The organism is Rosenbergiella gaditana (assembly GCF_018494065.1).
Lineage (GTDB): Bacteria > Pseudomonadota > Gammaproteobacteria > Enterobacterales > Enterobacteriaceae > Rosenbergiella > Rosenbergiella gaditana.
The window spans coordinates 57,672-225,462 of the sequence record NZ_JABBFR010000003.1; the positions used below are offsets into that span (position 1 = coordinate 57,672).

At 45.9% G+C, this 167,791-nt stretch carries 147 protein-coding genes, 1 other RNA gene, 5 pseudogenes and 1 riboswitch (1 of these 154 running past the window's edge); of the genes and pseudogenes, 49 read left to right on the plus strand and 104 right to left on the minus strand.

Annotation, left to right across the window (positions count from 1 at the left end):
- The 7 genes and pseudogenes from recB to HH682_RS03140 all read right to left on the minus strand — a co-directional run.
- Positions 1–1,241, minus strand: partial view of an exodeoxyribonuclease V subunit beta gene (gene recB / locus HH682_RS03110; protein ID WP_214236154.1) — the beginning only. It extends 2,308 nt beyond the left edge of the window; only the first 1,241 of its 3,549 coding nucleotides appear in the window; the start codon lies at positions 1,239–1,241; the stop codon falls past the left edge of the window.
- Positions 1,238–4,666 carry an exodeoxyribonuclease V subunit gamma gene (gene recC / locus HH682_RS03115; protein ID WP_214236156.1) on the minus strand — a complete coding sequence of 1,143 codons (3,429 nt, stop codon included), beginning with the start codon at positions 4,664–4,666 and terminating at the stop codon, positions 1,238–1,240. Before recC ends, recB begins: the two co-directional genes overlap by 4 nt.
- A 77-nt stretch (positions 4,667–4,743) precedes the next feature.
- A complete protein-coding gene (locus HH682_RS03120; RefSeq protein ID WP_214236158.1) occupies positions 4,744–5,022 on the minus strand; it encodes a hypothetical protein in 279 nt (92 codons plus the stop codon).
- Positions 5,009–5,467 (minus strand): DUF2509 family protein, encoded by a 459-nt coding sequence (locus HH682_RS03125; RefSeq protein ID WP_214236160.1) that lies wholly within the window; start codon positions 5,465–5,467, stop codon positions 5,009–5,011. Before HH682_RS03125 ends, HH682_RS03120 begins: the two co-directional genes overlap by 14 nt.
- Positions 5,468–6,019 carry a prepilin peptidase-dependent protein gene (locus tag HH682_RS03130; RefSeq protein ID WP_214236161.1) on the minus strand — a complete coding sequence of 184 codons (552 nt, stop codon included), beginning with the start codon at positions 6,017–6,019 and terminating at the stop codon, positions 5,468–5,470.
- Complete coding sequence (locus HH682_RS03135; RefSeq protein ID WP_214236163.1) at positions 6,016–6,492, minus strand: prepilin-type N-terminal cleavage/methylation domain-containing protein; 477 nt, start codon at positions 6,490–6,492, stop codon at positions 6,016–6,018. The genes HH682_RS03130 and HH682_RS03135 overlap by 4 nt, the downstream gene beginning before the upstream one ends.
- Positions 6,493–6,757: 265 nt before the next feature.
- Positions 6,758–7,207, minus strand: a pseudogene (locus HH682_RS03140) (IS1 family transposase); the annotation flags it as partial.
- Between HH682_RS03140 and HH682_RS03145 the strand changes: the two are divergent.
- From HH682_RS03145 to HH682_RS03165, 5 genes and pseudogenes are all read left to right on the plus strand, one after another.
- Positions 7,207–7,615: pseudogene (locus tag HH682_RS03145) on the plus strand (transposase); the annotation flags it as partial. The pseudogenes HH682_RS03140 and HH682_RS03145 overlap by 1 nt on opposite strands.
- 475 nt (positions 7,616–8,090) lie before the next feature.
- On the plus strand, positions 8,091–8,447 hold the full coding sequence (locus HH682_RS03150; RefSeq protein WP_214236165.1) for a hypothetical protein: 357 nt from the start codon (positions 8,091–8,093) through the stop codon (positions 8,445–8,447).
- Between the two features lie 229 nt (positions 8,448–8,676).
- The gene (locus HH682_RS03155; protein ID WP_214236167.1) at positions 8,677–9,885 is read left to right on the plus strand and encodes an LD-carboxypeptidase; all 1,209 of its coding nucleotides are present in this window, start codon (positions 8,677–8,679) and stop codon (positions 9,883–9,885) included.
- A 103-nt stretch (positions 9,886–9,988) separates the two neighbouring features.
- Entirely contained in the window at positions 9,989–10,351 is a 363-nt protein-coding gene (locus tag HH682_RS03160; RefSeq protein WP_214236169.1) for a hypothetical protein, read from the plus strand.
- A gap of 160 nt (positions 10,352–10,511) precedes the next feature.
- Positions 10,512–10,679 (plus strand): hypothetical protein, encoded by a 168-nt coding sequence (locus tag HH682_RS03165; RefSeq protein ID WP_214236171.1) that lies wholly within the window; start codon positions 10,512–10,514, stop codon positions 10,677–10,679.
- A 162-nt stretch (positions 10,680–10,841) separates the two neighbouring features.
- Here HH682_RS03165 and thyA read toward each other — a convergent pair whose 3' ends face one another.
- From thyA to rppH, 4 genes are all read right to left on the minus strand, one after another.
- Positions 10,842–11,636, minus strand: a complete 795-nt coding sequence (gene thyA / locus HH682_RS03170; RefSeq protein WP_214236173.1) for a thymidylate synthase — start codon at positions 11,634–11,636, stop codon at positions 10,842–10,844.
- Positions 11,633–12,514 carry a prolipoprotein diacylglyceryl transferase gene (lgt, locus tag HH682_RS03175; protein ID WP_214236175.1) on the minus strand — a complete coding sequence of 294 codons (882 nt, stop codon included), beginning with the start codon at positions 12,512–12,514 and terminating at the stop codon, positions 11,633–11,635. Before lgt ends, thyA begins: the two co-directional genes overlap by 4 nt.
- A 121-nt stretch (positions 12,515–12,635) precedes the next feature.
- Positions 12,636–14,891: a phosphoenolpyruvate--protein phosphotransferase gene (gene ptsP / locus HH682_RS03180; RefSeq protein ID WP_214236177.1), complete on the minus strand. Its 2,256-nt coding sequence runs from the start codon at positions 14,889–14,891 to the stop codon at positions 12,636–12,638.
- 3 nt (positions 14,892–14,894) lie between these two features.
- Complete coding sequence (rppH, locus tag HH682_RS03185; protein WP_214236179.1) at positions 14,895–15,422, minus strand: RNA pyrophosphohydrolase; 528 nt, start codon at positions 15,420–15,422, stop codon at positions 14,895–14,897.
- Positions 15,423–16,100: 678 nt separating this feature from the next.
- On the opposite strand from rppH, the gene mutH reads away from it, so the two are divergent.
- The 3 genes from mutH (at position 16,101) to HH682_RS03200 (ending at position 18,383) form a co-directional block, all read left to right on the plus strand.
- A complete protein-coding gene (gene mutH, locus HH682_RS03190; RefSeq protein ID WP_214236181.1) occupies positions 16,101–16,778 on the plus strand; it encodes a DNA mismatch repair endonuclease MutH in 678 nt (225 codons plus the stop codon).
- 332 nt (positions 16,779–17,110) lie between these two features.
- Positions 17,111–17,329, plus strand: a complete 219-nt coding sequence (locus HH682_RS03195; RefSeq protein ID WP_214236183.1) for a YgdI/YgdR family lipoprotein — start codon at positions 17,111–17,113, stop codon at positions 17,327–17,329.
- A gap of 13 nt (positions 17,330–17,342) precedes the next feature.
- Positions 17,343–18,383, plus strand: a complete 1,041-nt coding sequence (locus HH682_RS03200; protein WP_214236185.1) for an NADP(H)-dependent aldo-keto reductase — start codon at positions 17,343–17,345, stop codon at positions 18,381–18,383.
- A gap of 10 nt (positions 18,384–18,393) precedes the next feature.
- Here the strand turns inward: HH682_RS03200 and lplT are convergent, their stop codons facing one another.
- From lplT to HH682_RS03235, 7 genes are all read right to left on the minus strand, one after another.
- Positions 18,394–19,587: a lysophospholipid transporter LplT gene (gene lplT / locus HH682_RS03205; RefSeq protein ID WP_214236187.1), complete on the minus strand. Its 1,194-nt coding sequence runs from the start codon at positions 19,585–19,587 to the stop codon at positions 18,394–18,396.
- Positions 19,588–19,589: 2 nt separating this feature from the next.
- Complete coding sequence (gene aas / locus HH682_RS03210) at positions 19,590–21,752, minus strand: bifunctional acyl-ACP--phospholipid O-acyltransferase/long-chain-fatty-acid--ACP ligase (protein WP_214236188.1); 2,163 nt, start codon at positions 21,750–21,752, stop codon at positions 19,590–19,592.
- Between the two features lie 122 nt (positions 21,753–21,874).
- Complete coding sequence (locus HH682_RS03215; RefSeq protein WP_214236189.1) at positions 21,875–23,272, minus strand: efflux transporter outer membrane subunit; 1,398 nt, start codon at positions 23,270–23,272, stop codon at positions 21,875–21,877.
- The gene (locus tag HH682_RS03220; protein ID WP_214236190.1) at positions 23,269–26,373 is read right to left on the minus strand and encodes an efflux RND transporter permease subunit; all 3,105 of its coding nucleotides are present in this window, start codon (positions 26,371–26,373) and stop codon (positions 23,269–23,271) included. The genes HH682_RS03215 and HH682_RS03220 overlap by 4 nt, the downstream gene beginning before the upstream one ends.
- Complete coding sequence (locus HH682_RS03225; RefSeq protein ID WP_214236191.1) at positions 26,370–29,555, minus strand: efflux RND transporter permease subunit; 3,186 nt, start codon at positions 29,553–29,555, stop codon at positions 26,370–26,372. The genes HH682_RS03220 and HH682_RS03225 overlap by 4 nt, the downstream gene beginning before the upstream one ends.
- A complete protein-coding gene (locus HH682_RS03230) occupies positions 29,555–30,778 on the minus strand; it encodes an efflux RND transporter periplasmic adaptor subunit (protein ID WP_214236192.1) in 1,224 nt (407 codons plus the stop codon). The genes HH682_RS03225 and HH682_RS03230 overlap by 1 nt, the downstream gene beginning before the upstream one ends.
- A 210-nt stretch (positions 30,779–30,988) precedes the next feature.
- Complete coding sequence (locus tag HH682_RS03235; RefSeq protein WP_214236193.1) at positions 30,989–32,722, minus strand: penicillin-binding transpeptidase domain-containing protein; 1,734 nt, start codon at positions 32,720–32,722, stop codon at positions 30,989–30,991.
- Positions 32,723–33,162: 440 nt separating this feature from the next.
- Between HH682_RS03235 and galR the strand changes: the two genes are divergently transcribed.
- The gene (gene galR / locus HH682_RS03240; RefSeq protein WP_214236194.1) at positions 33,163–34,170 is read left to right on the plus strand and encodes an HTH-type transcriptional regulator GalR; all 1,008 of its coding nucleotides are present in this window, start codon (positions 33,163–33,165) and stop codon (positions 34,168–34,170) included.
- Positions 34,171–34,180: 10 nt separating this feature from the next.
- On the opposite strand, the gene lysA is transcribed toward galR, so the two are convergent.
- On the minus strand, positions 34,181–35,452 hold the full coding sequence (gene lysA / locus HH682_RS03245; RefSeq protein WP_214236195.1) for a diaminopimelate decarboxylase: 1,272 nt from the start codon (positions 35,450–35,452) through the stop codon (positions 34,181–34,183).
- A 109-nt stretch (positions 35,453–35,561) separates the two neighbouring features.
- Between lysA and HH682_RS03250 the strand changes: the two genes are divergently transcribed.
- From HH682_RS03250 to ykgO, 3 genes are all read left to right on the plus strand, one after another.
- Positions 35,562–36,482: a LysR family transcriptional regulator gene (locus HH682_RS03250; protein WP_214236196.1), complete on the plus strand. Its 921-nt coding sequence runs from the start codon at positions 35,562–35,564 to the stop codon at positions 36,480–36,482.
- A gap of 86 nt (positions 36,483–36,568) precedes the next feature.
- Positions 36,569–36,838 (plus strand): type B 50S ribosomal protein L31, encoded by a 270-nt coding sequence (locus HH682_RS03255; protein ID WP_214236197.1) that lies wholly within the window; start codon positions 36,569–36,571, stop codon positions 36,836–36,838.
- Positions 36,835–36,975, plus strand: a complete 141-nt coding sequence (gene ykgO / locus HH682_RS03260) for a type B 50S ribosomal protein L36 (protein WP_048913566.1) — start codon at positions 36,835–36,837, stop codon at positions 36,973–36,975. Before HH682_RS03255 ends, ykgO begins: the two co-directional genes overlap by 4 nt.
- Before the next feature lie 530 nt (positions 36,976–37,505).
- Here ykgO and HH682_RS03265 read toward each other — a convergent pair.
- The gene (locus HH682_RS03265) at positions 37,506–38,672 is read right to left on the minus strand and encodes a nucleotide sugar dehydrogenase (RefSeq protein ID WP_214236198.1); all 1,167 of its coding nucleotides are present in this window, start codon (positions 38,670–38,672) and stop codon (positions 37,506–37,508) included.
- A 439-nt stretch (positions 38,673–39,111) separates the two neighbouring features.
- Here HH682_RS03265 and HH682_RS03270 point away from each other — a divergent pair, with 439 nt between their 5' ends.
- Entirely contained in the window at positions 39,112–39,432 is a 321-nt protein-coding gene (locus HH682_RS03270) for a hypothetical protein (RefSeq protein WP_214236199.1), read from the plus strand.
- Between the two features lie 42 nt (positions 39,433–39,474).
- Here the strand turns inward: HH682_RS03270 and HH682_RS03275 are convergent, their stop codons facing one another.
- The gene (locus HH682_RS03275; RefSeq protein ID WP_214236200.1) at positions 39,475–40,443 is read right to left on the minus strand and encodes a PDR/VanB family oxidoreductase; all 969 of its coding nucleotides are present in this window, start codon (positions 40,441–40,443) and stop codon (positions 39,475–39,477) included.
- Between the two features lie 8 nt (positions 40,444–40,451).
- Complete coding sequence (gene hpxD / locus HH682_RS03280; RefSeq protein WP_214236201.1) at positions 40,452–41,483, minus strand: molybdenum cofactor-independent xanthine hydroxylase subunit HpxD; 1,032 nt, start codon at positions 41,481–41,483, stop codon at positions 40,452–40,454.
- A gap of 120 nt (positions 41,484–41,603) precedes the next feature.
- On the opposite strand from hpxD, the gene HH682_RS03285 reads away from it, so the two are divergent.
- Positions 41,604–42,512, plus strand: a complete 909-nt coding sequence (locus HH682_RS03285; RefSeq protein WP_214236202.1) for a LysR family transcriptional regulator — start codon at positions 41,604–41,606, stop codon at positions 42,510–42,512.
- Here the strand turns inward: HH682_RS03285 and HH682_RS16080 are convergent.
- The 24 genes from HH682_RS16080 to xerD form a co-directional block, all read right to left on the minus strand.
- Entirely contained in the window at positions 42,435–42,836 is a 402-nt protein-coding gene (locus HH682_RS16080) for a tlde1 domain-containing protein (RefSeq protein ID WP_214236309.1), read from the minus strand. The genes HH682_RS03285 and HH682_RS16080 overlap by 78 nt on opposite strands.
- Before the next feature lie 142 nt (positions 42,837–42,978).
- Positions 42,979–43,833, minus strand: a complete 855-nt coding sequence (rfbD, locus tag HH682_RS03295) for a dTDP-4-dehydrorhamnose reductase (RefSeq protein ID WP_214236203.1) — start codon at positions 43,831–43,833, stop codon at positions 42,979–42,981.
- A gap of 1,054 nt (positions 43,834–44,887) precedes the next feature.
- On the minus strand, positions 44,888–45,796 hold the full coding sequence (locus tag HH682_RS03300) for a glycosyltransferase family 32 protein (protein WP_214236204.1): 909 nt from the start codon (positions 45,794–45,796) through the stop codon (positions 44,888–44,890).
- Positions 45,797–45,821: 25 nt separating this feature from the next.
- Positions 45,822–47,111: an oligosaccharide flippase family protein gene (locus tag HH682_RS03305; protein WP_214236205.1), complete on the minus strand. Its 1,290-nt coding sequence runs from the start codon at positions 47,109–47,111 to the stop codon at positions 45,822–45,824.
- Between the two features lie 90 nt (positions 47,112–47,201).
- Positions 47,202–48,056, minus strand: a complete 855-nt coding sequence (locus tag HH682_RS03310; protein WP_214236206.1) for a glycosyltransferase family protein — start codon at positions 48,054–48,056, stop codon at positions 47,202–47,204.
- Between the two features lie 161 nt (positions 48,057–48,217).
- On the minus strand, positions 48,218–48,760 hold the full coding sequence (gene rfbC, locus HH682_RS03315) for a dTDP-4-dehydrorhamnose 3,5-epimerase (protein WP_214236207.1): 543 nt from the start codon (positions 48,758–48,760) through the stop codon (positions 48,218–48,220).
- Entirely contained in the window at positions 48,761–49,630 is an 870-nt protein-coding gene (gene rfbA, locus HH682_RS03320; RefSeq protein ID WP_214236208.1) for a glucose-1-phosphate thymidylyltransferase RfbA, read from the minus strand.
- 18 nt (positions 49,631–49,648) lie between these two features.
- Positions 49,649–50,710: a dTDP-glucose 4,6-dehydratase gene (gene rffG, locus HH682_RS03325; protein WP_214236209.1), complete on the minus strand. Its 1,062-nt coding sequence runs from the start codon at positions 50,708–50,710 to the stop codon at positions 49,649–49,651.
- Positions 50,711–50,719: 9 nt separating this feature from the next.
- Complete coding sequence (locus HH682_RS03330; RefSeq protein ID WP_214236210.1) at positions 50,720–51,724, minus strand: glycoside hydrolase family 43 protein; 1,005 nt, start codon at positions 51,722–51,724, stop codon at positions 50,720–50,722.
- Positions 51,717–52,880, minus strand: coding sequence for a glycosyltransferase (locus HH682_RS03335; RefSeq protein WP_214236211.1), 1,164 nt, complete (start codon positions 52,878–52,880; stop codon positions 51,717–51,719). Before HH682_RS03335 ends, HH682_RS03330 begins: the two co-directional genes overlap by 8 nt.
- Positions 52,881–52,887: 7 nt before the next feature.
- Entirely contained in the window at positions 52,888–53,760 is an 873-nt protein-coding gene (locus HH682_RS03340) for a glycosyltransferase family 2 protein (RefSeq protein WP_214236212.1), read from the minus strand.
- Between the two features lie 12 nt (positions 53,761–53,772).
- The gene (locus HH682_RS03345) at positions 53,773–54,984 is read right to left on the minus strand and encodes an EpsG family protein (RefSeq protein ID WP_214236213.1); all 1,212 of its coding nucleotides are present in this window, start codon (positions 54,982–54,984) and stop codon (positions 53,773–53,775) included.
- A 26-nt stretch (positions 54,985–55,010) separates the two neighbouring features.
- Entirely contained in the window at positions 55,011–55,820 is an 810-nt protein-coding gene (locus tag HH682_RS03350) for a glycosyltransferase (RefSeq protein ID WP_214236310.1), read from the minus strand.
- Complete coding sequence (locus HH682_RS03355; protein WP_214236214.1) at positions 55,813–56,628, minus strand: beta-1,6-N-acetylglucosaminyltransferase; 816 nt, start codon at positions 56,626–56,628, stop codon at positions 55,813–55,815. Before HH682_RS03355 ends, HH682_RS03350 begins: the two co-directional genes overlap by 8 nt.
- A gap of 7 nt (positions 56,629–56,635) precedes the next feature.
- The gene (wbaP, locus tag HH682_RS03360) at positions 56,636–58,042 is read right to left on the minus strand and encodes an undecaprenyl-phosphate galactose phosphotransferase WbaP (RefSeq protein ID WP_214236215.1); all 1,407 of its coding nucleotides are present in this window, start codon (positions 58,040–58,042) and stop codon (positions 56,636–56,638) included.
- 65 nt (positions 58,043–58,107) lie between these two features.
- Positions 58,108–60,273, minus strand: a complete 2,166-nt coding sequence (locus HH682_RS03365) for a polysaccharide biosynthesis tyrosine autokinase (RefSeq protein ID WP_214236216.1) — start codon at positions 60,271–60,273, stop codon at positions 58,108–58,110.
- Positions 60,274–60,281: 8 nt separating this feature from the next.
- A complete protein-coding gene (locus tag HH682_RS03370; RefSeq protein ID WP_214236217.1) occupies positions 60,282–60,719 on the minus strand; it encodes an arsenate reductase/protein-tyrosine-phosphatase family protein in 438 nt (145 codons plus the stop codon).
- Between the two features lie 2 nt (positions 60,720–60,721).
- On the minus strand, positions 60,722–61,858 hold the full coding sequence (locus HH682_RS03375; protein WP_214236218.1) for a polysaccharide export protein: 1,137 nt from the start codon (positions 61,856–61,858) through the stop codon (positions 60,722–60,724).
- Positions 61,859–61,927: 69 nt separating this feature from the next.
- Complete coding sequence (locus HH682_RS03380) at positions 61,928–63,394, minus strand: capsule assembly Wzi family protein (RefSeq protein ID WP_214236311.1); 1,467 nt, start codon at positions 63,392–63,394, stop codon at positions 61,928–61,930.
- A 653-nt stretch (positions 63,395–64,047) separates the two neighbouring features.
- Positions 64,048–65,568 (minus strand): lysine--tRNA ligase, encoded by a 1,521-nt coding sequence (lysS, locus tag HH682_RS03385; protein WP_214236219.1) that lies wholly within the window; start codon positions 65,566–65,568, stop codon positions 64,048–64,050.
- A gap of 9 nt (positions 65,569–65,577) precedes the next feature.
- A protein-coding gene (prfB, locus tag HH682_RS03390) for a peptide chain release factor 2 (RefSeq protein ID WP_214236220.1) occupies positions 65,578–66,676 on the minus strand; the annotation gives its coding sequence in 2 pieces (ribosomal slippage) (positions 65,578–66,600 and positions 66,602–66,676; 1,098 coding nt in all).
- An 85-nt stretch (positions 66,677–66,761) separates the two neighbouring features.
- Positions 66,762–68,492: a single-stranded-DNA-specific exonuclease RecJ gene (gene recJ / locus HH682_RS03395; protein WP_250318528.1), complete on the minus strand. Its 1,731-nt coding sequence runs from the start codon at positions 68,490–68,492 to the stop codon at positions 66,762–66,764.
- Positions 68,493–68,496: 4 nt separating this feature from the next.
- Positions 68,497–69,198, minus strand: coding sequence for a bifunctional protein-disulfide isomerase/oxidoreductase DsbC (dsbC, locus tag HH682_RS03400; protein ID WP_250318538.1), 702 nt, complete (start codon positions 69,196–69,198; stop codon positions 68,497–68,499).
- Positions 69,199–69,225: 27 nt separating this feature from the next.
- Positions 69,226–70,113, minus strand: coding sequence for a site-specific tyrosine recombinase XerD (gene xerD, locus HH682_RS03405; RefSeq protein ID WP_214236313.1), 888 nt, complete (start codon positions 70,111–70,113; stop codon positions 69,226–69,228).
- 141 nt (positions 70,114–70,254) lie between these two features.
- On the opposite strand from xerD, the gene fldB reads away from it, so the two are divergent.
- Positions 70,255–70,773: a flavodoxin FldB gene (gene fldB, locus HH682_RS03410; RefSeq protein ID WP_214236222.1), complete on the plus strand. Its 519-nt coding sequence runs from the start codon at positions 70,255–70,257 to the stop codon at positions 70,771–70,773.
- Between the two features lie 3 nt (positions 70,774–70,776).
- On the opposite strand, the gene HH682_RS03415 is transcribed toward fldB, so the two are convergent.
- Both HH682_RS03415 and sdhE read right to left on the minus strand, forming a co-directional pair.
- Positions 70,777–71,193, minus strand: a complete 417-nt coding sequence (locus tag HH682_RS03415; RefSeq protein ID WP_214236223.1) for a protein YgfX — start codon at positions 71,191–71,193, stop codon at positions 70,777–70,779.
- Positions 71,168–71,434, minus strand: coding sequence for an FAD assembly factor SdhE (gene sdhE / locus HH682_RS03420; RefSeq protein ID WP_048912650.1), 267 nt, complete (start codon positions 71,432–71,434; stop codon positions 71,168–71,170). The genes HH682_RS03415 and sdhE overlap by 26 nt, the downstream gene beginning before the upstream one ends.
- 228 nt (positions 71,435–71,662) lie before the next feature.
- On the opposite strand from sdhE, the gene ygfZ reads away from it, so the two are divergent.
- Positions 71,663–72,628, plus strand: coding sequence for a tRNA-modifying protein YgfZ (gene ygfZ, locus HH682_RS03425; RefSeq protein WP_214236224.1), 966 nt, complete (start codon positions 71,663–71,665; stop codon positions 72,626–72,628).
- 109 nt (positions 72,629–72,737) lie between these two features.
- On the opposite strand, the gene trhA is transcribed toward ygfZ, so the two are convergent.
- The 9 genes from trhA to HH682_RS03470 form a co-directional block, all read right to left on the minus strand.
- Positions 72,738–73,391, minus strand: coding sequence for a PAQR family membrane homeostasis protein TrhA (trhA, locus tag HH682_RS03430; protein WP_214236225.1), 654 nt, complete (start codon positions 73,389–73,391; stop codon positions 72,738–72,740).
- A gap of 142 nt (positions 73,392–73,533) precedes the next feature.
- Entirely contained in the window at positions 73,534–76,401 is a 2,868-nt protein-coding gene (gcvP, locus tag HH682_RS03435; protein ID WP_214236226.1) for an aminomethyl-transferring glycine dehydrogenase, read from the minus strand.
- Between the two features lie 8 nt (positions 76,402–76,409).
- Positions 76,410–76,796 (minus strand): glycine cleavage system protein GcvH, encoded by a 387-nt coding sequence (gene gcvH, locus HH682_RS03440; RefSeq protein ID WP_214236227.1) that lies wholly within the window; start codon positions 76,794–76,796, stop codon positions 76,410–76,412.
- A gap of 14 nt (positions 76,797–76,810) precedes the next feature.
- A complete protein-coding gene (gene gcvT / locus HH682_RS03445; RefSeq protein ID WP_214236228.1) occupies positions 76,811–77,905 on the minus strand; it encodes a glycine cleavage system aminomethyltransferase GcvT in 1,095 nt (364 codons plus the stop codon).
- A 345-nt stretch (positions 77,906–78,250) separates the two neighbouring features.
- A complete protein-coding gene (gene pncA / locus HH682_RS03450) occupies positions 78,251–78,907 on the minus strand; it encodes a bifunctional nicotinamidase/pyrazinamidase (protein WP_214236229.1) in 657 nt (218 codons plus the stop codon).
- Positions 78,908–78,920: 13 nt separating this feature from the next.
- Positions 78,921–80,126 carry an FAD-dependent 2-octaprenylphenol hydroxylase gene (gene ubiI, locus HH682_RS03455; RefSeq protein ID WP_214236230.1) on the minus strand — a complete coding sequence of 402 codons (1,206 nt, stop codon included), beginning with the start codon at positions 80,124–80,126 and terminating at the stop codon, positions 78,921–78,923.
- A 15-nt stretch (positions 80,127–80,141) separates the two neighbouring features.
- Positions 80,142–81,320: a 2-octaprenyl-6-methoxyphenyl hydroxylase gene (ubiH, locus tag HH682_RS03460; protein WP_214236231.1), complete on the minus strand. Its 1,179-nt coding sequence runs from the start codon at positions 81,318–81,320 to the stop codon at positions 80,142–80,144.
- Positions 81,317–82,663, minus strand: a complete 1,347-nt coding sequence (pepP, locus tag HH682_RS03465; RefSeq protein WP_214236232.1) for a Xaa-Pro aminopeptidase — start codon at positions 82,661–82,663, stop codon at positions 81,317–81,319. The genes ubiH and pepP overlap by 4 nt, the downstream gene beginning before the upstream one ends.
- A 38-nt stretch (positions 82,664–82,701) precedes the next feature.
- Entirely contained in the window at positions 82,702–83,271 is a 570-nt protein-coding gene (locus HH682_RS03470; RefSeq protein WP_214236233.1) for a YecA/YgfB family protein, read from the minus strand.
- A gap of 163 nt (positions 83,272–83,434) precedes the next feature.
- On the opposite strand from HH682_RS03470, the gene zapA reads away from it, so the two are divergent.
- From zapA to HH682_RS03485, 3 genes are all read left to right on the plus strand, one after another.
- On the plus strand, positions 83,435–83,764 hold the full coding sequence (zapA, locus tag HH682_RS03475; protein ID WP_048912634.1) for a cell division protein ZapA: 330 nt from the start codon (positions 83,435–83,437) through the stop codon (positions 83,762–83,764).
- A gap of 41 nt (positions 83,765–83,805) precedes the next feature.
- A non-coding RNA gene (gene ssrS / locus HH682_RS03480) (6S RNA) lies at positions 83,806–83,989 on the plus strand.
- Positions 83,990–84,070: 81 nt separating this feature from the next.
- Complete coding sequence (locus HH682_RS03485) at positions 84,071–84,676, plus strand: 5-formyltetrahydrofolate cyclo-ligase (RefSeq protein ID WP_214236234.1); 606 nt, start codon at positions 84,071–84,073, stop codon at positions 84,674–84,676.
- Positions 84,677–84,696: 20 nt separating this feature from the next.
- On the opposite strand, the gene serA is transcribed toward HH682_RS03485, so the two are convergent.
- Positions 84,697–85,935 (minus strand): phosphoglycerate dehydrogenase, encoded by a 1,239-nt coding sequence (gene serA / locus HH682_RS03490; protein WP_214236235.1) that lies wholly within the window; start codon positions 85,933–85,935, stop codon positions 84,697–84,699.
- A 206-nt stretch (positions 85,936–86,141) separates the two neighbouring features.
- Complete coding sequence (rpiA, locus tag HH682_RS03495) at positions 86,142–86,834, minus strand: ribose-5-phosphate isomerase RpiA (protein ID WP_214236236.1); 693 nt, start codon at positions 86,832–86,834, stop codon at positions 86,142–86,144.
- Between the two features lie 151 nt (positions 86,835–86,985).
- On the opposite strand from rpiA, the gene HH682_RS03500 reads away from it, so the two are divergent.
- Entirely contained in the window at positions 86,986–87,894 is a 909-nt protein-coding gene (locus tag HH682_RS03500; protein WP_214236314.1) for a LysR family transcriptional regulator ArgP, read from the plus strand.
- Here HH682_RS03500 and HH682_RS03505 read toward each other — a convergent pair.
- The 10 genes from HH682_RS03505 to speA all read right to left on the minus strand — a co-directional run bounded on the left by HH682_RS03505 (position 87,830) and on the right by speA (position 99,641).
- Complete coding sequence (locus HH682_RS03505) at positions 87,830–88,597, minus strand: oxidative stress defense protein (protein ID WP_214236315.1); 768 nt, start codon at positions 88,595–88,597, stop codon at positions 87,830–87,832. The genes HH682_RS03500 and HH682_RS03505 overlap by 65 nt on opposite strands.
- Positions 88,598–88,626: 29 nt before the next feature.
- Positions 88,627–89,250: a LysE/ArgO family amino acid transporter gene (locus HH682_RS03510; RefSeq protein ID WP_214236237.1), complete on the minus strand. Its 624-nt coding sequence runs from the start codon at positions 89,248–89,250 to the stop codon at positions 88,627–88,629.
- 132 nt (positions 89,251–89,382) lie between these two features.
- The gene (gene mscS, locus HH682_RS03515; protein WP_214236238.1) at positions 89,383–90,234 is read right to left on the minus strand and encodes a small-conductance mechanosensitive channel MscS; all 852 of its coding nucleotides are present in this window, start codon (positions 90,232–90,234) and stop codon (positions 89,383–89,385) included.
- A gap of 171 nt (positions 90,235–90,405) precedes the next feature.
- On the minus strand, positions 90,406–91,485 hold the full coding sequence (fbaA, locus tag HH682_RS03520) for a class II fructose-bisphosphate aldolase (protein WP_214236239.1): 1,080 nt from the start codon (positions 91,483–91,485) through the stop codon (positions 90,406–90,408).
- Positions 91,486–91,572: 87 nt separating this feature from the next.
- Complete coding sequence (gene pgk, locus HH682_RS03525; RefSeq protein ID WP_214236240.1) at positions 91,573–92,736, minus strand: phosphoglycerate kinase; 1,164 nt, start codon at positions 92,734–92,736, stop codon at positions 91,573–91,575.
- A gap of 40 nt (positions 92,737–92,776) precedes the next feature.
- Positions 92,777–93,805, minus strand: a complete 1,029-nt coding sequence (gene epd, locus HH682_RS03530) for an erythrose-4-phosphate dehydrogenase (protein ID WP_214236241.1) — start codon at positions 93,803–93,805, stop codon at positions 92,777–92,779.
- A gap of 314 nt (positions 93,806–94,119) precedes the next feature.
- Entirely contained in the window at positions 94,120–96,108 is a 1,989-nt protein-coding gene (tkt, locus tag HH682_RS03535) for a transketolase (RefSeq protein ID WP_214236242.1), read from the minus strand.
- Between the two features lie 122 nt (positions 96,109–96,230).
- Entirely contained in the window at positions 96,231–96,641 is a 411-nt protein-coding gene (locus HH682_RS03540) for a YidB family protein (RefSeq protein ID WP_214236243.1), read from the minus strand.
- Between the two features lie 37 nt (positions 96,642–96,678).
- The gene (speB, locus tag HH682_RS03545; RefSeq protein WP_214236244.1) at positions 96,679–97,608 is read right to left on the minus strand and encodes an agmatinase; all 930 of its coding nucleotides are present in this window, start codon (positions 97,606–97,608) and stop codon (positions 96,679–96,681) included.
- Between the two features lie 56 nt (positions 97,609–97,664).
- The gene (gene speA, locus HH682_RS03550) at positions 97,665–99,641 is read right to left on the minus strand and encodes a biosynthetic arginine decarboxylase (protein WP_214236245.1); all 1,977 of its coding nucleotides are present in this window, start codon (positions 99,639–99,641) and stop codon (positions 97,665–97,667) included.
- A gap of 609 nt (positions 99,642–100,250) precedes the next feature.
- Here speA and metK point away from each other — a divergent pair.
- The 8 genes from metK to ruvX all read left to right on the plus strand — a co-directional run bounded on the left by metK (position 100,251) and on the right by ruvX (position 107,456).
- Positions 100,251–101,405: a methionine adenosyltransferase gene (metK, locus tag HH682_RS03555; protein WP_214236246.1), complete on the plus strand. Its 1,155-nt coding sequence runs from the start codon at positions 100,251–100,253 to the stop codon at positions 101,403–101,405.
- A 375-nt stretch (positions 101,406–101,780) separates the two neighbouring features.
- Positions 101,781–103,178 (plus strand): sugar porter family MFS transporter, encoded by a 1,398-nt coding sequence (locus HH682_RS03560; RefSeq protein WP_214236247.1) that lies wholly within the window; start codon positions 101,781–101,783, stop codon positions 103,176–103,178.
- Positions 103,179–103,230: 52 nt separating this feature from the next.
- On the plus strand, positions 103,231–103,767 hold the full coding sequence (locus HH682_RS03565; RefSeq protein ID WP_214236248.1) for a SprT family zinc-dependent metalloprotease: 537 nt from the start codon (positions 103,231–103,233) through the stop codon (positions 103,765–103,767).
- 92 nt (positions 103,768–103,859) lie between these two features.
- Positions 103,860–104,537: an endonuclease gene (locus tag HH682_RS03570; RefSeq protein WP_250318531.1), complete on the plus strand. Its 678-nt coding sequence runs from the start codon at positions 103,860–103,862 to the stop codon at positions 104,535–104,537.
- 99 nt (positions 104,538–104,636) lie between these two features.
- Positions 104,637–105,368 (plus strand): 16S rRNA (uracil(1498)-N(3))-methyltransferase, encoded by a 732-nt coding sequence (gene rsmE / locus HH682_RS03575; RefSeq protein ID WP_214236250.1) that lies wholly within the window; start codon positions 104,637–104,639, stop codon positions 105,366–105,368.
- 95 nt (positions 105,369–105,463) lie between these two features.
- Positions 105,464–106,414 (plus strand): glutathione synthase, encoded by a 951-nt coding sequence (gshB, locus tag HH682_RS03580; RefSeq protein ID WP_214236251.1) that lies wholly within the window; start codon positions 105,464–105,466, stop codon positions 106,412–106,414.
- A gap of 59 nt (positions 106,415–106,473) precedes the next feature.
- Positions 106,474–107,037, plus strand: coding sequence for a YqgE/AlgH family protein (locus HH682_RS03585; protein ID WP_214236252.1), 564 nt, complete (start codon positions 106,474–106,476; stop codon positions 107,035–107,037).
- Positions 107,037–107,456 carry a Holliday junction resolvase RuvX gene (gene ruvX / locus HH682_RS03590; protein WP_214236253.1) on the plus strand — a complete coding sequence of 140 codons (420 nt, stop codon included), beginning with the start codon at positions 107,037–107,039 and terminating at the stop codon, positions 107,454–107,456. The genes HH682_RS03585 and ruvX overlap by 1 nt, the downstream gene beginning before the upstream one ends.
- Here ruvX and HH682_RS03595 read toward each other — a convergent pair.
- Positions 107,422–108,459 (minus strand): type IV pilus twitching motility protein PilT, encoded by a 1,038-nt coding sequence (locus HH682_RS03595; protein ID WP_214236254.1) that lies wholly within the window; start codon positions 108,457–108,459, stop codon positions 107,422–107,424. The two genes, ruvX and HH682_RS03595, sit on opposite strands and share 35 nt — an antisense overlap.
- Before the next feature lie 14 nt (positions 108,460–108,473).
- On the opposite strand from HH682_RS03595, the gene HH682_RS03600 reads away from it, so the two are divergent.
- From HH682_RS03600 to hemW, 4 genes are read left to right on the plus strand one after another with little or no spacing between them, the layout of a single operon-like run.
- Positions 108,474–109,178 (plus strand): YggS family pyridoxal phosphate-dependent enzyme, encoded by a 705-nt coding sequence (locus HH682_RS03600; RefSeq protein WP_214236255.1) that lies wholly within the window; start codon positions 108,474–108,476, stop codon positions 109,176–109,178.
- A 13-nt stretch (positions 109,179–109,191) separates the two neighbouring features.
- The gene (locus HH682_RS03605) at positions 109,192–109,746 is read left to right on the plus strand and encodes a YggT family protein (protein WP_214236256.1); all 555 of its coding nucleotides are present in this window, start codon (positions 109,192–109,194) and stop codon (positions 109,744–109,746) included.
- A 3-nt stretch (positions 109,747–109,749) separates the two neighbouring features.
- Positions 109,750–110,361: an RdgB/HAM1 family non-canonical purine NTP pyrophosphatase gene (gene rdgB, locus HH682_RS03610; protein WP_214236257.1), complete on the plus strand. Its 612-nt coding sequence runs from the start codon at positions 109,750–109,752 to the stop codon at positions 110,359–110,361.
- A complete protein-coding gene (gene hemW / locus HH682_RS03615) occupies positions 110,354–111,499 on the plus strand; it encodes a radical SAM family heme chaperone HemW (RefSeq protein ID WP_214236258.1) in 1,146 nt (381 codons plus the stop codon). The genes rdgB and hemW overlap by 8 nt, the downstream gene beginning before the upstream one ends.
- A 79-nt stretch (positions 111,500–111,578) precedes the next feature.
- On the opposite strand, the gene mltC is transcribed toward hemW, so the two are convergent.
- From mltC to mutY, 3 genes are read right to left on the minus strand one after another with little or no spacing between them, the layout of a single operon-like run.
- Positions 111,579–112,655: a membrane-bound lytic murein transglycosylase MltC gene (mltC, locus tag HH682_RS03620; protein ID WP_214236259.1), complete on the minus strand. Its 1,077-nt coding sequence runs from the start codon at positions 112,653–112,655 to the stop codon at positions 111,579–111,581.
- Between the two features lie 42 nt (positions 112,656–112,697).
- Positions 112,698–112,976, minus strand: coding sequence for an oxidative damage protection protein (locus tag HH682_RS03625; protein ID WP_214236260.1), 279 nt, complete (start codon positions 112,974–112,976; stop codon positions 112,698–112,700).
- 12 nt (positions 112,977–112,988) lie between these two features.
- Positions 112,989–114,062, minus strand: coding sequence for an A/G-specific adenine glycosylase (mutY, locus tag HH682_RS03630; protein WP_214236261.1), 1,074 nt, complete (start codon positions 114,060–114,062; stop codon positions 112,989–112,991).
- 143 nt (positions 114,063–114,205) lie between these two features.
- Here mutY and trmB point away from each other — a divergent pair, with 143 nt between their 5' ends.
- The 4 genes from trmB to HH682_RS03650 all read left to right on the plus strand — a co-directional run bounded on the left by trmB (position 114,206) and on the right by HH682_RS03650 (position 117,091).
- Positions 114,206–114,925: a tRNA (guanosine(46)-N7)-methyltransferase TrmB gene (gene trmB, locus HH682_RS03635; RefSeq protein ID WP_214236262.1), complete on the plus strand. Its 720-nt coding sequence runs from the start codon at positions 114,206–114,208 to the stop codon at positions 114,923–114,925.
- Positions 114,925–115,251: a YggL family protein gene (locus HH682_RS03640; RefSeq protein WP_214236263.1), complete on the plus strand. Its 327-nt coding sequence runs from the start codon at positions 114,925–114,927 to the stop codon at positions 115,249–115,251. Before trmB ends, HH682_RS03640 begins: the two co-directional genes overlap by 1 nt.
- 72 nt (positions 115,252–115,323) lie before the next feature.
- Positions 115,324–116,040: a DUF2884 family protein gene (locus HH682_RS03645; RefSeq protein WP_214236264.1), complete on the plus strand. Its 717-nt coding sequence runs from the start codon at positions 115,324–115,326 to the stop codon at positions 116,038–116,040.
- A gap of 55 nt (positions 116,041–116,095) precedes the next feature.
- Positions 116,096–117,091 (plus strand): MDR family oxidoreductase, encoded by a 996-nt coding sequence (locus tag HH682_RS03650; RefSeq protein ID WP_214236265.1) that lies wholly within the window; start codon positions 116,096–116,098, stop codon positions 117,089–117,091.
- Here HH682_RS03650 and HH682_RS03655 read toward each other — a convergent pair.
- Positions 117,088–117,882, minus strand: coding sequence for a siderophore-interacting protein (locus HH682_RS03655; protein WP_214236266.1), 795 nt, complete (start codon positions 117,880–117,882; stop codon positions 117,088–117,090). The genes HH682_RS03650 and HH682_RS03655 overlap by 4 nt on opposite strands.
- Before the next feature lie 267 nt (positions 117,883–118,149).
- Here HH682_RS03655 and treF point away from each other — a divergent pair, with 267 nt between their 5' ends.
- Entirely contained in the window at positions 118,150–119,817 is a 1,668-nt protein-coding gene (gene treF, locus HH682_RS03660) for an alpha,alpha-trehalase TreF (protein WP_214236267.1), read from the plus strand.
- Positions 119,818–119,916: 99 nt separating this feature from the next.
- Positions 119,917–120,229, plus strand: a pseudogene (locus tag HH682_RS03665) (transposase domain-containing protein); the annotation flags it as partial.
- A gap of 343 nt (positions 120,230–120,572) precedes the next feature.
- Here HH682_RS03665 and HH682_RS03670 read toward each other — a convergent pair.
- Complete coding sequence (locus HH682_RS03670; protein ID WP_214236269.1) at positions 120,573–121,043, minus strand: hypothetical protein; 471 nt, start codon at positions 121,041–121,043, stop codon at positions 120,573–120,575.
- 433 nt (positions 121,044–121,476) lie between these two features.
- Between HH682_RS03670 and HH682_RS03675 the strand changes: the two genes are divergently transcribed.
- Positions 121,477–122,085 (plus strand): hypothetical protein, encoded by a 609-nt coding sequence (locus HH682_RS03675; RefSeq protein WP_214236270.1) that lies wholly within the window; start codon positions 121,477–121,479, stop codon positions 122,083–122,085.
- A gap of 64 nt (positions 122,086–122,149) precedes the next feature.
- Here HH682_RS03675 and HH682_RS03680 read toward each other — a convergent pair whose 3' ends face one another.
- The 28 genes and pseudogenes from HH682_RS03680 to tssH all read right to left on the minus strand — a co-directional run bounded on the left by HH682_RS03680 (position 122,150) and on the right by tssH (position 154,607).
- Positions 122,150–122,401, minus strand: coding sequence for a FaeA/PapI family transcriptional regulator (locus HH682_RS03680; protein WP_214236271.1), 252 nt, complete (start codon positions 122,399–122,401; stop codon positions 122,150–122,152).
- A gap of 385 nt (positions 122,402–122,786) precedes the next feature.
- Positions 122,787–122,891: pseudogene (locus tag HH682_RS03685) on the minus strand (integrase); the annotation flags it as partial.
- A 213-nt stretch (positions 122,892–123,104) separates the two neighbouring features.
- The gene (locus HH682_RS03690; RefSeq protein ID WP_214236272.1) at positions 123,105–123,398 is read right to left on the minus strand and encodes a biofilm development regulator YmgB/AriR family protein; all 294 of its coding nucleotides are present in this window, start codon (positions 123,396–123,398) and stop codon (positions 123,105–123,107) included.
- A 16-nt stretch (positions 123,399–123,414) separates the two neighbouring features.
- Positions 123,415–123,708: a hypothetical protein gene (locus tag HH682_RS03695; RefSeq protein ID WP_214236273.1), complete on the minus strand. Its 294-nt coding sequence runs from the start codon at positions 123,706–123,708 to the stop codon at positions 123,415–123,417.
- Complete coding sequence (locus tag HH682_RS03700) at positions 123,708–123,953, minus strand: biofilm development regulator YmgB/AriR family protein (protein WP_214236274.1); 246 nt, start codon at positions 123,951–123,953, stop codon at positions 123,708–123,710. The genes HH682_RS03695 and HH682_RS03700 overlap by 1 nt, the downstream gene beginning before the upstream one ends.
- Positions 123,954–124,130: 177 nt before the next feature.
- Complete coding sequence (locus HH682_RS03705) at positions 124,131–124,430, minus strand: hypothetical protein (RefSeq protein ID WP_214236275.1); 300 nt, start codon at positions 124,428–124,430, stop codon at positions 124,131–124,133.
- Between the two features lie 410 nt (positions 124,431–124,840).
- Positions 124,841–125,707 (minus strand): glucosamine kinase nucleotide-binding domain-containing protein, encoded by an 867-nt coding sequence (locus HH682_RS03710; RefSeq protein ID WP_338049307.1) that lies wholly within the window; start codon positions 125,705–125,707, stop codon positions 124,841–124,843.
- A gap of 67 nt (positions 125,708–125,774) precedes the next feature.
- Positions 125,775–126,152: a fluoride efflux transporter CrcB gene (gene crcB, locus HH682_RS03715; protein WP_214236277.1), complete on the minus strand. Its 378-nt coding sequence runs from the start codon at positions 126,150–126,152 to the stop codon at positions 125,775–125,777.
- Between the two features lie 175 nt (positions 126,153–126,327).
- Positions 126,328–126,397, minus strand: a riboswitch (Fluoride riboswitch).
- A gap of 683 nt (positions 126,398–127,080) precedes the next feature.
- Positions 127,081–129,948 carry an autotransporter outer membrane beta-barrel domain-containing protein gene (locus tag HH682_RS03720; protein WP_214236278.1) on the minus strand — a complete coding sequence of 956 codons (2,868 nt, stop codon included), beginning with the start codon at positions 129,946–129,948 and terminating at the stop codon, positions 127,081–127,083.
- Between the two features lie 27 nt (positions 129,949–129,975).
- The gene (locus tag HH682_RS03725) at positions 129,976–130,584 is read right to left on the minus strand and encodes a helix-turn-helix transcriptional regulator (RefSeq protein ID WP_214236279.1); all 609 of its coding nucleotides are present in this window, start codon (positions 130,582–130,584) and stop codon (positions 129,976–129,978) included.
- 858 nt (positions 130,585–131,442) lie between these two features.
- Positions 131,443–131,946, minus strand: coding sequence for a type VI secretion system baseplate subunit TssE (locus HH682_RS03730; RefSeq protein ID WP_214236280.1), 504 nt, complete (start codon positions 131,944–131,946; stop codon positions 131,443–131,445).
- Positions 131,933–132,730 (minus strand): type VI secretion system accessory protein TagJ, encoded by a 798-nt coding sequence (locus HH682_RS03735; RefSeq protein WP_214236281.1) that lies wholly within the window; start codon positions 132,728–132,730, stop codon positions 131,933–131,935. Before HH682_RS03735 ends, HH682_RS03730 begins: the two co-directional genes overlap by 14 nt.
- Before the next feature lie 17 nt (positions 132,731–132,747).
- A complete protein-coding gene (locus tag HH682_RS03740) occupies positions 132,748–133,587 on the minus strand; it encodes a TagK domain-containing protein (protein ID WP_214236282.1) in 840 nt (279 codons plus the stop codon).
- A gap of 4 nt (positions 133,588–133,591) precedes the next feature.
- Positions 133,592–133,855 carry a PAAR domain-containing protein gene (locus tag HH682_RS03745; RefSeq protein ID WP_214236283.1) on the minus strand — a complete coding sequence of 88 codons (264 nt, stop codon included), beginning with the start codon at positions 133,853–133,855 and terminating at the stop codon, positions 133,592–133,594.
- Between the two features lie 69 nt (positions 133,856–133,924).
- Positions 133,925–136,288 (minus strand): type VI secretion system Vgr family protein, encoded by a 2,364-nt coding sequence (locus tag HH682_RS03750; protein WP_214236316.1) that lies wholly within the window; start codon positions 136,286–136,288, stop codon positions 133,925–133,927.
- Between the two features lie 49 nt (positions 136,289–136,337).
- On the minus strand, positions 136,338–137,042 hold the full coding sequence (locus HH682_RS03755) for a T6SS protein Cts1T (protein ID WP_214236284.1): 705 nt from the start codon (positions 137,040–137,042) through the stop codon (positions 136,338–136,340).
- 29 nt (positions 137,043–137,071) lie between these two features.
- Positions 137,072–140,899: a type VI secretion system membrane subunit TssM gene (tssM, locus tag HH682_RS03760; RefSeq protein ID WP_214236285.1), complete on the minus strand. Its 3,828-nt coding sequence runs from the start codon at positions 140,897–140,899 to the stop codon at positions 137,072–137,074.
- Between the two features lie 11 nt (positions 140,900–140,910).
- Complete coding sequence (gene tssL, locus HH682_RS03765) at positions 140,911–142,278, minus strand: type VI secretion system protein TssL, long form (protein ID WP_214236286.1); 1,368 nt, start codon at positions 142,276–142,278, stop codon at positions 140,911–140,913.
- Positions 142,278–143,624 (minus strand): type VI secretion system baseplate subunit TssK, encoded by a 1,347-nt coding sequence (gene tssK / locus HH682_RS03770; RefSeq protein WP_214236287.1) that lies wholly within the window; start codon positions 143,622–143,624, stop codon positions 142,278–142,280. The genes tssL and tssK overlap by 1 nt, the downstream gene beginning before the upstream one ends.
- A 3-nt stretch (positions 143,625–143,627) precedes the next feature.
- Positions 143,628–144,152: a type VI secretion system lipoprotein TssJ gene (gene tssJ, locus HH682_RS03775; protein ID WP_214236288.1), complete on the minus strand. Its 525-nt coding sequence runs from the start codon at positions 144,150–144,152 to the stop codon at positions 143,628–143,630.
- Between the two features lie 153 nt (positions 144,153–144,305).
- Complete coding sequence (locus HH682_RS03780) at positions 144,306–144,791, minus strand: Hcp family type VI secretion system effector (protein WP_214236289.1); 486 nt, start codon at positions 144,789–144,791, stop codon at positions 144,306–144,308.
- A gap of 181 nt (positions 144,792–144,972) precedes the next feature.
- Entirely contained in the window at positions 144,973–146,472 is a 1,500-nt protein-coding gene (gene tssC / locus HH682_RS03785; RefSeq protein WP_214236290.1) for a type VI secretion system contractile sheath large subunit, read from the minus strand.
- Positions 146,473–146,487: 15 nt separating this feature from the next.
- Positions 146,488–147,012 (minus strand): type VI secretion system contractile sheath small subunit, encoded by a 525-nt coding sequence (gene tssB / locus HH682_RS03790; protein ID WP_214236291.1) that lies wholly within the window; start codon positions 147,010–147,012, stop codon positions 146,488–146,490.
- A 91-nt stretch (positions 147,013–147,103) separates the two neighbouring features.
- Entirely contained in the window at positions 147,104–147,646 is a 543-nt protein-coding gene (locus HH682_RS03795) for a fimbrial protein (protein WP_214236317.1), read from the minus strand.
- A gap of 35 nt (positions 147,647–147,681) precedes the next feature.
- Positions 147,682–150,324: a fimbria/pilus outer membrane usher protein gene (locus HH682_RS03800; RefSeq protein WP_250318533.1), complete on the minus strand. Its 2,643-nt coding sequence runs from the start codon at positions 150,322–150,324 to the stop codon at positions 147,682–147,684.
- An 87-nt stretch (positions 150,325–150,411) separates the two neighbouring features.
- Complete coding sequence (locus tag HH682_RS03805) at positions 150,412–151,158, minus strand: fimbria/pilus periplasmic chaperone (protein ID WP_420826178.1); 747 nt, start codon at positions 151,156–151,158, stop codon at positions 150,412–150,414.
- 122 nt (positions 151,159–151,280) lie between these two features.
- A complete protein-coding gene (locus tag HH682_RS03810) occupies positions 151,281–151,826 on the minus strand; it encodes a fimbrial protein (RefSeq protein ID WP_214236293.1) in 546 nt (181 codons plus the stop codon).
- Between the two features lie 105 nt (positions 151,827–151,931).
- Complete coding sequence (gene tssH / locus HH682_RS03815) at positions 151,932–154,607, minus strand: type VI secretion system ATPase TssH (protein WP_214236294.1); 2,676 nt, start codon at positions 154,605–154,607, stop codon at positions 151,932–151,934.
- A 497-nt stretch (positions 154,608–155,104) separates the two neighbouring features.
- Here tssH and tssF point away from each other — a divergent pair, with 497 nt between their 5' ends.
- The 7 genes from tssF to HH682_RS03850 are packed head-to-tail and all read left to right on the plus strand — an operon-like array spanning position 155,105 to position 163,836.
- Positions 155,105–156,985 carry a type VI secretion system baseplate subunit TssF gene (gene tssF / locus HH682_RS03820; protein WP_214236295.1) on the plus strand — a complete coding sequence of 627 codons (1,881 nt, stop codon included), beginning with the start codon at positions 155,105–155,107 and terminating at the stop codon, positions 156,983–156,985.
- Positions 156,982–158,001, plus strand: coding sequence for a type VI secretion system baseplate subunit TssG (gene tssG / locus HH682_RS03825; RefSeq protein ID WP_214236296.1), 1,020 nt, complete (start codon positions 156,982–156,984; stop codon positions 157,999–158,001). Before tssF ends, tssG begins: the two co-directional genes overlap by 4 nt.
- 52 nt (positions 158,002–158,053) lie before the next feature.
- Positions 158,054–159,139 carry a type VI secretion system protein TssA gene (locus tag HH682_RS03830; protein ID WP_214236297.1) on the plus strand — a complete coding sequence of 362 codons (1,086 nt, stop codon included), beginning with the start codon at positions 158,054–158,056 and terminating at the stop codon, positions 159,137–159,139.
- Positions 159,140–160,132 (plus strand): fimbrial protein, encoded by a 993-nt coding sequence (locus tag HH682_RS03835; RefSeq protein ID WP_250318534.1) that lies wholly within the window; start codon positions 159,140–159,142, stop codon positions 160,130–160,132.
- Between the two features lie 11 nt (positions 160,133–160,143).
- A complete protein-coding gene (locus HH682_RS03840) occupies positions 160,144–161,505 on the plus strand; it encodes a GlcNAc-transferase family protein (protein WP_214236298.1) in 1,362 nt (453 codons plus the stop codon).
- Positions 161,499–163,331 carry an OmpA family protein gene (locus HH682_RS03845; protein WP_214236299.1) on the plus strand — a complete coding sequence of 611 codons (1,833 nt, stop codon included), beginning with the start codon at positions 161,499–161,501 and terminating at the stop codon, positions 163,329–163,331. The genes HH682_RS03840 and HH682_RS03845 overlap by 7 nt, the downstream gene beginning before the upstream one ends.
- 13 nt (positions 163,332–163,344) lie before the next feature.
- On the plus strand, positions 163,345–163,836 hold the full coding sequence (locus tag HH682_RS03850) for a DcrB-related protein (RefSeq protein WP_214236300.1): 492 nt from the start codon (positions 163,345–163,347) through the stop codon (positions 163,834–163,836).
- A gap of 91 nt (positions 163,837–163,927) precedes the next feature.
- Here the strand turns inward: HH682_RS03850 and HH682_RS03855 are convergent.
- Positions 163,928–164,880, minus strand: a pseudogene (locus tag HH682_RS03855) (IS3 family transposase).
- Between the two features lie 587 nt (positions 164,881–165,467).
- Here HH682_RS03855 and HH682_RS03860 point away from each other — a divergent pair.
- The 3 genes from HH682_RS03860 to HH682_RS03870 all read left to right on the plus strand — a co-directional run.
- Positions 165,468–166,055 (plus strand): fimbrial protein, encoded by a 588-nt coding sequence (locus HH682_RS03860; RefSeq protein ID WP_214236301.1) that lies wholly within the window; start codon positions 165,468–165,470, stop codon positions 166,053–166,055.
- Positions 166,056–166,096: 41 nt separating this feature from the next.
- The gene (locus tag HH682_RS03865) at positions 166,097–166,789 is read left to right on the plus strand and encodes a fimbrial biogenesis chaperone (protein ID WP_214236302.1); all 693 of its coding nucleotides are present in this window, start codon (positions 166,097–166,099) and stop codon (positions 166,787–166,789) included.
- Positions 166,790–166,801: 12 nt separating this feature from the next.
- Positions 166,802–167,791 (plus strand): fimbria/pilus outer membrane usher protein (locus tag HH682_RS03870; protein WP_214236303.1); only part of this gene is annotated, 990 nt, incomplete at its 3' end.

Genomic DNA, 167,791 nt, shown 5'->3' on the forward strand with positions numbered 1-167,791 from the left:
CCAATAAGCAACAAAGCGGTCTCGGAGGGTTGCGCGTAAATACGACTAAAAATACGGTATTGGGTCGGGTCGGTGTCTTGGAATTCATCTACCATGGCAACCGGATAGCGCTGTCGGATCGCTTCAGCCAGCGCCTCACCTTGCGGTGGCTGTAATCCACGATCAAGCGTCGTTAATAGATCATCAAAACTGAGTAGTGCGTGGCGTTCTTTTTCTTGGCGTAGATTCGCACGAATATCTTGTAGCGCTAAGGCCACTAGTGGTTCGTATAATGAGATTGGCGTGGAGAGAAAGTGATCTATCGCCTCAAAAATCGCGTAGTGGGGCGCTTGCCCTTTTTTAGTTTTTGCTATTAATTGCGCTTGGCCAAATTTTTCCAGCTCTTTTCGCGGAAGCTGGTAACTGGTTTCTTCACTCTCCGCCCACAGGGTTATCGCATTGATCCAATTGCGAACATGCAATGTAGAATAACTACGTTTATCGACATCTGAGTTCATGACCCATTGATAAACATCGGCAGAGACGTCGCGCCATTGCTGTTTCATCTCAAGGATACGGCGGCAGTTTTCATTGTGGCACGCACTTAAGTCCTGAATCGGGAGCGGATGTTTAAGCTGTGGGACATCGCCTTGTAACCACCCCTTAACTGAGTGCAGGAGATGCTCAGGGCCGCTGAAAAGTGCCATTACCTCGCGCGCGATCGCCTCATCCAATGGATAACAGTAGCGTCGCCAAAAATCTTCTGCCGCTTGGCGTAACAGTTGTTGTTCATCTTCCAATAACTGTTGTTGGAACAACATTCCCGATTCAAAGGCATTGAGGTTAAGCATTCGCTGACAAAAACCATGAATAGTGTAGATGGCAGATTCATCCATCTGCCTTTCGGCCAGCAGCAGGATTATCGACGCTTGTGCCTTGTCGTCAATTTCAGTCAATAAATGGCTCATCACCGGATGGTCGGAATAACCACGAATGCAAGCAATACGCAGTTGATGAATATTGTCACGAATACGACCCCGGAGTTCTTCAGTAGCCGCTTCGGTAAAGGTTACGACTAAAATTTCTTCCACCGATAACAACCGTGACCAGGCATTCTCCTTACCTAGCCCTAATAGCAACCGTAGATAAAGAATGGCAAGCGTAAAGGTTTTCCCGGTTCCGGCTGACGCCTCAATCAGTCGCTGTCCTTGCAGAGGGAGCGTAAAGGGATCCAACGTGATCGAAGACGATTGATGGCTCATGATAGGGTCTCCGATGTCTCGGGGCTATGTGCTTGTAAAACAGGTAAATACCATAATTCTGCTTGCTGGCAAATTGCTGTCACCTGTTCCGATGTTAATTGTGGTGCTAAACGTTGTAGGTAAGGATCGCTCCCTTCGCCATCCATTAAGTATCCTTCATGCCATGCGTTATGAAGTCGTTGTAAGGCGCTACTCTGCGTGCTCTCTTGCCAATCAATCGCCGGAGGCTGACTATTTTTGAGTAGCGCAGCCTGTAACCAACTGCCGCCACTCTCTTTCAATAACCAAAGCGGCTCGACCATACCTTGGTAATAACCCTGCATCATTCTCTCCAGTTGTGCGACCGCCTCCCCGGCTGATAGCGGTAAAAAACGCCAACAGGTCTCTTCCCGGCCATATAATCGGCTAATGCCTTGCCCCCCCATCGCACAATAGAGCAGATGTTCAATCCATAACAATAAACCGTCGGTCAGATTGAGCTTGCCGGGCCGCCAACGTAGAAGGCCATCCGCCTGTACCTGCGGTAGCCATCCAATGATCCGGGTATCCAATAGCATAAGATCAACTTCCAGACTTTGTGTAGCATGACGTTGGGTCATTACCGTTTGCGCAATTTTTTCCATCTCCGTGCATTGACGCTGCCAAAGTAGCCGCCCATAAGCACCATAAGGTAATTGTCCTGATAAACGATAATGGCGATAAAGCTTTTCCGCAGGCTGTTGTTCGATCAGGCTATTTAACAACCGTTGATTAATTTGATAACGGGTCAGATTATCGTGAATAAAAGGTTCGCTCTCAGGAAGCCCTACCGCTTCACGTTGGAAATAGACGCCTAAACGACGCGTAAACCACGCTCGGATTGGATGGCGCCAAAAACTCGCAAAGGCATTGATGGAAAGCTCTTCAGGCTTAAAGGGCGAGAGTGGCTGGGTAAATGCCTGTTGTGCCACGCCCTCGCGGTTCGCAGCTGCCGTCCATTGTCGAGCAAATGAGTGCCAAGGATTCTGCACACTAAAGTTTTCAGCCGCAAACGGGGTTCGAGCCTGCGCTAAAACCAGATGTTGTTGAACGCGCCGCGCACTCTCATCAATATTGCACTGCGCATCTCCTTCAAGATAAAAACTTTGTCCGATATACTCCAGCAACTCAGTGACCAGTACCGATGCTAAACGTGGCTGATTATCTTGTATAGACCGCCCGACATAGCTGACATAAAAATAGTGCTGTGCTGAGGTCAAGGCTTCTAGGAACAGGTAGCGGTCATCATCTCGACGATTTCTATCCCCTTTCCTCGGTTGTTTTGGCATCAGATCAAAGCCAGAAGGCAGTAACGTTCGTGGATACACCCCATCATTCATACCCAGGAGACAGACGACCTTGAAGGGAATCGATCGCATGGGCATCAAGGTACAAAAATTTACCTGCCCGGCCAAAAACCGTTGGCTAATACGCTGTTGCTCAAGCCGAGTACGAAGTTCATCACGTAAAAGAGTCATGGGTATTTCCTGCGCATAGTGCGCCGTTATCCCTTCTTGTATCACCTTTCGCCACTGTTCGTGGATCACTTCTAAGGCTGCTTGACTTTCTGCATCGCCGATAAAAAAGCGTTCGGTTAATTGGCGACAGTAAGGTAACCACTCCTCTAGAGTGTAGGATTGCGTGAGTCGCTCACGCCACTCGCTGAGTGCAGCAAGAAATTCGGCTAATTGACCTGCTAATTCCCCCATTAATCCGGCGCTTTCATCGAACGGCAATATGCCTTGCCAATCTCCGAGCGAACTGTCCATGGCAACACCAAGCAACATACGTTGGATCCCAAACTGCCAGGTATGTTGGCCCGTTACAGGAAGCGCAAGATTAGCGACGCTTTCATCATCTAATCCCCATCGAATACCTGACTCTTCGACCCAATGGCGTAACCGCTGTAGCTGCTCTTCGCTAATAGCAAAGCGCTCCGCCAAAGCCGGAACGTCAAGGAGGGCCAAGACTTGTTCTGAGGTGAATCGGCTATCCGGTAGCATTAGTAGCTGAATAAAAGCCTGAATCACCGGATGAGCATAACTGGCACTGCGATCCGAGATGGAAAAAGGTAAATAGGCTTCGTTATTAGCCCGAGAGAAAGCCGCTTGAATAGAGGGGGTATAGAGATCAATATCGGCCACCATTACAATAATATCTCGCGGGCTAAGATCAGCATCTTGATCAAGTAGCGTGAGCAGATAGTCCCGCAGAACCTCCACTTCACGTTGCGCATTATGGCAACTGCTGACCGTTACCGAGCGATCATCAAGGGCCAATGGCCGCTTAGTGGCGCTGGTAGTAAACTGTTTTTCATTGAGGCCTACAACTGAGTGATCTTCCAGCATCAAAATATCGTGTTGCAGTTGTGAGAGCAGATGGGTGGGTTCACTCTCAACAAATGCATGGATCTCATCATTGACGCTTTCCATCTGTGCAAGCAGATAGAGATTATCGCGTCCCTGTCGTCCCCAAGAGGCGAGCAAAGGATTGGGGAGTGACTGTTCACCCTCTTCACTAAACAGCTGTGGGGCTATTTCGGGGGCTTTAAATAATCCACGCTGCTCCCCTGTCTCCTGCCACTGTTGCTGCTTAAGTGCATAAACCTTACGCCGCCGAGTCAGTAGCCGTGCGAGGAAAGCTCGGTCTTGGATATCGCCCCAATAATGTTGACAGGGATTGGTAAAGAGCAGGTGGATATCACTGTGGCGGCCAAGGGCCTCAAGGGCCTGTAAATAGATCGGCGGCAAAGAGGAGATCCCACAGATAAACACTCGCTTAGGTAGGGAAGTGCCAATACTGTCGTCGGCCAGACGTTCAATAAAGCGTTGATAGAGATTGGCACGATGCCATTCAGGTTGACCAATTTGCGCCGTATAATCGACCAACGCTTGCCAAAGCGGTGCTTGCCACTCTTGGGCACTGCCTAATTCGAGAACACGCTCCCCCTGTTGCCATAATGCCAACCAGTCGGGCCGATAGACCAAGTAGTGATCAAACAGGTCTGCGACTTGGGCGCAGAGTTGATATAACTTACGTTGGTCACTATCCTGTGCAAGATAATCACTAAGTACCTGAAACGCTGGCTCGTCGCGTAAGGAAGGCAAAAGATGCATGAGTTTCCAGCTCATCGCACTTTTGGTGAAGGCACTCTCCGCCGGAATATTAGGTAACACCGCGACAAACATCTGCCAAATAAAGGTTGCAGGAAGCGGAAAGTGGATATTCGCGGCAATACGCGAGTGAAAGCCTAAGGCTAATTCCATTTGTAACCACTGTGCCATGCCTGGGCTTTGCACCAACACCACTTCCTGCTCAAGCGGGTCAGGCAATGGATCCTTCTCCATTATCGAGGTAACCAGATCTTTCAATAAATCAAGACGATTTGAATGCCAAACACGAAACATAGTGGACCTCTTTTCCTACACCCTAGCCCAGCAGTATACCTTGCCTCGACCATTATCACGACCTACTGATACAATTCCTATGGGCAACGTAAACGCTCCAAATAGCGTGGCGAATGATTCGGTGATTGCCATTCCACTCGCTGCCAGTAACAGCCATTCGCGGCAGCAATCTGTTGCTCACTAAGGGTATTGGCGTGATCCTCACTGCCCTCTAGCTTTTGCGCCAATTGACGCCACACTTCGCGACGTTGCCACTGAGTCTGTTCACTGACCTGCAAGCTACCGATATAATGTAAAATCAGCAAACTACTGATCGACAACAGTGTTAAGGCAATAAGCAATTCAACCAGACTCATTCCTAGACAACTGCGCGCGACACTGCTCGGCTGATAGCGGGCAGTGATCGATCCATCCTCGAGGATGACGTTGTGCCCGCAAGGGCGTTGTATTGCTGAAGATGACCCTCTGCCATAGTAACCACTCACTTTTTTCCGAACTTCCTCGTAACCAGCCATCCGTTTCTGATGCACGCCATAAACAGACAGAGAAGGTAACGGAGGGCGATGAGGGGCATTGCCAGCCTTCAGTGTTTGACCACGAGTAAGTGCGCCCCCAAGCCAGAGCAGACTGCGCTTGATAGAATGCGCGAAGATAATTTTTTTCATCATTGACCTGCTGAGCCCCGTGATGAAGTGAATCGCTGGTTAAACGTAAAATACCACTGGCCAGCATCATCATAAATAAAACGGTTAACAAGGTGACATTACCTTGCTGTGTTGACGGTGAAGGTAGGCGGTTCATCTAGCCGTTCTCTCGATTAACCCTGTGTTGCCGGTTAAGTGTGTACTTACCTGCTTTAGCCGTCAGTTGAATTTTAACGTGCTGGGCAACAGCCTCAACGCGAAAATCGAGAATTTGTACCTGTAAGGGCTGATTTAATCGTGACCACTGACCCGACGTGCAATCAGCTACCCCCCTAGCGCTTTCCATCGCTAACCCTCGATGTCGATAACCAAAATAATCGCTATCCTGACTTGTCGGTCCCTCCCACTGACCATTTGCATTATCGTCCCAGCGTATAAGTAAACACTTACCCCCGTCCCTTATCTCCATACTCACTCCTACACAGTTCTCACCATAACAAAAGCCTGCTCGGCGAATTGCCTTATCGAATAATAAAAGTAAGCGGTGCACCTCTTCACGCACCAATTGCCGATGTTCAATGGCGTTCACTTGCTGCCATAACTGCGGCAGTAATCGCTCAACGCTGAGTAAAAGTATTGCTCCCAGTGTCAGGGCAATCAGCAATTCAATTAGGCTAAAACCTGCTTGGCTATTGGTTACATGCCTCATTGACACCCCCTTTCATGACTCTGGCAGTAGCGAACTCGGCCATGAGTAGAGATAATGACTCGCCACCGCGTGACCCCATTACCCACCTCAAAACTCCCCGGCCAAGCGGTACCATGCTTACCAAAAAAGCGAGGTTCACCGACTATCGCCAAAATCTTGACCTCTGGGGAGAGAGGGGTCCACGTCCATTGATGCGCTAACCCAGCCCGTGGCTCGCTTTCTGCCCTCACCCCCGATTCTCCGGCGGATAACTGTTCCGTGAAAGAAATCGTTAAGTTATAGCCAGTGGCCTGCTGACGCAGGCGATTCAAAAAGTGCGTTAAATCACTCGCACTGGCCTTAACCTGCTGGCGTTGCTGCCACTGCGTGAGAGACTGGCTGCCCAACCCCGTTAATATCGCGGTGATCGCCAGCACAATAAGCATCTCCAGTAGGGTAAATCCCGCGTGTGAAGAACAAGAAGTTGATCGCATTGGCAAAGATTACGCTTGGTCAACCGTATTAAGCAGCCCTAGCCTAAGCATTTTGAGAGGTGGTTTGAATCATAATGCACTCTGTTCTCAATACCTCTCCCCTCTTTGAGAAACCGATTATAAAAAGAAGATTAACTCTCTTCTGTATACTCCGGCCACTAGGGCGGTTGATAAGGGGAGTACGATAGCCGATCGCTAACACAGTGCGAAAAGACCGATATACAAGGTTTGACAAGAGGGTCATGTATTCAATATGTAGATCCGGTTATTGTACGTAATGCTCACGCTCGACGAACGTACCGATGACCTTATCGTGCCTTTCTGCTGATTTTGAGTACCCGAGACTCTTGCGATTGATTCGTGTTAACCGGTTACGAAGATTCAGGTTTTCTCGCTCAATGCGTTGCGTGTAAAGCTTGCCTGTGATGTGATTTTTACCCGGCAACAGTTCATAAGCGCTGACGTTATCTGTACACCAGAAGGCAACATTGAAGCCCGACAGTCACCCCACTAATTTACACAGCGTCTTTTTACTCCGGTTCCCAACAGCATGGGCAATAATGAGTTTGAGACGAGGCTCCCCTGCATACCACCGCCAGCGTTGTTGCTTCTTATTGCCAACAAGTGACCACATTTCATCAACTTCGCAGATAAGCTGAATCTGGAGATTATCCAGTGGGAGTGTGGTTACACATCGCGACGAGAGTTTTTTAAGGTATGAAAGTTGAAGAAATTTGCCGTCAGAACGGTATTAGTCGTGCCACTTACTATAATTGGAAGTCTAAGTATAGTGGGATGAAAGCCGATAATGTTAAACGATTAAAAGAGCTTGAAGAGGAAAATACTCGGCTTAAAAAATTGTTTGCTGAAGTCAGCTTTGAGAGTCATGCCATGAAGGAACTCTTTGCAAAAAAGGGTTGCTAATAACCGACAAAAAGTCCTGTGCTGGATTATTAACAGCGTCGGGGTTGTCGGTTATTATGGCTTGTAAACTGACTTTTTATCCCTAGCCTCTTTGTATCGGCGCAGCACTGACTGGCGGGTAAAAGATAAGGCCGTGATCGATGCCATTCAGGCAGTTTTATCTGAGTCGCCACAGGCTGTCTTTATGCAAAATTGGCATTCTTTTTTCTATTTTCACCCTGTTTTTTAATATGTATTAAATTGATATTAAATGTTTTTCTGAAATGACTTCATGGTGAAGGGTTAATAGCAATCCTCTATCAATCAACCGACTACACCGCCACTCACTTACAGTGCCATATTTAGTATCAGCAAGCACCTTCCTGCCGCTTTGCGGCATCTTACAACCAGAGAACGCTCACAAAAATCAATAACACTATCCCTTAAAGATATTTCGTTTCTCTTTTGTTTACTCATGCAGGAATTTAATGGATGGACTCCACCTGAAGAAAAAATGCGGGCTAGGTATCCAGCGTAATTAATCTAGAGTGGCCTTCTGCATCTTCACTCACTATCCGGAATGACGCTGAGCGCGTTAAACGACAAAGTAACTACGACGGCGTCATTGATGCAGAAACGGCGGCCGTTCTTTATGCCCTAGTTGATAGGCATTTTCCACAAACAAAGGAGTAAGTATGAACTTCACATCCGTTGATTATGATTTTGCGTCAAGCAAAACCCTCAGTGACTACGGCATTGAGGCAAGTAAGGAGTTTCCTTTTAAATCAGTCGGCTTTGATGGCAATGTGCTCCGGCTTGTTGCCAGCGATGTGGTCGGAGGGGAGCTTATCATTCACACTGACGTGGGAACTCAGGGTAATGGACTGAAGCTGAAGGTGAAAAACGCGAAAGGAAATGCCACTACCGGAGGGAATGCATTGATCAGCAATGAGTATGTTGATACCACAACGGTCGGTAACGGGGATGTCATTATATTCGTCAGGTATGGTGAGACATTCGATTTCACGGGGTACAGTCTGATTAACGGGTAGACTCCAGGTCCGGGTTTCGGCACAGAACTCCTGAGTACCGAGGCTGTGCCGGAAGCTGGTAAACGTTCAGTAAACCCGCCACCACTGCCGCTTAACAGCGGTGTAAATAAAAAAGCCAGCGGCCCGTTCGAGAGCATTTTTCAAGCCTAAAAAAGTAATGACCGTCCGCCACGCAGCAAGTACCAGCGTAACAAAAACAGCGGCGAATATATTGTTAAGGAAGATAAGTATGATTCAGACAAAAAGCAGGCTATTTAAAAAAAAAGCGCTCCTCGTTCTTGTGCTTTCCCTATCCGGATGCACTACCACCTCACCGGCCATGGTAAAGAAAACTACTCTCCTGTCTGAGGCGCCTGAACGAAAAGTCTGTTCCGGTCAAAAAGGGACAGTATTCCTGATTGCAAGCTCGTCGCAATATGACGAGAACGTCATCCCGGAGATTGAGACGGCGTTTTCCCACCAGTGCTACGCAGTGGACAAGCGATATCTTGACCAAAAGCCTACCCGGCTGGGTTACGTGAACACGGATGAAAAGCGGGCAAAAACCCTCATTAATGCTCTCAGTGACCGCAATGTGCACTATCTTTGGTTTGTCAGGGGTGGCTCGGGAGCACTCAACCTTTACCCTGCTCTGTGCGCAAGCCGGCAGCGTATTTCGGCCTCAACGCCGAAAATCCTCGTCGGCTTCAGTGACGTAACAGCCATTCACAGCTTTGTTGGTCATGAGCTGAACTGGCCGAGCGTGCATGGCGTGTTGGCGTCTTATAACAAAGAAATGCATGAGATTAATAACAGTAAAAAACTCAGCATGAACAACAGTCTGAATGAAGTCTTTGAGGCCCTGTCTCACGGAATTAATTACACCGGCATTGAGCCGATGAACCGTAAGGCGGTAAAAACAGTGAGTGGTAAACTGGATGGCGGGAACCTGACCCTGGTTCAGTCTCTATTTTCCACTGTCTATGAGGGCAGCTATTCAGACAAAATTATGATGCTGGAAGATACGGGAGTGACGGCTAAACAGCTTGATCGGACCCTGCATCAAATAGCGTACAGCCGAAAATTCCACCCACGCGGTGTTATTTTTGGTCAGTTTTACGGCCTGAATGCCAGCGAGGGAGAACAATCACTTTACCGGTATGTGATAAAACAGTTTGCCGAGCGCGTTAACTATCCGGTTTATTATTACCCGGAATTTGGGCATGCTGAAACTAATCAGCCATTTATTCTGGATTATCAAGCCAGTATCATATGTAGCAGCGCATACAGGCTCTGCAGCCTAACCCAGGCTCCTGTAAAATTGACGCCAACAGCTGTAGCGAGCTCAGGCTGTAAAGGAACGGTAAGCAACTACAAGAAAGTACTCAAAAAAGGCGTCAATGTAATTCTGGGAGAGAAAGTAATAAGCCCCATTCCCAAGACACCGTCGGCGAAATAACAATAGCATGGTAACACTCCGGTCTGATGTTCATTCTCCCCCCGTTCGCTGTTTAATTGGCAATAAATAAATCGCCAACAAAATATTTAATTTTAGGTGTAATATGAACAAAAAAATAATTTCACTAATATCGATGATATTTACGTTGACTGCTTGCTCAAGTTATTGGGTAAGTAAGGGAACGCCAACAATTCCTGCTTCTGAAGCAGAAGATCAATGTTATGAATATGCGGAAGGAAAATTCCCAGTAAAAAATGAAATATCGTACTCTTCTACCAAAGATTACAGTGTAGGTCCAAATTCATGCAAAGAGAAAAAAAACACAGTTTGTGTAATAAATAATACAAAAACTGAAAGTGAAATTATCGATGTAAATAAATTCTCTAGAGAAAAAGAAATAAATAAGTGTATGGAAAAGAAAGGCTGGAAAACACGAACAAAAATACTCGGTTTTTCAATTAATTAACTCCGCGCACTAATCCTGATCCGCATCTCGCGCCCTACAGCGCCTAGCGATGGTACAAACCGACGATGTGGTGGCCCAACGTTCGTTAAGGGTACCAGACTTGAAACCTGTTCACGACTGGGAAAAGCCAAGACCAAATTTTTATAAAGGAAATTAAAAATTGAATATATCACCTGAAGAATTGGAAAAAATCATTCAGAATGTTATTGAAAAAGCATTAAAAAAAGCATTCATTCGCTATTTAAAATTAGCTATCGGCGTACCAATTGTTTTAATTTTAATTATTTCTTTGGTCGCTTTTACTTTTCTGAAATTGAACGGGCAGTGATGGGGTGTGAAGCCCAATGGAACGAAACTGTACGCTAAGTATGTTTTTATGGTCACCTATCCCTAGACATAAAAAATCCGTAACCTGAAAAAGGCTACGGATTTTTACTGTTTAGCATGACTAACTTATTGCGTCATTACTGGTCACGGTAACGGGTTGTGCTTATATCGCTACCGGGGCTTTGATGGCTGGATGCGGATCGTAGCCTTCAATCTCGAAATCATCGAAACAGTAATCGAAAATTGTCTCGGGTTTGCGTTTAATCACCAACTTAGGCAGCGCACGTGGCTCACGTGTTAATTGTAACTGTGCTTGTTCTAAGTGATTGGAATAGAGGTGAGTATCGCCTCCTGTCCAGACAAAATCTCCGACTTCGAGATCACACTGCTGGGCGATCATATGAACGAGTAACGCGTAGCTCGCAATATTGAAGGGAAGGCCTAAAAAAATATCACAGGAGCGTTGATAAAGCTGGCAGCTTAATTTCCCATTCACCACGTAGAATTGGAAAAAAGCATGGCAAGGCGCCAACGCCATTTTATCTAACTCACCCACATTCCACGCAGACACTATAATGCGGCGTGAATCGGGATCCTGTTTAATTTGACGGATAACTTCACTGATTTGGTCGATATGGCGACCATCAGCCGCAGGCCAGCTGCGCCATTGTTGACCATAAACTGGCCCTAAATTACCCTGCTCATCTGCCCACTCATCCCAAATGGTTACCTTATTCTCTTTCAGGTAAGCAATATTGGTGTCTCCCTTTAAAAACCACAGTAGTTCATGAATGATTGAACGCAGATGGCACTTTTTAGTGGTGACTAAGGGGAACCCCTGTTGCAGATCGAAGCGCATTTGGTGACCGAAAATTGATAAGGTTCCGGTACCGGTACGATCATCTTTCACCGCGCCTTCAGAGAGGACTTTCTGCATCAGTTGCAAATATTGATTCATTTTACTTCACTCGTTACAGTCTTCGACTGGCGTTGATACGCCCAAATCATCATTATCAATCCAGCGACAATCATCGGGATAGACAAAATCTGCCCCATGCTGATTACCCCGCCAAATAGACCTAACTGCGCATCAGGCTGACGGAAAAACTCGACAATAATACGGAAAGCGCCATAGCCTATCAGAAATAGACCCGAAACACTGCCCATTGGTCGCGGTTTGCGAATAAACATATTCAGGATAATAAATAGAATCACCCCTTCTAGTGCTAATTCATAGAGCTGCGATGGATGACGAGGCAACACCCCAAAGGTATCTAGCAGCGATTGCCATTGAGGATGAGTAGGAATTAAGGCTAAATCTTCATCACGCGAGCCTGGAAATAGCATCGCCCAAGAACTGTTCGGGTCAACACGTCCCCACAGCTCTCCATTGATAAAGTTACCTAAGCGACCTGCCCCTAAGCCAAAGGGTATTAAGGGGGCTATAAAATCAGAGACTTGGAAAAAATTGCGTTGGGTTTTGCGGGCAAAGACTAACATCACCACAATCACACCTATCAAGCCGCCGTGAAACGACATTCCACCATCCCATACCTTGAACAGATAGAGAGGGTTTTCGAGGAAAAGCGGTAGATTATAGAATAAAACATAACCGATACGTCCGCCTAAAAAGACCCCCAAAAAGCCGGCATAGAGTAAGTTTTCAACTTCGTTTTTAGTCCAACCACTGCCGGGCTTATTGGCACGACGCGTCGCCAGCCACATCGCAAAAATAAAGCCAACTAAATACATCAAGCCGTACCAGTGGAGGGAGATTGGACCGATAGAGAAAATTACCGGATCAAATTGTGGAAATTTAAGATAGCTCGCAGTCATCTTGCACCATTGGTTATTAAAACAGTCACACGCGCCTCATTATTAAGGGGGTGAACAAATACGTTGGGCGAAATCATAGCATAAGCCCGCAATATTGCGGGCCAGTAAATGTAGCTGAGTATTAACGACCCCCTCGGATTAATCCGCCAAGTCCACGTCTTTCCATAAATACAGAGATTTGGTAGCGAACCTCGCTGGTGGTACTTGACTGTAAAACCTGTGCCGCTAATTGTTCGGTCTCGTTACATTCAAGATGCCGTAGCAGGTATTTGACCCGTGGAATATTTTTGCCATTCATACTGAGATGACGATAGCCCATGCCCACCAGCAACGGTATACAAGTTGGATCTCCCGCCATTTCACCACATAAACTCACGGGTAAATTGACACGAGTGGCTAAGGTCATAATTCGATAGAGCGCTTGTAATACTGCCGGGTGCAGAGCGCTATACAGATTAGCGACTCGCGTATTATTGCGATCCACCGCTAACAGGTATTGCGTCAAATCGTTCGTCCCCACCGAAATAAAATCGACCTTTCGTGCCAATTGTGGGATCAAAAAGATCATCGAAGGCACTTCAAGCATAATTCCTACTTGCGGCGTGGGGATCTCATAACCGAGTAATTCCTCGACCTCATAAATGGCGCGATCAATCAGGTGACGCGCATCGTCGATCTCTTCAATGCTAGTGATCATGGGCAGCAGGATCCGTAAATTACCCGACGCCGCATTAGCTCGTAACATCGCACGGATCTGTACCAAAAAGATTTCAGGTTGATCTAAGGTCAGGCGAATTCCACGCCAGCCTAAGGCCGGATTTTCTTCACTGATTGGCATATAAGGAAGTTGCTTATCCGCACCGATATCAAGGGTTCTTAAGGTGACTGGCTTTTGATGAAATAACTGCAACATCCCCTGATATTGTGCAACTTGCTCGTCTTCCGAAGGAAAGCCACTTTGCAGCATAAAAGGAACTTCGGTGCGATAGAGGCCAATCCCCTCAACCCAGTTATCTTGATCGAGTTCCAGGTCAGCACTTAAACCGGCATTAAGCATAATGGCGATATGCTCGCCGCTCTTTAATTCACCAGGTAATTCAGCCGCCGTTTCCGCGGTCTTACTTAGCGCATTCTCTTCTTTGAGCAGTCGCTGATACTCTTTGATTAGTATCGGCTCAGGCTCAATCAGTACTTCGCCACGATAGCCATCAACAATCAGCTGTCGTTTATCGAGTTGTTCTGGACGGATATCAACGCCCATAACGGTTGGAATGCCCATGGCCCGCGTCAAGATTGCCGCATGCGAGTTTGCCGCGCCATCACGCACCACTATTCCGGCCAGACGGTCCTGTGGGATCTCCGCTAGGGAAGTGGCCGTTAATTCATCGGCGATTAAGACAAAACGTTCTGGCCAGCTGTTGCTGCCCTGTAAGGAGTCGTCGAGGTGGAAGAGTAAACGTTGGCCTAATTCGCGTAAATCGTTGCCTCGGTCGCGTAAATAATTATCTTTGAGCTCCGAAAACTGCGCGGCGAATTTTTCGATAACAACTTTCACTGCCCACTCTGCCACAATGCCTTGGTCGATTTCGGCGAGTAGGCTTTTTTTCAAACGTGGTTCGCTGAGTAAGTGTGAGTAAAGATTAAAAATCTCCGCACTCTCTTTTTGCGCGCTGCCTGAAAAGCGTTTGCTATAACGTCGAAATTCTTCTCCCGCTTCAGACATCGCTAGCAGCAGACGGTCTCGCTCCTGCTCAGTATCTAGTGCTGAAGCACGAGTCACCTGTTCCAGTAGCGGTTGCACCTGATCGACCCACCCTGGCGCAATGGCTACCCCGGGTGAGGCCGCAATCCCCTGCAGACGACTTTGACGATACAAGCCAAACAGCTGCCGTAATTGTGAGGGTGAAAGAAGCGTAGCGACCTGCGTGGCCAAGGTAACCAGAAAAGACTCTTCGCTCTCATCATACTGGCGCGTCTCACGCTGCTGCACCACCAGCACACCTAATACCGTTCGACGAGAAACAATCGGCGCACCTAGAAAAGCACGATAGTGCTCCTCGTTGACGGAGGGAATATATTTAAAACTAGGATGTGAAGGGGCGTCGGCTAAGTTAATCGGCTCAGCGAGGCGCCCCACTAAACCTACGATCCCTTCATCAAGCGCGAGGGTGATATTTTTTCCGCGAGGTTTTTTGAGTCCTCGCGTTGCCATCAAGTAATAGCAGCCACGCTCATGATCGGCCAAATAGATAGAACAGACTTCTGTTTCCATCGTATGACAAATCTCATTCACGAGAATCTCAAGTGCATCCTTCAGCCGCGGCGCACTCGCGACTTTTTCAACAATATCTCGTAACTGTGTGAGCTTCAGTGCCATCGATCATCCCCTTTTACGCCGCCCTGAGTAATTCGAACGCTGCCCCCCCCCTTCCGGTTGGGCCATTAACGATGTTGCAAATTCCTTCATTACCCGTCGATAGACATCCCGTTTAAAAGAGACCACTTGACGGACCGGATACCAAAAACTGACCCAACGCCAACCATCAAATTCCGGGGTACTGCTCCGTTGGACATTGACGGCACCATCTTGACACTGAAGTTGCAGCAGAAACCACTTCTGCTTTTGGCCAATACAGACTGGTCGTGTATCCCATCGCACTAAACGTTTGGGTAATTTGTAGCGCAACCAATTACGTGTCGAAGCCAGGATACGAACATCTTTACGATGCAAACCCACTTCTTCAAATAACTCACGGTACATCGCCTGCTCTGCCGTCTCTCCCGGATTAATTCCGCCTTGCGGGAATTGCCAAGAGTGCTGACCGAATCGTCGAGCCCAAAGCACCTGCCCTTGACGATTACAAATTACGATACCCACGTTAGGGCGGTAGCCATCATCATCGATCACTGGACTACCTCGATATTCTTTTTAGATAACCTGATTGTTTCACACTCCACTCGGGCGGTAAACCATTGCCTTACGCCAAGATGAGAAGGCTCAATGGGATAACTTAGGGGTAAAACTAAAGTTATAAACAAATTACCACGAAGTTAACCTATTTTATTCACCTTTTCTGTGGATAGCTTTGTGAAAAAGATGGGATTCGGTTGAATAATCATTTTTAAACCCCTCTTTTCGCTCTTTAAATTAATTTTATAAAGACCTTAAATTACATGAAGTTATCAGCTTTATAAACAACATTTTATCAGGTTTTTCTCGCATTGACTCTTTAACACTTATCGCATTGGTTAAAAAATAGTCATTTTGCAAATTATCCACAGAACATGCCTGAATGTTACGCATAAGTCGAAAAGAAACTGAACAAAGTGCCGTGTCAAGGCTGTAAATAGAAACAGTACTCTCAAATTAAAGGAGTTATCCAGTTTTTCTGTGGATAAGTAGGGTGACAAACCTGTTTATGAATACCTTAAAACTGGGATAACCCCGAAAAAGCCGCTGAATTATCTGGCGGGTTAGCCTAAAAAACCATGGTTTTTCATGCTATTATTCGCAATCTGTCTGTTGAGGAAATTCGAACGTTCAGCCCAATCGAAACCTGGTCATTTTTTATACAAAGAGTAAACGATGTCTATTGCTTACCTTGCGCCCCCAGAATCGGAAGCCGAACTGATGCGCCGCGCACAACTGATTGCCGGAAAAACCTTTGCCGACGTGGCAGCTGAACGGCAAATAAAAGTACCGGCAAACCTGCAACGTAACAAAGGGTGGGTAGGGAATTTAATTGAGTTAGCCTTGGGGGCTCAAGCTGGCAGTAAAGCCGAGCAAGATTTTGCCCACCTCGGTATTGAATTAAAGACTATCCCCATCAATGCCAAGGGCGAGCCACTTGAAACCACTTTTGTCTGTGTTGCGCCCTTAACCGGTAATATTGGCGTAACGTGGCAACAAAGCCATGTTCGTCAAAAACTCGCCAAAGTGTTGTGGGTCCCGATCGAAGGCGAGCGTCAAATTCCCCTTGCAGAGCGCCGAATTGGGGCACCACTCCTGTGGCAGCCCTCCGAAGAAGAAGAGCATCAATTACAGGCAGATTGGGAAGAATTAATGGAGATGATTGCACTGGGACGTGTCGAAGCGATCACTGCCCGCCAAGGTGAATATTTGCAAATTCGCCCAAAAGCCGCCAATAACCGAGCGTTAACCGAAGCCATAGGGCCTTCCGGTAATAGAATTTTAACGCTGCCACGCGGCTTCTATTTGAAAAAACGCTTCACTGCACCGTTACTGGCTCACCATTTTGGTTAAAGGCCCGTCTTTGACGCTGGCTTGCCAAATGGGGCAATAGGCTTTAGCTTACTGAAGAGTCAGCGTAATAAATCTCTTTCTAACCGACACGACTGTCCGACAGTAAGACATATCGCTTTACGTTTTTATCTCGTGTACTACCTATCAGTGCCCAATAATTTTTTTTGCTTATATTTCAATTTTTTAAGTGATTACTATCCTCTTATTAGTAATCTTTTATTACCGTCGTTGATGTCATGCTCCTGCGACTCAGAGGAATACAGACGATTCTGGTTTATGCTAACCGTTATCATCGTTTAACTGTTGCGCTAACGAAAAGAGGACGAAAAGAGATGATCAAAGCTGTTTTACTATTAGTCGGCGTAACCGGTAGCCTTTTGCTTAGTGGGTGTTCGAGTGATTACGTGATGGCGACTAAAGATGGAAAAATGCTATTGACCGAAGGGAAACCAATTATCGACAAGGAGACTGGGCTAGTCGAATATACCGATCAACAGGGCCATACTACGCAAATAAATAGCGACGATATCTCCAGTATTATTAAAAAATAATAAGGATTGAAGCATGCATTATCACCGTATTCCCCATAGTAGTCTTGAGATCAGTCAACTAGGCTTGGGTACCATGACCTTCGGTGAGCAGAACAGCGAAGCGGATGCCCATCAACAACTTGACTACGCGCGCGAACGTGGCATCAATCTGATTGATACTGCCGAAATGTATCCTGTGCCACCACGCCCTGAAACCCAGGGATTAACAGAGCGTTATATTGGAAGTTGGTTAAAGAAAAGCGGTCAGCGTGACAAGATCATACTGGCCAGTAAAGTCGCGGGCCCCGTTCGCGGTAACGATGCGTCGATTCGTCCACAACAGGCGTTAGATAGAAAAAATATCCGTCAAGCACTGGAAGCGAGCCTTAAACGCCTTAATACCGACTATCTCGATCTCTATCAGTTGCATTGGCCTCAACGCCCGACCAACTGTTTCGGTAAGTTGGGTTATCAGTACAGTGAAGAAAATGTCCCGGTAACCTTACTGGATACGCTTGAAGCACTCTCTGACCATGTACGCGCCGGGAAAATCCGTTATATCGGTGTATCGAATGAGACGCCATGGGGCGTCATGCGCTATCTACACCTGGCGGAAAAACATGACCTACCCCGCATCGTATCGATTCAAAACCCCTATAGTTTGGTTAATCGCAGCTTCGAAATTGGGTTATCAGAAATCAGTCAATTTGAAGGGATAGAACTACTGGCCTACTCCTCGCTGGCATTCGGCACGCTGAGTGGTAAGTACTTAGACGGGAAGCGCCCAGAAAAGGCCCGTAATACGCTATTTAGTCGCTTTACCCGTTACAATGGTGAATATACTGAACAAGCGATTGCTGAGTATGTGGCACTCGCCCAAGCCCATCAGTTGGATCCCTCACAAATGGCGCTAGCCTATGTTCGTCAACAGCCTTTTGTTGCCAGCACACTGTTGGGGGCCACCACATTAGAGCAACTTGAGCAAAATATTGATAGTGTCGAGGTGACGTTGAGTGAAGAGGTGTTAGCCGGTATTGAGGCGATCCATCGCCGCTTTCCTAATCCTGCTCCCTGATAATTCTATTTTAGGCACTACGTTTTAGCTGCCAAAACCATAAACAGGTGATAGCCAACGCAAAAAGAATGCCGAAGGCTACACCTGTGACCACGGCAGAAACCCCTAGCCATATTGCCACACTGTAAAGCACTAGCATCGCCAGCATTACGCCATTTTCACCCAAATTTTGCACGGCAATCGCACTGCCCGTGCCCACCGTTTGCTGCCCACGCTCTTGAAGCAAGGCATTCAGCGGAACAACAAAAAAACCGCCGAAGATGCCTACCATTACTAGCAAGCCATAGGCAGGAAGGAGGTGGGTTTCTAACGCAAACACCGCCACTAATACCCCCACCGCAATCCCCGCAGGTAAGGCTTTGCCTGCATGCTGCAACGACACCCATTTAGCCGCCAAAAAGGCGCCGACAACAATGCCGATCGCCACCATCGCATTTAACGTGGTCGGTGTAGTGTTGTCTTGAATGCCTAGTGCAACCGGTACCCAGACCACGAGTAAGAAGCGTAAGGTCACCCCTGCGCCCCAAAACAGACTGGTGCCGATCAGCGAAAAACGGCAGGTTTTGTCTTGCCACAATGTCTGACAGGCTTGGAAAAATTGTTGCACTAAACGTTTCGGATGATAATTGCCCTCAGGCCTCGCCGCCTCTAATTTAGGGATCATCACATTGGCCATCACTGCTAACGCATAGATAATGGCGCAGACCAGTAATGCGGTAGAAACATGCCAATCTGCAAGTATCCCCCCACTGACTGATCCAAGCAAAATGGCGGCAATGGTGGAGGCTTCCATTAAGCCATTCCCTTTGACTAACTGTTTGGCCGGCAGTAATTCACCCAATATGCCATATTTCGCCGGTGAATAGGCCGCCGCACCAATCCCGACTAAACTGTAACCAAGGAAAGGACTTATATTCAGGCCGATTGCAATCACGCCAAGCAGCTTAATACTGTTAGCGATCATCATCACCCGCCCTTTTGAAAAACGATCCGCAAAATGTCCAACGAAAGGAGCCAACAGGATATAGGCCATCACAAACACCATTTGCAGGATGGGCTGACTCCAATCAGGATACTCGGCATTCTTGAGCAGGGCCAAGGTCGCAAAGAGCAGCGCATTATCCGCGAAGGCGGAGAAAAATTGCGCCAATAAAACCGGGCGGATCCCCGGTACGTTAAGGGGTGATTCTGCAGATAATTTCATTGTTACCCATTGTGAGAATGTGAACGCGCTGGCTCTGCTGCCATCGCTTTAAGAGAGACATAGTCGGGTTTACCACTGCCTAATACCGGTAGTGTGTCTACCACGCGGATATCACGCGGCACCAGTAATTCGCTGTATCCCTTTGCCTTGGCTTCATTAAGTAGCGAGTCACGTTGCAGCTGTGCGTCGGTGGTGAAAAGCACTAACGCCTCCCCTTTTTGCGGGTCATCTTTTATCGACACCGCGTGCTGTTTATCCAAAGAGACCGCCATCACCAACGATTCGACTGTTTCAAGTGAGACCATCTCACCGGCCAGTTTAGCAAAACGTTTCACTCGCCCTTGAATACGGCAAAAGCCCTCATCATCAAAACTGACGATATCGCCGGTATCATACCAACCCGCATCGAGTTGCCCTTCGCCATTATCCGCGGCCGGTGACTCGATTTGACCCGGGTTATCGACGCGTAAATACCCTTTCATAATATTCGGGCCACGTACTTGTAAACGTCCGCCTTGCTCAATGCCTGGCACTGAGATCAGACGAAAGTCCATGGCTGGCAGTAAACGACCAACGGTATTAATCTTAGCCGCCATGGGCAGATTTATCGATAGGACTGGGGCGCATTCTGTTGCCCCATACCCTTCTAAAATACGAATACCAAATTTCTCGGCATAAAGCTGACGCACATTCTCTTGTAATTTCTCCGCACCCGCGACAACGTAGCGTAGACGTGCAAGGTCATAGCCGTCTGCAAAGCGTCCATAATAATTTAAGAATGTCGAGGTACCGAACAGTACAGTACAGTTTTGGTCATAAACCAGTTCGGGGATCACTCGATAATGCAGTGGGCTGGGATAGAGGAAGGCTTTAGCTCCGGTAGACAGTGGTAACAGCAACCCCACTGTCAGGCCAAAAGCATGAAACAACGGCATGGCGGAAAGGAAGCAGTCTCGCGGTAAAAAGTCGGCGACGGTCCGAATCTGTTCAACATTGGCTAATAAACTTTTATGACTATGAACCACGCCTTTGGGCACGCCCTCTGAACCTGAAGTGAACAGGATCACTGCGGCATCTTCTGGCTGCTGCACAACTTGTGCGGCTTTAGGGAAGAAGAGATGCTTAGCCACCCACCACTTATCTTCACGGGTAATGGTCTCTTTTAAGTCTTCAAGGTAGCGCCAACGGACATGGGGCGCATTCTCGACCAAATAATGTAATTTTCCTTTATCGAGAAACTGGCGCGAGGTAAAAATAGTGGTGATTTCGGCGGCCGTTATTGCCGCATGAAGACCGCTATTACCTGCCGAATAGTTCAACATGGCGGGAACACGTCCACGTGCCGTCGCCGCTAATAGCGTCGCTACGCTCACCACGCTATTGGGTAACAGCAAGCCTATACTTTGTCCCGGCTGAGTCTCTTTTTCAAGAATGCAGGCGACACCCAACACTTTCTTGAGCAGTTGGCGGTAGCTATTGACTGAAAAATTAATATCATCCACACAGCCATGTGACCATCCATAACGCTGAGCAGCATGGATAAAGGCTTCATACAAAGTTTCTCGTGGGCGGACAGCCATCCGTGCTTCTTGCATAATATGCGCTAAATGCTCTCCGGCTAAAACTCGTCTCTGACGGGCTTTCGCGGCTTGCGGCATGGGAATATTTGTTGCGGGCAAGATAAAGAGACGAATTTTAGGAAACAAGTGGCGTTTAGCCGGTAAACGGCTAAAAGGGGTATATTCCGCCCCCTCAATTCGAATAGGGATAACCGTCGCATCGGTTTTTGCGGCGATGAATCCGGCACCGCTATAGACCTTCATCAACGCGCCGGTCACTGAAATACGTCCTTCGGGGAAAATCACCACGGGTCGGCCACTATTCACCGCTTTAATCAAGCGCTTCATCGTCATTGGCCTTGCCGGATCCAAGGGGACGACATCGGCCCATTGTTTTACTCGCCGCAGCGCCCAGTGATCGGCATAGGCTGCGGTAATGGCAAAGACCGGTTTGACCGGTAAAAAGAGTGCGAGGAGAATACCATCAAGAAAGGAGACGTGATTGGGGGTAATAATCACTTTTGACGAGGCAAAGCTGGAAGTCTCTCCTTGCACTTCAACTCGCCACACTATTTGGCACACCCACCGCAGAAATTTGAGCAACATATTTTCCCTAGTAAGATCGAAGGTATCAGAGTTTGATACCTTCGATTAAACACGTTTAACGCCCTGCTGACAAATTTTGTCGTTAAATATTGGTTAACTCATTTAATCGCTTACTGAGAGCATCACTGTTCGGGGACATGCCAACCGCCGCCTAAGGCGGCAATTAACGCGACGCTACTGACCCACTGCTGACTCCGGAGTTGCAGTAAAGACTGCTGCTCGCTAAGGCTGCTATTCTCTGTCGTCGCCACATCGAGGTAATCGATCATCCCGGCCTCATATTGGTTACGCGTCACTTGCGCCGAGGTTATCGCCGCCTGTGCAGAGGCTTGCTGAGCCGAAATCTCATCGCCTAGCGTATTCAATTCGACCAGATTATCTTCGACCTCCTGCATCGCGGTTAACACTGTTTGCCGATAATTCGCCACTTGCGCATCATAGGCAGCACGCGCTTGGGCAACTGATGCTTTGGTCGCACCGAAATCTAAAATAGTCCCACTCAGTTCAGGCCCGAGGGACCATACCCGGTAAGGCAGCGAGAAGAGGTTATGTAATGCGCTGGCACGGGTTCCTCCCGACGCACTCAAGGTTAAATCGGGGAAATAGCCCGTGATGGCCACGCCAATCGCTTCATTCGCGGCGGCCATCGAGCGTTCAGCTACCGCAATATCAGGACGGCGCTGTAATAACCCTGAAGGCACCATTACCGGTATTTTCGGTAAGGTGGCGGCTAGCGATGCAGGGGCTAGCGAAAATTCTGCCGGCGTTTTGCCCAATAGCACGGCAATAGCGTGTTCATATTGCGCCCGTTGCCAAGTCATCCCTAGCAAGGTTGACCGTGCACCCTGTAATTGCATCTGCGCCTGAGCAACCGTTGCGCGGTTTTCGCTGCCCGCTTGATATTTATTATTGATGATCCGTAAGTAGCCTTGGTAGGCATCAATACTTTTCTGATAAAGCGCGATACGCTGGTCCAAAATGCGTAATTGGAAATAGTCTTGCGCTAACGTAGATTGAGCACTGAGCGTGGCATTGGCCAGATCGGCTTGACTGGATTGGGCACTCGCGCGGTCCTCGGCGGCTTGACGGCGCAATTTCCCCCATAAGTCCAACTCCCAGCTCGCGCTAAGTTGTGCAGAATGACTATTACTGGTGGTACGTTGTCCTGAGCTCGCGCTGCCACTGCGCGTCGATTTTACATCACCCGTGACCGTTGGATAGAGATTGGCCGTCGCTTGATCGGTCAACGCCAGCGCTTGACGATACTGAGCGGCATACATCGCGACATTCTGGTTAGCGATCGCCACTTGCGAGAGTAACTGATTGAGCTGTGGATCCTGATACACCTGCCACCACGCCCCCTTTTGCTCGGCATCTTGCGGTTGTGCTTGCTGCCAGCCTTTCGCTTCTTTAAACGCTAAAGGCAGCGATTGCGTGGGGCGATGATAATCAGGGCCAACCATACACCCCGTCAACAGCAGCATCAAACTTAGGGTCGAGATTTTACAAGGTATTTTCATGACTGATTTCCTGAATGACGATAACGGTGCCAGCGCTGCCGAGTCGCTTGACTCAATCTGTCTAACCATAAATAGACTACCGGTGTCGTAAAGAGCGTTAACAACTGACTGAGCGCAAGCCCGCCTGCGATCGCAATCCCCAGTGGACTGCGTAAATCAGCATCGCCTCCACTGCCGAGTGCCATAGGGAGCGCACCAAAAAAAGCCGCTAGGGTAGTCATCATAATCGGGCGAAAACGCTTTAAGCAGGCTTCGGTTATCGCTTGTTGTGACGTCATGCCGCGGCGCTCCGCTTCCAGGGCAAAATCAATCAACATAATGGCGTTCTTTTTCACAATACCAATCAATAAGATAATGCCAATTAAGGCGATTACCGTTAGCTGCGTTTTGGTTAATATCAATAACAACAACGCACCAACACCGGCGGAAGGTAGCGTCGACAAGATCGTTAGCGGATGGATATAGCTCTCATAAAGCATGCCCAATACGATATAGACCGCAGCCAGCGCGGCCAAAATTAACCAGGGCAAGGTCGCCGTTAACTGGCTGAAGGCTTGTGCGGTGCCTTGGAAACTTGCGGCAATGGTATCGGGAACGCCAATTTTCGCCATAGTCTGCTTGATTAACGCCTGTGCCTGTTCCAATGAAACGCCATCCGCTAAGTTAAACGCAATCGTACTGGTTGCGGATTGACCTTGGTGCGACACAGACAGGGGAGCATTCGCCCCACTGAACTGCGCAATAGCGGAAAGGGGAATACGATCACCCTTATCGTTGAGCACATAGATCTTCGATAGCTCATCAGCCTGTTGGGTATCACTACTTTGCAACATCATCACCACTTTATACTGGTTTAATGTTTTATAGATGGTCGCAATCTGCCGCTGACTAAAAGCGTTATTCAGCATTGTATCCAGCATGTTGACGTCCACTCCAAGCCGCATGGCCGCGTCACGGTCAATGGTGATCATCACCTCCTGGCCTCCGGTTTGCGAATCAGAATCAACACTGGTTAATTGTGGCAGCGCGCTGAACGCCTTTTGAACTTTAGGCGTCCATTCCCGTAATAGCGCGAGATCATCCGCTTGTAGACTGTATTGATACGCGGCGTTAGCACTCCGTCCTCCTACCCGTAAATCTTGCGCCGCCATCAAGAACATCTCTGCGCCGGCGATTTGACTGCCTTTGATACTGAGGCGGTTAGCAATTGCGGTGGCCGAGGCTTTACGCTGATCGAGTGACTTTAATTTCACAAAAAAGATCGCTGAGCTGCGCGATCCAAACATTCCGCCCCCGCGCGACGACATTACCGAATCCACATCAGGATCGTTTAAGATTAATTGTGTGAACTGGTTAACTTTCGGTGTCATCGCTTCGAACGAGACACTCTGATCTGCCCGTACCATGCCCATCATCATCCCGGTATCTTGATCAGGGAAAAAGCCTTTTTGCACCACTGTAAACAGATAGAAATTCAGGAGTACCGTCGCGAGCAGTCCTAGCATCGTTAACTTTTGATGAGCGAGTACCCACTTTAGTCCACGGCTATAGCAGTTCAGTAAGGCTGTCAGTTGACGTTCAATCCACTGAAAGACGGGATGCGGGCGTTGAGTGACGGGAGGACGACGCTTTAGCAAGCGAGCACAGAGCATCGGCGTAAGACTTAGCGAGACAAACATCGAAATCACTAACGAAATCGATAGCGTCACCGCAAATTCTCTAAATAGCCGCCCAACGATACTGCCCATCAGCAGAATAGGAATAAAGACGGCGATTAACGATGCGGTCATTGAGAGCACCGTAAAGCTAACCTCTTTCGCCCCGCGGATCGCCGCACGAACCGGGCTTAACCCCTCTTCAATATGCCGAATGATATTTTCTAACACCACAATCGCATCGTCGACCACAAAGCCGGTGGCAATAATCAGGGCCATCAACGACAGGTTATCGAGACTATAACCAAGCAGATACATGAAAATACAGGTACCGATCAGCGATACCGGCAAGGCTAACGCGGGGATCAATACCGACCGCCAATCCCGTAAGAAGATAAAGACCACCGCGACCACCAACATCACGGCAACCAGTAGTGTCTCTTCCGTCTCGTATAAGGAAGATCGCACATTCGGCGAGCGGTCCAACACTAGCTGTAACGAGGTATCTGCCGGTAACTGTTCTCTCAGCTGCGGTAGCTTCGCTTTGATCTCATCAATAGTGACCAACATATTAGCCCCTGCTTGACGGGTTACCCCCAGCATTACCGCGGGGTTACCATTGAGTGCACCGGAGACATACTTATCTTGAACGCCATCATAGATGGTCGCCACATCCTTTAATCGTAACGCCTTGCCATCTTGATAACGGATGATGAGATCTTGATAGAGCGGGGCTTTATCTAACTGACTGTTGCCGTCAATCGCCCAAGAAAGATGGGGTCCCTGAATGATTCCCTTAGGTAAATTCGAGGTACTGTTCGCAACTGCTTTACGTACTTCGTCCAGCGAGACACCGTACTGGGTAAGCTTATTCGGTTGTAAATCGATCCGTACTGCCGGTAAGGCGCTGCCCATCAGTGAAACGTCACCGACCCCACTGACCTGTGCCAACACTTGCTCAATTTTACTCTCAGCAATATCGTACAACTGGCCGGCGGTACGGGTTTTCGAGGTAAGCGCCAGTAACACAATCGGGGCATCGGAAGGGTTGGCTTTCCGATAGGTTGGCAATGAGGGCATGCTACTGGGGAGTAAACTTCGCGACGCATTAATCGCCGCCTGCACATCGCGTGCGGCGCCATTAATATCGCGGTCAAGATCAAACTGCAACACAACTCGGGTGGAGCTTTGTGAGCTACTGGAAGTCATTTCTGACACCCCAGCAATTTGCCCTAACGCTCGTTCCAAGGGAGTGGCGACCGTCGCCGCCATCGTTTCAGGGCTAGCACCCGGTAAGCTTGCCGAGACCATGATGGTTGGAAAATCGACTTGCGGCAACGGCGCAACCGGTAACAGTCGATAGCCTAAGCAGCCCAGCAGGACTAACGCCGTGGTCAACAATAAGGTGGCGACCGGGCGGAAAATAAATAAGCGTGTAATATTCATCGTTCATCCCGACGACGTTGCTGTTTCCTTGCAATGAAACGGCGTCCACGTTCAGACCAGTGATCGAACCAGAGATAGATGACGGGCGTCGAGAACAGCGTTAAGACTTGGCTGACTATCAACCCACCGACTATCACTAATCCCAAAGGTTGGCGCAGTTCGGCTCCCGAACCACTGGCTAACATTAAGGGTAGCGCCCCTAACAACGCGGCCATAGTGGTCATAAGGATCGGGCGAAAACGCAGTAAGCAAGCTTGATGGATCGCTTCACGCGGTGACAGATGATGTTCCTGCTCAGCCTGCAAAGCGAAATCGATCATCATAATCGCATTTTTCTTCACTATGCCGATTAGCAAAATGACTCCAATCAGCGCAATCAAACTAAACTCGCTGCCGCTTAATAGTAACGCCAACAACGCACCGATCGCTGCAGACGGCAGCGTCGAGAGAATAGTGACCGGATGGATAAAGCTTTCATAGAGGATCCCCAGCACTAAATACATGGTGAGCAGTGCCGCTAAAATCAGCCAGAGTGTATTACTGGTCGCGCTCTGGAAGGAGGATGCCTCACCTTGGTACTGTAAGGAGATACTGTCTGGTAACGAGAGCTGTTGGCTCACCTCAGTTATTGCCTGCTGAGCCGCTTCAATCGAGTACCCCTCAGCCAAGTTAAAGGACACCATCACCGCTGGATATTGGTTCAGACGCATATTCATCAAGGACCCCAAGCGTTGGTGAACAGTCGCCACTGCGGTAAGTTTGACCATACCACTGTCGATCGACGTAGCACTTGAACGAGCGCTTGAGCTTGAAGTGCTCGACGTGGAACTGCTTGACGTACTGCTTGAGGTGACCGAGCTTTTTAGCCAAATATCATCCAGTGAGGCGGGTGTTTGCTGATAGTTTGGTGCCACTTCAAGTACCACCCGATACTGATTGGACTGGGTAAAAATCGTCGAGATTAAACGCTGACCAAAGGCATTATAAAGCGCGGTGTCAACATCCGAGGCGGTGATGCCAAGACGCGAGGCTTTATCACGGTCCAGATCGACATAGGCAATGCGTCCTTGATCTTGCAGGTTGCTCACCACATCGCTAAATTCTGGCCGTTTGGCAAGCGCCGCGATTAGTTGCGGTGTCCACTTCACCAAATTTTCGCTGCTTAAATCCGTAAGCGTAAATTGGTATTGGTTTGGCGTAACTTGGTCGTTTACGGTTAAATCTTGTGAGGACTGTAAGTAAAGTTGAATACCCGGCACCTGTTTGGCCGCCTGTTTTAATTCGGTAATCACCGTATCCGCCCGCTCGCTGCGGTCCTCAAACGATTTCAGCGTAATTTGTAAGTGCCCACTATTGAGGCTGGTATTGGTGCCGTCAATACCTATGGTCGAGGTCAATGCCTCAACGTTTTCGTTCTTGAGCATGATCGCCGCTAACTGCTTTTGCCGTTTTGCCATCTCTTGAAACGAAACGTCCTGCGAAGCAATAGTTATCCCTTGGATCATGCCGGTATCTTGTTGAGGGAAGAAGCCTTTTGGCACCACGACATAGAGTAACGCCGTTAATACGAAAGTTCCTACCGCCACCAGCAGCGTCAGCTTCTGATGAGCTAAGACACGGGTCAGCAGTTTGTCGTAACCCTGAATGATTCTCTCAAACCATCGCTCGCCTGTCTGCGCAAATCGCGACTGCTGTTCGGGCGGAGTATACTTCAGTAAGTAAGCACAAAGCATCGGCGTCAAGGTTAATGAGACAAACATCGACACCAATATCGATACCGCAAGGGTAATTGCAAACTCGCGGAATAAACGTCCGACAACATCGCCCATAAACAGTAGCGGGATTAACACGGCGATTAACGAAAAAGTGAGCGAGATAATGGTAAAACCGATCTGTTTCGACCCTTTTAAGGCCGCTTGCATCGGTGACTCGCCCTCTTCGAGACGACGAGAAATATTCTCCACCACCACAATGGCATCATCGATAACGAATCCGGTGGCAATGGTTAACGCCATCAAAGAGAGGTTATTAAGACTGAATCCCAGCAGATACATCACCCCGAAGGTACCAATCAGCGAGAGGGGTACCGCCACACTTGGGATAAGCGTCGCCGCAATGTTCCGCAAAAAGAGGAAGGTCACCATCACGACCAATGCAATCGATAGCACCATCTCAAACTGCACATCACTGATTGAGGCGCGGATGGTCTGGGTACGATCCGCGACAATCTGTAGTGTTACGCCATCGGGTAACGTTTGCTGCAGTTTCGGTAGCTGCGCCTTAATATCATCGACCACTTGAATAACGTTAGCACCGGGTTGTCGCTGCACGTTCATGATAATCGCCGGATGGTTATCTGCCCAGGCCGATTGGAATGTATTTTCGGCGCCTTGCGAAATAGTGGCGATATCCTTCAAGCGGAGTGCAGCCCCATTCTGCCAGGTAATAATCAGATTACCGTACTCTTGCGGTGTGCGCAGTTGGTCGTTGGCATCGATGGTGACAGAGTGGTATTTCCCATCAAAGCCCCCCTTCGAACCATTAACGTTACTGTTACCTACCAGGGTATTCACGGCTTCTAACGTGAGCTGATGTGCGGCTAAAGCCGTGGGGTTCAACTGGATACGAATCGCCGGTTTGTTCCCGCCGTCTAAACTGACCAGCCCGACGCCAGAAATTTGCGATAACTTCAATGCTACACGCGTATTTAACAGGTCTTGCACACGGGTTAGCGGTAAAGTGTCTGAGGTTGCCGCAATCGTCACCACCGGTGTATCGGCGGGATTCACTTTTTTATAGGTCGGCGGATTGGGCAGATCGTTAGGCAGTAAGCTATTTGCCGAGTTGATCGCTGCCTGCACTTCTTGCTCTGCCACATCCAGCGAGGTGGTGAGCCCGAATCGTAATGTGATCAATGAAGAACCAGAAGAGGAACTTGAGGCCATTGCACTGAGGCCACTCATCTCCCCTAATTCTCTTTCCAGTGGCGCGGTGACTGAGGTGGATATCACTTCTGGACTCGCGCCAGAGTAGAGCGTCGTCACCTGAATTGTCGGATAATCGACTTGGGGTAAGGCCGAAACCGATAAGAAGCGATAGGCGAAGATCCCCGATAATAAGACGGCCACCATTAACAGTACGGTGGCGACCGGCCGTTGGATAAAGAGACGAGATGGATTCATTACTCAGCCTTGTTTTCTGCAGACTGGATCTGTTGTGCATCGACAACCGTCACCTTGCTGCCGGTTGTCAGCCGATCAATACCGTCAGAGACGACTTTATCGCCAGGCTTTACCCCCGACAGAATCACTTGTTGATCATTACCAAATAGCGGCCCTGTTTTCACAGCTTGGCGCACTACCGTGTGATCCGGTTGGATAATGAATACAAAGCTGCCATCACTGCTAAGCTGAATCGCCTGCGTTGAGACGACAGTCGCCTGCTTTAAGCGATCAATTTGTAGACGTAAGTTGACGAACTGATTCGCAAACAGCGCCTCATTTTGGTTAGCGAACGTCGCTTTAAGCGCTATGCTCCCCGTGCTGGTATCAATAGTGTTGCTGATAAAGCGAACATCGCCTTGGGCCAGCACCGTTGCGCCATCTTGATCGAGCGCAGTCGCCGGTAGCGCCTGGCCTTGATGCAATTTACTGGCGAGTTGACCGACATAACTTTGCGGAACACTGAAGGTGACTGCTGCAGGTTGCATTTGGGTGATGGTGACAATGCCAGTGCTATCGCCACTCTGCACCAAGTTCCCGGCATCCACTAGGCGCAAGCCAACACGTCCGGTGACGGGTGCGGTGATCCGTGCATAACTGATACTCACCTTCGCGTTATTAATCTGCGCAAGATCTTGTTGCACGGTACCACGATATTGGCCGACCGTGGCGATTTGGCTTTCAAGATCTTGCTTAGAGAGGGAATCCTGCGCGTAAAGCTTGCGGTAGCGGGCTAAGGTCAACTCGGCATTTTTTAGCAGTGCTTGGTTTTCAGCTAATGCCCCTTGGTATTGGGCTAAGGTCGCTTGATAATCGCGGTCATCGATCTGCGCCAATAACTGCCCTGCCGTCACCTTTTGGCCTTCAGTAAATAAGACCTTATCCAGCTGCCCAGTGATCCGGCTGGTCACCGTGACGCTGGCATTAGGAATGACTGTGCCAGGTGCCGAAACGTAAACGGGAACATCCGCTTGTTGGGCACTGACGGCATGAACGATGGTGGCCCTCTCTCTTCCCATTCCTTTGCTCATCGCATGTCTGCCCGATGGCGCACCGCCTGCTGAAGGCGAAGAGTGCGTAAAGAATAGACGCCAAGCAATCACTGCCAGCACAATAATAATAAGAATAACGGCCAGTTTTTTGAGCCAAGCACGACGCGTCAGTCGCTGAGAAGTATTGGTCATGGTTCTTCTTAGTCATCAGGAGACATAAACAACCTTCTGTCGCGCAGAGGCTAACAGTGAGGTCAAAGTGGCTTTCATTATTAGCAAGCTGGCGCTGAGTTGCCAGTATAAATTAGTAAGGAAGGTGTTAAATTATTTCTGTCAGCGTAAACATGGCGGTAGCACGAAGACAGGACGGCCATCTGACCGTCCTAAAAAAGCGGGAAACGCTTAGTGATGCGCTTGCGGATCTTGCGGGGTATAGATGGCATCTGGCGCGATATTCATATGCTTCAGCACAGGACCAATAATATTACCGAATACCGGTGCGGCGACGCTTCCGCCGAAGTGGTCACCTGCCGTTGGGTGGTTAATCATAATCACCAATGCCACCACGGGATGGCTTGCTGGGGCAACCCCTGCGGTATAGTTGATATAACCGCCATCATATTTACCATTACTGCCCATCTTCTCTGCGGTCCCTGTCTTAATGGCCAAGCGATAACCCGGCACTGCTGCGCGGACCCCTGACCCACCGGGTAAGGCATCACTTTCCATCATGTGAACCACACTGCGCACGACATCTTCATCCGCCACACGAGTGCCGACAACCGGCGGTGTCACTTTGGTGATAGAGAGAGGACGATAAAGACCAAAAGAGCCGAGTGTGGCATATTCGCGAGCAATCTGTAACGGCGTTACCCGTAGCCCATAGCCGAATGAGAAAGTGGCACGTTCAATATCCGCCCAGCGTTGACGGTGCAGCGGGAAGTAACCCACACTTTCCCCTGTCAGCCCTAATCCGGTTGGACGCCCTAAACCGAACGAACGGTAAGTATTCACCAACACATCAGCCGGCATTGCGAGCGCGATATGAGACACCCCGATATCACTCGATTTTTGCAATATCCCCGTCATCGTCAGACGGGGCCAGTGACCGACATCGCGAATCAAATGGCCATTAACACGATACGGTGTTGTATCTAAGACAGAATCAGGGCGAACCAGATGGCGCTGCAACCCTTCCATCACCACTAAGGGTTTTACGGTAGAACCCGGCTCAAAACTGTCGTTAATCGCCACATTACGCATTTGTGCGGCATTGGCGCCTTCGTAATTATTCGGGTTGTAAGAGGGATAAGAAGCCATCCCTAACACTTCCCCGGTATCCACACGCACCATGACTGCCGCGCCAGAGTCTGCCTTATTGAGCAATACGCCATCACGTAGTTTAGAAAACATGGTGTATTGAATAAACTTATCAATACTCAGTTGGACAGTAGGCGGCTGCGTTGGGGGCTGATAGCTCAGCATGGCAATGATGTTACCGTGACGATCTTGACGGTATTTCTCTTTACCTGGTACGCCTTGTAGCAGCGTATCAAAACTATGTTCTAACCCGTTTAGCCCTTTATTATCTGCGCCAACAATACCAATTAGCGGTGCGGCAGCCTCAGCCATCGGATAATAACGGCTGTCATCATAGACCGAGGTAAGACCTTGTAAATGTAAACTAGAGATATCCTTAGCGATCCCCAATTCGACCTTGCGACCGAGATAGAGAAACCGTTTTTTCGCATTAGCCATAATCAGGTTAGCTAACTGTTCGGGACGCATATTTAAGGCATTGGCCAGATAGGCCCATTTAGGGCTATAAAAATTAGGGTTAGCTTCTAGGATTTTTAGGGGGTCAGCGATGATATCGCGTGAAGGGACGCTTAAGGCAACGGTTTCTCCGTTGCGGTCTAATAAGGTCCCGCGATTGGTCGGTAGAGTAACCGTACGCAAGGAGCGCTGATCGGCTTCATGCTCCAGCATCGGATGGTCGACCAATTGTAAGTCGCCGACTCGTAACAGTAACAACACTAAGCAGCCCACCACCCCGAGGCAGATCAGACGAAATCGAAATGAGTTAAACGGCGATTTGATTTGGTCTTTACCTAAAATTTTTTTTATCCGGGGCATAGCAGTCCGATAGGTTTAAAGTACATATAAATTTATCTATAGTTTACATTAAAAAGACATTATCAGGTCCGAAAACTGTGTTTCAGTTCGTAATTGGCGCGTTCAACACCCGATAAGGTATTGAAAAATAATTGATAAGCGAATTGTTAGATAAAAAAAAACCTGCGCTACTGCGCAGGCTGGTGTAATCCATGGATAGATGTTCACCGATTAATACCTCTGGGAGAATTACTTTACTGAAAATAGAAGAGAAGCAGCCAGCCTTAAAACGCAACAGACCCCCGCAAAATGTAACTAACTTTAAGCATCGTTACGTTTTCACGCTAATTACCGCGAATTTAGACCAAAACTGAGAGCTACGCGGCACTTATCAGGGTTACATAGCCTAATGATTGACGTACCATAACGGAGTGTAAACGTTTACTCTGGAAGTTTTTATTATGGCTACTATCAAGGATGTCGCCCGGCTGGCGGGAGTTTCCGTGGCAACTGTCTCACGGGTTCTTAACCAATCCCCTAAAGCTAGTGCTCACTCACAAAAAGTGGTGACCGAGGCGATGGCGCAGCTTAACTATATTCCCAATGCCAACGCCCGTGCGCTCGCTCAACAATCGACAGCGACCTTAGGATTACTGGTTAATGATGTGTCGGACCCCTTTTTTGGTGCGATGGTCAAAGCGGTGGATCAAGTCGCCATTCAGACCGGGAACTTCTTATTGATCGGTAACGGTTATCACCGCGCGTCGCAAGAAAAATTGGCCATCGAACAGCTTATTCGCCATCAATGTCAAAGCCTAGTGGTGCATGCCAAAATGATCAGCGACGACGACCTGCACACTCTTATGCAACAGGTGCCAGGAATGGTGCTCAATAATCGCGTGGTAAAAGGCTTCGAGTCACGCTGTATCGCCTTAGACAACCGATATGGTAGCTGGTTAGCCACGCGTCATTTGATCAGTCAAGGTCATCAAAAAATTGCCTATATCTGCTCCACCCATTCCATTTCCGATGCGAAAGAACGTCTTGCCGGTTATCACGATGCGCTCCGTGATCATGGATTATCGCCGCAAACCGAATTTATCGCTTATGGTCAACCGGATGAGACAGGTGGTGAGCAAGCGATGGTTTCATTATTGGCACAAGGTCGACACTTTACCGCCATCGCTTGCTATAACGATTCGATGGCGGCAGGCGCCCTCGCCGCCTTAATCGATAATGGCTTAAAGGTACCTGAACAGATCTCCATCATTGGTTTTGATGATGTGCATGTCTCCCGCTATGTTCGCCCACGCCTAACTACCATTCGCTACCCTGTGGTCGCCATGGCGCAGCAGGCGGCACATTTAGCCTTGGCCTTGGGTAACGGTTTAGCGCCACCGCCGGTGACGCATCTCTTTCAACCGACCTTGGTCATTCGCCACTCGGTGGCGCGCTTAGAAGAACTTTAGTCTAGGATACTTAGCAAGCTAGAGGCTGAGCGCTTTCTAAAGCTAAGAGTTCATCCAGGGTTTGCCGACGACGGATCTCGATGGCACGACCTTGGTCCAACAACACTTCGGGAATTAAGGGACGACTATTGTAGTTCGAAGACATCGAGGCCCCATAAGCGCCGGTATCGTGAAAGACCAGGTAATCCCCGACCTGAGGCTGGGGGAGCGCACGGGGTTCAACTTCACCGCCCGCCAATTGAGTAAACACATCCCCCGACTCACACAGCGGCCCTGCGACTAACGTCTCTTGACTGGGCCGAACGGTGGCATCACTGCTGTCAGCAGGCATGACCGAAATATGATGATAACTGCCATACATCGCCGGTCGCATTAAATCACTGAATCCCGCATCGACCAAAGTGAAGTGGCGGTTACCCATCCATTTGGTGCCCCGTACTTCACTGACCAACACCCCTGATTGTGCGACGAGAAAACGTCCCGGCTCTATTTCGAGTGTAATCTTATGCCCAAGATGCTCGGCAATACGCTGACGCGCTCGGTCCCACAAGGAGAAATAGTGCGCAGGATCGATCTCTTGCTCTTCAAAGGTATAAGGGGTCGATAAGCCCCCCCCTGCTGAGATGGCGTGTAGATCACAGCCGCTGGTAAGTACTTGCTCAACCATTGCGTCGCAGACCTGTTGGAGATGTTGATAATCCACCCCTGATCCGATATGCATATGTAAGCCTTCTAACTGCAAGCCAGCGTGTTGAATCACCGCCAGCGCATCCGGTAGCTGCTGATACCAAATGCCGTGCTTGCTGTTCTCGCCACCGGTATTGGTTTTCTGGCTGTGACCATGACCAAAGCCAGGATTGATCCGTAACCACACACGATGCCCCGGCGATAGCGCAGCGAGCTGTTTCAGCATATCGATTGACCCGGTATTGACCGCGACATTTAATTCGACCACCCGAGCCAGCCCCTCCCGATCGAGCAGGTCCGCCGTAAAGACAATGTCGTCGCCTTCTGGCTGATATCCTGCCTGTAAAGCGCGGGTTAATTCCCCCACTGACACCGAGTCGACTTTGACCCCTTCCTCGCGCATTAAACGAAGAATATGGGTATTTGAGCATGACTTTTGGGCAAAACGGATCACATCAAACTGGCGTAGTTTGGCGATTTGCTGACGAATGATCTGCGCATCATAAGCCCAAAAAGGCCCTTGGTAATGCTTAGCAAGGGCCAGCAACTGGCTGTGATGTAAGGCGGTTGCGGGGTCAGTGATCAGGGTGGGCATAATTATCTCCTTAAGCAATATCCACAGTAAGCCATACTCTTTGTATATTGAAAAATATCATTTAATCGATACTCTATTCATCTAGGATATACTTTTAGCGAGAAGAGTGATGGCTCCGTTAAGCTGGCGACAGATTGAAATCTTCCATGCGGTCATGACCCAAGGCACCTTGACCAGTGCAGCAACCCTATTACGCACGTCACAACCCACCTTGAGCCGTGAATTAGCGCGTCTTGAGCAACAGTTAACTGTGCCCTTATTTCGGCGTAGCCAAGGCCGTTTACACCCGACACAGCAAGGATTTCGATTATTTGAGGAGGTACAACGTAGCTGGTATGGTCGAGAACGCATTCAAGAGACCGCCGCCGGTTTAGCACAGTTCGACCAAGCAGAAATGACTATTGCCTGTTTACCGGCTTTTTCACAATCCCTTCTCCCCCATGCCTGCGCGGCCTATTTGAGTGACTACCCTGCGGCGAGCATGACCATCACCCCGCAAGAGTCGCCATTGCTTGAAGAGTGGTTAACGGCACAACGCTTCGACCTCGGGATTACCGAAACTCAATCGGTGCCTGAAGGCTGTGAAAGCAATAACCTGCTTACCGTGGATGAAGTCTGTGTGCTTCCTCGCGACCATCCATTGGCCTCACGCAAGGTGCTCTGTCCACAAGACTTTAGCGAGCTGCCTTTTATCAGCCTTTCACGCACCGACAGTTATCGGCAATTACTCGATCAACTGTTTCACGCTGAGGGTATTTCTCGGCGGCTGGCCCTCGAAACCCATAGTGCGGCCTCGGTATGTGCCATGGTCGGACAAGGCTGTGGCGTGTCAATCATCAATCCACTGACCGCTGTCGATTACTTGGCTCATAATGTTGTGATGCGCCGGTTTAGCCACTCGGTACCGTTTACGGTAAACGTTGTTACCCCTCGGCACCGCGCAGATTCTGCCGCCCGCATCACGTTTAGCCGCTATTTAGGCATGACGAGTGCCAGCCTGCTACAGCGTATTGAGCAAGCATTAACCTGATAACGCGACTATTTTGATCAAAGAGACTTGCACCCGTCATGCCAATCCTTTATCGTTATATTATAACATAACATTTAGGAGCGATTATGAAACCTTCCATTCATCCCACCTATCGTCAAGTCGTGTTCCACGATCTGGGTGCCGATCACTATATGGTCATCGGATCGACGATTAACACGGACCGGACCGTCGAGTACCAAGGGGAGGTTTATCCCTATGTCACCTTGGATGTCTCTGCCCACTCTCACCCTTTCTATACCGGTAAGCAAAAAGAGTTTGCCAAAGAAGGGAGCGCCGCGCGCTTTGCACAACGCTTTGGCCGCTTTTTTGATCACCCCAAAAAGGATAAAGTATGAAAGTTCTCAGCTCACTGAAATCAGCCAAACAGCGTCACCCTGATTGCAAGATCGTGCGTCGCCACGGTCGGGTATTTGTTATTTGTAAAAGTAATCCTCGTTTTAAAGCGGTTCAGGGAACCAAGAAAAAGCGTTAATAGTGTTATTATCGTGAATGCTAAAGCCAGATTTTTTCTGGCTTTATTTTTTTATGGAAGGATCTTGTATCATTACACTCGCCAATAATGAATTAATCTGAACATTAACCCGCTACTGATTGTTGGACGACTCCCTAAGGGATTGTGATTTATTCAGCGCTGAAATGATGATGCATTGGTTAATTTAAAAAGGATCCTCTTGAGATCTTTTTTATACTTCCAATTTCCGAACCCGCTCGATTTGTAAAACGTCGCGTTTTCCAGCTTCGCTCCCACTGGGCCATATTGCAGATTGCCTGTGCCCGTGTCTGCGAGGCATTCATTGACAAGTTCAGGAGAGAACAGATCTGCAAGCGCAGAGAACTCCTGTGGCATAAATTTGTGAACGGAATCTAGTGCCTGACTGAGTAGCATAAAAAAATCCGTAATCCTTGGATAGATTACGGATTCTTACACAGCTACAGGATCGTTCCACCAATCCTTAACTGATCGGCATTATGACAAAAGTCAGCCTTATTTCGTCTGAAAAATTAGTCGCTGCCAAACAGATCACGGGTATAGACTTTATCCCTAACATCTTGCAATTCTTCAACCAGACGGTTCGCAATAATCACATCACATTGCTGTTTTAGCTGTTGCAGATCGTGGGTGACAGGTGAGTTAAAGAACGTCTCTTCGTTTAAGACTGGCTCATAAACCATCACCTCAATCCCTTTCGCTTTTAACCGTTTCATAATGCCCTGAATAGCCGAAGCACGGAAGTTATCAGACCCCGCCTTCATCACTAAGCGGTAAATGCCCACACGTTTCGGCTGCTTTTTCAGAATACTTTCGGCAATAAAATCTTTACGAGTGCGATTCGCATCCACAATGGCATTAATAATATTATTCGGCACCTGTTGGTAATTAGCCCTAAGCTGTTTCGTATCTTTAGGCAGACAATACCCGCCGTAACCAAATGACGGATTATTATAATGGTTACCGATACGCGGGTCGTGGCTTACCCCTTCAATGATTTGTCGAGCATCAAGACCATGGTGCTCAGCATAGCTATCGAGTTCATTAAAATAGGCAATGCGCAGTGCAAGGTAGGTATTGGCAAAGAGTTTGATGGCTTCAGCTTCGGTATCATCCGTAAAGAGTACAGGAATATCTTGTTTCTCTGCCCCATCCGCTAATAACTGTGCAAATTGCTTTGCCGCGTCGCTTTGGCTGCCAACCACAATGCGGGAAGGATGCAAGTTGTCATACAGGGCCTTACCTTCACGTAAAAACTCAGGTGAGAAAATAATGTTTTCAACACCGAGTTTCTCTTTCAATGCGCGAGTGAATCCTACCGGAATGGTCGATTTAATGATAATGGTTGCCTGCGGGTTTATCGCTAATACATCGTTTATTACCGATTCGACGCTGCGTGTATTAAAGTAGTTCGACTCTACATCGTAGTCCGTTGGCGTCGCTACGATCACATAGTCAGCACCCTGATAAGCAAAGTATTTGTCGGTTGTCGCGGTAAAATTGAGCGGCTTATTCGCGAGGTAAAACTCAATCTCTTTATCGACAATCGGCGATTGTTTATTATTTAATTTTTCAACCTTCTGCTGATCGATATCCAACGCCACCACTTCATTATGTTGTGCAAGTAAGAGGCCGTTCGAAAGTCCAACATAACCAGTGCCAGCAATAGCAATCTTCATTACCTGATTTCCTGTATTTGGGGTCGAATAATTAATATATTTAATTTTTTTAGGCCGATAGTATGCCTGTATTATTTTCATTCTGCGAAAATAAATTACCTAACCTGTTAATTTTCAGATTGAAAGAAGCTTTTTTACCCGACATTGAACATTTGAACTATTTAGCGGGGGGTAAAGGCGATGGATACCTTAGGCACTATGACTAGGGGGTGAAAACTTAGCAAAGTGCTGTGTATCAAGCTGGCTATTTACTCCTCAATTTCGTGTAGAATTGCTCGCCTTGTGGTGTTGTACTGAGCGATAGGCGCAACCATTCTTTAGCTCGATCACAGTTTATAAAAAAACCTGTCAGAGAAGTCTCTATTTTCTTTCACCTAAGCCACACTTAATAAAGTCTGAACTATAATTAAAAACGATACGTTTCTTTTGGAGAATGACAATGAAAAAATTAGCGATTCTTGCTTCAGCATTAACCCTCTCTTTTGGCGCTTTTGCCGCAACACAGGCGAGTGAAGAGACGTTAGCCACCGCTCATAAAGGTGCAGATACCGCTAAAGAAAAATTGCATGAAGCCCAAAATACTGGCGCACAGCAAAAACTTAAGGCGAAGCATGCGGCTGAGGGTAAAGCGAACTCCACTGGTAGCAAAATTTCTGAAGGCTCGCAAAAGGCCTGGCACAGCACCAAGCAGGCTGCTGAAAAGGGTTGGGATAAAACCAAAGAAGGGGCAGAAGATTTAAAAAACGATATTTCCCCCTAGTCGATAGGGTCTGGGTCCTATCCCTGGATAGGACCTGCTCTGTCAAAGATCCAAGACCAACACTTTACTGCGACTGCGTGAACAGCACAGGGCCACCTGCTGCTGCGCCCCGCTCTTCTCTTGCTCACTCTGTACCGTATCGCGATGGTCAACTTCTCCCGAAATAACATTGGTTAAACAGGCCCCACACATGCCCATTTCGCAGGAAAGCGGTATTGATACGCCTTGCTCCAATAAGACTTGGGCGATGGTTTGCTGTGAACTCACTGGCCATTGTTGGCCAGTCGATGCCAGAGTAATGATAAACGTCTCGTCATCTCCCACCTCACGGCTAGCCACTGGCGGTTTAAAGGCTTCGGTATAGATTGCCTCGTCAGCCCAGCCTAAAGCCCGCGCGGATTCTCGTTGATGCTGCATAAAAGCTTCAGGGCCACAGAGATAGATCAATGTGTCGGTATCTGGCTGCGCCAATTCAGCGGGCTGATGGTGTCGAGGACTGTTACCCTCCTCGCTTAACCACAGATGACATTTCCCATATTGCCAAGGTGCAGACAATACCGATTGGTAAGCAGCCTGCTGAGCATGGCGACAATAGTAGTGTAAGCTAAAAGCAATACCTTGCTGCTCCAATTGTAGGGCCATCGCATAGAGGGGGGTAATACCGATTCCCGCAGCGATTAGCAGTACCCGCTTCGCGGGCTGCAGTGCGAAGAGATTACGTGGCGCAGAGAGGGTAAGACGATCGCCGGGCCGTAATTGTTGGTGCACATAACGCGATCCCCCCCGAGAGGCCGCGTCATGCGCCACGCAAATCTCGTAGCGTCGGCGATCGTTGCAAGATCCGGTCAATGAATATTGCCGTATCAGTCCGGGAGCAAGGTGCACATCGATATGTGCCCCCGCCTCCCATGCAGGTAATAAGGTATTCGCTGAATCCGGTACAAAGCTGACGGCTAAGTTTGCCGATCCTTGCAAGCAGAGACTCTCTACGATGACCGATAACTGTTCCATAGGGCACCTCACACTAAGAAGAAATCGCCAAAGCCCATCTTTTTCAACCCTCGGCGGTAAGCAATAGAACTGCGATCGGCGGGGATGTGCGCCTCAAGACTAAGATCGAGAGGAAGACGTTCCGGCATCTGGGTTTCCACCATTAACCGATCCTCTTCAAACACCCGTTGGTTAAAGGCATAGACCTCTTCCACCGGGATATCGAGATCGAAATTACGGGCGATCGGTGCAAACATACGTGTCTTACGGGCGGACACCGGTGAGGCAGCATTCATAATGACTAAACGGGCCTCGCCGGGAAAATGGATGGTTAACGTGGCCGTAAAGGGAAGATGCATTTCAAAATGGCGCAACCACTTAAAGCCCTCTGGCGCACGGAACTCGCTACTGGCCGGATAATTACCAACGGTACTCCAGTAATCCGCATCAAAGCCGTACTCACGCTCCACCGCTTGATAATCGGGAACCTGTTGATTATTCGCATCGGCGAAGGTTTCAGTGTGGATCCACGCGAAGTGTGCGACATCGAGAAAGCCTTCAACTTGTCGACCGGCGAAGCCATTAACCTCGAAACCTGGGCAGTTGATCTGTTGAAAGCCAGCCGTCTCCCAGTGCGGCATCACCGGTAGCTTGGCCGGTTTTTCGCTATCCGGCGCAAGGCAGACCCAAATCAGCCCGTAGCGCTCTTCCACAGCAAAGGTCGAGAGATTAAGCTTGGCGGGGATCGGTTGACCGGGGCTCGATGGGATACGATTACATTTACCGCCTTCGCCAAAACGGAGTCCGTGGTAAGGACAGACGATACCCGCTTCATCATGAAAGCCGAGGGTCAGGGGGACACCCCGATGTGGGCAGACATCTCGCGCGGCAACCACCTCCCCCGCAATACGATACAGCACCAACTGTTCATCCAGTAGCACGGCTTTAACGGGTGCGCCTTCAATATCCATCGCCCGAGTGACCGGATGCCATTGTGCGGCCAATTTCAACCAATCATCTGGCTCGAAAGTACAGTGTGCGGGAGGGGTGACTTTGCTCATAATCAATTCCTTAATCGTACGGAAAGCTGTTTTTGTTATGGGTTTAGTGATAAACCTTTTACCTGTTCCAATCCATCAGTAAGAATTCAGTAGAGTGTTGCAAAAAAGAGAACAGTTATCATGAGCCCATTTTCGCGCTTCGCCCTATACTTTTTAGCTGTGGTCCGCCACGGTAGCCTGCGTAAAGCGTCAGAGCAGTTACATATCTCTGCGTCGGCCATTAACCGACAGATTTTGCAGGCAGAGGAGTCGTTAGGTACGCCACTCTTCGAGCGGCTGGCCGAAGGGCTAAGGATGACCACCGCGGGCGAACTGCTCTATGCCGACCTATTGCGCTGGCAGCGGGAATTCGAGGTTACTCGGCAACGGTTCGATGAGATCCAAGGCTTACAGCGGGGTAAGGTTAAGATCGGTTTGGTGCAAGCTCTTAACCAAGGGGAGATTGCCGACTGTTTGGCACGCTTAGTCGAGCAGTATCCCAGGCTAACGTTAGAGATTGTGATCGATAGCAGCCAAGCGATCGGCGAGCAGTTACGTGCTGCAAATCTCGATGTGGGGCTGTTGCTCGATCCGGGTGAGATCCCCGGTTTGGAGGTAAGAAGTTTCTGTGAGCTAGAGGTGGGTATTGCGCTTTGTCCGCAGCACCCTCTGGCCGCCGAAAAAACACTGCGGGTCAGTGACCTGCATGGACAACGGCATATCTTACCCGGCGAGGATTTAGTGGTGCATCAGCGGGTTATCGCCCTTTACCAGCGATCCGCGTTATCGCTGGAAAATGCCATTGTATGTAACGATATCGCCCTGATTCGCCGCTTTCTGACTAAAAACAGCGGTGTGGCGATGCTCAGTCGTATTGATGTGCAGTTTGATGTTGAAGAGAAGAATTTAGTGTTTGTGCCTTTGCATAATAATCCTACTTCGCCATTAACCTTGGCGTTATGTGTCGCCCCATCACGTCAACTTTCCCGCGCCGCACAGCGCGTTATTCAACAGTTGAGTGAGAGTATTGAGGTGATTGCGGGGAAATGATGGGCAGTAATAATCTATGGTGAGTGGATGAGCTTTTAAGATAATACAGTCCTGAGAGGAGTAACCTGGCTTAGTAACGCTACCAGTTTGAATACGAAAGCTGTGCCGACCAAACATATTAGTGTGTGGTGCGGGATGTAACATAATCGTAAGTGGGCCGCGCGAAGAGGTTACTACTTCCAACCAGTAATCGCCGATAGGGATAGGGCCCGGATTAACTATATGTTGAGAGTCTGGGCGATTAACATGAGGCGGGAAGCCACTGTAACCTTGCTCAATAAATTGTTGGTTGTGTGATAAACGGCCCGTTGATTGCTGAAAGATTCATGGCATGGTTGATCCCCTAATTCGTGGGGTCACTAGCTTAAAGGATAAATAGTAGGACGAATATCTGCGGAATTCTGGATGGTGGAGGGGGTTTGGGGAGAGTCTGAAGAGAGACCACCCTGAGGTGGTCTTTGGATAGTTAATCTAAACGCGAAAGGACTGTAGCCAATGATTGACGCCATGGCGAGGCTGCCGTGAATTCGCTGATTTTAGCTGTAGACATCACCGAGTAAGCAGGACGCTTAGCCGGCGTTGGAAAATCGGCGGTAGTGATTGCATTAACCTTTGGCTGTTTCGCTAATTTACCTTGCTGTTCTGCCTGCTGGAAAATAGCCGAAGCAAACTCTGCCCAAGTCACTTGCTCATCACCACAAAAATGATAGATGCCGCCTGGCGCAGAATTTTCTAACGTAGCGAGAATCACCTTGGCGATGTCCCCTGCGTAGGTAGGACAACCGAGTTGATCACCGACAATGCCTAACTCTGGACGGTCTTTGGCTAAACGCAGCATGGTTTTGACAAAGTTATTACCGTATTCGCTAAATACCCATGCGGTACGAATGATAATGGCCTCAGGTAAAATACTTTGAACCAGTAACTCGCCTGCGAGTTTTGTTTTGCCGTATACACCTAGAGGATAGACCGCATCTGACTCTATATAAGGCTGAGTACCATTACCTTCGAATACATAGTCTGTCGAGACGTGAACAAACTTAGCACCGACTTTTTTAGCCGCACTGGCTAAATAGGCGGGTGCATAGGTGTTCACTGCTGCAGCCTGCTCTGGCTCCGATTCAGCCTTGTCGACTTCAGTATAGGCGGCGGCATTAATGATAATGGCAGGTTGGAACTGTTCAACTTGAGTATTAACGGCAGATTGGTTACTGATGTCCAGTTCAGCCGAGCCGAGTGCCAATACTTCAGCCGTTTTTGGAAAAAGATCTTGTAAACAACGGCCAAGCTGGCCGTTAGCGCCTGTGAGGAGGATTTTCATTTTTTCAACTTTTTATAGATAAAATAAAATTTATAGTAGAGTACATGTACCGTAAAACTGACATTTCAATACAAGTTTACTTTGGCTTAAGAAAATTCCAAGTCATATCTTTTTAGTAAAAAAAAATTATTTATCGGATTAACGATAAGTTGCTAGGTAGCCTGTAATGCTTGTATTATTTTCTTTGGTAGCTAAAAGTTACGTGATAATAAATAAGACCTACGCCCTCCATTTACCTAATCAAATAGTAAGGAACATTGCTAGGATAATAGAAGAGAGTAAACTCTCAGTAATAGATGAAAACCTCACATCCTCAAGGTAAAAAAATATTTATGGTCGGTGATGCGTGTTAAAGAAATATCATTGTCGCCATAACTAATTACGGTAGTAGCCTAACGGTAGACGCAAGTATTGAAATATATTAAATTAACTAGAAAGCAACCTAGAAGGTTTTAAATTATCTATACTAATTGAGTTCACAGGTAGTATCTTGAAAATCCATTTCTAATATTTACCCCGAAAATCTCCGCCAAATTTTTATATAACTATTAAAAAACCTCATGCGGTTTTTCCCATACAAGTTTTATGTTAATCTTCAATTGTTGATACCTCCGGGAAACAATAAATATTCTTGAAGTATATATCGATCATCACTTGGCAACCAGGTATTTTAAAATATTTACTTATCGTACTGAAGTTTATCGGAAAGACAAAAAAATCACATCAATAGTCACCTTAAATATATATTGGGATAGGTTGAAATTCTTGATGGAATTTATATAAACCCATATCAATGAATTATCGACGATAAATATTTAAGCCCCAAAATTTTAAAACAAGATAACTATTTTTATATTGCAATTCAGCAACCCCTAGAAACATATAAGCAAAAATCAACTACATAGACATTATATCTTTATTAAGAAAATTTCATTTAAATAGCAACATCCGCCAAACTTATCCCTACATTTATAATATCGGTAAAGTTCATTAATTATCAAAGAATAACTTAATGGTGATTTATTACTTATAATAAAATAAGCATAAATAATATTCATTTTTCGCTCGATTCATACTCTCTTATAATATCCCCTATATAACTTTTATCAAGAATTAGATCCTTGTCAATATTTTTCTGAACTGAGGATCTAGAACCAGAAGTTAATTTAACCATCTTGACGAAGGGTAAATTACTTTTATTTTTTAAAGTAAGTTCAGCTGCTACGTAGTCACCAGAAAAATGGTGCAGATAGTTGAAGTAGTGACCCGAACTGGCCGAAGAAGAATATAATATATTGTAATGGCTGTTATTGGTAACTACTATTGCAGAAATGTAGCAAAGCAAATAATCCACCCTAGTTAATTGTTGGACTAAACTTTTATCGAATTTAATTGAATTGTAATAAGAGATAGGATTACTACTAAAAACACACTTCTTAAATTCATCTAGCCAATCAGAAATGAATCGGCTACCTAATGGTGAAATAATAAACCAATTCTCAGTGATAGGTCTTTTTATATCAGACGTACATTCATCAGAGAAAAAAACAAAAGCATCCTGGCCATTTATCTTACTGAATATCCAATCTAAGTTTTCATTTAATATAATTGATGCATCCATCCAAACTCCACCGTAATCATTAAGTAGACTTAATCGTATGAAATCTGCTTTTATAGCTGGAGGTAAAGATGCGTTAAAGTTAGTTAAATTAACATATTTATATACTGTTTTACTATTTAATAAGACCACCTCAAAATCGGCACAGAATTTCTTTAACCTATAAATTGATATTTTCACTATATCTGGGATATATTTATCATCATCCCAATACAGCCAGATTTTTTTTGGATAAACATAATCAGATTTTTTTGAATTCTGATTTATTTCTAAAAATATAGGATCAATATATCTTTTGTCTGACCTCATCCTTATAAAATATATATTTATTTTTTTCTTTATCATCCTTAAGAAACTTGAAATTTTTAGGCTATTTTTTATTGAGTACATATTTTATAGATCCCAAAATAGAATTGTATGATAAAGTATCCCATGAAAATATAATGACTCCCCTTCTATAAAGGTAAACCACCTGATATAAAGAAATAACAACTTCCGATATACTCCATACTATTGAAGTAACTAATCCACCATTAGCACGTACTAACAAGCAATTAATAAAAAGGCTTAATATGGCAATTATGATCTGTATACGGACAAATGCACTATCCATCCCTAAGTTAAGCATGACCTGACCACCAATAAACACGCCGAAAAATACAGCAAAAAGCCCAATAGAAAGTATTCTTACTAAAGAGATGATAGGCAAAAATTCTTTTCCAAAAAGTAGCATAACGATTAATTCATCGAAAATATTTATAAAGAACAAAAACATAATACTAATCACTATAAATATAGGCAATACTTTTTTGACTGTTTCTAACCCCTGTTCCTTACCCTCACCAAACTTTCTAGCTAGGATCGGGAAAATAATTTGAGATATAGGAAGTAAAACAATCGACTTAGAAACATCCATCAGTTTCTGTGCAGATGTGTAGTATCCAACATCTAATTTTGTAGAAAGAACGCCAAGTATAACAATTCCTGTGGTCGTATAAATATTGGTTACTATAGATGACAAAAACAAATATTTACCATCAGAGATTAGCGATTTAATAAAGAAGAAACTAGGAATAATGGCCTTAATTTCATATTTCCTAAACGTATAAATAAAAATAGTTAAGGATGTTAAAAATGTAGTCACGTTTAATATTGCCGAGTATAGCACTAAATCATTTTTGTCACTAATAAATAGAATAATAAGGATAAATGTAATCAGCTTTGTAATAAAAGAGAAAATCGCAATAACCTTAAAATTACTAAATGATTGAAGAAACCAATTTTGCGTAAAAAGACTAGCAATACATGAGAAATAAGAAACCCAACAGAGTAATGAATATCTTTGCAAATCTTGAAAAAGATAAATTACAACTGAGAATAAAATAGTACAAAAGATAAAAATAGCCAACTGAACAATAAAAATCCCACAAAACAATACATTTTTATCGGCTGGGTTTCTACTTAACCAACGTACACCGGTATAATTAAAACTATAGTTCACAAATAAGGAGAAGTATCCAACTATAGCAGCGATGTAGTTTATAATACCAACATTTTCCGGTCCGAAAGTACGAGCTATAATAGGTACGGTAATTATAGGAAAAAGGTAATTTACAACTTGCACGGTAGATATATAGAATAGATTCTTAATATTATTCATTTGTCAACCATTTCGTATAGGAACAACTAAAGCAATAACCTTGAAACATGATAATTTGTAAATAAAGAAAATAAAATTGATAATCATTTACTAGCACCTGGGGTGTTTTTTATTAACTATAACTTTTAATATTTCCTTTACTAATTCAGTATCTTTACGCAACAAAAGCATGAAGAAAATCTTTGAAATTTTAGAAATCTTTAATATATAACTTTTTGAATAAAAAAGTGAAGTTAAAGTATAGTCTATTAGTCTTTCTTTTTCTCTCCATTTTGATATTGACCCACTTTCTCTAGAAAGTGAATGTTTTAATTCCTGGGTAATATATATCCCTACATTTATACCTTTTTTCTTGAGAAGATGAATTCTTCTAAAAAGGCTAAAGTCAACTCCATATAAAGCAAATCTATTATCAAAAAGATTCAAATTAAATTCTCTAAATTTATTTATTAAAGATGAGTATATTATTATCCCTGAACCAATACTAAAAACCTCATCATTACTTTCAGTGAAACCTGATTTTTTTATTACAACATCGTTTACTACAGGATAAAAATATTTATTACTTACAATAGACTTTATTATAGGAAGTTGTATATCAATACCTACTTCTGACTTGAATACATTCAAGCTATTGCGAAAAAATTCTAACGGGATATCAGAATCATCGTCGAAAAAAACAAATCTATCATAATCGTTATTTAGAAATGAATTATATAAAAAGCTCAATGGCCTATTTTCTAAAAATTGCTCAACAAGTACATTTTTAAATTTAATTTTTAATAATTCTAGGACGTTGTTATTGGAGATTGAAATTTCTTCAGGTCCATTATTAACTATATGCAAATAACAACATTCATCAATAGTTGTTTCAAGTAGCTTACTAATAGTTTTAGAGTCATGAAGACCTTTACCATATAATATCACCAAAATACCAGTTTTCATTTCCCACCAGATTAAAATTAAATAATTATTAAATAATTTTGAAAAATTCAATCACCTTTAGATTAAAAAATTCAGTTATCGACCCTAAATTATAACTTTGTAAAACATAATTTTTATAGGCAAAAAAGTGTTTTTATTATACCTATAATTACAAAAACCCTTCAAATTTTATTAATATGCATAATAGACAAACCTTTACTATCCTTTTCAGAAACAATTGGATTATGATTAATTGGCCATTCGATACCCACACTAGGATCATTCCATGCCAAACAACCTTCAAAACCAGGAGTGTAGTAGTCTGTACATTTATATTCAAAATCAGCAATATCAGATAGTACAACAAATCCATGAGCTAGACCTGGTGGGATCCAGAATTGAGTCTTATTTTCTTCTGAAAGGATAATACCTGCCCATTGTCCAAAGGTCGGCGAATCTTTACGAATATCAACTGCCACATCAAACACTTCACCGCGAACACAACGTACTAATTTGCCTTGTGGGTTTTTAGTTTGAAAATGTAATCCACGTAGTACTCCTTTAGATGAGCGTGAATGGTTATCTTGCACAAAATCCAGATCAATATTCAGTGCTTGTTTATAGCGATTAGCTTCAAAGGTTTCTAAAAAGAAACCCCGTTCATCGCCAAATACTTTTGGTTGTATGATTTTAACATCAGCAATTTTAGTATCGATAATTTGCATTTATTCAGTATCCACTAAACGTTGTAAATATTGTCCGTAACCGGTTTTAGCCAGCAACTTAGCTTGCGAAACGACTTGCTCTTTCGTTAGCCATCCCTTTCTATAGGCAATCTCTTCTAAGCAAGCCACTTTATAGCCTTGGCGTTTTTCGATGGTGTGTATAAACTGAGAGGCTTCTAATAAGCTATCGTGGGTACCGGTGTCTAACCAGGCAAAGCCGCGGCCGAGTTTCTCAACGTGCAGGCTATTTTTTTCTAAATACATCTCATTCAGGCTGGTGATTTCAAGTTCACCACGATGCGAAGGCTTAACTTGCTTCGCCATCTCAACCACATCTTTGTCATAGAAGTAAAGACCAGTAACCGCCCAATTGGATTTAGGCTGCTCAGGTTTCTCTTCTAATGAAATTGCACGATTATTTTCATCGAACTCGACTACGCCAAAACGCTCAGGATCTAGAACTTGATATCCGAAAACGGTAGCTCCTTCGGTACGCTGCACTACTTTCTCAAGTTTCTTACCGAAGCTTTCACCGAAGTAAATATTGTCACCAAGTACTAATGCACAGCTATCACCATTGATGAACTCTTCGCCAATGATAAATGCTTGAGCTAATCCATCTGGACTTGGTTGGATGGCATAACTGAATTCAACCCCAAATTGACTTCCATTGCCAAGTAAGCGTTTAAAACCTGGCATATCGTCAGGCGTTGATATAATTAAAATTTCGCGGATTCCCGCCATCATCAGTACCGAGATTGGGTAAAAAACCATGGGTTTATCGTAAATCGGCATTAACTGCTTCGATACACCTTGAGTGATGGGATATAAACGGGTTCCGGACCCACCGGCTAATACAATACCTTTCATTATTAATCTTTCCCTAAATTAGATTGAGCCTAAACGTTCGCCAGCGTATGAACCATCCAGTACACGTTGCCACCAGGTTTCATTATTTAAATACCATTCGACTGTTTTACGGATACCGGTCTCGAAGGTTTCTGCTGGAGTCCAGTCTAATTCTTTAGCAATCTTGCTGGCATCAATTGCATAACGTACATCATGACCTGGGCGATCTTTAACATATGTAATTAGGTCAGCATATTGGTTGAGACCGCTAGGTTTATTCGGCACCAGCTCTTCCAACAGTTGGCAAATCGTTTTAACGACGTCGATATTTTTACGTTCATTGTGACCACCGATATTGTAAGTTTCGCCTACAACCCCTTCGGTAACGACTTTGTACAGTGCACGTGCGTGGTCTTCTACATATAACCAGTCACGGATTTGTGAACCGTCACCGTAAACAGGTAGCGATTTCCCGGATAGTGCATTAAGAATAATCAATGGGATTAATTTCTCTGGGAAATGATATGGACCATAGTTGTTCGAACAGTTAGTAACTATGGTAGGTAAACCATAAGTGCGTTGCCATGCACGCACTAAGTGATCACTTGATGCTTTAGAAGCTGAATAAGGGCTGCTCGGTGCATAGGGTGTAGTTTCGGTAAATAGATCATCAGTACCATGTAGATCACCATAGACTTCATCGGTAGAGATGTGGTGGAAACGGAAAGCCTGTTTTTTATCGGAATCAAGACCGTTCCAATAGTTGCGCGCCGCCTCTAACAATGTGTAGGTGCCAACAATGTTGGTTTCGATAAATGCCGCCGGGCCGTCGATTGAACGGTCTACATGACTTTCGGCGGCTAAATGCATAACAGCATCGGGTTGGTAGTGTGTAAATACACGGTCTAACTTAGCACGATCACAGATGTCCACTTTTTCGAAATGATAACGACTATCTTTATCGACTGTATTTAACGATTCTAGGTTACCCGCATAGGTTAGGCTGTCGATAACAATCACTTCATCTTTCGTATTTTCAATAATATTACGAACTACTGCTGAACCGATAAAACCGGCACCACCGGTTATTATAATATTCATTTTTATTACCTATTTTATGTATGGGGACTGGTCATTAGAAAAAATTATTTTTTTAAATAAATAGCCACTATTAGACAAATCTTTCGGATACCATTTATCGCCCATAAAATAACAATCCCCGTTGAACTCAAAATAATTAGAACCTTGTGATTGAAAAGTAGTATTTATATTTTTCGCATCAGTTCCTTTAACAAAATCCCCAATATTTTTCCAATAACCAAAGACTTTGTCTGCTGTAAACAACCTAGCTCTATTAGGTTTCCAACCAGTTGTTCCTGAAGCTACAAGATAGTACTTCCCTTCATTAAAAAACATAACTGGTGCTTCATTATAGCCTCCAGGTTGTACTCTAATATATTTTCCCGTTGTATGTGTATAGTCTTGAGACAATAAAGATATGGATAAAGTCAAATTGTCTTCACTCGAAGATATTAAATAGGCATTGTCATTACGATCCTTAAAGATAGTAATATCTCTAGACATCTGCCCGATGTTTGAATGGTCTTTATTTACTTTATTTGCTAACTTACTACCTACATAATTACCATTAATTGGGTGACTCCTAGCATTAATACGAGAAGCATAGAGAAATTTATACGGCCCAGATATATCATTCGACGAAGCAACACCAACTTTAGCAGTTTTGTAGTTACTACTGACTTCCTCAACATGAAACCACATGACGAACTTATTAGTTGAACTATTATATACTATTTTTGGCCTTTCGATAAAAAAACTATGACTCTTGGGTTCTATTTCATTAGATTTAAATATTACTCCTAGATATCGCCATTTTTTCAAATCTTTGGATTGATATAAAGAGACACCAGATTCGTTACCTTTAATACGGTTTTCTCCATACCAATAATACTTATTTTTATATTGAAGTATACCACCACCATGTGCATTTATATAATTATTATTTTCATCTTTTAAATTTATATTTGAATCATCCGCACCACAACAACATGAAAATAATATAAAAAAAATGGGATAAATAAGTTTTTTATACATGTTTACTTAAGCCCTTTTCATAAATTCTTTTTATCTCGGTATTATATATTGAGGGATCGTGATACTTCTTTATTCTCGAAAGTGATGAAATCCCTTTGTTATGAATAATAGTTTTGTTATTAATAACTTCTAGAATACACCTTCTTATTCCAGCCACTAATAACTCTTGATTCAAATCACGATCAGTTTCATTTTTTATTTTGATACTTCCTAGATTATCCTTAGTTGTCTCAATAATCCACCCGGTATCATCATTATTTATTTCAGTTAATGCACGTACATCTGAAGTAATAACAGGGCAACCAGAGGCCTGAAACTCTAATACAGAATATCCAAAAGTATCAGCCCATGTGGGTAATAATCCAACATGGGATTTCATCATCAAGTCCAAAATACCACTATTACTGAGATTATTTATTACGTTTAAACATTGATATTTTTCGATCAATGATTCTATATGTTTAAAAAAAACCTCATCATACTGGAAATTCCCTAATGCATAATTATACTTTCTGTTAATGTCACCAACTAGCGTAAGACATACTTTTCGCGGATCAATTTCATTAGAACGTAATAACTTATCGAAGGCTAGAACTATTTCAGCCCCACCTTTTCTATAGAAGTCTTTACCAACAAATAAGAAATTAATAACATCAGAGCTTCTTTCTCTGATAGAATTAATATCGGCCAATGGAATTTGCGGAGGAAATATAACATGAGTTTTCCCCATAATCTTATCTTTTATTTCTGGATAATGATTAAGTATAGTCTCCTGAATTTTTCGAGTGCATTCAGAGATAGGTAATACAGCCAAGCAATTATTAGCGGCAATTTTTATTAGATATTCTTCAATTAATTTGTTTGAACTTAAATTATTGAGGTCTTTGAATAGACCAACAAATCTTGGAAGCATAGTTTCGAATGTTACGACCCAATTTTTATTGGTACAGCATATATAATTGAAAGTATGATATAAATCGACCTTAAAATCTACAATAGGCTTATATACGTAATCAAGTTGAATTTTATTGATTAAAGGTAATTTTTTTAAATATGCATTGTAGTTGTTCTTGTTAAGGTTTACATATGAATATTCTCTATTTGTGGTAATACATCTTTTTTCTGGATAATCATCTCTAACAATTCCTATTTTCATTATTCATTCACTTCATTTTTGATAAAATTAAAAATATAAAGTCTCTCTTACTCAAGATAGTGGACAATATGAAATTACTTAAAAAGGTATAAAAACGTTTAAATCCGAACATTTTATTTGTCAACTTAAATGCCTTATAAGCATAATAATCCTTTTTGACCAAATATCTTGACATTTCTGAAAGCCAAAAATATGAATATGATATATTCTCTCCCTTAATACTTACGGGCCGATCATCGATATGATATTCTGATAATGTATCACGTATCATAATAAATTTGCATCCATATGCATTTAACCTAATACAAAGATCATAATCCTGATGCCTAACAAACTTCTCGTTAAAATTTATTTTTTCTAAAATACTTTTGTGGATTAATAGCGTACTAGTTTGGATAAATCCAGCACAACCAAATAAATAATTAGCCATGGTTTCCTTATCTGGGAGGAATTCCCTCAAAGGCATAATCTTTATTACCTCATTATTTTTCACAATTGAAACCTTTGAATAATATATATTATTATTAGAACCAACTGAGTTTGAAACATTATTCTTATAAATCTCAAGTTTATTAGGTAGCCATGTATCATCTGCATCTAAAAAACAGATATAATCATTAACCGAAATATTTATTCCTTTATTCCTGGCCCCCGCACCATTAAGCTTAATATCAGATTTAAAAAAATTGATATTCAATCCTTTGTTTGTATAAATTGAAACTATATCTTCTAATTTATCAACGTCATTTGATAAATCATCAACAATTATTACTTCAAAAAATTTATAAGTTTGAAAAATCAAACTATCCAGCGTTCTAATTATTGTTTGAGAAGCATTGTACGCCGGAATTATAACTGAAAAATTAATATTATTTTTCATCACAACCTCTAATTAATATCTATTCTGTAGTTTACTTATAACATCAAGTAAGTTATCACTGAGTGAGGCTGTAAAGTCACCAAAATAAAGAATTTCTGTTCGATGATAAATAATATATAAATTAAAAACCCAAGATACAATCATAATAATAAATAGAAGCATGACTTTTACTTTACTATCGGTGATACTTTTCAAAGATATAGAGAAGAATAATAATCCAATTGGCACTATAGCAAATGAATATCTATTGCTTATCTCTTCGAATGTCGATGTAAAAAAGAAACAACAAACAAATACGACAAAAATATTCCTTACTATTTTAATGTAATATTCATTTCTCTTATCTTCAGGCTGCATGAGATTGCTTAATTCAACAATAAATATAAAAAAGAGCGACATAATCACCCTACTTTTATAATCTACTCCAAAATTGTCGCCTCCGTAAGAATTAACCCTTACTAGAAAGAAACTTCCTAAACTTGAGAGCTTAGTAAGAAGAAATGGCAATACATAAGCACCAAAAAAATATGATACTGAATACAAAAACACTGATAGTTTCAAAGTAAAATTATTGAATCTATTTATGAATAATAAAAAAGGAGCATATATTATTGATGAATAGTGACTAAGGCAGGCTAATAATGTATATAAATACTTTCTTTTTGAATAAGAGAAAGCTAGCGCTAATACTATAAAAGTAAAAGAGATACCCTGCCTGATTGTATTTGAATAAAAGCTTGCGAAAATGTATTGACTAAAGAAAAGTGTAATTGCAACAGGAGCGTATTTCTTGGCTATGACTTTGAACCCTAAATAAAGAGCAGATACATAAATTAAAAATATAAATATAAATGCTGAATTATTCACTCCAAAAATATCGGAAGACAATTTCATTGAAAAGTATGAAATAAAATCAAATCCACGATAAGATATAAGCCAATCCAGTAAACTTTTAGAATGATTTTCAAGCATGTATTGATAGTAAACGAACTTATCATTCCCAGTGGTATCACCGAAGATTGGTTTCGTACCTACCGAAATTGTTGCTACAAACAAAAAAGAAGATATAAAAAAAAACTCAGATACTATATATTTCCTTCTACTTTTAATCAACGGCATAGCAGATGCCAAAAGAATAGTCAAGAATAAAGAACTATAATAAGGATTAAAAAAGAAAATACATAAAAATAATATAAAAAATATTACAAAAGGATTTTTATTCATCAAAGCTATCACCTTAATAAGGAGTTTCATTTCCTTAATAATTTTCTATCTAAGTTATAGATCAATGATAATATTCTCCAAGGAAGTAATCTAGTACTCAACCTAATTGTCGAGTAATATAATAAATTGATCAATGGATAGATTCTCATGCGATGTTTTAACTTAAATAGTTGAATTTCACTTTTTATATATTCTAGACCTCTTCTCCTTTTTACCATATTAGGATTAACTCTTACTAGAAGCAGCCTTTCTTTGAGATTTTGAATTATAAGCTTATTTTCAATTGCCCTTAGCCACAGGTTATAATCTTCCATGTATAAATGATGCATATAACTTCCAATATTGAGTATTTTCTCTTTTTTGAACACAACACTCATATGGTTAATAGGGTTCTTGTAAATACATGCACTTATTATACTTTCATAAGTATCTGGAACGTCTTTATTACGCCTTTTCGAACCATCGAATTCAATCACTGAAGAACCTAGGATATCTATATCGTTATTTGCTATCACGGGAATCTGTTTAATAAATCTATCGTTGAAACAAATATCGTCCGTATCCATTCTAGCAACTAACTCATATCTACAAAATCTTAAACCGTAGTTTAAAGCTTCGCCAAGCCCAACATTTTTTTCAATTTTAATAATTTTTATGGGTAGCGATATTGAATACTTTTTTATTACTGCATCTAATTCTTGATTTATAAATCCGTCGTATACAACTATAATCTCCGTAGCTTGTAGTGTTTGTGATGCCAAACTACTTAGACATCTATCTAAAAAGCTAGGATCTTCCCTATCATATAAAGACATAAGTACTGAAAATTCATACATCACTTTTTAAAAACTCCTTGAATTTCTCACTATCTACTTTGCGAGCAAACCAAAAACCACGCTCTTTGGCATTGCATATTTCTTCAATTGATAACATTTCAGGACTTGACTTACCTTTTATAAACTTTATAAATCGTCTATTATCGGTCGATTTATAATTAAACTTTTTAAACAAAATCTGAAAAGCATGTTCATCAGCACATGCAATTTTTCTAAATGAATTAAAAAAACCGTTTTCATAATTATCAAGAATAATTTCCGTATGTGCTCTAGTAAATGAAAACCATTGAGAACCGTAAGCATAGTCCTTAACATCTAATTTTGTAAATTTCAATCTATTACCTAATACTCTCAAGATTCTATTTATAATTCTTCCAGGTATTGTTCTAATTAAATTAGTATCTACGTGAGGTGCTTGGATATTGAGTCGCCAATAACTATCTGTTTTATCACCAATTTCCAAATATAATTCATTTCCATTATCTCCCCAACACTTCTCCATTGATACAAAAGATGTAAGTGGAAGACAATCGCCACTAATTAGATGAAAAAAATTTATACTTTCGAAACTATATGCTTTTTTTATCAAAAGCAATGTAGCTTCTATCTGACTGAAGCCTCCCCAATAAACATTTACTGGGTCATCTAATATAATTACATTATTAAGGTTATCAAAAGAATTTTTTTCGTAAACGATTCCACATTTTTTGTCGAAGTGAATAATAAAAACAACATTCTCATTATATTTAAATAAATCATAAAAGTGATCTATTTTTTTATGTGTTTGAATTAAAACAGCAGTTTTCATAGATGTATTAATATGCTCCATCCCTTTTTAATACGACTGATACTGTCTTAAATAAGATAGCGATATCGTTCCACATAGACCAATTTTTAACATACCAAGCGTCAAAATATACGCGGGTTTCATAATCTACGTCGGATCGTCCGCTAACCTGCCACAAACCTGTCATGCCTGGTTTACTCATTAGGTAATAATCAACTTGGTCATGATAACGTTCTAACTCTTCATGGATAATCGGCCTTGGTCCAACTAGGCTCATCTCACCCTTCAATACGTTAAATAGCTGGGGGAGCTCATCCATACTGGTACGGCGTAATAAATGTCCAATTTTTGTAATACGAGGATCATTTTTCAGTTTAAAGGTTTCGTCCCATTCGGCTTTAGCTTCTGGGTCGTTAGCTAAAAGATCCGCCAATAATTCTTTCGAATTTACGGCCATAGAACGAAACTTTAAACATTTAAATGGGATACCATTCTTTCCGATTCGCTCGTGTCCATAAATTGCTGGACCACCATCTTTTTTTACTTTACGACTAATGAATAATAGAATAGGTGATAACATAAGGATTATCATTATCGATGCAAAAATATCAAAGCAACGTTTCAAAATCCTCGAGGGCCATTTGGCTAAGCTTTGATGCACTCTAAATATCATTACTTCGTGACTGAAAATAAAGGACATATCTGTATTATCTAGTGGCATACCACGCAATGTGGGAATGACTGAGACATAACGATAACCATTAAGCATTAACTGCTGTAACCAAGCATTACGTAACTCGCTTTCGTCGCTTTCCACCGCAATAATAAACTGCATACGCTTATCGACTTTTTTCGTTAACTCTTGTGGAAGTTCATGGCTAACAGGAATTCCATTAATGATGCTAATATTATCGTTAGACTTACCGACAAATTGTATTGTTTTAAACCCTAGATTTTTTTCGCTAGCAATTGCTTTATAGGCTTCCTGGGCGTTAGGGCCTGAGCCAATAATTATGGTATCTCGTTGCCAAGTACCCGCTTTATTGAGAATAAATTTTGTAACTGCTCGCATGACTGGCACTAATAGTGCAATCAAGCACCACATGATTACCCAAGTAAATCTAGACAGATTCCATTGTGTAAAAGCAATAATAGCTATTTCAAAGACTGAAAATATAACTATTGTTCTTAAAACTTCCTTTAATTCAAACCAGAATGTTTTGCGATAGAAATAATGTCTCAAACGCATACCATACCAGCCGATACAACAGATTGATATCAACCAGTGAAGATGATGCCAATTATTTATATTCTCATTAGAAATTCTATCATTGCCAAAAACAGCTTCTGCTAAATATAGACTAATTACTAAACTGAATAAATCAGACAGTATCAATCCGCCGCTTACCAGCAGATTTCGGGATAATCTTGTCATAAATTCCTCACCACAGAGCTGTAGCGAAAATAGTTACCCCCCACTTTAGCAGGGGGAGGGAAGGGTTATTTTTTATCGTCGTAGCTATAACCGTAATGACTATACCCGTAGCCATAGTAAGAGCTGGCTTTTTTCACTACGCCGTTAAGGATACAGCCCTTCACTTCAATGCCGCTCTGCTCGAAACGCTGAATACTCACTTCCATCTCTTTAGCAGTATTCTCTTCAAAACGAGCAACTAATAGAGTGGTACCGACATAGCGACCAATTACTGCTGCATCAGTGACTGCCAGAATCGGAGGTGTATCAACTAATACGATATCGTAATGTTCGCTCGCCCAATTTAATAGCTGTTGAAAGCGGCTATGCATCAGTAATTCAGACGGGTTAGGCGGGGTCTTACCACGGGCAATAAAATCAAAATTTGCTCCGCTAACTGATTTAATCCCCTGCTCGATACTGGATTTACCGGAAAGAATATCGGATAAGCCATGCTCTAAGGATTGATTAAATATCTGATGCGAATAACCTTTACGCATATCAGCATCAATAAACAATACCTTATGTTCACCCTGCGCTAAGACTGCTGCCAAGTTAGTGGTAATAAAGGTTTTTCCGGCATTGGGGCTAGCACCGGAGATCATTAACACGTTATTACTGGCTTCCATCATCGCGAAGTGCAAGCTAGTACGCAGGCTACGTATCGCTTCGATAGCTAAGTCTGCCGGGTTATCTACCGCTAAGAAGCTGAGGTTCTCTTTTTGTTTATTCTTCCTCGACTTAATGCCTTTCGGTTGTTGTTTAGCCATCCATTCTGAAACCGGAACACTGGCATAAACATTAATACCTAACTCTTCGAGTTGTTCTGGAGATTCAATACCGCGACGTAGAAAGACTCTTAATAAAACCAAGCCCACTGAAATAAACCCACCAAGTACAGTACCAATTAAAACCACTAATACTTTTTTCGGCTTCACTGGCTTAGGTGCCGTTACAGCTTCGTCAATAATACGCACATTTCCAATTGCGCTATTTTTCGCGATACTCAACTCTTGCTGACGATTAAGTAACTGCATATAGACTGCACGCCCGGACTCCACATCACGACTTAATTTAAGTACCTGTTGTTGAGTAGCTGGCATGGCAGAAACTTGTTTATTTAGCTTGGCTTTTTCCTGCTCTAACGTTTTACGCTTTTGTAAAAGAGCAATATAGGTTGGATGGTCTTTAGTATAAAGTTGTGAAACTTCTGCCTCACGGAATGTTAATTGATTTAATTGATTATCGACATTTACAATCTGGTCTAAAGCAGAACGTGCCTGCAAATTTAGATCTACCGAGTCACTTTGTTTTCGATAAGAACTCAATTTGTTTTCGGCATCATCTAACTGGCTGCGTACCTGCGGCAGTTGTTTTTCTAAGAAGTCTAAGCTTTTACTATCTTGTGCCGCTTGGCGGGCAATATTCTGCGCTAAATAATTTTCACTAATACTTTGTAGTTCACTTTGTGCTAACTGGGGATTAGGATCTGTGAGCGTAAGATTAAGCATACCAGTATCTTTACCCTGATCCGCCGCTGCAAAAATTTGCTGCAAGTTAGTAATGGCATCGAGTCGAGTAATATAATTAACCGTAAATTGGGTTTCAGGGGCCGCCTCAATTTTATCTATCTGTAATGAGAGCCCTTTAGCTGTTATAGCTTGCCCAATTGTTCCTTTAATTTTATAACCGCCACCCTCAACCAAATAATGCTGCTGATCGACGACCGTTATTTTTAGCTCTGGGACTTTCCCCTCTTGTTTAGCCACATAAATCCGACTGACGTAAATCTGCCCCGCCTGCTGTCCGGTTAAACGTGCCCAACCACGACCAAAAATTGGGAAATATTTTTGTTGTACTTGCGCTTGTAGCGTTAAATCATCAACTGTCTTACCGATAATCATCCTTGATTGTAACAGGGCAATTTCAGGTGCGGAGACCGGTTGGCTGTCAGGTAACATCTGGCTAAGATTACTCAGTATCGAGTTACCCTGCTTTTGTTCAACCTGTATCAATGCATCGGCTTGGTAAATTGGCGTAGCAAATAGCGCATAGAGGATGGCTAAAAATGTAAATAAGCCAGTCACCGCAATAATTAATTTTTTATGATCGAGCAGTTCGCCGATTAAACGTCCTAAATCGATCTCATCGGAATCTGGATTAGTGGGTTTATGTTGAATCACTGATGACATAACGCTTCCTATTTATTACCCAGTTTTGTCGCCCAAGCCTGTGCCGCTTGCTCGATTAATTGATAGACATGTTCAAAGGCTTCTTGACTTTGCCGATAGGGGTCAGGGATCTGTTTTCCTTTCAACCAATGCGCAAATAACATGGTTTTCCCTCTTGCCTCGGGTGCAATAGTCGATACCTCTTCCTGATGGTGCTTCTCCATCACCAAAATCAGGTCGTACTGCTGTGCCAGGTGGCGGGTAAACTGCTGCCCTTGGTGATCGGCTAAGTCGAGGTTATGTTTTTCTGCGACTAGAGATGCCGTTGCATCGGCCGCATGGCCCTTTAATGCGCCAGTGCCCGCCGAATCAATTTTTTTATTGGGGAGAAGTTGGCGTAATAGTCGTTCACCGGTGGGTGATCGGCAAATATTACCGGTACAGACCACAAGAATTGAATTAAACATAACTATTTCAAATCCTTGTAATAATTAACAGTCTCGGTTATGTCGTGGACCCCGCTTATAGTTGGAACAATTTGTGAAATAACACGGTTCCAACGCACCAGTGGTGCAGTGGTGACATAAACAATATCGTAAGGCTGTAACTCAAACTCTGTAGACATCACCATGGTCGAGGCATCTTTAGCATTCAGTTGGTAAATATTGGCAATACGACCATTTTTATCTTTTGGAATTTGGCGAATTACAAAGATTCCTGAAGCATCAGCATATTGCTGACTAACGCCTTGTGCGCTGCCCAAAGCTTCCGCCAAGGTCATGCCACTGCGATCCATCTTCAGCGTCGATTGTTGGCCGACTTCACCCATTACAAACACTTTCTGATCGTCATTACGCGGTACAAATAGAATATCGCCAGGGTACAGTAAACGGTTTTGTTGCAAATCGCCGCGTTGCATCAGTGCCTGCATCGAGAGTACGGTATCTTTACCGTTATGGGTTAACACGACATGGCGCCAGTCGGCATTCTCGGCAAAGCCACCGGCAGCATTAATCGCATCGACTACTGTTAAGGGAATATTGGTGATTGGTAGCTGACCCGACTTGCTCACTTCTCCCGTGACATAGGCTTTTTGTGAACGGAAGGCAGCGATGGCCACATCAACCTGTGGGCTTTCAACATACTGCGCTAAACGCGACGCAATCTGCTGGCGCACTTCAGCGATGGTTTTTCCGGCAACATATACTTTACCGATATAGGGGTAGAAAATAGTACCGTCGGCACCGACCCAGTTACCGGTGTCGCTGGCGGAGCGGTAGGTTCCTGCCGGGTTGGTTAATTCAGGGTGGTCATAGACAGTGACCATTAACACATCACCCGGACCGATACGGTATTGATAGTTTTGTAACTGCTTATCCAGCTGTGGATTGGGTTGGGAAATTACCTGTGCCGGACGCAGCTTATCGATTAACCCTGGGGTCATGGGGTAAACATTGACCAGCTTATCCCAGTCGTAGTCGCTATCTGGCAGTTCGACGGTATTCTTGCGTAGACTATTAAGCCCCTGACCAGGAACGATAGTACAGCCACTCAGCAGTGCGGTCAGCACTGCGGCTGCAGAGAGTTTAAGTGCTAATTTTTTCATCAGAATGTATTCAGTCAAGTGGGTAAATCGCTGCCAGAACCGATTCCAGTTAGCTAGCAGCCGCTATTTTTATAATTGGAAAGGGATCTCGATTGCGGCACTGACCCCGAGGTCATCACTGTCATTATGATTCGCATCGGTATACCAAGTGACAAGGTTAAGACGTACTGATTTATAGATATCGCCGCCCCAGCCTAGGGTCACGCCTTTTAAAGTATCGGCATGCGGAAAGGTGCGATTGTAACTCTGGTTATTAGGATTCACTTTCGCCCAGAATAGGCGTGCGCTCCAACGCTGGTTATCTTCGGTCACCAGCTCGGTCTTACCCACCAGCATCCGGCCGTCACCGCCCAGCGTATCCCCAAGTGCGTAACCTTGTTGGTAATAGCCATCGGTATAGATGTGGTGCGTATAACTATAGTTTTTATTTTTAAAGTCGGTACGGGTATCATGACCTTCGACATACCAGTTCAGAGCATTGCGACCAAGGCTGTGGTGCCCTTCAATTCCCGCCAGATACATATTAGAAGAAGGTAATTTACCGGCTTCATCTTCGCCAACCAGCTGACCATAGAGGCTGATTGGAATCCCTAGGGTCGGTTCGAGTTTTAACTTACCGTCAAAGCCAGCCAGTTGGTTACCGGGTTCGTTGGGATCGTTAGCACCAGTATTATCGTTACCGGAGAAGCCATCCCAGAAATTACTTAGGGATTGCGGCCGCCCTTTGCCGCCCCATTGCATGATACGGCTAGCACCAAGTTCTAGGGAATCGAACGGTGATACCGTTAGGCGCATGCCGATAATCTTGGTATGGGGGACGGCGCTATATTGTGACTCTTGGGCGGCAGAAATCTGGTATTGCCATGGACCAACCCAGTTTAGCCACCACGTTTCGGGGGCGGTCTGTTTGGAGCGTGACAGCATAAAACCAGTTAGTGGCCGAGCGTTATCGGAGCGGATTAAGCTGCCTTCATACCCCGGTCCCCACCACTGTGGTGTTTCACCAAACGAGAGCCACTGTCCCCACAGTTTTACCGCACCGTAGCTATTATTTAAGTTGGCATGGGAAGGGGATTGGATCTGACGATTCCCTTCCAGATTGCCTTGTAAATTAACGTCCCACCATTCGCCGCTATTACTGGCCGTCACGGCGAATTTAGTATCCGCGATCGGTGAGTTAGCGAAGCTACGTGGCTGCCCGCTGTTATCGGTGGCGGCATAGGCGTTTACACGTACATCCGATTTTAGGCTTTGCAGGCGCTCTTGCACCCGTTCAACCGCCAGCTGTTCGGAAGCGTAAGAGGGATGGGCCTTATCCAACGCATGTTCAATCGCCTCTTGGCTAAGTGGCCAAGTGCTTAAACTTAACTTAATCACGCCACGGTCGGCTAGCCAGCTCAGATCCGAGCGTAGATCGCTATCTGGCAAGATCAGGCCAGCGGCAGTCGCGTTCAGGGAAGGATAGAGGGAAAGCCCAATGACTAAGGCTAATAAAGAGTGTCGATTAAAACGTTTACCACCTGACGCTCGCTGCATCTGCTGTTTCTCCGTAACATCCATAAAGTTAGCCCGCAACTCTGCCTTAACCGGCTGAGAGAAGGGGGTATCGGGTGACCAAGGTGAAAAGATTATATTTTTTTAATTTATTATTTTTATTAGGGTTGTTATTGCACTGTCGAAGAGGGAGTTTACCCTGTAAGTAACCTAAACTTAACAAAAAAAACGCTGAGTTCTTGTATCTTCTTAGCATAGGAATTTAGGCACGCTACCGCCTCTGGCATGTGGCAACCAGAGCACCTTTACAACATTTTGTTTCTATTAGAGATTTATCTTAACAGTTTTTCGATATCGCTTAAAAAGCAATTTCACTTGCGGTAATGAAAAATATTAATCAAAGCGTATTATTAAGTAATATCACTATTAATAGTCGATTTTAGAGTGATAACGACGCTTTTTAGCCAGCAATCAATACCTTACCCACAAATTAACTTGATTTAGGTCAACCTATTCTTCGTTAAAAGTAGATTTTTGTCAAAATTTGTCATGACATTAAAGGGTGTTGGCGGGGATTAAAACAGATTAATTCCTAATTTCCAAAAATTTACACTTTATTTTAGAAATTTTGGTTATCAATAGAGTAAAAAAAACCCGCCGAAGCGGGTTTGCGTTGCTGACATAGCGTCGAGGGCTTATTTGCTGCCTGGACGTAGTGCGGGGAAGAGGATCACATCGCGGATGGTATGGCTGTTTGTGAAGAGCATCACCATACGGTCAATACCGATCCCCAGTCCTGCGGTTGGCGGTAAACCGTGTTCTAGAGCGGTGACGTAATCTTCATCATAGAACATCGCTTCGTCGTCACCGGCATCTTTGGCGTTGACCTGCTGTAAGAATCGTTCAGCTTGGTCTTGTGCATCGTTCAGCTCGGAGAAGCCATTACCGATTTCGCGTCCGCCGATAAAGAATTCAAAGCGGTCAGTGATTTCCGGGTTCTCGTCGTTGCGGCGGGCCAATGGCGAGACTTCTGCCGGGTATTCGGTGATAAAGGTTGGCTGAATCAGTTGTGCTTCAGCGGTCTCTTCAAAGATTTCTGTCACCACGCGGCCTAGGCCCCAGCTTTTCTCTACTTTAATACCGATAGCCTGAGCGATAGCTACCGCTTTGTCGAAATCATCCAGATCAGCCAACTCTGTCTCTGGGCGATATTTTTTGATTGCTTCACGCATGGTTAACTTATCGAATGGCTTACCGAAATCAAAGGTTTGCTCGCCATAAGCCACTTCTGTAGTGCCTAACACATCTTGTGCCAAGGTGCGGAATAGGCTTTCGGTTAACTCAATCAGATCACGGTAATCCGCGTAGGCCATATAGAGTTCCATCATGGTGAACTCTGGGTTATGACGAGGCGAGATCCCTTCGTTACGGAAGTTACGGTTAATCTCGAAAACGCGGTCGAAGCCGCCCACGACTAAGCGCTTGAGGTAAAGCTCTGGCGCAATACGCAGATACATATCGATATCCAGCGCATTGTGATGGGTGATAAATGGACGGGCGGAGGCACCGCCTGGGATGACTTGCATCATCGGCGTTTCCACTTCCATAAATTGACGATCAACCATAAATTGACGCACCCCCGCCATAATCTTCGAGCGGATTTGGAAGGTGTGGCGCGACTCTTCGTTGGCAATCAAGTCTAAGTAACGCTGACGATAGCGCGTCTCTTGGTCCGCGAGGCCATGGAACTTATCAGGCAATGGACGGAGCGCTTTAGTCAGTAAACGCAGCTCACTACAGTGGATAGAAAGCTCACCGGTTTTGGTTTTGAATAGCTTGCCGCGGGCACCGAGAATATCGCCGAGGTCCCATTTTTTAAATTGTTCGTTGTAATAACCTTCTGGCAGGTCATCACGGGAAACATAAAGCTGAATACGTCCACCGACATCTTGCAGCGTCGCAAAAGAGGCTTTCCCCATGATACGACGCGTCATCATACGGCCGGCGACGGTCACTTCGATCCCGAGATCTTCCAACGCTTCTTGGCTCTGCTCATCGTAACGCTGGTGCAGAGCATCAGAGTGGTCGGTTGGACGAAAATCATTTGGGAACGGATTACCCTTTGCACGCAGGACGTCTAGCTTTTCACGGCGGGCGCTCAGTTCATTATTCAGTTCTTGGGCGAGATCCGCCGGCGCGGGAGTTTGTTCTGACATAAAGGTTCCTTATAGGCCAGCTTTCAGGCTAGCTTCAATAAATCGGTCTAGATCGCCATCAAGGACGGCCTGCGTATTTCGAGTTTCAACACTGGTGCGAAGGTCTTTGATCCGCGAGTCATCGAGAACGTAAGAACGGATTTGACTGCCCCATCCAATGTCAGATTTGTTATCTTCCATCACCTGCTTTTCAGCATTTTTCTTCTGCATTTCCAGCTCGTACAGCTTCGCTTTCATCTGCTTCATCGCTTGGTCTTTATTTTTATGCTGAGAGCGATCGTTCTGACACTGGGTGACGATACCGCTAGGAAGGTGAGTAATACGTACCGCGGATTCGGTGCGGTTGACGTGCTGTCCCCCTGCCCCGGAGGCACGATAGACATCAATCCGCAGATCTGCTGGATTGATCTCAATATCAATATCATCGTCCACTTCTGGATAGATAAAGGCAGAGCTAAAGGAGGTATGACGACGTCCCCCTGAGTCAAACGGACTTTTACGGACTAGACGGTGAACACCGGTTTCGGTTCTTAACCAACCAAAAGCATAGTCACCGATAATTTTCAACGTCGCGGATTTAATCCCTGCCACATCGCCGTCGGAAACTTCGATGATTTCGGTTTTGAAGCCTTTCGCTTCCGCCCAGCGTAGGTACATCCGTAACAACATGTTTGCCCAATCCTGAGCCTCAGTTCCGCCTGAACCTGCTTGGAGATCGATATAACAATCGGCACTGTCGTATTCGCCGGAAAACATACGACGGAACTCTAATTCAGCCAGTTTTTTATCGAGGGTATCCAGCTCGACAACCGCTTCATTAAAGGTTTCTTCGTCATCGGCTTCGATCGCGAGTTCGACTAACCCACTGACATCTTCGAGCCCTTGCGCTAACTGATCGAAGGTTTCGACAATCGCTTCTAAGGAGGAACGCTCTTTTCCTAGCGCTTGCGCACGGTCAGGTTCGTTCCAGACATCAGATTGTTCAAGTTCAGCGTTAACTTCTTCTAAACGCTCATTTTTTGCATCATAGTCAAAGGTACCCCCGAAGAACATCGCTGCGCTCGGTGAGGTCTTGAATACGATTTTTTATCGGATTGATTTCAAACATAGTTTGTTGTCTTAAGTTGAAGATAAAAAAGTAAAACAGAGGGTGGAGATTCTACCCGAAACTCCCCTCAGCGTGTAACCTCTTTTTAGGCTTTCGGCCAGAGGTATTCGACTAATAATTGGGCGCTACGTTGTCCGCGATACTCATTCACATCCAATTTATACGCCAAAGTCGCGCGTTGAATGCTGGGATCGGGCCATTGGCGTAAGTCGATATTAAAGGCAATGCCATCAATGAGCGGACCGCCATTCACCGGTTCGAGAAGTAGCTTCAAATGTTTTTGCCCCACTAACCGTTGTTGCAATAGTTTGAATTCACCATCGAACAGTGGCTCGGGAAAACTCTGCCCCCATGGCCCCGCGTTGCGTAACATCTCAGCCGTTTCAACGTTCAATTGCTGTGCGGGTAATTCACCGTCAGACCAGATCACGCCTTGTAGCACATCATGATCCAGCCACTCTGTGACCAATTGCGCAAAATAATCACGAAAGCGTGGGAATTGCTCTTCCGTTAAACTTAGCCCTGCCGCCATCGCATGGCCACCGAACTTAAGAATTAATCCGGGATGTTGGCTATCTAGGCGTTCGAGAACATCTCGTAGATGCAGGCCAGCAATTGAGCGGCCCGATCCTTTTAAGGTGCCCTCCCCTGCGGGAGCAAAAGCAATAACCGGTCGATGGAAACGCTCTTTTAAGCGTGACGCGACAATACCAACTACCCCTTGGTGCCATTCTGGATGGTAGAAGGCTAAGCCCCTGGGAAGATGTTGCTGTTTTTCAAGCTGCTCACAAATCAGTAAAGCCTCTTGTTGCATCCCCTGCTCAATCTCTTTGCGGGTCTGGTTGAGGGCGTCAAGTTCAGTCGCTAACATCCGAGCTTGTGGCTCGCTCTCGGTAATCAGTAATTCGACGCCATGGGACATATCATCGAGCCGCCCCGCCGCATTAAGTCTTGGACCTAGTGCAAAACCGAGATCACTGGCGTTCAGACGTGAAGCTTGCCGTTGACTCACCTCAAGTAATGCCCGAATTCCTGGACGGCACTTGCCGGCACGAATACGCTGCAGACCTTGCCACACCAAAATCCGGTTATTCGCGTCGAGTGGCACCACATCGGCTACGGTACCAAGCGCAACTAGATCTAACAGATCGGCCAGATTGGGGATCGTCCCAGTAAACCACCCTTGCTCTCGCAAGTAAGCGCGCAGTGCGAGCATCACATAAAATGCCACGCCGACCCCGGCTAAATTTTTCGAAGGAAAGGTTGCCTCCGGCAGATTGGGGTTAACCATCGCCGCCGCCGCGGGTAACACCTCACCGGGAAGATGGTGATCGGTAATAATAACGGGGATGCCTAACTGCGTGGCGTGCTCGACCCCGCTAATTGAAGAAATGCCGTTATCGACGGTAAAAATAAGCTGCGCTTGCCGGGCGTGGGCCAGGTCGACGACCTCAGGGCTGAGCCCATAGCCTTGCTCGAACCGGTTAGGCACCAGATAACTGACCCGTTGAGCGCCAAACTGTTGCAACGCTAAGACAGAGAGTGCCGTACTGGTTGCGCCATCCGCGTCAAAGTCACCCACCACCATGATATGCAGATTATCACGCATGGCCTGGTGTAATAACTGCACGGCCCGATCAATGCCGGTTAATCCCTGAGGGGATAAAAGATAATTCGCGCCCCGCTCCAATTGTGCCGCATCAGTGATACCCCGCTGCCGATACAATTGTTGCAATAGAGGAGGAAGCGTAGCCGAAAGCTCGACGTCAGCCTGTGGCTGACGTCGTTGTAGTTCTGGTATAGCGCGTGAAGACAAGGGATTATCCTGCGTTGATACGATCCAGATACTGTTTTAACTCATTAGGTCCTTGATAACCGGGGATCATGACACCGTTTTTGGTGAGCATCGCTGGTGTCCCTTGAATGCCATACAGCAGACCTAATTGATACTGTTTACCAATATCGACGTTACAGCTGCCAGCAGCAGGAGTTTTACCGGCCATTGCGGCATCAAAGGCTGCTTTACGATCTTTGGCACACCATACATTTTTCATCGCTTTAGCCACATCGCCCTGCATACCTTGACGTGGGAACGCGAGATAACGGATAGTGATCCCTAACGCATTATAATCTGAGATCTGTTGGTGTAACTTACGACAGTAACCACAAGTGATATCGGTAAACACGGTGACCACATATTGCTCTTTAGGCGCTTTATAGACAATCATCTCCGGTGCTAGGGCTTCCACTTTCTTGTCTAAGGTTTGGAAAGTGACATTAACCGCGTTTTTGCCGCTGATATCGTACAGTGGGCCTTGGATCATCTGTTTACCGTCGTCAGTGACATAAAGCACTCCGTTATCCGTTAATACTGTGCTAATACCTGATAACGGCGAAGGCTGGATATCACTGATGTTTACGCCTAACTTGGTCAACGATTGGATGATCGCTGCGTTATTGGCATAGCTGGCGCTGGAAAATGTCGCGAATAATGCGACCATTGGGATTAACGTTTTTTTCAGCATTGTCTTATCCTTATTTTCACCCCGCTAGGCGCGTGGGTGATGCTGTTGATGCAGTTGACGGAGTCGTTCGTTGGCAACATGCGTATAAATTTGTGTTGTCGAAAGGTCGCTGTGACCGAGTAGCATTTGTACGACGCGCAAATCGGCACCGTGATTGAGCAAATGGGTTGCAAAGGCGTGACGCAGCACATGGGGCGAGAGCTTAGCGCTATCAATACCCGCGATTAACGCATAGTGTTTAATACGATGCCAAAATGTTTGCCGAGTCATTTGCTGCCCACGGTTACTGGGGAAGATTATATCAATTTTTGCGCCATTAATCAGCCAAGGTCGGCCATGTTCTAGATAATTTTCTAGCCAATAAATCGCCTCTTCCCCCAGCGGCACTAATCGCTCCTTATTACCTTTCCCCAAAATTCTTACCACTCCCTGACGTAAGCTGAGATCACTGAGGGTGAGTCCCGTTAATTCCGACACCCGTAATCCGGTGGCGTAAAGCAGCTCGATCATCGCTTTATCACGCAGCTCTAGCGGAATTTCGGTGGAAGGGGCTTCAAGTAGGCGAGCGACTTGTGCTTCACTCAGATCCTTCGGTAACCGTTGCGGCAATTTAGGGGAGGAAAGTAATGCGCTCGGATCATCGGGGCGTATCTGCTCACGATAAAGATATTGGAAAAGCTGGCGCATCGCACTGAGCTGACGTGCTGAACTGGTTACGCGATAACCCCCTTCTAGCTTCTCAGCCAAAAAACCTTGTAACTCGGGCGCACTCACGGTGAGTAGCGCTAATTGGTGCGCCTCAAGCCACTCCACCAGCTGTTTAAGATCGCGACGATAGGCTTCTAAAGTATTCTCTGCTAAGTTGCGCTCAATCCACAATTGGTCAATAAAGCCTTCAAGAAGGGGATCCATTGACGGTGTTGACGTCGATTTCTTCATTGATTCTTTTTCCGGTTACTTGAGCTAAACGGTCACTATTATGCATCAACTACGCCTCCCTGTATGCTTTCTGATACACTCAACCCAGAATGGGAACCTACGAGTCAATTAAGCATGAAAATAGGGTTATTTTACGGTTCAAGTACCTGTTATACCGAGATGGCCGCAGAGAAGATTCAAGCGTTTATCGGCCATGATTTGGTGACCTTACACAATGTTAAGGACTATGCCCTCTCTGCAATGGCCGAGTACGATTTGTTGATCTTAGGTATGCCAACATGGGACTTCGGCGAATTGCAGGAGGATTGGGAGGCACAATGGCAAACGCTGGCTGAACTCGATCTCTCTGGAAAAATTATCGCCCTCTATGGAATGGGGGATCAGGCGGGTTACAGCGAATGGTTTTTAGATGCACTCGGTATGCTGCACGACTTGTTACAACCAAAAGATGTCGCGTTTGTCGGCTATTGGCCGATTACGGGGTATGAATTTATCAGTCAAAAACCGCTCACTGCCGATGGACATCACTTTGTAGGACTGGCCTTAGATGATGTGAATCAGTTTGAAGAGACGGATGAGCGCATTGCAAATTGGTGCGAACAGGTTCTCGATGAAGTCGCTGCGCTACTGTAGCGATTACTTCCATTGTCGATTACGACCTTTTAACCAGTAGAAGCGTAAGTTACGCCAAGCCTCTTCAGACATGGTATCCGCCATTAACCAGAAATACTGAGTGTGTTGTGCCGAACGCCAACTGATCATCACTCCCCAAGGTAGCCAACAGAGTGGCGCGCTAAGTCGCCACTGTTGGTGCTGCCAGTACCATGTCTCTTGATTATCAATCCCTAGGGGGCCAACCCTTAATGAAAGTCTTTTCAGCGACCGTGACCTTTCGATGATAACCGCTACAATGGCTAAAGGCTTAAGTAGGTAAAACAAACCAAACCACGGCGAAAGCAAGATTACGGCTAGAGTAAAGAGTACCCAGCCGTTAACCGCCCTCACGGCATAACGCGAGGGACGGATCTCAGTTTGCCACAGGTCCGCGTGCACTATTGCGCGTCCGAATAAGTTCGACCATTCCTTTGAGTTCGTCACTCGCCGGCTGCCCATGCCCCATCAACCAATTAAATAAATCAGGATCATCTGCCTTCAATAGGGCAATGAACGTACGCTTTTGTGCATCGGTTAAGGTATGGTATTCGTGTTCGAAAAAAGGACGGACTGCTATGTCCAGTTCTAACATACCTCGACGGCATGCCCAGTGAATACGAGAAGTGTCTTCAATACCTATTTCTGCTGTTTCCACACGTTATTCCTTAATTATACCCTCAACCAGAGGAAGAGAGTGTACCGCAGAGCCAGTTTGAACGGCAGTGTAAATCACCCTATCTTCGGCATAACTCGCACTTTTGTGTTGGCTAATCTCTTTTCAGGCTTTACGCTTTAATGAATAATGAGACCAATTTCGTAAAGCGGCCCGCGTCGCTTTCACCTTCACTGTTGTACGACAGGAGATGTCATGAATTCTCAACCCGCAATTGCTACGTCTTACACCGAGCTAGCCATTTGTTCGCTTACTGATTGGGCGCTGGTTTCAGCTCAAGGTGCCGATGCGACAGCTTATTTACAAGGCCAACTCACCGCAGATCTGAGTCAATTAGCAGAGAATGACCACCAACTTGCCGCACATTGCGATGCAAAAGGTAAGATGTGGAGTAACTTGCGTATTTGCCACGACGGCGAAGGTTACAGCTATCTATTACGACGTGACGTGCGTGAACAACAGCTTACTGAAATAAAAAAATATGCGGTGTTTTCTAAAATTACCTTGATTGCCGACGATAGTCGTTCAGTACTTGGAGTGATGGGAACGCAAGCTGCTGATTTCCTTAGCCAACATTTTTCTCAATTACCTGATGCCTCCCAACCACGGGTGAGTGAAGGATCCACGCTGCTTTTGTGGCTAGCCACCCCAGAAAATCGCTATATTGTAATAACTGAACCGGCTAACGCCGAAGCGTTACTTACCCAGGAGTCCGCCGCGGTCTGTGAACAACAGCGGTGGCTGGCCGCCGATATTGCCGCAGGCATTCCGGTGATTGAGGCAGCCAACACTGCGCAGTTTATTCCGCAAGCGACAAACTTACAGGCACTCAATGCCATTAGCTTTAAGAAAGGTTGTTATAGCGGTCAAGAGATGGTCGCCCGTGCCAAATATCGTGGGGCCAACAAACGAGCACTCTATTGGCTGGCTGGCACAGCCAAACACGCGATTGCCGCCGGTAGCGCGATTGAACTGCAAATGGGCGAAAATTGGCGTAAAACCGGTACGGTTCTCTGCTCGGTAATGGTGGAGCCCAATACGCTGTGGGTACAAGTTGTCTTGAATAACGACCTAGGGACTAATGATCGGTTCCGTGTGGAAGGCGAATCTGACAGTGAATTACGTATTCAGCCATTGCCTTACTCATTAGACGACGCGTAGTTTCCACGCCTCCTCCCCCTCAACGATAAGAAAACGACTTAGAGGGGGAAGCTGTTTAGGGCTAACTACGACGCTGGCTCCAGAAGAGTTCTTGTACCAGTGTTAACCTTTACTTGATATAGAAATAGATTGCGCAAAAATGGCATATTGCACCGCCTAAAACAAAGGCGTGCCATATCGCGTGATTAAAAGGTATCCGCCGGTTAACATAAAAAATCACGCCTAAAGAGTAAACTATTCCGCCAATTGCCAGTAGCCATACGCTGGCTGCGGAGAGTTTAGTCGCCATTTGATAAATCACCACTAGCGATAACCAGCCCATTAGCAGGTAAGTCACCACCGATAGCACCTTAAATCGATGGGCAAAGACTAGCTTAAAAATAATGCCCAAAAGTGCCAGTGACCATATCACCACCATTAAGCCTTCCGCCAAAGGCGAGCGTAGCCCAACTAATAAAAAAGGTGTGTAGGTGCCTGCGATAAGCAGATAAATTGCACAGTGGTCGACTTTCTTTAACCAAGGCTTGGCGTTTTGATTAGGGATAGCATGATAGAGGGTCGAGGCAAGAAACAGCACGATCATGCTGCCACCGTATAAGCTGTAGCTGACAAGGGTGATGATATCTGCACCACGTTCTAGCGCTTGGACAAGTAGCAGGACTAAGCCTACGACACCAAAAAGACAACCTAGGCCATGGCTTACACTGTTTGCTATTTCTTCCGCCAATGAATATCCGGGAGAATGAGTATTTGTCTTGGCCATAACAGCTGTGTTAACTCCTTTATCAACCAGTGACTGAATAACTAGACTAACTTAGAATAAATTCAGAGTACACTTGTAAGCTTAAATAAAACTGTGAGGAGGTGTTACAGCCCCCTATCGGCAGAGGGCGGTATAAGAGGGTTTATTGATAGTCAGCAATCGGTACACATGAGCAAGATAGATTACGGTCGCCGTAGACATCATCAACTCTTTTGACCGTTGGCCAGTATTTATTCTCGACTCCCGCAGGAAAGACCGCTATTTCACGGGAATAGGCATGAGTCCAGTCATTGACCAGTTCTTGCTGAATATGGGGTGCATTGACCAGTGGGTTATCATCCAATGGCCACTCTCCTTGAGCGACTTGCTCGATTTCATGGCGAATAGCCAGCATCGCGTTAATAAATCGATCGAGTTCAATGAGGCTCTCTGACTCCGTAGGCTCAACCATCAAAGTACCTGCTACGGGGAAAGACATGGTGGGTGCATGAAAACCATAGTCGATCAGTCGCTTGGCGATATCCATTTCACTAATACCGGTGCGTTCCTTTATGGGGCGAATATCAAGGATGCATTCGTGGGCTACTCGCCCTTCAGGGCCGGTATACAGAATATCGTAGTCTGATGATAAGCGGCTCGCAATATAGTTCGCATTAAGAATCGCAATGGTACTGGCTTGCTTCAACCCCTCTCCACCCATCATTCTGATATACATCCAACTAATGGGAAGAATCGACGCACTGCCAAACGGTGCGGCGCTGACCGCACCTTGCTCGGTCAACAGCGTCGACTGCACAATACTGTGCCCAGGAATAAATGGGGCAAGGTGTGATTTAACCCCTATTGGGCCCATTCCTGGGCCACCGCCACCATGCGGAATACAAAATGTTTTATGCAGATTAAGGTGAGAGACGTCCGCCCCGATATGTCCTGGTGTCGTAATACCCACTTGCGCATTCATATTGGCACCATCCAGATACACTTGCCCACCGTGCTGATGAACAATCTCACAGACTTCGCGGATAGTCTGCTCGTAAACACCATGGGTCGAGGGATAGGTGACCATAATGCAGGAGAGGTTGTCCCCGGCTTGGCTGGCCTTAGCACGAAGATCCTCTACATCAATATTACCTTGCTTATCACAGGCCACGACGACCACTTCCATACCTGCCATTTGCGCTGATGCCGGATTGGTGCCGTGAGCGGAGGCTGGAATGAGGCAAATATGACGCTGCCCTTGATAACGGCTTTCATGGTAGCGGCGAATGGCAAGTAAACCGGCATATTCTCCTTGCGCCCCTGAGTTTGGTTGCATACATAACGCATCGTAACCGGTCAGGGTAATCAGCCACTCGGAAAGCTGTTCGATCATCTGTAAATAGCCGGCAGCTTGGTGAGTGGGACAAAAAGGATGGAGGTCGGCAAATTCCGGCCAAGTGATCGGTAACATTTCTGCGACGGCATTGAGCTTCATCGTACAGGAACCTAAGGGGATCATCGCCTGGTTAAGCGCCAAATCCTTACGCTCAAGTTTGTGCAGGTAGCGCAGCATCTCGGTTTCACTGTGATACTGATTAAATACCGGGTGCGTCAGAATGGCACGTTGTCGCATTAAGGCTTGAGGAATTATGCGTTGCTGACTGACATTGCGATCCTCTTGGTCGATATCGACTGTTATCGCGCGTCCAAGCAGTACCTCCAGCAAAACAATAATATCTTGCCGTTGCGTGGTTTCATCCAGCGTAATCCCGATTGCATGATGAAGATCGCTGCGCAAATTAATATGCTGCTGTTTTGCTCGCTGTAGTACCTGCGCTTTATCGGCAACCTCGACCGTTAAAGTATCGAACCACTGTGAGTAACGGAGAATTAATCCATTATCTTGCAACACCTTTGCGAGAATTTTCGTATAACGATGAATACGCTGCGCGATGCGTGCTAGACCTTCAGGACCATGCCATACCGCGTACATTCCAGCGATATTAGCTAATAGCACCTGTGAGGTGCAGATATTCGAATTCGCTTTTTCGCGACGTATATGCTGTTCTCGAGTTTGCATTGCCATACGCAGTGCGATATTTCCTTGCACATCACGCGATACACCTATAATTCGTCCCGGCATCGCCCGCTTGAAGGTCTCTTTGGTCGCGAAGAACGCAGCATGAGGACCACCGTATCCCATAGGCACGCCAAAGCGCTGTGAAGAGCCAAAAACGATATCGGCCCCTAATTCCCCCGGCGATTCGAGAAGCACTAATGCCATAAATTCGGCTGCGACAGCAACAATAACGCCCTGCTGTGATAACGATGCAATAAGTTGACGATAATCATGCAACGCCCCCTGCGAGCCACAATACTGTAAGCAGATGCCAAAAAGATCTTGGTAGTCTACCGCCCTCTCAGCACTATCGATAACCAGCTCGAAGCCAAAGGTCTCGGCACGCGTTTTTAGTACAGCGAGAGTTTGTGGGTGAATGTCTTCTGCCACAAAAAATTTATTGGCATGTTTGCGTTTACTCACCCGCTTTGCCATGGCCATGGCTTCTGCCGCGGCCGTCGCTTCATCAAGTAACGACGCGGAGGCAACATCCATCCCTGTGAGATCTAAAGTGACCTGCTGAAAGTTGAGCAACGCTTCAAGCCGTCCTTGAGAGACCTCTGGTTGGTAAGGGGTATAGGCCGTATACCATCCGGGGTTCTCAAGTAAATTTCGCAGGATAACGGGTGGGGTGTGTACTGCACTGTACCCCATGCCGATCCACGATTTGTAACGAAGATTTTTCGCCGCGATGGCTTTTAATTCTGCCAGCGCCTGATGCTCGCTAGCGGATGAGAGCTGCAGTGGCGAAGTGGAGAGTTGAATATTTTCAGGCACGATAGACGCAATCAGCCTCGGCAAGTCAGGCGCGCCAATCTGCTGTAACATCTGCTGTTGTTGGTCGGTATCAGGACCGATATGGCGGCGAATGAAGGCATCTGGATGTTCTAACTGGCTAAGTGTTTGCGTCATCGTATTGCTCACTTATTAATTAAGGTTTGGTAGGCATTGGCATCGAGTAATTGGTCGAGTTCGTTTTCGTTATTGACCTTAATCTTAAATAACCAGCCGGCCTCGTAGGGTGATGTGTTCACCAACTCAGGACTGTCATTGAGTTCGTCGTTAATCGCAATGATTTCACCGCTTAGTGGAGCATAAATGTCGGATGCCGCTTTAACCGACTCCGCGACAGCACAGTCATCGCCCAAGGTGACTTCACGACCTATCTCAGGTAAATCCACAAAGACCATATCGCCTAATAGGCTTTGCGCATGTTCGGTAATCCCCACGGTGACAGAACCATCATTTTCTTGACGCACCCACTCGTGGCTATCGCGATATTTTAATTGTTGTGGAACATTGCTCATTTTATTCTCCATTATTAAATCAAAGATTTTCCGGCGCGAACAAAGCAGGGTTGCGTTACACAAACCGGAAGTTCGCGTTGGCGAATAAGTACCACAGCCTTGTCACCGATCGATGCGGGAACCCGAGCAAGCGCGATGCTACAGCCCAGAGTTGGTGAGAAGGATCCACTGGTGATAACGCCCTGCTGAGGATTACCGTTGATGTCGGTAAAAGAGACCGGTAGTTCATTACGGAGGACGCCTTTCTCATGCAGTATCAAACCCACCAGTTTTTCAGCCCCCTGTTCTTGTTGACGTTCAAGGGCCCTTCGCCCCATAAACTCTCGATCTTCCGGTTGCCATGCCACCGTCCATGCCATATTTGAGGCAAGCGGAGTGATGGATTCATCCATTTCTTGCCCATAAAGATTTAACCCAGCCTCCAAGCGTAAGGTGTCACGTGCCCCCAATCCTGCGGGTTTTACGCCAACTTCTAACAGGGCTTGCCATAATGAGGCGGCTTGTGTGGCAGGTAGCGCAATTTCATAGCCGCGCTCACCGGTATAGCCTGTTGTGGCGATAAACCAACCGTTACTGTTAACTGAGAAAAAAGGCTTAAGTCCCGCCACAGCTTGGCGCTGTTCAGCGCTCATTACCGCCTGGGCTTTATCCATTGCGTCAGGCCCTTGCACCGCAATAAGGGCTAAATCTCGCCGTTCTTCAATCTGAATACCATAATCCTTGGACTGTTCTGAGATCCAAGCCAGATCGTTTTCGCGTGTTGCAGAGTTGACCACTAATCGGAAGTGTTGTTCATCGAGAAAATAGACAATTAAGTCGTCAATAACGCCCCCTGAAGCATTGAGCATAGCGCTGTACAAGGCCTTACCAGGGAGGTTTAATTTCGCCACATCATTCGCCAATAGATAGCGTAAAAACTCACGCGTACGTGCGCCAGTGAGATCGACAATGGTCATATGGGACACATCAAACATTCCTGCCGAACGACGGACGGCATGGTGCTCATCGAGCTGTGAGCCATAATGCAATGGCATTAACCAACCATGAAAGTCGACCATGCGAGCACCGCAGGCTTGGTGTTGTGCAAAGAGAGGGGTTTGTTGACTCATAACACTCCTTCTGCCGCGTAAGGTTCGCGGTGAGTTAGCTTACTTAGGTCTGAAGTCGGGATCGAGATACGCAAACGTTATCCTTCCGGCACGTTATCACTCATTGCAGCAGTTAGCTATAAGGTGAAATAGGGACGAAAATGGGTTGCACTGAAATAGCGCACACTTTGTTGACGAAGATGATTGGCGTGATAATGTGAAATTAAAGAGACAAATGACGACAAATGTCGCTATTTGTCTCTTTGGATAAAAAAACTGGCTGAGCTGCCCTTACCACATGGCTCCAAATTATTTCGATTCAGATTAGTTTATCTAAGGGTAAATGCGATCAACAATTAGAATAAATCAACTTTCACAACGCTGGTGCAATTGACAAGATGTGAGGAAACTCACACCAGCATCCTGCATTGCCGCTTTAGCACGATGGAGTGAGCCTTCGATATCAATCGCTCGACAAGCATCCTCTATGACCCAGGTCATTAACCCCGACTCAGCGGCATCAATAGCCGTCCAGGCCACACAAAAGTCAGTGGCAAGTCCCGTTATGACGACTTGCTTAATACCCTGTGCTTGCAGCCATGCGAGGAGTCCGGTTGAGGTGCTACGATCCGCCTCAAGAAAAGCAGAGTAACTATCGATGGCTTGGTGGATACCTTTACGAAGAATCAATCTGGCATGTGGAAGAGTTAAAGCGTCTGACAGCTCAGCCCCCTCACTGCCTTGTACGCAGTGGTCAGGCCACAAACATTGTGGCCCATAAGGCATGTTAATCTGTTGGTAATCTTCACATCCTGGATGGGAGGAGCTGAAGGAGAGATGGCCAGCAGGATGCCAATCTTGGGTAATAACCACATGCTGAAATAAGGGTGCAACGCGATTAATCACAGGGATTACTTCATCCCCCCGAGGGACCGCTAGGGCGCCATGAGGGAGAAAGTCGTTTTGAACATCGACAACCAAGAGTGCAGTGCTTTTATCTATTTCCAATGTGCGTTGACCCATTCACGGATGCCTTCTACTTACGTAACCATTCAGGGAGATCGTGTTCACCCAGAGCCTGTTTGATCAGCTGTGGTTTAATACCGGGTAGCTTATCCGCAAGCGTTAGCCCAATATCACGAACCATTTTTTTCAGTGGATGGTGTCCAGCGAAGAGATCTTGGAAGCTTTGCATACTTGCCAACATTTTTGCCGCACTGAGCTTGCGAAGACGTTCATAACGGCGGAGATAAAGGTGTTGACCAATATCTTTGCCTTCTTGCTGCAGCCGGATAAGTTGTCCTATTAGTTCAGCCGCATCCATAAAGCCTAAATTAACCCCCTGCCCAGCCAGTGGATGGATGGTATGTGCCGCATCCCCGACTAACACAAGCCGATGGCTGGCAAATTGACGCGCATAACGCGCTGTCAGCGGGAAGTTTTTACGTTCACTATTTAGGGTACAAGGCCCCAGTTGCATGTCGAAGGTGACTGCAAGCTGCTGACAAAATAGCGAGTCATCCATTAAGCTGAGCTTTTTCGCCGTTTGGGGTTCAGTCGACCAGACGATAGAGCAACTGTGCGGATCTTCGAAAGGCAGAAAGGCTAAAATCCCTTCGCCATGGAATACCTGCCGCGCAATACCTTGATGGGGCTGTTCAGTACGGATATTTGCGACCAAGGCATGATGCTTATAATCCCAAAACGTTAGTGGGATATCCGCTTTACCCCGCAGCCAAGAGTGCGCGCCATCTGCCGCCACCATTAAACGTGCAGTCATCATGCTACCATCTTGTAGACTGACAAAGGTTTCGTTATCACCGAAAGCCGTCTGTTGAAGGGCTGCATTAGGGATAAGGGTAATATGAGACAGTTTTTCTGCTTGGCGCCACAAAGCTGAGTGCAGCACGGTATTTTCTATAATATAGCCCAAGCCATGGCCACCCATATCGCCATCATCAAAGGCTATTTGGCCGAAGCTGTCTTTTTCCCACACTTTCATACCGTGGTAACAGCTGGCCCGCATCTGGAGGATATCCTGCCAAACTCCCAATTTATCTAACAAGCGTTGGCTAGCGCGATTAATTGCTGAGACACGTACCGATAGAGGATCCTGGGGACTAAAGCTGGGGGCAGCCCCTTGTTCGAGGACGGCAACACTCAGCCCTGAATCTTTCAGTCCACACGCCACTGCGAGCCCGACCATTCCACCACCAGCAATAATAATATCGTAGCTTTGCATGCATATTCTCTTAATTTAACGTTTAACCCAGCCTAAAGTACGGCTAGCGAGGTGGTGTTTCAACCCGGTGACTCTTTCCATAGCGAGTAATCCCAGATTACGGCCAATGATTAAAGGTAAATTATCATTCGCAAAAAGTCGGACTAAGCCATCAGTGATCGAGATGGTCGTCGCGCGGTCTTGTGCTCTTCGCTGCTGGTAGCGATTCAGTACGCTAAAATGGCCTATATCCTGTTGCTGGCTATAAGCCTCCGCTAAGCTTTCAGCCAAACTCATGACATCCCTAAGTCCAAGGTTAAAGCCTTGGCCCGCGATAGGATGAAGAGATTGAGCCGCATTACCAATCACTACGCTACGGTGTGTAATCAACGACTGCGCTTGATGCAAGCTCAGCGGATAGGACTCACGCTGACCAACTTCAGTAAATTGGCCAAGTCGCCAGCCAAATTCACGTTGTAACTGCTGTAAAAATAACGCGTTATCTGCCACCAGGAGTTGTTCACTGGTGGAGGCTGACACGCACCACACTAAGGATAACCGGTTTTCCGACATCGGTAATAGGGCGATGGGACCATACTGAGTAAAGCGTTCGTAGGCTCGACCATTATGTGGCATTGATGTGCTCACATTAGCGATAATGGCAACTTGATGATAGTCATCACGCTGCCATACAAAGCCTGCTTGGGTTGCGAGGGCTGAACGGCTACCACTGGCAATCACTAAGGTCTGCGCATCAAGCGTTTGACCGCTTTCAAGCGTCACCGATACCTGCTGCGCCGATCGCGTCAAGTTTACCACTTTTTCCGGACAGCGCAGCGTCACACCGGGTGCCTGGTGCAGCCGCTGAAAAAGCACTTTTCCCGCAGCATGCAGTTCAATAACATTGCCAAGGGCGGGTAAATGGTAATCTTCCCGACAGAGTTCGACCTGACCAAGATGGCCTCGATCGGAAACATGGATATCGGTGATAGGCGTCGCAAAAGGCTTAAGCGCCGACCAGACACCAATACGCGCAAGTTGCTGACAGGTTCCCGCAGCCAATGCGATGGCCCGGCTATCAAAACCAGGATGTGCAGCCTCATGCGGGGAACTCCCCTCAACTAAGGTGACAGAAATTTTACCTTGAGATAAGGTGGATAATGCGAGCGCAAGCGTTGCGCCAGCCATCCCGCCTCCGACAATAATTACGCTCATAGTGGCTTATTTTCACCTAGACGTCTTGCCTGAGCCGATTGCATCAACTGTTCAATCGCATCGGGGTCTTTGACCACCTGCTCCGTTAAGTTTTCATGCCCTGACTCAGTGATCACGATATCGTCCTCAATACGGATCCCTATACCACGGTAGCGTTCGGGGACTTTCGCATCTGGCGCAATATATAAACCAGGTTCGACCGTCAATACCATACCCGGCTCTAAGATACGGGTACGGTCAGCACTGCCGTAACTCCCCACATCATGGACATCAAGACCTAGCCAGTGACTTAGACCATGCATAAAAAAGGGTCGATACGCTTTTTCTTCAATTAATTGCGAGATATCGCCTTCTAAGATCCCTAAGCGGACCAAGCCCTCAACCTTTATACGAATAACAGCGTCTGTCACCTCAGCAATCGTGGCGCCAGGGCGAAACAGCGATAACGCCGTTGTTAATGCGTGTAAAACAATCTCATAAAGTTCACGCTGTGGTGCCGTAAACTTACCGTCAATAGGAAAAGTACGGGTGATGTCACCAGCATAGCCAAATAGCTCACAGCCAGCATCAATCAGTACCAAATCCCCCTTTTGGAGCGGAGATTCGTTTTCAGTGTAATGTAAGATACAGGCGTTATCGCCGCCGCCGACAATGGTATTGTAAGAGGGGAATCGGGAACCGTGACGAGAGAATTCATGATGAATTTCTCCTTCCAACTGGTACTCATACATTCCAGGTTGGCACTGCTGCATCGCGCGCTGGTGTGCTAAGGCACTGATACGTCCAGCCTCACGTAAAATCGCTAGTTCTTCATGATCTTTTTTCAAACGCATTTCATGTACGATTGGTCGCCAGTCAATCACAGTGCTCGGCGCGCGAAGATTTTTCCGCTCCCCTTCTCGTAGCGTTTTTAATGCATGAGCGATTTTTTCATCAGCAAAGTCATACTCCCCACTGGAGTGATAAAGGGTGGATAACCCATTAAGCACCTGAGCCAGTTGCTGGTCAATCTCTCCCCAAGGCAGTGCGCGGTCAACGCCAAGCTTTTCTATCGCCGCCTCCTGACCAAGACGGCGACCAAACCAGACCTCTGCATGGGGATCACGGTAACGGTTAAAGAGAATACTATGGTTATGTTGCTCGTCACTTTTGATCAAAACCAGTAACGCTTCGGGCTCGTTAAAACCCGTGAAGTACCAGAAATCACTATTTTGGCGAAAGAGATATTCGGTATCTCGGCTTCTTGTTACCTCTGGCGCAGCAAAGAGTAAGGCCGCGCTACCCGGTACCATCTGTTTAAGTAACGCCTGACGGCGTTGACAGTAATTTTTCTGCGAAATCATACCCTAAGCTCCCTGTAATCCATTTTACCGTGAAAGGATCAATGTAATGTTGGACCCTGCGTGACGGCTGAGGCATCCGATTGCGGTGTGTTGAAGGTTTCATGACAGAGTAAAGCAGCCACTCTGACATATTCAATGACTTCCTCCAAAGATTGTGCAAGCTCTTCCGGATCTTCATCTTCGTCGTAGCCTAACTGAGCGATAGTACGCAAATCGTCAATCGCTTCCCCAGCTTCGCCTTTCACTTTATCTAATTTTGGCTGCGTTACCCCTAAGCCTAGTAGAAAATGGTTTACCCAGCCGGCGAGTGCGTCTGCGCGCTCGAAGACGTTATCGCCTTGGTCATCCGGTAAATAGAGCTGGAAATTGAATCCATCTTCCTCTAAGGAGTGCAATGTATTATCGTATATCGCTTGTAAGGATTGATTAAGTTGGACGGAGAATGCTATGCCTTCATTAGTAAGGTCATGAACCAGGGCCTTCCAGCTATGATCTTTAGTCCCACCGCAAAGAATTCCGCTGAGTAAACCATGCATCTCAGCGGCAGTCATACCGACACCTTGTGTCGTGAGTTCGCTGTTAAGCGTGTTATAGTTCGGTGAAGTCATAATTATCCATAGTCTTAGGAAAGTGAAGTGAGGTCTATGCTACCATTAGCTCCCTCATAGATTCCAGAAAAGGGGTTGTAACTTCTGCCTCAGGTATATATAGTGGCGCCCTTCCAAAGCAAGTGACTTTGGAAGCGGACAACGTAATTATCAGGAAGGTAACATGTCTGCGCAACCGGTAGATATTCATATTTTTGGTCGTTCACTCCGGGTGAATTGTCCTCCAGAACAAAAAGAAGCTCTACTTTCTGCCGCTGAAGATCTTGACCAGCGTCTGCAGGATTTAAAACACAGAACACGCGTCACGAATACAGAACAGTTAGTGTTCATTGCAGCATTAAATATTTGTCACGAACTTGCGCAAGAAAAGAACAAGACCCGTGATTATGCGAGCAATATGGAACAGCGTATTCGTGTACTGCAGCAGACTATTGAACAGGCATTAGTTGAACAAGGGCGCATCAGTGATCGTCCTGAAAGTAAATTTGAATAATGGTTTCAGGGATCCTGTGCTATAATTATCCCTGAACAACGTATTCTCTGAGATGTTTGCAAGCGGGCCAGTCCCCTGAGCCGATATTTAGTACTACTAGAATGTGGCGCCTCATATCTTGTGTGCATGCTCGGTTCGTCCGAGAAGCCTAATAGGTATGACGACACGTTCACCTTGAACCAAGGGTTCAAGGGTTACAGCTCGCAGCGGCATCTCGGAGATCCCCTCTCCTCCTCTATAGTTTCTCTTTACTGTCTTGGGTTATCGCCCTATTATCCTTGAGTGCCCTCACAAGGATGTTACGTTATGGACTCACCTCTTCATCAACAGCGCCAATCTTTACGCCAGCATATGCGTCGCTTAAGACGTTCGCTGAGTGAATCACAACAATTCCAAGCTAGCCAACAACTTGCCGAGCATGCCATCCTCTACTCTGCCATTGAACAATCGCAACGTATTGCGCTATTTCTGTCGATGGACGGTGAAATTAATACTCGCCCGCTGATTGCGCGTTTATGGCATTTAGGGAAGAGTGTTTATTTGCCCCGCATTGACCCCTTGCAGCCTACTTCACTGTTATTTCAGCGTTTTACCCCGCAAACCAGCTTGGTAAAACATCGCTCAGGTATGCTTGAGCCTGAAGAGAATACCGACGAGTGCTGCCCGTTTACTGAATTAGATGTGATTATTGTGCCCTTGGTCGCCTTTGACAGCGCGGGACAACGTTTAGGTATGGGAGGAGGTTTCTATGACCGCCTATTGGCCGATTGGCAAAAGACGTCGGTTTTTCCTATTGGCATTGCGCACAATTGCCAGCATCAGGAGGCTCTTCCTATCGAACCTTGGGACATTCCTTTACCGGCAGTGATCACGCCCAATAAATTATGGCAATGGTCGAGTAAAGAGGCCTAGCGGCCTCTTTAGAATCATAATCAGTAGAGTAGTCGAGCACGAATAGTGCCAGGAATGTCCTTCATCAGCTGTAACGCTTTATCAGCCACTTCTTGCTCCGCATCGACATCAATCACGACATAACCTAAGTGAGGTGAGGTTTGTAGGTATTGACCAACGATATTAATATTTTGATCACCAAAAATATTGTTAATTGCGGTTAAGATCCCCGGGCGGTTTTCGTGGATATGCAAGATACGACTTGCCGAAGCACTGTGTGCAGGGAGTGATACTTCAGGGAAGTTTACCGCAGAGAGCGTTGAGCCATTATCTGAGTATTTCGCCAGCTTGCCTGCTACTTCAATCCCAATATTCTCTTGCGCTTCTTGCGTAGAACCACCGATATGTGGGGTCAAGATAACATTATCGAATTGGCAAAGCGGTGAGTCGAAGGGATCGCTGTTGGAGGCTGGTTCAACAGGGAAAACGTCGATTGCTGCGCCACCCAAGTGTTTACTCTCTAATGCTTCACATAGCGCCGGAATATCAATGACTGTCCCGCGGGAAGCGTTAATTAATAAGGCCCCTGGCTTCATGGCTGCCAGCTGGTCTTTGCTGATCATCTCTTGAGTATTTGCGGTCTCCGGAACGTGCAAACTGACCACATCACTCATCGCTAATAGCTTGTCTAATGATGCCACTTGTGTCGCGTTACCGAGTGGCAGCTTACTTTCAATATCGTAAAAGTAAACATACATCCCTAAGCTTTCCGCCAGGACACCCAATTGCATACCAATGTGACCGTAGCCAATGATGCCAAGCTTTTTACCGCGAGCTTCAAAGCAGCCTTTTGCATTTTTGTTCCAAATGCCACGGTGAGCTTTCGCGTTTGCCTCGGGGATACCACGCATCAGTAATAATAATTCACCAATGACCAGTTCGGCGACTGAACGTGTGTTAGAGAACGGGGCGTTAAAGACGGGAATACCACGTGAAGCTGCGGCGTTGAGATCGACTTGGTTAGTACCGATACAGAAACATCCCACCGCAATTAATTTCTCGGCTTCCGCGAAAATCTCTTCGGTCAGTTGCGTGCGAGAACGAAGGCCAACGAAGTGAGCATCACGAATCGATTCTTTCAGTTGCTCAGGACTGAGCGCGGATTTATGAAACTCAATGTTGGTATAACCCGCTGCTTTTAGGTTATCGAGAGCCGATTGGTGGACCCCCTCGACTAATAAAAACTTAATTTTGTCTTTTTCCAGTGAAACCTTAGCCATTACCCGACCCTATAAAATTGATTTTCGTTAAATACCCTTAGCTAACCGCCAACATAAGAAAAAAATAGGCCAAGAGCAACACCCTAAAAAACGTTAAACCGATTAAAACAATCGTTTACTTACCCATAATTCAACGCCAAAACACTGTATAGTGGATATGCTTTAGCGGATTAACTCGATGAGGACACTTTTTGTGATATAAATCACTATTTGTGGGTCGCGACTATTTTTTCGTAACCAGCACGAAAAATTTTCTTCACGCCGTTTTCGCCACCAATTAAGGCTATATCAGCACCGCGCTTTGCAAACAGCCCGACAGTGACTACTCCCGGTAGCGCATTGATCGCGGCTTCTAATTTATCCGGATCGTCGATTAACAAATCGTAGACATCAAGAATAATGTTACCATTATCCGTAACAATATCTTTTCGATACTCTGGACGACCCCCTAGTTTCACTAACTCGCGTGAGACATAAGCTTGAGCCATGGGGATAACTTCGACGGGTAAGGGGAAGTGACCTAAGCAGTCGACCTGTTTTGATTGATCTGCGATACAGATAAAGGTCTGCGCAACCGCCGCGATGATTTTTTCACGGGTGAGTGCTGCACCACCGCCTTTAATCATTTGTAAAGCGGGGTTAATTTCGTCTGCCCCATCGATGTACAGTGAGAGTGAGTCAATTTTATTGAGATCGAAAACTGGAATACCATACGATTTTAAACGTTCAGTCGAGGCTTCTGAACTGGACACAGTACCAATAATTTCATCTTTGCGGGTGGCTAATGCATCAATAAAATGAGCTGCTGTTGTACCGGTCCCTACGCCAACGATCGTATTGGGCTGAACATAGTCGAGTGCCGCCCAGCCTACTGCTTTTTTAAGTTCGTCCTGAGTCATGGTATGTTAAAACCTATACGTATTTCGGTAGCCGTAGTATAAAACAAGCTTATCTAAAATAGTGATTTTTCGTGGATTGAAATGTAGTTTTGCGCGTTCAATCTCAAGACAAACCGATTTTTTTCTTTCAGTCAGGGACTGAGAAAACATGATAAAAAGACCCGATTACCGTAACCTTCAAGCCCTTGATACTGTGATTCGTGAGCGCGGATTTGAACGGGCGGCACAAAAGCTCTGTATTACACAATCGGCGGTATCGCAGCGTATCAAACAGTTAGAAACGCAATTTGGTCAACCTTTGCTGGTCCGTACGGTCCCCCCCCGTCCCACTGAGCAAGGCCAAAAATTACTCGCCCTACTCCATCAAGTTGAGCTTTTAGAAGAGCAGTGGCTAACCGATGAAAAAGGCGGAACAACGCCCCTACTTCTCTCCATTGCCGTGAATGCTGATAGTCTTGCGACGTGGTTATTGCCGGCATTACGGGATGTGCTAGCGGATTTACCGGTTCGCCTGAATTTACAAGTCGAAGACGAGAGCCGTACGCTCGAGCGTCTAAGACGTGGCGAAGTGGTCGGTGCGGTCAGTATACAACCACGTGCCTTACCCAGTTGCCATGTCGATACCCTTGGTGCCTTAGACTATTTATTTGTGTCATCCCCCGATTTTGCTAAGCGCTACTTTCCGCAGGGGGTCAACCGCCAAACACTGCTCAAAGCCCCGGCCGTTTCCTTTGATCACTTAGACGATATGCATCAAGCCTTTTTACAAGAGAACTTTGATTTGCCGCCAGGCAGCTTGCCGTGCCATATCGTAAATTCTTCAGAAGCCTTTGTGCAGTTGGCCAAGCAAGGGTCTGTGTGTTGTATGATCCCGCATTTACAGATCGAGTCTGAGTTAGCTGAGGGGGCCCTGATTGACCTGACTCCCGGACTTTATCAACGCCGTATGCTTTACTGGCACAGGTTTGCGCCAGAAAGCCGCGTCATGGGACGCGTTACGGACTCGTTGGTTGAGTATGGTCGCCAGGTTCTGCGCCAAGAGAGTGAGTGTTTAGTGTAAAGACCACCTCAACATTATCGGTGAAATCGAGTTTTTTCTGTTGATAGGTTTGATCGGGTGTCGTGTCAGCGGCAGATGCTTGCACGCTCATCATCCTAACCATCGGCATCGTCACGTTATGTTGAGTCTGGTAGTTGATGCTCCACACTGAGCCTAACGAGGCATTAAAGCCGGATGCCAACCCTTTGGCCTTGGTAATAGCATCTTTAATCGCATCTTGCCGAGCTTGTTGCTGATAGTGTTCAGGGTGGTCAACGCCCATCGATACCGAACGAATATCATTTAACCCAGCGGCGAGCGCGCCATCTAATAACGTATTGAGCTTAGCGAGTTGGTGCAGAGTTACCTCCACCCTACGTGATGCTTGATAACCCGTAAGTTTAGGCTTGCCCCGCTGTGAATAGTCATAGTCAGCATGGGTCTCGATGTTCGCGGCGTTGATATCTTTATCTGCCACTCCTTGCTGATGTAAAAAATCAAAATAACGTGCGATGCGGCTATCAACCTGTTTTTTGGCTTGAGACGCTTGCGCGTGAGTAGCCTTTACTTCGATCACTATGGTGGCCATATCGGGTTGAGCCTGTACCTGCCCCTGACCGGAGGTACTGAGATAAGGCGTATTGGGGGTCGTTTCGGCAGACACTGATGCCGTTAGCCCCATGCTCACACTAAGCAGCCCTAATGCAGTAAGTCGCTTTTTCATCATCGTACTCCTTTATCCATCGCTATTCGTTATCTCTGTTGCAACATTACCACGCCTTCACTGGCCAGTCTAAACGCCAATGTCAGTAATAAGATGACCACTACAAAAGCAATCAACTTTTGAATACGTGGCTGCATAAGCTTTTCAGAAAGTAGCGTGGAAATTGATGAGAGTAAATAAAACCAGATAATAGATGCAGAAATAGCCCCCGCGACGAAGGTCAGACGTAACGCTGCAGGAATTTGACTCCCAAGACTTCCGAGTATGACCACAGTATCAAGATAAACATGAGGATTTAACCACGTCACCGCCGTAAGAGTGAGGAGCAGTTGACCAAGGGAGGTAGCTGAACGCCCTACTGAGTCAGTGGTGATAGGCTGGCGGATCTCTTTGATTACCCCATAGCTATACCAGAGTAAGAACACGACTCCTACCCATGTCATCCCTAGCATCAACAGCGGATAGTGTTGTAAAAATGCCGCTCCGCCTAAGACCCCAGTAGTAATTAATAGCATATCACTTACGACGCAAAAGGTTGCTGCCACGAAAGCATAGCGTCGCAACATCCCTTGACGTAACACTATTGTATTTTGCGGGCCTATAGGAAGAATCAGTGCACCGCCCAGTGCAAAACCTTGTACAAATACAGACATCTTAAGCCCCTTTTAAACAGTAGGCGTTAAGTGTGCGATAAAGGAAGGTTGGAAAGGAAATTAAAAAAAACGGGGGGCTATTAGTGAAATGAATACTCCACAGCCAGCATGGCTGACTGTGGAGAGCGGTCTTTAGCTTTCGCTACTGCGAACAAGGTGTACATCCATTTGTGGGAATGGAATACCAATTTTGTTTTTATCTAAGGCACGCTTAAAGTCAGCCATAAGATCCCAATAGACCTGTTGTAAATCGTCGCTTTTACTCCAGCAACGTACGATGAAATTTAATGAAGAGGGGGCCATTTCGTTCAATGCGACAACGATCCCTTTTTCTTTAATGACACGCTTATCTGCTTCTACGACTTCGCGCAGAACTTTCATCGTCAGGTCAATATCTGCGTCGTAAGCTACGCCAATGATAAACTCATTACGACGCTCTGGTTCACGTGAATAGTTGATGATTTTACCCGTGAAGATTGAGCCGTTAGGAATGACCGCAATCTTACCATCAGAGGTTCTCAGCGTGGTTTGGAAAATTTGTACGTTTAAAACAGTACCAGAGCACCCACCAACATCCACGAACTCCCCAACCCGAATCGGTCTAAAGGTGACCAGCAGCACACCGGCCGCGAAGTTTGAAAGTGAGTTCTGTAAGGCTAAACCGACGGTTACACCAATCGCACCGAGTACAGCAATGAAGGAGGCCGTTTGTACGCCCACTCGGCTGACCGCAGCAATGAGCGTGAATGCGATAATCGCATAACGGACGATCATCGAGATAAAATCGGCGACCGTTTGGTCAATATGACGCGAGATTAAGACTTTATTAATGGTTCTAGAAACGATTTTCGCGACCGTAAATCCAATAAATAGAATGACGAGAGCCGCGGCGATATTGACTACATAACTTAATAAAAGTGACTGGTTCTTTTCAATCCAAGTCCCGGCACTATGTAAGCCGTTTACTACGTTAAGATCTTGCATTAGATCATCCTGTCGTGGGTTTCCAATAAATAACGCTGGAGCATCTGTGCAAGACGTCCCGTTAAAAAGGGTAACTAAAAACCCGCAAATTGCCAACCTCGTCAGGTAACTTCAGGAAATTTACTGCGTCAAACGGAGAAAACGCCAGCAAAGCTGGCGTTTGGGGGAGTATTACAGACGGTCTATAGCATTCAATTCTCGGAAGGCTTGCTCTAAACGCACGACCATAGAACTTTGCGCCGCACGTAACCAGACACGTGGGTCGTAGTACTTTTTGTTTGGCTTATCGTCGCCTTCTGGGTTACCCAGTTGGCTTTGTAAGTAGCCTTCGTTCTTTTTGTAGAACTGTAGGATACCGTCCCAGTTTGCCCATTGGGTATCAGTATCGATATTCATTTTAATTACGCCATATTCGATAGACTCTTTGATCTCTTCAGCTGAAGAGCCTGACCCACCGTGGAACACAAAATTCAGGCTATTGTGAGCTAAATTATGTTTCTCACTGACGTAGTCTTGAGAATTTCTCAGGATTTTTGGCGTTAGTTGCACGTTACCTGGCTTATACACACCGTGAACGTTACCGAATGATGCCGCAATGGTGAAATTAGGGCTGATAGCGCTCAGTTTTTGATAAGCGTAATCAACATCTTCAGGCTGGGTATAGAGCGCCGAGTTATCGAGGTGTGAGTTATCCACGCCATCTTCTTCTCCGCCTGTACAGCCTAACTCAATCTCAAGCGTCATTCCCATCTTCGCCATGCGCGCGAGGTATTGACCGCTGATTTCGATATTCTCTTCTAAAGATTCTTCAGAAAGGTCAATCATATGTGAAGAGAAAAGCGGTTTACCGGTATTTTTGAAATGGGACTCGCCCGCATCCAGTAATCCATCAATCCAAGGTAGTAGTTTTTTTGCACAATGGTCAGTGTGGAGAATAACGGGAACACCGTATTGTTCAGCCATCAGGTGAACATGTTGTGCGCCAGTGATAGCCCCTAGGATGGCTGCTGCTTGTGGCTTATCAGAGGTGAAGCCTTTCCCTGCGAGGAATGCTGCTCCGCCGTTAGAAAACTGAACAATCACTGGTGCTTTAGCTTTTGCAGCGGCTTCTAATACCGCATTGATTGAATCAGTACCGATGCAGTTAACTGCTGGTAACGCGAATTTATTCTCTTTAGCTACTTGGAAAACTTTTTGTACGTCTTCACCCGTAACGACACCCGGTTTTACGAAATCAAAAATTTTAGACATAAGTGTTGTCCTGTTTCATTGGTCGTAAGCTGAGATCACCTTTTCAGCGGTAGAAAATAGAGGAGAATGAGCCCTCCTCAGAATTTTTTATTGTTTCGCACGCTCTTCTAACATTGCCACCGCTGGGAGCTTTTTGCCTTCCACAAACTCAAGGAATGCACCGCCACCCGTGGAGATGTAGGAAATTTTATCTTCGATACCAAATAGGTCGATTGCAGCAAGCGTATCACCACCGCCTGCAACAGAAAACGCATCGCTGTCTGCGATGGCGTTAGCCACGATTTCAGTCCCTTTACGGAAGTTAGGGAATTCGAATACGCCAACAGGTCCGTTCCAAAGGATGGTTTTCGCTTCTTTTAAAATTTTAGCCATTTGAGCCGCAGTCTCATCGCCAAAATCCATAATCTCTTCGTTGTCTTGGATCTCGTTAACTTTTTTGACTGTTGCAGGGGCGGTTTCAGAGAACTCAGTCCCAACACGTGAGTCGACGGGAACGGGAATACCATGTTCGTCACGTAGCTTTTTAGCCGCTTTAACAAAGTCAGGTTCGTACAATGATTTACCGACGTTGTTTTCAATCGCTACGAAGGTGTTCGCAATACCGCCGCCCACGATCACTGTATCGGCAATGCCAACTAAAGATTGTAGAACATCAAATTTAGTGGAAACTTTAGAGCCTCCGACTACCGCAACCATTGGACGAGCCGGATTGCTCATCGCTTTACCAAGGGCTTCGAGTTCCGCAGACAGTAATGGGCCTGCACACGCGATAGGAGCAAATTTACCCACACCGTGAGTCGAGGCTTGGGCACGGTGAGCCGTACCAAACGCATCCATCACAAAAACGTCACACAACGCCGCATATTTTTTCGCTAGCGTTTCATCGTCTTTCTTTTCGCCTTTGTTAAAGCGTACGTTCTCTAGTACCACCAACTGTCCAGCGTCGACGTTAACGCCCTCAAGGTAGTCTTTAGCGAGACTTACCTCGGTGCTGGCAAGCTTTTCTTTCAGGTAGTTAACAACGGGTAGCAGAGAGAATTCTTCGTTATATTCGCCTTCCGTCGGACGACCTAAGTGAGAAGTCACCATTACTTTCGCACCTTGCTTTAGCGCTTGTTCAATGGTCGGTAGTGATGCACGAATACGCGCATCTGACGTCACTTTCCCATCCTTGACTGGCACATTAAGATCAGCACGAATCAGAACACGTTTTCCAGCAAGATCCAGATCGGTCATTTTGATTACAGACATGGTGAATCCTCTTATTGATTCTTTAAGTTTATCCTGCCGCTTATGCGACAGGTTTGAAAGTGTTGTCAGACATCGCTAAACAGGTATCGATCATTCGGTTCGCGAAGCCCCATTCGTTATCACACCATACTAACGTTTTTACCAGGTGTCCTCCACTGACTCGCGTTTGCGATCCATCCACGATGGCACTGTGGGGATCGTGATTAAAATCTGCCGAAACCAGTGGGAGCTCGGTATAGTCGACTATACCATGAAAGCAGCCGTTGGCTGCCTCTTGCAGTAAGTGATTGACTTGCAGTGCCGTTACTTTTTGCTCTAGCGTTACGCTGAGATCAATTGCCGTGACGTTGATAGTCGGCACCCGCACCGCAATCGCTTCAAATCGGTCAAGAAACTTAGGAAATATCCGCGTTATACCCGCCGAGAGCCGAGTATCAACTGGAATGATCGACTGACTTGCCGCGCGTGTTCTGCGCAAATCAGGATGGTAAGCATCAAGGACTTGTTGGTCATGCATTGCCGAATGGATGGTGGTTACCGTACCTGACTCAATACCAAAGGCATCGTCAAGCAGTTTAATGACGGGGATAATGCAATTGGTGGTGCAGGAAGCATTGGAGACAAACCGATGTTCAGGCAGTAGGGTATCATGATTAACGCCATAGACGATGGTTGCGTCTAAGTCTGGTTCACCAGGATGCGCGAACAGTACCTTACGCGCACCAGCTTGATAATGCGCTTCACCATCGGCCCGGCTACCGTAGACGCCAGTGCAATCTAGCACAACATCGATATCTAAATCCCCCCAGGGTAATTCAGCGATCGAAGAGTGATGAAGTAAAGTGATCGCGTCTCTCCCGATAAAGAGTTGCTCACCCTCTAATTTAACTTCCCACGCGAACTGTCCATGAGTGGTGTCATATTTTAAAAGATGTGCCATACCGCGGCTTTCAGCGAGTTCGTTGATGGCAACCACAGTGACGTCCAGATGACGACCTGTTTCATAGAGGGCTCTTGTCACTGCACGACCTATACGGCCAAAACCATTTATCGCAATTCGTAGGGTCATTGCTTACTTATCACCTTGCTCAAACTTGGGTGGCTAGCCCTTTCGTCGGAAACTGTTGCTTGAGGCTACAACGATTTGCTCGATATTAATACCCCGTTCTATCAAAGCTGAAACGATTCTTTCGAGAATAAATCAACTCGTTAGTTTCGGAAATGATAGAGATCAAGACCAATGACTAAAATACGATCAAGATCACATTTTACGCCACAGCAGGCGGTTAGCGTTACGCTATCAGTGATCAACGTCACTGACGGGTTTGCAAAAAAAAACCAGCCAGTGAAAACACTGACTGGTTTTTATCTAGCGATTAGCGATTACAGAATTGCTTTCGCTTTCGCTACCACGTTGTCTACCGTGAAACCGAACTCTTCAAACAGTTGCTCTGCAGGCGCTGACTCACCGAAAGTGGTCATACCCACGATTGCACCTTGTAGACCAACATACTTGTACCAGTAATCGGCAATACCCGCTTCAACGGCGACACGTGCGGTCACTGCTGCCGGCAATACTGACTCGCGGTAAGCGGCATCTTGCTTATCAAAGTGATCAGTAGAAGGCATTGAAACGACACGCACTTTACGACCTTCTGCCGTCAATTTCTCTGCCGCATCAACCGCTAACTGAACTTCAGAACCGGTTGCGATGAAGATAAGCTCTGGTTGCCCTTCGCTATCTTTCAGGACATAACCCCCTTTGCTGATTGCAGCAAGTTGCTCAGCAGTACGCGGTTGTTGGGCAAGGTTTTGACGTGAAAGAATTAATGCTGAAGGACCATCTTGACGTTCGATAGCTTCTTTCCAAGCCACCGCCGTTTCGACTTGGTCAGCTGGACGCCATACGCTCATGTTTGGCGTAGTACGTAAACTCGCTACCTGCTCTACCGGTTGGTGAGTAGGACCATCTTCACCTAAACCAATGGAGTCATGGGTGTAGACCAAGATTTGACGCAGTTTCATCAATGCAGCCATACGTGCAGCATTACGCGCATATTCCACAAACATCAGGAAGGTAGCGGTATAAGGAATGAAACCTGAGTGCAACGAAATACCGTTAGCAATCGCTGTCATACCAAATTCACGCACACCATAGTGAATGTAGTTACCGGCTGCATCGTCTTTAATCGACTTAGAGCCTGACCACATGGTTAAGTTACTTGGCGCTAAGTCTGCAGAACCGCCCAGGTACTCTGGCAGCAGTTTACCATAAGCTTCGATCGCATTTTGCGAGGCTTTACGGCTAGCAATTTTTTGCGGGTTAGCTTGCAAGTCTTCGATGAATTTTTGCGATTCAGCCGCCCAATTAGCAGGAAGTTGATTCGCGGTACGACGTTTGAATTCCGCTGCTAACTCAGGGAAAGCCTTCGCATAAGCGTCGAATTTCTCATTCCAAACCTGCTCTTTCTGTGCGCCTGCTTCTTTAGCATCCCACGCAGCATAGACGTCTGCAGGAATTTCAAATGGCGCTGAGTCCCAACCTAACTCTTTACGAGTGAGTGTGATTTCGTCGTCGCCTAATGGAGCACCATGTGAGTCATGAGTACCGGCTTTGTTAGGGGAACCAAATCCGATAACTGTTTTACACATGATAAGCGTTGGACGCTCTGAAGCACGAGCTTCTTCCACCGCGCGGCGGATTGATTCACTGTTGTGGCCATCAACGCCACGGATAACGTGCCAACCGTAGGATTCAAAGCGCAAGCCCGTATCATCGCTGAACCAACCCTCAGTATGGCCATCAATGGAGATACCGTTGTCATCGTAGAAAGCGATTAGTTTGCCGAGTTGCAGCGTACCGGCTAATGAACAGGCTTCGTGAGAAATCCCTTCCATCATACAGCCGTCACCCATAAAGGCATAGGTATAGTGGTCTACGACGTCATGCCCTGGGCGGTTAAATTGCGCCGCCAGCGTGCGCTCTGCAATTGCAAAACCGACAGCATTCGCAATGCCTTGTCCTAATGGACCTGTCGTCGTCTCGACACCTACGGTGTAGCCATATTCTGGGTGACCTGGCGTTTTAGAGTGTAATTGACGGAAGTTTTTTAACTCTTCAATAGGTAAGTCATAACCGCTGAGGTGTAACAAGCTATAGATCAGCATTGAGCCGTGGCCGTTAGATAAGACAAAACGGTCACGATCCGCCCATGACGGGTTTTTAGGGTTATGATTTAAGAACTCGCGCCATAATACTTCGGCGATATCTGCCATTCCCATCGGTGCACCGGGGTGGCCAGATTTAGCGCGTTGGACCGCATCCATACTGAGTGCACGAATAGCATTAGCAAGTTTTTTTTCAGAAGGCATCTTTCACTCCAGATCGGATGATTTAGTTGTGTTGATTTTTAAACATTTTCAACACAAATTGGAAACTTAGTTGTTTCAATGTACATGATGTGTCGAATGAAAGTACATTCGATCCGCACAATTTAACGCTTGAAGATTGAATCGACTAATGAACCGAGATCATTCTGTGCATTGCCACTGGCTTCAGGGTGAACTTCACCTTGCGGGGAAATTTTATCAACCAGTTGTGGAAGAATTTCAGATAATGTACTCGATGCACCCTGTACATCGGTCCCTAGTTTATCCGCTAGCGACTGCAAGTCTTGCTGACTGAAAGCGGATTGAATATCGTTATGACTGACCGATTGATTGCTGCCGTTACTCAGCCATGAAGAGAGAATTTCCCCTAAGCCACCTTGCTGGAACTTTTGAATCAGTACTTCCACACCACCCTGCTCTTGTACCCAAGACCAGACCGCTTGAAGTTGACTAAGGGAGTTTTGCTGCCCTTCTCCGCCGGTTAATGATCCAACGATGCTGTCAAGTAATCCCATCTTACACTCCTCGTAAATTAACTATTCAGAATAATGATTAGCGCTGAGCCTGCTTGTTTGCAGCCTGTACATGTAACATATCTAACGCAACTGTTGCGGCTGCCAGTGCCGTAATATCGGCATGATCGTAGCCTGGTGCAACTTCAACCAAGTCCATTCCCACAATATTTAATCCCTGTAATCCACGGAGTAATTTTGTGGCTTTATCGCTGGTTAACCCTCCCACCACTGGGGTACCCGTACCTGGTGCATGAGCAGGGTCAAGGCAGTCTATATCAAAGGTCAGATAGACCGGCAAGTCACCGACTGTTTGACGAATTTTAGCGAGAATGTCTTCCACCGCAGTATCGTTGACCCACGCTGCATCCAGTACATTGAAACCAAGTGAAGGATCGTATTCAGTCCGAATACCAATTTGAACAGAATGCGCGGGGTCGATAAGCCCTTCTTGCGGCGCAGTGTAGAACATGGTGCCATGGTCAAAGGTCGGTCCATTCGAATAGGTATCCGTGTGGGCATCAAAATGAACTAAGGCCATTTTACCAAAGTGTTTCGCATGAGCGCGCAGTAACGGCAAAGAAATATAGTGGTCGCCACCAAGGGTCAGCATACGCTTGCCATTTGCTAACAGTTTCTCAGCGTGTGCCTGTAATTTGGCCGACATATCCGCAGAATCACCAAAGGCATACACCAAATCCCCTCCATCGACAACATTCAGCTGTTGGCGTAAGTCGAAACTCCACGGCCAGCGGCACCCTTCCCAGGCCAAGTGGGTAGAGACCTGACGAATCGCATTGGGGCCGAGACGACTGCCTGGACGGCCTGACGTTGCGGCGTCAAAGGGGACGCCAGTAATCACCCATTCGGCATCACTTTCATAAGGTTGAAAATTGAGTGGGAAACGCAGAAAACCAAAGGCGTTAGACACCAGTGAGTTGTCATATTCGTTACCTAAGGTGTTGTACATAGTATATTCTTTCCCTTTACAAGGGCGCTGACCATTCAGCGCCTAGACAGTATAATTTATTCATCTTCCAAATAAGTGTAGCCATACAAGCCGCTCTCAAACTCGGACAAGAATTGGTCTCGAAGTTCTTCAGCAATATCGCTGGCTTTCACTTGATGATAGAACAGGCTAAGTAATTCTTGTGGATCCAGCTGAACGTATTCCAACATATCCGCGACGGTATCCCCTTCATCGGATAACTCAACATCTACTTCACCATTTTCATTGACGTAAACGTTAACCGCTTCAGTATCGCCGAACAGGTTGTGCATGTTCCCCAAGATTTCTTGATAAGCGCCGACCATAAAGAAGCCCAGCATAGGGGGATTTTCCGCATCATATTCCGGCATCGGCATCGTCGTCGCAATCCCATCACCGTCAATGTAATGATCAATAGTGCCATCAGAATCACAAGTGATATCTAACAATACCGCCCTTCGCTTGGGTTGCTTATTCAGCCCTTCAAGTGGCAGGACTGGGAAGAGCTGATCGATCCCCCATGCATCAGGCATAGATTGAAATAGCGAGAAATTGACGTAAATCTTATCTGCCATGCGCTCTTGAAGTTCATCAATCACTGGCCGGTGCGCGCGGTTGCTCGGATCCAAATGCTGTTGGGTATAATGACAGATATTTAAATACAACTGCTCAGCCCAAGCGCGTTGTGTCAGTGTATAAATACCTGATGAATATCCAGTATGGATATCAGATAAGTCGACTTGGCTGTCATGCAGCCACTCGCGTAATGACCGATGTCCCTGCGATTCGTGCATCTCCTGCCACGTTTTCCACATACTTAATAAAGGACGCGGGGAGTCATCTTCTGGCGAGTTCGGCGGAGTAAAACTATTACGCTCAACACCAATAATGTTCGAAACCAATACTGTATGGTGTGCGGTCACAGCACGCCCTGACTCGGTAATGACGGTTGGGTGCTCTAAGCCATGTTCTTCACACGCTTCACCAATGGCATAAATGACATTATTCGCATATTCATTTAATCCGTAATTCACTGAGCAGTCGGATTGCGAGCGAGTTCCTTCATAATCGACCCCTAAACCACCGCCTACATCAAAACATTTGATCTGTACCCCTAAACGGGCGAGTTCCACATAGAAACGGGCAGATTCACGAACGCCTGTGTAGATATCGCGGATATTTGCCATCTGCGACCCAAGATGGAAATGGAGTAACTGTAAACTCTCTAAGCGCCCGGCTTGGCGCATAATGTCGACCAATTCCAATACTTGTGAGGCTGACAGACCAAATTTCGATTTTTCACCACCGCTTGATTGCCATTTACCGGAACCTTGCGACGCTAAGCGTGCGCGGATCCCTAAGCGCGGCACTACATTTAACCGTTCAGCTTCTTCAAGCACCAAACGGATCTCTGTCATCTTTTCGATCACAAGATACACTTTATGACCGAGTTTTTCGCCGATTAGGGCTAAACGAATATATTCGCGGTCCTTATATCCATTACACACAATCACCGAACGTGTTTGGCCTGCATGCGCTAAGACCGCCATCAATTCTGCTTTTGATCCCGCTTCCAGTCCTAAAGGTTCCCCCGAGTTAATCAGTGACTCAATGACTCGTTTATGTTGGTTAACCTTAATTGGATAGACAAGAAAATAGTCACCGCGGTAACCGAAAGATTCACGTGCGCGTTTAAATGCGGCATTAATTGACCGCAGGCGATGCTGTAAGATTTGCGGGAAGCAAAATAACGCAGGTAGTCGCTGGCCTTGTGCTTCGCGTTCTTTAACTAGTTTAGCCAGATCGACACGGGCCGAAAGAATGTCTGGATTTGGACAAACACTGATATGACCTAATTCATTGACGTCATAATAATTATTTCCCCACCAGGCAATATTGTAGGTGCGTAACATACGGCTCGCTTCTTGATCGTTGACTGCAACCTCTTGCATTGAACGCAGCTCACCATGTTCGCCAGCAGATGAACCTCGAATGTGTTTAATGACGTCGGTCATCTCATGCCTCTATCTCAGATAAAAAACAATTAAGTATTTACCCTAGCGTAACCCGCTAAGCACTGCAAATACTCGTCATGGGTCTAACACGTCCGCCACGTTTATGACGGATAATATAGGTGATGCAGAGAAAAAATAACTGTACGTGGTGACAGATTTACTGACGATAACTACAGTGATGGTCGATAAATCAAAAAGCGGCGTTGCCACACCCAGAATTCGGCATACTGCAAATCGAAAAAAATCTTTAAACCACTGTAATATATAATTTTATTTTTTTCATACCTAAGCGTGAAACCTGTCCATCACAGGTGGTAAAGCGGTTCGCGATTTATACCCCTAAGGGGGTAAAAATGCAAAATGTTTGTCTTACGTCTAGGCTGTTATCAGTGTCTATGTGGCTGTCGATGCGCTAATCCAGAAAAATCGCTGGAATTAATCAGTGATCCTACCCTAGAATAGACGTCCAGATGGAAAACCATCCGATGGTGTTTTCCTCTCAATTTACTATTCAAGGTCGTCGTGCTATCAGCGATAAGATGGCGATGTTGAGGCAGCACCAATTATGAGTGCACGCGAATTAAATCCCTTAAGCAAGGTAACTATATAATGGCTAAACATCTTTTCACCTCAGAATCCGTCTCAGAAGGGCATCCCGATAAAATCGCCGATCAAATCTCTGATGCCGTATTAGATGCGATCCTTGAGCAAGACCCCAAAGCACGTGTGGCCTGTGAGACCTATGTGAAAACTGGCATGGTTTTAGTTGGCGGTGAAATTACGACCTCAGCTTGGGTCGATATCGAAGAAATCGCTCGTCAAACTGTACGTGATATCGGCTATGTTCACTCCGATATGGGCTTTGATGCAAACTCCTGTGCGGTACTGAATGCCATTGGTAAACAATCGCCAGATATTAATCAAGGTGTTGACCGTAAAGATCCGCTTGACCAGGGTGCCGGTGACCAAGGATTAATGTTTGGTTACGCAACCAATGAAACTGATGTGTTGATGCCTGCTCCAGTGACTTACGCTCACCGTTTAGTACAACGCCAATCCGAAGTACGTAAAGACGGTACTCTGCCTTGGTTACGTCCAGATGCTAAAAGCCAAGTCACCTTCCAATATGATGGCGACAAAATTGTCGGTATCGACGCAGTTGTTCTTTCTACCCAACATGCAGAACAGATCGGTCAAAAAGAGCTGCAAGAAGCTGTAATGGAGACCATTATCAAGCCTGTACTGCCGACCGAGTGGCTCACCCCTAGCACCAAATATTTCATCAACCCGACAGGGCGTTTTGTTATTGGTGGCCCAATGGGTGACTGCGGATTAACCGGACGTAAAATTATTGTTGATACCTACGGCGGTATGGCGCGTCACGGCGGCGGTGCATTTTCAGGTAAAGATCCGTCTAAAGTTGACCGCTCTGCTGCTTATGCCGCGCGTTATGTGGCGAAGAATATTGTTGCTGCTGGCCTGGCAGACCGTTGTGAAATTCAGGTTTCTTACGCAATTGGTGTCGCTGAACCGACTTCAATCATGGTCGAGACTTTCGGTACCGAAAAGCTACCAACTGAGCAATTAACCCTGCTGGTGCGCGAGTTCTTCGACCTACGTCCTTACGGTTTGATCCAGATGTTAGATCTACTTCACCCTATTTACCGTGAAACTGCGGCTTATGGACACTTTGGCCGTGAGCACTTCCCATGGGAAAAAACGGATAAAGCTGAAGCACTGCGTGATGCGGCTAATTTAAAATAGTTCCTCAAAATAGGGCGGGAGAATTTCCGCCCTATTTCTACCCTTCGCCGTCCCCTCATATCCCCTTAAAAAATCAGAGCGCGCCTCTATCACTCCTGAGTGAAAACGTTTACAAGGTCTTTTCCTAGCCTAAATAGAGTCTATTTCACCAATTGGTAAAAAAAATATGATTTATTCAGCGGTTAAGGCTATAAATAGTCGATATTTTTATATAGTTCCGTCAAGAACCAGTGAACCAGACCTTGAAGAAGTTGTTGAATAACTTTTAATGAGTCTTAAATGTAATCGATTACATCGCTGTGAGCTGGCTCACTGATAATTGACATATAATTACGTAAGATCACTACGATAAGAAATCTAACATCGGAGGCATTCATGCCTGTAAATACATCTAAACGTAGAACGTCTAATAAAATGATGACGTTTTTCGTCTGTTTTCTCGCTGCACTCGCCGGTTTATTATTTGGTTTAGACATCGGGGTTATTGCCGGAGCTCTACCCTTCATTGCCAAAGAATTCAATGTGACACCTCATCAACAAGAGTGGATCGTAAGCTCAATGATGTTTGGTGCCGCAGTGGGCGCTGTCGGCAGTGGCTGGATGTCCTCGTCACTTGGTCGTAAAAAGAGCTTAATGGCGGGAGCCATCCTGTTCGTTATTGGCTCATTATGGTCAGCCCTAGCGACCTCACCTGAAATGTTGATTGCAGCACGGGTACTGCTAGGATTAGCTGTCGGTATTGCTTCTTATACTGCGCCGCTTTACCTCTCTGAAATCGCCCCGGAAAAAATTCGCGGAAGTATGATTTCTCTTTACCAACTGATGATTACTATCGGTATTCTTGGCGCTTATCTCTCAGATACCGCGCTGAGCTACAGTGGTGATTGGCGTTGGATGTTGGGTGTGATCACTATCCCTGCTGCATTATTACTTGTCGGCGTCGTATTCCTGCCAAATAGCCCGCGTTGGTTAGCGGCTAAAGGGCAATTTTATGACGCACAGAAAGTCCTTGATCGCCTTCGTGATACAAGCGAACAAGCTAAACGCGAATTAGACGAAATCCGTGAAAGCTTAAAAATCAAGCAAACGGGTTGGGCACTGTTTAAAGACAATAGTAATTTCCGCCGTGCCGTTTATCTGGGAGTATTACTGCAAGTTGTGCAGCAATTTACCGGTATGAACGTCATTATGTATTACGCGCCGAAAATTTTTGAAATTGCAGGGTTCACCAATACTACCGAGCAAATGTGGGGAACGGTGATTGTTGGTTTAGTCAACGTACTCGCAACCTTCATTGCAATTGGGCTGGTTGACCGTTGGGGCCGTAAGCCAACACTGGTCCTAGGCTTTATTGTAATGGCCGCAGGGATGGGTGTATTAGGAACAATGCTTCATCTCGGCATCCACTCAGCTGGTGCGCAATACTTCGCTATCGCGATGCTATTAATGTTTATTATTGGTTTCGCAATGAGTGCAGGTCCATTAATCTGGGTACTTTGCTCTGAAATCCAACCGCTGAAAGGCCGCGACTTCGGTATTACTGTTTCAACGGCGACCAACTGGATTGCGAATATGATTGTCGGTGCGACCTTCTTAACTCTACTGAATAATTTAGGCAATGCGGGGACCTTCTGGTTATACGCAGCACTGAATGTTGTCTTCATCATTCTGACTCTGTGTCTGATTCCAGAAACGAAAAATGTTTCACTGGAACACATTGAAAGAAACCTGATGCAAGGTAAAAAACTAAAAGAAATCGGTTCGCGCGATTAATCATACTAGGGGGGTGACAAGTTCACCCCTTTTTTTATGTTATCCTTACCCAATGAAAAAAAATCTTCGCCTGCCTATCGCTTTACAGCAAGCCATTTATCGCTCGCTTCGCCATCACCTCAACCTTGCCGCCCCTCTTTTCGATGATCCTTTACCTGAGCCCTCCATCAGTTGGCAACAACGCGGAACCACTGCAGGCAGTGCATGGCTAAAGGAGTGGCAAATCCGACTGAACCCTGTGCTCTGTGAAGAGAATCAACAAGCGTTTGTGGAACAAGTGGTCCCGCATGAACTTGCGCATCTGCTGGTATGGAAAAAATTTGGCCGCGTGGCCCCTCATGGTCGTGAGTGGCGCTGGATGATGGAAGAAATTTTACAGGTAAAAGCCGAACGCACTCATCACTTTACCACTACCTCAGTCGCTGGTCAGACGTTCCCGTATCACTGCGAATGCCAGCAACACGCCCTCACCTTACGTCGTCATAACCGCGTGGTGCGCGGGGAAACCGAATATCGCTGCCGACGCTGCGCCCACCCCTTACATTTAGGTGAATTTAAAGCGTCGAAAACGGAAACTTCTGACTCTTGAGAGGCTGACTTTTGTACAGATGTTCGCACTGGGATGGGGTATTATGGCGCATTGATGTCACTTTGATATATTTCTAGAATATGCGCCTCAAAATGGGTTTATTAACTTTACTTTTTTCAATTACTCCAGCCTTTGCAAAAGTCTACCTACAGAATAATTTTCAAGCGGCGAAAAAGGCCTCTGTTGAGGTTAACCAAGGTGCAAAAGAATTTTATTGTGGATGTGATATTGATTGGCAAGGTAAAAAAGGGATCCCTGATTTAACCTCCTGTGGTTATCAGCCACGAAAGAATGCCCAACGTGCCGCGCGAATAGAGTGGGAACATGTGGTGCCAGCTTGGGTATTTGGCCATCAACGCCAATGCTGGCAACAAGGAGGGAGAAAAAATTGTCGCAAAGATAGCGAGTATCGCAGAATAGAATCCGACCTACATAATCTCGAACCGGCTATTGGTGAAGTGAATGGCGATCGCAATAACTTTGCTTACAGCCAGTGGAATGGCACCCCCTCACAATACGGTGCTTGTGAGATGATTAATGATTTTAAAGCTAAACTAACCCAGCCGGCAGCGCGTGCCCGTGGCCCGATTGCACGGATCACCTTGTATATGCGCGACCAATACCACCTTTCCCTCTCTCGCCAGCAAACACAGCTATTAATGGCTTGGAATAAGCTTTATCCCGTGACACCTTGGGAGTGTCAGCGTGACCGGCGTATCAGCCAAATACAGGGAAATGCGAACCCTTGGGTTGCCCAGCAATGCCATTAATCAGTAACGCTACTCGATTGCAATTCGTCGGTTCAGCGGTCAAGCTATAAGGTATAGACATGAAGGTTATTCATTTATTTTTTATTAAGAGATAAGACCATGCGCATTCCCCGCATCTTTCATCCTGAAACGCTCCAAAATCATCAACGTATTCAGCTTTCTGAAGACGCCGCCAATCATGTTGGCCGAGTATTACGCATGGTCGCCGGACAACAGGTTCTGTTATTTGACGGCAGTAACCACGTATTTCTTTCTGATATCGTGGAAGCCAGTAAAAAACAGGTCATCGTTGAAACCTCCAGCGCAGAACTCGACGATCGTGAGTCCCCTCTCGATATCCATCTGGGACAAGTGCTGTCACGGGGGGAGAAGATGGAATTCACCATCCAAAAATCAATTGAATTAGGGGTTAACACTATTACGCCTTTAATCTCAGAGCGTTGTGGTGTAAAACTGGATAAAGAGCGGCTTGAAAAAAAGCTGTCACAGTGGCAAAAAATTGCTATTGCGGCCTGTGAACAATGTGGACGAAATCGCATTCCCGATATTCGTCCTGTCATGACCTTGGCAGAGTGGCTTTCCGAACCCAGTGATGCGCTAAAGCTCAATCTGCATCCACGTGCCTCGCAAAGCATTAATCGTCTTACCCTACCCAATAATAAGGTGAGATTACTTATCGGGCCGGAAGGCGGCTTATCGGCCGCTGAGATTGAACAAGCCAGCGCTGATAATTTTACAGATATTTTGTTGGGCCCACGGGTATTACGTACCGAAACCACAGCATTAACCGCTATTACCGCATTACAGGTGAGATTTGGCGATTTAGGATAATATGTTATCTGGCATCTTCCGTGAAATGGCCCGCTTATCCTTAGGTATACTGAGGCCTTTGCTAGCATATACTATATATTTTGAAGGGGTTGTGAATGATTAAGCTGGGCATTGTGATGGATCCTATTACAACCATCAATATCAAGAAAGATAGCAGTTTTGCGATGTTGTTAGCGGCACAAAAACGCGGTTATGAAATCCATTATATGGAGATGAATGATTTATCATTACGCAAAGGTGTTGCCTTCGCGCGAACGCGCGGCTTAACCGTTATGCAAAATGAAGAGAAATGGTTTGAGTTCACTAGCGAGCAAACCTTACCTCTCGCCGATCTTGATGTGATCCTTATGCGTAAAGATCCCCCTTTTGATACCGAGTTTGTCTACGCGACCTATCTTTTAGAAAGAGCTGAAGAGCAAGGCACGCTGATTGTAAACAAGCCCCAAAGTCTACGCGATTGTAATGAAAAACTTTTCACCGCCTGGTTCGCTGAGTTAACCCCTGATACCTTGGTTACTCGAAGTCGTGAAACGTTACGTGATTTCTGGCAAGAACATGGTGATATCATCATGAAGCCACTTGATGGTATGGGAGGAGCGTCAATTTTCCGTGTTAAACAAGACGATCCTAATTTTTCCGTGATCTGGGAAACCCTTACCCAGCAAGGTACTCAATTTTGTATGGCCCAAAACTTCGTCCCTGAAATTAAACAAGGCGATAAACGGGTTCTGATTGTCGATGGCGAACCTGTTCCATATTGTTTAGCTCGTATTCCTCAGTCCGGCGAGACACGTGGTAACTTAGCTGCCGGTGGACGCGGTGAGCCACGCCCGTTAACTGAGAGTGACTGGGCTATTGCCCGTAAAGTGGCTCCAACGCTTAAAGAAAAAGGGCTTATTTTTGTTGGACTAGATATCATTGGCGATAAATTAACAGAAATAAACGTCACCAGCCCTACCTGTATTCGCGAAATTGAAGCTGAATTCCCGGTGTCAATTACTGGTATGCTGATGGACGCTATTGAAAAACGTTTAGCTAACGCATAATTTTGTTCAACCTTTCTGGTAGCCCTGCGGTTATCAGAAACCTAATCACTCGAGACGGTATGAATTTACAGCACCATTTCCTGATTGCAATGCCCACGTTAGAGGACCCTTTATTCAAGCGCTCCGTGGTTTACATCTGTGAACATAACAATGACGGTGCTATGGGGATTATCATCAATAAACCTTTAGAAAATCTAAACGTTGAACGGGTATTAGCCAAACTTGATATTGAGCTTTCTGGGGATGGCTCCCAACGCCAGCTTGAACAACCGGTATTTACCGGTGGTCCCATGTCTGAAGACCGTGGATTTATCCTTCATACCATGCCACAAAAATATGCATCCAGTATCGAGGTCTCTCCCGAGACAGTGGTCACAACCTCTAAAGATGTCCTTGAAGCCTTAACCACTGACCACCCTCCCCAACACGTATTGGTGGCACTGGGGTATTGCGCGTGGGAACAACAACAGCTTGAAAATGAAATTTTGGAGAATGCCTGGCTTACCGTTCCCGCCACCAGCGACATTATTTTCCATTTACCGGCATCAGAACGTTGGTCGGCCGCAGCAGCAAAATTAGGCATTAATATTCATACTATTGCCAGTGAAGCAGGACACAGTTAATGAGTAATCACACCATCATTGCTTTCGATTTTGGTACTCGCAGTATCGGAATTGCAGTGGGCCAAACCTTGACGGCGACAGCATCCCCTCTCAGTGCAGTCAAAGCTCAAGATGGCGTACCCGATTGGAACGTGATTGAAAAAGTGGTCAACGAGTGGCAGCCAGATTATTTAGTCGTGGGCTTACCGCTTAATATGGACGGTAGTGAGCAAGAATTAACGCAGCGAGCAAAAAAGTTTGCCAACCGCCTGCATGGCCGGCTAGGGAAAAAAGTCGAGCTGCAAGATGAACGGTTAAGCACAACGGAAGCCCGATCTCGTCTCTTTGAGAAAGGCGGTTTTAAATCTTTGTCGAAAGGACGCGTTGATTCACAGTCTGCGGTAATTATTTTAGAAAGTTGGTTTGAAAATCTTTATTGATAGCGGTTTGGACTGAAACGACTTCCTGTTCATTGCACCGTTCAAGCGATTGACGAAATGAAATCATCCCTTCTTGATTAGCCTGTTCCAGTTGCCCCTGCAGCTGATGAAATTTTGCTTCGCGGATCAGGTTTCCAACGGCTTTAGTGTTAATCAATAGCTCATAAATGGGCCGCGCTTTTCCTGCATGGAATTGCAGTTGCTGTGCTAACACCGCACGTAAGCTTTGTGCAAGTTGTTGGCGTGCAGTATCTCGTTCATGTGCAGGAAAGGCATCCACTAACCGCTGCAACGCATGAGTAGTATCCGTACTGTGAAGCGTTGCGAGGACGAGATGCCCTGTTTCAGCGGCGGTAAACGCCAGTTGTATTGTCGTTTTATCGCGTAATTCTCCAATTACAATAATATCGGGATCTTGACGTAAAGCCGCAACGATGCCGTTGGATAAGTCACTGACATGTTCTCCAATTTCCCGCTGCTGGATTAAGCATTGCAGAGGGCTATGGCAAAATTCTATAGGGTCTTCGAGCATCAGAATATGTCGCTGACACTGTTGATTAAGATGGTCTATCAATGCCGTGAGAGTGGTTGATTTGCCTGATCCCGTTGCGCCTGTAACAAGGAGTAAGCCATCATCTCCTTTAACTAACTGCAGTAAGGCTCTAGGCACCTGCAAATGCTCAATACCCATCACCTGTACTGGAAGTATTCGTAGTGAGAGCGATAAACCCTGTTGCTGTTTAAAAAGGGATGCCCGAACACGCACTCCCTGCTCACTGGAAAATGCAAAGTCGCAATGCCCCTGCTCAGCCAGCTGCTGCTGTAATCGCGCCGTGATCCTCTGGCTAAAAAATACGTCAAACCAAGCATTGGTCAGTTTCTCTGTATGAGGAATGATGTAGATTCTATTTTCTCTACGCCAACGGGGAAATTCTCCGCAGCATAGGTGTAGATCGCTCGCGTTATGTTTTACACTACGCGCAATTAATTCTGTTAACTCCATAGTGATTTCCGGTTATGACATCCATTTCTCAAAATTTACACTCAGTGGAACAACGGATCGCCGATATTGCCAAGCATTGTGGGCGTGATTCTCAAGAAATTAGATTACTTGCTGTAAGTAAAACTAAGCCTGAGAGCGACATCAGCGCGGCCTACACCGCCGGTCAACGTTGCTTTGGTGAGAATTACGTACAGGAGGGAGTGAGTAAAATTGCAGCCTTAGCTCACTTATTCGATATCGACTGGCACTTTATTGGGCCACTACAGTCGAATAAGAGCCGCCTAGTGGCGGAGAACTTTGCTTGGTGTCATACCGTTGATCGCTTAAAACTGGCGCAGCGCCTCTCAGCACAACGCCCTGAACATATGCCACCACTCAATGTACTGATTCAAGTTAATATCAGTGATGAGTCCAGTAAATCAGGCATTCGTGCTGAGCAGCTTAACGACTTAGCTGCCAATATTCGTCATCTTCCTCAGTTACGGCTAAGAGGAATTATGGCGATCCCAGCACCAGAACCTGATTATGCAAAGCAATTGGCTGTTTGTCAGCGTATGGCTGAGCTATATAACCGCTTAGCGGAGAACTACCCCGAGGTTGACACGCTTTCCTTAGGAATGAGTGATGACCTTGATGCGGCAATTACCGCAGGCAGTACCCTTGTACGAGTGGGTAGCGCGATTTTTGGTGCCCGTCAGTACCCTACTTCTTCAGAATAAGCTAAGGAACACTATGTATACCTTGACGTTTTTGGTCAAAACTTTTATCGAGCTATACGTGCTCGTACTGCTATTACGAATCTGGATGCAATGTGCACGCTGTGATTTTTACAACCCACTTGCTCAGTTTGTGGTGAAACTGACCCAACCGATTATTGGACCTTTACGTCGCGTTATTCCGGCTATTGGCCCTATTGATGGTGCCTCTTTACTTCTCGCTTTTATCTTAACTACCCTGAAGTATCCTTTATTGGTCGCTATCAATAACGGTGGCTTCTCGCTATCACTTAGCTTATTGCTAATTGGTGTTTTGTCGCTACTCAAAGCAGCCGGTAATTTAGTTTTCTGGGTGATTTTAATTCGTTCAATTATGAGTTGGGTTAGCCAAGGCCGTAGCCCTGTCGACCACGTTCTTTACCAACTCACCGAACCGCTAATGTCTCCAATCAGACGCTGGCTACCGGCGATGGGGGGAATAGACTTCTCCGCGATGATCGTTATTCTCATCCTTTATGCATTAAATTATCTTGGAATGGATCTTTTCTCTAACTTATGGGTTTGGCTATAAATCATGACAAATCACCTCTCTCCACAAAATGTTGTGTTGGCTACAGGTAATGCAGGTAAAGTCAGCGAGCTGGCTGGGTTATTACGCGATTTTGGCTTAACCATTACCGCTCAAACGGAACTAGGGGTAGGCTCAGTTGAAGAGACAGGGCTAACCTTTATTGAAAATGCATTGATTAAGGCTCGTCATGCCTCGCGCGTTACCGGACTCCCCGCTATTGCCGATGACTCTGGTTTAGCCGTCGATGCATTGCAGGGAGCCCCAGGCATCTACTCGGCGCGCTATGCGGGTGAAGGATCTTCCGACACCGATAACCTGGCGAGGTTATTGGCGGCGATGCAGGATGTACCTGATGACCAACGACAAGCTGCTTTCCACTGTGTCTTGGTCTATTTAGCCCATGCCGACGATCCCACACCGATCGTCTGTTACGGACGTTGGCCAGGTGTCATTACTCGCCAACCCAGAGGTCAAGAGGGCTTTGGTTATGACCCGATCTTTTATATCCCCGAGCAACAGAAATGCGCAGCTGAAATGAGCAAGGCAGAAAAAGCTGCACTCTCTCATCGTGGCCAAGCATTACAGCAACTGATGGAAGCATTACGTAATGGCTAAAGGTTTGCCCCCATTAAGTTTATATATTCATATTCCTTGGTGTGTACAAAAGTGCCCCTATTGCGATTTCAATTCTCATGCCCTTAAGGGTGAGGTGCCACATCAGGAGTATGTTGAGCATTTACTGAAAGATTTGGATGATAGTCTGCATCTGGTTCAGGGAAGGCAGCTATCAACAATTTTTATCGGTGGGGGGACGCCAAGTTTATTGAGTAGCCAAGCTATGCAGCAGCTGATGGATGGGGTACGTCAACGTATCCCGTTATCGGAAGGGATTGAGGTTACCATGGAGGCTAATCCCGGTACGGTTGAAGCAGAGCGTTTCAGTGGCTATCAGCAAGCTGGGATTAATCGTATCTCGATAGGTGTGCAAAGCTTCGATGCGCAAAAGTTGAAGCGACTTGGTAGGATCCACGGGCCGGAGGAAGCTGAGCGTGCTGCACAGCTCGCGACTGGACTAAAGCTCCGTAGTTTTAATCTTGATCTTATGCATGGTCTTCCCGACCAGAGTATTGAGCAGGCTTTGGATGATTTACGACAAGCGATAGCGCTAACCCCCCCTCATCTCTCGTGGTATCAATTAACGATTGAGCCCAATACGTTGTTCGCCTCACGCCCTCCAAAATTACCCGACGATGACGATTTATGGGATATTTTCGAACAAGGGGATCGGCTACTGCGTGATGCAGGGTATGAGCAGTATGAAACCTCAGCTTATGCTAAGCCCGGTTACCGTTGCGAACATAACCTTAATTACTGGCGGTTCGGGGATTATCTCGGTATTGGCTGCGGTGCTCATGGCAAAATTACACTCGCTGATGGCAATATTATGCGCACCGTAAAAACGCGTCACCCTAAAGGATATATGCGAGGTGAATACCTCGATCGGCAATTTATGGTTGCGGATGAGGATAAAGCCTTTGAGTTTTTTATGAATCGTTTTCGATTGCTGGAACCTTGCCCGCGTCAGGATTTCGTTGATCTAACGGGACTGGCAGAACAGCGGGTACGTCCCGCACTCGATAACGCTATTCGAGCAGGTTATTTGCAAGAAACTACTGAGCATTGGCAAATCACAGCCAAAGGGAAGCTATTCTTAAATTCACTACTCGAAGCCTTTTTACCCGAGACAGAATAAAAAAAGCCTTGCTCTGAAGTGCCCCCCGATAATAGGTTGTCCAACTATCGGGTGCACTTCACTCTGCAAGGCTTTTTTATTAGTAACGGAAGTAACTACGCTGAGCTTTATCCACTTTATAAAGATAACGCCGTGATTCGGCTGCGGGATGTTTACGCACCAAGATACGATAAACTTCCGTTGGCGGCATCGTATTGATGATTGCAACGGCTTTATCTTTGTTGCTAGAGAAAACCTTCAATACGCTTCCTGCACCACCATTATAGGCTGTAATTACCGCATAACGTCTCGATTGTGGATCGGTAATCCCGGCCAAATAATTATTTTGTAAAATAGACAGATAAGCGGTACCGGCATCGATATTATTTTCCGGGTCAAGTAAATAGCTGCGGCTAGGTTTACCCCACTTTCCTTTCATTTTAAATACATCGACGCCAGCGGTATGCTGAACAACTTGCATCAGCCCTAGCGCATCAGAATTACTGATTGCATAGGGGTTAAAACTGGACTCCGTTTGCATGATTGCCAATATGAGTGAGACATCTACCCCATACTGATCTGAAGCACGACGTACCATTGGTAAATAACGATGTGCCCGTTGGTTTAAGTGGTTCGGTACCATCGGAATGGTAACGGACCAGATAACATGCATCCCAGAAACTCGGCGATGTAGTTTATATTTAAGCAGGTAATCTGCGAAGGTGGCCGCGCGACCTTGCCAGCGAATTGGCTGCCCGGTGTTATCCAGAACCTGACCATAGAGTAAGGGCTCTCGACTAAGATTGATATCGTTAGCGTCAGAATAGAGGTCAACGTTACCCGGGTCTTCACCGATCAACAGTGTCGTGATAATCGCTTCACGTAAGCTGGCCATCGGGTTAGTGCCCGAAATTGACTCGATAGTAATTTTACCGCTTTCGAAGTTGATGTGGCTGCGCGTGTAGTAGTTATCGCTATACTTTACGTAATCTTTTGGGCCAGCAATCAGAACTTCGTTGATCCCCCATATGTTTTCGATGTTATGCGCGAACTGGCCCACAAGGATATCAAAACCATTGGTGTCCTTTACCCAGTCTTCGTGAAAAACGCTTTTTTTATCACTCGAGCAAGAGACAAGCAGTGGCGCGATGAGTATTAAAGGAATCAATTTTTTCATAAGGTGACGTTCTGGCTGCTTAGCGTAAAGTTTTATAATTTATTAGTTTGACTGCTCAGGGGGCGTGTAGCCATCAATCTGAACGTCCTTTCCTTCAAACAAGAAGCTGACCATCTCTTGCTCAATGATCTTACGATGTTCTGGATTCATCATATTTAATTTTTGTTCATTGATTAACATGGTTTGCTTAGTCATCCACTGCTGCCAAGCTGGCTTTGAAATCTCTTGATAAATGCGTTTACCAATTTCACCTGGATAAAGTTGAAAGTCTTGGCCTTCAGCATCTTGTTTTAAAAATGTGCAAAAAATTGTACGACTCATAGGTCAATCCTGTTAATTATTATGCGCTATGGCGAGTTCGTGGCTTAGCTCGTTCAAAATACGTTGTACCGGCGCGGCTAATCCTACCGATTGCGGCTGCGCTAAGTTATACCAGAGAGTAACAGATTCCTCCATTAAAGCCGCAATGATAGGCTGCTCTATCATCACCGGAATTATCTGTAAATGGAAATGGCTAAAGGTATGCTTAAAACTATTTAGCTGTTGCTGCTTACCCTTAATCCCGCGCTGCGATAGCCATTGTTCCATCTCTGTGCGATCTGAAAATTGAGGAAAACTGTACAACCCCCCCCAAATACCTAGGCTGGGCCGTTTTTCCAGTAATACCCGACCGTCTTGCTTTAATAACAATAGCCAAGCTTCTCGAGTTGGGAGATCTTTTTTTGGCTTTTTTCCTGGATAATCTTGCCAGTTATGCTGAGCGTACGCGATACAGCCCGCATTTAGCGGACAAAGCTCACATTTAGGACGCGAACGGGTACAGACCATCGCGCCTAAATCCATCATTGCTTGGTTAAAGGCCGCAACCTCTTGTTGCGGGGTAACTGTCTCGCTTAAGGCCCACAATTTACTCTCGACCTCCCGCTGCCCTGGCCATCCCGCCACCGCATAATAACGGGCGAGCACACGTTTCACATTTCCGTCTAGAATAGGATGATGTTGACCGAGTGAAAGAGAAAGTATTGCTCCCGCTGTTGAGCGCCCTACTCCTGGAAGGGCAACGACCTGCTCAAAGCACTCTGGAAATTGGCCTTGGTGCTCGCTCATTACTTGGCAGGCGGCTTTATGGAGATTACGCGCCCGCGCATAGTAGCCGAGACCTGTCCACAAATGCAGCACATGATCAATCGGCGCTGCACTAAGCTCGGCAACCGTTGGAAATTGCGCCATAAAACGTTCAAAATAAGGAATGACCGTAGCAACTTGGGTCTGTTGAAGCATCACTTCAGACAACCATACCTTGTAAGGCGTTTTTTCTTGCTGCCAAGGCAGCGTTTTTCGGCCAAACTGGTGATACCATGTCAGGACTTGGCTAGCAAAAGATGACGAATCGGTGGTAGTTAACATCGTTTGTACAGAATTCGTGAAGAGAGATGGATAAATTGCAGCATAGACCTAGCATTAAGTAAACCACTGCTTGGTAAAGGCTTGCTAATCATGCTTAACTTTGCATAATCCCCATTTAAAATTGAAACATTTGTAGGCTTATTATGATTAATGACGTCATTACACCAGAATTTGATGAAGATGGGCGTCCATTACGCCGGATAAGAAGTTTTGTTCGACGCCAAGGCCGCCTCACCAAAGGCCAGCAGCAAGCCCTAGATGAACTTTGGCCAATCAATGGGATTGAATATAGCGCTGAGCCTATGGATTTTCAGCAGGTTTTTGGTCGTGAAGCCCCTCTAGTATTAGAAATCGGCTTTGGTATGGGGGCATCCTTAGTCGAGATGGCTAAGGCCAACCCACATCAGAATTTTTTGGGTATCGAAGTGCATGCTCCCGGTGTCGGCGCCTGTTTGGCCAGCGCTGAAGAAGCTGGCGTAACTAATTTACGCGTGATGTGCCATGACGCTGTAGAAGTATTGGAGAAGATGATCCCCGACAATTCGTTACGTCTGGCTCAACTCTTTTTCCCCGATCCTTGGCACAAGGCTCGCCATAATAAACGCCGTATTGTTCAGATTCCTTTTGCTGAGCTGATCCTTCGTAAGTTAAAACTTGGCGGAGTCTTTCACATGGCCACAGACTGGGAAAACTATGCAGAGCATATGCTTGAAGTCATGCAATCTATCCCAGGTTATGTCAACCAATCGCCCGGGGGGCAATATGTCCCAAGGCCAGATTCACGTCCACTCACCAAGTTTGAACAGCGGGGTCACCGTTTAGGACATGGTGTGTGGGATTTAATGTTTGAGAGGATTAAATAATGGCTGTTAATCGTAGTCGCCGTTTACGTAAAAAATTACATCTTGATGAGTTTCAAGAGTTTGGCTTTTCTGTCGCGTGGTCATTTCCTGCAGGAACCGATACGGCAACAATTGATAAGACTGTTGATGATTTCATCAGCGAAGTGATTGAGCCGCAAGGACTGGCCTATGACGGCAGTGGCTACCTTCAATGGGAAGGATTAATCTGCTTACAAAAAACCGGTAAATGTACCGATGACCACCGCACTGCCGTTAGCCAATGGCTATCTGCAAAAGGCTTAGAAAACATCCGCGTCACGGAACTGTTTGATGTCTGGTGGGACTAAGTCAGTATAATCTCTAGACGGATGATACACTCTTGATTATCCGTCAACCTTCCCCCTTTCTGGAGAAACTCCATGCTACGCAAAGTTCTACTCGCTACGCTACTTGTTTCAGCAGTACAAGCCCATGCCGCTTATCAGTGTGATTCGATCCCTAACGATGATATTACCCTATCACCTCAAAGCGTGGCTATCGTGGGAAGTGATGGCACGATGGTAATCACCCCAAATGGTGATATCACCTTCAATGGTAAAGCTCTGCAGCCCTCCGCGGCGACGCGCCAGCAAGCCATTAATTACCAAGCAGCTGTGCGTAAAGATATGCCATGGATTAATCAAGGTGCTCATCAACGACTCGACCAAGCGAAAACAGCGTTAGACCGTATTATCACTGAAAAATTAGGGGCTGAAAGTGGGATCCATCAACGTCTGGATAATTTAAATTCCCAATTAAAATTACAGTTTGCTCGGGTACTCTCGCAAAAAAATGATGTGATAACTTATCACCACAGCGCCATCGATAGTGTACATCAAGACAGTGAAAAGCTGGTTCAAAAGGCGATGGGCGGCGTACTGCAAGATAGCCTGAATGAAATGGGCAATATGAAGAATCTCAGCAGTAACGGTAACCCGTTGCAGGCACTTGTCGGTAACCTTGGTGGATTACAGCAAGCCGTTCAACAAGAATGGAAACAGCACGAAGACGATTTCCAACAATTTGGCCAACAAGTCTGCCAACGTGTCACCCAACTTGAGACACAGCGTATCGCACTGTATAAATCTGCAAAATAAAATGAGGGGGCCTCCAAGGCCCCTATTATTGTTCAGAGTCTGGGAGAAAGACCTTATGACGTTTAACGCGCTATGGCTTACTGATCCTAAAGAAAATAAGACTCCCGCTAAGATAGAGCAAGTGGATGAAACCACTGTTCTTCAGCTCCCAATCACGCTCCGTGTCCTATACTCCTCACTTAACTACAAAGATGCCTTAGCTCTCCGCGCTAAAGCACCGGTCATCCGCCAGTTCCCGCTCATCCCTGGTATCGATATGATTGGAGAGGTAGTTGCCAGCGAATCATCGGAATGGCCGATCGGTAAACTTGCCGTGGTAACAGGTTGGGGAATTGGTGAACAATACCATGGTGGATTGGCTGAGAAATTTTCTGCTAAGGTTGAATGGCTGACCTCCCTACCAGAGGAAATATCCCCCATAAATGCCGCCTTGATTGGTACGGCAGGGCTAACCGCAATGCTCGCTGTGTTACAGCTAGAGCAGCAAGGTATTACCCCTGAAAAAGGCCCTATAGCGGTCAGTGGTGCCAGTGGCGGGGTCGGCAGTTTTAGTACTTGGATTTTAGCAAAACTTGGCTACCAAGTTACCGCTATCAGCGGTGATCCATACGCTGAGGAGTACCTCTTAGAGACCTTGGGCGCGAGTTCAATACTGCCACGCAGTGAACTTTCTGCATCTGGGAAAATGTTACAGGCTGAACGCTGGGCTGGTGCAATTGATTGTGTAGGAAACCATACCCTTGCTAATCTTCTCGCCGCCACTCAACGTAATGGATGCGTGGTAGCCTGTGGGATGGCACAGGGGCTAGAGCTCAGCACCAGTGTTGCGCCCTTTATACTTCGCAGTATCCGCTTAGTCGGAATTGATAGCGTTTACTGCGAGGTAGCGCGACGCAATGCAGCATGGCAGCGTTTCGCGACATTATTGAGTCACTCACCACTGCCGATTCCCTATCAATCGATCGCGCTCAATCAAGCCATAGCGTTCGCTGACCGTCTCCTTGAGGGCAATATTTGTGGGCGGATCATCGTCAAAACGACACTCAATTAATCTTTAGCATGCCAATAGGCAACTGCTCTGACTAATTCCGGTGAGCAACCGCGCTGTTCGATAAAGTGATCGCTCAGTTTTTTTACCGCTTTGCCTTCACCGGTCAACCACACAAAGTGATCATCAGTCGGGAAATGTAACGGATTACTAAGACTGATGCACTGTTCAATCCCCGTCGAATCCATCGCGCTATTTTCTAAACAATGCAAGCTATGGTCTGCAAGAAGCACCCCTAGATACTCTTCCACAACGTAACGTTTAGCAAAGGCGATTAACAGGACGTGATCAGCGCTTAAGGTACTCAATCGCCGTTTTATTGCGGGTAAGCCTGTTTCATCAAAAATATAGAGTTGCTGGGAGTATTCATTAGGGATAATCATCGAACCACGCGGCCCGCCGATGGTAAGCGAATCGCCAATTTTAACATTATCCGCCCAGTCACTGGCGACCCCTTGCTCATGACGATAAAAATCAATGACTAATGAATCCTTACCGTTGAATTCAAGTGGGGTATAGTCGCGCGATTCAGGACGCTGATTATCTGGCCAAATGATGCCGTCATCAGTTACCACTGGGATTACTGGCGCTGTTTGACTCTTATCGGGGAAAAATAGCTTGATATGATCGTCGCTACCCGGTGAGTTAAATCCCAGTAATGCCTCAGATTGAAACGATATACGCCAGAATTGCTCTGCGATGAGTTGTTTATTATTGACGGTCAAAGTACGGAACTTCGGTTCATTACGAACACGATAAGGCGCCTGTCTTCCTGAACTCAGAGTTTTGGTCATACGTTCTCCTTATTAAGAATATTTCAAAGTCTACCTCTGGATACTCAACATTAATAGTAATAATTCTTATTATCATGTTACAACTCTTATCCTTCTTTACAGTATCTGCTAGAGAATAGTGTTCGCTTGTAAGCATTAAGAGTTGGACGAAATCTCCGCTTACATTGACTTATATCCCCTCAGTACCGCTTAAGTACGCTTCATTGTCTATACTTAATTAATTCGTCCGTTGCATAAAAAGCCCAAGTGTTGAGGAGGCAGTTCTCCATGTCACGACAATCGAAAGAACAGCTCACAGACATTGAAAATGATAATTACGACGATAACAGTCTATATGATGACTCTCAGGAATTTGAATTGACTGACTTTGATAATGATCATGAGCCAGAACCTGAACATATAGCGGGTATGCCTTCGGCTGATGCGCTGACCCCTTCTGACCGTTATTTAGAGTTGTTTGAAGATGTCCAGAATCAACATATCTTTGAAGACAGCAAAACCTTCGCCGATTGTGCACCGAAGTACGATCCGGTCGATATTTTAATTCTATATCGTAAATTGGCCCGTCGCAGCCAAGACTTCTCATTGCGTCAATTTGTGCAAGACAACTTCCATTTACCTGAAGAACCTCATAATTACGCTCATGCTGAAACCGAAAAGAGAACGCTCAGTCAGCATATTGATGCACTGTGGCCAGTGATGATCAGAAATCCACAAAGTCATCATCCTAATACCTCCTTACTGCCCTTACCCAAGCCTTATATCGTTCCAGGGGGACGTTTTACAGAAGTGTATTATTGGGATTCCTACTTCTCTATGCTGGGATTAGCCCAGAGTGGCAAAATCGACCTCCTCAAAAATATGACTGATAACTTTGCTTGGCTGATCGAGAAATATGGCCATATTCCAAATGGAAATAGAACCTATTATCTTAGCCGTTCTCAGCCACCGGTTTTCGCATTGATGGTTGAACTCTGTGAATCCGCCAAAATCGCAGGTAACGAGCAATATCTGCCCTATCTTATCTCTGAATATCACTACTGGATGGATGGGTCAGGATCTCTCAATCCTAATCAGGCTTTCCGTCATGTCGTCAAAATGCCTGATGGTTCCATGCTCAATCGCTATTGGGATGATCGCGATACCCCCCGCGACGAATCTTGGCGCGAGGATATTGAAACCGCCTCCTCTTCAAGCAGACCCTCTAAAGAAGTCTTCCGCGATTTACGCGCGGGTGCAGCTTCTGGATGGGACTATTCATCACGTTGGTTGAGGGATCCCTCGAGGCTGGCTAGTATTCGCACCACTCAATATATCCCAATCGACCTCAATGCATTTTTGTATAAATTAGAGTCCACGATATCGAGCATTGCAAAAAAAAGTGGTGAGGCACTGACAGCTTACGCTTGGGAAAAAAAGGCTCAGGGACGATTGAGCGCTATCAATCGCTGGTTATGGGATGAAAAAAAGGGTGTGTTTAGAGATTACGACTGGCGCAGAGAACGATTTGGTATGTTCAGTGCAGCAACCTCGGTAGCCTTATTTACTGGAGCCGCCAATCCAATACAAGCTCAACGTATTGCGGTACAAATTAAAGAACAACTGCTCGCACCGGGTGGATTGATTTCTACAACAATTGAAAGTGGCGAACAATGGGATAAGCCCAATGCTTGGGCGCCTTTGCAATGGATGACTATTCAAGGCTTAAAAAAATATGGTGAAGATGAACTTGCAGAGGAAATAGCAGTACGCTGGCTTAGAACGGTAAATAAGCTTTTTAAAGAAAAACATAAATTGGTCGAGAAATATAATGTTATGGATGCGGAAAACGTTTTAGGTGGTGGAGGAGAATATCCATTACAAGATGGATTCGGTTGGACTAACGGCGTGACACAATGCTTGCTCAATGAATATGGGCATCTTCTAGAGGAATAAAAATGGCCTCCAGTTGGAGCAATGTTGATTAGTTAAAGATCGGTTAAACGATCCCCCACTATGAGAAAATCCGCAACAGGTTCTGTTTCCGGCTTTTTTATGCAAATTTCTCAAGCGCTTGACCTCGCATCGCACTTTAGTTCAGTGAACAATAGGCGATGTTCTTGACCCGGAGCTTATCAGTCAACGCTTCCTCCAATGAATAGGATAGTGTGGTGTGTCGTTGGTATGGCGCTTAAGCGGCAATATCCCTTACACCGAATCGTTAATCGCCTTGATATCTTGCTACCCGGAAATCGCCCCTTTATTGCGCCAAGCAACGTTATACATGCCCAACAGCAATCGGTATCAGAGTCTGTTAAGCGCCTTCGAATACACCGGCCACTCTTGGCAAAACCAGATCACAGCACCACAATAGGAAGAGCTTGGCCAACCCCGTATTAGGGTTCAGACGATAAAAAGGGCAACAACCTTGAAAGCTGTGTGGCCAATCCGCTGAGTGTTACGCAATCGACGCTAATGATAACGAATATGCTGGGTGAATTACCCTATGCTTCGCCAGAACGGATACCCGAATTGCTGCGAGATATTGAGAGTTAGGCGAAAAATAGTTTCACTGCTAACAATACGATAAAGAAATTATCCAAGGATGGGAAAGAAGGATCATCCAAATAACCTACCGTAAAACGAAAAAATGCCAGTCAGTTAGTACTGACTGGCATTACTCTAGTTACAGGCCTTTAATCGATAACTGATTAGTTAGTGCTATCGCTGATTGATTTCTTGGCACTGGCGGCAGCATCTTTAGTTTTTTGCCAAGCGCTGCTAGCGCCTTGCTTAGTACTGTCTACACCTTTAGAGGTTGTCTCTTTAGTTTTATCCCAACCCTTGGTGGCACCTTCTTTAGTTTTATTCCAGCCCTTGGTGGCACCTTCTTTAGTTTTGTTCCAGCTGTGTTGAGCACTCTCTTTCGCTTTTGTGCTGTCGCTGTCGTCACCCTGTAAACGATGCTTTGCTTTATCTACATTTTCATTTAGACGGTTTTTCGATTCGGTGGTCGTCTCAGATGCGCGATCTTGAGCTCTTTGTGAAGTCTCAGACGCACGACTTTTTAGTTGCTGAGTCTTTTCTTGCAGTTGCTGGGAAGCGGTCGGCGTAGTATCGGCAAATGCATGTGAAGCTAAAAGTGTCATTGAAATTGCAGCTGCAGTTAATGTTTTTTTCATCTTAATCAATCCTTGTATGTTGTGATACTAACTAAAACATAGCAATCAAAGTGAAAACTGACAAGTAATCGCACTTAAAACGGAACATTCCTACACTGTAAATGGTTTATTGCCGCCGATAGACTATTAGGCAATGATTAGATAATCATATTAGTGGAAAAATTAAGCGCCAAGATAATACAACCCCCTCTTATAACTAAGAAAATACTTAAAAAATTACATTATTAAGATTTTATCAAATTTAAAAATAAAACTAGAAATACTCCTATTTTAAGCTTTTTTTAAATTTGCATGTGGAAGAGAAAGAGAAAGCCTGACATAATCGACATAACCTAATTAAATTCAAAAGGAAAAATTAAGAAGCCAAGATCAATAATATCAAAATAATAAATTAACTTACACTTAACTTTAACCGTAATAATTATGGTGTTATATGAATAACAAGGAATACGTTCGTTCTATAGCTATCATTGATACGTGCAATTTCACAAAAATTGCAATTGAATCAGTTTGCCACCAAATTTCAAGAAACATATTAGTATTACGATTTAATTCCGTACAGGAACTTACCCATTACCCCCAGCGATCTCAAATTGATCTCGTTTTCTATGATACTTTAACCACTAATAGCGTGGTCATCGATCCAGAATCAGATATAAAAAAAATGAGAGAATGCATCAATGGCGTGAAAATTTGTATTTTTTCAATATTACATCAATTCATGTCGATTAAAACCGCAGATTATGAAATTGATAAAAGAATTTCTTTAGAGGATTTTAATTTTTTTACACGTATACTCTGTCAAGATGATGGTGAACGCTGCAAGAGAAATTATAGTGTCGTTTTTTATGATCGAATTGATTTATCTAAAGAACAGGTATCACTCTTACGTGGCTATTTATTGAATTTAAATACAAAAAATATTGCTGACATCCTACACTGTAATCTAAGAAAGGTGTATTTTTACCGTGAAAGAACCTTACGCAAAGGAAAGCTCATAGCTAATTTTTATAAAGATATTGGAAGATTAATCAATCCATAATGCGCTAAAGGCTGCGTTGTATTGAAAGCGGAGCCTTTAGCGCTTTATACTATAAATATTATTCTCAATGATATACTTTAATAAACCAACGAAGGGAATTAGAGTATAGTTGAGGGGATTTTATTATTTTACCCTCTTCAACAAGTTGAAGGAGTAAACTTCTGGTAACATATATGCTGGAATCACATCTATCAGAAATATCGCGTGTCTTTGGCCAAAACTCTAAATTTGGTAATTGACTCCTTTTAACTTTTACGCTGGTATGTTTATCACAAAGGTCAAAAACAGCTTTTAATACTTCATCCTTTTTACTCATTCAGAATATCCATTATCATTAATTAATTAATTACTAAAATGTATATTTCTTTATTTTTCTCGACAATTCCCCCTCAAAACACAAATAAGTAAGAATAATTATTTACAACCCAAGAGAAAAATAAAGATATTTAATGCAGATTAAATCTAGAAAAAACTTCCAAACAACTCATTTAAAATTATCATCATTGATACTTCTATAGCAATAAAAATCACCACCATATACATATATAGAATAATACAATCTAGAAATTAGAGCTAAAAATACTGGTGTGTTTATTTTTTTTACATAGAATATATTTATACTATATATAAATATGAACGATGAGAGTAAGAACACTAGCCGATGTGAAATCCATTAAAAATATAGTGTCAATAGACCTGTTCTAGTTCCAGACACTTTTTGAGGTTTCCAATTTTTCAGTTATCCACCGGCGCTCTTCCGAGGGCAGGTTATTAAGGGATTCATGAGGTCGCTCGCTGTTATATTCCATCGCGGAACACATCTTTTACCGTTCAGCCGGCTTCAACGGATTTCAAAACAGCAATGATCTGGTGCTCAGTGCAGCGAGCTTTGTGCATAGTGATCTCCTTATCGGGATAGTTTTAGTATGCCGGAGGATCTCTAAAAGTGAATGGTTCTTTTTGTAGGGATACTTACATATGCAGATGATTCAGATTGGAGACTTGTGAAGTAATGATTTTTATATAATATCGTCTGGTGTAATACCAACAATGATTTCAAGTGCACTACGTAAAATAAGCGTTTTATCAATATCATGAGACAACTCCAGTTGTTTGACTAGACTGATAATGATTGCCTTATTACTAATTACTCCCGTCTCCACTAATAATTTTTTTACAGTTCTTCCAAGAATTTTTTTCTCTTTCTCAAAACGATTATCAATAGTTGAAATAAAATCTACCGCCAAGATTGGACGTCTCACCAAACAGTAATCAGCACTGTCCGTGAGCGTGTTTAAGGGCTTAGAAGGCATTTCTCCTAAGAAAAAATCAATGTTTAGTGTCATATTGGTGTAGATTATTGCCGCTTTCGAACAGCGAACTTTGATTACGAAGGAATTGACTACGTTCTTGATAGTTTTTTGAGATACTTTGTTTAATTTCTACAATGCCTTGTAAACAGGCTTCTTTTCTTTCCTGATTCGCGGATATTTTAGCCATATCCGTTAACTGACTAAGTAATGATGAAGTGGTTATTGGCCCCCCCGACTTCAACAATGTGATAACGGCCTCTCCTATGATGTCATCCACACATTTTTGAGTAAGGCCGCTCTCATTGACCATTAATTTAACTCTCTTTCAAGCACCATTAGCATCAGGTCTTGATAACGTTTTATCTGAGCATCATTTTCAGCAAGTTCAATGCAATTCAGTAGCTTAGCGCAGACACTTTTACGATTCAGGCTCTTACCCGATTCAAGTAATTCGACTATAAGCATCCCCATCAACTGATCGTCTGATAAGTTTTCAATCATTAAAAAAGAGTTATTTTGCTTGGCAAAAAAGGATTCATGGCTTTGCTGACGCATTTCTAGCTCCTTGTCTATTCATAGGACCCTAACTATTACCCATAAAATAAACAAATGCGCTGCAATTGTACAGTTAAGATTAATTAAATTGCTGTATTAAGAGATTCTTTACAAAGTGGCGAGGAATTTACAGGATAAGAGGGCCTGCAGTACTGATGCAAGCCCTACTCGTGACGGTCAATCATCATCTCGAGAAACCACCAATCGTAGATCAGCTGGTGATCGTAGTGATGCAGCGTCGAGTTTATCTAACCACCCTGCACGCTCAGGTGTTAAGCATCCTAAGCTTAAATAACCGAGTAACCAGCGTCTTACCTCGTGCATTAGTAGCAAACGGACCTCATCAGATTCACTTTCGGCCATTGATTTCAGCTCACTAACTAAATTATCCGTGGTGACTTCTTCCCTGTTGAAGATAAGGCGGATGGTAACTTCACCAATCAATTCATTACGCTTTACTTCATCAGAAATATACAAATAAACCTCCTCACATTGGAGTATAACTAAACAACTTACTACACCTCTAAGTATAGTCCAACATCGTGTAAATTCTAGTACTGTAGCTTATTTGAGTACTGGTTATGAGCCACCGCTCATGCTTCTCTCGCCGTTCTTGTGCCAAGTATAGGAGTTTATAAGTTGGAATGTAAAGTCACTCATATTAACTTGATGATAACTATGCCAATTTAAGATAATTTTATTTAAAATTCTCCCATGAATTTTTTAATTATTATTATTTTTAACCCAGTAACTCCTTTCCACCGTTTTTTTTAATAACCTACTGATTTATAGAGCATTATAACTCGATGTTATATCAATATTTATTTTTTAATTGTCTGATATTTAACCTTTCATCGTGTTTACGAACCCACTAATTGAGATCATTCCTATCCCCATAATCGCTTAGCAAGTAGGATTGCACCGTCTAAAGCATCCCCTCTGGGTTCGATTAACTGCTTACGCACCTCATCAGACAACCAAGGAGTGATAGGCTTAGCGAGCCCCCCTAATAGCGCAATATCGCTGAATGAAGAGTGGATCAAGGCTTTGATCATCGCTTCAGCCTCTGCTGCACACTGTTTTACTAAGCCGAGTGCATGGCAATCATCTAGCCTTGCGTAGTCGAAAACGACCTTTGCATAGTGAGCCCAATCTTTAGGCTGCGCTTGCTGGGTCCACAGCAGCATCTTTTCTGCATTATCCTGAAATATGCTCATTATGTGTCGCATACACGGGGTGCCGACGATGATACCTTCATGTGCCAAAAGCGCCATACGCAGTGCTTTCTGTCCTAAGATAGCACCAGATGCGAGGTCAGATAGCATAAATCCCCATCCTCCCATAAGCTGGAAGCGATGGCCATCCCATGCGGCCCCTTGGCTTCCTGTACCACAAATGAATATCGCGCCAGGCTCGCCTTGATGGGCCCCAAAACAGGCTGTCTCCACGTCTGAAACGATCTTGTGTCGTAAACCGGGTATACGCCATTCAGTGAGCCGTTGTATAACGCTTGGTACGTTTGCGCCAGCCAGACCAGCGACCAAGGTGCTATCACCGTACTCATTGATTGGCAAATTTGCGAGTGTAAAAAGTTCAGTGATCACATTTTCCATTTCACATAATGCTGACTCATAGTGGCTATAAACGTTTCCCGTACCACCACTACATTCTGCGAGGAGATTTCCTTGACTATCCACTAAACGTCCCCGGCAATGCGTACCGCCGCCATCTATCCCTATTCTGTATTTTGTCACCCTACTCACTCCCCACGCCTTAACGTGCCACATTAACTTTTTAAGCTCTGTTTCTATTCGTAAAATATTACGTAATGGCTGTAACGATAACGAATCCTAGAGCGGTCATAAGCAATGATCCCATCACATGGACAAGTATTGACCCTATGGCCCACATATAGTTTCCGACTTGCAACTGAGAAAAAACTTCTACTGAAAAGGTTGAAAATGTCGTCATGCCGCCACAAAGCCCTGTCGTGATGAGCACCTTCCAATAAGGATCAAGTTGCGGCTGACGAAGAAAATATGCTGTTGCTCCACCAATAATTAGGCCACCTATTAAATTAACGAGTAATGTTCCTGGTGGTAAACTGGGAAATAAACTGTTTAATCTAACTGTCAGTAACCAACGGATAACGCATCCTAATGAGCCACCGATAATAACGGCCAATAGCGATTTCAACATATTAAACTCCGAATAGATAATGCCAAAGGGATACGTAAAATACTCTGGAAGTGTGTTATTTTCGAGTGTAACAGTAACTAACACTCTATTCTGGATTGATCATTTAAAGAAGGGAGATGCAACGTAGACTACACTATTTTTTCATCATAGCCCCTGACTTAACATAGAGTAACGTTATATATCAGGCGTTATCATCTAAGAGTCTTGGCAGTTTGGAAAGGTGTAACACCATCACCTCATTACAAAGCATACTGGATAGGGTTATCGGCTGCAACCCCCTGCTCGTCGACAAGGTTATACCTGCCTACGGCCACAAACTTTTACCGGATTGTTTGAGCAGAGTGCCTGACGGGTTAACAAGTTTTAGGTAAATTCCCTCCAATACGGGAAAGCCTCGCTTTTCAGCGATGCTTTTGACTAGTTACCTGTTTCGATATGCGATAACACCACGATACGAGGATGACTCGCCACGGTAGCCTCCGCCAATTGCATACGTACAACCAGAAAATCCTGTGCCGTTTCTCGCCTTTTGCGATAGCTTGTCATTATGTATGAGGAAATAATATGAGCACCTCCACTAACAATGACCTACCGTTGTCATCCATTACTTCCAATAGCGATTTTAAAATAAAAAACTTTCACGCCTGATATTATTAAGTTTAATAATATATTCCGAGCTTAATTATTAAAAAAATATTAATTTACAACTCTATTATTAACTTCATTGAAACGGAGATAAACCAACACCCCGCCACACATATTTTTAATTGCAACATGGAGCTGTTATTAATAATTCAATAAGAGATATCCGGATATGATCCTCATTATGGTATTATTCCATTTTTTCGGTTATTTCAGCTTTCCATTTTTAATGTCATAGAGTGCTTTAGATATCAGGCAGGGCTCAGCCCGCCTGATAAAAAACCGTTTAAAAGTTGTACTTCACTCCAACCATCGCGGCACTGTCGTTATAGCCTGCATCCCCCACCCGCACACCAACGTTACCCCAAAGATTCAGGTGCGGGTTAATTTGCCCTTCAAGCCCAACTTTAGCTTCAGCGAGATTGTCTGCTCCATTTTGGCTAACGGTACTGTCATCCATTTTGGTCGCAAAATCGCGCGTATTGTGCAACCAGTTCAGTTCTAAATAAGGCTGGAAGTGACGCTCCTTGCCGTTATCACGTGCATGATGGCTTTTAAGATAAGTTTTAATGCCGAGCCGAGTCATGATGTTCCCATCACCCTTGCCGCTAACCTGAGTTCCGTTGGCTTCCTGATGGCTATCCGCCCTTACGCCCATCCATACTATCTGGGCCTGTGGCTGCACAAACCACTGATTAAGCGTACCCTGACTACCCAGAAATTGCCCAAGCTCCCATGTATAACCACCTTCCAGCGAAGCGGTAATCCCATGAGATTTATATCTTTCAGTCGCCAACTTATCGCCACTCACTTCGTTGTTGAACCAGCTGTACTGTAGCCAGCCATCCAAATAGGCACCGGTACGATTTTCATTGTTGGCATACCATGTGGCGTAACTCCCTATGCTGTAACCATCAACCGAGCCTTTAGAGCTGTAATTGCCGACCTGGTTCCGGGAAGTGCTGTGGTTATTGCCATAACCCGCCATAAAGCCAACGTGCCCGCGATTCAGCCCATCAGTGCTCCAATGTGCAGCATCGCCGCCAATCTGAGCCATATACCCGTTACTTTGAGTTTTCAGCTGTCCACTACCATCACGCCAGGCATTGTGTCCGCCGACCTGACGCAGCCACAGGCTGGTCACTTCATGTTGACCCGTCAGCGCATCGATATACTGGGTTTCTCCCAGACGATCGTGCAAAGTCATCATAAACAGGTTATTGGCCGCTGCCAGGTTAGCCGTATAACTTCCTCCTTCCGGACGAATGACTGAAGCTGTTTCGGATTGCGGATCTGGCGTTGGCTCAGGATTGCTCAGTTTACTGCTCAGATACCAACTTTCGCCTTTTTTGACGAGATCGTAATCGTAAGCGCCAGCAACGATACGATCCATTTTGACAAAACGCCCCAAAGAAGTACCGCCGACATCAACGATTTTTATTCCCTCAATAGTCTGTGCGCCATGGCCGCCAATATTATTGATGGAAACGTTAGTCGTTCCCTGCAGCACATTTCCGCCGACAATAAGTTTATTGGTCGACGACTCGTCGCTTTCCAGCACGCTGTTCATTATCAGTGTCCCGCCGTTGCCGGTGTAATTTCCGGTCACAGTCAAAGTATCGAATTTGTCGGGCGCAGAAAAGACAACCGTACCGTTATTGCTAAGTTGCTCAACAATGGAATTGCTTGTCATATTCCAGTTACTGCTACTATCCAGCGCCAATGAGGAAGCGTTATTTATCGCACCATTCAGTACGGAACCTGAGGTAAGATTAATTACGGTGGTATTTCTCGGATCCGCCACCACAATATCGCCATTTAACTTACTGTTTGTCGCATTGAAAACTACGTGACTGTATAGGTTATTGGCCTGATTTTGGGTATCTTCATAGTTGCTGACGGTCATTAGCTGACCATTTCCGCCACTAAGAGTGGTATCTTTCACCTCTAGCGCCAAATCGCTCGTATCGACAGCTATCGCCTGCGCCTGCTCGCTTTTAAGCGTCACGTCATCGAGTGATACTTTATTGCTGAGCGAAGAGGTCGATGAGTAGCCATTGACATACAGCCCATATGCCTCTTCACCTGATGCAGTAATAAGGCTATCGCTAATGTTCAGCGATCCCAAGCGACTCCACAGCCCAAATCCTTCCTTACCGGAGGTATTGATCAGCATCTTGCTTGCTGTTATTTGCGATCCAGGGTAAGCCAATAACCCCGGTGAAAGTTCGCCACGTGTAACAATAGTGCTGTCAGCGAGTGTTCCTACACCGCCAAGTGCCGTGAACAAGCCCGTGCTTCTTGCTCCTGAGGTGGTAATAGATAGGCCATCACCCCTTACTTGGTTTTCGGTATATATGCCGTAAGCATTGTCCCCTTGTGTTTCGAGAGTAGTGTTTGTTAGCTCGGCAGTCCCTTTTTGCGCATTTACTGCGATAGCTCTCTCACCCACAGTAGTAATATTTGCGTTATTTATCATTACCGAAGAATCCCTTGAGGCAATCCATATCGCATCACTGTAAGCACCTTGAGTGGTAAACAGCCCTCCCTCAACATTAATGTTTGCCGCCATATTGGCATTCAATGCATAACTCTGATTCCCCGTAGTACTGACGGAGACATTATCCAGCGCCAATTTCCCTGCCATCACCCTGATGGCATCTCCTCCAGCGCTTGCAATAATACTGTCGGTAACCTGAGCGATTGAGGTGCCCTGAGACGTGGACCAACTCCCATCCAAGGCCAGCCCCAGTCCATTATTTTGAGTCTGAATATCTATATTGCTTAACACAGCTTCGCCGTTATTCGCCAGATAAACACCGGTGCCGTAACTCCCGCTAACATTAATTTGTAAATCTCGTCCGATAAATTTACTGTTATCGATCCAGGCCCCACCGCCACGAATTCCTGAGCTATTCAACTGCAGCCGGGTACCGGTAAAATTAGCGCCATTTTTCGCCTGAATAATGAAAGCGCCATTAGTGCCGTTTTCAAGCACCAGATTATCTAGAGAGCGTACTGTACCATCAGCAATAATCGTGTCGTTATTGGCCGCCCACACGCAAGAACAGGGTAAAATCAATACAGGTAAAATATACCGCTGGCTGAATAATAATGAGCCAATATTCCATTTATTATTGACATGACTATGCATCGTCAACTCCTTTTTCCAATTTAGTATTTATAAGCACAAGGTCTTTCGTTCAGCACATCCACACCTCGCAATAAACGAAGCATATCTATAGAATTCAGCTTGATTTTCCGCACCCATTTTTCGAAAGGCACTTCTGTAATGGGTACGTATCGTTTTGCGTGAACGGTTAAGTATTCTTGATATTTCAGCACTGTTGTACCCCTGTCCTATAAATATCATGACATCATTTTCCGTATCAGAAAGTTGAGCGTATTTTTTCAACCCAAACTTCCAATAGACCTCTTCATCATGGATAAACTCATTGTAATCAGCATGGGCTATCTCCAGTATCTTGCATATTTTCATAGAGATATCATTTAGGGTTTTACTTTTTGGCAGGAAAGGTACATGAATGGTTATTTTCTCTGCCATGTTATGCTCAGTCTCATTATGATTAATACACTTCTTATTAAAAATATTAATCGTTACCAATTCATCTTGGAAAATAACATTAGCGATATTCTTATTGTTTTCCTGTGAGGGTAATAAGAAAATGGCCTTATCTAATAAATGATAATCTGAGAGGTGCTTTAAGATTAAAAGACTCAATCCCGAAACTTGGTAAAAATTACAATCCATTAATAATATTTTTAACATCCTTCACCACCATGTGTTATGTTCTCCATTCGATATGTAACGTTCAGCTACATCCGCCTCCCTGTGGCACCCGGTTACACACGATTATGGTAACCCGCAACATAATATCGGATGCATTCCGATAACACTTTCCAGTCATAAAAAATACTTAGGGTAAGCTCAATACAGCGGCAGTTTTATTTCACTAATGCGCCCTATCTTCTCCGAATTACTATTATTTCCTGACATTGTTAAGTTCCAAAAATGATAAAAACAGACTGTTTTTTAACAATTCATTGTGATTTTTTAGTTACCTAGAGTTCTGTTCCCGCACCTGAACACGGCCTTTCTCAGATGTGGTGACGCTGTCTGATGAGTTCGCACTGGTGTGAGGGTAAGATAAGCCAATTCTCCATGCTATCAACCGCACTTTAAAAACATGTTCTCATTGATACGGGAGAGTTCAACACATTTCTACTTAGACTTTCTTATTATTACTATTTGTAAGTACGGCCCCCTTATTTGAGGGAGAAAATTTATTTTGATTTGCTATGATGATAGAATCAGAATATTTATGACCATATCCCTCCCCTTCCTTGAGATTTACCTCATTCTATATCCAACATCCATAGCGATCAAATATATATAAAACCCACTAAAAACAGAAAAATATATCGCGAACAATTAAAAATTAGAACAAAAAACCTATATTATTAGCACTTATGATTAATAAGGAATGATAAACAGGATTTCTCTGTATTTTTTTATAATAATGAATTTAGAACATGTTTAATTTAGGAAAAACGGCTAGGAAAACAGCCCAGCGAAATTTCCTAGCCTGAAGAAGAAATCAAAATGAACACATCGGATTTTAAGGAGCTATAGCAACTTTAAGTCTACTTTTTCCGACTCAAAGTCATAACGGCCACTCATGCATAAATCAACCGGATGGGGTTTCCAGTAAATCAACCCCCTAATTTCGAATAGAATAACAGCATGTCGAGGTACGCTATCCTTTTCCTGTAATGAGCGCACGAGTAGCGTTTCAGGGATGATACGTGGTTCAAAACGTAAGATTGTGTTACGAATGATTTTTTCTATAACATTCCAGTTTGAGTGATTTTCCTGAGTACCAATAAGCGCAGGAACACCATAATTAAGTACCGACTCTATTATGTTTTTATGTCGATCTTTATCCAGGGTATCTTCGATATTAGTATGATTAATAAGATCTACAATATCTTTCTGAACCAAACTACGAATCCTTTTTATATCAATAGGCTTTTCACGATCATCAGGAACTTTAGGGGCATCGTCCTGTAGACGTTCCAACAAGGTCGGAAGATATTGTCGATTTTTTTCAAAAGAATTATCCGAATACAATGTCGCCAACTTCCATAATTGATTGCTCACTGAGATTAGTGGTCAGAACCTTGCGCCCACTGCCGGTGAAAAGAATATCGGACAACGTCTCCCACTCCGTTTTTAACCCCAGCTTACAATCTTGTGAATCACATTGATTAACAGGATAACGCGCGGGAATAAACCCATAATAGATGTCCCCATCGAGGTAAATGGTCGCAGGTACCCACAGGAGATCGAGCAAATCTTCAGGTTTTGAGACGGTCAACTTCTGTAGGGAAGTAAAAGGCAACCAGCGATATCCCCCGGCACAAATAAACTCGCAAACCGGCCCAAGGCGGCTGTCGCTATCCGCGATCCATGAAAATTCTCCCAATGTATCGCTTTTTCCGACGCTTTCGGGCGCAAGTTCAAATGCTTCTTGGCGAGATATCCTCGCCTGTTCCACTTTCCCCGTATAGTGTTCCGCATTGGCTTGCTGTAATTTCTCCATCCATTGCGGAGCATCCCCTTGCAAAGTGGCCGCCTGACGCTCTCCGGTTAATACCTGCATGCGCTGCATTTCACTGAACACCAAGTTCTTATACAGCTCGATCCGCTTTTGCGCGGCTTCATCCAGCAGCGCCAGCGTCTGAAGCTGCAACAATGCCTTATCCCACTGTCCTTGAATGCAATATAATTTAAACAGTACTTCCCTCGCTTTCAGGTCCTGCGGGTGCTCTTTTACTTGGGTCAGTACCTGTGCAAAAATTTCATCCAGCGAAAATGTTTTTAATGCCTGGGTAAGAAAAGTCAAATCCTGCATAATAATTTGTCCTTAGATTAGTAATGAGAATCCAAACCAACTTTGTAAAAGTCCTGAAATACCAGTTCAGGAACGTTATATTTTCCTTTGGCCACGATATGTTCGGGAGAAAGAGCTTTGAGAAGTTCCACTTTATCTTCTTCATTAAAGATATCATTCGAATGTTCACCCGCCTCAAGCTCAGGCCATACTTTTTCCATCAGAAAATCCTTTGCGACAATACATTCGGTTAAGGTTTTTTCTTTAATTTTCTCCCTAATACTGTCAAAACGGTGATCCGTTTTGATTATATTTTCAGAATGCCCGCTTATCCCATCGTAATGCCCGCCATCCAGCTCCCTCCAGATAAGGAAGCGTTTATATTCCACCTCCAATGTCTTTAGAACATCATTTCCTTTGTCCTGAGCCAGGACCACGTCGCTAAAATAACGCAGATCATTAATATAATTCCCCCCGTTGGGGAGAATGTTCTCAATTTCAGGGTTCTTGTTTGCCGCCAGCCATGCGCCATTCGGATAAATAAGCTCATAGAACCCCGCTTCATCGACTTCGTCAGAGCCAGTCGTCGTTACCAACTTAAAATGACCAACCTGTATTTTACTTTTATCTCTTAACGGGTGAACGCTTCCATAAGGAAGCTCAAGGTTGTCCAATCGACAAACGTGGTTGGCGCATAAATTCAACATCACAGGCCGGGTCATATCCCAGTAAAAAGCGACGGTATCCTGCTTGTTGCTACGGTCGTGGGGACCGAAACCTCCACTGGAAACATCTAAAACCGCGGCATTATCTACCGTCAGGTTTCCTGGCAACGCAACGGGAGAGCGCGATGGCGGCCACTCGAATTGAATGTTCACTGAGTCAACCTATGTAAACATCGCCGGAGCCTGTTACCACGACAGCCCCACACCCCGTCACATCGCCAAGCCGTGCTGCGGGAAGATTGTTGATGAAAACCGATCCAGAACCTGTCGCAACAGGAGCGGCGCCGTGACCCAGAGCGCAAGGTGCAATACTTGCACCGACCATTGCAGCGGGAAGACCATTAATATAGACATTCCCGGAGCCCGTACATAATGCGCCACCGTGGGCGGTCGCATCGCCGACTCGTCCTGCATTTTGCATAATTAACTCTCCTTTATGAAACACTAAGAACGACAACGGATACACTCCGTTGCCAGGTAAAATAAACCGTTAAGGTTCTGGTGTTGCGCTACCCGTCGGCGTTTCCGTTGGCGTTTCCGTCGGCGTCTCCGTTGGCGTCTCCGTTGGCGTCTCCGTTGGGGTTTCCGTCGGCGTTTCCGTCGGCGTTTCCGTTGGCGTCTGCGTCGGCGTTTGCGTCGGCGTCGGCGTCGGCGTTTGCGTCGGCGTTTGCGTCGGGGTTTCCGTCGGTGTCTGCGTTGGCGTTTCCGTCGGTGTCTGCGTCGGCGTTTCCGTTTCCGTATGCGTCGGGGTCGGTGTCGGTATTGGCGGCAGAGGAAAAATCACGCCGAACAAAGCGGTAATCGGCGGCAATCCCGGCAGGCCGATCATTCCGCCGCCGCCACCGCCACCACCACCGCCACAGTTGCTGCCGCAATCACCAGGGTTGATATCCACCTCACCCCCTTGAATGACGACCTTGCTAGAGCCAATGATTTTGATTTTATTCGCTGATATGACCAACTCACCGCCTGCGGTGAGGGTCATCGCGCCTCCCGCAACCATGGTGCTCGCCCCCCCGACGGCAAGAGAGTGGTAGCCCCCAACGTTGACCTGATGCGCGCCGCCAACGGAAAGAGAATGATATCCCCCAACCGTAGTCATAAACGCGCCGCCCACATTGATCCCTTTGGCGCCTGCAACGTTGTCGCTCTGGCTTCCACCGACCTGGATAGCCAGTGCCGCCCCAATCATGGCGCTGCTGTTCCCGACCACATCAGACATATAGTTCGCGCCAACAAACAGGTTTCGCGACACGCCCACGTTAACGTCAGAGTTCAAGCCAATAGTCTGAACTTCATTATGTTTGGTCAAGCGGCTCATATTGCGCTCGGCCTGTTCCCAGTACTGCTCTTGGCCCGGTTTATCTTCGAAACGAATGCCGTTAAAATTACTGCGGCCGCCGCCGACAGTGCGGCTGATAAGTCCGCTCTGCGTCGCATTAGCAGGCAGATCCCATGGCGGCATCGTGACATTGTTGTAAAGACTGCCGGTAATCAACGGCCTGTCCGGATCGCCATTGATAAAATCAACGATAACTTCATGCCCGATACGCGGAATGTAAATTCCGCCAAAATTATTGCCCGCCCAGGCCTGGCTGACGCGAAGCCAGCAGGAATCAGACTCACGATTTTGGCCATAGCGATCCCAGAGAAAACGCACTTTTACCCGACCATATTCATCCGTCCATATCTCCTCCCCCGGAGGCCCTACGATAATGGCCGTCTGTGGCCCGCTAGTTTTAGGCCTCTCCACAGTCATCGGATGACGGTAAATTTTGGTGGTGGGCTGAACGGTAAAATCGCAGCTGTAGCGGAATTCGTCCTTCGAAGCTAACTGGTCTATTTCCTCAATCAACAGGTGGCTGCGCAGCACCATGTATTCACGATTCGCTTTCTCAACGGGATAATTCGTCAATTCGAAATCGCAACCACAGGCAATACCACGCAGTTCGCCGGAACCTTCGCAACGCGAACCTAACGCTCCCCGTTCTTCCATGCGTACGCGCGCCAGCTGCTCGCCGATATGCGGCTGTTCATAATCACCAGGCCAGTGGAAGATCTCCATCTGGTTAAAGCTGGTTTTGCGCGGCTTGCTATCCAGAGCCATAATATCCGCGCGTGACTTGGTAAAATCATAGTCATTGGTAACCCATTTCCCGGAGGTAATAGTTTCCTGAAAATGAAACTGCTTGATATATTCCTGATCCATCTTAGGACGATCGGAGGCATACTGAATAACGTGGTAGGCTTCGCTAGGGAAGCGCTTATGTGCACCGACGTTATCAACTAAAATCAGCCGATGATTTCTTCCGCTGTGCTCGAAAAACCAGTAAATGCCCCACTCTTCCATCAGGCGTTCAATGAAGTAAAAATCTGTTTCCCCATATTGAACCTGGAAATCGAGCAGGGGGTAGCTCCCCGCCAGACGTTTTTCAACGGGGAAATTATAATCACCCAGTACCTCGTCAATAATGTCCACTACCGTTTTCTGTTGGAATATCTTGAAATCTTCGGTTAATTCAGCGAGATGAAGCCAAGGCCGAATGATCAGTTCATAAAGCGCCTGGTTACCGTCACGCCCCACATAGCGAGCCTTCTGTACTATGCCAGAAATTTCGCGTACGTCTTTGCCAATACCGATAATATCGCCCAACCCGTTACCATCGAGCTCAATGTCAACTGTCATTTCTTTGCCGATCAACGATTTCAGATCGACATTCGACGCCGCCTGCCATGGAATAAGCGGATTAGCGGGCGTTTTAGCGGTAATCGCGTAAGAATAGAGTGAAGAAAGCGACTCTTCACCATCCAGCTTTGAGATTACCAACGCCGGTTCTCCAAGCAAAAACGGCATCGCCGAGCTGCTTAATTTGATACTACGTGGCATATGATCACCTACTGCGTTATGAATATCTTAGATATGATGCGTTAGGCGGTTTAGCCTCAGCGCTTCGTAACGAAATTCTCTGCGAATCTAATATGTTTCCGTGCCGGCTTTGCCGCCAAATCCAGATGCTCGCCTCCTGCTGAATACAATCGGGCCAGTTTTTCCACGGCATAACCTCAACACCATCAATATTTCGAATGTGATAGTCTTCTTGAGCCCCCTCCCTGAGTAACACCTGTGAATGATTTTTAAAGCGCCAGGCAGGCGTCAAAACAAAAGATTCCCAGAAAGGGGAGTAAGATCGTTTTAATGCTTTGACCCATTGCCACAGTGGTCGCCAGTTCTTTTCGGCAAAATCACTTTTCTGCACGTTATTTAAAATCCTTGCCGCCCAGAACGTCAGTGGAAATTCAGTGTGCATATTTTTCTGCAACCACCGATAAGATACAGCGCTATACACGATAAGAAGTGACGCTTCTCCCTGCTCACCACGAAGTACCCTAAATGCACCGGCGTAGTTATATTTCCCCTGTCGTGTATTGGAGGAAATAACAAAGCACCACGGATAGCTCTCCGATAAATATCCTTCCAGCATTGAGCAACCTATATTTGGCAGAATATGTTGGGTAATAATGGAACGCACTTCCCGCTGCCGCTTACCCAACCTACGAAATGGGCTCACACGCGATTCATCAACAAGTAAATACAGACGTAGCGACATAGATCCCTCTAGCGTATGGTTACCACTTTTTAATAACCGCCGGGACAACGAAAATCCTTCAGTAAATCCACGACAAGCCTGTCTTTATAAGTCAACCCGGAAACTGCAATATTCGCTCGACGTGAATCCAGATCGTAAACTAGGACAGTTTCACCCGAATCGTTTTTGACAATATCGCTGGCACCCTCCAACCAACGAAATAATGACCATGGGCCACTAAACGCCAATGATGAGGCCCCTAAAGCGACACGCGGGGTAGCATTAAGCATTACTCTCGATGCCATACGCGATGCCGGCCAGATTATTGGTACGGGTGACACCGGCCAATGGGCATAATTCACCTGTTTCCCGTCGAAATTCATATTCAGTTGAGTGATCGTCGGATCGAGATAAGGCACCGAAATCTCGAAGGCGAGCGACATTTTCCGCCCTCCATCTTCCTGGAAAAAAGTATCGCGAATCTCTTTCATGCGCTCGAACACATCCAATATGTCCGTGGACTCCCCATCCGCATCGCCCTTGTAGCGCCACGGATGGGAGGAGGTATCCACTTTATCCGCCAAATTTTTCTTAAAGTATTCGTCTGCCAGTCCGCCTGCAGCAAAGAAACGTTCAAAGTCCGCCAGCTTCACATCTCGCCGGCTATCTGCGAAAGGATAACGCCCCGCAAGCGTAGAACGGCATACCCCGCCAAGATTGTCTTTAATACCTTCATTGCTTATGGCAATAGCTTCACGGCTGGCGTGACGGTAGGCACCATTCAACAGTGGACCAATCAGGTTGCGGAGCGGATCAGGCCAGGTTTGCGATTCTGCACTCATGTTCAGCGCCGTATTAGAGAGCGCCATCGAGTTGCCGTTTTTCAGCGCATCATTATAAATGACGAACAACGTATACTGCTCGCTGAGGGCCCCCATCAGCTTATTCAGCCCTGAGCTTCCCGATGCAGGGCGTTCGTCCCCTGCCGCCTCATTGCTGCCGGTCACGAACTCGCGTAACGAAGCAAAAAGATTATCTACCCGCTCCCTCAGCAACTTGTTTTCCACTGCGGCCCATGCAAGGTTTACTTTAGTTACCGCATTTAAAATCTGTCCTTTATTGCTGACGTTATCGAGCAGCGATTTGCCTTCCTTTCTCACCAAAGTGGTTTCCGACACGGCGCGACGGACCAGATTAGCAAGCGGAGAATCCGCCGAGCTCAGCGTTCGCAATATGTAAATATCCCCCGCCACGCCAGCAGTGCCGGAGTTCAGTTGCAGAACTTCCTTTTTTATGCGGATGTTGCTCAAAAATCCCTGCCAATGTCGCGCATACTCATCCAGATAGAGCGCCAGAATCTGCTGTTGAATCGGATTAACTAACACGCCATTGTCCGCGACTTTCATTTGGGACCGTGGGGCGTTGTCGCGCCCCTTTCCCATGACCCATGAGTCCTCATGCTCCAGCCACATCAGACCCGGATCCATTTTTTTTTTAAACAGGTCATAATAGCCCGCATGGGTAAATAAGCCGGGAATGGCCGTCTCGCCGTTTACGTCCGCCAATGAAAAAAACTCGCCGTCTCGTGATTTTGCCATTACGCCAAGCGTTAAATCGGCGGGTGCATCCTGTGACAAAGCGTCTTTAATGCGTCCGTAAAGCCGACTGGCAAGATCTTCGCGCTCCAGTATCGAACGCGCATATTTCACTAGACCATCATCCATTTCCTGACCATACCGTCGCCATTCGGGTGAAGCGAAGAGATTGGTCAGATGAGAGACAAATATGTGGCGCTCTTCATAAGGCTCGAGCTTGCCCCTCGTCTCCCACAGACGGGTGATATTGTCAGTCATCGACTGCCGTTCGAATTTCCCCTGTCCAAACACTTGCAGATAAAGCTTCAAGCGCGCATAAATCTGCTCTGAATGACCTTTATCAATCGCCTCTTGCAGTGCCAGGGTAACCTGCTGCTCAATCTGCGGCAGCAGCAGTCGCTGAAGGAAGAATTGGTACAGCGAGTCCGAAGCGTTCATCACGTCCATGCCGGTATACAGACCGTAGCGCCATTCCAGCCCTGGGTTGAAAATATCCAGCGCGCCATATTCCGGCAAATATTGTGAAAGCGTCAGCAAACGAGGAAGCAACTTGTCATTAGACATTTTGACAAAATGATCAACGTCGGTACGCAGCCCGTCGACCTTTGTCTTAACAGTGTCCAGATACTCAGTATTGTGACGGTAGCTGTTATAAAAGCCGTTCAACAGGATAACAGCCATCAAAATACACAACGAATGCCCCAGAAAACGTTGCAGGCGATACTTCGATTCGTTAGCCAGATTATGACGTGCCAAATCAACATCTTTTACAATGACGTCATTAAACAGTTGCTTGAGGAAATACTGTCGCCCATAGGATACATCGTTGATGAGAAAATCACGTTCGCCAGGCTGTTCGGTCAGAGAGGCCGTTACCATCGGGGCTTTATTCTCGACGTAATTAGACCATTTGCGCATGATGCTTTGATTATTCAGCAGACTAAAATCAACTGGCTGATGCATACTTGAGAAATAGATACCGCGCAACAGGGTAAAGCTCAGTGTTTCATCATAGCGGGAAGCAAAAAAGATGTTGTGCACCACTTCAGCCACCATGCTGGAAAGCAGATGGAAATCCTGAGGCAATGCGTACATTTTCTTGCGATCCCTATTGTCATATTCTTCCTGCTGACGCACGATCATATCTCGTTCGATACGCTCTTCAAGTAGAGAGAACTCTGCTTTTATCTGGTCGTGCAATTCCGATACAGGAGCGGTTCTGGTATCGCCATAAGGGAAAGTCACTCCCCAAACCTGCTCCCGCTCCTGCTCGGTCAGGATCCTGAAATACTCCGCAAACCCGGGTAGTTGGTCCAGCTTGGTGACCAAGATATAAACTGGGAAACGCACGCCCAACGTCTGACGCAAATCGTCTACTCTGGCTCTCAAACTGGCCGCCAACTCAAATAGCTCGGCTTTGCTACGTCCCATGACATCGGCGGCGGAGAACGTGAGTACTGCACCGTTCAGCGCTTTGACTGGGCGATATTTTTTAAGCGCTTTGAGCATTGCACGCCACTCGCCGAGATACTTTTCCGGCTGGCTGACATATTTCCCGGCGGTGTCGATATAAATGGCGTCATTGGCAAACCAACACTCGCAATTACGCGTCAGCGGCGCAGGTTTGCCCACCTGGTTCAGCTGTTCCGGTAACGGGAAGTTCTGCCCAGAAGCCAGAATAGCGGAGGTCTTTCCGGCGTCTTCGGTGCCGAGCATCATGTACCAGGGTAAAATATCAAGCGGTTTACGCCCCAGAACCACACGCTGGAAAAAGGAGAGGTTACTACGATTTTTATTAACGTAATCAACCGCATTACTGATAACAGAGACAACTTCAGAGGTATCACTCTCCTCCGTAGACGCTTTATTACGGACAAATTTATCGAGCAGCGTCGGATTATCTTTTAATGCCAGCAGCAATAACCACAGACCATACAACAATGTAATCAGCAAGATAGCTGCAATAATCGCTAATCTGACACTAATTGCCGCTACCGGATGTTTTTCCCCCACCAGTAGGAAGGGGCCCAGAACCCATACCAGCACGCAAAGTACGGCGGCAACGACAATGAAGATAGGCCAGCGCAGCCAAAAGCTCACCAGACAAAACGCCGCCAGTAGAATGAAAATGATACGCGACTCAACACTAAGCAGGGGACGTGATTCGCCAAATCCGAAAAATGGCCCAAGAAACCAGATAGCGGCGACCAGTAGCGCGATGCAACACACAATTAGCAGCGTCCTCAGAAACCGCGCCGCGAAGACTCTATTAAAATAAGACATTGTCGTTCTCATTAATACGTGACAAAAAACTCTACGCGGCGATTTTTCGCGCGCCCCTGAGAAGTAGCATTGGAGGCCAGCGGCTTGTTATTCCCAACCCCTTCCACTTTCACCTTGCCCTTTGGCACCCCTGCAGCAATGAAATAGCGAGCGACTTCCGCTGCACGTTTTTCCGACAGCACAATGTTATTAGGCAATCCCGGCCGGTTAATGGGTGTTGAGTCTGTGTGGCCAATAATGACGATATCCCCGTTGACGCGACGTACTTCGCTCGCCACACGCTCAATGACCTTCACCATTTCGGGCTGAACTTTGGTCGAGCCGGACAAAAACAGCGAATCGCCCTTTAGCACCACTTTGTTCTGCTTCTGTGTTTCATCAACACTAAGCAACTGCTGCTGAATTTCGTTACGGAGTAAAACGGCCAATCTCAGACGCATTTTCACTGGCATCGTGGTCACCTTGATATTCTGCATCACATAAATATCATTGGTAATGCGATCGTCGCGCACCGACAGCCAGTACTTGCACCAGATAAAGGCCGAAGTCACCAATACGCCTGCACATAGCGCGGTCAGCCTTACAGGAATGATCGTTTTCTCACGCCGTGCCGCGCCCGGCGGCTGAAGTCCATGCGGCGACAGCGCTGGCTGGGTGGTATTACGGGTACTTTGGATCAGGGTCAACAGACGTTGGCGAATTTTTGTCAGTTGGCGGTCGCCATCTTCAATGATGCTGTAGCGCCCTTCAAAGCCCAGCCCAAGGATGAGCAGCAGCACTTCGAGCACATCGGCAAATTCATTAGGATTCATCGAGAGGCGACCGATGAGCAGGAAGAATTTGTTCCCGCCATCGTTGTCCCCCTCAAAATGGTTCAATAAATTGCTCTGCGACCAGCCGGACTCAAGCCCCCACGGCGCGGTATGCGCCGCTTCGTCAAGCGCGGTACAAAGACAATAGCGAACTATCGCCATCTTTTTCCACGGGATGTTCACTTCGTCGCAGACAATGCTGAACAGATTGATCTCACCTTTGAGCGTGTTTTTCAGAATTTCGACATGGGCAATGTCGGCAATCTTCTCCGGCATATCGCTAAGCGCACGCAGCAGAGGTTGAGCCACCTCCAGTAATGGATTCTCGGCCTTGCTTACTTTTAGCATTCGCTGTTGCACGCTCTCGCTTTTTACCCCCCTTTCATTTCTGAACGCTTTATTGTCAGCGCTGGGTTCTGCGCTCTGGACGTCTTTCGCAGTATCAGGCTCCTGAATCCAGTCACCCTGCTCATCAAGAAGGAATTTCCCCTGCGCTTGCGCAGAGTTTTCCCCATCGAGAATAGTCTCGGAAGAAGCCGCCGTTTGCTGGCTAATATCGTCTTTCATCAGCCCCTGATTCCCCAGAGATCCATTTTCAAGCCGGGAAAATCACCGGCAATGTGCAGCGCCAATGCGCCGGTGGCTGAGATCCTCTCCCAGAAAGGTCCATTTTTAAGCAATTCGAAATAGACATAGCCTGTGCTGTAAGGAATTTGACGCGGCGGAACCGGTAATCCTTGTAGTACCAACCCAGGCAAGTGCGAACGCACCAGCTCGTGTAATTGCTGCGGGGCACTGATTTTTGCTTGCGCCTGGAACTGCTGCTGCAGAACATCCATTGGCAGTTGTGCATGCACCGCCAGCACCAGGTTTGAGAACGAACGCAGTTCATTAGGCAGCATAGATGCCGACCAGACGCCGTTGCCCTTAGCGTGCAATTCGATGAGTTGCCCTGCCCTCACCAGAATCTGATTAAGCAAGTCATGCACATCGTCCACCAGCGGACGAATTGAGGGGTAAAGCCTTGCATGGTCATACCCTGGCGCACTTTTCGGACGACGTGTTTTGGTGCGAACAAAGGTCGATAGTTCACCCGCCAGCTTTGACAGCTCTTCATACAGCACAATCGGTGGCAGCTCGGGGATATGGCGCAAGTGATCGAGGATCGGCTCATATTTGTTGAAAATTTGTAGCAGTAGATAATCGACAATTTCCGCGCTGGCACTGGCTTTGCCGTCCGAAGAAGACAGGCGGTTCGCCAACATTTCAGCGCGCATTTTCACCAGGCCATTGAGATGCGTTAGCCACTCACTCAGCAGGGAGTTAGCCGCATAGCCGGTTACCGGCGGAATATAATCGTCCAGATGCAACAAAACGCTGCCATCCGGCTGAATGGCCTTCACCTTGGTCAATTCCAGGCCGATCCACGATTCGGTCATCTCCGCCTGCGAAACTAGCCTCAGCCTGAGTTTGGCAAGTTGCACCGGCTTTGGTCCCTGGCGGATAGAATTGGTATCGCAAAGCTCGGCTTCCTGCGCACGAAAACGCGCCAGCGAGCTGGCATCATGCTGGCTGAAAATGGTTTCATCGCTGTTATCGAGGCGTAGCGGCACAGCCAGATAGATGCTCTTGCCCAGATGCTCAGGTAAAATCGTTAGCGGTTCCGGCAGGTCCGCATGATCGGGAATGTCAAAAGGCGTGCCATCCGGCAATACGCCGCGCGCGGAACGCAAGACCAGTTTTCCATAGCTCAACGCCTCACGGTCAATTTCGTATTGCGAAAATCCCCAATAGAAGGGACTCAGCGTCGATGCGCGTTTATGAGCGTAATATTCAAAATAACGCTCTTGCTGTTGAAAAAGTTGCGGGCGTAAAAACAACCCTTCACTCCAGACGACTTTATTTGTTCTCACGATTTAATCCATTTTTTTAATTGTAATTGCTGCTTTTTGGAAATGCGCATGCAATTCAAGCGAATCATTGCCAAAAAATCCCTGCCACCACGTTTTTTTCTTTTCTGGTAAATCCCAACTCACCAGCCAGATCGAATCGTTAAGCTCGCGATATGCACCAATAAAACCCAAAGTTCTGGTATCGCTGTCCGGTTTGATGAAAACAACACGCGACTCTCCAGGCTGGAGTATCGCTTCATAAATCTTTGACGCCGCGGCTTGCATTGGCTTACTGGCACCATCAACAATTTCAAAAAAATCGGCATTCACGAAAACGTCCGCTTCCTTTACGTTGAAGATAAAAATATTTAGCGGTGCCGGCTCGCCCTTCACATTGGGGTTAATATCTTTATCTGCAACCAGGTTGATTTTAATTTCACCACCAACTGGTTCAGAACGATTGCTGCCACAGGACGATAAAACGACTGCCAGTAATATCGTTATCAGCCCCTTCAGCCGGTATTTTTTTATTTCTGTGCTGAAAAACATATCCCTAACCACGCAATCTATTTTTTCTGAACTGTGCATTCTGAATTGACAGCTTAAGTCGAGGATTCGGAAACCTGCGACTTTCCGTCTCTAACTGCCTGATGGGAGTTTTGCCGCCGAAGCGGCAAAACCCTTTTAGCTTGTCCGCCGCTATTAGCTGCGCAGGTTAGCTTTCACATCGTAGCTGGTAGAAATAACGCCAGATTTAGCACCTTCAGCATTTTGCATCACATAATCTTGAGTCAGTTTAGTGAAGGCAAAGGTAACTCTTTCGCGCGGACGAGTTTCATCCTCACTGGAACCGGCCGTTTCAACGCAAGTAATAATGACATCAGTGAATTTAATGGTCAGATATTCAAGAGGGTCACCGCCCGCTTTACGTACCACGAACTGAATGTCCTTAATGTGTTTACCAGACAGACAGTAACTCAGCAGATTGGTACTGGCTTTGTCGACATAGTGTTCGAAGCAAAAATCGTCTACCGTCGCTTTGCCAGAACCGCCACCGGAACCACTGTGCATATTTGAATGCTGGGTACTGGCCCAACGCCATGAAAGCACCTCAATTTCATTTTTATGGGAAGCATCTAGAGATTCACCTTCGATACCATCGATTTTAATAAACATATCTTGAGACATAATATTTCCTTATTTACTTTCATTAAAAATGTCACACATGGTGTAACCCACTAAATTAAGACACAGAAAGCTTCCCATCATGGGAAATAACCTCTGGCCATATTCGGCGCGCAAGCAGTCCCGGCGCAGCCGTATCTATTAAAAAAATAGAATGAATATTCTTCCGGTTTATTTATCGGAATCAGGCAACATCTTTGAGCGAAGGCAATTTGGCAACCATGCGCAGAGAAACAGTTAACCCTTCCAGTTGGAAATGCGGACGCAGGAAGAACTTCGCCTGGTAATATCCCGGGTTGCCCTCAACGTCTTCTACCACCACTTCTGCCGCAGCCAATGGACGACGAGCCTTGGTTTCCTGGGAAGAATTCGCTGGGTCACCGTCTACGTAATTCATCACCCAGTTATTCAACCAACGCTGCATATCTTCACGCTCTTTGAAAGAACCAATCTTGTCACGCACAATGCACTTCAGATAATGAGCAAAGCGCGAGCAGGCAAACAGGTACGGTAAACGGGCGGAAAGATTAGCGTTTGCGGTCGCGTCTGGGTCATAATACTCAGCAGGCTTTTGCAAAGACTGAGCACCAATAAATGCCGCATAGTCTGTATTTTTACGATGGACCAGAGGAATAAAACCATTCTTGGCCAGTTCCGCTTCGCGACGGTCTGAAATCGCGATTTCAGTCGGGCATTTCATATCCACGCCGCCATCATCGGTCGGGAAAGTATGACAAGGAAGGTCTTCCACAACGCCACCGCTTTCAACACCTCGGATCATGGTGCACCAGCCGTAATTTTTGAAAGAACGGTTGATGTTTACCGCCATTGCATATGCCGCGTTAGACCAAACATATTTGCTGTGATCCGCACCGTCAGTCGTTTCTTCAAAGTTGAAGTTATCAACCGGATTGGTGCCAATCCCATAGGGCAGACGAGCGAGGAAACGCGGCATCGCCAAACCAATATAACGAGAGTCTTCAGACTGGCGCAGCGAATTCCATGCCGCATACTCTAGGTTTTGAGTAAAGATTTTCGTCAAATCACGCGGGTTGGCCAGCTCTTGCCAGGAATCCATCTGCATTACGGACGGCGCAGCACCGGTGATAAATGGCATATGAGCAGAAGCCGCAACCTTACCCATTGAAGACAGCAGATCCACATCCTGCGCACTGTGATCGAAGTGATAATCCGCCACCAGACAGCCATAAGGTTCACCGCCGAGCTGACCATACTCCTCTTCGTAGATTTGCTTAAATAGTGGGCTCTGATCCCAGGCGATGCCTTTGTACCGCTTCATGTTACGTCTCAAATCATTTTTTGAAATGTCCATAAAACGTAGTTTCAGCTTTTCATCAGTTTCGGTGTTATAGACCAGGTAGTGCAAACCACGCCACGCGCTTTCCAGACGCTGAAATTCTTCATGATGAAGGATCAAGTTTATTTGTTCGGAAAGCTTGAGATCAATTTCCGCAATGATCGCCGCAATGTTTTTATATGCGTCATCGGCCATGGTGATCGAGGTGTTCAATGCCTGTTCGGCAAGGGTTTTTACCGCAATTTCAACCGCCGTTTTCGCCTGATCAGATTTCGGCTTAAACTCGCGGGTCAGCAAAGCATTAAAATCATTTTGCGTGCCGGCCTGAGTCATAGCCTGTTTATTTGATTCTGCTTGAGTTGCCATAGTTCTCTCTCTACATCACTTTTGGGACGCGGCTTCATCAGCCGGTTTTGGCTTGGGAGCCGAAGCCAGAGTATTCAGCAGCGACTTGTCGTTAAGCACTTTCATGACCAAACTTTCCGCACCTGCTTTGCCATCCATATAGGTTTGCAGGTTGGCAAGCTGGGTCCGTGCCTCAAGCAACTGCGATAATGAATCGACTTTGCAGGCAATGGCATCGGGAGCAAAATCATCCATGCTCTCGAAAGTCATATCGACCATCAGTTGCCCTTCCCCCGTCAAGGTGTTAGGCACTGCAAACGCTACACGCGGCCGCATTGCTTTCATGCGTTCGTCGAAGTTATCGATATCAATGCTCAGGAACTTCCTGTCGGCAACCGGGGGCAATGGCTCCAATGGTTTACCGGACAGGTCGGCCAGAACGCCCATAACAAACGGCAGTTCTATTTTCTTTTCACTGCCATAAATCTCCACGTCATACTCAATCTGTACGCGTGGCGCACGGTTACGTGCGATAAATTTTTGCGAATTGCTTTTGCTCATAGTAGTCAATACTCTTTAATAACCGTTTATGGATAAAACGTCGTTCGCCTGATGATTAACGTTCAGATAATTAGACAGCCTTACCTCCCTGTTATTTATAAACAAGCTCAACCCCTGCCACCGAATGAACTTTCCCGGCAGTAACGGCTGAGTTCCCCTTTGCATAATAGCTCGCTGTAAATCTGTGACTTAATGGTTCAGCAGTAGCTGAAATAATATAATCCTGCCCTGTTGTAGCATTATCAAATATAACCTGCGCACTATTTTCTTTTCGTAAACGTATTTGCACGTTACGACTGAGCAGAGTACCTGCATCATTCACTAAATTTCCCGTTTCCGTATCTAAACCAGAAACGCTGCTATTAAAAAATACCGTTACGGTTCGGCTAGCAGGGCAATCTTTCAATGTAATATCAAAAGGCACGCTTCCTGCTTCACTGCCATTTTTTTTGAGAGAGGCTACCGCCACACGGGGTAAAGTAACGACTTCATTATTGCTGGCATTATTAATCACAACGTTACAAGTCTCGTCAGTATATTTACCGGTAAAATAAACATCTATTGAGCAATCCGTCGAGCATGCCTTCGCCGTTGAAATCGATTGACTCACAATAAATACCGTATATAAAGCCATACGGATGAACTTTATGCTCGGAGTGATAATAATAGTTAATGACATAAAACCTCTAACTGGGTAATAGCGCCCGCAGCGCTCTTGATTTTATGGGAAATATCGTTATTCGAATAAATGGTACAAAGGCGTACTCCGGATGAATTTTTTACGTACAGGTTATTTTTCTGTGCTTGCCAACCGCGAACAAATGCCATCCCCCCTTGCCCGATAATGCCGAGATTGTTATTGCCTTCATCAACTAGATTCGCGCCAATCGGCAAAGGCTTGCCTTGCTGGTCATGAACAACCAGCACGACAGGATCGCCAACCATCGTTTTAACGTCGACTTTGACTGCCGCCCCCATGCGGGGAATAACGGTATTTTCGCTTTCCAATACATCAACCGTATCCGGCAGCCCCTGGGTATTCACCGCCACGGTATTCTCGCGATAAGGGGTCAGGGATGGCACGATGGCATAACCGTTCGCATCAATTGTTGAACCATATCCGTTGAGCATTCTGGCGCCTTCGGCACCCGGCGCGTTTACCAGCGCAAACGGATAGTCACCTAAACGCGGTCCCGCCGTTATGCCACCGCCATGTGCCACCAGGCTACCGTTCGCTGAGAACGAAAGCTGACGTGATTTATTCCCTACCGAAGCGGTAGAACCGAATTGCCCCACCGGGGAGTTGTAGTTCACGTTACCGTTAAAGGCGGTTTGAGAAGAATCATTTTTCGCTCTGGAAACCGCTGTTCCGATACCATAGTTCAGCTCGTTTTGATCGCCCTGGCTGCCAATGGCGTTTGCCTGGAAGGAACTAGCACCACGGTTGTCGTGAGAAACAGAAGAATATAGCGAGCTGAATACGGGTTTCTCCGTAATGCTGCTTTGCCCCAAAGGAACGCTAAAGGCAAGCATAACGCTATTCACATCTCGCCCTTCACTGCTATAGGATCGCGACATCGAAACGCCCCAGGAAAAATAACGCTCGGACTTGTTATACGAAATCATGTACTGGCTGGTTGATGAACGATCACCCCAGTAATTATAAAAATTACCAGATAAATTCAGCCGTCCACCATTCCACAGCGGCTGGCCGACATTAATGATAAAGCGCTGCCGGGTGCGATAATCCACCATATAGCGATCGTTTTTTACGCCATATCGATCTAACGCCGCATCTCGCAGACTATAAAATCCACTCGATGAATAGCGGTAAGCCGCCAGAGTAATATCAGTTGATGTCGAATCCACATATTTGCTAAACCCAATATTGAAACTGTTACCCGCGGTGGTTTTGTTATGTCCCAGTTCGCTGCGTGCCCGGGTAATATCCATCGATACACCGCCCAGCGGTGTATTAAACGCATGCCCCACCCCCAACGCGACGTGATTGTCAGAAAGCTGACCGCCGCCGTATAGCGTATACATGTTGCCGATACCGTATTGATAAAAACCCTGCGCCAGCCCCGGTTCTTCCAATAACGAATTATCCTTCAATTTACCTACCGTAATGCCAAAACGGGCAACACCGGCATGCAGTAGCATGGGGGGAGCTGAGAAAGGCACCACCTGAGTTTTCTGACGGCCGTCAGCTTCCGTCACCGTTACCTGCAGATCGCCACCATAACCCATAGCACCAATATCACTGATTTCAAAAGGACCCGGCGGCACCGTGGTTTCATATAAGATTTGACCACGCTGAGTCACCTGCACTTTAGCGTTACTTTCAGCCAAGCCACGCACTAAAGGCGTGTAGTATCGCAGCCCTTCAGGCAGCATTCGATCGTCAGACTGTAATTGAATGCCCCGTACGGTCAGGCTGTCGAACAGATCGCCGCTGGTCGTACTATCGCCAAGCGTTAATTGGCTTTTCAACACCGGTACATCTCGTTGGAGATAGGTGAATAAGGATTGAGTATGCGACGAAGAATCACTATTCCAATTGGTATTTATACGTTTACGCAGGCGCCAATCGGAAAAATTCAGCCCCGCCAACAGCCCTAAATTGCCGCTAACGGACCGCCCGTCACTATTTTTAAAGCGATCAGATCTCTGTTGAACGTAAAAATTGGAGTTGTAATCCAGCAACCCTGCGGTAATGCCTGAATCCCAGGAGTTCGGATCGGTATAACCGCGCGGATGTTGCACCAGATAAGCTTGAGGAACTACCAGGTCGAGATGAAAATCCCCGGATGCATAATTGGCTTCAGCACCGGCAAGCCACTTATCAATCATGGCGCACTGCGCTTTATCCGCGGAACCGTTTTTATCCGTTATCCTAGTCATCGGGCCGGCCGCTACCTTAATACCCAGACTGGTCAGTTCCTGCTGATTAAAGCAAGGCTGCGCGCCAATCCGGCCCTCAACCGGCATGAATACCACCTTACGCCGCCCCCGACTTTCGCCATTCACGGCAACGGAGACCGCATATTCGCCTACGGGGTTTGGATTGCCCTGATAATATTGAGAAACATCTACACTAAGACCGTGAATGAAAGCACCGTTAAACTTAACATCTTCAGAGCGAGCATCATGTTCGATTCTGCTCGGCACATTACCGGAATTGCTCTGAGCAAACACAGAAACACTGAGCCCTAAAGAAGTAATAAGGATATGTCGGATCGCATACGTTATCTTAGATACGCATAGTGCTTTTCGCGTACATTCCTTTATTTCTTTCAGTTGCACGTCCATGTCTCCTGAATACAATGTGTTAATTCCAGAACGATAATAAATAACCGTTCCGACCTGAACGGATAATCACCACCACTTATTAGTGCGCTATTCTTTTAGGGTTAATCCCTTTCCTGATGCAGGAATCAATTGATACTCAACCACACTGCCATAATCGCTAATCAAATTAATATTCACGCCAGCTACAGTCACTGGTTCATTATTTTTATTTTTCAATAAGAACTCTTTGCTGCCAAAAGGCGGAATCATATCAACGCTCAGGGGGTATTTAATAACACCAGCAGTTATTGATGCCGAATCGAAAGAGTAATAATACGGAGTAGGATTAGTTACTTTAATGCCTTTCGCCGGGCTGATAATTTCCCACCGTAACTTACTAACCTCATTCGTGCTGCTGCTTTTCAACACAGTCGGTCGATAGAAAATTTTAATACGCGTTCTGAATGCCAGTTCAAGGTGATCGGTTTCCTTCGCCGTATCTTTCATCGGCGGGATTTCCAGCAGGTTAAACCAAAATACGGACTCCCGATCTTGTGGCAAATTCATACCGTTATAAATAAGGCGGATACTTTGCCCCTTTCCCGGCTCAACACGATATACGGGCGGCGTAACGGTAAAAGGTACTTTGACGCTATTAATATCATCAGTAGCACTGCCATCGTCAACCCAAACCTGCGCCAGCAAAGGCATGGTTCCCTTATTGGTGGTCCTCACCGTTTGCTCACGTTCAGCTCCCGGAAAAATAATACGGGTCCCGGAAATCGTCATGCCAGCAAAAGCCATCTGGGTTGTTAATGCCAGGAAGATAAAAGCATTAGTTATTTTTGAAAATATTGCACGTTGATATTTCATAGTACTACCCTGCGCGTATTACATCCCACCTGAAAAAAGTAAACAGGAGCATTTCTCAATAAGGGGCGAAAACCCGCCCCATTTTCAACCTTGAGGCCGATTTATTACGGGTAAGCTAGGGTATAACTCGCCTGCCCATAAACCAGACCAGCGGTAGTCGCCGCAGTCGCGTAATAGCCACCGTAGTAACGCATAGTCGCTTTACCATCAGTGACATTCGCCGCAGCGCCAGTTTCACCCAGTTTCAGCTGTTGCCCATCAGAGTTGTACAGACGGACCTGAACGTTGGTGGCTTTGGTGCCAGCCCCCTGATACTGGTTAGTCAGGTTACCCGTTGAACTATCCACGCCAGTGCTACCGATAGCTTCAAAATGCGCGGCAACCTGAGTAATGCCTTCTGGACAATTTTCAACATTCAGATCGAAACCTTTTGACCCTGCGTTAGTACCGGCAGCATTAAGGGTCTGAATGGAGACTTTTGGCAATTGCACTTGGCGGTCAACAGAGTCGCTGGCAATGGAACAAGTCTCAGCAATCAGCTCACCGTTAAAGGTTACCGTACCCTGCGTCTTCGCCTCATCAGCAGCCAGGGCGGAAGTCGATGCTGCAGCCAGCGCCATTGCGCACAGCGTTAACGTTAATTTATGCATTAATAATTCCCTATATTGATGTATTTAAAATAAACTCAACGATAAAGATATCGTTTTCATATTTTCTTGAGTTCCCTTTAATCACTCTATTGGCAGTCCCTCCATTTACATTACAACCTCAACTCCTTTCTCTTGTGAATAAATGACACACATAGTTATTGTGTTATTCTTTTCTGCCTTAACACCTGTCAGCGTTAAAACGTTAACGCCAATTTTTGGCAGAATATTTTTCTCGATAAAACGGATTAACATCCTGGCCCCGGTTTCAGCGACCGGGCATTGCTCAACCACATGCTGAACCAATTCTTCGCTAAAGGTCAGCACAATCCCATAATTCTTTTTTGCCCGTTCAGCAATACGGTTCAGGTGAATATTGACAATCTGCCGCAACGAGGCTGATGCCAATGGAAAATACGGTATGACAGTGACGCGCCCCAAGAAAGCAGCGGGGAATACTTTCAGCAATGCCGGCTGCAATAACGTTAATAAGCTTTCTTCATCCGGTATCGTTTCTAGATCTGCGCAGGCGCTGCTGATTATTTCGCTACCAGTGTTACTGGTAAGTAAGATAACGGTATTGCAGAAATCGATCTGGCGACCTTCACCGTCTTCCATCGAGCCTTTATCAAAGACCTGAAAGAACAGCTCGTGCACATCCGAATGCGCTTTTTCCACTTCATCGAGCAGAATAACGCTATAAGGTTTACGACGAACTGCTTCGGTTAATACGCCACCTTCCCCGTAACCGACATAACCTGGCGGAGACCCCTTCAGCGAAGAAACCGTATGCGCTTCCTGATATTCACTCATATTAATGGTAATAAGATTCTGCTCGCCGCCATAAAGCTGGCTGGCAATCGCCAACGCGGTTTCTGTTTTACCGACGCCAGAAGGCCCCACCAGCATAAACACGCCAAAGGGTTTTTGCGGGTCGGCAAGGCCTGCGCGCGCAGTCTGAATACTCTGGCTTAGGCAAGTCAGCGCATATTGCTGACCAATCACTCTTTCAGAAAGGCGCTGCGGCAACTCCATTACTGCGCTAACATCATCCTTAAGTACCTGCCCAACTGGTATCCCGGTCCAGTTCGCTACGATAGAAGCAATTACACCGGCATTCACTTCAGCCTGGACCAACGGCTGCTCGCCGCGAATTGTTCTCAGCGTTTCCTCAAGCTCATTCAAACGCGCCTGTAAACACTCGAATTTTTCTGCTTTCGTGCCCCGAGACTCTTCAACAGTGGAGGCCAAAAGTTGCTGACGCGTATCGATGATGCTGGTAACCAGCTCGCATTCCTGTACCCAGCGATGGTCGAGAAGTTTCGCCTCTTTAGCATGTTCATCGATGGAATTCTGAATGGACTCGACACGTTCACCCTCTTCTTTACCGAAGCCGATTGCTTTTTCGAGCAAAGACAGCTCCGTCTGTGCCGACTGGCTACGGAATTTCAGGATTTGTAATGCTTCCGGCGGCGCATGTTGCGCAACGGCAACTCTAGCGCAAGCGGTATCCAGCAGGCTAATCGCCTTATCAGGCAATTGGCGGGCAGGGATATAACGATGGGAAAGTCGCACCGCCGCTCGTATCGCCTCGTCCATGATCCAGACACCATGATGCTTCTCAAGCACCGGCAGCAGCCCGCGCAGCATGGCGATAGCCACCTCTTCGGAAGGCTCTTCAACTTGAAGCACCTGAAAGCGACGCGTCAGAGCCGGATCTTTTTCAATGTGACGCTTGAATTCGCTCCACGTAGTAGCACCAATCGTACGCAACTGACCGCGCGCCAGCATGGGCTTCATTAGGTTGGCAGCATCGCCCGTTCCGGCATTACCCCCCGCACCAACCAATGTATGTACTTCATCAATAAATAAAATCACGGACTCGGCGGAATTGACGGCTTCTTCCAGTACCGCTTTTAAACGCGCTTCGAACTCGCCTTTCATACTGGCCCCCGCAGAGAGTGCAACCACATCAAGCGCCAATAGTCGGACGTTCTCAAGCGAAGGTGGCACTTCACCGGCGACAATAGCCAATGCCAGACCTTCCACCACGGCAGTCTTTCCTACACCAGCCTCACCGGTCAGCAATGGATTGTTCTGCCTACGGCGCAGCAAGATATCTACCATGGTATTTATCTCTTTATCGCGCCCTAAAACCGGATCAATTTTCCCCTCACGCGCCAATGCCGTCAGATCCGTTGAATACTGTGACAGGCCGCCACCCTGCGTTGATGATCCCAATGCATTGCTGGCTTCGCCAGGAATGCCTGCTTCGTCTGGAATAACCGCACCACCAGCCAAATCGCTTTTTTCGGCCGAATCGCGAGTGATATAACCCAGATCTTTGCTTAAATGCTCCAGCGGAATCTTTTCGAACACCGGGGATATAGTAAACAGCGCACGGCGTAATTCCATGGTGGTGAGCAGCGCAATAAGCAAATGGCCGCTGCGGATGCAATTATTGTGACATTCCAGACTGGCAAATACCCACGAACGCTCGATGGCCAGCTCGATATGGTATGAGAAATCGGAGATAGAGCTCGCACCTGCGGGCAGACGCGTTAATGCCTGGGCGAAATCACGCTCCAGTATTTCGGCATCCACTTCAAAATGCCGAATGATATGCTTGAGATCGCTATCTTGCTGTTGATATATCTGATTTAACCAGTGCACCAACTCAACGTACGGGTTACCACGCAGTTTGCACAATGTAGTCGCACTCTCTACGCTTTTAAACAAGCTAGTATTCAGCTTACCGAATAGGTTTTTTCTGGTTATCGCCACGATAAAACTCACCCTGTTTTAATTCGATTATTTTAATCATCATTCAATCCACATCATCCATAGTGGATCTGAGAACCGTTGGGCTACATAAACCCAGCATAACGGTACGCTGTTTTACAATATTCTAATTAACAAAAATTTAAATTAAACCCCTACATCGCGACACATAACACTTTTGAGAATTAAGCCCGGAAGTTATTCTCAGTCTTAATCTTTATCATTTAATCTTTAATCTTTAATCTTTAATCTTTAATCTTTAATCTTTAATCTTTAATCTTTAATCTTTAATCTTTAATCTTTAAGAATAAAGCCCGAAATATATTCTTAAAATAGCAAAAGGATTAATAATTTCATCGTAAAAAAAAATTAACTTTATAGAATCGCTACCGTTAAAGAGAAAAGTTCGGCAAAAATCCAGCGGGACACACTTGATTCTGGGGATATCTCCTGATCGACAAGAAAAGTTCTTTTAGCCGCTATAATTGACAGGGTGCCAAGTGGAACATAACTTCCTAGACTACTACAATCGAGAGCTGACATTTGTCAGGGAAATGGCACAAGAATTTGCCGAACGACATCCTAAAATTGCCGGACGTTTAGGGATGCACGGTATAGAGGTTGCCGACCCTTACGTGGAGCGATTGATTGAAGCATTTTGTTTTTTATCTGCCAGAACGCAAATAAAACTTGATGCTGAATTCCCTAAATTCACCCAACGGTTACTGGATCTTATCTATCCAAACTATAATTCACCAACGCCCTCTATGGGCGTCGTCCAGTTAAAACCTAATTTGAGCGAGGGGGATTTAACGCATGGTTATAAAATCCCCAAAAAAAGCGCTTTCTATAGTAGGATCCTGCCAGGTGAAATGACCCGCTGTGAATTCAGGAATAACCAAGACGTTACCCTATGGCCACTGGAGATAGCAGAAGTAAGACTGACGTCCGTACCGCCAGATATTCCTAATATGGAAAATTATCGTCTCAATCATCACCAGCTGAAAGGCGCACTGCGGATCAAGCTAAAACTGCAGGGCGACTTGGTTTTTTCTGCGCTAAAAGGGCTGGATAACCTTCCCTTTTATATTCAAGGCGATGAACGTGTTGTATCTCATACCTTTGAGCTCCTGCACGGCAGCCATGTTGCGACGGTGATCCGCAGCGGGGATAGAGAAAAAAACCAGCACCATGTCATCAACAATCAACCGCTTAAATTCGAAGGCATGGATCCGGACCAAAGCCTTTTACCTCTGCAATGGAATATGTTCCATGGTCATACTCTGATTCAGGAGTATATTGCATGCCGCGAAAGATTTTACTTTTTCTCTCTCACGCAGTTGAGCGCGGCATTGGAAGAGAATAATACGAATGAAGTGGAAATTATTATTCTGCTAAACAAATTGCCGCAGGAGTTAATCGCTCATCTGGATAGCTCACGCTTTTTACTGTTTTGCACGCCGGTAATCAATTTGTTCCCGAAACGGGTAGACCGAATCGAAGTCAATCGAGCGCTGAACCACTTTCATATTGTTCCGGACCGCAGCCGCCCGCTCGATTACGAGATTTTTTCCGTTAATAAGGTCCTTGGCTTACAGGCGGAAACCAGTGAAGAGTTGACATTTAACCCGCTTTATCAAACCCGACACAGCGACACCGGCAATTTCGGACGCTACTTTTCGGTAAAGCGCGAAGTCAGAACAAAAGAAAGCATCAGTCGTAAATACGATACCCGAACGCCTTATAGCGGCACCGAAATTTTTATCTCGTTGGTCGATCAACAAGAAGCGCCCTACGGGGAGCACATTCGCTATCTGCTGGTCGACGCGGTGGCTACCAATCGTGATTTACCCCGTTTACTCACCAGTACTGACAGCTTTGATCTCACCATGTCAGATTCCGTTCCCATTCATGGCGCCCGATTCGTAAGCTCGCCAAGCGCACCGCGCGCACCGTTCGCCGTTGGCGAGTCGGCATGGCGACTAATTCGCCAGCTTAGCTTTAACTACCTACCATTATCTGACATGGACCATGCTCAAGGTGGCGAGTCACTACGTAATATGCTGCGGCTTTTCACTACCGCAGCCGATCTGGACTCCGTAGCACAGATTAACAGCTTGGTAGGATGCAAAACCGAGCCGGTAGTTCGCCGTCTGTCGGATGAAGGACTGCTGGTTTACGGACGCGGAGTGTGCTGCAGCTTGACCGTAGACGAAGAAGGTTTTTCCGGAGTCAGCCCCTATCTTTTTGGCCTGATAATGAAAAACTATTTAGCGCGCCACGCCGCCATCAACATCTTTACTGAGACTGAACTGCATTCTATGCAGCGTGGTTTAATCGCGCGCTGGAAGGCGCAGCCAGGTAGGCGAGGTGCGCTATGAATCGTCGGGATACCTCGCGGCAGCCTGCCAATCTGGACAACTGGTACGACACTGATAAACCCTGGGAAGCCGGGTTTATCAGTATAATGCGGGCTATTGCAGCCCGTACGCCAGACGCTCCGCCGCCAGGCAAGGCTACGCTGCCGTCGCAGGAATGCTTCCGACTTGGGCAGGTTGCCAGTATGACATTCTCACCACGTGAGATCTCCGCGATTAGCTGGCAGGACGAAAAAATCAAGCTCCAACTGTTTGGTTTAGGGATCTGGGGCGCACAAGGTGCCATGCCGCTTCATCTTTCCGAACTGGCCTACTCCCGTTACGAGCAACACGATCGTACGTTAACCGATTTTGCGGACATTTTTCACCACCGAGCGCTCAGTCTGTTTTATCGCGCGTGGTCTTTATCACAGGACACCGCCTCGCTGGACCGCAAAGACGATGAACGCTTTTCGTTTTATGTCGGAAGTCTGATAGGGCTGGATCCTGCCGAACTGTCCCCAGCGCCACTTCCAATTCATACCCGGCTGGCCTCTTCTGCACACCTGATTCGCGAAGCCCGCAATCCGGATGGCTTACTGGGCGCAATGCAGTATTACTTCGAAGTGCCAGTCCGTATGGATGAATTTGAGCTGCAATGGATTTTTCTGGAAAGTAAAGATCAAACCGCGTTGGGCGACGATCGCTACGCCACACTGTTAGGTGACGGTGCCATTCTCGGTAACACCGTACTGGACAGGCAACACAAATTCAAATTGCTGATGGGGCCGCTAACGTTGGCTCAGTACACCCAATTTAGCCCGTGGGGCCGCGACTTGTCGGTGCTACGCGAATTGGTACGCAGTTTTATTGGTTTTGAATACGCATGGAATGTAGAGCTGGTATTGGCCGCTGATCAGGTACCGCAGGCCACGCTGGATGGCAGTCATCAACTGGGCTACGCCAGTTGGCTGGAGCGAAATACCTGCGACTCACCAGTCTCCGGCATGAGCTTCGAACCGGAAATGTATCATCGCTAGCGGCTTCCTACGGGCCGATTACGCAACACTCATGGATGAAAATGAAGTCGCTATGAATCAGACACACAGCCTGAACTGTTCAGATTATTACCAGTACCTTATGCAACCCATTGAGGACGATGCTCCCTGTGGAGAGAACCTCGATTACGCTCCTGCCTTTATCATGCTGCAGTCCAAGCTGCAGCCCAAACTAGGTGTTGAGTATGGCAATTTTTTTGAGGCGGCGGAGCCGATTAACTGGACGGAAACCGAGCGTGAATGTCAGTCCTTGCTACAAAAAAGCAAAGACATCAGGCTAATTATCATCCTGATGCGCTGTCGATTACGCAAGATTGGCCTCCCCGCTCTGGCGGAAGGGACTGAGGCTCTGCATGCCTTGCTTCACGCCTGGCCGGACGATCTCCATCCGCAGCTTTTGGACGAGGGCGAATTTACCCCCGCTCTGCGCGCCAATGCGCTGGCCGAGCTGGATGACGCCAATGGCTTATTGGCGGATCTGCGTAGCCAACTATTGCCAAAAGCGGCCGGTCTGCAAGTCACCGTCAAAGAATTCGAGAAAGCGCATCAGATTCCGCGTGAAGAAGGAGCACTTTCGGATACTGCCGTCGCCGCACTGATCCATGAATGGCACATCAGCGCCCGCGAGGAGATTCGTCCGTTGAGTCAGGCATATCATTACATGCTGGAGATGAAAAAAGCGCTCTCGGAGATGCTAGCGCAAGAAGCGCCGGGGTTTGACGCTTTGGTCAGTATTCTGAAGTTATTCTCCGCCGAATTCGGTAGCGAACCACCTGCTGAGGCGGCTCCCTTTCCAGACTCCAGTCCCGCGGCAGTTGGCAGGCAAGACGACTTGCCGGCATCCGCAGTTGAAACGTCCGTTTCTGCCGTGACGACTACGTGTCCCCAAGCTGAGGCGGCGATATACGCTGCACCAGAGGTGCAACGCGGTATTGGCAGCCGTACTGATGCGCTGCATCGCCTACAGGAAGTTCGCAGTTGGTTTGCCATGACCGAACCCAGCAGCCCGCTGATTCAGGTATTGAAGTACGCCGAGGATAGCATCGGAAAAAATTTTGCCGACCTCTTAAAAATGTACCCTCCTGAAATCGTTGCCGTGCTGAATCAAGAAAAGGAATGAATGATGTTAAAGATCTCTATCATTATGCTCTCCGCCCTTATTCTGGCGCCTGATGCCGAAGCCATCTGTACGCTTGTCCGTGGTGCGCCAACCCCACTCGCCATCCCCTCGCAAATCATTCGTATTGCCGCCGATGCGCCAGTAGATACTTCTCGGACTATTGCTCAGTTCGATAGCCCAACACTGGGACAGGACATTGGCTACGATGAATGCTTGGCCGGGACGGAATACGGTAAACGCACGATCAACCTCATTGGTCAGAACGCCGCGACAAAAATCTTCCAAACCAATATACCCGGTATCGGTATTAAATTACTCTCGAGTAACGGTACAGCTTTCGGTAACTTCCCCTCTACCGCTGGCATTATATTTCCGGGGGGGGAATCGAAGGGTACGTTCGATTACCCTGGACAATCTTTTTATCGTATCCAATTTTTTAAAATCAGCGATAACCTTCGTCTAAGCAATCCGATGGGGGATACCGTCCTGCCACCCGGCCAAATTGCTTATAACTACCTTATGACGGCGGACCCGGCTTCTTTCGTTATGAATCTGACCATCGGCGAAATAAAGATTATCAGCACGCCAGCCTGCACCGCAGATAGCGCGAAAACCGTCGACTTTAACGATGTCACCCCTTCGCTATTAAAAAACGGCGTTACGCGCAACCTGAATTTCATCCTCGTCTGTAAAAGTGACTACGGCTCCTATTCGGCCAAAGCATCGATTATTACAGCAACCCCTTCCTCTGACGCCTCGTATATCCGTGCAAAAGATGCGGCAGGCAATCAGGACCGACTGGGAATAAAAATCACGGATAGTGCTGGTAAGGCAATGAAAGTCGACGGCAGCACGTCTGAACAAAAAACCAGTATCACCAGCCGGGGCCCCGCTGAATTTGCTTGGAACGCCACGCTGGTGGCCAGCAGTCAATCCGCCCCAACAGGGGGAATTCTCTCTGCCAAAGCGGAAATCGTTTTTGATATTCAGTAAAAGGGATTTTTATGGTTCGGGAAAACAAGGATAACTCAGCAACAATCTTTATCAGTATAGCCAGCTACCGTGACCCGGAATTGCTGCCCACGCTGCAGGATATGCTACGGCATGCCGCACATCCTGAAAATCTGCATATCGCCATTTGCTGGCAGGATAACGAAGAGCGGAATATTTTCGAACAGGCCGGGCTCGAGCCAGCTGGCAGTCGCACGGTCGCGGCGAATAAGGTCTTTGCTTACCGTTATCACCAGGCTCGAATCGATGTTGTAAGCGTCCATTATTACGCCAGCCGGGGAGCCTGTTGGGCGCGCAACCTAGCGGAAGCGCTGTTTGATAACGAAAGCTATTTCCTACAGATAGACTCTCACTGCCGCTTCGTTCCAAACTGGGATGAAGAAATGATCTCCATGCTGCAACAGCTGCGCGTAACGTCGTCTCTTCCCATGATTTCGTCTTACCCCCCGGCTTTTACCCCGGGAGAAAACGAAGAGGCGAGCAAGAGTACTTACGTTAGCCGCTTAATTTTCCGTGAATACAACAAGGAAGGTATTCCGATGTTAAGCTCCACGCCTTTTGAAGCAACCGCACCGATTCGCGGTAGCTACCTCGCCGGTGGATTCATCTTTACCGACGGTGGCTATGTTAGGAGCATCCCTAACGATCCACAAATTTTCTTCGCCGGTGAAGAAATTGCCATGGCAGTGCGTGCCTTCACCCACGGGTACGATATCTACCACCCGCATAAACCGCTGCTCTGGCACTACTACCAGCGTAAGGAACACAACAAAATCTGGGGCGATCACACCAATCAGGCCAAAGATGACGGGGTGGTTGAGAAAGCATGGTGGGAATGGGACCACGTCTCGAAAAAACGTGTCAGAACCTTGCTGGGCCTGGAAAGCGAGAATGCCGCTAGTCTTGCTCCCTACATATTGGGCAACAGGCGTTCCCTACGACAGTTTGAGTATCAAGCTGGCATTTACCTGAAAAACGGTACGGTGCTGCCTGAAGTGATGGGCCCGGAATTAACGAGTTTTTTCCCCGCCCCTCCCTCCGACGAAAAAGCATGGTTTGACCGCCAGTATGCCTACCATAAGAAAACCATCACGCTGAATGCGTCGGAATATAGCACCATTGAACAGGACATGAACGACCTGCACCTAAGCGTTTATAACGGACAAAATGTCCTGCTGTATAAGCGCACGCTGGGAATTGAGGAACTTAAGACGTTACGGAAAAAATCGCCAGATGATGGATTAGCCCTATCAATCGAATTCAAAACCGCCAGCACGGTTCACCCCACCGTCGTACGGGTATGCCCATGGTCCACGGAGTCAGGCTGGGGTGCTGTCACGGAGAAAGCATGGTGAAAAGCGAAACCTTTTTTGGCAGGCTGATTGGGATCGATACCCTATTCTCTTTCGACGGGATCGTTCCCTCCGCCGCAGATTTCCAGCTCAAGCTAATCTCGTTGATCGAGCAGCTCAATAAAGCGCTGCTGGCGGAAAACCAACTGCAGGCAGAGAGCGAAGCGCTCTGCCAGGCCTTGTGCGGTTATTTTGACAAGCGCCTCACTAACGCCCCGCAGAATAACTCCTTATCCTGGCAACGTTATTCGTTGATGCACTACTTTTACGGCTATAACGAAAGTAAAGAGGCCTCTACATTACCTGAACAGTTGGAGGACTTATTGAAGACTGATAGCGAAGTGATTTTCCGCTACGCCTGGAAGCTGCTAACGCTTCTCATTCAGGTAGAAGGGCAAACTGAAACCTTGGTTTCGCTACGCTCAGCTTCCCGTGCCCGTTACTTTTCCCGCGTTCGCCCCCGCTTAACGCCACAAAAATCAGAAACCACCCTCTGGGGAACGCAAAACGATACGCTCCCAGGCTCGCCGCGCTTGATGGTGTTTATTATTGGACCATTTGCCGGTAAATGGTTTAGCCAATCAGATCTTTCCACCAGCAACGACAGCGGGATTGTTTGGGTTGTCGCTGAGCACGTGACTTCACTGGTTAAACGACTCAATCATTTGAAGGAAAGCCACAGCTCGATGGCCACCCTCGCCTTTTTCCCGCTCCTTGCCGACGGATTTCAAAACAACGGGATCATGATTGAACAAATTACTGCGTGGCAGTATGCCTTTTCATCTACGCGACTTCCCAATCACTTGCCCTGCATGCTGGGGTTGTATACCCGCTTGAGCCAACAGCGTTTTCCGCATGATCCCGACAGAGCGATCTGGACCGGAGGTTTAGCGGCTCTTCCCTACGAAGATCTAAAGCTGGAGCCCTGCCTTGTAGAACTTATTAACGAGCTTGATGCCAGCGATGATGGCAACGATATTTACGCCATACAACGACACGCGCTGTGCTCTACGTTAGTCGCCTGGCTTGCCGAAAATCGGATAATGAGTGTTCTACAAACAATGTTTGACAGTACACAGCTCGATCTCGCCGGCGTTACACTGGCCGACCACGGGCAAGGATTCACCCGCCACGGCGCATGGTCGTTTTGGCTTGCGGAAAAGTACAGTATTCTGCCGGGCCTTTCCGCTTCAATTACCATGCCTCCTTTGCCTACGATTCCCCTCCCGCCGAGTGTGGAAACAGAGTCTTCTCTTCCCGCAGGAACTGCTCCAACGGTCATGTCATTAAAACCATCCCATCGACGCTGGCCGAAAATCACCGCGCTCCTGGTTCTGTTCGCTTGCCTGGCGGGCGGATTGAGTTATTACAACAGGTCATATTGGGGGGAGGTGCGTGGCCAGTTGACCCAGCTAACACCTTTTCAAGCACTCTTCAAGGAGCCCACCCCGGCCTCTGAGGTCACCCAGTACACGTTAAGCAGTACCGCACCGCTGTTTGAAAATGGCAGCAGTAACCTGATGCCCGATAGCGAAAAGATGCTCGCTCAAATCTTGCCAAAGATGGTTCGCCCCCCAAAACAAATGTTTCTCATCATCGGTCATTCAGACAATACAGGGGCCGCCGCCGTCAATCTGGCGCTTTCAACCGAGCGAGCCCGTGTCATTCGGGACTGGCTAGTTGAACACAGCAGCCTGTCAGCCAGCCAGTTCATCGTTGAAGGCGCAGGAAACTCCCGCCCTGTAGCCAGTAACGACACTCAAAAAGGACGCGCGCAAAACCGCCGCGTTGAAATCATCCCATTATCGATGCAAAGCAAAAAGGATTAAGGAAGATTCACCGATGAGTAAAAAATCAATGACCTACCCCATTAATGAAGGTACTTTCGTAACTCTGGATCATCCAGAGGATCAGTCGATTAATATTCTTCGTTATATGGACGATGACCATAACCCCTACAACATTATGATTAACCGCGCCACGCTGGAAACAGATCAGACCGTGGATGACTTTTGCGAAAAACAGTGGGAGAAAATGAAACGCTCCGTCCCAGGGTTCGAAGTGGAAGGAAAAAACCTGAAACATGAAATTGGCCCTGCTAAACTGCCCGTATTGCAGACCGCCAATAAATTTCTGGAAGACGGTGGCTGGGTCCGACAGGTCTCGTCCATCATTACACTGCCTTGGCACCGACAGCTCAACCCAGACTCCCGTAAACTGTTGGTGTTTACATTAGCAGCAAACAATGATTTTACCGAAGCGCAACGCAAACATTACGTACGTATTATCAACAGCTTTATCCCTGTAGAAACCCCAATCAGCGTCGAAAGTTGACTCTTCCCCTCGTTCTGCTCCAAGGCCCCGAAAAAGGCCTGGGGCAGTCATTACTTATGTAAGTAGACCTATTTTAGTTCCAGACACTTTTTTAGGTTTCCGGTTTTTTCGCCGTCAACCGGTGCTCTTCCGGCATCAGGTTCTTTAGAGATTGATGTGGACGCTTACAGTTATATTCCTGCAGCCAGCACTCAGTGAGTTCCCGCACTTCATTCAGTGTTCTGAACGGGTAAAAATACAATACTTCTGTTCGGTATGTTCGATTAAAACGCTCATACGACCCTGTCCAGCACACGGACAACGCGTTGTGCCGGGATATTCGGGTCAATTTCAATCGCTAGTGCTTCACGGTTAAAATCATCCACCACATTAAATGTTCGAAAACGTCTGCCACAGACCAGGGCATCCTGAATAAAATCTATCGACCAACTCTGATTTAAGGCCTCTGGTGTTGCTAATGGCGCTGGGTTTCTGAGCGGAAATCTTTGCTTCCCTTTACGACGAAAATTCAGTTTTAGTAAGCAATAAATTCGATGAACTCGCTTATGATTCCAGATATTTCCCTGTCGTCAAATGACCTGAAAAAGTTGTTTAAAACCGTAGCGCGGATAACGTTCAGCGGCTTCAGTGAGCACTTCAATGACAACGTCATCACGCCGTGTATCCGGCGGTTAGAAAAATACCGTTCTGATCAGTGATAATATCCTGCATGCCAGACGTGTACTCATAGTGAACTGCGATATCAGATAATGAGCGAGTTCACGCTTTATCACTGGTTTTAACGCTTTTTTTCTATCACATCCTTGAGCGCCAGGCATTCCAGACTTAACTCAGCAAAGATTTTCTTAAGACAACGGTTTTCATCTTCCAGATCTTTGATTTTTTTATATCAGAGGCTTCCATTCCACCCTATTTAGCTTTCCAGTTATAGTAACTGGCTTCTGAAATGCCGGCCTCGCGGCAAACATCTTTTACCATTCTGTCGGCTTCAACGGATTTCAAAACAGCAATGACCTGGTGCTCAGTGAAGCGTGCTTTATGCATAGTGATCTCCTCATCGGGATAGTTTTAGTATGCCGGAAGATCTCTAAAAGTGAATGGTTCTTTTTGTAGGGATACTTACATTACCATGGGAATAAATAACCCCTAGAAATACCAAAGCCTCGCATTTCTGCGAGACCTTTGAAATAGTGGTTCCCGAACTCAGAATCTAACCATGGCACGAGGATTCTCAATCCCTTTAAAATGAATACTAAAAATAAAAACCTTATAAAATAACACCTTAAATTATTTTATTTTATAAGTATACGGAGGTTTTTTATTAGAATACTGATATTACTCTATTAACAATTATTATTCGTATCACAAAAATACCATCATAAATTCTAAGAGTAGACGCTAGTCATTTGTAATGATAAAAAAAACTTATCGTTAAAGATTTGGCTCTGGCTTTTATCTGGCTTTTATCTGGCTTTTAAATGAAAAAATACCGTCTTGCTCACTGAAATAAGTAGACTTTGATAAAAAAAAATTATTAAAGAAATTATGAATATTCTTAAAGTTTAAGGCTACTATTACTGAGCATGGAAATGGTAATAATTAGAGCGACTACACAACTTCGAGAGGAAAAAATGAAAAATTACAAAGCACTATCAATAATGGCAGTAAGTATTTTAGCTTCAACCCAAGTCATGGCTGATACGTCATCAGCAGGTGGAACCATAAATTTTAGTGGGGCAATTACCGATACGACCTGTACTATTAACGGTGGGAAAAGTGCTGATTTCTCTGTCGCGCTGAGCCCGATCTCTGTGACAGATGCAGGAACAACCGCGAATTCAGTTATTACTAAAAATAAAAAGAGTATCTCATTAACATTCTCTGACTGCTCACCAGCAGGCGCAAACGCAAACTCAGCACTAAAAATATATTTTTCTTCAGCACAGAATATTTCTAATGATGGCAGATATTTAATCAATAACTCAGTTAACGAAAATGATCAGGCAGTTGCTAAGAATGTTGGTTTTGCATTAACTAACTCTGGTTCAACTACGCCAATCCAACTTAATCAGCCTTTAACCACAACGTTAACGGGCAGTAGTAAAGCGCCGTCTGCAGAGACTCTAAATTTAGATGTCTATTATTACAAACCTAATTCTCAGGCCGCCAAGGTAGGTGCTGTAAACTCAAGCTTAATTTACACCGTATCGTATTTATAATATAAAAAGGCCAGAAACCACCTGGCCTTAAAGGTCTTCATATGAAAAAAATCTTTTTCACTACTATCGTTTTTTGTGTTTCTTTTGCAGTTAACGCAAATGTTATTATTAATGGTACCAGAGTTATTTATCCAAAAGATAATAAGGAAGTGATTGTTCAACTTTATAACAATGGCAATAGTCCTTCTTTAGTTCAGTCTTGGATAGATGATGGTGATATTAACTCTACACCTGAAACCTCTAAAGCTCCATTTTTAGTCTCCCCACCAGTGGTGAAAGTTGATGGTCATTCAGGACAGCAAGTTGGTTTGAAACTCCTAGAAAATACACTGCCTTCAGACAAGGAATCAATGTTCTACCTGAACGTATTAGACATCCCTCCTACTCCAGATAATTTAAATGGGATGAACACGATTCAAATGGCAATACGTTCAAGAATAAAAGTTATTGTGCGACCTAAAGAGATTTCACCCATCAAAAATACGCCATCAACTCAATTAACCGTTTCGAAGAACAGTAATGGTGTTCAACTCGACAATAAAGGACCTTATTTCATAAACATTGCCAATATAATCTGTGGGCAAGATAGCTTTCTAAAAGAACCTTTTATATTACGCCCCTTTACCCGTGAGACTATTGATACGATAAGGAAAGTGGATGTTGAAGAGAAATGCAATGTAACGTATGTAGATGATTTGGGTGCTTACACTAAGGTAGTATTTACTATAAAATAGAATGAGACGAGAATGTATAGAAAACATAAAAAAATCCTATTACTTCTTCTTCTATGGGATGTGAAAGCATATTCAGTGTCGTTTAACACTAATCTACTTGCGGGTAATTCAAAAAATACTGAAATCTCTCACTTCTATAATGAAGGAAATATACCTCAAGGTATCCAAACCCTCGATATCTACGTTAATGATGAGTGGAAATGTCGATGTGATCTTATTTTTGATGATAAAAAAAACATTTTAATAAAATCAGAAGATGCAGAGAAACTTGGTGTAAAATTTAAAAATGAAAAAAAGAACACCATATTACTATCAAGTTTAGTTCATGGTGGTAGTATTTCAGCAAGAATAAAAACATTGAGTCTATATCTGACTATTCCACAGAAATATATACTTGACTTACCTGCAGGATACCCACCCATTTCTGAATGGGATAATGGGGTGCCAGCATTACTATTATCTTATAATAGTAATTATTATAAAACACTAAGTAAAATTAAAAACCAAGAGGATTCTTACGTATTTTATACGGGACTACGTTCTGGGATTAATGTTTTCGGTGTCCAACTTAGGGATGAAAGTAATATATCTAAATCAATCTCTAATGGTTATCATTTAGAAAATTCAACGCGTTACCTCCGTAAACCCCTTACATCACTAAAAGCTAATTTTTTAGCCGGTGACTTTTATACCGAAGGTGATATTTTTGAATCCGTTCGTATGCGTGGGATTGCTCTTTCGTCTGATAATAATATGCTAGCACCCTCGCAACAAGGTTTCTCACCGATTATTAGAGGGGTGGCTCAAACAAACGCCCTAGTTTCTATATTACAAAATGGCTCAACTATTTATCAAAAGAATGTTCCACCTGGCCCTTTTTCTTTCGATAATATTCAACCAACCGGAACATCTGGTGATTTAGTTGTAAAAGTATTAGAGGCGAATGGTAATGTACAAACTTTTACAGTCCCTTATTCTTCTGTACCGGGCATGCTAAAACCA

What these genes read in the sequence shown, in the direction of transcription:
- recC (WP_214236156.1), bottom strand. Translation starts at nt 4,666, where the DNA reads ATGTTTCGTGTTTGGCATTCAAATCGTCTTGATTTATTGAAAGATCTG.
- HH682_RS03120 (WP_214236158.1), bottom strand. Translation starts at nt 5,022, where the DNA reads ATGAGTCTGGTTGAATTGCTTATTGCCTTAACACTGTTGTCGATCAGT.
- HH682_RS03125 (WP_214236160.1), bottom strand. Translation starts at nt 5,467, where the DNA reads ATGAACCGCCTACCTTCACCGTCAACACAGCAAGGTAATGTCACCTTG.
- HH682_RS03130 (WP_214236161.1), bottom strand. Translation starts at nt 6,019, where the DNA reads ATGAGGCATGTAACCAATAGCCAAGCAGGTTTTAGCCTAATTGAATTG.
- HH682_RS03135 (WP_214236163.1), bottom strand. Translation starts at nt 6,492, where the DNA reads ATGCGATCAACTTCTTGTTCTTCACACGCGGGATTTACCCTACTGGAG.
- HH682_RS03150 (WP_214236165.1), top strand. Translation starts at nt 8,091, where the DNA reads ATGAACTTCACATCCGTTGATTATGATTTTGCGTCAAGCAAAACCCTC.
- HH682_RS03155 (WP_214236167.1), top strand. Translation starts at nt 8,677, where the DNA reads ATGATTCAGACAAAAAGCAGGCTATTTAAAAAAAAAGCGCTCCTCGTT.
- HH682_RS03160 (WP_214236169.1), top strand. Translation starts at nt 9,989, where the DNA reads ATGAACAAAAAAATAATTTCACTAATATCGATGATATTTACGTTGACT.
- thyA (WP_214236173.1), bottom strand. Translation starts at nt 11,636, where the DNA reads ATGAATCAATATTTGCAACTGATGCAGAAAGTCCTCTCTGAAGGCGCG.
- lgt (WP_214236175.1), bottom strand. Translation starts at nt 12,514, where the DNA reads ATGACTGCGAGCTATCTTAAATTTCCACAATTTGATCCGGTAATTTTC.
- ptsP (WP_214236177.1), bottom strand. Translation starts at nt 14,891, where the DNA reads ATGGCACTGAAGCTCACACAGTTACGAGATATTGTTGAAAAAGTCGCG.
- mutH (WP_214236181.1), top strand. Translation starts at nt 16,101, where the DNA reads ATGTCTATTGCTTACCTTGCGCCCCCAGAATCGGAAGCCGAACTGATG.
- HH682_RS03195 (WP_214236183.1), top strand. Translation starts at nt 17,111, where the DNA reads ATGATCAAAGCTGTTTTACTATTAGTCGGCGTAACCGGTAGCCTTTTG.
- HH682_RS03200 (WP_214236185.1), top strand. Translation starts at nt 17,343, where the DNA reads ATGCATTATCACCGTATTCCCCATAGTAGTCTTGAGATCAGTCAACTA.
- lplT (WP_214236187.1), bottom strand. Translation starts at nt 19,587, where the DNA reads ATGAAATTATCTGCAGAATCACCCCTTAACGTACCGGGGATCCGCCCG.
- aas (WP_214236188.1), bottom strand. Translation starts at nt 21,752, where the DNA reads ATGTTGCTCAAATTTCTGCGGTGGGTGTGCCAAATAGTGTGGCGAGTT.
- HH682_RS03215 (WP_214236189.1), bottom strand. Translation starts at nt 23,272, where the DNA reads ATGAAAATACCTTGTAAAATCTCGACCCTAAGTTTGATGCTGCTGTTG.
- HH682_RS03220 (WP_214236190.1), bottom strand. Translation starts at nt 26,373, where the DNA reads ATGAATATTACACGCTTATTTATTTTCCGCCCGGTCGCCACCTTATTG.
- HH682_RS03225 (WP_214236191.1), bottom strand. Translation starts at nt 29,555, where the DNA reads ATGAATCCATCTCGTCTCTTTATCCAACGGCCGGTCGCCACCGTACTG.
- HH682_RS03230 (WP_214236192.1), bottom strand. Translation starts at nt 30,778, where the DNA reads ATGACCAATACTTCTCAGCGACTGACGCGTCGTGCTTGGCTCAAAAAA.
- HH682_RS03235 (WP_214236193.1), bottom strand. Translation starts at nt 32,722, where the DNA reads ATGCCCCGGATAAAAAAAATTTTAGGTAAAGACCAAATCAAATCGCCG.
- galR (WP_214236194.1), top strand. Translation starts at nt 33,163, where the DNA reads ATGGCTACTATCAAGGATGTCGCCCGGCTGGCGGGAGTTTCCGTGGCA.
- lysA (WP_214236195.1), bottom strand. Translation starts at nt 35,452, where the DNA reads ATGCCCACCCTGATCACTGACCCCGCAACCGCCTTACATCACAGCCAG.
- HH682_RS03250 (WP_214236196.1), top strand. Translation starts at nt 35,562, where the DNA reads ATGGCTCCGTTAAGCTGGCGACAGATTGAAATCTTCCATGCGGTCATG.
- HH682_RS03255 (WP_214236197.1), top strand. Translation starts at nt 36,569, where the DNA reads ATGAAACCTTCCATTCATCCCACCTATCGTCAAGTCGTGTTCCACGAT.
- ykgO (WP_048913566.1), top strand. Translation starts at nt 36,835, where the DNA reads ATGAAAGTTCTCAGCTCACTGAAATCAGCCAAACAGCGTCACCCTGAT.
- HH682_RS03265 (WP_214236198.1), bottom strand. Translation starts at nt 38,672, where the DNA reads ATGAAGATTGCTATTGCTGGCACTGGTTATGTTGGACTTTCGAACGGC.
- HH682_RS03270 (WP_214236199.1), top strand. Translation starts at nt 39,112, where the DNA reads ATGAAAAAATTAGCGATTCTTGCTTCAGCATTAACCCTCTCTTTTGGC.
- HH682_RS03275 (WP_214236200.1), bottom strand. Translation starts at nt 40,443, where the DNA reads ATGGAACAGTTATCGGTCATCGTAGAGAGTCTCTGCTTGCAAGGATCG.
- hpxD (WP_214236201.1), bottom strand. Translation starts at nt 41,483, where the DNA reads ATGAGCAAAGTCACCCCTCCCGCACACTGTACTTTCGAGCCAGATGAT.
- HH682_RS03285 (WP_214236202.1), top strand. Translation starts at nt 41,604, where the DNA reads ATGAGCCCATTTTCGCGCTTCGCCCTATACTTTTTAGCTGTGGTCCGC.
- rfbD (WP_214236203.1), bottom strand. Translation starts at nt 43,833, where the DNA reads ATGAAAATCCTCCTCACAGGCGCTAACGGCCAGCTTGGCCGTTGTTTA.
- HH682_RS03300 (WP_214236204.1), bottom strand. Translation starts at nt 45,796, where the DNA reads ATGATAAAGAAAAAAATAAATATATATTTTATAAGGATGAGGTCAGAC.
- HH682_RS03305 (WP_214236205.1), bottom strand. Translation starts at nt 47,111, where the DNA reads ATGAATAATATTAAGAATCTATTCTATATATCTACCGTGCAAGTTGTA.
- HH682_RS03310 (WP_214236206.1), bottom strand. Translation starts at nt 48,056, where the DNA reads ATGAAAACTGGTATTTTGGTGATATTATATGGTAAAGGTCTTCATGAC.
- rfbC (WP_214236207.1), bottom strand. Translation starts at nt 48,760, where the DNA reads ATGCAAATTATCGATACTAAAATTGCTGATGTTAAAATCATACAACCA.
- rfbA (WP_214236208.1), bottom strand. Translation starts at nt 49,630, where the DNA reads ATGAAAGGTATTGTATTAGCCGGTGGGTCCGGAACCCGTTTATATCCC.
- rffG (WP_214236209.1), bottom strand. Translation starts at nt 50,710, where the DNA reads ATGAATATTATAATAACCGGTGGTGCCGGTTTTATCGGTTCAGCAGTA.
- HH682_RS03330 (WP_214236210.1), bottom strand. Translation starts at nt 51,724, where the DNA reads ATGTATAAAAAACTTATTTATCCCATTTTTTTTATATTATTTTCATGT.
- HH682_RS03335 (WP_214236211.1), bottom strand. Translation starts at nt 52,880, where the DNA reads ATGAAAATAGGAATTGTTAGAGATGATTATCCAGAAAAAAGATGTATT.
- HH682_RS03340 (WP_214236212.1), bottom strand. Translation starts at nt 53,760, where the DNA reads ATGAAAAATAATATTAATTTTTCAGTTATAATTCCGGCGTACAATGCT.
- HH682_RS03345 (WP_214236213.1), bottom strand. Translation starts at nt 54,984, where the DNA reads ATGAATAAAAATCCTTTTGTAATATTTTTTATATTATTTTTATGTATT.
- HH682_RS03350 (WP_214236310.1), bottom strand. Translation starts at nt 55,820, where the DNA reads ATGTATGAATTTTCAGTACTTATGTCTTTATATGATAGGGAAGATCCT.
- HH682_RS03355 (WP_214236214.1), bottom strand. Translation starts at nt 56,628, where the DNA reads ATGAAAACTGCTGTTTTAATTCAAACACATAAAAAAATAGATCACTTT.
- wbaP (WP_214236215.1), bottom strand. Translation starts at nt 58,042, where the DNA reads ATGACAAGATTATCCCGAAATCTGCTGGTAAGCGGCGGATTGATACTG.
- HH682_RS03365 (WP_214236216.1), bottom strand. Translation starts at nt 60,273, where the DNA reads ATGTCATCAGTGATTCAACATAAACCCACTAATCCAGATTCCGATGAG.
- HH682_RS03370 (WP_214236217.1), bottom strand. Translation starts at nt 60,719, where the DNA reads ATGTTTAATTCAATTCTTGTGGTCTGTACCGGTAATATTTGCCGATCA.
- HH682_RS03375 (WP_214236218.1), bottom strand. Translation starts at nt 61,858, where the DNA reads ATGAAAAAATTAGCACTTAAACTCTCTGCAGCCGCAGTGCTGACCGCA.
- HH682_RS03380 (WP_214236311.1), bottom strand. Translation starts at nt 63,394, where the DNA reads ATGCAGCGAGCGTCAGGTGGTAAACGTTTTAATCGACACTCTTTATTA.
- lysS (WP_214236219.1), bottom strand. Translation starts at nt 65,568, where the DNA reads ATGTCAGAACAAACTCCCGCGCCGGCGGATCTCGCCCAAGAACTGAAT.
- xerD (WP_214236313.1), bottom strand. Translation starts at nt 70,113, where the DNA reads ATGGATCCCCTTCTTGAAGGCTTTATTGACCAATTGTGGATTGAGCGC.
- fldB (WP_214236222.1), top strand. Translation starts at nt 70,255, where the DNA reads ATGAAAATAGGGTTATTTTACGGTTCAAGTACCTGTTATACCGAGATG.
- ygfZ (WP_214236224.1), top strand. Translation starts at nt 71,663, where the DNA reads ATGAATTCTCAACCCGCAATTGCTACGTCTTACACCGAGCTAGCCATT.
- trhA (WP_214236225.1), bottom strand. Translation starts at nt 73,391, where the DNA reads ATGGCCAAGACAAATACTCATTCTCCCGGATATTCATTGGCGGAAGAA.
- gcvP (WP_214236226.1), bottom strand. Translation starts at nt 76,401, where the DNA reads ATGACGCAAACACTTAGCCAGTTAGAACATCCAGATGCCTTCATTCGC.
- gcvH (WP_214236227.1), bottom strand. Translation starts at nt 76,796, where the DNA reads ATGAGCAATGTTCCACAACAATTAAAATATCGCGATAGCCACGAGTGG.
- gcvT (WP_214236228.1), bottom strand. Translation starts at nt 77,905, where the DNA reads ATGAGTCAACAAACCCCTCTCTTTGCACAACACCAAGCCTGCGGTGCT.
- pncA (WP_214236229.1), bottom strand. Translation starts at nt 78,907, where the DNA reads ATGGGTCAACGCACATTGGAAATAGATAAAAGCACTGCACTCTTGGTT.
- ubiI (WP_214236230.1), bottom strand. Translation starts at nt 80,126, where the DNA reads ATGCAAAGCTACGATATTATTATTGCTGGTGGTGGAATGGTCGGGCTC.
- ubiH (WP_214236231.1), bottom strand. Translation starts at nt 81,320, where the DNA reads ATGAGCGTAATTATTGTCGGAGGCGGGATGGCTGGCGCAACGCTTGCG.
- pepP (WP_214236232.1), bottom strand. Translation starts at nt 82,663, where the DNA reads ATGATTTCGCAGAAAAATTACTGTCAACGCCGTCAGGCGTTACTTAAA.
- HH682_RS03470 (WP_214236233.1), bottom strand. Translation starts at nt 83,271, where the DNA reads ATGACTTCACCGAACTATAACACGCTTAACAGCGAACTCACGACACAA.
- zapA (WP_048912634.1), top strand. Translation starts at nt 83,435, where the DNA reads ATGTCTGCGCAACCGGTAGATATTCATATTTTTGGTCGTTCACTCCGG.
- HH682_RS03485 (WP_214236234.1), top strand. Translation starts at nt 84,071, where the DNA reads ATGGACTCACCTCTTCATCAACAGCGCCAATCTTTACGCCAGCATATG.
- serA (WP_214236235.1), bottom strand. Translation starts at nt 85,935, where the DNA reads ATGGCTAAGGTTTCACTGGAAAAAGACAAAATTAAGTTTTTATTAGTC.
- rpiA (WP_214236236.1), bottom strand. Translation starts at nt 86,834, where the DNA reads ATGACTCAGGACGAACTTAAAAAAGCAGTAGGCTGGGCGGCACTCGAC.
- HH682_RS03505 (WP_214236315.1), bottom strand. Translation starts at nt 88,597, where the DNA reads ATGAAAAAGCGACTTACTGCATTAGGGCTGCTTAGTGTGAGCATGGGG.
- HH682_RS03510 (WP_214236237.1), bottom strand. Translation starts at nt 89,250, where the DNA reads ATGTCTGTATTTGTACAAGGTTTTGCACTGGGCGGTGCACTGATTCTT.
- mscS (WP_214236238.1), bottom strand. Translation starts at nt 90,234, where the DNA reads ATGCAAGATCTTAACGTAGTAAACGGCTTACATAGTGCCGGGACTTGG.
- fbaA (WP_214236239.1), bottom strand. Translation starts at nt 91,485, where the DNA reads ATGTCTAAAATTTTTGATTTCGTAAAACCGGGTGTCGTTACGGGTGAA.
- pgk (WP_214236240.1), bottom strand. Translation starts at nt 92,736, where the DNA reads ATGTCTGTAATCAAAATGACCGATCTGGATCTTGCTGGAAAACGTGTT.
- epd (WP_214236241.1), bottom strand. Translation starts at nt 93,805, where the DNA reads ATGACCCTACGAATTGCGATAAATGGTTTTGGCCGTATAGGTCGTGCA.
- tkt (WP_214236242.1), bottom strand. Translation starts at nt 96,108, where the DNA reads ATGCCTTCTGAAAAAAAACTTGCTAATGCTATTCGTGCACTCAGTATG.
- HH682_RS03540 (WP_214236243.1), bottom strand. Translation starts at nt 96,641, where the DNA reads ATGGGATTACTTGACAGCATCGTTGGATCATTAACCGGCGGAGAAGGG.
- speB (WP_214236244.1), bottom strand. Translation starts at nt 97,608, where the DNA reads ATGTACAACACCTTAGGTAACGAATATGACAACTCACTGGTGTCTAAC.
- speA (WP_214236245.1), bottom strand. Translation starts at nt 99,641, where the DNA reads ATGACCGACGTCATTAAACACATTCGAGGTTCATCTGCTGGCGAACAT.
- metK (WP_214236246.1), top strand. Translation starts at nt 100,251, where the DNA reads ATGGCTAAACATCTTTTCACCTCAGAATCCGTCTCAGAAGGGCATCCC.
- HH682_RS03560 (WP_214236247.1), top strand. Translation starts at nt 101,781, where the DNA reads ATGCCTGTAAATACATCTAAACGTAGAACGTCTAATAAAATGATGACG.
- HH682_RS03565 (WP_214236248.1), top strand. Translation starts at nt 103,231, where the DNA reads ATGAAAAAAAATCTTCGCCTGCCTATCGCTTTACAGCAAGCCATTTAT.
- HH682_RS03570 (WP_250318531.1), top strand. Translation starts at nt 103,860, where the DNA reads ATGGGTTTATTAACTTTACTTTTTTCAATTACTCCAGCCTTTGCAAAA.
- rsmE (WP_214236250.1), top strand. Translation starts at nt 104,637, where the DNA reads ATGCGCATTCCCCGCATCTTTCATCCTGAAACGCTCCAAAATCATCAA.
- gshB (WP_214236251.1), top strand. Translation starts at nt 105,464, where the DNA reads ATGATTAAGCTGGGCATTGTGATGGATCCTATTACAACCATCAATATC.
- HH682_RS03585 (WP_214236252.1), top strand. Translation starts at nt 106,474, where the DNA reads ATGAATTTACAGCACCATTTCCTGATTGCAATGCCCACGTTAGAGGAC.
- ruvX (WP_214236253.1), top strand. Translation starts at nt 107,037, where the DNA reads ATGAGTAATCACACCATCATTGCTTTCGATTTTGGTACTCGCAGTATC.
- HH682_RS03595 (WP_214236254.1), bottom strand. Translation starts at nt 108,459, where the DNA reads ATGGAGTTAACAGAATTAATTGCGCGTAGTGTAAAACATAACGCGAGC.
- HH682_RS03600 (WP_214236255.1), top strand. Translation starts at nt 108,474, where the DNA reads ATGACATCCATTTCTCAAAATTTACACTCAGTGGAACAACGGATCGCC.
- HH682_RS03605 (WP_214236256.1), top strand. Translation starts at nt 109,192, where the DNA reads ATGTATACCTTGACGTTTTTGGTCAAAACTTTTATCGAGCTATACGTG.
- rdgB (WP_214236257.1), top strand. Translation starts at nt 109,750, where the DNA reads ATGACAAATCACCTCTCTCCACAAAATGTTGTGTTGGCTACAGGTAAT.
- hemW (WP_214236258.1), top strand. Translation starts at nt 110,354, where the DNA reads ATGGCTAAAGGTTTGCCCCCATTAAGTTTATATATTCATATTCCTTGG.
- mltC (WP_214236259.1), bottom strand. Translation starts at nt 112,655, where the DNA reads ATGAAAAAATTGATTCCTTTAATACTCATCGCGCCACTGCTTGTCTCT.
- HH682_RS03625 (WP_214236260.1), bottom strand. Translation starts at nt 112,976, where the DNA reads ATGAGTCGTACAATTTTTTGCACATTTTTAAAACAAGATGCTGAAGGC.
- mutY (WP_214236261.1), bottom strand. Translation starts at nt 114,062, where the DNA reads ATGTTAACTACCACCGATTCGTCATCTTTTGCTAGCCAAGTCCTGACA.
- trmB (WP_214236262.1), top strand. Translation starts at nt 114,206, where the DNA reads ATGATTAATGACGTCATTACACCAGAATTTGATGAAGATGGGCGTCCA.
- HH682_RS03640 (WP_214236263.1), top strand. Translation starts at nt 114,925, where the DNA reads ATGGCTGTTAATCGTAGTCGCCGTTTACGTAAAAAATTACATCTTGAT.
- HH682_RS03645 (WP_214236264.1), top strand. Translation starts at nt 115,324, where the DNA reads ATGCTACGCAAAGTTCTACTCGCTACGCTACTTGTTTCAGCAGTACAA.
- HH682_RS03650 (WP_214236265.1), top strand. Translation starts at nt 116,096, where the DNA reads ATGACGTTTAACGCGCTATGGCTTACTGATCCTAAAGAAAATAAGACT.
- HH682_RS03655 (WP_214236266.1), bottom strand. Translation starts at nt 117,882, where the DNA reads ATGACCAAAACTCTGAGTTCAGGAAGACAGGCGCCTTATCGTGTTCGT.
- treF (WP_214236267.1), top strand. Translation starts at nt 118,150, where the DNA reads ATGTCACGACAATCGAAAGAACAGCTCACAGACATTGAAAATGATAAT.
- HH682_RS03670 (WP_214236269.1), bottom strand. Translation starts at nt 121,043, where the DNA reads ATGAAAAAAACATTAACTGCAGCTGCAATTTCAATGACACTTTTAGCT.
- HH682_RS03675 (WP_214236270.1), top strand. Translation starts at nt 121,477, where the DNA reads ATGAATAACAAGGAATACGTTCGTTCTATAGCTATCATTGATACGTGC.
- HH682_RS03680 (WP_214236271.1), bottom strand. Translation starts at nt 122,401, where the DNA reads ATGAGTAAAAAGGATGAAGTATTAAAAGCTGTTTTTGACCTTTGTGAT.
- HH682_RS03690 (WP_214236272.1), bottom strand. Translation starts at nt 123,398, where the DNA reads ATGCCTTCTAAGCCCTTAAACACGCTCACGGACAGTGCTGATTACTGT.
- HH682_RS03695 (WP_214236273.1), bottom strand. Translation starts at nt 123,708, where the DNA reads ATGGTCAATGAGAGCGGCCTTACTCAAAAATGTGTGGATGACATCATA.
- HH682_RS03700 (WP_214236274.1), bottom strand. Translation starts at nt 123,953, where the DNA reads ATGCGTCAGCAAAGCCATGAATCCTTTTTTGCCAAGCAAAATAACTCT.
- crcB (WP_214236277.1), bottom strand. Translation starts at nt 126,152, where the DNA reads ATGTTGAAATCGCTATTGGCCGTTATTATCGGTGGCTCATTAGGATGC.
- HH682_RS03720 (WP_214236278.1), bottom strand. Translation starts at nt 129,948, where the DNA reads ATGCATAGTCATGTCAATAATAAATGGAATATTGGCTCATTATTATTC.
- HH682_RS03725 (WP_214236279.1), bottom strand. Translation starts at nt 130,584, where the DNA reads ATGTTAAAAATATTATTAATGGATTGTAATTTTTACCAAGTTTCGGGA.
- HH682_RS03735 (WP_214236281.1), bottom strand. Translation starts at nt 132,730, where the DNA reads ATGCAGGATTTGACTTTTCTTACCCAGGCATTAAAAACATTTTCGCTG.
- HH682_RS03745 (WP_214236283.1), bottom strand. Translation starts at nt 133,855, where the DNA reads ATGCAAAATGCAGGACGAGTCGGCGATGCGACCGCCCACGGTGGCGCA.
- HH682_RS03750 (WP_214236316.1), bottom strand. Translation starts at nt 136,288, where the DNA reads ATGCCGTTTTTGCTTGGAGAACCGGCGTTGGTAATCTCAAAGCTGGAT.
- HH682_RS03755 (WP_214236284.1), bottom strand. Translation starts at nt 137,042, where the DNA reads ATGTCGCTACGTCTGTATTTACTTGTTGATGAATCGCGTGTGAGCCCA.
- tssM (WP_214236285.1), bottom strand. Translation starts at nt 140,899, where the DNA reads ATGTCTTATTTTAATAGAGTCTTCGCGGCGCGGTTTCTGAGGACGCTG.
- tssL (WP_214236286.1), bottom strand. Translation starts at nt 142,278, where the DNA reads ATGAAAGACGATATTAGCCAGCAAACGGCGGCTTCTTCCGAGACTATT.
- tssJ (WP_214236288.1), bottom strand. Translation starts at nt 144,152, where the DNA reads ATGTTTTTCAGCACAGAAATAAAAAAATACCGGCTGAAGGGGCTGATA.
- HH682_RS03780 (WP_214236289.1), bottom strand. Translation starts at nt 144,791, where the DNA reads ATGTCTCAAGATATGTTTATTAAAATCGATGGTATCGAAGGTGAATCT.
- tssC (WP_214236290.1), bottom strand. Translation starts at nt 146,472, where the DNA reads ATGGCAACTCAAGCAGAATCAAATAAACAGGCTATGACTCAGGCCGGC.
- tssB (WP_214236291.1), bottom strand. Translation starts at nt 147,012, where the DNA reads ATGAGCAAAAGCAATTCGCAAAAATTTATCGCACGTAACCGTGCGCCA.
- HH682_RS03795 (WP_214236317.1), bottom strand. Translation starts at nt 147,646, where the DNA reads ATGGCTTTATATACGGTATTTATTGTGAGTCAATCGATTTCAACGGCG.
- HH682_RS03800 (WP_250318533.1), bottom strand. Translation starts at nt 150,324, where the DNA reads ATGGACGTGCAACTGAAAGAAATAAAGGAATGTACGCGAAAAGCACTA.
- HH682_RS03810 (WP_214236293.1), bottom strand. Translation starts at nt 151,826, where the DNA reads ATGCATAAATTAACGTTAACGCTGTGCGCAATGGCGCTGGCTGCAGCA.
- tssG (WP_214236296.1), top strand. Translation starts at nt 156,982, where the DNA reads ATGAATCGTCGGGATACCTCGCGGCAGCCTGCCAATCTGGACAACTGG.
- HH682_RS03830 (WP_214236297.1), top strand. Translation starts at nt 158,054, where the DNA reads ATGAATCAGACACACAGCCTGAACTGTTCAGATTATTACCAGTACCTT.
- HH682_RS03835 (WP_250318534.1), top strand. Translation starts at nt 159,140, where the DNA reads ATGATGTTAAAGATCTCTATCATTATGCTCTCCGCCCTTATTCTGGCG.
- HH682_RS03840 (WP_214236298.1), top strand. Translation starts at nt 160,144, where the DNA reads ATGGTTCGGGAAAACAAGGATAACTCAGCAACAATCTTTATCAGTATA.
- HH682_RS03845 (WP_214236299.1), top strand. Translation starts at nt 161,499, where the DNA reads ATGGTGAAAAGCGAAACCTTTTTTGGCAGGCTGATTGGGATCGATACC.
- HH682_RS03850 (WP_214236300.1), top strand. Translation starts at nt 163,345, where the DNA reads ATGAGTAAAAAATCAATGACCTACCCCATTAATGAAGGTACTTTCGTA.
- HH682_RS03860 (WP_214236301.1), top strand. Translation starts at nt 165,468, where the DNA reads ATGAAAAATTACAAAGCACTATCAATAATGGCAGTAAGTATTTTAGCT.
- HH682_RS03865 (WP_214236302.1), top strand. Translation starts at nt 166,097, where the DNA reads ATGAAAAAAATCTTTTTCACTACTATCGTTTTTTGTGTTTCTTTTGCA.